Genomic DNA, 230686 nt, shown 5'->3' with positions numbered 1-230686 from the left:
GCTTGTTCAGCGTCGGCCGGAACAGGTCGACCGTCAACCGGGCGGGCGTGAATTCGGCCGAACAATGCTGAAGTTCCAGCGCCCTCGCCAGGAGGCCACATATCGCAGGCCCATTGATCATCGTCGACGACCACGCGCTGACAGCGAACGGCAGGGGCTCGAAGCCGTGTCCGGTCGCGGCGAAAAATGCATAGGGCGTTGCCAATTCGATCTCCTGTCTACCGCTCGCGACTGCTGAAACGGCAAAGGCCGCCGCATGTCGCGGCAGCCCTCGCCGGTAGCGCCTCGCCCCTATTTCTTACTTGCTGCTCGCCTCGAGGTGATCATCGGCCGCGCGCACCTCGGTCTGCTCCTTGGCCCAGCGGTAATCCGGCTTGCCTGCGGGCGAGCGCTTGATCTCGTCGACGAACCACAGGCTGCGCGGCTGCTTGTAGGGCGCGATCTCATTGGTCAGCATGGGGCGCAGCTCTTCCAGTGACGGGCGGTTGTCGCCGCGGCACTGCACAACAGCGACGACCCGCTGACCCCAGCGCTCGTCTTCGACGCCGACCACCAGCGCGTCGAAGATCTCCGGGTGCGACTTGAGCGCACCTTCGACCTCTTCCGGGTAGATCTTCTCGCCGCCGCTGTTGATGCTCACCGAACCGCGACCGAGCATCGTCACGGTGCCGTCCTCCTCGACCCGTGCGTAGTCGCCCGGGATCGAGTAGCGAACGCCGTTGATCTCCTTGAAGGTTGCCGCCGTCTTCGCCTCGTCCTTGTAGTAGCCGAGGGGAATGTGGCCGCTGCGGGCGAGAATGCCGACCACACCCGAACCGGGCTCCACCGGGTTGCCGTCCTCGCCGAGCACCACGGTGGACGCATCGATCTTCACGCGGGGCCCACCGGTGTGCGTCGCACCCTTGGTGACGATGGACAGTCCACCGAAACCGGTCTCCGAAGAGCCGATGGAGTCCGAGAGCATCCGGTTCGGTAGCAGCTCGAGGAACTGGTCCTTGAGTGCCGGGGAGAACAGCGCCGCACTGCTCGCCATCACATAGAGCGTCGAAAGGTCATAGGGCTTACCGGTTTCCGGGTTGCCCTCGATCAACGCATCCAGCATCGGCCGTGCCATCGCGTCACCGGTGATGAAGATGAGATTGATGCCATGGCGGTCGATGTGCTGCCACACGCCGTGCCCGCTGAACTCGGGGATCATCACGGCCTTGCCGCCGCCGAACAGGCTGTGGAAGGTGGCCCATTGCGAGCCGCCGTGGATCATCGGCGGAATCGGGAAGCGCACCATCTGCGGGTTGGCCGCGCCGACCTTGGCCAATTCCCATTCGTCGTCGACGTATTCACCGGTGACGAAGTTGATGCCCGCACCGAGCACCCGCCAGACGTCCTCCTGCCGCCACATCACGCCCTTGGGCAGGCCGGTGGTGCCGCCGGTGTAGAGCATGTAGAGGTCGTCCGGGGAGCGATCACCGAAATTGCGCTCTCCGGAGGACCGCTCGAGCACCGTCTCGTATTCCACCGAATCCGCTGCGGTGGGGATTGTGCCGGTCGTATCGTCGTCGACGACGATGACCGTCTTCAGCAGCGGAGTGTTCGGACGGACACCGGCCACTCTGTCGGTGAAGCGGCGCTCGTGGATCAGCGCGACCATGTCCGAGTTGTCGAAGATGTGCTGTAACTCGTTCTCGACGTATCGGTAGTTCACGTTGATCATCACGGCGCGAGCCTTGAAGATCGCGACCATGGCCTCGACGGCCTCGATCGTGTTGCGCGAGTAGATGCCCACCTTGTCACCCGGTTGGACACCCTGCTCCAGCAGGTAGTTGCCCAGTTTATTGGCCCGCTCCTCCAGCTGCGCGTAAGTCACCTCACGGCCGTCGTCGGCCAGCGCTACGCGGTCGGGCATGAGATCGATGGCGTGTTCGACCAGGTCGGCTATGTTGTAGCTCACAAACCTAAAAATAGAACGTGTTACTGTTTCTGACAAGGCTTGAAAGTCAGGAGAATCACCAATGCCAGATTGCCTCGTCGAGAAGCGCGATCACGTCCTCATCGTCACCATGAATCGTCCCGAGGCCCGCAACGCGCTGTCGGGCGAGATGATGGCGATCATGCGCGACGCCTGGGATCAGGTGGACAACGATCCCGACATCCGGGTCGCGATCCTGACCGGCGCGGGCGGCGCGTTCTGCGCGGGCGCGGATCTGAAGGCGATGACGACCCAGCACCCGGGCGACTCCTTCAAGGGCGGCGGCTGGGATCTGTCGAAGATCGAGGCGCTGCTCAAGGGCCGGCGGCTCACCAAGCCGCTGATCGCGGCGGTCGAGGGTCCCGCCATCGCCGGTGGCACCGAGATCCTGCAGGGCACCGATATCCGGGTTGCCGGCGAGAGCGCGAAATTCGGTGTGTCCGAGGCACGTTGGGGCCTGTTCCCGTTGGGCGGCTCGGCGGTCCGGCTGGTGCGCCAGATTCCCTACACCGTGGCCGCGGACATCCTGCTCACCGGTCGGCACGTCACCGCGGCCGAGGCCAAGGAAATCGGCTTGATCGGGCACGTGGTGCCGGACGGCACTGCGCTGGACAAGGCGCTCGAACTGGCCGCGCAGATCGCGGCCAACGGCCCGCTCGCGGTCCAGGCCATCCTGCGCACCATCCGCGACACCGAGGGCATGCACGAGGAAGAGGCCTTCAAGATCGACGCCGAGCTGGGCACGGCGGTCTTCAAGTCGGCCGACGCCAAGGAAGGCCCGAAGGCCTTCGCAGAAAAGCGCAAGCCCACATTCACCGGCAGCTGAACAACGAAAGCAAGCGACCCCCTGCGCATTCCGCGCTGGGGGTCGTTTGCACTATGGCTCAGTTGCTGCCTGGGTAGTCCATCCAGAACGGCTCCCACTGGTGGCCGTCGGGGTCGATGAACGTGCGGCCGTGCATGCCGACCTGTGCCTCCTGCGCGCGCTTGTCCTCGTTGACCTCCTCGGTGGCCCCGGCGCCCAGTGCCGCGGCGGTGAGCGTGTCGACCTCTTCGGCACTGGGCAGAGCGATCGCGTACGCGGCGCCGATGGTCGAGACGGTGTCCGACAGCGGGCGGCTGCTGAAGGTCGGGAAGAACTCCTTGGTCAGCAGCATCAGGCAGATGTTGTCGTCGACGACGATGCAGGCGGCGTTCTCATCGGTGAAGTCCTGGTTCACCTTCCAGCCGAGAGCCTCGTAGAAGTTCTTCGACCGGCCCAGATCGGTGACAGGTAGGTTGATGAAGATCATCTTGCTGCTCATGTTCGGCGTCCTTTTCCTCGGTCCATGCGTGGTTCGTTTTTCGGTTCACCAGTAGAGACGGGCCGTCGGCCGAGAACTCATCGCCGCCCCGAGTGGTGATACCCGACATAGCCGTCCAGGTGGCTCCACAACGGTGATGATGATCTTGATTCGGCAGGTAGGCGGCTTTTCTGTCTGTGATGTGTCGGTGGGCTGTGGCAGGGTGACTTTCATGACCGACTCGTCCGGCAATACCACCGGCCTCACCCCCGATGTGCTCTCCTCTTTCGAGGGACACCGGCGCGAGCTGTGCGCATACGCCTACCGAATGCTCGGCTCGTCCTTCGAGGCAGAAGACGCGGTGCAGGAGACCTTCACCCGCGCATGGAAGTCCTACGACTCGTTCGAAGGCCGTGCCAGCCTACGGTCCTGGCTGTACCGGATCGCCACCAATGTCTGCCTGGACATGATCGACGGTCCGCAGCGCCGTGCCCGGCCGATGGATCTTTCCGGGCCGTCGCGGCCGGACACCCCCTTGCCCATGGCGCAGCCCGACTACGTCTGGATCGAACCGATCCCCAATGCCCTCGCCTTCGGGTCGGACCCGGCCGAGCACGCGAGCGCGAAGGACACACTGCGGCTGGCATTCGTCGCCGCCTGTCAGCATCTGCCGGCCACCCAGCGCGCCATCCTGATCATGCGCGAGGTGCTGCGCTTCTCGGCCAGCGAGACCGCCGAGGCCCTCACCATGTCGCCCGCGTCGGTCAACAGCGCGCTGCAGCGCGCACGGGCGACCATGTCCAAGGTGCAGCCAACAACCACCGACACCTACGACGAGACCGATGAGGACCAGCGCAAACTGGTCGACGACTTCGTCAAGGCGTTCGAGGCCTACGACATGGACACGCTGACCACCCTGCTGAAAGCGGATGTCGCACTGTCCATGCCCCCGATCGAGCTGTGGATCTCCGGCCCGGAGAACGTGGCCGCGTTCATGCTCGGCACCGGCCAAACCTGCCGCAATGCCAGGATGGTTCGACTCGAGGGCGCGAACGGCCTCCCCGCCTTCGGCCACTACAAGCCGAGCGAGGTGCCCGGCGTCTGGTTGCCGTGGTCGATCACCGTCCTGGAACTCGACGGCGCCGCCATCGCCGGCCTCAACTTCTTCCTCGACACCGAAAAGCTGTTCCCCCTCTTCGGCCTGCCTCCCGAACTACGCGAAGAAATCTGACGAACGTAGTCGAATGGCGGTTGCGGACTTCCTCCGCAGCCACCATTCGACTACCGTCGATGCCGAAACTGGCTGGAACGCAACCACAGCCGGTCCTGACACTGGAAGCAGTACGCCTGTCTACCCGGGCTGCCGGACAGAGCCGCGCTGATGCCGGTCGGTCAGTGCCCGCCTCGATGGCAACTGCACCCCCGTCGATCCTCACCCTTGTCGATCCGAACACCCATGTTGCAACCGAACACCCGGTGTACCAGGTATCTGGTTGCAACACAGGGTGTTCGGTGCGAAGCAGTGGCTAGGACGCGGCCAGGTAGCTTTCCTTGAGCTTGCGCTTGTAGAGCTTGCCGTTGGGGTCGCGGGGGAGTTCGGGGAGGTAGTCGATCGAGCGTGGCATCTTGTACTTTGCCAATTGTGTTGCGGCGAAGGCGAGTAGCTCGGCGGTGAGGTTGTCGTCGCCCTCGAACCCGTTGGCGGGCTGGACTACGGCTTTCACTTCCTGGCCCCAATCAGCATGTGGCAGACCGAAAACCGCCACATCGGCGACCTTCGGGTGGGTGACCAGCACGCTTTCGATTTCGGCGGGATAGATGTTCACGCCGCCGGAGAGAATCAGATCGGATCGGCGATCGTGCAGGTAGAGATAGCCGTCCTCATCGAGATGGCCGATGTCGCCGACGGTGAAGAGGTCACCGACCCTCGACTCCTCGGTCTTCTCCTTGGCATGGTGGTACTCGAAGCTCGATGCACCCATCTTCATGTAGACCAGCCCGGTCTCGCCGGCGGGCACTTCGGAGCCGTCTTCCTCGCTGAGCACCTTGATCACCGACCATGGCCAGGCCTTGCCGACCGAGCCGGGCTTGAGCAGCCACTCGGTGCCATTGATCACCGTGCCGCCGCCCTCGGTGGCCGCGTAGTACTCGGTGACCGTCGGGCCCCACCACGCCAGCATCTGCCGCTTGGTCTCCTGCGGACACGGCGCCGCACCGTGCACCATGCTGCGCAGCGAAGACACGTCGTATTTGGCGCGCACCTCCTCCGGCAGTGCGAGCAGCCGGTGGAACTGGGTCGGCACCATGTGGCTGTGGGTCACCCGATGCTTCTCGATGAGCCGCAACATCTCCTCGGCGTCCCAACGATCCATCAGAACAACCTTGTGTCCCAGCTGAATCGAGATGGTCGCCCAGTTCAGCACCGCGGTGTGATAGAGCGGCGAGCCGCAGATGTGCACGTGGTTGTCGTAGGGCGCGAGTTCGAACAGCCCGAAGAACGCATTCGTATGCGGTGGAACGACATCCGGATCGGCGCCGGTCAAAGGGCGGCGAACGCCCTTGGGACGTCCCGTTGTTCCCGAGGTGTAGAGCATCGGCGCGCCGGTGGTCCGGTTGTCGGGCCTGCCGGTGTCGGCCGCGCCGAGCCAGGCCACCGACTTGAAGCCCTCGATCTCGCCCACCGCGAAGCGTGCCGACGCCGGCAGTCCGGCCTCGTCGGCGGCGGCGATCGCGGCCGCGGCGAACCGGTCGCTGGCGATGAACGCCTTCGCCTCGCTGTCGGAGAGGATGTAGGCGACCTCGGGTCCGGTCAGGTGCCAGTTCACCGCCACGATGTACAGCCCGGCCTGGTACGCCGCGAAGTAGGCGGCGACCGCCTCGACACAGTTGTGCACCATGCTGACGAGCACGTCGCCGGGCTGTAGGCCCAGCGCCCGCAGGCCGGTGCCGTATCGATTGGCCAGCGTGGCCAATTCGCGATACGTCACCTCGCGGCCGACCGGGTCGACCAAGGCGATCCGATCGGGTTCCGCGTTCGCGATATTCCAGAGACCGAGAATTTCTACTGACTCCTGCGTCGTCACCCCTACGAATCTAGAACGTGTTCTACATCTGTACAAGGGGTGCGAGCCGATGCAATTGCTCGATATCTGGAACAGACACCAGCATCTCGGTGACACCGGCCGCTTCCCACACCCCGAGTTGCTTACGAACATGCTCCTCGTCGCCGATGATCGCGGTGTCCAGAATCAGCTCGTCCGGGACCAACGCCGCCGCCTCCGCCTTCTTGCCCGCCTGGAAGAGCCTGCCGATCTCGTCGACCTCGCGCTCGTACCCCATCCGCCGGTACACCTGCGCGTGAAAGTTCATCTCCGGCGCGCCCATTCCGCCGATGTAGAGCGCCATGATCCAGCGCATCCGCTCGATCTCGCTCTTGGCATCGTCGGTCAGCACCACCTGGCAGCTCGCGGCGATCTCGAAGTCCGCCCGCGAACGCCGCGCGCCCGCCCTGGCGAAACCCTCGTCGAGCCAGTCGTTGTACATCCCGGCCAGCCGCGGCGCGTAGTAGATCGCCAGCCAGCCGTCGGCGATCTCGGCCGTCAGCGCCACATTCTTCGGGCCTTCCGCGCCGAGCCAGATCGGCAAATCCGCTCGTAGCGGGTGCACGATCGGCTTGAGCGGCTTGCCGAACCCGGTGGAACCCGGGCCCGTGTACGGCAGCGGGTACTGCGGTCCGGCATTGGTGACCGGGGCCTGCCGCGCCAGCACCTGACGAACGATCCCGACGTATTCCCTGGTGCGCTGCAACGGCTTGGCGAACGGCTGGCCGTACCAACCCTCCACCACCTGCGGACCGGAGACGCCGAGGCCGAGGATCGCCCTGCCGCCGCTGAGATGGTCCAGTGTCAGCGCATGCATGGCGGTCGCGGCGGGCGTGCGCGCCGACATCTGCACCACCGAGGTGCCCAAGCGCACCCGTCGCGTCGAGGATCCCCACCACATCAGCGGGCCGAAGGCGTCCGACCCCCAGGATTCGGCGGCGAATACGGCGTCGAACCCGGCCGCCTCGGCGGCCACCACCAACTCACCGGCATTCTGCGGTGGTTGTGCCATCCAGTACCCGAGTTGCAATCCGAACTTCACCATCGACCTCTTTCCAGCCAACTTCTTGCCAGCAGAATAAGAACCTGTTCTACTCGACATTGTGACTCAGGGGAATACTGCATCCGGCACAATCACGAATGAGAGAGGGTCGGAATTGAACACTGCGTCGCGCAGCGACTCCATCGAGGGTAGCGGTGGGCACACCGTGCCCGACGTACTCAGCGCGCCCCTTCGGGTGCGATTCGACTACACCCGATCGGTCGGACCGACGATCGGCAACTTCCTGACCAAGCTGCGCGGCCGCAAGATCGTCGGCGTACGCGGTTCGGACGGGCGGGTGCTCGTGCCGCCACCGGAATACGACCCGATCACCTCCGCGCCCCTCACCGAATTCGTCGATGTGGCCGACACCGGCGCTGTCGAATCGTGGACCTGGGTGCACGATCCACTGCCCGGGCAACCCTTCGATCGCCCCTTCGCCTGGGCACTGATCAAACTCGACGGCGCGGACACCACCCTGCTGCACGCCGTCGACGTGGCCGAGCCCGGTGCCATCCACACCGGCCAGCGCGTCGTCGCCAGGTGGGCGACCGAGACCGCGGGCAGCATCAAGGACATCGCTTGCTTCGAGCCGGGCGAAACATCGCACGCGCCGGCGGAAGCCGTCGACGATGGCGAGCCGATCACGATGATCACCACTCCGGTCGACCTGGACTACAAACACACCGCCTCGCCGCAGGAGACCATCTACCTGCGCGGGCTGGCCGAAGGCAAGCTGCTCGGCGGGCGGACCGACGCCGCGGGCAAGGTGTACTTCCCGCCGCGCGGCGCCAACCCGACCGACGGCAGGCCGACCGACGACATCGTCGAGCTGCCCGACCGTGGCACCGTCACCACCTTCTGCATCGTGAACGTGCCGTTCCTCGGTCAGCGGATCAAGCCGCCGTACGTGGCGGCCTATGTGCTGCTCGACGGCGCCGACATCCCGGTCCTGCACCTCGTCCTCGGTTGCGAGGCGAGCGAAGTGCGGATGGGCATGCGGGTGGAGGCCGTGTGGAAGCCGCGCGAGGAATGGGGCTACGGGCTGGAGAACGTGGACCACTTCCGTCCCACCGGCGAGCCGGACGCCGAATACGACACCTACTCCCATCACCTCTAGAGAGGCCCACGTGACCGACAACGCCACCGACATCGCGGTCGTGGGATTCGCCCACGCACCGCACGTGCCGGAAACCTTCGGCACCACCAACGGTGTCGAGATGCTGGTGCCCATTTTCCAGCAGCTCTACTCCGACCTCGGCATCACCAAGTCCGATATCGACTTCTGGTGCTCCGGCTCCTCCGATTATCTGGCCGGACGGGCCTTCTCGTTCATTTCGGCGATCGACGCCATCGGCGCGGTGCCGCCGATCAACGAATCCCATGTCGAGATGGACGCCGCATGGGCGCTCTACGAGGCGTTCGTGAAACTACGCTCGGGGCAGGCGAAGACCGCACTGGTGTACGGCTTCGGCAAGTCCTCGGCGGGCACGCTGCGGCAGATCCTCACCATGCAGCTGGATCCCTATCTGGTCGCCCCGCTGTGGCCGGACTCGCTGTCCATCGCGGGCCTGCAAGCGCGCGCCGGACTCGATGCCGGTCGCTGGACCGAACGCGATATGGCCGCCGTGGCGGCGGGCGCTGCCGGCGACATCGAAAGTCTGCTCGACACACCGTATGTCGCAGACCCGCTGCGCGCACATGACGTCGCGCCCATCACCGACGGTGCGGCGGCGATCGTGCTCGCCGTCGGCGACCGGGCCCGCGAGCTCTGCGCGCGTCCGGCCTGGATCTCCGGGATGGCGCACCGCGTCGACACGCCTCAGCTCGGCGCCCGCGATCTGACCGTCTCCCCCTCGACTTCGGCTGCCGCCCATGCGGTTACCGGCGGTGACACCAGCGGCTTCGATATTGCCGAGCTGCATGCGCCGTTCAGTCACCAGCAGCTGATCCTCGCCGAGGCGATCGGCCTGAAGCCCGAGACCACGGTGAACCCCTCGGGTGGCGCATTGGCAGCCAACCCGATGTTCGCCGCAGGCCTGGAGCGGATCGGCTTCGCGGCCGAGGCCATCATGGCGGGCACCGCGAATCGCGCACTCGCCCACGCCACCAGCGGCCCCGTGCTGCAGCAGAATCTTGTGACCGTTTTGGAGACTCGATGACACTCCCCGCTGCGGTGCTCGGCACCGGACAAACCCATCACGTGACGAAACGGACCGACGTGTCCATGGCGGGCATGTGTCGCGAGGCAATCGATCGCGCGCTCGAGGATTCGGGCCTCACCATCGCCGATATCGATGCGGTCGTGGTCGGCAAGGCACCCGATCTGTTCGAGGGCGTCATGATGCCCGAGCTGTATCTCGCGGATGCGTTGGGCGCCACCGGAAAACCACTGCTGCGCGTGCACACCGCAGGCTCGGTCGGCGGCTCGACCGGCGTGGTCGCCGCGAACCTCGTGCAGGCCGGCGTGCACAAGCGCGTGCTCGCGATCGCCTGGGAGAAACAGTCGGAATCGAATGCCATGTGGGCGTTGTCGATTCCGGTCCCGTTCACCATGCCGGTCGGCGCGGGTGCGGGCGGGTATTTCGCCCCGCACGTCCGTTCCTACATTCGCCGTTCGAACGCGCCCGGACACATCGGCGCGATGGTCGCGGTGAAGGATCGCCGCAACGGCGCGAAGAATCCGCTCGCGCACCTGCATCAGCCGGATATCACGCTGGAGAAGGTGCTCGCATCGCAAATGCTGTGGGACCCCATCCGCTTCGACGAAACCTGCCCGTCGTCGGATGGCGCCTGCGCGGTGGTGATCGGCGACGAGGAAGCAGCGACCGCCGTCGAAGCCACGGGCAAGAAGGTGGCATGGGTGCACGGCACCGCGATGCGCACCGAACCGACCACCTTCGCCGGGCGCGATCAGGTGAACCCGCAGGCAGGCCAGGACGCGGCCGCCGCGCTGTGGAAGGCGGCAGGCATCACCGACCCGCTCGCCGAAATCGATGTCGCCGAAATCTATGTGCCCTTCTCGTGGTTCGAGCCGATGTGGTTGGAGAACCTCGGCTTCGTGCCGCCGGGCGACGGCTGGAAGCTCACCGACAAGGGTGAGACCGAAATCGGCGGCACACTGCCGGTCAACCCCTCCGGTGGGGTGCTCTCCTCGAATCCGATCGGCGCGTCCGGGCTCATCCGCTTCGCCGAGGCCGCCAAGCAGGTGATGGGCCGGGCCGGGGCCTATCAGGTGGACAATGCCAAGAAGGCGCTCGGCCACGCGTACGGCGGTGGCTCGCAGTACTTCTCGATGTGGGTGGTCGGGTCGGAGCGCCGATGAGCACCGCACCGATGAAATTCACCCTCGGCATCGCACTGAGTCCGCTGGAGCAGCTGCCCGAACTGGCGAAGACGGCGGAAGAATGCGGCTTCGCCTCGATCGCCCTGCCCGACTCGCTGTTCTACATGAAGTCCGCGTCGGCGAAGTACCCCTACACCGCCGACGGCAGTCGCTTCTGGGGACCGGAGACGCCCTGGGTCGACCCGCTCATCGGTGCGACCGCGATGGCGGCGGTGACCAGCCGGATCCGCTTCTATACCAACGTGCTCAAGTTGGGTTCTCGCAACCCGCTGCTGCTGGCCAGGCAGGTCGGCTCGGTGGCCAACCTGTCGGGCAATCGGTTCGGTTTCGGCGTCGGGATCGGCTGGGCGCCAGAGGAATTCGAGTGGTGCGGGGTTCCTTACGCCCGGCGCGGCGCGCGGGTGGACGAGATGATCGAGGTCATCAAGCTGGTCCTCGGCGGGGGCATGGTCGAATTCCACGGCGAGTTCTTCGACTTCGATCCACTACAGATCAGCCCGGCGCCGACCGAGCCGGTGCCGTTCTACATCGGTGGACACACCGAACCCGCGCTGCGGCGGGCCGCCCGGGTCGGCGACGGCTGGACCTCGGCCATGATGACCTACGACGAGCTGTGCCTGACCATCGGCAAGCTCGAAGCGCTGCGTGCCGAATTCGGCCGTGCGGCAGATCCGTTCGAGATCCAAGCGGTATGCATCGATCGATACGGGCGTACTGGGTACCAGGATCTGGCCGATGCCGGGGTCACCGACGCGATCGTCGTTCCGTGGCTGGCCGACGGCATCGGCTTCGACGGCGAGCTCGCGGCCAAGCAGGACTCGCTGCGCCGCTTCGCCGCGAAGAATATCGAGGAACCCATCGTCGCAAAGGCAGGCGTATGACCACTACCGAACATCCAGCACGGGCCGCCGGACTCGCCTCGCAAGCCGCGGTGCGAGCCAGGGACAAGCAGGCGTGGGTCGCGCTCTTCGCCGAGGACGGCATCGTCGAAGATCCGGTCGGCCCTTCGGGTTTCGATCCCGAGGGCAAAGGTCACCGAGGTAAGGAAGCCATCGCGGCGTTCTGGGACATGGCGATCGCGAAGACCGATTCCATCGAGTTCCTGTTCGGCGATTCTTTCGCCTGCGGCAACGAGATCGCCTTCACCGGCACCATTCGCTCCACGCTCGGTGGTCATCACATCGATGCCGAAGGCGTGTTCACCTACAAGGTGGACGGAACGGGCAAAATCGCTGCGCTGCGGGCCTTCTGGGAGGTCGACCGCGCTATGGCGACCGCAAAGCCCGTCGGCTGAGTGTGCTGCCCCCTCGGGGCAGCACGACAAAGGGCCCTCGCACCGGCACGGGAACTGCCGGTTGCGAGGGCCCTTTGTCGTCGTCAGTGCGCGACCGGGCAGCCGCCCGAGGTCTTGTAGTCGACCGTGAACTCCTTGACACCGTTGAGCCAGCCCGAACGCAGGCGCTTCGGGTCACCCAGCCTGGTGATGTCGGGCATGTAGTCGGCAATAGCGTTGAAGATCAGATCGACCTCCATCCGCGCGAGGTTCGCGCCGACGCAGAAGTGCGCGCCGGTGCCCCCGAAAGACAAGTGCTGGTTGTTCTTTCGGGTGATGTCGAACTTCTCCGGGTGCTCGAACACATCCTCGTCGAAGTTGGCCGAGCGGTAGAGCATGACCACCCGCTGGCCCTTCTTGATCTCCACTCCCCCGAGTTCGGTGTCTTCGAGCGCGGTCCGCTGGAACGAGGTGACCGGTGTCGCCCACCGGATGATCTCGTCGGCGGCGGTGGCCGGGCGCTCCTTCTTGAACAGCTCCCACTGGTCCGGGTTCTCCAGGAAGGCCGCCATGCCGTGGGTGATCGCGTTACGGGTCGTCTCATTGCCCGCTACGGCCAGCATGATCACGAAGAAGCCGAACTCCTCCGGCGTCAGCTCGTCGCCGTCGACATCCGCCTCGATCAATTTGGTGACGATGTCGTCGGCCGGACATTCTTTGCGAGCCGCGGCCATTTGGTAGGCGTAGCCGAGCACCTCGGTGGACGCCGCGACCGGGTCCGCCTCGTTCTCCGGATCGTCGTACCCGGTCATATCGTTCGACCAGGTGAACACCTTCATGCGGTCTTCCTGCGGGATGCCGATGAGCTCGGCAATGGCCTGCAGCGGCAGTTCGGAGGCGACCTGAGTGACGAAGTCGCCGGATCCGGACGCCACCGCCGCCTGCACGATCGACTCGGCCCTGGTCTTGAGTTCCGCGCGCAGCCCGTTGATCACGCGCGGGGTGAAGCCACGCGAGATGATCTTGCGGAGTTTGGTGTGCTGCGGCGCGTCCATATTGAGCATGACGAACCGCTGCAGTTCGATCGCCTCGCGGGTGATCTCGTCATTGAACCGCGGGATCGCGGTGTTCTCGAACGAGGAGAACACATCACTGCGCCGCGAGACTTCCTTGACTTCGGCGTGCTTGCTGACGACCCAGAAGCCGTCGTCATGGAACCCACCCTTCTCGGGTGATTTCGGATTCCACCAGACCGGGGCGGTCCGGCGCAGTTCCGCGTACTCCTCGACCGGAACACGCTCGGCGTAAATGTCGGGGTCCGTGACGTCGAACCCGTCCGGCAGATTGGGCCGGGGATTCCGAGGGGCAACCACCAGATGTCTCCTTCGACAAACTGAAACACGTTCTACAATCATTGAAGCATAGGCTGGATAGCGAGGGAAGAACTGGAGAGATCCGCCTATCGCTAACGTGGACACACGTTTCAGTTTTCTGTCCCAAAGGAAAGGTTGGTCATGGGCACACCAGTAATCGTCGAGGCCGCTCGCACCCCGATCGGCAAGCGCGGCGGCTGGCTCGCGGGCCTGCACGCCGCCGAACTGCTCGGCCTCGCACAGCGCGGGTTGCTCGAGAAGGCGCACCTGGACCCCGCCCTTGTCGAGCAGGTCATCGGCGGCTGCGTCACCCAGGCGGGCGAGCAGTCCAACAACATCACCCGGGTCGCCTGGCTGCACGCCGGCCTGCCGTGGCAGGTCGGGGCCACCACCATCGATACGCAGTGCGGTTCGGCCCAGCAGGCCAATCATCTGATCGCCGGGCTCATCGCGACCGATGCCATCGACATCGGCATGGCCTGCGGCGTGGAAGCCATGAGCCGAGTCCCCTTGGGCGCCAACGTCGGCACGAACGCGGGCCCACGCAGGCCCGCGGCATGGAGCATCGATCTGCCCAACCAGTTCGAGGCGGCCGAGCGTATTGCCAAGCGGCGCGGCATCACTCGCGACGATGTCGACGCGCTCGGCGTCCGCTCGCAGCAGCGCGCCGCACAGGCCTGGGCCGAGGGCCGCTTCGACCGCGAGGTGCTTTCGGTGGCCGCACCCGCAGTCGACAAGGAAGGCAACCTCACCGGCGAGAAGCTCGAGGTGACCAAGGACCAGGGCCTGCGCGACACCAACCTGGAAAGCCTCGCCAAGCTGAAGCCGGTGCTCGAAGGCGGCATCCACACTGCGGGTACGTCGTCACAGATCTCCGACGGCGCGGCCGCGGTGCTGCTGATGGACGAAAGGGCTGCGCAGCGAGCGGGATTGCGGCCGCGCGCCCGGATTGTCACGCAAGTCGTGGTCGGCGCCGAGCCCGAGTTCCATCTCGACGGCCCCGTTCAGGCCTGCACCCGGCTGCTCGAGCGGTCGGGCATGAATATCGGTGACATCGATCTATTCGAGATCAATGAAGCATTCGCGTCGGTCGCACTTTCGTGGGCATCTGTACACAATCCGGACATGGACCGGGTTAATGTCAACGGCGGCGCGATCGCGCTGGGGCACCCGGTCGGCTCCACCGGATCTCGGCTCATCACAACGGCTTTGCATGAACTGGAGCGCACCGGGGGCAGTACGGCCATGGTGCTCATGTGCGCGGGTGGCGCACTGGCGACAGGCACGATCATCGAGCGGTTGTAGGAGTCGTCAACCAATTCCCCACGATTGGTTGAACGTTCATCCCAGAGCCGCCAAAACGTGTCGTACGCCACACAAAGATCACTGCGGTCAAGTAGATGAGACGTCAGCTATCTTTAGGCTATCATCGATCTGCGGGGCGAGACCCCTGCGACGGGCCAGAACCGGAGAACACCACCCCTTCGCAAGAGCCGTTGGGGCGACCCGCAAACGCAACGGTCGCAGTCACTTCGCCGCAGCTGGACCTAGAAGCTTCAAGGAAATCCTGAATCAGGCGTAGGTTTTCAGTTACTGAGCCGCTAATATCAATGATACGTATCCGAGATAACGACTGTTAGTACAGCGAAGGGAATTGGGCGGCTCACAATGGCTGATTTCGCGGCGCGGCTGAACAAGCTGTTCGAAACCGTGCATCCCCCGGGGCGCAAGCCGCACACCAACGCGGAGGTTGCGGCTGCGCTGACGGCCTCCGGGCATCCGATCTCGAAACCGTACCTCTCGCAGTTGCGGTCGGGTCAGCGGACGAACCCGTCGGACGAAACGGTGGCTGCACTGGCCAAGTTCTTCAAGGTCAAGCCGGACTACTTCTTCAACGACATCTATGCCGCCAAGATCGATCACGATCTGGAGTTGTTGTCCCAGCTGCAGGGCTATGGACTGCGGCGGTTGTCGAGTAGGGCGTTCGACCTGTCCGAAGAATCACAGAACCTCCTCACCTCCATGGCGGAGAAGTTGCGAGCAAGCGAAGGCTTGCCCGAAATTCCTCCGGACGGTACCGAATAGGTTCTCCTAGAGTGCAGTACGGTGCGGCCTTCGGGTCGCACCGTACTGCGTCATGGGTCGCGTGCCCCAAAAGTTATGGGCTGGCGGAGAGCGCGGGGGTGAGTTATAGGCGTCCCCGCGACTTACCCATGCGTGTACGAAAACAGTTGATCGGATACCGGGTAGACATACACGAATCCGGCTCGGCGATCGCCGAGCCGGATTCGTTGTTGTGTCAGGAGATTCAATACGGGGGGGGTTCGCGAAGAATGCCTCGAGATGATCAGTATTGCGGCGAGTCGATCAATTCCGGACGTGGACGGGAGTTGACGCCTCATAGGCGCGAGCGATGGTCCGGACCCAACCGCGCAGACTGATTCCCTCGGGCGGAGCAATCGACCGCGCGTCTACTACTACCTCGCCCAATGGATTACGTGCCCATTCCGCGACGCGGTCCGCGCGCTCGGCCGGTGATGACGGCGGTGGGCCCGCGGCGATCAGCTCGAGACCGCCACCCGACTGCAGATACAGCGCGTCCATGATCTGCGCCACCTGATCGGACGCCTTCAGCTGCGTGGAAGAACTCGTCTGCTCGTGCGCGATCACCTCGGGGAACTGGTCGATCATGGTGCGGTGCAGCGGCTGAATCCGGCGCAGCAGCACGCGCGCTCGCACCCACAGCTCCACCACGATCCACACCGCACCGAACGCGACGAGCAGACTGGCGATCTCCCACGCCGGCCAGGCCCACGTCGCATGGCCGGGAGCGGTTCGCGGCGCATCGATCAAGGCCTGCCGAATCTGCAGCAGCGCAAGCACTGCCACGAATGCCGTGCCGGTGGTGTAGATCGCAATGCCGCGACCGAGCGCCGTCCAGTCGAGGTTGCGCAGTCCGGTGACGACGGTCGGCGGAGCCGGTCCCGACAACAGCGGAACCGGTGGCGAGGGCCGCAGCACCGAGAGCGGCCGAACCGGTGCCGAGCGCGAGGCCGAGTCCTGCCGAACCCGAACCGAGCAGCGCACCGAGAATGACCGAAGTCGCCGTCGCCGACCCGGCTGCGGCCGAACCAACGGCAGCGGAACCACCGGCAGCGGCGGAGCCCGCCGCCGCCGACCCTGGCACCAATGCCACGTTCGACGCGGCATCGGTCGGCTCTACCGGGAGGCCGACGCGCGACTGCCTGCCCGGGACGGAAAGCGGCTGCCAGACATCACCGTTGTCATGACCGGTCGGATCTGATGAGCCGGACGAATCGGGCTGAGCCTGAGCCGCAACACCCTCGAGTAGCGCAATGCCGGCAACTGCCGCAGCTACTGCAACTACGTGCGACGTGCGACCAATGGCCATGCGCCAGCCTTCCCCTCATTCGATGTAGCGCAGATCTTCAACCCGGTCGCAACGCACAGGTCCGGGACTTTTTACGGACGGGAGCCCATAGTAAACCCCCGCCCAGATCGGCGCAGGGGTCGGCTCGGGCAGCCCATACGACACGCCCAACACGCGGAGACGGCAGGCACCCAGCGATCACCTGGTAATCCCGCACATCATTGCCCACACCCCGCACCCATCCACCGACGAGGCGGTGACAATCCACACAGCCCACCTCTGTCACCGGAATCCCGCACCAACACCTCCCCTATGCCGGATACAGCAGCCCGGCCACGCACCCCAGTGTCGTAACTACACACCCCGCGCAGAGGGTGTCTAGATTCAACACGGGGTGCGGCGCACTGTAAGGGCCTGTTTCGAAAGGCGCTTCGCAACAACAGTCTGCTGATCCCGAAATCCCTACGACGTCAACACATCAGTCCCGACGCCGGACGCGAACACCCCCGAAAGGTGGATCTCTACGACGCCACCACAGTCAGTCCGCACGCTGGAAGCCGTGTGCCTGCCTACCCCGAGTTGCGGGCGTAGGAACCACCATTTCACTGCGCTCGGCGTTGGTTGGGGTGGGTGGGTGGGTGGGTGGGTGTCACTGTGACGCCACATGCGGCGGCTGAGCCACACGGCCGGCTGGGCGTGCGCCTCAGGTGCGCCGTGCGTCTCGGCTCGGTTGGCGCACTGTTCAAAGTCGGTTCGCGCGCACGCATTCGGGGGCAGGCAATGCTCAGGCGCCGTATACGGGCTCCGCCGGAATTGCCTTTGCGATCAGGTCGGCGACTACGGGGCCTAGTTCCGCGGGGGTCCAGCGGGCGCCGCGGTCAACGGCGACGCCGTGGCGCCAGCCGTCGGCTAGGGCCACTTTGCCGCCTTCGACCTCGAACATGCGGCCGGTGACGCCTGCGGACTGCGGGCTGCCGAGCCAAACGACCAAGGGGGAGATGTTCTCGGGGGCCATTGCGTCGAAGCCGTCTTCGGGGGCCGCCATGGTTTCGGCGAAAACGGTTTCGGTCATTCGGGTGCGGGCGGCCGGCGCGATGGCGTTCACGGTGACGCCGTAGCGGGCGAATTCGGCGGACGCGGTCAGGGTGAGGCCCGCGATGCCTGCCTTGGCCGCACCGTAGTTGCCCTGGCCGACGCTGCCCTGGAGGCCGGCGCCCGAACTGGTGTTGATGATGCGGGCGTCGACGGGGCGACCTGCCTTGGATTCGCCGCGCCAGTATTCGATCGCGTGCCGCATGGTCGCAAAGTGGCCCTTGAGGTGGACCCGGATGACCGCGTCCCATTCGTCCTCGCCGAGGTTGACCAGCATGCGGTCGCGCACGAAGCCCGCGTTGTTGACGAGTACGTCGAGACCGCCGAACGTGTCGACGGCCTGCCGGATGAGATTGCGGGCGCCGTCCCAGTCCGCGATGTCGTCGCCGTTGGCGACGGCCTCGCCGCCGAGCGCTTTGATCTCCGCGACCACCTGTTCGGCGGGCGTCTCCGTGGTTTCCGCACCGTCGAGCGCCGAGCCGAGGTCGTTGACCACCACCCGGGCTCCCGCGGCGGCGAAGGCGAGAGCGTGCGCCCTGCCGATGCCACGGCCCGCGCCGGTGACGATGACGGTGCGCCCGGCGCAGATCTGCTCGGTGTCCATACCTGTTGTCCCTCTGTCGTATTTGTCTTGTTAGATCAGGTCTGCCGGGTCAGGCGTCGGCCCGCTGGCCGCCGACCACCGCATTGGACGCCGCAAGGAAAGCGGGCCGCTCCCCGCCACCGTGCACGAGCAACGTCGCGCCGCTGACGTAGGAAGCCAGCGGGGAGGCAAGGAAGGCCGCGCAACGGCCGATGTCGTCGGGCGCGGCCATCCGCCCGAGCGGGATTGTCGCGCCCACCGCGTCGATGCCGTCCTGATCGCCGTAGTGCAACTGGCTCTGTTCGGTCTCGACCGGGCCGACGACCAGCGAATTCACCCGAACCTTCGGCGCCCACTCGACCGCGAGTGAGGCGGTGAGGCTGTCCATGCCCGCTTTCGCGGCCCCGTAGGCGGCAGTGCCGGGCGAGGGCCGGTGCCCGCTCACGCTCGACACCATCACGATCGATCCGCCGCCGGACTGCTGCTGCATCACCGCATTCGCTGCCTGCGAAACAAGCAGCGGCGCAAGCAGATTCAACTCGACAATCTTGGCGTGGAAATTCTTGCTCGCCTCGGCGGCGAGGGCGAACGGTGCGCCGCCGGCATTGTTGATCAGGTGGTCGAGACGACCGTGCCGCTCGACGATCGTGTCGATCAGCGCCTGCACCGAGCTGGCGTCGCGCACATCGCACGGCAGATATTCGATCTCGCGCCCATCGCTGCGCACCGGGCTGTCGGCCGGCCGCCGCGCGCACGCCACCACGGTCGCGCCCGCGGCGAGAAAAGCCTTGCTCACCCCGGCGCCCACCCCGCGCACACCTCCGGTGACCAGAACGACGCTGCCGGCGAGATCGATTTCGAGTGCCACCGTGCTAACCTACCAAGCAACTGCTTGCTTTGCCAATGCGCCGACCTAATCCGGCACGCACGATGGGATATGCGATGGGGATCAACCGTCACTCCGAATCAACCGGCATCACCGTGGTCACGGTCGACTACCCGCCGGTCAACGCCATACCGTCCGACGGCTGGTTCGCCATTGCCGACGAGATCCGCGCGGCAGGGCGCGACCAGGAGACCAAGGTTGTCGTGCTGCGCGCGGAGAACCGCGGGTTCAACGCTGGTGTCGACATCAAGGAAATGCAGCGCACACCCGGCCATCAGGCACTGATCGACGCCAATCACGGCTGCTACGAGGCGTTCGCGGCGGTCTACGACTGCCCCGTTCCGGTGATCGCGGCGGTACAGGGCTTCTGCCTCGGCGGCGGGATCGGTCTGGTCGGCAATGCCGACGTCGTCATCGCGTCCGACGATGCCACCTTCGGCCTGCCCGAAGTCGACCGCGGCGCGCTCGGCGCGGCCACCCACCTGTCGCGACTGGTGCCGCAGCACCTGATGCGGGCGCTGTTCTACACCGCGAGCACCATCACCGCACAACAGTTGCAGCACTTCGGCTCGGTGTACCAGGTGGTGCCGCGCGCTGAACTCGACGCCGCCGCAATGGAATTCGCAAAGAACATCGCGGCGAAAGACGGCCGGGTGATTCGTGCAGCAAAGCGCGCACTCAACGGCATCGACGTGCAGGACGTGCACCGCAGCTACCGCTTCGAGCAGGGCTTCACCTTCGAGCTGAACCTCGCAGGCGTCGCGGACGAGATCCGCGCCCGCTTCGACGACGATCTGGCGGCGCGCAAGGCAGCAGAGAGCAAGGGGAACTAAGACCATGCGGGACAAGCGAATGTCGCTCGACGAGGTCGTCGGCGAACTGCGCAGCGGAATGACCATCGGCATCGGCGGCTGGGGTTCCCGGCGCAAGCCGATGGCCCTGGTGCGGGCCATCCTGCGCTCGGACATCACCGACCTGACCGTGGTCAGCTACGGCGGACCCGACCTCGGGCTGTTGTGCTCGGCAGGCAAGGTCCGCAAGGCCTACTACGGCTTCGTGTCGCTGGATTCGCCGCCGTTCTACGATCCGTGGTTCTCCAAAGCACGCACATCCGGTGCACTGGTGGCGCGGGAAATGGACGAGGGCATGCTCAAGTGCGGGCTGGAAGCGGCCGCCGCGCGACTGCCGTTCCTGCCGATCCGTGCCGGACTCGGGTCCGATGTCCTCAACTTCTGGGACGGCGAACTGCGGACCGTCACCTCCCCGTACGCCGACGCGGACGGCAAGGCCGAGACGCTCGTCGCGATGCCTGCACTGAAACTCGATGCGGCGCTGGTCCATCTGAACATCGGCGACCGGCACGGCAACGCCGGCTACACCGGTGTCGATCCGTACTTCGACGACCTGTACTGCCTGGCCGCCGACCGCCGCTACGTCTCGGTGGAACGCGTGGTCGAAACCGAAGAACTCGTGAAAACCGTTCCGCTGCAATCACTGCTGCTCAACCGGATGATGGTCGACGGCGTCATCGAGGCGCCCGATGGCGCGCATTTCACCTTGGCGGGCGACAGCTACGGCCGTGATGAGAAGTTCCAGCGCCACTACGTGGAAGCGGCCAAGACGCCCGAAACCTGGCAGCAGTTCGTCGACAAGTATCTGGCCGTCTCCGAAGCGGAGTACCAGGCCGCCGTTCGTGAGTTTGGACAGGAGGCATCGAAGTGACGAGCACCGAGACCAGCACCAGGGCCGAGATCTGCGCGGTCGCGTGCGCCGAGATATTCAGCGGTGCAGGGGAAATCATGGCGAGCCCGATGTCGCCGATGTCGATCATCGGGGCGCGCCTGGCCAAGCTCACCACCGAGCCGGACCTGCTGCTCTCCGACGGCGAGGCGCTGCTGTTCGCCGACACTCCCCCGATCGGCGGCAAGTCGCCGATCGAGGGCTGGATTCCGTTCCGCAGGGTGTTCGACGTGGTGGCCTCCGGCCGCCGCCATGTGGTGATGGGCGCCAACCAGATCGATCGGTTCGGCAACCAGAACCTGTCGGCCTTCGGCCCGTTGCAACAGCCGAGCAGGCAGATGTTCGGGGTGCGCGGCGCGCCGGGCAACACCATCAACCATGCGACGAGCTACTGGGTGTCGCGGCACACGAAGCGGGTCTTCGTCGACACGGTCGACATCGTGTCCGGCGTCGGCTACGACAAGATCGATCCGGCCAATCCGGCGTTCCGGTTCCACCACCTGCACCGGGTGGTCACCAATCTCGGCGTTTTCGATTTCGAAGGCCCCGATCACACCATGCGGGCCCGCAGCCTGCACCCGGGCGTCACCGCTGCCGAGGTCGCCGAGAACACCTCCTTCGAGATCGCGGGACTTGCCGACGCGGGCGAGACCCCGCTGCCCACCGCCGAGCAGCTGCGGTTGATCCGAGATGTGCTCGACCCCAAGAAGGTTCGCGAATCGGAGGTACCGGCATGAGTGAGCCGATCGTGACACAGCGTGCTGCGCGTAGGGCACAGCCCCGCGTCGAGGAGGTGGAGTCATGAGTGGACCATTGCGAACCCCGCTGACCGAACTGGTCGGCATCGAGCACCCGATCGTGCAGACCGGCATGGGCTGGGTGGCGGGCCCGAGCCTGGTGTCGGCCACCGCCAACGCCGGTGGTCTCGGCATTCTCGCCTCGGCGACCATGACCTTCGCGGAGTTGGAAGCGGCGATTGCGAAAACCAAGGCGCAGACCGCTAAACCGTTCGGCGTGAACATCCGCGCCGACGCGACCGACGCCGGCGAGCGCATCGACCTGCTGATCCGCGAGAAGGTGGCGGTCGCATCGTTCGCACTCGCGCCGAAACAGGACCTCATCGCCAAGCTGAAAGATGCCGGGGTCGTGGTGATTCCGTCGATCGGCGCAGCGAAGCATGCCGTGAAGGTCGCCTCGTGGGGCGCGGACGCGGTGATCGTGCAGGGCGGCGAGGGCGGCGGGCACACCGGCCCGGTGGCCACCACCCTGCTGCTGCCTTCGGTGCTCGACGCCGTGGACATTCCCGTTGTCGCGGCGGGCGGGTTCTTCGATGGGCGCGGCCTGGCCGCCGCCTTGGCCTACGGCGCGGCAGGTGTCGCGATGGGCACCCGTTTCCTGCTCACGCAGGAGAGCACCGTGCCCGATGCGGTCAAGCAGGAGTACCTGGCGAGGCAGCTTCAGGACACTGTGGTCTCCCTCAAGGTCGACGGCATGCCGCACCGGGTGCTGAATACGGAATTGGTGCAGCGCCTGGAACATTCGGGCCGCTGGCGCGGCCTGGCCGCCGCGGTCTCCAATGCGGCAAAGTTCAAGGGTATGACCGGTATGAAGTGGTCGACCCTGGTCCGTGACGGCCTCGCCATGCGAAAGGCCAAGGACCTCACCTGGTCCCAGGTCGTCATGGCCGCCAACACTCCGATGCTGCTGCGCGCGGGCCTCGTCGAGGGCAACACCCACGCGGGAGTCCTGGCCGCAGGCCAGGTCACCGGCATCATCGACGACCTGCCCACCTGCCAGGAACTCATCGACCGCATCATCGTCGACGCCGTGGCACGAATCGACGCCATCACCGCACTCACCGAGCACCACAAAGTCACTCCGAGCGCGCCCTGACCGAAGCACCCCTTCGATTTACGAGGGCCGCCCCCGATCCTGACGATCGGGGGCGGGCCTTTCGTATGTCACGAGTGGCACACCGCTGCGGCAACAGCCGGGAATACCTCTGCACCATGCGCACTCGTCGTGCTCGGGGCGCTGGGCGACCTCGCCCCACCCTGGGTGCTTCAGGCGGCCGATGCCCCCATCACGGTCAACGGCGCATGGTGGTACAGCCACTTGTGTGAGGTCGCAGCGAGTCCTGTTGAACTCGATGGGGTGGAGGTGCGCGCAAAGATCGAGGCCGCCCCTTGGAATCGGTTCCAAGGGGCGGCCTGTGGTTGCTCAGTAGGCCAGCGGGCTCAGCCCAAGCGTTCGATGATGGTGGCGTTTGCGGTGCCGCCGCCTTCACAGATGGTGAGCAGGCCGTAGCGGCCGTTGACGCGTTCCAACTCGTTGAGGAGCGTGGCGAAAAGCTTTGCGCCAGTAGCGCCGAGCGGGTGGCCGAGGGCGATTGCGCCGCCGTTGACATTGACCCGCTCCGGGTCCGCGCCGATCTCCTTCAGCCACGCGAGGACGACCGGCGCGAATGCCTCGTTGATCTCGACCACATCGATGTCCTCGATGGTCAGGCCGGACTTCTCCAGTGCCCACTTGGTCGCCGGGATGGGGCCGGTGAGCATCATGATCGGATCGGCGCCGCGGGCGCTGACGTGGTGGATGCGGGCGCGCGGCTTCAAACCGTATGCCTCGACGGCCCATTCGGAGGCCAGCAGCGTCGCGCTCGCGCCGTCGGAGATCTGGCTGGCGACCGCGGCGGTCAGCGTGCCGCCCTCGGCGAGCACGGGCAGTGACGCCATCTTCTCGAGCGTGGTTTCGCGCGGGCACTGGTCGATCCAGAAGTCACCGACGGGCACGATCTCGTTGTCGAAGCGACCGTTCTTGATGGCATCGCGCGCCCGTTCGTGGCTGCGAAGAGCCCAGCGCTCCATGTCTTCCCGGCTGATGTCCCACTTGTCGGCGATCAGCTGCGCGCCGTTGAACTGCGACACTTCGCCGGTGCCGTAGCGATGATCCCAGCCGGTGGCCCCGACGAAGGGGGAATCGAACCCGTACTCCTTGCCCGCGAGCATCGCCGCCGAGATCGGGATGGCGCTCATGTTCTGCACGCCGCCCGCGACGATCACCTCGGCGGTGCCGCTCATGATGGCCTGGGCGCCGAAATTAATGGCCTGCTGGGAAGATCCGCATTGCCGGTCGACGGTGACGCCGGGGACTTCCTCCGGGTATCCGGCAGTCAGCCACGCCGTACGGCCGATATTGCCCGCCTGCGGGCCGATGTTGTCGACGCAGCCGACGATCACATCGTCTACGACCGCCGGGTCGATCGGGGTGCGGTCCAGCAGTCCGCGCAATGCGGCCGCGCCGAGGTCGGCGGGATGCACGGCGGCCAGTGCGCCGTTGCGCTTGCCGACCGGTGTGCGCACCGCGTCGATCACGTAGGCATCGCGCAGCGGGGCGTAGGGACGGCGGGCAGGTGCAGACATGGAATCTCCTACTTGGTGGACTCGGGCACAGTGAGCCCGTCGAGCACGATGGTGAGGTATTGCTTGGCAAGGTTTTGGACGGTGATCGCGCCGCCCGGCTCGTACCACCGCACCGCGACCCACACGGTGTCGCGTAGGAAGCGGTAGGCCAGCTCGACGTCGAGTTCGGGCCGGAAGCTGCCGTCCTGCACACCGTTGGTCAGTACTCGGTGCCAGAGCTCGCGGAATTCGCGGTTGTAGTCGGCGATATAGGTGAACCGCTCCGAGCCGCGCAGGCGCTTGGCCTCGGCCTGGTAGATCGCGACGGCCGCGTGCGAGCGGTCGAAGGACTCGTAGGAGGCAAGTACCAAGGCTTCCAAGGTGTCTCGCGAGCTGAGCCCGGAACCGACGATCTCCCGGTAGCGCCCGAACAGGTCGTCGAGGAAGCCGCGCAGGATCTCGTCGACCATCGACTCCTTGGAATCGAAATGGTGGTAGAGGCTCCCCGATAAGATTCCGGCCGCATCGGCGATATCGCGCACGGTGGTCGCGCGCAGCCCCCGCTCGGCGAACAGCTGGGCTGCCAGTGCGAGCAGTTCATTGCGCCGTGCTGATTTCGAGGCGTCTGGTGCGGTCACGTCGCCATAATACAACCAAGCATTTGCTTGGTCGAGACGACACGCCTTCCGGTTACTCCGACAGCTGGTGGCAGGCCGTGCAGACCGCGCCGCACCTGCTCATCAGCGCTCCGAATACCGCAGCGGCGACGAGACCGACAGGTCCGCAAGCAACCTGTCGCAGATCACCACCGGCGAGATCCCCGCGCGTGCCATCCGCGCGACCAGGGCAAGACGGCGCTCACAGCTGTCCCACTCGACGATGAGCTGACCGCGCCCTGGCCCGGCATCCACGGTCGCCATCACCCGTGGCGGCCCGAACGGCACCGCCACCTCGTTCAGCTTCAGTACCATGCCCCGCTGCCAGGCTTGATAGGTGTCCATATCCGCACCGACCACCAGCTTGTCGGTCGCGGCGCACAGCCCCTGTGCGATCTCGTCCGCGAACGTCACGCGATCGAATCGGAACTTCCTGCACTTGCTGACCACCTCCAGCAGATCGGCACGCACCTCGCACAGCAGCGCTTTCTGCCGCTGTCTGCGCCGATCGCGTTCGGAGACGGGGTTGGTCGGCTCGACGCTGAGCCCGATCCGGCAGGCCCGTGCGTTATCGCGGGCTACATCCGAGCGCAACGCGCCGCGCGGATCGCGCGCGACTTCGCTCTCGTCGACGGCATACCGTTCCAGGATCTGCCCGGCCCGTGTCGCAGTCACCCGCTCGGACAGGTGGTCCATGAGTTCGGCGCCGAGCGTCAACGCGGCAAGCACCAGGCTGTCCAGGCGACGCCTGGCCAGTACCACTTCGCGCACCAATTCGAGTTCCAATTGCTCGCGGGCAAGTGGGCGATCCAAGCCCATAGCCATCGCCCCTTTAGGGAGTGCGGGATCCGACCACCCTCAGCATGGCACACCCCGAGACGCAACGCGCCATCCTTTTTTAGCTGATCAGACGCCCACTAGCAGCAAAGCCCAGAGGTCGGAATGCGATCGCATTCAAGCGCTGACAGCCACCAAAAGGCGTGTATTACGCATGCCCTTCACAGCCGCCTGGCACAGACACAAACGCATCCAGCAAGGTCGCAAACATCAACCCGACGCACCCACTCGGCACAATGACGCCTTTCGAGCGCAGCAAGACCTGGCACCAGAGTCCGCAGCCCCGTCCACCTCCACAGCAGCCCGAGACCATCCACCAGGTCGCGACAATCCCTGCTGACGCCCCCACTGGGCACGATGATGTCTTCCGAGCGCAGCGAGACCGAGCACTAGAGTTCGCGGCCCGTCTCGCTTCCGAGCCGTCGAAGCGCATGCGCCGAAGGCGCGAGTCTCGACGGCTCGGAAGCGAGACCAAGGGGGCCGCGAACACGCAGCGCCGCAGGCGCTGCCAAAAAAACACAGCTCAAGCGCGCTGACTGCTGACCGAGACGACTTCACCGGTCAGGTAGGAGGTGTAGTCGCTTGCCAGCATCGCGATGGTCGCAGCGACTTCCCACGGCTCGGCGGCTCGGCCGAATGCTTCGCCTTCGGAGAGGCGGTCGAGTAATTCGGTCGAGCTGACCTTGTCCAGGAAAGCGTGCCTCGCGATGCTCGGGGCCACCGCGTTGATCCGGACACCGAGTTCGGCAGCCTCGATCGCGCTGCATCGGGTCAGCGCCATCACGCCCGCCTTGGCGGCGGCGTAGTGGGCCTGGCCGTATTGGGCACGCCAGCCGAGGACGCTTGCGTTGTTCACGATCACGCCACCGTGGCCCGCATCGCGGAAGTAGCCGAGCGCCGCGCGGGTGCAGCGGAAGGTGCCGTTGAGGGTGATGTCGAGGACGCGGTCCCACTGTTCGTCGGTCATATCGACCACCGGGGTCTCGCCGCCGAGGCCCGCGTTGTTGACCATGATGTCGATGCGGCCGAATGCGGTTGCCGCGCCGCGCACCAACTCGTTGACCTGCTCGGTGCTCTGCACGTCGCAGGCGATCGACGCCACCCGGCGATCCGGGAACTCGGCCTTCAGCTCGACCTCGGTCTCGGCAAGACGCCGCTCGTGCCAATCGGACACGACGACATCGGCACCCTCCGAGAGCAGCCTGCGTGCCGTCGCCGAACCGATTCCGGTGCCTGCTGCGGCGGTGACGATGGCGGTTCGGCCGGTCAACAGACCGTGGCCGGGGATGGGCTCGGGTGCAACAGACAGCGGCCGTGCGGTGTTGTCGCTCATGGACGCGCCTCTCGTGGCAGACCGAGCACGCGCTCGGAGATGATGTTGCGCTGCACTTCGTTCGAACCTCCGTAGATGGTGTCGGCGCGGGTGAACAGATACAGCCGCTGCCATTCGTTCAGATCGTTCTCGTCGGCGACCAGGCCGGCGGGACCGAGCACCGCCATGGCGAGTTCGCCGAGGCCGCGATGCCAGTTGGCCCACAACAGCTTCGAGACCGACGCCTGTCCCCCGTCGTCGGCGCCGGTGCCCTCCATCGTGCGCAGTGCGTGTGCGCGCAGCACACGCAGTCCGACCCAAGCTTTGTCGATTCGGTCCGCGATCAGTGGATCGTCGGCCGCGCCGGTGCGTCGGGCGAGCGCCTCGACATCGGCGAGTTCGCGGGCGAACCTGATCTGCTGACCGAGCGTGGAGATGCCGCGTTCGAAGGTCAGCGTGCCCATCGCGATGCGCCAGCCGTCGCCGGGCGCGCCGACCACCAGGTCCGCGGCGGTGCGCGCGTTGTCGAAGAAGACCTCGTTGAATTCCGAGGTTCCGGTCAGCTGGATGATCGGGCGCACCTCGATACCCGGCTGTTTCATGGGAACCAGCAGGTAGGAAAGGCCCTTGTGGCGGGTGGAGCCGCGTTCGGTGCGGGCGATGACGAAGCACCAGTCGGCGACGTGGGCCAGCGAGGTCCAGATCTTCTGGCCGTTGATCGACCATTCGTCGCCGTCCAACTGGGCGGTGGTGGTGATGGCCGCCAGGTCCGAGCCCGCGCCCGGTTCCGAATAGCCCTGGCACCACAGTTCGGTGACATTGCGAACACCTGGCAGGAACCGAGCCTTCTGCGCGTCGGTGCCGAAGGCGATGACCGTCGGCCCGAGCAGTTCCTCGCCGACGTGCGAGACCCTGGCGGGCGCATTGGCCTTGGCGTACTCCTCGTGGAAGATCACCTGCTGCCGCACGGACGCCTCGCGGCCGCCGTATTCCTTGGGCCAGCCGAGGCAGGTCCAGCCGGACGCGGCCAGGTGCCGGTCCCAGGCGAGGCGTTCGTCGAACGCCTCGTGTTCCCGGCCCGGCCCGCCTAGTCCGCGCAGCTCGCGGAATTCTCCGTTGAGGTTTTCGTCCAACCACTGGCGCACTTCTGCGGAAAACCGCGCGTCCTGTGCGGCAGTGTCGGAATCTGAGGTCTGGATCGCAACCACGCCGGTAGGATAACCTACCAAGCACTTGCTTTGTTAGAGCCTGATGACTTTGACTGAGTATCGGCATCAAATGACCGCACCGACGGTGAGGACAACCGTGACAACCCCTGCTCAAACGACACCGCTGGCACTGCACCACGCCGCACGCACGTTCGGTGCCGCACCCGCCGTCGGCGACGGCGACGTCCGGCTCGACTGGACGCAGTTGCTGACGTCGGTCCAGGAGGTGGCGCGAGCATTGATCGCGCGCGGGGTGCAAGCAGGCGACCGGGTCGCCATGTGGGCACCCAATACCCATCACTGGGTGATCGCGGCGCTGGCCGCCCACTATGCGGGCGCGGCCCTCGTGCCGCTCAACACCCGCTACGTCGCCGACGAGGCCGCCGATGTGCTCGCCAGGGTCGACGCGAAGGCGCTGTTCATCGCGGGCACCTTCCTCGGGCGCGATCGACTCGCCGAACTGCGTGCGGCGGCACCGGAATTGGCTATCGACACCGTGGTCGTCATCCCGGTGGAACCGGGTACAACGGCCGCCGGCGACACCGTGCTGAACTGGTCGGAGCTGCCCGCCGCCGCGGAACCCGTCACCGTCGCCGAGGCGGAAAAGCGCGCGCTCGCCGTCGCCCCCGACGACATCTCCGACATCCTGTTCACCTCCGGAACCACCGGACGCAGCAAGGGCACCCTGGTCGCGCATCGGCAAGCGCTGTCGGTGGTGCGAGCCTGGGCCGAGTGCACCACCCTCGCGGGCACCGACCGCTATCTCGTCGTCAGCCCGTTCTTCCACAACTTCGGCTACAAGGCGGGCATCCTGGCCTGCCTGGTCACCGGCGCGGCGATCATCCCGCAGCCGGTGTTCGATGTGCCTGCCACCATGCGGCTGGTCAGCGACGAGCAGATCACGGTGCTGCCGGGCCCGCCGACGATCTATCAGACGATTCTCGACTTCCCCGATCGCGACAAGTTCGACCTGAGCACGCTGCGGGTCGCGGTCACCGGCGCGGCGACCGTGCCGGTGGTGCTGGTCGAACGGATGCGTTCGGAGCTCGATTTCGATGTCGTCATCACCGGCTACGGCCTTTCCGAGGCCGCGGGGTTCGGCACCATGTGCCGTGCGGACGACGACGCGGAGACCATCGCCGGCACCTGCGGACGGCCGATCGCCGACTTCGAGCTGCGCCTGAGCCCCGACGGTGAAGTACTGCTGCGCGGCCCGAACGTGATGCTCGGCTACCTGGACGATCCGGAAAGCACCGCCGAGACCATCGATGCCGACGGCTGGCTGCACACCGGCGACATCGGCACGCTCGACGAGCGCGGCTATCTGAAGATCACCGACCGGCTCAAGGACATGTACATCTCGGGCGGTTTCAACGTGTACCCGGCGGAAGTGGAACAGGCACTCGCCCGGCTGGACGGCATCGCCGAATCCGCGGTCATCGGCGTGCCGGACACCAGGATGGGCGAGGTCGGCAAGGCCTACGTGGTCCGCAAGCCGGGCTCCGCCCTGACCGAAGACCAGGTGCTCGCGCACGCAACCACCGTGCTGGCCAACTTCAAGGTGCCGCGACTCATCGAATTCCGCGATCAGCTGCCCTACAGCGCCGCCGGGAAAGTGCTCAAGCGTCAACTACGTGAGGAGAAGTCGTAATGTCGGACGAAGCCGGTGTTCCCGACGAGGGAGACGTCGTCACCTATGAACGGCGCGGCCGGGTCGCGATCATCACCTTGAATCGACCGGATTACCGCAACGCGCAGAACTCGGTGATGACCTACGCCCTCGACGCCGCCTTCGAACGCGCCGTCGAGGACGACGAGGTCGGTGTGATCGTGCTGGCGGGCAACGGGAAACACTTCAGCGCCGGACACGATATCGGCACACCGGGGCGCGATCACCACGTGCGCTACCCGAACAAGGCCGCGCTGTGGTGGGACCACGTCGACAAGGTGGGCGGCGATCAGCGCTTCGCGCGTGAGCTCGAGGTCTATCTCGGCATGTGCCGCCGCTGGCGCGAGATTCCGAAGCCGACCATCGCGATGGTGCAGGGCGCCTGCATCGCGGGCGGGCTGATGCTGGCCTGGGTGTGCGATCTGATCATCGCCTCCGACGATGCCTTCTTTTCCGATCCCGTTGTCCGCATGGGCATCCCGGGCGTCGAATACTTCGCGCATCCGTGGGTGATGGGACCGCGCGCGGCCAAGGAGTTCCTGTTCACCGGTGACCGGTTCGGCGCAGCCCAAGCCAAGGAGTGGGGCATGGTCAACCGGGTCGTGCCGCGTGCCGAACTCGAGGCCGAGACCTTGGCGCTCGCCGAAAAGATCGCGACCATGCCGCGATTCGGGCTCGCACTGACCAAGAAGGCGGTGAATCAGGCCGAGGACCTCATGGGCATGCGAGCGGGCATGGACTCGGTATTCGGCCTGCACCACTTCGCCCACGCCCACAACGCCGAGGTCGGCGCGGACTCGTTGGGCGGTATGAACGCAAAATCCATGAAGGCGACGGCGAGCACCGCCGAGCAGAACGGAACGACGTAGTGGATCTGGATCTGGATACGGCGACCCAGGAATTCCAGCGGGAAGTCCGCGAATTCCTCGCCGCCAACAAACCCGAGCAGCCGCTGCCCTCGATGGATACGAAGGCCGGCTTCGAGGCGCACCGCGCATGGGAACACACCCTCGCCGATGCGCGCCTTTCGGTCGTTTCCTGGCAACCGGAGTACGGCGGCCGCGACGCCTCATTGCTGCAGTGGGTCCTGTTCGAGCAGGAGTACTACGCCGCGGGCGCGCCGGGACGCGTCAGCCAGAACGGCATCTTCTTGCTCGCGCCGACACTTTTCGAGCACGGCACCCCCGAGCAGCTCGACCGCATCATGCCGCGGATGGCGCGCGGCGACGACATCTGGGCGCAGGCCTGGTCCGAGCCCGAGGCGGGCAGCGACCTGGCGGGCATCCGCTCCACCGCGCGCCGCACCACGGGCGGCTGGCTGCTGAGCGGGCAGAAGACCTGGAGTTCGCGAGCATCGTTCGCAGACTGGGCATTCGGGTTGTTCCGCAGCGATCCCGAGGCCGAGCGGCACCGCGGGCTCACCTACATGATGTTCCCGCTGACGGCCGACGGTGTCTCGGTGCGCCCGATCCCCCAGTTGGACGGCGAGCCCGGCTTCGCCGAGATCTTCCTCGACGATGTCTTCGTTCCCGATCGCGACGTCATCGGGGAACCGAACGACGGCTGGCGGGTGGCCATGAGCACCTCCAGCAACGAGCGGGGCCTTTCGCTGCGCAGCCCGGGCCGGTTCAGCGCGACCGCACAGCGGCTGATCGATCTGTGGCTCGACGAAGGCGACCGCACCAACACCACGCAGCGGGATGCGGTGGTGGACGGTTGGATCGGCAGCGAGGCCTACCGGCTGCACACCTTCGGGACGGTCACCCGACTGAACGAGGGTGGCAAGCTCGGCGCGGAATCCTCGATCACCAAGGTGTTCTGGTCCGAACTCGATATCGCCATGCACGAAACCGCGCTGGAGGTACTCGGCGCCGCCGCCGAGCGGTCCAGCCGGTGGACCGACGGCTATTTGTTCTCGCTGTCGGGCCCGATCTACGCAGGCACCAACGAGATTCAGCGCAATATCATCGCCGAGCGGCTGCTCGGACTACCGAGAGGGAGCAGCCGATGAGTGTGCATCGGTCTGCTTCGACGACGCGGCAATCGCGTACGGAAAGGAGGGCTCGATGAGATTCGCGCTCAGCCCGGAACAACTCGACTTCGGCACGAGCGTGCGCAAGCTGCTCGATGCCGGACGCACCCCCGCGGCGGTTCGTGCCTGGGCGGCCGGTGATCCCCGGCCCGGCCGGTCGCTGATCCGCCAGCTGGCCGGCGCGGGCGTGCTCGGCTTGGCGGTCGAGGAAAGCAACGGCGGAATCGGCGCCGACCCGATCGACCTCGTCGTCGCCTTCCTGGAAATCGGCAGGGCCGCGGCGCCAGGGCCCCTGGTCGAGACCGCGGCCGCGATTCCTGCGCTGCTGCAAGCTCTTCCGAATGCCGCACTCGCCACACGGTGGCTGCCCGGCTTCGCGGACGGTGCGGCGCTCGGAACCGTGGCTTTCGCCTCGCCCGACCAGGACGCAGTCGCGCTCGATGCGGACACCGCGGAAGTGGTGCTGATCGCCGACGGTGACCAGCTGTCCACCGCGCATCGGACCGGTCTGGTGCGGTCGGTCGATCCGGCCAGGCGGCTGTTCGCTGTCGCATCCGACGACGTGGTCGCCACCGGCGAGCAAGTGTCCGAAGCCATCGCGGTCGCGTTCGACACCGGCGCACTTGCCGCCGCCGCTCAGCTCCTCGGTGCCGGGCGGGCGCTGCTCGACGCCGCCACCGGATACGCCAAGCAGCGCAAGCAGTTCGGCAAGCCGATCGGCGAATTCCAGGCCGTCAAACAGAAGCTCGCCGATGTGCTGATCGGCCTCGACCTCGCCGAACCGCTGCTCTTCCGCGCCGCGCTGACCATGGCCGAGCCCACCCGCAGCCGCGATGTGTCGGCAGCCGTTGTCGCCTGCGGCGATGCCGCCTACCAGGCGGCAAGGGCTGCCCTGCAGGTGCACGGCGCCATCGGCTACACCGCCGAGTACGACCTGTCGCTGTGGTTGACCAAGGTCACCGCGCTCCGGTCTGCCTGGGGCTCACCGGATTTGCATCGCTCACGAATCGCCCGCGCACTGCGCGACGAGACCGTGCGCGACCGCGGCCTGCGGGGTGCGGTATGACAAGCACCGAGCATCTCGAATTCGTCAGCTCCGTCCGTGCGCTGCTCGCCAAGCATGCAGGCCGTGACGCGGTGCGCGCGGGCATGGACACCGAACTCGGCTACGACGAGGCGCTGTGGCGACTGCTGTGCGAGCAGATCGGCGTTGCGGCGCTCGCGATTCCGGAGGAATACGGCGGCTTCGGCGCAAGCCTTGTCGAATCCCTGCTGGTGGTCAGCGAATTGGGGCGCACGCTGGCCGCGGTCCCGATGATCGGCTCGGCCGTGCTCGGCGCGCAGGCCGTGCTGCTGTCCGGCGATGTCGACGCATGCAACAGACTGTTGCCCGAGGTGGCCGAGGGCACCCGCACGATCGCGGTGTGCTGGGCGGGCCGGCGCGGCTGGGATGAGCCCGGCGTGCATGCCGACAACGGAACACTCACCGGCACAGCCAGTTACGTGCTCGACGGCACCCACGCCGACACCTTCATCGTGGTGACGCCCACCGGCCTGTTCGAGGTCGAGGCCGCGACCGCGGGCATTACCCGACGCGCCCTCCCGACCATGGACCCGACCCGTAAGCTCGCCGAGGTCACCTTCACTGCGGTCGCCGCCCGCAGGCTCGGCGCCGGCGATCCGGCGGCGGTCACGGCACGCTTGCACGAAATCGCCTGGGCGGCAGTGGCCGCAGAGCAGGTCGGGGCCGCCGAGCAGTGCCTGGACATGACGGTCGAATACACCAAGTCCCGGGTGCAGTTCGGCCGCGCGATCGGCAGCTTCCAAGCACTCAAGCACCGCATGGCCGACATGTATGTGCTGCTGGAATCCGCCAAGTCCGCTTCCTACGCGGCGACCGCCGCCGTCGCTGCGAATAGTCCGTCGGCCGCAGAGGACGTCTGGGCCGCGCGCGTGCACTGCTCCGAGGCGCTGAGCACCATCGTGGCCGAAACAGTCCAACTGCACGGCGGCATCGCGATCACCTGGGAGCACGACGCGCACCTGTTCTTCAAGCGCGCCCACGGCGACGCCCAACTGTTCGGCACGCCTCACCGGCCCCTACCCCAACCGGTGTAGCTATCTCGTCCGCGTCATCATCGACCGAGCGCCTCGGCGGAGTCAGTGCACTCCCTGAGGCGCTTTCGGCTCCGAACGGCGACGTATCCGCAGGTAATAGCCTGCGTCACGCAGTTCCTCGGTTTGCATAGTTAGCTTATGAAATAATATTCGGGTGCAGCAGTCTCAGGTGACATCAGCAGAAGACAGCGTGGTCAATCTACTCGTCACCGCCGGTCGGCTGACCCGGCTGGCCGGGGTGATCAGCGGCGACGATCTGCCGCGGGCCGTGCTGCGAGCGCTGGCGGTGCTCGACGAGCACGGTGCTATGCGGGTCAGCGAGTTCGCCCGCATCGATAGATGTTCACAGCCGGCGGCAACGGCGCTGATCGGCCGGCTCGTCGCGGACGGCTACGCCTCCCGGCGCAAGGACCCGGAGGATTTCCGGGCCGTCGTCGTCGAACTCACCCCGGCCGGTCGTGACCGGCTGCACCACGCGCGCCGCGCTTTCGGCACCGCACTCGCGACCCGACTGTCCGAGTTCGACACCGACCGACTCGCCCGAATGGAAACAGATCTGAACGAACTGCTGGACGCCCTGAAAAAGGCGGCGCCGCGGCACTGATCGACATCGAGGTGACACTCGCGCACAACCGCCTCGGCCGCCCATAGCTTCGTCCGCTTCGAGGGAGACGCGGCCGGCCCCAACCTCGCGGGCAAGTACGGCGAACACAGCAGCGCGTGGCGCATGGCTGCGGCATCACGGGAGTGGAGCTCTCGCGGGATGCCACTCACCGACTACGCCCTCGGATTCGGGAGTTGGGCTTACGTCGCGTCGGGGCCGAATGTCCGGGTGGCGTCGACGGGGCGGCCGCCGCGGCGGATGGGGGGGCCGAGTAGGGCGGTGAGCTCCTCCTCGACCTCGGACAGCAGCTGATCACCGAAGACGCACACCGTGGATTCCCAAGGGTGACCGAAAGTTCCGAGCCGGAAGTCGGGCGTCACGTAGATGTAATAGTCGCCGTCGGGGTATGCGGAACCCGGCCAGTTCGGTTGGCCCGCGTCACCCACGCGGCCCGGGTCGAAGCGATATCCGGCGTGCTGCCAGTCGAGCCAATAGAGCACCTGGCCGGGCTTGTTGCACGCGAGCAGGCCCGCGCTGATGATGCGCTGAAGTTGTTCGACGCCATCGTGTTCGGCGTCTGTCGCGTCGAGTGATCGCACCTGCCAGGTCACCGATGCGGCCGGTTCGGTAATGCCCGGCGAGGTCGCGGTACTCGGGCGGAACTCGAACTCGGTATAGAAGCGGGCCCATAGCGCGTCGTGTTCGGGGTCGTCGAATAGTCGCCGAATCGGGCGCGTCCTTACCGGTGGTTCCTCCGGAAGCCAGTGATAGGCAGTGACAGTCGTGATGACGCGCATGCCTGCTGCTTCCAGCAGGGATTGCAGCTCGCCGCCGGCCTCGGCAACCAGGTAACCCGCATCGGGTTTGCCGAACCCGCCGATCGAGTTCGAACCTCGCCAATCCCATGCGCACAGGTGATCGGCGAACCTGCCCTCCGGATCCACGATCCCGCCGATCGCCACGAAATTCGTGTGCGCGAGGTGAGCGGCCCATGCGGCGGCCCGTATCCGTCCGTCCTGCGTGGCGACCAGCACATGATCCTCCCACCGCAGCGACCGCCCGTCGGCAAGGAACTCGGTGAAAGCGATCGGCTGCGGTCCAGCTGCGGCAACGAATTTGGCAACGTCCTGGAGGTGTCGGTGGTCGGACACCTCTGCCACGACCGCCCCCTCCGGCAGCGGCTCGGCAGCGATGACTTGCTGAACCGGCGCGACCAGGACCGCACGTTCCCGGCCCGTGATGAAACCCGCCGCCCGCAGCCGCTGTGGTAGGTCGACAGGGCTGTCGTGCGTGTAGATCTTCCATTCCGCGGGCTCACCGCGCGCATCGCAGGCATCGCGCTGGCGGGCGATCAGCGCGTCGAGGCCCGCCACCGGCAAGGCTCGATGCTCGATACTCGCGTGGGTGCCGTAGTGGATCCGCACAACCGGCCCGTCTTCTTCGACCACGCTGCCGACCGGCCGCAGCACCGGTTGCCGACCCCGCAGTTGGGCGTCGTGCAGCGCCAACAGATCTTCGATGCTCTCCGTCCTCGAGCCCATTCTGCCTATCATCCCATCGCTCCGGGCCCTGCCCTCACCACGACGCCGCCAGCAGCGGCTTCGAGACGTGGGATGTGCGTGCCGGCGATCGGCGATGGTTCGGCGCGCCTGCTCGGAGTCGTCCCAGCAGGCCAGGTAGCGTCCGCCGAGTTGGAACCTTGCGTGCGGAGATCCCTTCGGTCGAACGGAGCAGCATGTTGGAGACAGCACAGACGCTGGTGCTCGGCGGGACCGGCAAGAGTGGTCGACGCCTGGTGCAGCGACTTCGTGCCGTAAACCGGCCGGTGCGTGTGGGTTCCACGACGGGGACGGCCCGGTTCGACTGGACCGATCCGGCGACCTGGGCCGCCGCGCTGGATGGGATCAGCGCCGTTTTCGTCGTGTACTCCCCCGATGTGGCGATGCCGGAGGCGCCGGAGGTGATCGGCGCCTTCGCCGAGCAGGCGGTTGCCGCGGGCGCCCGGCGATTGGTCATGTTGTCCGGACAGCGGGCCGAGGTCGGGATGGACAGCGAGCGCCGACTACAGGACTCGGGTGCGGAGTGGACGATCCTGCGGGTGGCCTGGTTCGACCAGAACTTCGATGAAGGGTTTCTCCGCGATGACGTGCGGGCCGGGCGGGTGGCGCTGCCGGTCGGCGCGGTGGGCGAAGCATTCATCGATGCCGACGACATCGCGGACGTCGCGGCGACCGTCCTCACCGAGCCGCGGCATTCGGGTGCGATCTATGAACTCACCGGCCCCCGCCTGCTGACCTTCGCCGACGCGGTCGCCGAGATCGGCGCAGCCAGCGGGCGCGACATCCGGTTCGTCGAGGTGCCGCCCGATGCCTACGCCGCGACGCTGACCGCGCAAGGCAGGTCGGCGGCCGAGATCGAACAGTCGATCTACCTGTTCACCAAGCTCATGGACGGCCGCAATGCCCGAGTGGAGCACGGCGTCCGGAAGATTCTCGGCCGCGAACCGCGCGACTTTCGCGACTATGCCGGTGCGGCCGCCGCAACGGGAGTCTGGTCGGCGAACTGACTTCGGATTTTCGTCGCTTTTCCGGAGTACGGTCGGGAACTATGACCGAAGTGCAGCGGGGCCGCGTCAAGATCGAGACGAGCCAGAAGCGGGTGCGGGTCTATCTCGGCGGACAACTGGTCGCCGATACGGCGCGGCCGGTCCTGGTGTGGGAGAGCCCGCACTACCCGACCTACTATGTGCCGCTCGCCGACCTGCACGCGAAGCTCGAACCGAACGGCATCACGAAACACTCCCCCAGCCGGGGCGACGCAACGGGGTACGACGTGGTGGTCGACGGCGCAGGTGCGCCCGGCGGCGCGTTGCGCTACCACAATTCGCCATTCTCCGAACTCGATGATCTGGTCCGGCTGGACTGGAACTCGATGGACGAATGGTTCGAGGAGGACGAGCCGGTCTACGTCCATCCGCGCGATCCGTACTCCCGGATCGACATCCTGGCCAGCTCGCGGCACGTGCGCGTCGAGATCGATGGCGTCACCGTCGCGGACTCCCATTCGCCGCGCATCCTCTTCGAAACCGGGCTTCCCCCACGGTATTACCTGCCGCTGACCGATGTGCGCATGGACTTGCTGCGCCCCTCGCAGACGCATTCGAGCTGTCCGTACAAAGGCACCGCCGACTACTGGAACATCCGCGTCGGCGACAAGGAATACACCGACCTCGTGTGGGGCTATCGCACGCCACTGCCGGAAAGCCAGAAGATCGCGGGCCTCGCCTGCTTCTACAACGAGAAGGTCGACATCTATCTCGACGACGAACTCCAGGACCGCCCGAATACGCCATTCAGCTGACCGACGACAGGTGTCGGCGCAGCGCACCGGAGTAGATGTCGGACCTCACTCGACCCGGCGCCCCCGACGCACGGCAGACCGTGAGTGTTTCAGACATCATCACGAGCAATCAGGCCATTCATTTACTCATCGACGCGCCATATTGTTCGAGTCATGACCAACGCGAATGCCACTGAGTCCACCAAGACAATCGCCGTCTACGGCGCCACCGGAGTCACCGGCGGCCATCTTCTGGCCGAATTGAACCGTCGCGGCATCAGCCCGATCCTGGTGGGCCGCAATGCCGGTCGCATGCACGCCGCCGCGACCGCCGCCGGGCTCCCTCATGCAGAGGTTCGGGTCGCGGAGGTCTCCGACCAGGCCGCTCTCGTTGCGGCATTCACCGGTGCCGATGTGGTGATAAGCAGCCTGCCCTCCTATGTCGACCACGGCGCGGCGGTTCTTACGGCAGCGATCGACGCGCGCGCGCACTACACGGACCTGTCCGGAGAGCAGCTGTTCCTCGAGCGAGTGTTCGACGACTACTCGGCGCGCGCCGAGGCGGCGGGCGTGACGGTGGTCCCCGGCATCACCAACAGCAATCTCCCCGGCGACCTGCTCGGCTACCTGACCTCCCGACGCCTGACCGGTCCGGTGGAGATCTCCATGAGCCTGCACGGTACGAGCGAAGGCAACGGCTCCAAGGGCAGCGCGAAAACCGTACTGGCGAGCCTGGATTGGTTCCGCAGTGGCGGCTGGCACTTCCAGGACGGCGGATTCCACACCGGCGCGGCCGCCAGGCACGCCGAGATGACCTTCCCCGGCGCCACCGAACCCACCACCGTCTCGAAGTTCCCGCAGCCCCCGGTGCTCACCATTCCCCGCCACTCGAAGGTCTCCTATGTCGAGGGCGTGCTCGACACCGCATTCCACAGTCAGCTCGGCGGCCTCACTGCCGAAATCGTCGAATCACTTCCGAACGAACCGACTTCGGGGCTGAGCTATGACTTCGTCGTCGACGCATTCGACGGGGACGGCCGTAGGGTGCGCGGCGTTGTGAGCGGCACGGACGCCTATCGCGACTCGGCGCTGATGGCGGTGGAGGCCGCGGTCCGGCTCGCCGATGGCACCATCGAGCCAGGAGCGCTTGCGGCTGCCGAAGCATTCGACCCCGCGCACTTCCTCGACGCCCTCGCCCGGTTCGGTATCACCTGGCGCATCGAACCGTAAGAGGTGGAACACGGCGATCCGGCCGCGAAATGCACTGTCCTGCACAGGGGGCGCCGGTTCAGACTGCGATGAGCGGTGGCTTGCCCTCGGCGCGGCGGTAGTGGCCGGGGGCTTGACCGTATTCGCGCTTGAACGCTTTGGCGAAGGCGAATTCCGAGGTGTAGCCGACCTTTCGGGCGATGGTGCTCAGCGAGCTGTCGGTATCGCGCAGGAGACGAGCCGCGGTCAGCATGCGCCAGCGGGTGACGTAGGCCAATGGCGGCTCACCGACGGTAGCGGTGAAACGGCGGGCCAAGGTGGCGCGGGAGACGCCTGCGATACCACTGAGGTCGGGGACGGTCCAGGCGCGGGCGGGTTCCTCGTGCACAGCACGCAGGGCGGCCGCGACCGCGGGGTCGGCGAAGGCGCCCGCCCAGCCCGAGGCAGACTCGTCGGCCGCGGCCTGTTCGTCGAACCAGGCCCGCAGGATGAACAGCAGCAGGGTCTCCAGGATCGTGGGCACCGCGGCGTCACTGCCCTGCCGCGGCTCCGCGATCTCGGCGGCGAGCAGGTCGACGGTCGCGCGCAGCGAGGGGTGGCGACCCGGGCGCGCGGGGAGGTGGATGAATTCGGGTAGCTCGTCGAGTAGTGGGTGACTGCGTTGTCTGCCGAGTTCGTATGCCCCGCACAGCAATGCGGTGCGCGCACCGGCCCCGGGGATGTCGCGCGGCTCGCCGGGCCGCGCCGTCTCGGTGACCGGGCTGTCCAGGCGATCCACCAGATCATGGGCGGCGCCCCTCGGCATGAACAGGACGTCACCGGCGCCGAGTGCGACCGGCTCGCCCTGCGGCGGCACCAGCCAGCAGGAACCCTGCAACACCACATGAAAGCCCGCACCGGGAACCACCGGGTAGCTGCGTCCCCAGGGGGCATGCCGGACGAACATGCCGGAGGCCGGGTTGCCCGTGCGGATGGCCGCGATGGTCTCGCTGAGAATGTCCACCCATGCACCATAGCGCTTAATGACTGAGCGCTCAGGACATGCGCATAAGCAGAATAGCCATGGATTCACTCAGATGACAGCAATGCCGTTGGATTCATGACAAACACGAACGCCACCGGAACCACCAAGACGATCGCCGTCTACGGCGCCGCCGGCGGCCGACCTCGTCGTCGACGCCTACGGCACCGACGGCGGTCGAGTCCGCGGCATCGTCAGCGGCGGCCATACCTACCGCGATTCGGCGCCGATGGCCGTGGAGGCCGCAATCCGGCTCACCGAAGGCACCAGCAAGCCGGGCGCACTCGCCGCTGCCGAGGCCTTCGACGCCACCGACTTCCTCGACGCGCTCACGCCCTTCGGCATCACCTGGCGCATCGAAGAGCTGTGAGTCGGGCATAGTCGGTCCATGACCGACACTCGACCGCCGCTCGCCGTCGCACTCGATCTGAAACCGCACCCGGAGGGCGGCTGGTATCGGGAAACATGGCGCAGCGCTGTGGAATTCACACCGGAGGGATACGAAGGTGCGCGCGCGAGCGCGACCGGGATCTATTTCTTGCTGCTGCCCGGCGAGAGGTCCGCACCGCACACGGTGCAATCGGACGAGGTGTGGCTGTGGCACCGCGGCGGACCATTGGTGCTCGACATCGGTGGCGAGGAGATCATCCTCGGTCCCGATGTCGAGCACGGTCAGGTATTGCAGGCAGTGGTGCCCGGCGGTGTCAGCCAGGCCGCGCGACCAGCAGGCACGGACTATGCACTGGTGAGCTGCATCGTCTCGCCCGGCTTCGATTTCGCCGACTTCCGTTTGGACTGAGCAGCGGGTTCGAGCCCTGCCAGTGCTGGTATGCGCGCAGGTTCCATCCCGGAAACGTGCAGGATTGCGCACTTCCGCCGAATAATGGCCGCTCAGGCCGGATCCGGCATCACGGAACTTCGAGGACGCCTTCGTCTACCGCCCACTTGATGGTCCTCTCCAAGTTCGGGCAGGAGTCGGGGCGGCCGGGTGCGTTTCCCTTGGCCGCGAGTTGGGCGAAGACCGGACAGTGGGTGGCCGGATTGTCCTTCCACTGCACGGAGGTCTGGTGCGAACTGCTCTTTCGCACCAGGACCTCGCTGTCGCACGCCTGACACCGCAGGGAAGTCAGGCCGTCCTCGAGGTAGCGCTGTTTGTCGACCACGGTCTGGGCCTGCACCGCGGCCCGCCGAGCCGGCTGGTCGGCGAAGTCGGGTGCTTTGGCCCAGGTCGCGGCCATCAGACACCCGCCTCCGCTTGATTCGCCTCGGCCGCGTCGGCCTCCGCCTTGCGCCGCAGATTCTCCGCGACCTCGGCCTCCCATGCCTCGTTGGCCTTGGTGGTGTCCACCTCGAACTCGAAGCGCTGCGTCATCTTCTCCGTCACGTCGGCCAGGTCGACGTAGAACTGGTCATACCAGCGACGCAGCTGGTAGACGGGGCCATCTTCCTCGCACAGCAGCGGGTTTTCGACCTTGGACTTGTGCTTCCAGATCTCGACGTCCTGCAGGAAGCCGACACTGATGCCCTCGGTCATCTTCGCCGCCAGCTTGTCGGCCATCTCACCGTCGACGCCCTGCGGCTTCTCCAGCGTGATGCCCCACTGCAGCATGAAAGAGTCCTGCGACACCGGGTAGTGGCAATTGATCAGGACGCTCTTGACCTCGTACCCGCTGTAGATATTGATCAGCGGATTGATCATGTACGACGGCCCGAAGTACGACGCTTCCGACTTCAGCAGGGTGTCGCCGCCGTACTTGGAGGCCATGCCGATGTCGGGACGGCCCTTGGTCTCCAGGAACTGGGTGGCGATGTGCCCCTCGAAAACGTTCTTGAAGTACGTCGGGAAGGCGAAGTGGATGTAGAAGAAGTGGGCCATGTCGACCACGTTGTCGATGATCTCGCGGCAGTTCGCGCCCTCGATCAACAGGGAGTTCCAGGTCCAGTCGGTCCATCCGCTGTCGAGCTGCTCGGTCGGATTGCCGTCGGAGTCCGTGTACGGACCCTCGATGTGCGGAATGGTGATTTCCGGCGGCGGCTGGCTGCCCTCGTAGTCGTGCCAGACGAACAGCTGACCATTGCGCTCCAGCGTTGTCCACTTCCTGGTGCGCGCCAGCGGCGGCACCCGCCGCGCATAGGGAATCGCCGTGCACTTGCCACTCGCGCCCCAGCGCCAGTCGTGGAACGGACAGGCGATGTCGTCGCCCTTGACCTCGCCCATGCTCAGGTCGCCACCCATATGCCTGCAGTAGGCATCGAGCACCCGCAGTTCGTCATTGGTATCGGCCCAGATCACGAGTTTGGTGCCGAACACCTCGACGGCGTGCGGCTTGCCGTCGCGGAACGACTTCGCCAGACCGAGGCAATGCCATCCCCGTGCATATCGGGTGGGTGCGGAGCCCACATCGAGCTCTCGAACCTTCGCACCGCTCCCCTGTGGGGTAACTGCCATCGCGATTCCTCCTCCTTCTGTACTAGAACACGTTACAAAAATGTCGCGTTCCACGCCAGCGATTCGGCCTACTTCCAGCACATGTCCATACTTTGTTCGAGATGAACGGCGGTTCTCGACATAAATAAGAACCTGTTCTAGTCTCAGAGGCAAATGAGTACCGGTTATCAATCCGACCAGGCAGGAGCAGGTCCCGAGATGACGCAAGAAGTGACCGAACGGGTCGAAGCGCTATTGCCGACGCTGCGCGAGCGCGCGCAGGAGGCCGAGGACCTGCGGCGCATCCCCGACGAATCAATGAAGGCGCTACAGGAGACCGGGTTCTTCCGCCTGCTCCAGCCCAAGCAGTGGGGCGGCTACGCGGCCGACCCGGTGACCTTCTACGACACGGTCCGCAAGATCGCGAGCGCATGTGGGTCCACCGGCTGGGTGGCAGGCATTGTCGGCGTTCACAATTGGCACCTCGCGCTGTATTCGCAGCAAGCCCAGGAAGACGTGTGGGGTGAGGACACCGAGGTCCGCATCTCCTCGTCCTACGCTCCGATGGGCGCGGGCACTGTCGTCGACGGCGGCTACATCGTCAAGGGCGCGTGGGCTTGGTCCTCGGGCTCCGACCACGCCACCTGGGCGGTGCTCGGCGGCCCGGTGATCAAGGACGGCAAGCCGGTCGACTTCGGCAGCTTCCTGATCCCGCGCACCGACTACCGCATCGATGACGTGTGGAATGTGGTCGGCCTGCGCGGCACCGGATCCAATACCGTTGTGGTGGACGAGGTTTTCGTGCCGTCGCACCGGTTCCTCAGCTTCCGCAAGATGAGCGAGCTCGCCTCCCCCGGCCTGGAGCAGAACACCGACCCGGTGTACAAGATGCCGTGGGGCACCATCCATCCCACGACCATCGCGACACCGATCGTCGGCATGGCCTACGGCGCCTACGAGGCGCACGTCGAACATCAGGGCAAGCGCATCCGCGCCGCCTACGCCGGCGAGAAGGCCAAGGACGACCCGTTCGCCAAGGTCCGGATCGCCGAGGCATCCAGCGATATCGATGCCGCGTGGCGGCAGCTGTCGGGCAATGTCGCCGATGAGTACGCACTGTTGGTGGCGGGCAAGGAGATTCCGTTCGACCTGCGGGTGCGGGCGCGCCGCGATCAGGTCCGTGCCACCGGAAGGGCAATCGCCTCCATCGACAAGCTCTTCGAGAGCTCGGGCGCCACCGCACTCGCGAATGGCACTCCGCTGCAGCGTTTCTGGCGGGACGCGCACGCGGGCCGGGTGCACGCGGCCAACGATCCCGAGCGTGCCTATCTCATGTACGGCACCCACGAGTTCGGGCTGCCCGTCACCGACGGCATGGTGTAATGACCACGACGACATCGGAGGCGTGATGACCTCGACCGTAGAACTCACCTTCGAATCCACCTCGCGCTATGCGCAGGTGCGCCCTGATCTTCGGCTGCACTACCACGAGGCCGGTGTCGGCAACGGCCCGACGATCGTGCTGCTGCACGGCGGCGGGCCCGGCGCCTCCTCCTGGTCGAACTTCGCACGCAACATCCCGGTGCTGGCGCAGAACTTTCACGTGCTTGCGGTGGATCAGCCGGGGTTCGGGCAGTCGGACAAGCCGGTCGACCATCCGCAGTACTTCGTGCACAGTTCGTCGGCACTGAAGGACCTGCTGGATCACCTGGAGATCAGCGGCCGGGTCCATCTGCTCGGCAATTCGCTGGGCGGCGGTGCCGCGGTGCGGTTCGCGCTGGACTACCCGGAGCGCGCGGGGAAGCTGGTGTTGATGGGCCCCGGCGGGTTGAGCGTCAACCTGTTCGCGCCGGACCCGACCGAGGGCGTGAAGAACCTCGGGAAGTTCAACTACGCGCCGACCAGGGAGAACATCGAAGCCTTCCTGCGGATCATGGTCTTCGACCAGTCGCTGATCACCGAAGAACTGATCGACGAGCGTTTCGCCTCAGCAAGCACGCCGGAGTCGCTGGCGGCGACCAGGGCGATGGGAAAGTCGTTCTCCGGACCCGACTTCGAGCAGGGCATGATCTGGCGCGACGCCTACAAGCTGCGCCAACCAGTGCTGCTCATCTGGGGTCGAGAAGATCGAGTGAATCCGCTCGACGGCGCGCTGGTGGCGACGAAACTGATTCCACGAGTTCAGCTGCACGTGTTCGGTGGTTGCGGGCACTGGGCGCAGCTGGAGAAGTTCGACGAATTCAACCGGCTGGCAAGCGACTTCCTTGCCGGCGTCAAGGAGAAGTGATGGGCATTCGATCACTGGCGTACTTACGCATCGAGGCGACCGACATGGCGGCCTGGCGCGAATACGGCCTCAAGGTACTCGGCATGGTCGAGGGCAAGGGCAGCGATCCGAACGCGCTGTACCTGCGGATGGACGATTTCCCGGCTCGGCTCGTCATCGTGCCCGGTGAGCGGGACCAGCTGCAGGTCTCCGGCTGGGAGACTGCCAATGCCGGTGAGCTGCAGGATATTCGGGATCGGCTGGACGCGGCCGGGGTGCCCTTCAAGGAGGGCACTGCGGCTGAACGCGCCGACCGCAGGGTCGACGAGCTGATCCGTTTCGAGGATCCCTCCGGCAATGCGCTGGAGGCTTTCCACGGTGCGGCGCTGGAACATCGGCGTGTGGTCAGCCCCTACGGGCACACGTTCGTCACCGGCGAACAAGGACTCGGCCATGTGGTGCTGAGCACCAAGGACGACCAGGCCTCGCTGACGTTCTACCGGGATGTCCTCGGCTATCGGCTGCGCGACTCGATGCGGCTGCCACCGCAAATGGTCGGGCGGCCCGCCGACGGCGAACCGGCTTGGCTGCGCTTCTTCGGCTGCAACCCGCGCCACCACTCACTCGCCTTCCTGCCGATGCCGACACCGAGCGGCATCGTGCATCTGATGCTCGAGGTGGAGGGCTCCGACAGCGTCGGGCTGTGCCTCGATCGGGCGCTGCGCAAGAAGGTGAAGATGTCCGCGACGCTCGGCAGGCACGTCAACGACAAGATGCTGTCCTTCTACATGAAGACCCCTGGCGGATTCGATGTCGAATTCGGTTGCGAAGGGCTCGAAGTCGACGATCATTCATGGATCGCCCGGGAATCCACCGCGGTGAGCCTGTGGGGTCACGACTTCACGGTCGGACAGCGACAGCAATAATGAACGGGGCGAGCGACACGATGACAACTGAAGATTATCCCGCCATCGATGGACGGCAGTTCCGCAACGTACTCGGCCAGTTCGCCACCGGCATCACGGTGATCACCACCTTCGATGGTGACAGCGCCCCGATGGGATTCGCCTGCCAGTCGTTCGCCGCCCTCTCCCTCGAACCGCCGCTGGTGCTGTTCTGCCCCACCAAGACCTCCCGGTCCTGGGCGGCGATCGAACAGGCCGGGCGCTTCTGCGTGAATGTCCTCGCCGAACAACAGCAGCAGCTGTGTGCCCGCTTCGGTTCCCGCGAACTCGACAAGTTCGCCGAAACCCGCTGGCACACCTCAGAACTGGAGCTTCCGCTCCTGGACGATGCCTTGGCCACCATCCAGTGCACGGTGGACAGCGTCGTCGACGGCGGCGATCACTACATCGTGATCGGCCGAGTGCTGGCCCTGTCGGAGTCGACCACCTCCGGCAGGCCGCTGTTGTTCTACCGAGGCCAGTACAGCGCCATCGAACCGGACAAGACCGTCCCGGCCCCCTGGCGCCACGACCTCGAGCACTTCCTCACCACGACGACGTTGGACACCTGGCTGTAGCCCCATGTAGTGATTGGGTGCTACGCGTGGCGACAATGGGGCGATGAGGACGATCAGCCACCGTGAGTTCCGCAATAACTCTGCGGCGGTGATGGACGCGGTCGAGGCCGGCGAGATATTCCGGGTCACCCGCAATGGCATCGAGGTGGCCGAACTGCGACCAGTCGGTCGCAGTCGCCGCCGGACCGCGGTGGAACTAGTGGAACGACATCGCAGACTGCCGCGTGTGGACTATGCCCGGATGCGGGAGGAAGCCGATGAGTTCTTCGGAACTGAAGACCGCATCGGCGACGACGATGCGTGGGGAGCACGTCCGTGACACATCGAGATGGCCGGGTGCGCTCCCGGTTCGGAGGTCACGCGGAGGCGGCGCGGAGGGCGAACCAGCCGTTCGTGGGATCGGCGTAGCCGTGGTAGAGGAGGGGAATGCGCTGGTCTATTTCGAAATGACGGTAGATGGCCAGCATGGCTATGCGGACGGCGTAGTCCTGGAAGTCGTCGACGCGCCGGGGGCCGATCGGGAGTTCCGGGAGTGATGCCAGGCGCGTCATGTCGGCGGTGTCGGCGGTGTCCAGGCCGATCGGGGCGGGGTCGGTGATCAAGTGGTCGTGCAGGATGGCGCGGGTGCGCGCGTAGTCGGGTAGTCGCGCGGGGAAATCCCGGAACTCCGCACGCACGGAGCTGTACGGCTCGACCTGGGTTTGGACCAGCTCCATCAAACCGGCATCGAGATGCGGGGCCGCGGAAGTGAGCGGCGTCTGCTCCAACAGATGCAGAATGCATCCGCCACGGACCAGCGGCTCCGGAACGAGGAATACCGCCAATGCGGGATCCGCGTACTCCCGGCAGGTCAAACAGACCTTCGTGTGAATCGGATCAGTCATGCAGCCCTCCTCGCGAGAGGCTTCGGCCGCTACACCGACCCGCAAAGCGACCTCGATTGGGTAACCATCGAACGCCGACCACCGAAGACCACTGCGATCGCCGACACCCGACCAGGCTTGCTCTCGCCAGTATAGGAGCCGGGTACCTGCGAGGAAATGCCGCGCGAAGTGGGATCTTCGGATTGTGGATATTCCGCCAAACCTTGCAACACACTCGATACCGTGGGCCTATGCCGAGTGCTGATCGCATCACCACGGATCCAGGCATCTGCCACGGGAAGCCAGTGGTACGCGGGCTGCGATATCCCGTAGCTATGTTGCTCGAATTGCTTGATGCGGAGATGAGCGTCGACGACATCCTGGCTGACTACCCGGATCTCGAACGCGACGACATCCTCGCCGCGCTCGAGGTGACCGGTAGTCGGGACGCGGACCGTGATGTGCACCGATCGCGGCCCAACTGCGGGGACATCGGTTAGGCCGAGACAACCGCCTGTTCGCGCTGGAGTTCGAGGGCGATGTCGATGAGCTGGTCTTCCTGGCCGCCGACCAGTTTGCGTTTGCCTGCGCGGACCAGCATTTCGGCGGCCGAGACGCCGTAACGTTCGGCTTGGCGTTCGGCGTGCTTGAGGAAGCTGGAGTAGACGCCCGCGTAGCCCATCATGAGGGCCTGGCGGTCCAGTAGGCATTCCTGGGGCATGACGGGGCGGACGACGTCTTCGGCGGCGTCGGCGATGGCGAAGAAGTCGATGCCGGTCTCGAGGCCGAGCTTGTCGCAGACGCCGACGAAGGCTTCGACGGGGGTGTTGCCCGCGCCCGCGCCGAAACGGCGGGCGCTGCCGTCGATCTGCTTGGCACCCGCACGGACCGCGTAGACCGAGTTGGCCACCGCGAGGTCCAGGTTCTCGTGGCCGTGGAAACCCACCTGGGCGTCATCGCCCAGTTCCGCGACGAGAGCCGCCACGCGATCGGAAACCTGTTCCAGGACAAGGGCTCCTGCCGAATCCACCACGTACACGCACTGGCAGCCCGCGTCGGCCATGATGCGGGCCTGCTTGGCGAGCGCCTCCGGCGGCTGAGTGTGCGACATCATCAGGAAGCCGACGGTTTCCAGGCCGAGTTCGCGCGCGAGGCCGAAGTGCTGGATCGAGACGTCGGCCTCGGTGCAGTGGGTCGCGATGCGGCAGATCGAGGCGCCGTTGTCCTGGGAGACCTTGATGTCTTCCTTGACGCCGACACCGGGCAGCATGAGCACGGCGATCTTGGCCTGCTTGGCCGTCTCGGCGGCGATCTTGACCAGTTCCTGCTCAGGGGTTTTCGAGAAGCCGTAGTTGAACGAGGAGCCACCGAGGCCGTCGCCGTGGGTCACCTCGATGACCGGAACGCCGGCACCGTCGAGGGCCGCGACAATATTGCGGACATCCTCGCCGGTGAACTGATGGCGCTTGTGATGCGAGCCGTCGCGCAGCGAGGTGTCGGTGACGCGAATGTCGAGGTCTGCGGAATATGTCATGGTTGGAGCTCCTTACACCCGGGCCGAGAGGATCTGCTTGGCCATGACCTCGCCGACCTGCGTGGCCGCGGCGGTCATGATGTCGAGATTGCCCGCGTACGGCGGCAGGAAGTCGCCCGCGCCCTCGACCTCGACGAACACCGAAACCTTCGCCATACCACCGGAAATCACCGACGGCGGATCGAACTGCGGCTCGTTGAGCAGCCGGTAGCCCGGCACATACTGCTGGATATCGGCGACCATCCGGTGGATGGATTCGGCGATGGCTTCGGTATCGGCGTCTTCCGGGATCGCGCAGAAAATGGTGTCGCGCATAATCATCGGCGGCTCGGCCGGGTTCAGGATGATGATCGCCTTGCCGCGCTCGGCGCCACCGATGGTCTCCACGCCACGCGAGGTGGTCTTGGTGAATTCGTCGATATTGGCGCGCGTGCCCGGTCCGGCGGAGACCGACGACACCGAGGCGACGATCTCGGCGTAGACGACCGGCACCACGCGCGACACGGCCGCGACGATCGGGATGGTGGCCTGGCCACCGCAGGTGATCATATTGACGTTCGGCGCGTCGATATTCGCGCCGAGGTTCACCGGCGGCACCACGGCGGGTCCGACGGCGGCGGGCGTGAGATCGACCGCGCGGATGCCGGCTTCGGCATACCGCGGCGCGGCGGCACGGTGCACGTACGCCGAGGTCGCCTCGAAGACGAGGTCCGGCAGCTCGGACTGGCCGAGCAGCCAGTCGACGCCCTCGTGCGAGGTTTCCAGCCCCAGCCCGCGAGCCCGCTTCAGACCCTCGCTCTCCGGGTCGATGCCGATCATCCAGCGCGGTTCCACCGTGGTGGAGCGCAGCAGTTTGTACAGCAGATCGGTGCTGATATTGCCGGATCCGACGATCGCGGCGGTGACGGTCCCCGTTTCGGACACGGCAGGCCTCCTACTTGAATTGCAAACGAACAGAACCGAGTCCGGCGAACTCGGCGTGGAACGCATCGCCAGGGCGGGCGTCGATGGCACGGGTGCAGGAACCGGGCAGCACGATGTCGCCCGCCTTCAAACGCACGCCGAAACCGGCGACCTTGCGGGCCAGCCACGCCACCGCGATGACCGGATCACCGAGCACCGCATCGCTGCGGCCCTCCGCGACCACCTCACCGTTGCGGGTGAGCACGGCGTCGATGGCCTTGATATCCAGCTCTTTCGGCGCGACCCGTGCCGCGCCGAGCACGAAGCCCGCGGAGGACGCATTGTCGGAGATGGTGTCGGCGAGCCCGATCTTCCAGTCCTTGATCCTGGAATCGATCAGTTCGATGGACGGCGCGTAGGCGACCGTCGCGGCGAGCACATCGGCCTCGGTGCAGTCTTCGCCGGGCAGGTCGGCGCCGAGCACGAAGCCGACCTCGACCTCCACTCGCGGGAACAGGTAGCGCGACGCTTCGACCGGAACGTCCTCGAAGACCTCCATGTCCGCGAGGAGATGACCGTAGTCGGGTTCGTCGACGCCCATCATCTGCTGCATCGCGAGCGACGAGAGCCCGACCTTGTGGCCGACCACCGTGGCCCCGTTGTCGAGCTTGCGCCGAATATTGATCAGCTGGATCTCATAGGCGTCGACGACATCGATATCGGGATGCCTGGCGACGAGGGGGTCGATGGCCACCCGGTCGCGCTCGGCGACCTCGAGTTCATCGGCCAATTCGGTTCGTACCGAGTCGGACAGCACGCTAATTTCCTTCCACTGTTGTCGGCTCGGGCATCGCGGCCCGTGCAAGGACCCCTCCGGACGCTGCCGCCCGCGAGCTGGTTTCGCTGCCTGCCGCGAACTTTCCCGCGCGACGGCCGGAGTAGATGCAGTCGGCAAGGGACAATCCGCTGACATAGGAGTCCGAGCAGATCCCGACCGCTGTCCGGCCCGCCGCGTACAGGCCGGGAATATCGTTTCCGGCAGTCGATTTCACCGCTCCGGTGCCCTCGTCGACGACAACGCCGCCGAGGGTGAGCATCGGGCACGGGTTGACGACACTCGGCTTGATACCCACATCCAACAACCAGAACGGCCCTGCCCCTACCGTTTTGGTGAATTCGGCGGGCTTGCCGACCGGATCGGGGGCGCCGTTCTCGATGGCGGCATTGTGGGCGGCCACGGTGGCACGCAAGCCGTCCGCGTCGATACCGGCCTTCGCCGCCACCGCGTCCAGGGTCGCGCCGCGCACCGCGGTCCGCCGCATCGCCTCGAACTGTCCGCGCTGGAACCAGGCGGATTGGCCGCCGATCTGCGAGATGGCGGTGCGCATGAGGTCGTCATCAGCGAGCAGCCAGCCTTTGCCGTCGTGCTCGGTGATCAGCGCGTGCCCGACTGCCGCGCCGTACCTGGTCTCGTCGATCACCCGCTTGCCGTCCGCATCGACCAGCACTGCACCGGTAAAAGCACTGGGCGGCAAGATGAATCGCCAGGCCGAGATATTGCCCATCCGATCGGTCGCCGCGCCGACCTGCTGCGCCATCAGGATTCCGCTGCCGTCGTCGCCGGTGGTGCCGAGGGCGAGGCCGCCGCGGTACCGCGGCCCGTACTCCTGCAGCATCGCGCGATTGGCGATGAACCCGCCCGCGCTGAGTACCACGCCGCGCCTGGCCTGGATCCGAATAGTGGTGCGGTAGCGGCGATCCATCTTCGCCAGCTGTCGTTCCATGGCTTTGCGCAGCGGTGGATAGTAAATGCCCGGCTTGGCGGCGATTTTCGCCATCCGGGTGTAGCGATCCCTGATCCGGCCGGGAGCGTCGCGCAGCGTCCGGCATTCCACGCCGATCACGGTGCCGTTGTCATCGACGATCAAACGGGTTGCCTGCGTGAGGGTTTCCACCCGCACGCCACGCCGGGAGGCCGATGCGGCCAGCGGGCCGGTCAGCTTCTTGCCGGACGTGCCCCTGCCCTTGACCCGATGCCCGCGCTGCGCGGGCGCCGCGACCTCGCGACCGTAGCCGGAAACCTCACTGCCCGAGTAGTAGAGGTAGTAGCTGTCGTTCGGATACGAGGTCTTGTACGGACACAGCGACGCCTCGAACGGCACGCCGTGGCCCTGCAGCCACTCGATCATCGCGGGGCTCTCGGCCACGAAGCGACGCAGCGTCTCGGGTGTGACAGCGGTGCCGACTTCACGCTCGAGATAGGCGAGCATCTGCTCCGGCGTATCGCGCACACCCGCTTCTTGCTGCACCGATGTGCCGCCGCCGGCGTAGATGATGCCGCCGGACAACGCCGATGCACCGCCACCGGCGAACCGCTCCAGCACCAGTACCTGCGCACCCGCATCCGTCGCTTCCAGCGCGGCCGCCGCACCCGCGGCGCCGTATCCGACCACGACTACGTCGGCGGCCAGGTCCCATTCGAGGCCCATGTACTCCACTCCGGTCCGAAACTGAAACAAGTTTTCCCGACTAATGGAACGCCGAGCAAGTCTTCTGCCACACAACATAGACCAACGGCCGCCCCATTCTATAACGTGTTCTACATGACAGATCGGGAATACGACGTGGTGGTGGTCGGGAGCGGCGCTGCCGGCATGACCGCCGCCCTCGCCGCGGCACACCATGGGCTCAGCGCGGTGATCATCGAGAAGGCCGCGCACTACGGCGGATCGACCGCCCGCTCCGGTGGTGGCGTGTGGATCCCCGGCAACAAGGCGCTGCTGGCGTCCGGGCGGCCCGACGACCGCGAGGTCGCGCGCACCTACCTGCACAGCATCATCGGCGAGGTGGTACCGAAGGAAAGGATCGATACCTACATCGACCGCGGCGCGGAAGCGTTCGACTTCGTGCTCGATCACACCCCGCTGCAGATGAAGTGGGTGCCCGGCTACTCCGACTACTACCCGGAGGCCCCCGGCGGCAAGGGCGAGGGGCGCTCGTGCGAGCCGAAGCCGTTCAACGCCATGATCCTCGGCGAGGAGCGGTTCAAGCTGGAGCCGCCGTACGCCAAGGCGCCGCTGAACGTGGCGGTCACGCAGGCCGATTTCGTGCGCCTGAACCTGATCCGTCGCCATCCGAAGGGCATTCTGCGGGCCCTGCGGGTCGGCGCGCGCACCTACTGGGCCAAGTTCACCCGCAAGCACTTGATGGTGATGGGTCAGGCCATCATCGCGGCCATGCGCAAGGGCGTTGTGGACGCGAATGTGCCGCTGCTGCTGAACACTCCACTGACCAAGCTCATCGTGGACAACGGGGTGGTCACCGGCGTCGAGGCGCTGCAGGACGGCGAACCCGTCACTTTCACCGCGCGCTACGGCGTCGTGCTCGGCAGCGGCGGCTTCGAGCACAACGCCGAGATGCGGACGAAATACCAGCGTCAGCCGATCACCACCGAGTGGACCACCGGTGCGGCCGCCAACACCGGCGACGGCATCATCGCGGGCATGGAGGCAGGCGGCGCCGTCGGCTTCATGGAGGACGCCTGGTGGGGGCCGACCGTGTTCAAGGGCGGCAGGCCGTGGTTCGCATTGGCCGAGCGCAATCTGCCCGGCACCATCATGGTCAACGCCGACGGCAAGCGATTCGGTAATGAGTCCGCTCCTTACGTCGAGGCTGTGCACACCATGTACGGCGGCGAATACGGGCAGGGTGAAGGTCCCGGCGAGAACATCCCCTCGTGGCTGGTGTTCGACCAGCGCTACCGGAACCGCTACATCTTCGCCGGATTGCAGCCTGGTCTGCGGTTTCCGTCCCGCTGGATGGAAAACGACAACATCGTCAAGGCGGACACGCTCGAGGAGCTGGCGGCGAAAATCGGCGTGCCCGCCGACACCCTCGCCGCGACCGTCGCTCGGTTCAACACCTTCGCCGAGCTCGGCAAGGACGAGGACTTCGGCCGCGGCGACAGCCACTACGACCGGTACTACGGCGATCCGACCGTCAAGCCGAACCCGTGCCTGGCCGGGCTGGTGCAGGGCCCCTACTACGCGGCCAAAATCGTGCCCGGCGACCTCGGCACCAAGGGCGGGCTGGTCACCGATACCGCGGGCCGCGTGCTGCGCGAGGACCAGACCGTGATCGAGGGCCTCTACGCCTCCGGCAACTCCAGCGCTCCGGTGATGGGCCACACCTACGCGGGCCCCGGCGCCACCATCGGACCCGCCATCACCTTCGGATACCTAGCGGTGCTGGATATCGCCGAGCGGAAGAAGCAGCTGTCGAACAAGGCCGCCGCCGAGGCGTAACCGATCGACGCGGCGTCCGTCTCACCGACCGGACACCCCCTTGCCCGGTCCGATACGGACGCCGCAGGATCGATCCGAGGCCACCGTCACCGCGAGGGACGGACCGGAGGTCGCCTCGGATCGACCCGGCAAGGACGCGTCCGACCGATGGCCGCCTGCACCGGACCGCGGAAGCTGTCCACAAGCACTCACAAGGAGAACTCGATGCCCATCGACCCGCAAATCGCGCTCGGCGCGCAGCTCCCGAGCCGGGAGTTCGCGTGGACGCCGTCCGACGTGCAGCTCTATCAGCTCGGGCTGGGTGCGGGCACCCGCTGGACCGACCGCGCCGAGCTACGTTATCTCGATGACCACGGCCCGCAGGTGCTGCCGACCTTCGCGACCGTCGCCGCGACGCTGCACGACACCGAGCCGCCCACGGTGCGGTTCCCCGGCATCGATATCGATCTGGCCAAGGTGGTGCACGGGCATCAGGAGGTCGAGGTGCACCGCCCGATCCCGGCCGCGGGCAAGGCGACCAGCACCGGTCGGATCACCGAACTGTGGGACAAGGGTTCCGCCGCCGTCGTCGTGCAGGAGCAGACGGTCACCGGTTCCGACGGCGAGCCGCTGTGGACCGCGCGCTCGTCCATCTTCGCCAAGGGCGAGGGTGGTTTCGGCGGCGAACGCGGCCCGAGCACCAAGTCGGTGCTGCCCGATCGCACACCGGATTTCGATGTCATCACACCGACGCTGCCGCAGCAGGCGCTGCTGTACCGGATGTGCGGCGACCGCAACCCGCTGCATTCGGACCCCGCATTCGCCCGCGCCGCAGGCTTCCCCAACCCGATCCTGCACGGACTGTGCACCTACGGAATTGTCTGCAAGACCGCCACAGACACCGTGCTCGACTCGGATGCGAGCCGGGTCACCGGATTCCGTGCGCGCTTCGCCGGGGTGCTCTACCCCGGTGAAACCCTGCGCACCCGGATCTGGCGCGAAGGCAACGAGCTGACCATCGCGGCCACCGTGGTCGAACGCGCCGACGCCCCCGTGCTCGGCGACGTCACGCTGCGTTTCCTGCCCGCCTGATCAGCCCGCGGCCGTGGCGGATTCGTCTCCGGTGCGGCCGCGACGAGCGGCGAGACCCTGGACTATCAAGGCGTACAACACGATCACCGCGATCGGTGCCGCTATCGGAGCCCAGGCCAGGCGCAGCGGCAGCAGCGCAGCACCGACGGCCGCGGCGGTGAATCCGACGGCGCCGACCACCGAGGGAACCGTCGTCGGGACCACACCGATCGGCGCCGACACCGTCGCGGTGTTCAGCAGGTAGGTGGTGGCGACCAATCCCGTCGCCGCGGCGGCGAGCACGCCGGTGTCGGCGGCGGCGAGCACGCCGATCGCCAGCAACACCGCTGCGACGGCCGCGAGCCGGAACCACCAGCCCGCCGCGACCAGTATCAACGCGGGGATGCCTGCCCATGGCGTCATGAGGGTCACCGATGTCACCAGCAGCGCACCGGACAGGACGGCGAGGAAACGGATCATCGGCGCACCCGAACCGTGCGTCGGTGATCCGGGATCAGCCGCATGACCTCATCGAGGCGCGCACCATCCGGCCACGCCACGATGTCGACGCCGACGGTGCCCATGTCCCGGTACATCGACGTGCGCTCCAGCTGCCACATTCTGGCCAGCGTCGGATCGAGATGATCATGGAAGGGCGTGCCGCGCAGGACATCCACGACGACCACGACGTGCCCGCGCTTGCGCAGATCGATCAGTGCCAGCGCGAACTGGGTGTCGAGCAGGGTGGAGAAGGCGACGACGATCGCGCCGATCGGCACTGCCCCGTGCGGAGCGAGCGTGCCGGTCGTCTGGATGTGCTCGTCGCCGACATCGAGCACAGTGTCGACGATCCGATAGAACTGGCGACGGCCGATATCGGGCCGCAGCCAGCGCGGTGACTGGCCGAGGCAGACGACCGCCGTGCGGTCACCGGCCTGCAATGTCGACTGCACCACTTGCGCCGCGCCGCGCACCGACAGCTCCAAGGACTCGGTGGCAGGCCCCGGCGCCTGCTGCGAAGTATCCACGAGGACAACCACATCCGCGGAACGGTTGGTCAGCCGCTCGGTGACGTAGAGCCTGCCGCGGCGCGCACTCACCGGCCAGTTCACGATGCGCAGTTGGTCGCCGGGGGCGTAGGCGCGGATATCGGCGTACTCGACGCCGGGACCGTATTTGCGAGTCAGGTGGGTGCCGAGCCGTTCGGGCAGCTCGGTGCGCGGCAGCCGCATGCGCTGCGGATCGGTGATCGGATAGACGAACAGCTGACCGGCGGGCACCACCGCGGAGGCCACCGACAGTCCCGCCGGGCTGAGCGCGGAAATCCGTACCGACAGCGGATACCGACCCCAACGGTCGGCCGTCAGCGCCATCCGCAGCCCAGCGGGAGCCGTCCCGGAATCATTCGCCTCCTCGACCTCGATCCCGAGCCTTTCCACCGGTTCGGGCTTGCAGCGCAGCAATGCGTGTCCGGTCTCGACGAAGGCCGCGACCGTCAGCACGACCTCCTCCGTCTCGAAACACCGCAGCGTCCCACCGCCGTCGACCTGAATCCTGGTCGGCGACTGCTGCCACGACGCGGTGGCGAGCACACCGAGCAGTGGCGCGGCGAACACCACGAGCTGCCAGCGGCCCAATACCACCGCGAGCAGCAGTGCCGAGGCCGCGCACACCGCGAGCATGAACACCAATGGCGCAGGCCGCCACTGTAATTCGACCTCGACGGTCGTGCTCGCGTCGCGATGTCTCATGTCACCGAAGCGCGCGGAACCGGAAGGCGGCGCAACAGCTCGCCGATGACGTCCTCGCCGCGGATCCGGCGCACCCACATCTCCGGGCGCAGCGTGATCCGGTGCGCCATCGCGGGAATCGCCAGCGCTTTCACATCCTCCGGAATCACGTAGTCCCGGCCGAGCAGCAAGGCTCGTGCCCGCGACATCTGCACCAGGTCGAGTTCGGCGCGCGGGCTTGCACCCACCTCCACCTGCGGATGCCCGCGGGTGGCGGTCGCGAGCGCGACGACGTAGCCGACCACGTCGGGGTGCACGGTGACGAACTCCACCGACTGCCGCATTTCCAGCAGCCCGTTCGCGTCCACCACCTGCCCCACCGTCGGCGGTGTCGAGCCACGCTCCAGTCGGCGGCGGATCATCTGCGTCTCGTCGTGCTCGGAGAGATAACCGAGCCGCAGCTGGATCGCGAACCGGTCCAGCTGCGCTTCCGGCAGCGGATAGGTGCCCTCGTACTCGATCGGATTGTCGGTCGCGAGCACAACGAAAGGCTGTGGCAGCAAATAGGTTTCGCCATCCATGCTGACCTGGCCCTCGGCCATCGCCTCCAGCAGCGCAGCCTGCGTCTTCGGCGGTGTCCGGTTGATCTCGTCGGCGAGCAGCAGATTGGTGAACACCGGCCCACGCCGGAACGTGAACCGGCCCGAGGACATGTCGTAGATGGTCGACCCGAGCAGATCCGCGGGCAACAGATCCGGCGTGAACTGCACGCGGGTGAATTCCAGCCCGAACGCGGCGGCGAAAGATCTGGCGATGAGCGTTTTGCCGAGACCTGGTAGGTCCTCGATCAGGACATGACCACCGGACAAGACAGCGATCATGATCAGCTGCAACTCGTCCCGCTTGCCGACGATGACCCGGGACAACTCCCGAAGCACCGCCTCGCTGCGCTGGACTGTCGCGTCCATCGGCATCGTCATTTGACTTCCCGCACTTGCCTCAACCCATTCATTCTCTGTAGACGGCAATCAATTGGGCATGATCGGGGCCCTACGCGGTTACACACGCTGCCTCCTCCGGTCCTGATCCCTCATGCCACGCATTACATCCCCTGTAGCCGACGCAGGATCTCATCCAGCGCCGCCCGCCCAGGTGCGCGAGTCGTCTGATCGCGCAAGGCCGAGTTGGCCGGATCCACCCAGCGCCACAGTTCCGGGCCGAACTGCAGTATTCCGGCGGCCTCGGTCGCCCTGCGGTTCTTCGCGACCCGCAGACCAGTGGACAACTCGAACTCCTTGGCCAGCAGCGGCCGCAAGTGCCGATCCCATTCGGCGCGGGTCCCGTCGGCCCGGTCGGCAAGCATCTCCGCCCTGGCGTGCCAGTGGTACAGCATCTCCGCAGGGCCGTTCTCGATGTTGTCGGTGTCGATGTGGTCGATGTGGTCGCTGTGTGCAGGTTTGGCGCGCAGCGACCAGATCAGCTGAAAAAGCGCGACCGCGACCGGGACTCCGGCCAGCATCAGCATCGCTTCGCGCGCCTTGCCGAAGGTGACGAGCTCGATCAGCACGACGACCGCGGCCGCGCCGAGCACGATTCCCATACGATTCATGCCCGCACCTCACCTTGCAGATCGGCGAGCACAATGCGCAGCAGCTGTTCGGCTCGCATCCGCTGCCATTCGAGCATCGAGTGCGGGCTGAATCTGGCCTCCTCGAACAGTGCGACCAGTTCCCGTGCGGATGCGTCGTGCAGCGCACCGCGTTCGAAAGCGCGCGCCAGCACCTCCATCGGGGTGTCCGAGGCCAGCGGCGCGGCAGCGCGATCGAAGGACAGGCCGTGCTCCATCGCGACGTAGCAGGCGATGATCGCGGTACGTGGGTCCTGGCCCGGCGCATTCATCGCGGCAAGGCCCATCTCGGCGGCCCTCGCCAGTGAACCGGCCTCGGTCGGCGCGGCCGGGGCAGGTGGCGGTGCCACCGGAACGGGTCGGCGCCGGACCGCCACCGCGACCACCACCAGGCCGATGATGGCGACGGCGACCAGCACGATAGCCGCGACCGTGGCCAACAGCAGCGTGGTGCCGGTCAGTTGGGAGGCCGGCCCCGACGGGTCGGCGGGTGTGGTGACAACTTGTTCGGTCGGTTCGGCGGAGCCGGTGGGAGGCGGCGGCCGCTCGGCGCCACCTTCACGGCCGACACCGACGAAGAAGACCGCGGACGCCGCCGCGACCACCAGTGCAAGACCTGCCAGCACGGCAAGCACCAGCAAGCCGAACCTGCCGAGCCGTCCCGGCCTGCGGTCGACGACGCGATCCGACACCGGCATGGCCAGCGGAAGCCGATGCTGACTTGCGATTACTCCGGCGATCAGAATGACGATCGAGACGGTGAGCAGCACCGGCATCAACGCCACCGCGAGCGCCGACGGAATCGATCGGGGCTGCGCGGGCCCCGCCGCGCCCGGGATGTGTCCACGTAATGCGATCGCGGCAAACGCAACCAGCGTGATCAGCACGATCACGCGCAATATCGGCGCTCGCGCCCCGGCCACTTCGTTACCGCCACCTCTGAGTACTGCACAAAACAGCCACATAGTTACATGCCGAGCAGTCCGCTCGAGCGCGAATCGAATACTTAGGACTCCCGCCTCTTAAACTGCACCACCACAGCTCCAGCCCGATCAGCTTGCGCTATCGGCCCTGTTCGGACCCCGTCACAAATGCCGTGGCTCAATCTTGTGGCCTCGGCAAAACCATCGAAAGGAGAGAAACCGCCGAGCGTAGTGAAATGGTTGCTCTGCCAGTGGTCACCAACCACCATTCGACTAGCGTCGATGACCACCTCAGCGCAGGACAACGCAACTGCTCGGTAGCGAACCGCTCCGCACATTCCGCGCCCACCCGAAGGGGGCGCAGGTGTCGATGAAGTACGTCGGGTTACGCCACCGCTGTTGCCAGGTTGGGTGGCGATGGGATCGTGGGCAGGTCGGGTTGGGTGAGCTCGCTCAACCGGCTGGCGGTGCGCGAGATATCGGGGAGCGGAACGTCGGCGACCAGATCCGTCAGTGGCACTCGAGCCGACACGGTGAGCTGGAGGTCTGCGTCGTAGAGCACGTCGACCAGGTTCACCAGGCGCATCGCCCAGTCGGGTGGCACATCGCGCAGGCGGGGCACATCGCAGAGGGTCCAGTTCGAAAAGCGTTGGGCCAGTTGGACATAGTCCGCCGACGAGGTCGGCGTGCCGCATAAGGCACCGAAGTCGATGACGATCGATGCACCGTCGACAGCTCGAGCGTGGACGTGCCGAACGCCGATGGCTACCTCGACACCACCCGCCCCGCAGGAGGTGACCCCCGGATGGGACAGGCCTGCTTCGACCTCGCCCGCCGCCGGGCGGACCACGTATAGGCCCGCGACGAATCCGGTTGGTGCGCCCTCGTGCGAGGCGCGGGTGCGGTAGTCGAGCGGGCCGTCGACCGAGACGACATCCAGGTGGGCGACGATGCGGTCGATGGTCGGCACGAAGCGGTCGTGGAACAGCGGGTTGGGCAGCAGCTCCTGCGGCGGGTAGTTCGACGTCACCACCAGCACGATGTGCCGGGCGAACAGCGCGTCGAGGGTTCGGGCTATCAACATCGCATCTCCGATGTCGTGCACATGGAATTCGTCGAAGCAGACCAGGTCGGCGTCACCGAGCAAGGTGTCGATGGCGCGATCGATGGCCCCGGATGCGGTAAGGGTCGTGTGCAACTGGGCGAAGAAAGTGTGGAAATGGAAGCGGCGCTTGCGATTCGATGTGACACTCGCGAAGAACCGATCCATCAGCATTGTCTTCCCGCGACCGGGCCTGCCGTGCAGGTAGATCCCCCGGTGACGCTTGACCGGGCGACCGCGCCGATCGACGAGTTCACCGAGTCGAGCGGCAACCCGCAGCTGGTCGGTATTCAATTCGATCGCACTGATATCCACGACATCCTCCTGATCCTCTACAGTTGTAGAGGATCAGGATTTGTCTCCGCCAGAGAAGGTGACGATGTCCACAACCGACCGACGCGCGCTCATAGTCGACGCCGCCATCGATGTGATTGCCACCCGAGGCATCCGAGCCCTTACCCACCGGGCCATCGACACCGCGCTCGACCTGCCCGACGGATCCGCTTCATACTACTTCCGCACCAAACGCGCACTCATCGAAGCGATCACCGACCGCATCACCAGCCGCTCCCGCACAGACTTCCTCGCCGCCCGGATCGCCGACATCCGTTTCATAGCCCCGCAATCCGCCGCTGCTCCAGCGCAGCACCTCGATGAACAACCCGAGGAGAGTTTCGCGGCGGGAGCCGACCACGCGGGCAGTGCGGAACAGACACGGCTACGCCAGGCAGATGGCGTACAGCCGGACGATCCAACTCCCACCGCGCCGGGCACACTGCCAATCGACACCGGCGACATCGCCCGCGCTATCGCGACATGGCTCGACCAGCTACTCGCCGACCGCCGCAATCACCTGATCGTCCGGCATGCGCTGCTCATCGATCTGCTGGCCGATCCCGACCTGCATCCCCGGCTGGTGCACAGCCTGTTCTCCGTCGAACGCGCACGAGACCTCTTCCACGCCTTGGGTTTCGCGGACCCCGCGGCGGCCGCATCCGATTTCGTCGCCGTCATCGAGGGGGCGGTGTTCGATCGCTTCGCAGGAGCCCGCAGTCACCTACCAGCGCGAACACCGGAGAGCGTCGACCAACTCACCGCACTGCTGTCGCGCTACCTCAGCAGTCGACAAGATTCGACATAGCGTCCTCCTGCTAGTTGCGGCAGTCTGCGAGCATTCGTGTGCGCGAGAGCTCCGCGGGGACTGCTCCGAATCACAGGAGTCCGAGTGCGGCACCGAGGAACTAGTGATTCCAACCGCGTTCGCTGTAGGTGCTTCCAGAGAAATAGGCGCGGATTCCGGCCAGTGGGTAACGGATAAGTGTGTCCTCGGGCAGTGCGTCGAGTGGGAACCAGCGCAGTTCGTAGGACTTGTCCGGTTCGCGATTGACCGGGTCGCCGGTCCAGTGCAGCACCTCGAAAAACAGGCCGAGGCGGGCTTCGCGACCGGAGCCGATCACATGGGCGACGTGAAAGAGACGAAGGTCCGCAGGGTCTATGACGATGCCGACCTCCTCGTGCGCCTCACGCGCCGCCGCGACGGCCACGGACTCACCCGCTTCGAGCTTGCCGGCGGGCAGATGCCACAGGCCGTCGAACTCGTCGTCGCTACGTCGCCTGCTGAGCAACAGCTCACCGTCACGGATGACCAGAATATGAGCGTCGACAAGGTGCCGGTCGGTCATCGAACTCCTCCCAGGGCAGATCGGTCTACCCTGCGGCATGACCGCTACAACCATCAAGGTACCGAAGGCAACCCACGACAGGCTGCATCGGCTAGCGGCAGCCCACGGGTTGACGCTGGCACGGCAGATCGACAGCCTGATCGACGAAACTGCGGCGAGACCACGCCCGACAACCGGCGGGTACCGCAGCAACGGACCACTCACCGTCGAGGAATTCGACACAGAGCTCGCCCGAGGTTTCGGCGAGTGACGGTGCTCATCGTCGAAGCCGACTACATGCTGTCGTCCCGACTCGGAGCAGACGCGGCGAAAGCCTTCGGCCAGGATTCCGTCGCGATATCGATCGGCGACATCGCCGCGGGTGGCGATATCCACTGCGCCACCCACAACCAGCCCGGCCGCATGATCGCAGGCCCGGCCGGTCGCCGGGATAGCGGCAGACACCATCCCGCATCCCGGCGACGGCCATACGATCCCGGCCAACGCCGAGATCAGATCAGTTCGCGCTGAGCACCAGACCCGAGGTTGGTACCCCGGTGCCCGCGGTGACCAGGATGTTCTCCAGATCCTGGACCGGGTTGACGGAGGTGCCACGGATTTGGCGGACGGCCTCGGCGATGCCGTTCATGCCGTGGATATAGGCCTCGCCGAGTTGGCCGCCGTGCGTGTTCAGTGGAAGGCGGCCGCCCACTTCGATGGCTCCGTCGGCGATGAAGTCCCTGGCCTCGCCGCGACCACAGAAGCCGAGTTCCTCCAGTTGCATGAGAACGAACGGGGTGAAGTGGTCGTAGAGGATGGCGGCTTGCATATCGTCGGGGCGTAGCCCGCTCTGCGCCCAGAGCTGCGCACCGACAAGGCCCATCTCCGGTAGACCCGTCATGGCGTCGCGGTAGTAGCTGGTCATTACGTACTGGTCGGCACCGGAACCCTGTGCGGCGGCGGCGATTACGGCCGGACGCTGCGGAAGATCGCGGGCGCGTTCGGCACTGGTGACAACGATCGCCACCCCACCGTCGGACTCCTGACAGCAGTCGAGCAGATGCAGTGGTTCGGCGATCCAACGCGAATTCTGGTGCTCTTCCAGCGTGATCGGTTTGCCGTAGAAGAAAGCGTTCGGGTTCACCGCGGCATGCTTGCGGTCGGCGACGGCCACCCGGCCGAAGTCCTCGCTCGTCGCGCCGTACACATGCATGTAGCGGCGGGCGACCATGGCCACCTGCGCGGCCGGTGTGCCGAGCCCCTGCGGATAGGACCAGCCCGCGTCGATGCCCGACGAGGTCGGTGCGGTGGCCAGCGCCGTGGAGAACTGGCCGAAGCGCGAGACCGAGCGCTCGTTGAACGCCCGATAGGCGACGACCACGTCGGCGACACCGGTGGCCACCGCCATCGCCGCCTGCTGGATGGTGGCGCACGCCGCGCCACCGCCGTAACCGATGTGGCTGAAGAACTTCAGCTGTGGAATCCCGACGGCACGCGCGACCGCGGCCTGGGTGTTGGTGTCCATGGTGAAGGTCGTCAGGCCGTCGACATCGGCGGGTGTGAGGCCCGCATCGGCGAGCGCCGCGGTCACCGCCTCGGCGGCCAGCCGCAGTTCGCTGCGCCCGGAGTCCTTGGAGAAGTCGGTGGCGCCGATCCCGACGATGGCCGCGCGGCCCGAGATACCTTGCTCAGTCATTCGAACCCCGATAGGAGATAACGGCTTTCGCCGTAATGTGGTCGCCGAGGCTGTCCTTGCCGACGATGTCGATGTGGACCTCGTCGCCTGCCACCTCGGTCACCGTGCCGGAAAGGGTCAGGGTGTCACCGGAATACAGCGGAACACCCAGCCGCAGCGCGATCGACTTCACTATGGCGCGCGGACCGGCCCAATCGGTGACGAAGCGCTGCACCAGCCCGGTGTCGGTGAGGATATTGACGAAGATGTCCTTGGAACCGCGGGCGATCGCCTTGTCCCTGTCGTGGTGGACGTCCTGAAAATCCCTGGTGGCCAGGGCCGTGCTGACCACAAAGGTCGGGTCGGCCTCGATGACCAGCTCCGGCAGCACGGTGCCTACCTGCACGGCGGTCATGCGCACACCCGCCAGACCGGCAGCACGGCCTCGTCGTCGAGCTTGTCGAACTCGACCTCGACCGGCATCCCGATCTTCACTTCGGCCGGGTCGATGCCGCGCAGTTCACCGAGCATGCGCACGCCTTCCTCCAATTCGACGAGCGCCACAACGAACGGCAGCTGCCGACCGGGCACTTTCGGAGCGTGATGCACGACGTAGCTGAATACCTCGCCGCGTCCCGAGGCCACCACATAGTCGGTCTGCTCGGACTTGTCTTTCCAGATCGCCGGGATCGGCGGGTGCCGCAGCGTGCCGTCGGGCAGCTGCTGGATGCGCAGCTCGCCTGCTTGGGTGCCTTCCCAGAAGAACTCGGTGTCCCAGGAGACCAGCGGCTTGACGCGGGCCCCCTCGGGCTCTTTCGGTGCGGCGCCGGTGCCGGGCGCGAACTTCAACAGCCGGAAGAGCATCTCGGCGACGACCTCGTCGCCGACCTGCCAGCTGGTCTGGAAGGTGACGAACCAGCCCTCCCCCAGCGCGGTCCGCTTGGGGCCACGGATCTCGGCCAGCCTGCTCGTCACCGAAACCTGCTCACCGACGGTGAGATACCGGTGGTAGGTCTGCTGGCAGTCGGTGGCAACCACCGAGGTGTAGCCCGCGCCGTCGAGCAGCTCGGTGACCTTGGCCATCGGATCGTCGTCCGGGCGCGAACCGTTGAGCCCGAACATCGTCCACACCTGGGCCATGGCCGGCGGTGCGACAGCGCCGGGGAAACCTGCGGCCCGTGCGGCTTCCTCGTCGACGTAGATCGGATTGGCATCCCCGAGCGCCTCGACCCAGTTGTTGATCATCGGCTGGTTCACCGGGTCGCGCCCGGGACGTGGCGCGCAGTCCCCGGCCGCGATGATGCGCTCGGCGGCGGCGGCAATCGCTTCCGGAGTCATGGTTTCCGGCACGCGCGGCTCCTTTGGTTGTTCACTATCGCGGTACTCGCGGCAACTGCAGCCCGGATGACGCGACCAGTTCGCGCATCACCTCGTTGACGCCGCCGCCGAAGGTCACCACCAGGTTCTGTTTGGTTCTGCGGTCCAGCCAGGTCAGCAATTCGGCGGTGGCCGGATCGGCGGGATCGCCGTAGCGGCCGATGATTTCCTCGGCGAGCCGGCCCGCCTCTTGCAGCGATTCGGTGGAGAACACCTTGGTCGCCGACGCATCGGCGATCACAGTGGCCTGGTCACCGTCGACGGTGGCTGCCACCTGCCAGTTCAGCAGCTCGTTCAGCCGGACCATGGCGTGGATACGGCCGAGGGAACGGCGCACGTCGGCCTCGGCGAGCACACCGCGCGGCTGTGCCCAGTCGCGCACCTTGTCGTAGAGCTGCTCGATCTTGCCCGACGGACCGAGGCTTACCCGCTCGTGGTTGAGCTGGGTGGTGATCAGCTTCCACCCTCGGTTCTCCGCGCCGACCAGCATGTTCGCCGGGACGTGGACATTGTCGAAGTAGGTGGCGTTGGTGTGGTGGGCGCCGTCGCAGGTGATGATCGGGGTCCAGGAATAACCGGGGTCGGTGGTGTCGACGATCAGGATCGTGATGCCGCGGTGCCGCGACTCGACCGATCCGGTCCGACACGCCAGCCAGACGAAGTCGGCCTCGTGCGCACCGGTGGTGAAGATCTTCTGCCCGTTGACGATCCAGTCGCCGGACTCGTCGCGCACGGCACTGGTCCGCAGCGAGGCCAGGTCGGTGCCCGCTTCGGGTTCGGAGTAACCGATCGCGAAATGGATATCACCGGAGAGGATTCCGGGCAGGAACTTCGCCTTCTGCTCGTCGGTGCCGAACTGTTGCAGCGTCGGCCCGACGGTCAACAGTGTCACCAGCGGCAGCGGCACATCGGCGCGGACCGCTTCATTGAAGAAGATCTGCTGCTCCATCGGACCGAAGCCCTGGCCACCGTATTCCTTGGGCCAGCCGACACCGAGCCAGCCGTCGGCACCCATCCGGCGCACCACCGCGCGGTAGGCGTCGCCGTGCCGGTTGACCGCCATCTCGGCTTCCTCTTCGGGAGTCACGAGATCGGCGAAATACGAACGCAATTCATCGCGCAGCTTGCGCTGCTCCGCGGTCAGGTCGATGAACATCTGGCCCCCAATCGATCGAGTCGGAACGATTCGCCGCCGAGCCAGCGCGCGATGTCTTTGGCCTGCGAGTAGTAGCGGTGCATCGGGTGGGTGATGTCGACGCCGAGGCCACCGTGTAGGTGATGACACTTCTGCATGGCCGCGGGCAATTCCGACGCCACGGTGTAGGCCAGGACATCGAGATCGTCGTCGATCCGCTCCTGGTGTGCCTGGCCGGGATCGTCGTGCGCCAGCGCCCAGTTCGCCGATACTGCTGCGGCGTGCAGGGTGCGCGAGACGACATACAGATCGGCGATCTGCTGCGCCACCGCCTGGAATTCGGCAAGCGGTCTGTTGAACTGTCTGCGCGTGCGCACATGTTCGGCGGTCAAGACGAGCGCGCCCTTCAGCAGCCCGTCCGCGACGGAGCCGATCGACGCGACCGCGAGCCGGTGCAGCGCCGCGATGCCGCCGGGCAGCAGCCGCTCGGCCGGAATCTCGACATTGTCCAGGCGCACACTGCACTCGGGAATGCCGCCGGACACCGGTGACGGTGTCAGCGTGATGCCCTCGGCATCCGATTCGACAAGCGCGATACCGGAATTGGTGGGAATCAGCAGCCAGCGCGCAAGGTCCGCGTAGGGCACCGCCACCTTGTGGCCGGTGATGCGCACCGAATCGCCCTCGGCGACCGCCGTGGTTTCCGGCTTGACCACAAACGGGTTGGCCGGCTCGCTCAACGCCGCGGTGAGCACGGCGCCCTTGGCCACCTTGGGGAACACCTGCTCGGCAACGCTCTCGGGCAACGCGTCCAGCAGCGCAAGCAGCCCGAAACCGAGCGTCGAGACGGCGGGCACCGCCACCGCGTCGGTGGCCAGCTCGGTCAGCAGCACCGCTACTTCCGGCAGGCCCATGCCATCACCGCCGAAGCGCTCCGGCAAGGCGACCGACAGCAATCCGCTGTCGACGAGCTTCGGCCACAGCTCGATATCGCGTGCCGGTTCATGCTCCAGCAAACTCACGACGACCTCGGCCACGGCGTCCTGGCCCTCGTCCCTGGTGAAGTCCACGCTTTTCTCCCAGTTGACTTGTCGACTAGCTGTCCGTGTCGCGGGGTAGTCCGAGGATCCGCTCACCAGCCACGGTCAGCAGAATCTGCTCGGTTCCCCCAGCGATCGACAAACAGCGTGTGAGCAGGAACTCTTTTGCCACTTCCGAGTCCTGCGCACCGATAGCACCTGCCGTCTCCACGGCGAATTCGGCGACCGCCTGGCGATGGCGGACACCGACGAGTTTGCGCACGCTGCTCTGTGCACCGGGATCGCCACCCGCCAGCATCCGCACTGCGGCGCGCTGCTCTAGCAATAATCCAGCGATCGCGTCGGCGACGAAGCCGCCGAGCCGGTCGTTCAGCAGCTCTGCCCCGGGTCCGGTCGCGGGCAGCTTGGCGATGAGCTCCTCGAGCACCGGCCCGATTCCGTTGCCGCCCATGGCGACCCGCTCGGTCGACAGGGTGGAGCGGGCGATCTTCCAGCCGTTGTTCAGCGCGCCGACCAGACCGTCGTCGGGAACGAAGACATCATCGAGGAATACCTCGCTGAAGCGTGCCTCACCGGTGATCTGCACGAGCGGGCGCACCTCGAGCCCCGCGCTGTGCATATCGACGACGAAGTAGCTGATGCCGCGATGCTTGGGCAGTTCGGCGTCGGTGCGGGCCAGGCAGATCGCCCAGTTCGCCTTGTCGCCCAACGATGTCCACACCTTCTGGCCGCGCAGCACCCAGCCGCCGTCGACCTTCTTGGCGGTGGTGCGCAGGGCGGCCAGATCCGAACCGGCTCCCGGTTCGCTGAAGAGCTGACACCAGACGACCTCGCCGCGCAGCGTCGGCCACGCGAATCGTTCGATCTGCTCCGGTGTGCCGTACTGCAGCAGGGTGGGCACCGCCCAGCCGCCGATCGCGAGGTCCGGCGATTCCAGCCCGGCGCGGCGCAGTTCCTCCGAAATCACCAGCCCCGTCATCGGATCCGCACCACGGCCATAGGGCGCGGGCCAGTGTGGCATGACGAGCCCGGCCTCGACCATGGCATCGCGTCGCTGCTCCGCGGGCAGCGCGGCGATACGGGCCACCTCGGCGGCCAGTTCGTTTGTGCTTGCGTCGTCGACGGCGACACCATCGGCTGTGTTCAATTGGCGGCCCTCGCGGGACCCTTCGTGGTCACGCTCCGCTACCACCTCGGGGTCCGTCGCTCGCGCGGCGGCGAAAACCCGGTCCGCTCCGGTGGTGCGGCGGCGGCCCGCGCGGGTCAGCTCGGTCACTCGGGCCCGCCAGCGGGCCGAACCACCGAGCAGTTGCCGCAGGGCGATCGCACGGCGCAGATAGAAGTGCGCGTCGTGCTCCCAGGTGAATCCGATGCCACCGAGCACCTGGATGCAGTCCTTCGCGGTCTCGACCGCGGCATCGAGGGAAATGGTCGCGGCGATCGCGGCCGCGATCGGCAGCTCGGCCCCGCCTTCGTCCACCGCGGCAGCGGCGTCGGCCGCGACGGCACGGATCAACTCGGCCCGGCACAGCATCCAAGCGCAAATATGTTTGACCGCTTGGAAAGATCCGATCCGACGGCCGAATTGCTCACGCACCTTGGCGTATTCGACCGCGGTCTCCAGACACCAGCCGGCCAGGCCGGCAAGCTCGGCAGCAACCAGCACCACCACGAGATCCTCGACCGGGTGGGGCGAGGCGAACACGCACTCGGCGGGCACCCGCACCTCGGCGCAGTGCACCTCGGCCAGTGGGGTGCTGGGGTCCAATGGCGGCAGCGCTTCGACCCGCAGACCGTCGGCATCCGCCGGAATCAGGCACCAGCGCTGCCCATTCGGGGTTTGCACCGGCAGCAGCACCGCGGTTTCGGGCGCCGCGCCGAGCACCGAATCCCAGACACCGGTGAGCAGTAGCTCATCGGATACAGCCGGTACGCTCACTGCGGATTCGACAATGAAGTCGAGCGCGACACCGCAGGGCAGGTCCTCATCGATGGCGCCCCCGGTAACCAGATTCGCCAATGCCGTTGCCAGCACCGGTCCACCCACCAGATCATGCGCTGCTTGTTCGATAAGAACGGCGAGGTCGGCGACCGAGCCGCCCGCGCCGCCCGCATCCTCGGCGACCGCGACCCGGAAGATCCCGAGGTCCGCGAGCGCGGGCCAGTACGCGCGCCAGAAGTTCGTGGCATCGTCGCGCATTGTTGCAATTGGATGCACCGATCCGGCCCATCCACGCATCGACTCCTGAACGGCTTTATGCTCGTCAGTGGTGGCGATGGTCACACTCCGTACCGCCTCTCCGGCGTGACTCCCACACCTAGAACATGTTCTAATATCCTAGCTGGGCGGAAGTCAAGAGACGACCTCGCCTTGTGGGTCGAAAGCGCACGCCACCGACCCAAAAACAAGCCGATGGAACGACGTTTCCGGAAAGGACTCTCATCAATGGCCAGTCCCTCCCGATCCCAGCCTGCCGACTCGAGCCCGGCGGCGCGAGCGACGGCCACGGAGGCGGTAGCGGAGCGTGACCACGCAGGGGCCCGCGAACGCCGCCAGTCGAATGCAGCACCGCCTACCGCGACGGTCACCACGCTCAGTGAGGACGAGCTGAGTTCGGCCGCACAGCGGGAACGCCGGAAGCGAATTCTGGACGCGACCCTGGCGCTGGCTTCCAAGGGCGGATACGACGCGGTGCAGATGCGCGCGGTGGCCGAACGTGCCGATGTCGCAGTCGGGACGCTGTATCGCTATTTCCCCTCCAAGGTGCATCTGCTCGTCTCCGCGCTGTCGCGGGAATTCGAGCAGATCGAGGGCAAACGAAAGCCGCTGGCCGGACAGTCGCCGCGCGAACGCATGCATCTGCTGCTCACCCAGATCACCAGGATGATGCAGCGCGACCCGCTGCTCACCGAGGCCATGACCAGAGCCTTCATGTTCGCCGACGCGTCGGCGGCCGCCGAGGTCGACCGGGTCGGCAAGGTGATGGATCGGGTGTTCGCACGCGCCATGAACGACGGCGAGCCCACCGAACACCAGCTGGCGATTGCGCGGGTCATCAGCGACGTGTGGCTTTCCAACCTGGTGGCCTGGCTGACCAGGCGCGCCTCGGCGACCGATGTCACCGAGCGCCTGGAATTGACGGTCGATCTTCTGTTGGGCGAGAACCGCAAGTAAAGGCGGGGCCCGCACCCGGACGAGCGCGGATCCAGTTGATTCCAGGCAACTCCGTCGGGCGGGCTCACCACTACCGGGAGCACCTGCGCGCGAGTCGGCCGAAGTGAGCCAGCCCACGCTGGAAGTTGCGTAAAAGCACGCCAGCTGGGCAAATCCACTAGATGGTCGACGAGCCAGGACGCAATCGTGCGCACGCACACCGGCGCGCGTATGTGCGGCAAATTAAACACAGTATTGTTCACCGCGCCCCTGAAAAAACTCCTCCGATCACTAGGTTGGATGCGTGAGCGCACAGGATCTGCCACTTGAACTTCGCCGTGCATTGTCGACGGTTGCGCGCGTGCCACGGCTGTTGGTCGCATCGGACTACGACGGGACGATCGCGCCCATCGTGTCCGACCCGACGAAGGCTTTTCCCCAACGGGAATCAGTGAGCGCGCTGCGCGCGCTCGCCGGCCTTACGGGAACGACCGCAGCCGTTATTTCCGGCCGCGCGCTGCGAGATCTCGCGGCACTGTCCAGACTCCCGGTCGAGGTGCAACTCATCGGTAGCCACGGCTCGGAATTCGATGTCGGCTTCGTGCATGCCATCGACAACGACGCTAAACAGCTGCTGCAAGAAGTGCAGACCTCTCTTTCCCAGATCGCCGCGGACAACCCCGGCGCCTCGGTGGAGATCAAACCTGCCAGCGTCGCGTTGCACGTGCGCAATGCCAGCCCGGAAATCGGCCTCCGCGCCCTCAAACAGGTCAGGCAAGGGCCGGCCTGTTGGGTCGGTGTGCAGGTGACCGAGGGCAAGGAAGTCATCGAGCTCGCGGTAATCCAGACGGACAAGGGCGTCGCGCTCGATACCGTCCGGCACCAGGAGGGCGCGTCCGCCGCGGTGTTCTTCGGTGACGACGTCACCGACGAGAAGGCCTTCCGCATGCTCTCGGGTCCCGATGTCGGCATCAAGGTCGGCAAGGGCGAGAGTCTGGCCAAGTTCCGGGTCGACAACACCGAGTGCGTGTCGTGGGCGCTGGCCTTCCTGCTCGAAGAGCGGCGCACCTGGTTGGCGGGCGCGAGCGCCCCGCGCATCGAGCGTCTGACCATGCTGTCGAGTCCGCGCTCGGTCGCGCTGCTGACGCCGGACGCGACGGTCACCTGGTTCTGCCATCCGGAACCGGATTCGGCGGCGGTGTTCGCACACCTGCTCGGCGGACCCGACGCCGGCCACTTCACCATCGCTCCGGAACGGCCGGGGCTGCCGCTCTCGCAGCGCTACATCGACGGCACCATGACCGTCGAAACCCGTTGGGCCAGCCTGCAAGTGGTCGACTACCTGCCGCACGACGTCGCGCCGACCAGGACCGACCTGACCAGGGTGATCACCGGTGACGCGAAAGCGGTCGTCACCTTCGCACCGCGACCGGAATTCGGCCAGGTGCCGGTGACCATCGAATGCGAACCGACCGGGCTGCGCGTGCTCGGCACCAACGACCCGATGGTGCTGCGCTCCCCCGGCGTGGAATGGGAGATCCAGACCGACGGCATGCACAGCTCGGCGCGCGCCGTCGTCGATCCGTCGGACGGTCCGATCGTGCTGGAAATGCGCTGTGGCACGCAGGATCTCGCGCCCGCCATGACCAGCGAGCCGGAACGGCGAAGGGACGCAGAGGATTACTGGGCCCAGTGGGCGGCCAAGCTCGAATTGCCGCCGCTGAAGCCGGATCTGATGAAGCGCTCCGCGCTCACCCTGCGCGGGCTCGTGCACGCCCCGTCGGGTTCGATCCTGGCCGCCGCGACCACCTCGTTGCCGGAAGACATCGGCGGCGTGCGCAACTGGGACTACCGCTACTGCTGGCTGCGCGATGCCTCACTGACCGCGCAGGCATTGGTTTCACTCGGCTCACTCACCGAGGCGGAGGAATTCCTCGGCTGGGTGCACCGGGTGCTCGAGACCTTGCCCGGCCCGGAGCGCCTGCACCCGCTGTACACGTTGTACGGCGAGACCCTGCCGCCCGAGGCGTCGATCGATCAGCTTCCGGGTTATGCGGGATCGCGGCCGGTGCGCGTCGGCAACGCCGCGAATATGCAGGTGCAGCTGGACGTTTTCGGTCCGATCGTCGACCTCATCGCGTCGCTGGCCCATGGCCGCGAGCACAAGGGGATCACCGATCCGGCGCACGCGCTGCCGGATGCCGACTGGGAGCTGGTGCACGCCATGGTTTCCGCGGTGCAGCGGCGCTGGCAGGAACCCGACCACGGCATCTGGGAGATCCGCGGCAACCCGCGCCACCACGTGTATTCCAAGGTGATGGGCTGGTTGACCATCGACAGGGCGATCACGTTGGCGCAGAAGTTCGATCGCCAGATCGATCCGGTCTGGGTTACGTTGCGCGACATCATCGCCGACGAGGTCAAGACCAAGGGCTGGAACGAAGAGGTCCAGTCCTACACCGCGGCCTACGACGGCACCGACCTGGACGCGGCCACACTGCACATCGGTCTCAGCGGGCTCATCGATCCTTCCGATCCCCGGTTCGCGGCGACGGTCGTTGCCACCGAGGCCGAGCTGCGCAGCGGCTCGACCGTGTACCGGTACCACCACGACGACGGCCTGCCCGGCGGCGAGGGTGGCTTCCATCTGTGCGCGGCCTGGCTGGTCGAGGCGTATCTGCTGATCGGCAAGCGCTCGGACGCCGAGGCGCTGTTCGCCCAACTGGTCGACGTCGCGGGCCCGACCGGCCTGCTCAGCGAGGAGTACGACCCGGTGGCCGAACGCTCGCTCGGCAACCACCCGCAGGCCTACAGCCATCTCGGCCTGCTGCGTTGCGCCCAGCTGCTCGGCAAGCCGGTGGAGGCGCTCGTCTAGCCGCTTCGACAACCACATAACCCGGGCCCGCGAACGATTCCCTGTTCGCGGGCCCGGCTCGTATTCGAGTGATGCAGGAAACACCGACTCGTGCTCAGCGGGGACTCTTGCTAAAGTAAAACGGTAACGATTTCCATTATGATCTAGAGCACTGCCGCCAGCGACTACTTGCGGGTCGGTCGGAACACAGCGCTGCGAGATCAAGAGCGCCACCAGGAGTACCCCCACGTGAGATCCCGAATTGCCATGAAATTCGCCGGCATCAGCGTGGGAGTGGCCACCGCACTCGTCCTCACCGCGTGCGGCGCCTCGAAAGACTCCGACAAACCGAACGTCGTCGCATCGACGAATGTGTGGGGCGGCATCGCTGCGACCATCGCAGGGCCGGACGCCACCGTGACAGCCATCGTCAGCGATCCGTCGGCCGATCCGCACTCCCACGAGACCTCCGCGGTGGAGTCGGCAAAAATCAGTGATGCCGACCTGGTCGTCTACAACGGCGGCGGCTACGACGAGTTCATCGAGAAAGCCGTATCCGGCAAGGGCAAGCGCACCGTCGACGCCTTCGAATCCCGCACCGACAAGAGCGACGAGAACGAGCACGTCTTCTACGACCTGAGCACCGTCGGCACGGTCGCCGACCGAATCGCCGCAGCACTCGGCGAGATCGACGCGGCGCACGCCGCCTCCTACACCGACCGCGCCGCGGTGTTCAAGAGCCGGCTGGGTGCGATCACGGCCATCGCCACCAAGATCGCCGCCGAGCACCCGAAAACGCCGGTACTGCAGTCCGAACCCCTCGCGCATTACCTGCTCGTCGCCGCGGGCGCCGCGGATCTGACCCCGCACGAGTTCCAGGAAGCGATCGAGCAGGAAACCGATCCGGCCCCCGCCGCCGTCGCCGCGACCCAGGATCTGCTGACCGGCAAGAAGGTCCGCGCCCTGGTCTACAACGTGCAGACCCAGGACAAGATCACCAAGAATCTGCGCTCGTTGGCGCAGTCTGCGAGCCTCCCCGTCGTCGAGGTGACCGAAACGCTGCCCGCGGGTGTGGATTACATTCAGTGGCAGACCGATAACGCCCAGGCTCTCGCCGCGGCGCTGAAATGATGTCGCGGGGGGCTGAGCCGATGCGGCCATGGACCATACCGATGTCGCCGTGCACCGCGCTGATGCGGCCGGTGGCCGAGCCTGCGCCACCGGGGGCGAGCCCGATGCGGGCGGAGATGTGCCGAGATGAGTGAGGGAACCGCGCTGACCGAACTTGCCGAACCGGTCGAACGGCGGCTGCCGTCGCGGATGAACAACGATGAGGCCGCCGTCCATCTCGACACCGCGCGGATGTCGTTCGGCGACCGCACGCTCTGGCAGGGACTGGATCTCGACATTCGGCAAGGCGAATTCGTCGCGGTGCTGGGGCCGAACGGATCCGGCAAGACCTCGCTGCTGAAGGTGCTGCTCGGACAGCTCGCCCTCAGCTCGGGAACCGCCGAAATCGCAGGCGCGCCCGCCCGCGCGGGCAATCCCGACATCGGCTATGTGCCACAACAGAAGACCATCGACGCAGGCGTGCAGTTGCGTGGCGTCGATCTGGTCGGACTTGGCGTCGACGGCCACCGCTGGGGGTTGGGGCTGCGCGGGCGCGCGGCACGCAAGCGCAAGGTCGCGGCCGCCATCGCCGACGTCGGCGCGGAGAAATTCGCCTACGCGCCACTGGAATCCATATCCGGCGGCGAACAGCAGCGGCTGCGGGTCGCGCAGGCACTGGTCGGCGATCCCAAGGTGCTGCTCTGTGACGAGCCGTTGCTCAGCCTGGACCTGGCCAATCAGCGGCTGGTGTCCGAGCTGATCGATCGGCGCAGACGCACCCACGACACCGCGGTGCTATTCGTGACGCACGAGATCAATCCGATTCTGCCGCTGGTGGATCGGGTGCTGTACCTGGTGGACGGGAAATTCCGGATCGGAACGCCGGACGAGGTGATGACTTCGGCGGTGCTGTCGGAGCTGTATCAGACCGAGGTCGACGTGCTGCGGGTACGCGGCAGGCTGGTCGTGGTCGGCACCGGAGACACCATGGACGCGCTCGGCGCGGCCGGCGCCCAGCATTGCCACGGCGCCGTGCCTTCCGAGCCCGAGTCTCGGCTTTCCGCAACCGAGACCGAGCCGAGCGGGGTTCGTGCGTGATCGACAAACTCTCGGGTGTGGTGTCGAAGATGTTCGACTTCTCCACCACCGTCAACCTGCTGTCCTACTCCTTCGTCCAGCAGGCGGTGCTGGCCGCGGCCCTGCTCGGGCTGCTCGCGGGCGCCATCGGCCCGCTGATCATCAGCAGGCAGATGTCCTTCGCGGTGCACGGCACCAGCGAGCTGTCGCTGACCGGTGCGGCCGCCGCCTTGCTTGCCGGGATCGGGGTCGGCCTCGGCGCGATCGTCGGCTCCGTGGTGGCCGCGGTGCTGTTCGGCGTGCTCGGAACCAAAGCACGGGAACGCGATTCGGTGATCGCGGTGGTGCTGTCGTTCGGGCTCGGGCTCTCGGTGCTGTTCCTCTGGCTCGGTCCCGAACGCGCCGGATCGAAGTTCTCGCTGCTGACCGGTCAGGTGGTCAGCGTCGGCTACAGCGGCCTCGCACTGCTGGCGACCTGCACGGTGCTGGTGCTCGCCGTGCTCGCCATGGTCTATCGGCCACTGCTGTTCGCCAGCTCCGATCCGGAGGTGGCGCTGGCCCGCGGCGTACCGGTGCGGACGCTGTCGGTGGTGTTCGCCGTCATGCTCGGCATCACGGCCGCGTTCGGCGTGCAGATCGTCGGGGCCCTGCTGGTGCTCGCGCTGCTGATCACCCCGGCAGCAGCGGCGGCGCAGCTGACCGCGAATCCGGTGCGCGCCACCGTGCTTGCCGTGGTGTTCGCCGAGATCGCCGCCGTCGGCGGCATTCTGTTGTCGCTCGCGCCCGGCGTTCCGGTGTCGACGTTCGTCACGACGATCTCATTCCTGATCTACCTGCTCTGCCGCGTGGTCGGGCCGCGGCGCGGCCGGGTTGCCCGGACCGCCTGAGCCGACCGAGCGCCGGACACGCGACCGCACACCGATCACCTCGGACCGCTCGACCCGGTAGCGGTGCGGCACGTTGTCGGAACCGTCGCGTACACCGACCGGTCGAAACACCTGCCGGATTCTCGACATCTGGCGAACTCCGATTCGCACGAGTCTGCGCGACCGATATCTCCGACGGCTGAGGGCGGGTGCCTTCAGTAGGGCTGCGGAGGTTTCGTATGCTCGACGGACGCGCCCCCGAACGAATGGTGACCAACGATGATCGACTTCACGATTCCCGCCGAACTCGCCGCCGAACGCGACCGGGTACGCCAGTTCGTCATCGACAAGATCGTCCCCTTCGAGCGCGACCCGCGGCTGACCTCGCACGGCCCGACCGATGAGCTCAGGCAGGAACTCGTCGAACTGGCCCGCGCCGAGAAGCTGCTGACCGTCCAGGCCCCGGAGTCCCTCGGCGGGCGCGGGCTCACGCACATCGAGCAGGCCGTGATCTACGAGGCGGCGGGCTGGTCCACCCTCGGCCCGGTCGCCATGAACTGTGCTGCGCCCGACGAGGGCAATATGTTCCTGCTTTCCAAGATCGCCAACCCCGAGCAGGTCGAACGCCACCTCGCCCCCGCGGTTGCCGGCCACCAGCGCACCGTCTTCGCGATGACCGAGCCGGACGGCGCGGGCTCGGACCCGGGCCAGCTGGCCACCACCGCGACCTTCGACGGCGAGAACTTCACCATCAACGGCCGCAAGTGGCTGATCACCGGCGCCGACGGCGCGAAGACCTGGATCATCATGGCCAAGGTTCTGCCGAACCCGCACGTGCCGGAAGGCCCGACGCTGTTCCTGACCGACGGCGACCAGCCCGGCATTGTCATCGAACGCACCATGAACACGATGGACCGCAACTACGTCGGCGGCCACGGCGTCGTCCGCTTCGACAACCTCACCCTGCCCGAGTCGGCACTGCTCGGCGAGACCGGCCAGGCGCTGCGCTACGCGCAGCTGCGGCTGGCCCCCGCCCGGCTCACCCACTGCATGCGCTGGCTCGGCGCGGCCGAGCGGGCACAGAGCATCGCGGTCGACTACGCCAAGACCCGCACCGCATTCGGCAAGCCGATCGGCGACCACGAAGGCGTGTCGTTCATGTTGGCGGACAACGAGATCGCACTGCACCAGTGCCGCCTGACCATCTGGCACGCCTGCTGGCTGATGGACCAGGGCGAGAAGGCGCGGCACGAAAGCTCCATCGCCAAAGCCTTCGTCTCCGAAGAACTGTTCAAGGTCGCCGATCGCTGCGTGCAGGTGCTCGGCGGCATCGGCATCAGCGACGAAACCGTAGTCGAAATGATCTTCCGCGACATGCGCGCCTTCCGCCTCTACGACGGCCCGACCGAGGTCCACAAGTACGCCATCGGCCGCAAGGTATTGCGCAGCAACTGAGTGCCCTCACTAGGCACGATGACACCTTCCGAGCGCAGCGAGATCCAGCAAAAGAGTTCGCCCCGTCTCACTTCCGAGCCGTCGAAGCGCGTACAACAGTTCGCAAGATCCCCACAGACGCGCCCACTCGGCACGATGATGTCTTCCGAGCACAGCAGCATCCAGCACCAAAGTTCGCAACCCCATCTCGCATCCGAACACCCGAAGCGCAGACAACAAAGTCGCAAGACCCCCACAGACGCAACCCTCGGCACGATGACACCTTCAGGGCACAGCAAGACCCAGCACTAGAGTCCACGACCCGTCTCGCCCCCGACAGCCGAACCGCCGACAACAAGGTCGCAAGACCCCCACAGACACGCCCACTCGGCACGACGATGTCTTCCGAACACAGCAACATCCAGCACCAAAGTTCGCAACCCCATCTCGCATCCGAACACCCGAAGCGCCGACAACAAAGTCGCAAGACCCACACACACGCGCCCACTCGGCACGATGACACCTTCCGAGCGAAGCGAGACCGAGCACTAAAGTTCGCGGCCCGTCTCGCTTCCGAGCCGTCGAAGCGCACGCGCCGCAGGCGCAAGTCTCGACGGCTCGGAAGCGAGACCAAGGGGGCCGCGAACACGCAGCGCCGCAGGCGCTGCCAAAAAGACACAGCCCGCTGCAAATCAAACTCCATTAACATCCAGTGGCATGAGTCCGGAATTGCTCGTCGATGTCTCTGCGGGCATCGCCGTGCTCACGCTCAATCGTCCCGCTCAGCAGAACGCCGTCACCCCGGCGATGGCTGCCGAACTCAGTGCCGCGCTGGCACGCTGCGACGCCGAGGATGCGATTCGCGCGGTCGTGCTGACCGGCACGCCGCCCGCGTTCTGCGCGGGCGCTGACCTTTCCAATCGGGTGGGTGATGTCAGTGCCACCATCGAGCCGCCGCCGTGGCGGGTACGTAAACCGGTGATCGCGGCGGTGAACGGCCACGCGGTCGGTATCGGGCTCGCGCTGGCTCTCCAGTGCGATCTGCGGTACATGGCGCGGGACGCGGTGTACGGGCTCAACCAGGTCCGCCGCGGCGTGCTCGCCGACGGCTACGCGCACTGGACGCTGCCGCGGCTGGTCGGCATGGCCAATGCCGCGGACATCATGCTGACCGGCCGGACCTTCGACGGCGACGAGGCCAAGGCGATGGGCCTCGCCAACGGCTGCCTGCCCGCAGGCGAAGTGGTGCCGACCGCGCTCGCGATCGCGCACGACATCGCGAACGGGTCGGCGCCGCTGCCGGTCGCGTTGTCGAAGCGACTGCTGTGGGAGGGGCTCGGCATGAGCCCGACCGTGGTCGGCCAACTCGAGGGCGACCTGAACGAGCACGTCGCCAAGAGCATCGATGGCGGCGAGGCGATGGCAGCCTTCCGCGATCGCAGACAGCCCAACTGGACCGGCAGCATCAGCGAGGAATGGCCCGCGTGGGACAGCCAAGGCAAATCCGAGCGCCCGAGTCTCGATTGACGCCTACGCGTTGCCGTTGATCATGATCATCAGGACGAGCACGGCCCAACAGACCATCAGGATCGTGCCGACGATGCCGAGGACGTACCCGACCATCACCTGAACACGGCCACCGTAGGCGCCGCCGGATTCCTCGATCTGGTCGAGGGCGCGCTTGCCGAGAGCCCAGGCCACCGGCCCGAGCAGGCCACAGCAGATCAGACTGGCCGCGCCCAGGAACAACACAGCCGTCGCATTCGGATGTTCGACCGGCTGGCCGATGGGCTGGTTGGGTATCACCACCGCCCGAATTCTACGGGGCGAGAGCCACTTTGCCGCTCAATGGCGTGCCCGAGTTTGTCGGACTGTGTCGATTCGTCGCTCAGGCGCGGCGCTGGCGGGCGATCTCGGAGAGCACCACACCCGCCGCGACCGAGGCGTTCAGCGATTCCACCGGGCCCGCCATCGGGATGCCGAGGATCGAGTCGCAGGTCTCACGGACCAGCCGCGACAGGCCCTTGCCTTCCGAACCGACCACGATGACGGTCGGCTCGCGGCCGTCGAAGTCGTCGAGGGTGGTGTCGCCGCCCGCGTCGAGGCCGACGATCTGGCAGCCTTGGGCGGCCCAATCCTTCAGTGTGCGAGTCAGGTTCGTGGCCCGGGCGACCGGGAGCCTGGCCGCGGCGCCCGCACTGGTGCGCCAGGCCACCGCCGAGACACTCGCACTGCGACGCTGCGGGATCAGCACACCCTGCCCGCCGAACGCCGCCACCGAGCGGATCACAGCGCCCAGGTTGCGCGGATCGGAGATATTGTCCAGCGCCACCAGTAGGGCGGGCTCCGCCGATTCCCGCACCTTGGCGATCAGATCGTCCGGATGCGAATACCGGTACGGCGGCACCTGCAACCCGACGCCCTGATGCAAACCGTTGGCGCTCAGCCGATCCAGATCGGTGCGCGGCACCTCGAGGATGGAGATGCCCGCGTCGGCGGCGATCTTCACGCTCTCGGTCAGTCGCTCGTCGTTCTCGGTGCCGACCGCGACGTACAGCGCCGTCGCGGGAACACCGGCACGCAGGCATTCGACGACCGGATTGCGGCCGAGCACCATCTCCGGCGCGTCGTCGTTCTTGCGTCCTGCTGCGCGTCCTGCCGCACCGCGAGGACCCGGACGCCCCTTTGCCTCGGCCTTCGCCTTGGCGGCGGCCCGCTTGGCCGCGGGATGCTTGGTGCGCTCGACGGCGGGCGGCGTCGCGCCGCGCCCCTCGAGGCCGCGACGGCGTTGCCCACCGGAGCCGACGACCGCGCCCTTCTTGGTGCCGCCCTTACGAATTGCGCCTCGACGCTGTGAGTTGCCTGCCATCAGTTCGCCTTTCCACTCTGCACCGCGCCAGGCGATGATGTTGTAGCGGCCAGCGACCATTCCGGACCGTCAGGGGTGTCTGTCACTTCGATGCCTGCGGCATGCAGCCGGTCCCGCGCGGCATCGGCACTCGCCCAATCCTTGTCGGCGCGCGCCTGCTGGCGGCGCCCGAGCTCCGCGCGCACCAGCACGTCGAGCGCATCGAGTGCGACCGAGTTGTCCTCGGGGGTGTACCAATGCGGATCGAGCGGATCGACGCCGAGAATGCCGAGCATGGCGCGTAGTTGTCCGGCCAGATCCCGGGCGGTGTCGATCGAGCCCGCCTCCAGCGCCTTGTTGCCCTCGTGGACCACGGAGTGGATCTCGGCCAGCGCCTTCGGCACGGCGAGGTCGTCATCGATGGCGGCGGCGAACGCGTCGGTCCACTTCCCGACCGGGATGTCACCCACCCGCTCCACGACCCGATGAATGAAGGCCTCGATGCGCTGATAGGACTGCGCGGCGTCGTGCAGCGCCTTGTCCGAGTACTCCAGCATCGAACGGTAGTGCGCACTGCCGAGGTAGAACCGAAGTTCCACGGCCCGAACCTGTTTGAGCACATTCGGCACGGAAAGCACATTGCCGAGCGACTTGGACATCTTCTCGCCGCCCATGGTCACCCAGCCGTTGTGCAGCCAGTAGCGCGCGAAGCCGTCACCGGCAGCCTTGGACTGGGCGATCTCGTTCTCGTGGTGCGGGAACACCAGATCCATACCGCCGCAATGGATATCGAATTCGGGGCCGAGATAGAACTCGGCCATCGCGGAGCATTCCAGATGCCAGCCGGGGCGGCCGGGACCCCACGGCGACGGCCAGGACGGCTCGCCGGGCTTTGCCGCCTTCCACAACGTGAAGTCGCGGGGGTCTCGCTTGCCGTGGCCGAGGCTCTCACCCTGGTGCACATCGCCGATCCGGTGACCCGAAAGCTTGCCGTAGTCCGGATAGCTGAGCACGTCGAAGTAGACGTTGCCCTCCGAGGCGTAGGCGTGCCCGCGCTCGATCAGCCGCTGCATCAGATCGGCCATCTGCGTGATGTGACCGGTGGCCCGCGGTTCCGCCGACGGCGGCAGCACACCGAGCAGGCAGTAGGCGCGATCGAAGGCCCGCTCATAGGTCGAGGCCCATTCCCACCACGGCCGGTCGGCCTCGGCGGCTTTGGTCAGGATCTTGTCCTCGATGTCGGTGACATTCCGGATGAACCAGACGTCGTAATCGTGTGCAAGCAGCCAGCGCCGCAGCACATCGAACGCGACTCCGCTGCGCACATGACCGATGTGCGGCTCACCTTGAACGGTGGCGCCACAGAGATACACCGAAGCACGGCCGGGGACCAAGGGCGCGAAATCGCGCACGGTCCGCGTGTCGGTGTCAAAGAGGCGCAGCGTCACGACCGTCGATACTAGCTGGTGTACCTGCGGGTTCACGGCCCGGCTCGGGGTGTGACCGGCCGGATGCTATACCCGCGCCTCCAGCAACGCGGTAGCCACTGCCGCGACACCCTCGCCGCGACCCGTGAGACCCAGTCCGTCCGTGGTTGTTCCGGAGACCGAGACCGGTGCATCGAGGAGTTTGCCGAGCACCTGTTGCGCCTCCGCGCGGCGCGGTCCGATCTTGGGTCGATTGCCGATGACCTGCACCGCCGCATTGACGATGCCGAAGCCGGCTTCGTCCAGCAACCTACGCACTTCCGCGAGCATCGCCGCGCCGGAAACGCCTTCCCACTCGGGCCTTCCGGTACCGAACACCGCTCCCACATCGCCGAGTCCGGCCGCCGAGAGCAGCGCGTCGCACAGTGCGTGCGCCGCGACATCGCCGTCGGAGTGCCCCGCGCAGCCGTCGTCGCCGTCGAAGAGCAATCCGGCCATCCAGCAGGGCCGGCCCGGCTCGACAGGGTGCACATCGCTACCGATGCCGACCCGCATGCTCACGATGTCCTCGCGTCCATGCGGTCGAGCACCGCCTGCGCGAGCAGGAGATCGAGCGGAGTGGTGATCTTGAAAGCCAATGGGTCTCCGGGAATCGTGCGCACCTGGGTGCCGAGTAGCTCGACGAGCCCGGCGTCGTCGGTGGCCTGGACATCGGTCGCATAGGCAGCGCGCAACAGATCGGCAGCGAAGCCCTGCGGGGTCTGGATGGCGCGTAGGCCCGCGCGGTCGGGGGTGCCCGTCACTCCGCCGCGCGAATCGACGGACTTGATGGTGTCGACGACGGGCAGCGCGGGGACCACCGCGCGGTGGCCCGCGCGCAACTCGGCGGCGACTCGCGCGATCAGCTCGGGCGGCGTCAGGGCTCGGGCGGCGTCGTGCACGAGGAAGTAGGAGGCGTCCGGCGCTGCGCCGATGCCGGCGCGCACCGAATCGGTGCGCTCGGCGCCGCCGACGACCACCTGCACCGAGTCCGTGGCAGGCAGTAGGGCGACGGCGCTCTCCACGAATTCGGCGGGGACCATGACCACGACTCGGTCGACCGCCCCGGAGGCGATCAGGCCGTCTACAGCCAGTCGGACCATAGGTGTGCCGCCGACTGCGACGAACGCTTTGGGCGTGTTTTCACCCAAACGAACGCCACGGCCGGCGGCAGGTACCAACGCAACGACGCAACCGCCGTTGTGTACAACATTCACGGTCAGGAAGCCGCTGCGAGAACCTCATCGAGCAGCGTCTCGGCCTTGCCGTCATCGGTGCCCTCGGCAAGCGCGAGTTCACCGACAAGGATCTGACGGGCCTTGGCGAGCATGCGCTTCTCACCCGCGGACAGACCGCGGTCCTGCTCACGACGCCACAGGTCGCGGACGACCTCGGCAACCTTGTTCACATCGCCGGAGGCGAGCTTCTCCAGGTTGGCCTTGTAGCGACGAGACCAGTTAGTCGGTTCTTCGGTGTGCGGCGCCCGCAGCACCTGGAAGACTCGATCGAGACCCTCCTGGCCAACTACGTCACGCACGCCGACATACTCGGCGTTCTCTGCGGGAACGCGCACAGTCAGGTCACCTTGGGCGACCTTCAGGACCAGATACTCTTTTTGCTCACCCTTGATGGTGCGAGTCTCGATTGCTTCGATCAGCGCCGCTCCGTGGTGGGGGTAAACGACGGTGTCTCCGACCTTAAAAATCATGTGTCCCGTGCCCCTTTCGATGTTCACAGTTTAACATGCGACTCGGTAACGGCGCGATCAACTGTGCAGGTCAGGGCCACAACGAGCACATCGCGGGGGTTGACATAACCCACCTGGTGTGCATTACGTTGTGCCAGAACGAGTTAACGACCGGCGTGATTACCACATCGGCCGATGAGTGCGGCCAGCAGTACCCGGGCAACCCGGCGACATTCGACCGAACTGTTATCAACCACCCGCGAGTCGCGAGCCCCCGCGCCCGCTCGGTTGAGCCAACTACTACGCTCCCTAGTTACTACTCTCCCTAGCGGAGTGTGCCCGGTCGACATGGAGGGACAACCCGTGACTGCCCTGAAAGCTGTGACTGCCTCGAAGGGGGCGCGACGTCGCATGGTGACGGTTGCCGCACTCGCCGCCGGAGCGGCGCTCGGACTGTCCGGCTGCGGTGCAGGCCAGATCTCACAGACCGCGACGCAGGTCGCCGCCGTGAACGGCAACCATGCCGACATCAACAAGATCTCGCTGCGCAACGTGCACATCGTCTACCCCGGTGAGGGCTACAACAATGTGCAGGGCGGCAAGGCGCTCATCGCGCTGTCGGTCATCAACAACAGCGAGTCGGTTCCGGACGAGCTCACCAGCATCACCACCGACCTCGGCCCCGTGAAGATCACCGGGCCCGCGGGTGATGCGAAGTTCGAGATCGCGCCGCAGCAGACCGTTGTCGCGGGAGCGTCCGCCGAGCACGGCGCGGCCAAGCCCGATGCCCATGACGCGGCGCCGACGACCGGGCACGGTGCGCCCGCCACCGGCGACAAGCCGTCCCAGGATCCGGCCGCCAAGCCTGCGACCATCGAGATCAGTGGCCTGACCAGGGACATCACCCCCGGCCTCACCTACGCCGTCAAGTTCAATTTCAAGCAGGGCGGCACCATTCAGGTCCAGGTGCCCGTCGATGCCGGCACCGGAACCGAGCGGCACGAGTCCGACAAGTCCGGCGCGGCCGAGCCCGCCAAGGGCGGCCACTGAGCTGGTTGTGACCCGCCGTCGCGCGGGGTGAACACGGCTGTCGCGCGGGGCGCGGCAGCCGTTTTCTTTTCTGTCCAGCCCAGTTGTCGGACATGGTACGTAAGGTGCGCCTGTGGCAAAGACCAAGTCGATCTTCCAGTGCTCGGCCTGCAGGCACGAGGTCGCCAAGTGGGTGGGCAAGTGCCCGGAGTGCGGCGCGTGGGGCACGGTGAACGAGGTAGCCGGGTCGGCGGGCGGTGCGGGCGCACCCGCGGGGCGACGGGCGATGCTGCCCAGCACCGCGGCGGCGCCGATCTCGCAGATCGATTCGAAGGTGACACAGGCCAGGCCGACCGGCGTCTCGGAGCTCGATCGGGTGCTCGGTGGCGGCATCGTCCCGGGATCGGTCGTACTGCTGTCCGGCGAGCCGGGAGTCGGCAAGTCCACGCTGCTGCTCGAGGTCGCCCATCGGTGGGCGAATCAGCGCGACGAGAAGTCGTTGTATGTCACCGCGGAGGAGTCGGCCGGTCAGGTCCGTCTCCGCGCCGACCGCACCGGCGCGGTGCACGAGCGGGTGTACCTCGCGGCGGAGTCGGATCTTTCGGTGGTGCTCGGGCATGTCGAGCAGGTGCGTCCTTCGCTGCTCGTCGTCGACTCGGTGCAGACCATGCTCGCGCCCGATGTGGACGGAACCATCGGCGGCGTCACCCAGGTGCGCGCGGTGGCCGCGGCGCTGACCTCGCTCGCCAAGGCGAGCGGGATCGCGGTGCTGCTGGTCGGGCACGTCACCAAGGACGGCAACATCGCGGGCCCGCGCACCCTGGAGCACCTGGTGGATGTCGTACTGCAGTTCGAGGGCGACAAGAACTCCACGCTGCGCATGGTGCGCGGCATCAAGAACCGCTTCGGCGGCGCCGACGAGGTCGGCTGCTTCGAACTGCACGACGACGGCATCGCCTGCGTCACCGACCCGTCCGGGCTGTTTCTGCACCACCGCACCGATTCGGTGCCCGGCACCGCGGTCACCGTGGCCATGGACGGCAAACGACCGCTGGTCGCCGAGGTCCAGGGGCTCACGGTGAACACCGAGATTCCGCAGCCCCGCCGAGCCGTCAGCGGCCTCGACTACAACCGGGTGGCGATGGTCCTTGCTGTACTGCAGAGCCGCGGCCGAGTCTTCCTCGGTAAACACGACGTCTACGCCGCAACGGTCGGCGGCATGCGACTGCTGGAGCCCGCCGCCGACCTGGCCATCGCGCTGGCCATCGCCAGCGCCGAATCCGACATCGCACTGCCACCCGGCTGGGTGATTCTCGGCGAGGTCGGCCTGGCAGGCGAGGTGCGCAAGGTGACCGGAATCGCGCGCAGACTGGCCGAAGCCGAACGACTCGGCTTCACCACAGCTCTGGTGCCACCCGGATTGGAGCGGTCCAAGAGCGGCATGAAAGTCCACGAAGTCACCGACCTGAAATCGGCCATCCGCCTCGCAAGCCTCCGCAAACCCCGCAAGGCCCCCGCCGAGAAGGCGGCTGACTTCTAACAAGCACATCCACCACACTCGCGACGTCGCCACCGCGCCCGCACTCGCTACAACACAGACTCCGAGCGGAACTCGAGCCCAGAATGAGCGGCTCGGCCCATGCCACATGCGCCCGAGGCGCATCAACCAAAGTCGCAACCATCACCACAGACGCACCTCCTCGGATGACACCTTCCGAGCGCAGCAAGACCCAGCACCAGAGTCCACGACCTGTCTCACGTTCGAGCCCCCGAAGCGCAGACAACAAGTCGCAAGATCCGCACAGACGCAACCCCTCGGCACGATGACACCTTCCGAGCGAGACCCAGCACCAGCGTCCGCGGCCGTCCCACCTTTCACAACAGCCGAAGACCATCCACCGAAGTCGCAAGCTCAGTCCCCGACGCCCCCACTCGGCACGATGACACCTTCCGAGCGCAGCAACACCGAACATCAGAGTTCGGGGCGCATCCCACCTCTACAGCCGCCTAAGCGCCCAAATCAAAGTCGCAAGCTCAACTACCAACGCACCCACTCGGCACGATGACACCTTCCGAGCGAAGCGAGACCGAGCACTAGAGTTCGCGGCCCGTCTCGCTTCCGAGCCGTCGAAGCGCATGCGCCGCAGGCGCGAGTCTCGACGGCTCGGAAGCGAGACCAAGGGGGCCGCGAACACGCAGCGCCGAAGGCGCTGCAAAAAAGACACAGCGCCGCAGGCGCTGCCAAAAACTCAAGCGATGTTGAAAGGCTCTACCGAGCTACGTACCGAACCGAGTTGCGCGACAACGGCATACGCGCCCGCAGGCACCGGCACGCGGTCGCCTGCACAGTTGGGCTGTGACGTCGATCCGGACCAGGTGACAGTGAAGGCCGCCTGTTCGCCGCGGTTCAACGTCCGCACATCGGGTTGGCCATCCGGGTAGCAGTCGGTGCTCGACCACAGCCTGCGCTGGCCGTCGAGGGTGAGCACGGAAACCTGCTGCAGACCCGAGCCGACATCACGCGAGCACGGCGACGTCGAGATATTGGTGATCACGATGCCGAACACCGGCGTCTCACCGATTTTGTAGGTGGGCTGCTCCACCGTCACCCGCACGGCTAGCGACTGATCCGGGCACTGGCCCTGTGCCACCGGGCTGCCGCTCGGCGTCGCGGACGCACTGCCGGAGGCCTTCGGTGCACTCGATTCCGCGCTGGTCGAGGGCTTGACCGACGAGCCTTCGGCAGCCTTGGTCACCGACGACGAGCTCGCCGCCGCCTTGGCGCTGACGGGGGAATCACCGCCACGCGCGAACATCACCACCAGCCAGATCACCAGCGCGAGCGCCACGACCAGGACTCCGATGGCGAGAACGCGGCGACGCCAATAGATCTCCGGAGGCAGCGGTCCATTCGGTTCCAGCACGCCTCAACGGTAAGGGCACGATCGGGCGCAGCGACTCAGGGCTCCGGCGTGTCGGGGCGGAAAAGGCGAACGTGGCGACCGAATTCGGCCCCGCACGCTGGGGAAACGCTCCGGTGATCGATTCAGGCGAGCTCGCCGATGTTGCCGACGACACGCTGCAGCTCCACCCGACCGTCGGCCAGCTTGTAGGTCACACAGGCGATCGCGCACTCGCCGGTGGCCACCCGCTGCGAAATGATCATCGAGCGCTGCATGAGCAGCCTGCTGGTTTCCACCACGTGCCTGGCCTCCATCTCGTCGACGGTGGACAGACCCTCCCTGCGACCGATCAGAATCGACGGCGTGACCCGCTCGACCACACTGCGAATGAACCCGCCCGGCACCTCGCCGCCGTCCAGCGCGTCGATGGTGGCTTTCACTGCGCCGCAGCTGTCGTGTCCGAGCACCACGATGAGCGGCACGTTCAGCACCTGCACGCCGTACTCGATCGACCCCAGCACCGAACTGTCGACCACATGGCCCGCGGTGCGCACCACGAACATGTCGCCGAGGCCCTGGTCGAAGATGAGCTCGGCCGCGACGCGGGAGTCCCCGCAACCGAACAGGATTGCGGACGGGTGCTGGCCACTAACGAGCTTGGCCCGGTCCACGGCACCCTGGCTAGGATGCAGCAGACTGCCGTTGACAAAGCGCTCGTTGCCCTCGCGGAGGGATTTCCAGGCACTGATCGGGTTGGAATCAGGCATACCGACCATTGTGCACATCAGATTGGTTACCAGCGAGTTCGTTTCGTTACGGGTTGGCAAATATCGACTGGCCGAAACACACGAGGAACGGTGAGGGCGGTGCCGAAGAGCGGCGCAGCGCACAAGGGCGCGGGTGCACCGAGCAAGAGCAACTCGGCGCACAAGAGCATCGACGCTGAGGTGTTGCTGGACTGGTATGAGCGCACCGCGCGGGATCTGCCGTGGCGGCGGGCCCAGGTGACGGCGTGGCAGATTCTGATGAGTGAGATCATGCTGCAGCAGACGCCGGTGGTGCGAGTCGAGCCGATCTGGCGCGAGTGGGTGGCCCGCTGGCCGGTGCCCTCGGCGATGGCGGCCTCGTCGCAGGCCGAGGTGCTGCGCGCGTGGGGCAAGCTCGGATATCCGCGCCGCGCGCTGCGGCTGCACGAATGCGCGCGGGTGCTTGCCGAGCAGTACGGCGACGAGGTGCCCACCGACGTCGACCTACTCCTCGGGCTGCCCGGGATCGGTGCGTACACCGCGCGCGCGGTGGCCTGTTTCGCCTACGGTCAGCGAGTTCCGGTGGTGGACACCAATGTTCGCCGGGTCGTGGCTCGTGCGGTGCACGGCCGCGCGGAGGCGGGCAACCCGTCCTCGCGCGATCTGCCCGAGACCGAGGCGCTGCTGCCGCAGCAGATCGATCGGGCCGCGGTATTTTCCGCGGCGCTGATGGAACTCGGTGCGACGGTGTGCACCGCGCGAACCCCCGACTGCCATCGCTGCCCGTTGCCGCAGTGCGCGTGGGTGGCCTCGGGCCGGCCGGTGTCGGAGGTGGTTCGGCGCACCCAGAAGTACGAGGGCACCGACCGGCAGGCTCGGGGCAGGCTGCTCGATGTACTGCGCGATGCCACCGGACCGGTGGAACGGGTGCGCCTCGACCTGGCTTGGACTCGTGACCCGGGCCAACGCGACCGCGCCTTGGATTCGCTGCTCATCGACGGACTGATCGAGCAGACCGCCGAGGGCCTGTTCGCGCTCGCGGGCGAGGGCGGGCAACCGGTCGGTTGACAGCTACTCGCCGAGGACCCGGCGCAGGAACACCTCGACCTCGGCGCGGTACCGCTCGGGCTGGTCGTCGTGCACGAGATGGCCGGAGTTCGGGATCTTCACATACACGGCGTCCGGGTGGACGACGGCCATCTGCCGCATCTGCCCCGCCGGCGTAATGGTGAATTCGCCTTCGATCAGCAGCGCGGGCACCGTGATCGCCTTCCACTGCGCCCAGAAATCGCGGGTCCCCCACTCCTCGGAAATATCACGGAAGGTCGCGACCGAACCGTGCAGCCGATAGCCGTCCGCCCCGCGCTCGAACGAATTCAGGAAATACCGCCCAGCGACCGGACCGAAAAAGTCCAGCACCGCATCCTCGTCCGGAAACGGCGGCCACGCCTCGATCATCGCCGCCCAATCCTGAGCCGTCCGTCCGGTGAAATCCGGTGCGATGTCCTCGACAACCAGCGCACGCACCCGATCGGGATAGGACGCAGCAAAGACCCACCCGTGCAACCCGCCCATCGAATGCCCGATCACAACCATGGGCTCGGAGATCGGCGCGGTCGCCGCCGCCAAGTCTTCGATAAACGCCTCGGTAGTGAGTTCAGCGGGCGCTGGTCGACCGTGCCCGGCAGCATCGAACGTATAGACATGCCCGAACCCCCGCAGCCACTCCAGCTGACCACCCCAGGTACGAGCACTGCCCATCAACCCGTGCAACAGCAGGATCGGAACCCCTGCCCCACCTTCGTCATACAACATTGAAAGCGACAATACGTTCGCCGATCACGCGACCACGACCCACCCTACGAGCACCATTTGCGACCACTAGCGCGCCGCAGGCGCATGGAACAAGTCGCGACCTCCCATCAACCGCACTCCGTCGACACGATGACACCGTCCGAAGGCAGCAAGACCCAGCACCGGCGTTCACGGCCTGTCCACCCCACGCCAGCCGAAGCGCATCTACCAAAGTCGCAAGATAGCCACCACCGCATCCCCCCAACACGATGCACCTTTCGAGCGAAGCGAGACCGAGCACTAGCGTTCGCGGCCTGTCGACCCCACACCAGCCGAAGCGCGTCCACCAAAGTCGCAAGATAGCCACCGACACGCCCACTCGGCACGATGACACCTTCCGAGCGCAGCGAGACCGAGCACTAGAGTTCGCGGCCCGTCTCGCTTCCGAGCCGTCGAAGCGCATGCGCCGCAGGCGCGAGTCTCGACGGCTCGGAAGCGAGACCAAGGGGGCCGCGAACACGCCGCGGCGCAGCCGCGGCCAAAAACACAGCCCCACGAACACGCAGCGCCGCAGGCGCTGCAAAATCAACGAATGCCAGTTGTGAAGATCAATGCAATCGAGGTTCCTGAGGGCGCGGGCCCCGAGTTGGAAAAGCGGTTCGCTCACCGCGCGCATGCGGTCGAGGGCTCGCCGGGATTCCTCGGCTTCCAATTGTTGCGCCCCGTCGCCGGCGAGAACCGGTACTTCGTTGTCACCCAATGGGATTCGGAGGAATCCTTCGCGGCGTGGCGGGACGGGCCTGCGCGTGAGGCGCACGCGGGCGAGCGGCAGAAGCCGGTTTCCACGGGTGCGTCGCTGCTGGAATTCGAGGTCGTGCTCGACGTCGCTGCGAAACCCGCTTCCTGAGGCGAGACCGGCGCACCCGGCCGGTCGACTCGCCCACCGTTGCGTCGGTAACCCGGCGGCCGTATTGACGTCGGGCACTCGCAGGTGTCACAGTTCGAGGAGATAAACGCGATGGTGACGCGGTAATTCCGGTGCAAATCCGGAGCGGTCGCGCCACTGTGTTCCATGCATCGAGGGGTCGTTTTCGAGTCCTGGTGCCGGAAAGCCAGACGCCGGCACCATCGCACCGACCACTCGACGGGACGCGCATCCCTAGGAGGATTCGAATGGCCATCGCGCATTCACCGAGCCGGGCAACCGATTCACTCGCCACACTGCTCATCGCAGTAGGCGTCGTTCTTCTCGCACTCCTCACGCTGTACCTGGTCGGTTTCGATCAGGGGGCCATCTCGCGTAGCGGGATGTTCATGCACGAGCTGATGCACGATGGACGTCACCTGCTCGGTGTTCCATGCCACTGAATTCACCTACTTCGCCGACTCTGTCGGCTGCCGTCCCACTGCTCGGTTCGCTCAAAACCCTGCTGTTACGTGGCCTGCTGGCCGGCCTCATCGCCGGCCTGCTGGCCGGTACGGTGGGCTACTTCGTCGGCGAGCCCAAGGTGGACGCTGCCATTGCCATCGAAGAGGCCAATTCCGCTGCGGAAGCGGCGCATGCCGAGTCGACCGCAGGGCATTCGCACGGCGACGAGGAAGAACCGCTGGTCAGCCGGAGCGGACAGAAGGCGGGTCAATTCCTCGCGCTCGGCCTCGCTGGAATGGCGTTCGGCGCCATCTTCGCCGCGGCGGCGCATTTCGCGCGTCGGTACACCACACTGTCGGGCCCCAAGCTCGCGATCGGCCTGGCTGTCGGCGGCTGGGCGGCGATCGTGGCCGTGCCGTTCTTCAAGTACCCCGCGAACCCGCCCGCGGTGGGTGATCCGGAAACGATCAACGACCGCACCTGGCTGTGGGTGGCGGCGGTGCTGCTCGGCCTGGCGGCCGTCGGCATCGGCGTGTTCGTCTACAAAGCCCTTGCGACACAGCTCGAGACGTTCCGGCTGATCGCCGGTGTCGGGGCCTTCGTGCTGATCGCGACGGTCGGCTACATCCTGCTGCCCGGCGTGAACGAGGTGAAGGCCGACTTCCCCGCGACCCTGCTGTGGCAGTTCCGGGCGGCCTCGCTGGCCGAATCGGCCACGTTGTGGGCGTGCCTCGGCTTGGGCTTCGCGGCACTCACCGAATTCGCCACGCGCCCTAGTACTCCGGTACGAGAGCAGGTCGCTACCGCGGGCTGATCCGCGCTTCGGAAGGTCGAAGGCAGTGTTGGTCCCATGACCGGCACTGCCTTTTCCGTTTGGCCAGCACCTTTGCGCGCCGAGCATCCTGTGCGCCCACCGCGCGCTGTTTCGGTGGCGTTCACCGGCCTCGTCGCCGCACTGCTCTGCGGCGTCGGCGAGGCCCTGACCTATGTCGCGGTGCAGCTCGACAGCCCGAACGCCGATGTGGGTTCTCTCACCACCGGCCTAGCGGTGCGGGGCGTCATCTACCTGGTGGTTCTCGGCGTCGCCATCCGGATGACGCACGGCGCCCGTTGGGCCCGCACCGTCCTGACCATCGGCATCGGGATAGTCGGACTCGCCTCGCTGATCATCGAGCCGGCGGCCGCCACGTTGTCCGCCCAAGAAATCGGCGATCTCTTCGACAATCTCAGTCCGTCGGCGGTGATCACCGGGATCTTCCGGACCGGACACATTCTCGCCGTCCTGATCGCGATCCCCGCGATGTACCACCCCACGGCCCGCCGCTACTTTCGCACGGCCCGGTCGTCCTGATAAACCACTCGGTTCCTCGCACCTCGGACCGCTGTCGGAGCAGGTGCGAGGAACCGGGAAATCACCCTGCTTACGCGAGCGCGGCGTCCAGCGTGATGTTGTCGACGCCTGCCAGCGCCTTGCTGACCGGGCAGCCCGCCTTTGCGGCGGCAGCCGCAGCGGCGAAACCGTCGGCATCGAGGCCGGCGACCCTGCCGCGGACGGTCAACTTGATGCCGCTGATCCGGAATCCGCCGTCCGGGTCAGGGCCGAGGGTGACGTCGGCGGTGACATCCAGGCTCTCCGGGGTGCCGCCCGCATTGGCGATCTGCGCCGAGAGGGCCATCGCGAAGCATGAAGAGTGTGCCGCCGCGATCAGTTCCTCCGGGCTGGTGGTGCCGTCGGCATCGTCGGCGGCACGCTTGGGAAACGACACGTCGTACTTGCCAACGCCGGAGCTGGCCAGCTCGACCTGTCCCGAACCCTCCTGCAGAGAGCCGGTCCAAGCAGTGCGCGCGGTACGTGTGGGCATCACGGTCCTTTCGATGTTGTTACGTGAAACACACCGAACTTACCGGTCCCGCCTCTCCGCGTCTTCAGGCCAGGCTCAGGTGCTGCGAGGATGGCGTTGGCGGCCGGCGGTAAGGCGAGTTGCTGAGTTGGCCCGTGCCCGGTGAGTTACCCATGTACTCACGAAATCAGTTGTCACGTTGCGCGAAGAATATGAGCCGGGCCCTTCAGCTTGTTAGTCCGGGTTGGTGACGCGGGCGAGGACGATGCCGCCGAGGATCAGGGATAGGGAGAGGAGTCTGCCTGCGCTGAGCGGGTCCTTGTTGACGACGATGCCGAGGCCGATCGCGCCGACGGCGCCGATGCCGGTGAAGATCGCGTAGGCGGTGCCGACGGGGAGGGTCTGCATGGCTCGGGACAGCAGGTAGACCGCTACGGCTCCCAGGATGAAGCAGATGACGGTGGGGACGAGGCGGGTGAAGTTCTCGGTGGGTTTGATGCTCTGCGACCAGATGATCTCCACGACGCCGGCCACGCCGAGGACGATCCAGTTCATCAGTACTCCTTCGCGAGGTTGCGGGCGGTGTCGATGGCGGCGGCGTAGGACGCGTCGTGCTCGCCGCGCTTTGTCGCCAGATGCGGGTCCTGACGGGAGTTGGCCAGTTCGGCGTTGACGAAGACAGTGTCGTGCACCGCAAAGTGGCCTGCGAAGAAGTCGCGCAGATAGCGCTCCTGGTAGTCGAACGCGGCCTTGGGAGCGCCCGGCGAGTAGGCGCCGCCGCGGGCGGTGGCTACGACGAAACGCCTGTGTCCCAATGACATTCGCGGAAAGGTCACCTGATCGAGCCACGCCTTGAGCGAGGCGGGGATCGAGTAGTTGTACATCGGGGTGCCGATCAGGATCACATCGGCGGCCAGTAGCTCTGCCAGCAGCGGAGCCACGATCGCCCAGGCTTCGGCCCGGGCCGGGGTGCGGACCAGTTCTGGGAGCCGATCCAGGTCGGTGCTGCCGAGGGCGAGCACCGCATCGCACAACTCGGTCCATGCTTCGCCGATGAACGGCACCGGATCCGCCGCCAGATCCCGGTACCGATAACCACCTTCGGGGTTCTCTGCGCGCCAGGCATCGGCGAAGGCGGCGCTCACCTCGCGGCTGATCGAGTGACGGCGGGCGCTCGCGTCGAGGTGCAGCAGTGTGCTCATTGTCAGGCCTCCAACTAACTGGACATCATGTCCGCTTCGTGTCGAGAATGAGGTTAGCGCTAAGTGGACATCTTGTCCACTTATCTTCGAGTCGACTACAGTCGGAGACATGGACCCCCGATCCGACCTGCTCACCGGCGTTTCGTCGAGTGCGACACCGCCGGAAGCGATCGCGCCTCCGCCCACCGAGCGCACCGATGCGGCACGCAATCGCGCCAAGGTCCTCGCCGCCGCCGCCGAACTGTTCACCACCCGCGATCCGCGCACCGTGACGATGGATGACATCGCCAAGGCGGCAGGCGTCGGACGCGGCACGCTCTATCGCCGGTATCCGGACAAGAATTCGATCGCCGTCGCGCTATTGGACGAGCACGAGCGCGCACTGCAGGAGAAGTTGCTGCGCGGCGCTGCGCCGCTCGGGCCGGGCGCACCGCCGGACGAGCGGCTCGCGGCCTTCTACACGGCCATGGTCGAATTGCTCGAAGCACATGCGCATTTGGTGCTCGGTGCCGAGAGTGGTGGGGCGCGGTTCCGCACCGGTGCATACGGGTTCTGGTATCTGCATGTGCGGTCGCTGCTTGTCGCCGGGGGCGTCGCAGATCCCGACGCACTGGTTGATCCGCTGCTCGCGCCATTGGCCGCCGAGGTTTTTCAGCATCAACGTGAACGCGGCTCGAGCGCAGCACACATTGCCGAGGCGCTGAGCAGGCTGGCTCATTTCGTCATCGGCTCGGCAACGAGTTGATCGGAATTCCGCACCACTCGGCCCGGCAAGCGGGAACATGCCGAAACCGCCGACGAACTGTTGTCCGCCAACGGTTTCGAGGTATTCCGAATTCCGCCGACAATCAGACCATGTCTCGCCGGTGCACCAACAACAATGTGCCCGCAACAAACACGACCATATAGCCGGCGAGCGCGATCAACGACTCGGTTCGCGACAGAATATCGAGCACACCCGGCGTCGCCGGGCCCTGCACCGTGCGCATCGCACCGGCCATCGATCCTGCCGCCGTGCCGGGCAGATGATCGGTGATCACCTTGATCGGCTCGAATATTCCGGCGACACCGCGCAGCAGATTCTCTACAACCAGCACCCACACCAGACCCAGACCTACCGCAAGCGCAGGACCACGGGCGATTGCGCCGATCAGCGCACCTGCCAGCGTCCACATTCCGAGAATCGCTGTCCCGGTGATGATTCCGTTCACGGCCTGACCGAAACCGGGCAGCGCGAGCGACTGTGACTGCGAGAGCGCGATAATCGACGCGACACCGATATCCGCCGCGAAAGCGACGCAGACCAGCGCCACAACCACGAATGCCAGACTCACCACCGCACCGCCGAGCGAGGTGATTCGCGACGGCCCCTGGGTGAACGCTGTCTTCCAGGTGCCCCAGCCATATCCGCTGCCGATGCTCAGGGCACCGAGGATGAGCATCAACGCGCCGCCGAACATGGCCATGCCCTGCGTGAAGATTTCCGGGACGGCCGCGGGCAACATCTGCTGCAGCAGTAGCTCTTTGGGCTGCCCGTTCGACATACGCGACGATTCACCCGAGCTGTAGGCGAGGTAGTTGAACAGGTACGAGAACGTGAGATTCAAGAGAATCCAGGTGCCGAGAATGATCCAGAATGCAGGCCACTTCCGCAGCCGGAGCAGCTCAGCGCTGGTGCTCGCCAGCAGATCTTTCCTTGCCTGCCCATTCATTTCGCCGCCTCCAGCTGGGTCATTTCGAAGAACACTTCTTCGAGGGACTTTTCATCGATTCGAAGTTCCAGCAGATCCGCGCCTGCCTCGATCACCGCGCGGGCGACGGCGGGAGCAGTCTCGGCACCGGATTCGATCCGAATGCCGCCCGCCGTCAACAGCGCTGAACGATCACCGACCACCTGTCGCACCGCGGGGAAGGCCAATTCGAGCGGCTCGGCGCGCAGCAAGAGTGAAGAGGCGCCACGCAATTCGGCCACAGTGGATTCCACGAGCAGGTTGCCGCCGGAGATGACGCCGACGCGGTCGCAGATCTCCTGCACCTCGCTGAGCATGTGACTCGACAACAGCACCGTATGCCCGTCACCGGCGAGAGTGGTGATCAGCTCCCGCATTTCGGCCATGCCCTGCGGGTCGAGGCCGTTCGTCGGCTCGTCGAGGATCAGCAGATCGGGACGGCCGAGCAGGGCCGCGCCGACGCCGAGGCGCTGCTTCATACCGAGGGAATAGGTGCGGAACTTGTCGTCGGCGCGGGCCGCGAGGCCGACCCGGTCGAGCGCCTCCTCGACAGCGGCACGGTCCAGGCCCCGGTATTTCGCGAGCACCCGCAGGTTGTCGCGGCCGGACAGGTAGGGATAGAAGCCGGGGCCCTCGATCAGGACACCGATGCGGCGGACCACCGCCGGGTCACCCGGCGTATGGCCGAGCACGGTCGCGGTGCCGCTGCTCGGACGGATCAGGCCGACCAGCATGCGCAACGTGGTCGTCTTGCCTGCACCGTTCGGGCCGAGGAATCCGTAGATCTCACCGGCCCCGACACTCATGCTCACGCGGTCGACGGCGGTGTGGGCGCCGTAGCGTTTGGTCAGCCCTGCGGTGACCACGACGGAATCTGTCATGCCCCGAGAATCCGCCCCCGACCAGGTCCGCCACATCCGCCGTGCGGCGCAGGCCGACGTACGTATCCAGGCCTACGTCCGCGACGTACCCGGCAAATACGCAGCGCGGCGGACGCTGAGCGCGCAGCGGCCTAATAGGCTGCAGGGGTGACAGCGCCAGGGGAATCGAAACGTGGCCCGGTCGTTCGGGACTGGGGCCTCGCGTTCGTCGTCGGGGTGATCCAGCTTGCCGGTGGGCGCAACGCGAACATGCGCCAAACCGGCGTGCACTCGCTGGACGTGCTCGGCTACGCGCTGTTGCTCGTCGGACCCATCGCCCTGTTCCTGCGCCGATCACAGCCGCTGCCCGTGCTACTGGTGACGATCGCGTCCTGTGCGGTGTATCTGCTGCGCGGCTACGGCTACGGCCCGATCTTCATTTCGCTGGTGATCGCCTTTATTTCCGCGGCCGTCATCGGGTCGCGGTGGTGGACTTATCCGCTCGTGCCGATCGGCTATCTCGCACTGGTCTGGCCACTGCCCGCGCTGATCGGGCACCCCGCCGACCCGTGGCTGGCTTTCGGGATGATCGCCTGGCTCGGCGTGCTGATTTCGATCGCCGAGGGCATCAGGCAACGACAGGCGGTGCTGGTGGCGCGCAGGCAGCGGGCCGAAGCCGCCCGCCGCGACGAGGAGGCGCAGCGGCAGCGGCGGGCCAGCGAGGAGCGCCTGGCTATCGCACGCGAGCTGCACGATGTGCTGGCCCACAGCCTTTCGCTGATCAATGTGCAGTCATCGGTGGCGCTGGAACTGTTCGACAAGAAACCGCAGCAGGCGGAGTCGGCTCTGGCCGCGATCAAGACCGCGAGCAAGGACGCACTGGCCGAGGTGCACACGTTGTTGCACGCGATTCGCACCGGTGCGACGGCCGCCGAGGCACAGGCCGAGCCCCCGCTCGAGCGGACCAACGGCACCACACGCGGCTCCACCGCAGGCCGCGATTCGAAACGCGCGCAACGTTATTCGACCGACCCGGACAGCAGGCAGTCCGAATCACAACCGCCGCCACTTCGCCCCGCTCCAGCACCACGGGCGCCCGCGCCGAGCATCGAGGATCTGGACACCCTCCTGCAGCGGGCCCGCACCGCCGGACTGATCGTCGACACCCGGATCATCGGCACCGCGCACCGGCTGCCGAGCGTCATCGACGTGGCAGCGGCCAGGATCATCCAGGAATCGCTCACCAACGTGGCACGGCACGCGCCAGGCGCTGCGGCGACGGTGACCGTGCGCTACACCGCGGACTCGGTCGACATCACCGTCGACAACACCCGCCCCACCGGCACCCCATCGAGGTCCGGATCCAGCGGGGGCAACGGCGTCATCGGCATGCGGGAGCGGGCGCACGCGCTCGGCGGCGCACTCACCGCAGGCCCACGGCCGAGCGGCGGATTCCGGGTCGCGGCCCGGCTACCCGCCAGCGTGCAGACCAAGGACGCGGACAACCCCAGGGGCTCCACCGCTCAGGAGGTGTGATGACAGACCATCGCGCAACCGAGGCGCCGATCCGTGTGTTGGTCGTCGACGATCAGGCGCTGGTGCGCGGCGGTTTCGTCGCACTGCTCGATGCCCAGGACGGCATCGAGGTGATCGGTGAGGCCGACAACGGTGAACAGGCCGTGCGGATGACCCGCGGGCTCGCCCCCGATGTGGTGCTGATGGACATCAGGATGCCGATCCTCGACGGACTGGCCGCCACCAGAATGATCGCTGAGGACCCGAAGCTCGCCGAGGTGAAGGTGGTCGTGCTGACCACCTTCGAGCTCGACGAGTACGTCTTCGAGGCAATGCGCGCGGGTGCGACGGGTTTCCTGGTCAAACACACCGAACCGGCCGACCTCGTGCGCGCCATCCGGGTGGTCGCCGCGGGTGACGCACTGTTGTCCCCCGGTGTCACCCGCCGCCTGATCGCCGAATTCTCCGCACACGCAAAACAACCGCCGCCCGCGGCCTTCACCGAACTCACCGACCGCGAGCGCGAGGTGATGACCCTGGTTGCCGAGGGTCTCACCAACGCCGAGATCGGCGAGCGCCTCTTCATGAGCCCGGCCACGGCCCGCACGCACGTGAGCCGAATCCTGATGAAGCTCGCCGCCCGCGACCGCACCCAGCTCGTCGTCATGGCCTACGAATCCGGTTTGGTCCGCCCCGGCTGGCAATAGCGAGCAACACCGCGGTCGCATTCCGTCGCGGCAAACATCGGGTATTGCGCCACCGATGCGCTGTCGGACGGGCATTTTCGTACGCGTCCAGACGTAGGGCAGGTAGCGCCGCGCGGCCGATGCCCAGGTGGGGGTGTGCGGCGCAGGCTTTTCGGTATGAACATTTTCACCCGACCCGAAACCCTGACCTTCCTGGCCGATCACTACGACAACGGCTGGCATCCATGGCCGTTTTTCTGGATCTTCCCGCTGCTGTTCTGGGTCACCTTCCTTGTCGTCTTTTTCGTCGTCCGCCGTCGATTCATCGGACATCAGAGCGGGATCGGCGCATTGCGCACCGCGTTCGCGCGCGGCGAGATCACCGAGGATCAGTACCGCAGCAGGCTGGCCGTGCTGCGTGAGCCGAAGCGCCCCGCCAAGAGCTGATCCTGCACCGAATCACGGGAGACCCCACCATGAGCATGAATTTCGGCATTGTCCTCAGCCCGCGCTCGGGAACTGACTGGGTGCGCGCCGTCCAGGGCGCTGAGCAACAGGGCTATCGGACGATCCTGATGCCGGACACCCTCAACACCCCGTCGCCCTTCCCGGCGCTCGCGGCCGCGGCCGCGGTGACCACCACGGTGCGGCTGCGCCCCAATGTGATTGCCGCACCCCTGCGAACCATTGCCACCACGGTGCGGGAAACCGCAGCGCTGCAACTACTTTCCGACGGGCGGTTCGAGCTCGGCATCGGGTCGGGGCGTCCGGAGGCCCGCTCGGAGGCCGACCGGCTCGGCATGTCGTGGGGCTCGGCAAGCGAGCGTCGCGGCATCCTCGCCGCAGCGGTCGCCGCGGTGCGCGCACAGGTAGACCCAACCCCGCCGATTGTCGTCGCGGCCAACAGCCCGCGAATGCTCGCCGCCGCAGCCGAATTCGCCGACCGCATCCTGCTGGCAGCGAGCCCGCAGGCCACCGAGGAACAGCTGGCCGAGATGGTGCGCGTGGTGCGCGACAACACCGATCGCGACATTCGCTTCACCCACCAGTTGGTCGGCATCGGCGACCGGCTCCCGTATTGGCTCGGCACACACCTCGGCCTCACCGCCGACCAACTGCGGGCAGACGGGGCAGCGGGGGTGCTGGATTCCGATCCGGCCGCGATCGTCGATGTGCTCGAATCCCGAAGGGAGAAATACGGAATCGACGAACTGGTCGTCCCCGGCGACCTTGCCCGCGACTTCGCACCGATGCTGACCCACACCCGGTAGCACGAAAAAGGCCTTCCCCCACTGGAAACCAGTGGGGGAAGGCCTTTTCGATGCGACTGGAGCTTATTCGCCCGCAGCAGCTGCCTCGGTGGTGCCTTCGCCTGCGGCGGTCAGCACGACTTCCGGCTTCTCTTCGGTCGCGGGCTCCTTGGTCAGCGTCGCCTTGCCGGTGAAGGTGAACTTGGCGTTCTCGCCCGAGCCTTCGCCGTCCCAGCCCTCGACGTCGACCACAATGGTCTGTCCTGGGCCGATCTCGCCGAAGAGGATCTTCTCCGAGAGCTGATCCTCGATCTCGCGCTGGATGGTCCTGCGCAGCGGGCGGGCGCCGAGCACGGGATCGAAGCCACGCTTGGCCAGCAGCGCCTTGCCCTGCGGAGCCAGCTCGATCGCCATGTCCTTGTTCTTCAGCTGCACGGCGACACGGCCGATCATCAGGTCCACCATCTGCACGATCTGTTCGGTCGTGAGCTGGTGGAAGACGATGACGTCGTCGATGCGGTTGAGGAACTCGGGGCGGAAGTGCTTCTTCAGCTCGTCGTTGACCTTGAGCTTCATCCGCTCGTAGTTCGATCCCTCGGCGTTGCTCTGGGTGAAGCCCAGACCGACGGCCTTGGAGATATCCGAGGTACCCAGGTTCGAGGTGAAGATCAGCACGGTGTTCTTGAAGTCGACCGTGCGACCCTGGCCGTCGGTGAGACGACCGTCCTCGAGGACCTGCAACAGGGTGTTGTAGATCTCCTGGTGTGCCTTTTCGATCTCGTCGAACAGCACCACGGAGAACGGCTTGCGGCGCACCTTCTCGGTGAGCTGGCCACCCTCTTCGTAGCCGACGTACCCGGGAGGGGCACCGAAGAGCCGCGATGCGGTGAAGCGGTCGTGGAACTCGCCCATGTCGATCTGGATGAGTGCGTCATCGTCGCCGAACAGGAAGTTCGCCAGCGACTTGGCCAATTCGGTCTTACCGACACCGGACGGACCGGCGAAGATGAACGAACCGGACGGACGCTTCGGGTCCTTCAGGCCGGCGCGCGTGCGGCGGATCGCCTTGGAGACGGCCTTGACGGCATCTTCCTGGCCGATGATCCGCTTGTGCAGCTCGTCCTCCATGCGGAGCAGACGGGTGGTCTCCTCCTCGGTGAGCTTGAAGACGGGGATGCCGGTCCAGTTGGCGAGCACCTCCGCGATCTGCTCGTCATCGACCTCGGCAACCACGTCGAGATCACCGGAGCGCCACTGCTTTTCGCGCTCGGCACGCTTGGCGACCAGCTGCTTTTCCTTGTCGCGCAGGCGCGCCGCCTTCTCGAAGTCCTGCGCGTCGATGGCGCTTTCCTTCTCCCGGCGCGCATCGGCGATCTTGTCGTCGAATTCACGCAGGTCCGGCGGAGCGGTCATACGACGAATGCGCATGCGCGCACCGGCCTCGTCGATCAGGTCGATCGCCTTGTCCGGCAGGAACCGGTCGTTGATGTAGCGGTCGGCCAGCGTTGCGGCGGCGACGAGCGCACCGTCGGTGATGGACACCCGGTGATGCGCCTCGTAGCGGTCACGCAGACCCTTGAGGATGTTGATGGTGTGCTCGACCGTCGGTTCGCCGACCTGCACCGGCTGGAACCGGCGCTCGAGTGCGGCGTCCTTCTCGATGTACTTGCGGTACTCGTCGAGGGTGGTCGCACCGATGGTCTGCAGCTCGCCACGGGCCAGCTTCGGCTTCAGGATCGAGGCCGCGTCGATCGCGCCCTCGGCGGCGCCCGCACCGACGAGCGTGTGCAGCTCGTCGATGAACAGGATGATGTCGCCGCGGGTGTTGATCTCCTTGAGCACCTTCTTCAGGCGCTCTTCGAAATCACCGCGGTAGCGGCTGCCCGCGACCAGGGAACCCAGGTCGAGGGTGTAGAGCTGCTTGTCCTTGAGGGTCTCGGGGACCTCGCCGTTGACGATGGCCTGCGCCAGGCCCTCGACGACAGCCGTCTTACCGACACCGGGCTCGCCGATCAGCACGGGGTTGTTCTTGGTGCGGCGGCTCAGCACCTGCATCACGCGCTCGATTTCCTTCGAGCGGCCGATGACCGGGTCGAGCTTGCCTTCGAGCGCGGCCTGGGTCAGGTTGCGACCGAACTGGTCGAGCACCAGCGAAGTGGACGGAGTGCCCGCCTCGCCGCGGGAACCGGATTCGACCGGCTCCTTGCCCTGGTAGCCGGACAGCAGCTGGATGACCTGCTGGCGCACGCGGTTGAGATCCGCACCCAGCTTGACCAGCACCTGCGCCGCGACGCCCTCACCCTCACGGATCAGGCCGAGCAGAATGTGCTCGGTGCCGATGTAGTTGTGGCCGAGCTGCAGCGCCTCGCGCAGACTCAGCTCCAGCACCTTCTTGGCACGCGGGGTGAACGGGATGTGACCGGACGGAGCCTGCTGGCCCTGACCGATGATCTCCTCCACCTGGCTGCGCACACCCTCCAGCGAAATACCGAGGGACTCCAGCGACTTCGCTGCGACACCCTCGCCCTCGTGGATCAACCCAAGCAGGATGTGCTCGGTGCCGATGTAGTTGTGGTTGAGCATCCGGGCCTCTTCTTGGGCCAGGACAACGACACGCCTCGCGCGGTCGGTGAACCTCTCGAACATCGCTCCCTCACTCTCCTGCTTCGACGTCTATGGCGTCCGACGCTTCAGTGTTCGACTGTGGCGCCAGCCTGCCATGAAGCCCGGGGGTTGCGGCCCCCGCCTCTACTCTAGTTGGCAGGGGTTCCCGCCGCCTCCAGTCCACCCTATTGCGGACCAGCGGCGGCACCGTCATTCACTCATAACGTGAACGTTGCGGGATTCGTTTCCACCGAGGTTTTGCCCTCAGCGAACATGGACCCGACCCGGCCCCGGCTCGCCGCGTGCGCGCTACCCCGTGAACGGGGGAACAAACTCGCACCCGACGTCCCGCGAGTGGGAAGGGTCGAGTGCGTTGAGCACGTAACGTGCCGCACGTGGGCTGCCTGCGATCGCCAGATGGTCGGAGTAGTCCAGCGCGCACCCGTCCTGAACAACAATGTTAGTTGCGTTCGGCCCCGGGACGAACCCCGAGGTGTACGGGACGACGATTTCGTCGTATGCGGTGACGATATTGGTGTAGGTGATGGTGGGCGCGTAGACGCCATCGCTGTTGAGCTGGGTCAGGAAGGGCGAACCCTGGAGAAGTTGCACACAGGCCCGACACAGCGAACCCACCGTCGCCTCGAATGCGGGGCCGAGCCCGAGCCGGTCGGCGTACGCGGCGATCTCGCCGGCGCCGCCCGCATTGGTACCGCGCCATGCCGGTGCGATCGAGACGTACTTGTCGATCTTGTCGGCGCCACCCAATCGCTTCGCGTAGTAGTTCGGCACCACCGTGCCCTGGGAATGCCCGACCACATCGACTCGGCTCGCACCGGTGGCCGCGAGGACGCGATCGACGAACGCCCCGAACTGCGCCGCACCCTGCTCCATCGGAAGCATCCCGCCGACGGCTGAGAGGGGCCAGGGCAGCCCGTAAGCGCCGTAGGTCAACGAGTAGACGCAGTAGCCCTCATCGGCCAGCAGCGGCACATACACGCCCCAATTCGTCTGGGCGCCACCGCCGGTGCCGTGGGCGAGTACGACCGGGTTCGGATGCTCGGCGCTCGGGCGGCACGACCAGTCGTTGGAGCCCGGCAGCGAGCCACCGTGGTCGATCAGTTCGGCGGGGATGCCGGAGAAGAAGTTGTAGTCGACCGCATAACGCTCCGCATGCGCGGAACTCGCCGCGCTGATCCACAGCGCGGCGAGCACGATTGCGATGAATGCGGCGCCTGGAGCCCGTCGCATGAAGCCTCCCAGATTGGAACGTGTTCCAGGAAGCTACCGTGCACTCGGCCCCGGCAGGGGCGAAACCGCGGACTATCAGACCTGGCGGTAAGCCGGTGCGCCGAATTGTGCGGAGTACTGGTTGTGCGCCTGCGGCGCGGAGAACTGCCCGGGCACCTGCGGCCGAGTTCCCTGCTGCGGCGCCTGCTGGGCGACGAATCGGCCCGGCGCCGAATCCACCGACGCACCGGCCACGGCGGCGGTGCTGCGAGCGTGCTGCATACCCGCGACGAACAGCGCGCCGATCAGCGCGAGGAAGGCCAGGGTGTGGAACACGGCGCGCACGATATTCCAACGGACCCATGCGGATTCGAAGTCGGCGCGAACCTGGGCCAGATCGACGATCGATGCGGGGTCACCCGCGGCGGCGAGCTGATCGTTCAGTGGGACGTTCGATCCGGAGGTCACCGCGAAGGCGATGATGTTGAGCACCAAGGCCACTGCGATCCAGATCAGCGTGGTGCGATGCTCCTTGCCCAAGTGCAGTGCTGCCGCGAGGACAGAGAAGGCGACGGTGCCCATGAACCCGATCATGAACACCGGGTTGATGATCACCACATTGATCTTCTGCATCACGTCGATCATCGCGCGGTCGTCGGTGCGATTCAGGGCGGGCATCACCGAGTTCGCGTAGGCGTAGAACAGCCCGGCGATCAGGCCGGTGGTGAGCGTGGCCGCCACTAGTGCTGCGATCCGAAAGGCGGTCATGGTTTCTCCTACCGTGGAACTGTCGGAGCCCTTGTCGCTCCGTGTCATGACTCTTAGTCAACAGCCTCCGAGCACGACCCTCCATGGCTGAGACGCTCGGCCGACTACGCGATCGTCTACGCCCGTCGCAGCCCGCGACATGGGATGGAAGGACGGCTCACAGATCCCGGTCGGAAATGAGACCGCTCTGCATGGCGAGGCCCGCGAGGCGAACTCTTTTAAGGTTCTGCGGGAGACTTTCCACGCCGAACTTGGCGAACAGCGCACGCAAATGTGTCTTGATCGCATCGACGCTGAGGAACAGTTCGTCGGCGATCTGCTGATTGGAGGCGGGGGTGGCGAAGCCCGCCCCGTTCTTGTACGGACGGCACAGTGCGATCAGCACCGCGCGCTGCGTCTCGGTGAGTGAGCGCAATGTCGGTATCGAGCCGGTCGAGGTCCTGGTGGCCTCATCGGCCACGGCACCGAAATCATGGAATGACACCAGCGAGGTGCCGACCCGAATTCGATCGCCCGCCATCAGCCGGCGCCTGCCGACCAACCGCTCGCCGTTGATGAAGGTGCCGTTGCGGGACAGGCCGTCGTCGACGATGGTCCAATGCGCACCGAAATACTCGACGGCTGCGTGCACCCGGGAGACCTCGGCGTCCCACGGCAACGCCAAATCGGCCTGCGGGGAACGGCCGATGGTGATGCGCTGCTGGTCCGCGGTGAGCATCAGCTCCTGCTGACGTCCCTCGTCATCAGTGAACCGCAACAATGATCCGACGAATGCAGTCACCGCCCCGATACCCCATCTCTCCATACCGTCAGTGACATCGTCTGCACAGTTTCCATGGTGCCGTGTCCCGGTTCGGCGAGCAAGATCGCGTCCGCCCGGCGCGGCAGCGTCACCGCGTGGGGCCTTCTTGCCATATCGAAGACCTATCAAAAAAAGAAGCTGCCGCCCGGGCGTCGCACGATTTGCCCGGGCGGCAGCCCGAAAATAGGGAAACTCAGGCCTTCGCAGCCTTGTTGTACGCATCGGTGATGTCGGCGGAGATTCGACCCCGCGCGGACACCTTGTGGCCATTACGGCGCGCCCACTCGCGAATTGCAGCACTTTGTTCACGATCGATCGAGACCCGGCTCTTCGGGCTTCCAGCCGCCGCGACCGCAGCCTTGACGCGACGCCGGCCGCTCACGCGCCGAGCACTCGAAACCCACTCTTCCAGCCCGTCGCGCAGCTTCGACGCATTTGCCGACGACAGGTCGATCTCGTACGAAACACCGTCGATCGCAAACTCGATGGTCTCGTCCGCGATGGACTCACCGTCGACATCGTCGATCAGGCTAACGGTGACCTTCTTTGCCATGAGATGAACGTCCTCTCGAAATCGTGCGACCCGCATACTAGGCCGATTACCCGAGGCAAGAATACCCCGAATTCCGAAAATTCCAAGACGGGGAGCTGCGGTATGGAATCTGATGGTCAGCGAGTGACTGGACGCACAATTGGGAACAGTATCGTTTCGCGGATTCCCAATCCCGTGAGTGCCATCAACAACCGATCGATTCCCATACCTGTACCCGTTGTCGGAGGCATGCCGTGCTCCATCGCGGCAAGGAAGTCCTCGTCGAGGAGCATGGCCTCGTCGTCACCCTGCGCGGCCAACCGCGCTTGGTCGACGAACCGCTCGCGCTGGATCACCGGATCGACCAACTCCGAATAGCCCGTTGCCAACTCGAAGCCGCGCACATAGAGGTCCCACTTCTCGGTAACTCCAGGATTGCTCCGATGCTGTCTGGTGAGCGGCGAGGTCTCCACCGGGAAGTCGCGCACGAATGTGGGGGCGTACAACTTGTCGCCGTACTGGTGTTCCCACAGTTCTTCTACAAGTTTGCCGTGGCCATAGCCCTTGTCTTCCGGAATTTCCAGACCGACCCGATCGGCAAGTGCGCGCAATTCCGAAACCGACGTTTCCGGAGTGACCGAGACACCCAGTGCATCAGACAGCGAGGGGTACATCTCGACTGTTGTCCACTCGCCGCGCAGATCATATTCGGTACCGTCCGCGAGAGTCACCACCTGCGTGCCGAACACCTCCTGCGCAACTTCCTGCACCAATTCTCGGGTCATGCGCTGTGCATCGTCGTAGGTGCCGTATGCCTGGTATGTTTCCAGCATCGCGAACTCCGGCGAATGCGTAGAGTCCGAACCCTCGTTGCGGAAGTTTCTGTTGATCTCGAAGACGTGCTCCAGGCCGCCGACCACACACCTCTTGAGGAACAGTTCCGGCGCAATTCGCAGGTAGAGGTCCATATCGAGGGCATTCGAACGAGTGATGAACGGCCTGGCCGCCGCACCGCCGTGCAGTGTCTGCAGCATCGGGGTCTCGACCTCGAGGAATCCGCGACGCTCCAAGGCATTGCGCATCGCACGCACGACCGCGACCCTGGTCCTGGCCATTTCCCTGGCCTCGGGGCGCACGATCAGATCGACATAACGCTGCCGAACCCGGGACTCCTCGTTCATCTCCTTGTGCGCGACCGGCAGCGGCCGCAGCGACTTGGCAGCCATGGACCAGGAATCGGCCATAACGCTCAATTCGCCGGTCCGCGACGAGATGACCTCACCGTGTACGAAAACGAAGTCACCGAGGTCCACATCGGACTTCCACGCCGCGAGCGCATCGGCACCGACACCGTTCAGGCTGATCATCGCCTGCAGCTTGGTGCCGTCCCCCTCCTGCAGTGTCGCGAAACATAGCTTGCCGGTATTACGCATGAATATGACGCGGCCCGCGACACCGGCCTGCAGGCCGGTCTGCGTGTCCGCCTCCAGATCCGGATAGGCCGACCGAATTTCGGCGAGGGTATGCGTACGGGGCACGACGACCGGATATGCCTCACCACCGTCGGCGAGCAGGCGCTCGCGCTTCTCCCTGCGAATCCGTATCTGCTCCGGCGCGTCGTCTACTTCGGGCGCGGTTGGCCTTGATTGCTCCGCAGGAACCGAACCCGCAGAGCGACCGGACGAGGGCGTGTTCGGGGTGCTCACATCCAACAACACTAGCGGGCACCGGAAATCGTTTTGCGAGCCGCCCGTGCACTACTGCAGAGTAACGAGTCGGCAGCGGTTCCCGCGCGCGACCGTGACCGGTTTTTCGCCGGCCGAGATCACCCGCGAGACCAGGTCGTACACGAAACCCACTGTGCCACGGACTATTTCAAGATAGAACTAAATCGTCGGCAATTACAGCGAGGCGAGCGCATCCACCGCACGCGCGAAGTGCGGCGCCTGGATTCCGATGGTGAGCAGGCTCGCCGCCTTCATCGCCTGGTAGCCGCCGATCACATCGGTCGCCCGATGCAGTCCGAGTTGCTGCAACGCGGCGGCGGCGAGACTGGAGGTATAGCCCTCCGAGCAGACGATGATCCATTCCACATCGTGATCGGCGGCCAGTGCCAAACGCGCGGAACTGGTGGGGTCCAATCGCCATTCCAGGACATTGCGCTCGATCACAAGGGCGCCGGGCAGCGAGCCTTCACGGCCGCGCTGGGCCTGGGGACGGATGTCCACCAGAATCGCGCCCCGGGCGAGCGCCTCCGGCAATTCGAACGCATAGATCCGGTTCAGCTGGGCCCGCGCGTTGTCGAGCATCTGATCGATGGTCAAACGGGTCATTACATATCGCCTTCGGGCTGGTCGGTGAGGACGGTTCGGGTGCGCCGCAGGGTGCCGTGGCCGGTGACCTCGTAATAGGACATGGCGGTGAGCGGCGGCGAATAGGCATGCACGCTGAGCGTCGGATCGAGTGGGCCGACGGACTCGGCGGTGTTGTCGGTAACCGGACGTGGGCCGGCAGGCGCACGCATGACGTCGTGCACCCAGCCGATCGGGAACGAGGCCTGATCACCCGCGGTGAGCGTGCGGCGCCGCAATTCCTTTCCGTTCCAACGGTATTCGGAGAGAGCGCCACTCAGTACGGTCAAGGCGCCGAGCGATCCGGCGTGATCGTGCAATTCGGTGGATTTGCCGGGGGTCCAGCTGATCAGCCAGACATCGACCTCGTCGTCGGCGAGCAGCCTGGTCGCCCAGCGTTCGTCGGCAGGCCACACCCCCTCGGCCGGGAGCAGATGGTCGTAGCGGCCGCTGAGCACGTCCTCGGCGCCCTCGTCGGTCAGCCGGAGCAGATCGGCGGGACGCAGGCGGGTCGGCAGTGCGGGTGCGACAGCACGATCCAGCGGCGGGGTAGCCGAAAGGGCGTCCCGTGCGGAAGAAAGGGAAAGAACAGAAGAACGCATGAGCGAATCTCCAGGAAGTGTGTCGACGGTCGAGGGACTTGGTCAGCCTCGAACGGTCGAGGCTGGATCAGCCTCGACAACACTCCTGGGTGCGCACACGGAAATACACGGTTGCGAGTGTAGCAGAGCGTGAACCGCCCACTCGATTTCCTTTCGCCTTCCCAATAGCGGAAAGCGGGGACATCAAGCAGTTCCCTTCCTGCGCTGGTTACGTTCGTAGACCAGACGCAGGCCGGTCAGGGTCAGATGCGGCTGGTGGTGGTCGATTGTTTCGGACTCGGGGACGATCAGCGGCGCGCTCGCACCGGTTGCGACGATGGTCACATCATCACCGGCAAAGGCGTCGAATTCGTCGCGTATCCGATCGATCAGGCCGTCGACCAAGCCCGCGAAACCGAAAATCGCGCCGGCCTGAATAGCCTCCACGGTGTTCTTGCCGACCACCGAGCGCGGGCGCGCCAACTCCACCCGGCGCAGCGCGGCGCGCTCGATCAGCGCCTCGCTGGAAATCTCCACACCGGGCGCAAGCACCCCGCCGAGAAATTCGCCCTTCGCCGAAACCAGATCGACGGTGGTCGCCGTGCCGAAATCGACGACGATCGCGGCGGTGCCGTAAAGATGGTGTGCGGCAAGGGTGTTCACGATACGGTCGGCGCCGATTTCCTTGGGGTTGTCGACGAGCAGCGGAATTCCGGTGCGCACACCGGGTTCCACCACCACGTGCGGCAGATTCTCCCAATAGCGATGCAGCATCGTCCGGATCTCGCGCAGCACCGGCGGAACCGTCGACAGTGCCGAGACCCCGACGATTTCCTCCACCTGGGCGCCGACGAGGCCGCGCACCTGCATGGCGAACTCGTCCGCGGTCAGCAGTGGATTGGTGTGCATCCGCCAGTGCCTGGCGAGCTTCGCGTGGGTGCCGCTGCCGGAGAAAAGGCCCAGCTCGATGCTGGTGTTGCGGACATCGATGGCCAGCAGCATGGCCGTCAGACGTGCGCGACGGGCACGGAGGCGGCCGCCTGCGAAACCACGGCGGGCCCCGCGAATGGCGCCTCGGACACTGCCGCGGTCAATGTGCGGGGGGTGACCAAGCCGGAGCCCTCCGGTGCATGCGCCGGATCCGAGCCGAGGTCGGTCGGACGGTTGGCATCGTCGACGAATACGACCTTCGGGGCGTACTCGCGGATCTCGGCCTCGTCCATCATCCCGTAGGCGATCACAATGACCAGGTCACCGGGGTGGACGAGATGGGCTGCGGCGCCATTGATTCCGATCACGCCGGAACCACGCTCGCCCGCGATCACATAGGTCTCCAGGCGGGCGCCGTTGTCGATATCGACGATGCAGACCTGCTCGCCCTCGAGCAGATCGGCGGCGTCGAGCAGATCCTGGTCGACGGTCACCGAGCCGACGTAGTGCAGGTCGGCATGGGTCACCGTGGCACGGTGGATCTTCGACTTCATCATGGTGCGCAACATCGTCGTCGCCCTTTCCTAAATGTTGGCCTGGGCAGGCTGGGAGTCGTCCGCGGCTGCGCGCGAATCGGGAAGTGTGGGATGGCCGCCGTCGACCGGCGCACCGAGCGCCACGGCCGTGTTGTCGATCAGCCGGGTGGCGCCGACCTTGGCCGCGACGAGCAGCCGGGCATTTCCGTTGGCGGGCGCGGGACCGAGAGTCGATGACCGCAATTCGAGATAGTCGAGCTCGACGCCTGCCGCGGCATCGAGGACACCACGCGCCGCGGCGAGCACGGCGTCCGCGCCGAGGCCGCCCGCGTGCTTGCCCGCGGCCAGCGCAGCCGACAGGGCGAGCGCCGATTCCCGGTGCGCCGCATCGAGGTACCGATTGCGAGATGACAGCGCGAGACCATCGGGCTCGCGGACGGTCGGCAGCGCAACGATCTTCACGTCGAAGTTCAGGTCGCGAACCAGCTGCCGGATCAGCGTGAGTTGCTGGTAGTCCTTCTCACCGAAGAATGCCTCGGTCGGCTTCGCGATCTGCAACAGCTTGGCGACCACGGTCAGCACACCCGCGAAATGCGTCGGGCGGCTCGCGCCCTCCAGCTCCGCGCCGACCGGGCCGGGGTGCACCGTGGTCCGCATGCCGTCCGGGTACATATCGGCCGCGCTGGGTGCGAACACCAATTCCACGCCCTCCTTGCGGAGCAGCTCCACATCGGCGTCCAGGGTGCGCGGGTATTTGTCCAGATCCTCGCCCGCACCGAATTGCAGGGGATTCACGAAGATCGAGACGATCACGACCTGGTTGGTCCGCTTGGCGCGGCGCACGATCTCCAGGTGCCCCTCGTGCAGTGCACCCATCGTCGGCACCAGGCCCACAGTGCGGCCGACGCCGCGCAGCGCCTTCGAGACCGCCTGGATCACCGCGGGATCGTGGTGCACGGTCAGCTCGCCCGGCCGGAAGGTACCGCGCAATTTCGGATCCATTATCGGCGTCCTTCCAGCAGTTCGATCAAGGCGGGATTGGTCTTGGCGCGCTCGGCCGTGCGCAGCGACAGCGCGCGATACCCCGCGGCCAGCCTGGTATCGACGGCCTCCAGCGCGGCCAGATGCGCCACAACGGCGTCCGTGTCACCACGCGCCACCGGGCCGGTGAGCGCGGATTGGCCTCGGCGCAACGCATTGTCGAGCGCGGCAGAGGCCAGCGGGGCAAGCAGCCGCTCCGCCAAACCGTTCGGCTGATCGTCGACGACCTGCTGGCCGAGCAGGCCCGGACCGGACAGCGCGGTGCGCAGCGCGGCGACTGCGTCGACGATCACCGTCACAAGATGATTGCTTCCATGGGCCAGAGCCGCGTGATAGAGCTGACGGTTCTCCTCCTGGACGCGGACCGGTTCACCGCCCATTTCGATCACCAGGGCCTGCGCGATGGCGAAGCCGACCTCGTCGGCCGCGGTGACCCCGAAGCAGGCGTTGCCGAGCCGGGCCAGGTCCTCGTCGTGGCCGGTGAAGGTCATCGCAGGATGGATGGCCAGCGGCAACGCGCCCAACGCGGCGAGCGGAGCGAGCACGGCCACACCATTGGCGCCCGAGGTGTGCGCCACGATCGTGCCCGGCCGCACCACGCCCGCAGCGGCGAGACCACGAACCAGCCCGGCCAATTCGGCGTCGGGCACCGCGAGCAGCAGCAACTCACTGCGGGCTGCCACCTGTTCGACGGGCAGGATCTCGGAATCGGGCAGCCTGGTACGCGCCCGCTGCACGGAAGCATCGGAAATCGCGGCGACGCCGAACACCACGTGCCCGACGCGCTCGAGTGCCGCACCGAGTGCCGAGCCGACGCGTCCCGCCGAGACGATTCCCACCGTCAGTCGTGCGGGCGCGGGGTCGAAGCCCGCAGGCTCGGTGCCGGCACGCACCGGCTCGTTGCCAGAACTCGAGGTCAACGTTGTCCTCTCGAAGTGCGATGGCCGGACACTCGTCCGCCCCAGCGCTTGATCCGTTCCAGTCCCGCCATGCGGGTACCGGACGTTACGTCACGAGGATATCGGCCTCGGGTTTGCCGATGCCATGCGGCACCGGCGTGATTTACACCGCAGTGCTGCTATCTGCGGCCGTTTTCCTCCGACTGCAGGTTCGCCATGATCTCGGCCACCGAGAGACGCCGCGAGGAATTGCCGGAGTCCGCGTCGGGGTCGACGCGGCGGCGGCGGGAGGTCGGGGTGCCGACCGGTGGCGCGGAGGTGGTGGGGCGGGCCGCCTGCGGCTGTGGCGCCGGCTGCGGCTGTGGCGCCGGCTGCGGCTGGATCGGGGTCGGCGGCTCTTCGGTGAAGGCATCGGCCCAGCCACGCGTCGGCTCGAGCGGCTCGGAGTGCCGATCGATGTCGACGTCGGTGATCTCGGCGGCGCTCAGCTCGTCGTCGGACTCGAGCGGGACCACGGCGGTCTCGGCGGTGACCGGTTCGTCGAAGGGGCTTGCGAACATCGGCGGCTCGGGATGATCCGCGACGAAGACCGGAGTGACACTGCTGCGTGGTTGCTGAGGGCCCATGTACCCGCGACCGTCGGCATTCCCGGAGCTATCGTTCGCCGGATCAGCGAGCGCGCTGGGGAGCTCGTGAATCCGGGTCGCGTCCGCGCGCAGCGCCGGCCGGTCCATCGGCAGATCGCCGTCGAAGAGGCGCTGCAGACTCTGCCTGAGCACGGTGAGTTCCGCTCGGAGCGCGGCGATCTCAGTGGCGTCCGCCCCCACCTCCGCGCGCACGCGCGACTCGATGCCGAGCTCGTATTCGCGGCGGGCGGTGATCTCGCGCTCCAACTGGAGCTCGTACACCGTCTGCAGGTCGCGAACCTTCGCCTTGTCGATCGTGGCCTCTTTGCGGTACCGCGTGGCAGCCAAGGCGCCGACCACGGCCGCCCACAAGGCCGCAACTAGGCCGATTCGGACAAATTGCAGACTGTCGCTGAAAACGAGGAAAACGCTGGCAACCAGACCGAGCAGAATCAAGACACCAATGAACAATTTTCCCGCATCGTCCCGCCGCCGACGGGAACTGCTGCTACGGGAGGGTGAAACCATGGACGCCAGGGTAGCGTGGATGGCGAGTCGCACTACTAATCAGCCGTGGCTATTCCGCAAAGAATACTTGCTATGTAGTTGCTGGATCGTCCGAAGGATCATCCGGCGCACGACAGCAATACTCGAGCCACAGTGCCGCAGCAACCAGTGTCACCCCCGCGAGCATGCCGACGACCGCACTCGGACTGTCCGCCGCGGCCGCACGCAACGTGCCACGCTGCGGCAGCACCCAGCACAGGAAACCCAGCCAGACTCCGGCCGCGAGCGACCCTACCTGGGCGGACGCCTTCGCCAGCGCGACCGCGCGGGCCGCGGTGATCGGATGCAGCTGGTGGGTGCCGTTACCGATCTCGTGGTCGTTGACCCGGCTGCGGATCACGAAGGCGAGGGCCACCTCGATCGCGGCCACCGGGTATAGCGACGCGCCCGCAAAGATCGAGATCGGCGGGAAATTGCTGTAGGCCAGCCGGGTGGCGACCCACGCGATGACGGCCGCGATGACGACATTCGCCAGCAGATCCCAGATTCGGGTCGGTTTGAGCTTCACGACAACGACCCCTCCGCAGGCTTGGCCGATGCCAACGAAAACTCGGTCGCTCGCACGCCGGCGCGTTCGGCGGCGTCGAGTCCATCGAGCAGATCGTGCACCGGCAAGGTGATGCCGTCGACCTCGAGCACCGCGTCCGGTTCGACGTCCAGCCACGGGATGAGGACGAAGGCCCGATTGTGCGCCTGCGGATGCGGCAGTGTCAGTTCCGGATCTGCGCTGCGGCAGGCGGTACCGTCGGCTCCGGCACACCAGATCACATCGACGTCGAGAGTCCTTGCGCCCCAGCGCACCTCGCGAACCCGCTCGGCAGCCTGCTCCAGCCGCCTGCCACCGAGCAGCCAGTCTCGGCAGTCGAATTCCGGATCATCCACCAGCACAACGGCATTCAGATAGTCTTCCTGTTCGACCCCGCCCCACGGCGCGGTCGAATACACCGGCGACACCGCGACCACCCGAGGTCCGAAACCGTCGATCACACTGCGCAGATGGGCGAGCCGGTCCCCCAGGTTCGACCCGATCGAGAGCACGGCCCTACTCACGACGCCGCCTCGCTGAGGCTCGGCTCCATCGAGCGCACCGCGCGCTGTGACATGGTTCGCTCGCTCACGAACACACCTCGCCGGTCGTGGGCGCATCATCGTGGAATCTCACGCCGCGCGCTCCCGGTGCCGCGCGGTGACAACCCGCACATCCGCGAAGGTATGCGGAATCGGCGCGGACGGTTTGTGCACCACCACCTCGACCGACTGGATGCGCGGATCGGTCATTACGTCGTCGGCGATCTCGGAGACCACCGTCTCGATGAGATTGCGCGGCGGGCCCTGGATGATGCGCACGGCCCGTTCGGCCAGTCTGCCGTAATCGACGGTGGCCGCGAGATCGTCGGACGCAGCGGCGGCGGCGAAATCGACCGACACCGTGAGGTCGACGATGAACTCCTGCCCGTCCCGGCGTTCGTGCTCGAATACTCCGTGATGGCCGAAGGCACGCAGGCCGCGTAGCTCGATTCGGTCGCTCATCGGTCGGCTCCTCGCGAATTCTGCCCGGCGGCGCGCTGCCAGGCGTCGGTGACGGCAATGGCATCCAGGGAGGCGCGGACATCGTGCACGCGCACGCCCCAGGCGCCGTGCTGGGCGGCCAGCGCCGAAATGGTCGCGGTGGCGGTCTCGCGACCGTCCGGTGGGCGGGGGCCCGCGGCATCGGCGAGTAGCGCGCCGAGGAAACGTTTGCGCGACGCTCCGATGAGAATCGGCAATCCGTTGCCGACCAATTCGGGGAGCGCACCGAGCAGTGCCCAATTGTGTTCGGCGTTCTTGGCGAAACCTAGGCCGGGATCCAGGATCAGCCTGCCCGAATCGACACCGGCCGCAACGGCCAACTCCACCTGCGCGGACAGCTCGGCGAGCACCTCGGCGACGACATCGTCGTACTCGTCGGCGGGTCCGGTGTGCCGATAGTCGGCGCCCGCTCGCCAATGCATGAGAATCCACGGTGTATCGGCCGCGGCGACGACTTTCACCATGTCCGGGTCGGAGCGACCACCCGAGACATCGTTCACCACGCTGACTCCGGCCGCGAGCGCCGCATCGGCCACACTGGCGCGCATGGTGTCAACGCTGGTCGGCACGCCCGCGGCAACCAGGCCGCGAATAACGGGAACCACCCGAGCCGCCTCGGTCTCCGGATCGATCCGGATGGCGCCGGGGCGAGTCGATTCACCCCCCACATCGACGATGTCCGCGCCGGCCTCGAACAACTCGATGCCGTGTGCGATCGCCAGACCGGGGTCGAGGTACTTGCCGCCGTCGGAGAAGGAGTCACTGGTGACATTGACGACACCCATCACCACGCAGGAGCGTCCCCCGCGTGGAGTGACATTCCCCGGACCGGACACCGCGAACTCACTCACTTCCGCAGAATGAGATCGAGGGCCTCCGCCCGCGAGGCGGCACTGGATTGCAGCAGGCCGCGCACCGCTGAGGTGGTGGTGCTTGCGCCCGGCTTGCGGATGCCGCGCATCGCCATGCACAGATGCTCGGCCTCCACCACCACGATCGCGCCGCGCGGGTCCAGCTTGCGCATGACGGCATCGGCGATCTGGCTGGTCAGGCGTTCCTGCACCTGGGGGCGCTTGGCGTAGAGATCGACCAGCCGCGCCAGCTTCGATAATCCGGTCACCCGGCCGTGCGGGCCGGGGATGTACCCGACGTGCGCGACACCGTGAAAGGAGACCAGGTGGTGCTCACAGGTCGAGTACATCGGGATGTCGCGCACCAGCACGAGCTCCTGATGGCCCTCGTCGAAGGTGGTGTTCAGCACCGAATCCGGCTCGATGTAGAGGCCGGCGAACATCTCTCGGTAGGCGCGGGCAACGCGGGAGGGGGTGTCGAGCAGGCCGGGACGGTCCGGGTTCTCCCCAACCGCGAGCAGCAACTCTCGGATTGCGGCTTCGGCGCGGTCCTGGTCGAACGGCTTACCGGTCTCCAGGGCGATGAGTTCCGGCTTGGCAACAGCCGAGCCTGCACTGTTGTGCTCGCGGTTGTCCGACTGGCCGTTCTCCGACTGGCCACCGCCCGACTCCGCTAGCGCGTGGCCGCCGACATGATTCTTGGCCGACAATCGAGGACACCTCCAAAATCTCGGGTGCCGGCAATTACTCGGCACCCCGATGGTCGAGCCTAATCGTCGCTGGCCGTGGCACGAACGACGGGCCCGAAGGCGGCAGCTCGGGTGACCACTCGGGTCCCGAGACTGCCGCCACCGTTTCAGTGCCGACCGTTCGGTCCATCCCAATCGCGATTGTCGCCCTCGTCGGCCGGGTTGGCCCGTCCCTGCTCGTCGTAGCCGCCCTGGTCGCCGCGACCGGGACCCGGCTGGCCGCCCGGTGGCTGATGCCACGGCTGCTGATAGCCGTGCCGCGCCTGCGGGTCGCCCTGACCCGGCCGACCGCCGCCGTAGCCCGGTTGCCCGGGCTGCTGCTGCGGCTCGTCCCGAGGCGGCCAGCCCGGCGCCGACCAACCGGCCGGAGCGCCGTAGTCCGGCCGCGAGCCCTGCGTCGCGCCACCCTGGCGCGGGTAGCCGGCCGTCGGGGCCTGCGGCAGCGGATAGCCGGTCGCGGGCGGTGTGGGGTAGCCGTACTGCGGCGGGTTCTGGTAGCCCGACTCGAGGTAGCCGTTGGCAGCGGTGCCCGCGGGCACCGGCGGCACCGGCGACTCCGGTGGCGGCCACGGCTCGCCGCGCTCGGCAGCCAGCTCGCCCGGCGTCTTCACCGGCGGCTTGTCCGAGGGCAGCCGATCACCGAAGTCGTTGAACGCGGTGATCCGCGGCCGCTTCTCCACCGTCGCGAGCAGCTCCTCGAGATCCTTGCGGTGCAACGTCTCTCGCTCCAGCAGCGCGGTCGCGAGAACATCGAGCACGTCGCGGTACTCGTTGAGAATCGCCCACGCCTCGGTGTGCGCGGCCTCGATCAGATTGCGCACCTCCTCGTCGATGGCGCCCGCGACCTCGTGCGAGTAGTCCGAACCCATGCCCATCGAGCGACCGAGGAACGGGTCACCCTGTTCCTGGCCGTAGCGCACCGCGCCGAGGCGAGCGCTCATGCCGTATTCGGTGACCATCGCGCGCGCGATCTTGGTCGCCTGGTCGATATCCGAGGACGCACCAGTGGTCGGCTCGTGGAACACCAGTTCCTCGGCCGCGCGGCCGCCCATCGCCATCACCAGGCGGGCGATCATCTCCGAGCGGGTCATCAGGCCCTTGTCGTCCTCGGGCACCGTCATGGCGTGACCGCCGGTGCGACCGCGGGCCAGGATGGTGACCTTGTAGACCGGCTCGATATCCGGCATCGCCCACGCAGCCAGGGTGTGGCCACCCTCGTGGTAGGCGGTGATCTTCTTCTCGTGCTCGCTGATGATCCGGCTCTTGCGGCGCGGACCGCCGACAACGCGGTCCACCGATTCCTCGAGCTGTTCGCCGCTGATCACCGCGCCGTTCTCACGCGCGGTGAGCAGGGCGGCCTCATTGATCACGTTCGCGAGGTCTGCGCCGGACATGCCGACGGTGCGCTTGGCCAGACCGTCGAGATCGGCCTCGGGCGCGATCGGCTTGCCCTGCGAGTGCACCCGCAGGATGGCGCGACGCCCGGCGAGGTCGGGATTGCTGACCGGGATCTGCCGGTCGAACCGGCCGGGACGCAGCAGCGCCGGGTCGAGGATGTCGGGGCGGTTGGTGGCCGCGATCAGGATCACACCGGTGCGGTCGCCGAAGCCGTCCATCTCGACGAGCAACTGGTTGAGGGTCTGCTCGCGCTCGTCGTGACCGCCGCCGAGGCCGGCGCCGCGCTGGCGGCCGACCGCGTCGATCTCGTCGACGAAAATGATGCACGGGCTGTTCTGCTTGGCCTGCTCGAACAGGTCGCGCACCCGGGAGGCGCCGACACCGACGAACATCTCGACGAAGTCCGAACCGGAGATGGTGAAGAACGGCACGCCCGCCTCACCTGCGACGGCGCGGGCCAGCAGCGTCTTACCGGTTCCCGGCGGACCGTAGAGCAGCACGCCCTTCGGAATTTTCGCGCCGAGCGCCTGGTAGCGCACCGGGTTCTGCAGGAAGTCCTTGATTTCGTACAGCTCTTCGACAGCCTCGTCGGCGCCTGCCACATCCGCGAATGTGGTCTTGGGCATGTCCTTGGACAGCTGTTTGGCCTTCGATTTACCGAAGCCCATCATGCCGCCGCGACCACCGCCCTGCATTCGGGACATCACGAAAATGAAGAGGCCGAGCAGAATCACCATCGGCAGCACGAACAGCAGGATCTGGGTGAACCAGCTCTCCTGTTTGACCACGGTGTTGAACGGCGCGCCGGATTTCTGCAGAGCTTCGAATATCTGCGCGGACGCCTCGCCACCGCCCGGATACTTGGCGATGATCTTGTTGGAGCCACTGGTTGCGTCGTTGCCATTGTTCAGCTCGATACGCAGCTGCTGCTCGCGGTCGTCGATCTGGACGTTCTTGACGTTGCTCTTGTCGTTCAGCTGAGTCAACGCCACCGAGGTGTCGACGCTCTTCCAGCCGCGCGTGTCATTGCCGAAATAGCTGAACGCATAGATCACGAGCAAGATGCCCGAGACTATGGCCAGGGTGCGAAACACAGTCTTGCGGTTCATAGAGCGTAGGCCGGGCGGCCAGTCCTTTCCGGTTCTCCGGTGCATGCCTGCGAAGCGTCGGGGTCGGCGGTGCCAGTTCTCACCCTGCTCCCAGCCGGATTCCGGGTGGGTTCGGATGCGGACATGCCACGTTACCGCGTACGGTCTACTCGATACATCGCGCAGTTCGGCAGTTGGTGCAGTTCGACAGGTAAACGGCCGGGGAACGACGGTGGTTCCCGAGGTCTCCGGTCGGGTTACTCCAAGTGGTCACAATCATGGCATGTTCGGCCTATCGTGAGCGACGACACAACACTGCGGCGTGAGCGACGGGCCCGAAGGCGGTAGCGCAGCGTAACCACGCAGGGCACCGCGAGCGCCGCAAATCAGACAAGAGCGCAGGGGGTATGGACATAGTCGAGCTACGGACACCCACAGCGATAGTGCGGCACGGGCGCGGGCGACTGATCGTCCTGCGACCGGGCACCGATGGCGAGCGCGTACTGGATGTGCCGGTCACGGACCTGCTGAAGGTCCGACTGAACCGGCGCGCCGATGACGCCGTCGTAATCGAGATCTACCTTCGTTACCCCACTCCGGTACTCACGGGCGTGCCGGCGGACCGCACCCCTCTACCGGTATTGATAGCAGAACATGATGTCCCCGCAGCGACCGAGATCGTCGATCGGATCAACGATCAGATCTTGAGCTCGCAGCGCATCGACGTGGCCGCCCCCGATCTGAACCCGCCCGCCCCTGCGTGGGGCAAGGCCGGACCGACACGCGCGGACGTGGATCGGGCCGTGCGCAGGATGGCACCCAAGCGCGAAGCGAAGTCGGCGATAGCCGCACTGCATCGCTATGTCACAGTGGACGAATACGTGTTGGAGACCGCGATCGCGGTGGCGCACCCGCCCGCAGGCAGCGGACCGGGACTGCTTGCGGCGACCACCGGGCGGCTGCTGTTCGTCTCCGTCGGCACCGGTCCGCGCTACGCATACGAGCTACCCATCCCCGCCGTGCTGTGGGCCCGCACCACCGAGGGCTCAGCACCGGCGCCGGGTGAGATCGGCTCGATCCGCGGCGAGTCGGGCATCGACGTGCACGACGGCAATATGACGCTGCATTTCACCGGCGCCGACCGGGCCGACACCGAGCGGGTCACCTGCGCGGTGAACTTCGCCGTCCGGCGTGACTCCGCGGACGGCGCGGCAGGCCCGGCCGATCCCGGTGTCTCGCAGCTGTATTCCGAGTGGGAGCTACTGGTCGAGCGACATTCGCTCGGCATGGTCGACGACACACAGTTCCAGCGCTACGGGCGCGGGATCTTGCGGTCACTCCCCGACGGGAACTGACTGCAAACCGATCCGCCGCCACGGGCTGGTCGGGCGGGTCCACAGACGCAGTAGTTCCATGCGCCGGTCGACGCCGCCGTTCTTGAGCTCGGCCAGGTCCTCGCAGGCCTGCCAGTAGGTCCAGCCGGTGAGGTAGGCGTCGCCGAACTGGCGCCAGTTCTTATATTTGCGCTGTGCCAGCGGCAAGGCGCGCGCCAGGTAGCCCCATGCGACGTCGGAGTCGAGATAGCCTGCGGTGAAAGCCATTCGAGCCACCGCAACAACCCGGGCCAGGTCCCAGGCGTGGATATCACTCGGCAGCGGCCTGGCAAGGTGATCGGTGAAACCGATCTTGATCGCCTGCGACCAGATGTCGTAATCGCGCACGAGCGCCTCGGGATTGTCCATGCCACGGAACGAGCCGACCTGACGCAGAAAGGCGCGGTGCCGATCGGCCCGCTCGCCGAACCGATCCCGCTCGCTCGCGTTGATCGAGGCCATCACCAGCGGATGCACCATGGCGTACAGCGGCGCGTGCATGCCGTCGAGCAGCTGTTCCATCGAGGCCTGCGCCTCGGTGCCGTCGGTGATGCCCCAGGCACCGGTCAACGTGTCGATGGCGAGTTCGCGGCGGTCACCGAGCGGATGTTCGCGTTCGGGGCCGAGCAGCAGCGCGTCGTGGAAGGCGTCCCATCGGGCCGAATAGAAGGCGCCGAGCGCCAACGATCGCAGTTCGTTCTCGGAGACCGCGGCGCCGGACCAATGGTCTTCCTCCCGCTTGTCCAGCTCTTCGTAGGGGAAAGTGGTCAGAGTGGGCACACCGCGGGCAGGCATGCCCCCGATTGTTCCCCATCGATCTTGAAACAACCTGAGTAATCGCCAAGGGAATCCACGGGTGTCGGGCAGGCGGGATTCGACTCGCCGGTCGCGGCCCGAGCAATCATCGCAGTGCGCGTCTGACGAGCGCCGTTCGCTGTCGCCGCAAACTAAACCCGAAATTTTCCTGTCCGGGGATTCTTGCCCGACGCATCCAGTTACAGAGGGCTAATGTGCATCCATGAGTGGAAACATCACCCTCCTGCGTGGCCTGGAACCTGCCCCTACCGAGCAGGAAATCTATGCTGCCGCACTGCAGTACGTGCGCACGGTCGGTGGCGTTTCCGGCCTGAGCACCACCACCAAGGCCGCCGTCGACAAGGCCGTCGCGGCCATTGCCGCAGCAACGACCCAGCTGCTTGCCGATCTACCCGACGGCAGAGTCGAGCCACCCCGCGAAGAGTAGCGGCCACAGCGTCGACCACCCGATCACGGCAGCGTGTCGACACCATAGGTAGCGACGCAGGTCAGCGCGAGTTCCAACGGCAGACTGCGCGCTTCGATCGGATGACCGAGCAATTCCTCGATTCGCTGGATCCGGTAGCGAATCGTGTTCTTGTGCACCCCAAGCAGTTTCGCCGCGGCCTCCGGGCTGCGATGGCTCTTCAGGTAAGCGTGCAGCGTCTCGCGCAGCCGTGCGGTATTGGCGTCACGACCGCCAAGTACGCGTAACTCCCTGCCGATGAGCGCGCGCATGGCCGCGTCGTCGCCGCCTACGAGGTGGGCGATCTCCACCTCGCGATAGCTCGTGACCCGATCGGCATCCACCGGCCCGCGCTCGGCGACCTGTCTGGCCGCGACGGCTTCACGATGACTCTGGCGAAAACCCGCGACCTGCGCGGCGGGCACCCCGAAGGCGACCCGCACCGGCGGCTCCACCAGTCCCGCGGTCATGCGCGCCAACCGACCCGGCGCGGCCAGTTCCGCGGCGTGCTGCTCATCGTCGAGGCCGACCCACGCCCACATCCCGCTGGCACCCGACGGCATGCTGAGCACTCGGCCGCTGCCGAGGGCCACCGCGAGCCGCGCGGCGACCCGGTCCAGCAGACCACTCATCTCACCGTCACCGCCCGCGGGCTCGTCGGTCCACAGCACGAAGGCAAGGTGCTGCTGGGCGAGCCGGTAGCCCAGGCGCAGCGAGGCCTGCTCGACATCCGGTTCGTCACCGGCCAACAGGGCGTGCACGGTTTCGGTGCGCCGATTGAGGGCGGCGCGCAGCACCCGCTCCCGCTCCTCCATGTAGGTGTCGGTGAGCATCTCCACCGAAGTGCTCACCCATCTGGTCGACCGCTCGAACAGGCGCAGCAGTACCGCGCGCTCGATCTCTGGTGGCGGTGTCCGGTTGTCGATGGCCTCGGTCATGTACTCGAGCACCGCCTCCTGCCCCACGTGATAGGTCCGCAGCAGCAGCCGCAGGTCATAGCCCCGCCGGGCCAGCGTGCGCGCGAATGCGTGCGCCTCCTCGGGCAAGGTGAATTCGAAAGTGTCGCTGGCGAGTCCGCTCAGCATCACCCTGGCGTGTGCGCGGGTGCTCGCCGCGAGGTCGCGGCGGATATCGCGATCGGATAGCTCCGGGATGCGCGCGAGGATCGCGCCGTCGAGTCGGTCGACGACCTGTTCGAGCGCCTCGCTGCGCATCGTTTCGTATACGTATTCGACGAGCCAGTCGCGTACTACTTCGCTGCTGGGCCCGACCGCGTCGGCCCTGGCTCGCGCGCTGTGCGTCATGATTCCTCCGATTTGTGCCTCGAGAACAAATTCGGCCGCGTTCGTTGACAAATCGGTCCAAGAAAGTCCCGCACACTTGTGCCACGATCATAGGTCAGTGAACTGATTCACAGTATTCGTTCGCCAGCGGTGCACAGCACAACGTCAGTGGGAGAACAGCAGTGACCAACACCGAATCCGCGACCGGCGCGGCCAAGAAGTCCCCGGCACGCAAGACGCCCGCGAAGAAGGTCGAGCCGGCCGTCATCGAGGTGCGCAATCCCGGTACCGGCGAGGTCGTCGGCACCGTACCCGACCAGAACAAGGACGCGGTCGCGGCCAAGGTGCGCGAGCTTCGGCTCTACCAGCCGGAGTGGGAGGCCATCGGCCCCGACGGCCGCAAACAATGGCTGCTGAAGCTGCAGGACTGGCTGCTCGACAACACCGAACACCTCGCCGATGTGTTGCAGTCGGAGACGAGCAAGCCGCGCGTGGACGCCCTCATCGATCCTGCGTTCTCGGTAGATCTGACCGGCTATTACGCGCGCCGCGCCGCGAAGTTCCTCGCCGACGAGCACCCCTCGCCGCACAGCCCGCTGGGCCGGGTCAAGAAGCTCACCACGGTGTACAAGCCCTACCCGGTCGTCGGCGTCATAACGCCGTGGAACTTCCCGCTGGCCATGCCGGTGATCGACGTGATTCCGGCGCTGGCAGCCGGTGCCGCCGTGCTCCTCAAGCCGTCCGAGGTGACCCCGCTTTCCGCACTCGAACTCGCCCGTGGCTGGGCCGAGATCGGTGCGCCGCCGGTGTTCGCCGTGGTCACCGGGGCCGGTGCGACCGGCGCCGCGGTGGTCGATAACGCCGACTACATCCAGTTCACCGGCTCGACCGCCACCGGCCGCAAGATCGCCGCGGCCTGCGTCGAGCGGCTGATCCCCTACAGCCTGGAACTGGGCGGCAAGGATCCGGCCATCGTGCTTGCCGACGCCGACCTGGATCGGGCTGCGCACGGCATCGCCTTCGGCGGCATGTTCAATGCCGGCCAGGTGTGCATCTCGGTCGAGCGGGTGTATGTGGAAGCGCCGGTCTACGACACCTTCGTCGCCAAGCTGACCGCCGCGGTGCAGGGCCTGCGCCAGGGCCTCGACGGCCGCGAGTCCCAGCATGATGTCGGCGCGCTCGCCAACGAGAACCAGGTGCGGATCGTGCAACGCCATGTCGACGAGGCCGTCGCAGCCGGCGCCAAGGTGCTGACCGGCGGCAAGCGCACCGGCGTCGGAACCTTCTTCGAGCCGACCGTTCTCGTCGATGTCGACCACACCATGTCGTGCATCAACGAGGAGACCTTCGGTCCGACGCTGCCGGTGGTGAAGGTCGCCGACGAGGCCGAGGCGGTTCGGCTCGCCAACGACTCGGTCTACGGCTTGTCCGCCTCGGTGTGGACCGGCGACAAGGATCGCGGCGAACGCGTTGCACGCCAACTGAATGCGGGTGCGGTCAATATCAACGATGTCTTCTCCAACCTGTTCAACTTCGCCCTGCCGATGGGCGGCTGGGGGCAGTCCGGTGTCGGGGCACGCTGGGGCGGCGCGAACGGCGTCCGCAAGTACTGCCGCCAGCAGGCGATCACCAAGCCGATCCTGCCGACCCCGCAGAAGGAGCTGCTCTGGTTCCCGTACCAGATGCCCAAGCTGCTGTTCGCGCTCGGCGCGATGCGCGCCGCGGGCGCCCGCGGCCTGCGCCGCATCGACATTCCGGCCCTGCTGAAGCTCAAGGGAGACACCAAGTGACCGCGGCGCGAGCGACGGGTCCGGAGGCGGCAGCGCAGCGTAACCACGGCCGCCGATCCAACACAGACGCGGCAAAGATCCGGGGGAAGGTCGTCGTCATCACCGGTGGTGCGCGGGGCATCGGGCTGGCCACCGCGACCGCGCTGCAGACATTCGGCGCGAAGATCGCGATCGGCGATATCGACGAGACCACCGTCAAGGAGTCCGGGGCCGCACGCGACTTCGAGTTCTACGGCAAGCTCGACGTCACCGACTCCACCTCGTTCGAGAGCTTCCTCGATGAGGTGGAACGCACTGTCGGCCCCATCGACGTGCTGATCAACAATGCGGGCATCATGCCCACCGGCAAGTTGGTCGACGAGCCGGATCAGATCACCCGGCGCATCCTTGACATCAATGTCTACGGCGTCATTCTCGGCTCCAAGCTCGGCCTTGCGCGGATGCTGCCGCGCAAGCGCGGGCACGTCATCAATATCGCGTCGCTGGCGGGCGAGACCCACATCCCGGGTCTGGCCACCTACAACGCGAGCAAGCACGCCGTGCTGGGGTTCACCGACACACTGCGCGAGGAGTATCGGGGGTCGGGCGTCGAGTTCTCCTCGGTGTTGCCGACGCTGACCAATACCGAACTCGGTTCCGGGGTGAGCGGCCCGAAGTTGCTGCGTTCGGCGGAGCCCGAGGAGATCGCCGATGCCATCGTCGGGTTGATCGCCGCACCGAAGTCGAAGGTCAGGGTGACGGCGATGGCCGGGTTCATCTCGCAGTTGGTGAACCTGCTTCCGGAATCCGTTGCCGATGGCCTGGCACGGGCGCTCGGTTCCGGCGATGCCTTCCTCGGCGCCGTGGATGCCGACAAGCGCAAGGCTTACGAGGACCGGGCGCGCAGCGCCTGACCCGGGCACACATCGAGGCGCTGCGGTCGTGGATGCACGGCCGCAGCGCCTTTCGACTGTCCGGGGCGGCGCCATGCCACGGCCGGACGTGGGCAGTCCGATCCACACGGCAAACTCATTTGTGACGAATATCACATACAAATCACAGAGCAGCCCTTACGGGCCTCGACGTCGATTCCCCGGCGTTGGCGGGGCAATCTCCCAGCGGTCCCGCTCGAGCCGCGCGGAGACACTTCGAATCCCATAGCCGCTGGTCAACCGTCCATGACCATCGGCAGCAGCTGTACCCACGGCGGATGCGAGAAGTTCGCGGGCTCGATGGTGCAAATGACCACGACAGGCAATATGCTGTGTTTAACAAACCCGTCGACTGTTTCTGCACCACTATCCGAACTTTCCGGCCTAATTAGGCTGGAAATTCAGGACCGATTCTGATAGCAAGGGGCTATGGACCCGCATTTGCGCGACCTGCGGTATTTCGTCGCTGTCGCTGAGGAACTGCATTTCACCAACGCCGCACAGCGGCTGCACATCGCTCAACCCACCCTGTCGCGTCAGATTCGTCAGCTGGAACGCCAGCTCGACGTGGTCCTGTTCGACCGCAACCAGCGCAGTGTCGCGCTGACCGTCGCGGGCAAGGAACTGCTCGAAGGTGCCCGCAAGATCCTGGAGCTCTGGGAGGTCACCAACGTCTCGCTCCAGGAAGCGGGCGAGGTGCTGCGCGTCGGCATCCAATCCGCGCTCGGCCGCGGTCTGATCAACGATCTGGAAAGCGCGAGCGGTCATCGACTCGCCCTGCACGCGGCGTCCTGGACCGACCCGTCCAGCGGCCTCGCCGGACGGCAGGCCGACCTTTCGCTGGTCTGGCTGCCCCTGCCCGACCCGAACCGCTACCGCTGGCAGGTGCTGCGCACCGAGCCGCGCTGGGTACTACTGCCGGAGAACCATCCGCTCGCCGATCAGGAGAGCATCGAGTTCGCCGATCTGCTCGACGAGCCGTTCATTGCATTGCCCACGGAGGCCGGTGCGGTGCGCGACTTCTGGCTCGGCAACGACGCCCGCAATGGACGTCAGCCGAAGATCGGCGCGGAAGCCGCGACCGCCGAGGACAAGCTGGAGGCCGTGAGTCTCGGCCTCGGCGTCTGCCTGCTCGCCGAGAACAATGTCCCGATGTACCGGTGGCCCGGTCTGACCGCGCGCCCGGTGACCGGGCTGGCGCCATGCGAACTGGCCGTGGCGTGGCGGGCCGACGACAATCGCCCCACCATCCTCGAGTTCGCAGGCCGCGCCGCCGACGGCGGCTTCTCCGCGCAGGCACCACAGGCGTCGGTCGCCTGACAGATCACGGGGCGCGCCGCGGTCACGACCGTCCGGCGCGCCACCGTCTCGACATGGGGCGCGCCAGTGTCACGGCGCGGTGCGCTCCCAGGGGTGCAGCGCTTCCAGTTGTGCGGACAACCGCAGCAGGGTCGATTCACTGCCGGGCGGTCCCGCAAGCTGCGCGGCCACCGGCGTGCCCGAGCGGGGATGCATCCCCATCGGCACCGACGCGGCAGGCCAGCCGACCATGTTCCACAGTGGGGTGAATGGTGAGAATCGGGAGCTGGCGACAACATTGGCCAGCCAGCCCCTGGTGTGCCAGGCTCGGGCTTTCGGTGGCGCCGCGGCCAGCGCCGGCGTGATCACGACGTCGTAGCGCTCGAAGAATTCCAGCAGTCGCGCCTCTACCCGGTCGACCTGACCGGGGCGGACCAAACCAAGTCGCTGCACCTGCCTGCCGAGCGCGAGGTGGCGGCGGGTGCGCGGTTGCAGCCGGTCCGGATGGGCCAGCGTCGCGGCGTCCCGCGTGCCGACGGCGAGCCAGCGCAGCAAGACCGAACTGATCGTTTCGCCATAGGGCAGCGTCGCCGGTTCCACTTGGTGTCCCGCCGCGGCGGCGGCCGATCCTGCGGCGCGGGCTGCCGCGGTCCAGTGCCGATCGACCCGGAAGAAGCGGGACGGTGGCGCGACGGCTAGCCCGATGCGTAGTCGGCCGGGTGGCTCGACCTCGGCTAGGTCCGGCCTGGCCGCCAGCACCGATAGCGCGAGCGCCGCATCTCCGACGGTTGTTGCGAGCACACCGTTTTCGACCATGCCCGCCCACGAGTCGACGCCGACCTCCGCGGGCACGGTGTGACGGCCCGGTTTGATCCCGAACACCCCGCAGCACGCCGCGGGGATACGCAGCGAACCGAGTCCGTCGTTGCCGTGCGCCACCGGAACCAGCCCGGCCGCGACCGCCGCCGCCGATCCGCCGGACGAGCCGCCGGCGCTGCGTGCGGTGTTCCACGGGTTGCGGGTGGTGCGGCCCTCGCCGTCGGTCATCGCCCACAGACCCAGCTCGGGAACCGCGGTTAATCCGACGATCACCGCACCCGCGGCGCGCAGCCTGCGCACCACGGGATGGTCGGCGGCCGCCGGATGCGTATCGGTGGCGGCCGAACCGCACAGGTTCGTCTCGCCCTCGACCTCGAGGTTGTGTTTGATCGCGATCGGCACACCGGCAAGTGGGAGCACATCCAGATCGGAGCGCTGTTCCAGCGCGAGCGCCTCGGCCTTCGCTTTGGCCGAGCGAACGACGGTGAACGCGTTCAGCTTCCGGGTGTCGGCAGCGATGCGCTCCAGCACCGCATCGAGCACCTCGGTCGGGCTGGTCGAACCGTCCCGCACGCCGGCGGCGATCGCCACGGCGGGTCCGCGCGGCGCGCCGGGATCAATCGGAGAATTCGGACCTGCTGCCTGGTTCACGCCCGCGGGGATCCGCTGGGCGGCTACTGTCTGCGGAGCTGCTTGCGCTACGGCCGTACCGTCCGCCACCGCTGTGGCCTCATTGTGCATGTGCTGGTTCTCCCCCGTCGCATCGTTGTCGAAATCGGGTGATCCGCTGTTGAGGCGCAAGTTATCATTTCGGATACTGCTCGGGGGACGATGTCGTCGGGTGTGGCGGAATTTATCCGCCACACGTACAGACCGACCAGTGCGGATTCTTCGGTATCCGCGGAACCAGTAGGTCCGAGAATGAGTACGAATTCCGAGAGAAGTTCCGAATCCACTTCGGGTTCCACGACCGGAGTGAGTCACAGTAGTGCCGTGGAAGCCTTCGCCACAGCGTGGAAATCGGCTGCCACGCAATCGCCACAGCGACCGCCGGAGATCGCCGATTACCTACCCGATGCGCACACACTGCGGCAGGAGGCGCTGATCGAATTGATCCGCGTCGACCTGCGTCACCGGTGGGTGCGGCGGGCCGAGTCCGCCGCGCCGCGCAAACGCTTGGCCGATTACTGTGCGGAATTTCCCGAACTCGAAGCCGACGACATCCCGGCCGGCTTGGTGTACGAGGAGTTCGTCATCCGCAGGCACACCGGCGAGCGCGTGGATCCGCGGGAATGCCTGCGTGAATTCCCGGCGCAGGCGGCCGAGCTGCGGGCATTGCTCAATGCCGACGAGATAGATCAGAGCACGCGGCGGGCGGTGGTGGGAGACCCGACCGTGACCGCGCTTGCCCAGACCAAAACCGCGCAGGCAGCGGATCTGAACCAAACCCCCCAGTCTCCTCGTAATACGGAGGTGACCCGCGCAACTTCCGACCTGACCGGGACGGCGGCCGCAACCCCGACCACGGTCGGGACCGGCCCCGGGCACTACGACGCGCTCGACCGGATCGAAGTCGGTCAGCGAATCGATGATTTCGATCTGCTGACCGGTCTGGGCACCGGTGCGTTCGCACGGGTCTTCCTGGCCCGGCAGCGCTCATTGCAGCGGCTGGTCGCGGTGAAGATCTCCGCCGACCACGGCACCGAGCCGCAGACGCTTGCCCAGCTCGACCACGACTACATCGTGCGCGTCTTCGATCAGCGCCTGCTCGGCTCCGAGGATATGCGCGACGCCGGCGGACGGTTGCTCCGTTTGCTCTACATGCAGTTCCTGCCCGGCGGCACGCTGCTCAGCGTGCTGCGCTGGACCCGCGCCACACCGCCCGCCGAACGCACTGGACAGCTGCTGCTCGACGCGGTAGACGCGGCCATGGAGGAGAAGGGCGAGATCCGCCCGACCGATTCCAGTGTGCGCGCGGAAATCGCCGCGCTCAGTTGGCCGGAGACCGTGGCGTGGCTGGGACGCAGACTGGCGGATGCACTCGAATACGCCTCCTCGCACGGCGTCCTGCACCGCGATGTGAAGCCTGCCAATGTGCTGCTCACCGCGGAGGCGGTACCGAAGCTGGCCGACTTCAACATCAGCTTCAGCCGCAACGTGGCCGACACCAGCCCGGTCGCCTACTTCGGTGGATCGCTGGCCTACATGTCACCCGAACAGCTGGAAGCGTGCCACCCCGGCCGCGAACGCACGGCAGCCGATCTGGACACCCGCTCCGATATCTATTCGCTGGGCGTGGTGCTGTGGGAATTGCTGACCGGCGCAAAACCGTTCGATGACACCACCGCAGGCGCGAATGACTACGGCGACGACACCACACTCGAGGCGATGCTGGAGCGGCGCACTTCGGGTGTGAATGCGGCCGCACTGGATCGGCTGCCCGCCAACTGTCCAGCAGCACTGCGCCGGGTGCTGCTGACCTGTCTGGAACCCGACCGCTCCCGGCGCTGGTCGGGTGGCGCGGTGCTGGCCAAGCAGCTGGACCTGTGCATGGACGCACGCGCGCGGGACCTGGTCGACCCACCGAGCGGCAGCTGGCGGCTGAAGCTGCGCTCGTGGCGATTGCTGATCGTCGCGCTGGCCATCGGGATACCGAATGTGCTCGCCTCGATCTACAACATCCTGCACAACCAACACTTGATCGTCAGCAGAATGAGTGCGGACGCCCAGGAAACCTTCCTGGTCATCACCGGTGTGGTGAATGGGGTGCTGTTCCCACTCGGCGCGACGTTGATACTTTATCTGTCACGCCTGGTGCTGACGGTTCCATACGGGCTGCGCAGAGGCAGGCGATACGACGCGGACACACTTCGACGAGCTAGAGCCGACTCACTGCTGTTCGCCGATCGAGCTGTGGTCATCGTGTTCTCGCTGTGGGTGTTCGCGGGCATCACCTTCCCGATCGCATTGAAATTGTCCACCGGCACGATCGCGATGAGCGCGGTCGTCCATTTCCTCACCTCGATCGTGGTGTGCGGTGCGATCGCCGTGGCCTATCCGTTCTTCCTGGTGGCCTTCTACATGGTCCGCTGCATATATCCGGTGTTCCTGCGGCACGGCGAAATCAGCACCGACGACGCAGTGTGGCTGCGCGGCCTCGACCGCCGCGCCAATGGCTATCTCGCGGTCGCCGCGTCGGTGCCGCTGCTCGCGGTGGCGGGCGTGACGTTCCTGCCGCCAGCCGATATTCCGGCGGTGATCCTCGCGGTCCGCGTGCTGTGTGCGGGCGGCATTGTCGCGTTCATCGGCTCCTACCTGCTTTTCCGCGCCTTGGAGGACGACTTGCGCGCGCTGGAGCGTGTGGTCGCGCCGAGTGATGCGATCGGACGGGAGCCCGCCGCTCCCGTCGGGGCGGAGACCAAGGCGTGATCGAACCCGGCCTCGATCACGTCGCCAGGTTCGACGCCGATTGGCAAAGCTGCCTGCGCGATGGCAGGCCCGACCCACCGTTGCTCCCGGATTATGTGCCCGATGGCGCACAGGTGCGGCTGGCCGTGCTCACCGACCTGGTGCGCATCGATCTACGACAGCGTTGGATCCGGCCCGGCCGCGGCAAGCGAATCAAGGAGTACTGCAAGGAATTTCCCGAGATCGAGCACAGTCCGATATTGGCCGATCTGGTTTACGAGGAGTTCCTGATTCGGCGCAGGCACGCCCCCGTCGAGGCGGCGGATTTCCTCGCCGAATATCCGGATCTGGCCACCGAGGTGCGCGAGCGTCTCGCCGCGGTCGGCGCCGACGGTGACGACGCCGAAAACCACAGTGCGCCTGCCGAACTCGACAGCGCACAGGCCGCCGCGCTCGTCGCCGATCTGGCGCCGGGACAGCGCGTGGACGACTTCGATCTGCGCACCGATCTCGGGACAGGCGCACTCGGCCGCGTCTTCCTCGCCACGCAGCGTTCCATGCAGCGCCTGGTCGCCGTGCGTTTTTCCGCGGGTGCGAGCGCCGCGCCGCGCACCATGGCGCAGCTGGACCATCCGCACATCGTCCGGGTCTTCGATCAGCGCATGCCCGTCGACTCGGCGGCACTGCGACTGGTGTACATGCAGTATCTGCCCGGCGGCACCGCGTTCGACCTGCTCGCCGAGCGGCGGCGCGGCCCGGAATCGGCGGGCGGTGCGCTGCTGTTGCGGGCGGTGGACGCGGCCATGGAGGCGAAAGGCGAGATCCGGCAGACGGATTCGAGTGTGCGCGCCGAGATCGCCGAGCTCAGTTGGCCGGAGACGGTCGCATGGATCGGTCGGCGACTGGCGGACGCGCTCGACTACGCCGACCGCAACGGGGTGGCACACCGCGCGATCAAACCGTCGAATGTGCTGTTCACGGCCGAGGGCATCCCGAAGCTGGCCGATTTCGCATTACCCGACGCGACCAGGCCCATCGCGCAGGACGATTCGCCTGCCTACCGCTCGCCCGAGGAGCTGGCAGCGGCCCTCGATCCTGCCGCGCCCGAACCGGATACGCGCAGCGACATCTTTTCCCTCGGGGCGCTGCTGTGGGAAATGCTCACCGGCAGTCTCCCGTTCGACGGCGACACCGCGGTAACCCAGCCGCACGACGCGCTCGACCACCGCAGACGCGGCGTGCGAAGCGCTGCGCTGGAGCGTATTCCGGCGGACTGCCCGGCCGCACTGCGCCGGGTTTTGCTTACCTGCCTGGAGCCGGAACCTGAGCAACGCTGGCCGAACGGCGCGACGCTGGCGCAGCAGCTGGATCTGTGCCTGGACGCACGCGCGCGCGACCTCGTCGACCCGCCCGAACGCAGCTGGCGACGGCGCCTGCGGCCGTGGCGGATCCCGCTGGTTTCGCTCGCGATCGCGGTACCGAATGCCCTCGCCTCGGTGTACAACGTCGAGCACAACGCCAAGACGATGCACTATCGCCAAACCGAGGTGGCCCAGCACCAGTTCGAGATCTTCACCGCTGTGGTGAATGTGGTGTCCTTCTCCGTCGGCACCGCAGTGCTCGTTTACCTGTGCAGATACCTGATTTCGGTGCCGCACGGACTGCGCACCGGGGTCCGCTACCGCCCGGAGGTGCTGCACCGTACCCGCACGGATGCGGTGCTGCTCGGCGACCGCGCGGTCCTGGTCATCATCTCGATGTGGCTGCTGTCGGGGATCTCGTTCCCGGCCGCCCTGCACCAGACCGCCGATGGCGTCGCAGCGGCCGACTACGCCCATTTCGTGGCTTTACATGTGGTGAGCGGCGCCATCGCACTGACCTATCCGTTCTTTCTGGTGAACTTCTACGTGATCCGGTGCATTTACCCGATGTTCCTGAGCCACGGCGAGATCCATGAGCGGGACGCGGCGCGGTTGCACGGGCTGCGACGCCGAGCCGGGTTCTATTTGAGCCTCGCGGCGTCGATTCCACTGCTCGCCGTCGCGGGCGCGACACTGCTCGCACCGGCGGATCTCGACAAGATCATCGTCAATGTGCGGGTGCTGTGCATCGGCAGCATCATCGCCTTTATCGCGGTGTATATCCTGTTCCGAGCACTGGAGAACGATCTGCGCGCGCTGGAACGAGTGACCGCGCCACATCTGCACAAGAACGCGGACGCCGCATCCGCGCCGTAAGCGATGGAGAGTCAGCAGTGATGAATGCTCCGTTCGGACGTCTGGTCAGTCTGTCGCATGTGCACGATCCGGCGACGACACCGCTGTTTCCCGGCGACCCGGAATTTCGCACGGACATCGCGGCGACAGTGGCGAACGACGGCTACTACCTGCGCTACATCCAGCAGGGCGAGCACACCGGAACCCATTGGGGCGCACCGATTCATTTCCACGCCGACGGCCTGGCCGCCGACGAGCTCGACCTCGAAGACCTGCTGCTGCCTGCGGTGAAGATCGATGTGCGGGATCAGTGCGAACGTGACCGCGGCTACGCAATCACCGTTGCCGACATCAAGGAATGGGAAAGCAGGCACGGTCGCATCGCCGACGGGTCCGCGGTGATCGCCTGGACCGGCTGGGATGCGAAATGGGGCACTCCGGAGTTCCTCGGCACCGCCGAAACCGGGGACCAGCAGCCGGGTTTCGCGGTCGAGACCATGGAATGGCTGCTGCGCACCGGGCGTCTCGGCCACCGCGGCGCGCTCGGTATCGACACCTTCGGACCGGATCTCGGCAGCGATGACACCTATGCGGTGTCGAAATTGCTGTATCGGGAGCACCGAATCAGCTTGGAATGCCTCGCCAATCTCGCCGCGCTGCCCGTCACCGGCGCCTGGGTGCTCGTCGGCGGTGCGCTGTATCGAGGCGGGTCGGGTTCGCCTGCAACGATATTCGCGCTCATCACCGATAGATCGGCGGAAACGTCGATACCGGGCGCATTCCGGCGGGCGCCGGAATAAGCAGCGGTGTTCTTACGCGCCCCCGTAGACCTTCGGGTCGAGGGTGCCGATGTAGGGCAAGTCGCGGTAGCGCTCGGCGTAGTCGAGACCGTAACCGACGACGAATTCGTTCGGGATGTCGAACCCGACGTGTGCGACGTCCACGTGGGTGCGCAGCGCATCGGGCTTACGCAGCAGGGTGACAACCTCGAGCGAGGCCGGGTTGCGGGTGGACAGATTGCGCTTGAGCCAGGACAGCGTGAGACCGGAGTCGATGATGTCCTCGACGATCAGCACATTGCGGCCCGCGATGTCTTTGTCCAGATCCTTCATGATGCGCACCACGCCGGATGACGAGGTGGACGACCCGTAGGAGGACACCGCCATGAATTCCATCTGGGTCGGAATCGACAGCGCCTTGGCCAGGTCGGTCATGAAGAAGATCGCGCCCTTGAGCACGCCGACCAGCAGCAGATCGCCTTCGGGGGCATCGGCGGGATAGCGCTTGGCGATCAGCTCGGCCAGTTCCTGCGTCTTGGCGGCGATCTGTTCCTCGGTGATCAGCACCGACGCGATGTCATCCCCGTACACGTCAGTTGTGTCCTTCCGTGGTGTTGATCCCGAGCGACCGATCCATTATGGGTCATCGGCCTGTGCTTTATGTGCCATCAGCGCAGACGCATAGTCAGCCTGCCATGTTCGCGCGCCGCGACCAACCTGCTGCCCGGCCCGCCGCCGCCGACAGCGACGCCGCCCTGACCGCGCCAAGCGGTGATCAATTCGTCGACGGCGTGTAAATGCTTGCCGGTCAGGGCTTTCGCACCGCCCGCGAGCAGCCAGGCCCGGACCGCCCGGCGGCGCAGCGCGGCAGGGGCAGTGGCGAGGGTCTCGATCGACAGGCTCACCCCATTACTGTCGGAGCCCTCAGAGTGCTCGCTGTTCGAGTCGACGCTCGCGGCCCGCAGCAGTTCGCCCGCCAGCGCATCCAGTACCGCACCGTCGGCACGCAACTGTTCGGCGGTGCGTGCGAGCGCGGCCGCCACCCCGCCGCCGAGTACATCCTCCAGCAGCGGCAACACCTCGGTACGCAGCCGCACCCTGGTGAACTCCGGCGCCGAGTTGTGTGGATCCTCGTGGGGCGTCAACCCGAGATCCGCGCACAGCTGCCTGGTGGCCGCCCGTCGAACTCCGAGCAGCGGCCTGCCCCATGGATCGGCGAAAGCCGCCATCCCCTGGATCGAACGTCCGCCCGACCCGCGCGCCAGGCCGAGCAAGACCGTCTCGGCCTGGTCATCGAGGGTGTGTCCGAGCAAGACCGGCAACCCGGCCCGAGCCGCGTCCAGTGCTGCGTAGCGAGCCTGCCGCGCCGCCGCCTCCAGCCCACCCGCGCTGCCGACCTGCACCGCGAGCACTCGAGCCGACCGGCAACCGAGTTTCAGCGCTGCCGCCGCGGCGGCGGCCGCGACCTCCCCCGAGCCCGGCTGCAACCGATGGTCGACAACCAGTGCGTCGACGTGCCCCGCCTCCACCACCGCTGCCGCAGCGAGCGCGAGCGAGTCGGCCCCGCCCGACAATGCGACCGCAACTCCCGACGAAACCTCCGGCGCGTACTCCGCCAGCCAGCCACGCACTGCCCTGCGTACTTCGAGCACCGCCTCGGTCTCGGGGAGACGAGGCACCGTTTTCCCGGCCCCCACCTGCGGGTTCCGTGACGTTGTTCGTCCCGCACCGCTCATATCAGGAGCCTACCGAGGGTAGTGAAATGGCCTAACCCAGTACCCGGGTGATCCACCGCTGCGGGTCGTCGATTTCGTCCAGCCGCGGCAGGGTGTCCGCATCCGTCCACACCGTGTTGAACTCCGCCATGCCGACCCGGTCGACGACATGGTCGACGAAGGCCTTGCCGCGCACGTACTGGGCCACCTTCGCATCGACGCCGAGCAGGGCTCGCAGCAGGCGCTGCAGCGGATTGGTCGGACGCTTGCGGCGCTTGTCGAAAGCGGCGCGGATGTGTTCGACCGACGGGACGACGGCCGGTCCGACCGCGTCCATCACATGGTCGGCGTGGCCCTCGAGCAGGGTGCCCAGCATCAGCAGCCGATCCAGCGCCGCGCGCTGCGGCGGCGCCTGGGTGGCGCGCAGCAGGCCGACGACGCCACGCGCGCTCGGATCGTCGGTGGTCGCCCCACTGCGGCGGTCCCGCACCTCGGCGAGCAGCCGGGACAGCATCTCCGCCAGCGGCTCGTCGCCGACCGCGCCGAGGGTGTCGACATTGGCACGCATGTATTCCGCGAGCCACGGCGCGGAGGAGAACTGCACCCGATGGGTCACCTCGTGCAGGCAGACCCAGAAGCGGAAGTCGGACGGCGAAACACCGAGTGCGCGTTCCACCGCCATGATGTTGGGAGCGACGAGCAGCAGCGTGCCGTCGGGACCGGTGAACGGGTCGTACTGGCCGAGGATCGCGGTGGACAGGAAGGCCAGCATTGCCCCGGCCTGCACACCCGCGGGCTTGCCCACGAGCAGACCACGCTGGGTGTTGGAATCGAGTCCGGTGCCGGTGAGCTGGCCCATGGAATCGGCGGCTGCCGCGATCCAGCCGGGCCGGTCGACGATCCTCGCCGCGGGGACCGGCTGGTCGTCGAGCAAGCCGCTCACCTCGCGGACCGGCCCTTCGGCCCGTATCGACGCGTCGGCCAGTTCGGCGACGACCCGTTCGGCGGAATAGCGCGAAGTCCGCGGCCCAGCGGGGACAAGAGCCGCACCGGTGCGCGCGGCCAGTTGCCAGTCGACAGCGCCGGACAATCCGGAACGACGCCGCTCGGAGGCGCCGCTATCTGGCCCTGAGCGCGCATCGGCTGTTTTGTCAGCGCCTTCGAACATCGTCATCCACCCGTCATGAGCATCCACAATTGCGCAGCGTGCCTGCTATCGCGTCCAACGCGGGCCTGCTGGCCTCCGGCGGCCGATCGTTGGACATCAACGCGAACGTCAGCACCCGTCCATCGTGGTCGAGTACATAACCCACCAACGTGCTGGCCACCGACAGAGTTCCGGTCTTGGCGCGTACCCAACCCGCGCCCGCCCGGTCCCGACTGACGTAGCGGCCTGCCAACGAGCCGGTCGCACCTGCCACCGGCAGGTCATCCAGTAGCGGTGCCAAAGTGACCGCGAGCCGATCGGTTTCGGGCCTGGCCATGGTGTTGCTCGGCCGCACGGCGCTGGATCCGCTCGGCTTGGCCGCGGTCGCCAGGATCTTGTCGAGCAGCCGCGGTGGTACCCGATCCTCCGTCGAGAGTCCACTGTTGTCCTGCATGGACATTCCGGTGAGATCGAATCCGGCCCGGCTCAGCGCGTCGGTCACCGCGGCGACCGCCCCGGTGAACGACGGCTCGGCTCCGGTCGCGGCCGCGATCTCGCGGCCGATCGCCTCGGCGAGCACGTTGTCGGAGTGGACCATCATGTCGCGCAGGCGGTCCCGCAGCGGTGCGGACTGCACACTCGCGATCTGCTGCGCACCGGGCCCTGCCGTGCCGATACGGACCCGGCCCGGGTCGAGGCCGAGTTCGGTGGCGAGTCGCCGTCCGGCGTCCAGCGCCGGGGTCGCGGTGCGCGGGGAGTACTCGACGAGGGGATCGAGCCTGCCGCCGTCGATCATCACCGGTTCGATCGGTGCGATCGACCCCTCGGGAATATCGACCGGTTCCCAGCCCGGCGCCATGGTCGGCCCGGCGAACGCGGAGATGTCCACCACGATGGTGTCCACCGCGCGGCCCGCCGCGTGGATCTGGGCCACCAGGTCCGAAAGGCGCGGCCCGTTCGGGTAGTAACCATTGCCGTCGGGCTGCGCGGTCAGCGTCGGATCACCGCCACCGACCAGCACCAGCTCGTTCGGCGTCGAGCCCGCCACCACGCGAGTGGTCACCCGATGGTCCTGCGGCAGCGTGAGCAGCGCGGTGGCCGTGGTCAGGATCTTCGCGGTGGAGGACGGGATCATCGGCTTGTTCGCGTCACCGCTCCACAGCACGGTCGCACTGTTGGCGTCGCTGACCGATCCGGCGAACGCGCCGAGATCCGGATTACCGACGACGGCGGCGAGCGCGGCGGCGATGCCGGCGGGGGTCGGCGCGGGCGCATTCGACGGCGCGGGCGCAACCTGCGGGAATGGCCGGACCGGTGCGGGCGGGGCCGTGATCGTCAGCCCGCCGTGCCGGAATTCATCCGTCCACGGCTTCAGAGCAAGCAGCACTGCTCCGCTCGCCACCAGCAGCACGACCAGGGTCATCGAGAATCCGACCCACATGTTGCGGCGCCGCCGGGCGGCCAGACCACCGATGTTTTTGCTGCTCCGACCAACCACGTCCCGCCGTCTCTCCTCAACGCGGCCGCCTGCCGCACCCATGTGCTCGCCGACCACACTATCCTCGTTGCGCAACCGTTCCCCCGAACAACCTGACAAGTCGGCAGTTCGTGCCTGCTCGGCTCATACATGCATCGAAAGAAGGAGATGGCGTGGAGTTCGACGTCACCATCGAGATCCCCAAGGGTTCCCGTAACAAGTACGAGGTCGATCACGAGACCGGCCGGGTCCGGCTCGACCGGTTCCTCTACACATCCATGGTTTACCCGGCCGACTACGGCTACATCGAGAACACTCTCGGTGAGGACGGTGACCCGCTGGACGCGCTGGTCCTGCTCCCCGATTCGGTGTTTCCCGGCGTGCTGATCGAGGTGCGCCCGGTCGCGATGTACAAGATGACCGACGAAGCGGGCGGCGACGACAAGGTGCTCTGCGTTCCCGCCGGTGACCCGCGCTGGGACCACATCCAGGATCTCGCCGATGTGCCGGAGTTCGAGCTGGCGGCGATCAAGCACTTCTTCGAGCGCTACAAGGATCTCGAGCCGGGCAAGTTCGTCAAGGGCTCGGAGTGGGTCGGCCGCGCCGAGGCCGAGGCCGAGGTGGAGGCCTCCTTCAAGCGGCTGCAGGACAACGGCGGCCACTGATTCCCCGGCGTACAAGAGCGGGAAGTCCAACGCGAGCGGACTTCCCGCTCTTGTCGTTTCGATGCTTCCAACCCTCCGTGCACCAGGTCAGCGGCTCTCGATGACGCGCAAGTGACGGGATCGCCGACGCTCGGCGATGACCTGATCCACATGTTCGCGCAGCAGCAGCACGATCGGCGCTTCCAACTCGTGGTCGAGCCGCTCGTGGGTGAGATGCGCATCCTCCATCGGTGCGAAGATCTCGGCGGCCGCCCGGAACACTCGAGCGGAGTCCGCCGCCCGTCCGAGCCCTTGCAGGATCACACCGTGCAGCACCAGCACTCGTGCGCGGTGCAGCGGACCGGTCGCCCGCGTCAACACCTGCACCGCGCCTTCGACGACCGGCTCGGCCTCGGTCAACCTCCCGGCCATCAGGTACACGTGGGCAAGACGGGCCAACGCCCAACCCTCCCGCAGCAGCACGCCACTGACCCTGGCCAGCCGAACCGCATCACCGCACAGCGCCACTGCGCCGCGATGATCGCCCTGATAGCTGCGGCTCACCCCCAGCTCATGCGTGGCAAGCGCCTCCAGTGCCGTATTGCCTATCGCGGCGGCCAGCGCCATGGCGCTGCGGGCATGCTCCTCGGCCTCGGCGAATCGACCGGCATCGGACAATGTCTTGCCCGCGTGCACCAGGCAGGTGCATTCGATCGCCGGATCGCCGACGCGACGCGCCAATCGGATCGCGCGGTCGACATGCGCGAGCGACGCGGCGTCCTCGACGCCCATTCGAGTGGACGAGGCGAGCAGTTGCGCCGCGAAGGCCGTCAGTCTGGCATCGGTGCCCGAGTCACCGCCCAGGGACAGCGCGATCCGCTGATGATCGCGACCCGCGCGTATCGCACCGAGCGCGTAGGTGAAGATCGCGCCGAGCGCGACTCTGACCCGGCATTCGACCGCGCGGTCACCCTCGAGCAGCGCCGCGTCGAGCAGCAGTTCCAGGGCCCGCGCCAACTCCTGGCAGTTGGGCCCGCCATCGATCAATTCCGCAGTGGCCCATGCGATGTCGGCAGCCACCGGCAGCCCGGCCCCGCCCACCTGCGCGGCCTGTTCATACAGCGAGACCAGATTCGGGCGTTCCGCGCTCAGCCACGCCTGCGCGGCCGTGCTGTCGGCGAAGGACATCCCCTTCGAGCCGGTGCTGCGCAGATGCTCCGGCAGTCGGGTGCCCGGATTGCACACCGCCACCACGTTTTTCACGGTGGCGAGATAGTGATCCAGCAGCCGGGACAGCGGTCCGGACGCGGGATCGGCGGCGGGGCAGGGCGGTAGGTCACGCGCGAACAACCGCGACAGATCGTGATAGCTGTACCGGCCGGGTGCGGTGGACTCCATCAGGTTGAGATCGACAAGGGATTCACACACCTGCTCGATCAGCACTCGGTCTGCACCCAGGATCGCGGCCGCACCGTCGAGCGAAATCTCGGCGACGCCGGGCACGGCCAGGATCCGAAATGCTGTGGCCTGTTCGGCATGCAGCTGGTCGTAGCTCAATTGGAACGCCGCTTCCACGGCCAGATCGCCGGTGCGCAACAGCCCGAGACGCTGCTGCTCGTCGATGAGCCGTTCGGCCAGGCAGCCGACGGTCCAGCTCGGCCGTGCGGCCAGCCGCGCCCCGATGATCCGCACCGCGAGTGGCAGCCCGCCGCACGCGGTGATCACATCGTCGACCGCGGCGGGCTCGGCGGCGACCCGATCGACGCCGACGAGGGTGACCAGCAGGTCGCGCGCTTCGTCCCGATCGAGCAGACCGAGGCGGACGTCGAGTGCACCGGGTAGCTCGGCCATCGCCGATCGGCTGGTGATCAGCACCGCCGAACCGGGCGTGCCGGGAATCAGCGGGGCGACCTGCTCGGCGTCGCGCGCGTTGTCCAGCACGACGAGCACGCGCCTGCCGTCCAGACAGCTGCGGTATTGGGCCGAGCGCTCCGCAAGGGTGGGGGCGATCTCGCCCTCGGGTACTCCAAGGGCGCGCAGGAAATCACCGAGGGTGTCGATGGCAGGCGTCCCGGAACGCTCGGTCCCGTGCTGCCCCGGCGGGTGCGCGAAGCCGTGCAGATCCACATGTAATTGCCCGTCCGGGAACCGGTCCCGAATGCTGTGGGCGATGTGCACAGCGAGCGCGCTCTTGCCGATCCCGCCCATGCCGCCGATCGCGCAGACGGGGACGGCACTGCGGTCGGTGCGGGTGAGCCGGTCGGTGATACGCCGGATCGTGTCGGACCGGCCGGTGAAATCGGCGATGTCGGCGGGCAGCTGGGCGACCCGCAGCAGTGCGCGACGGGCACCCGGCAGTGACGCCGGCGCCTCCTCGACAAGTCCCGGTGCAGACAGCTCGGCGCACAGCATGCGCTGGTGCAGATCGGCGAGCCGTTTGCCCGGTTCGATGCCGAGCCGCTCGATGAGCATGCGCCGAGTGTCGGCGTACACGGCGAGCGCTTCCGCTCGGCGGCCCGCGTGATACAGCGCGGTCATCAGCAGTGCGCGGGTCTGTTCGCGCATTGGATGTTCGACGCTGAGCGGCGCCAGTTCGGCGATGGCTTCGGTGTAGCGGCCGAGCCGCAGGTCGAGTTCGATGCGTTGTTCGAGCAGGGCGGCGCGGCGTTCGATCAGGTGGGTGCGCTGCCGATCGGCGTAGGGACCGGGCAGGCCGGCCAGCGGCGTGCCCGACCACAAGCGCAGCCCGGAATCCAGTCGCTGCCTTGCCGATTCCACTCTGTCGAGAGTGTCGGCCCCGCTGAGCTGCACGAGGTAGTCCTCGACGAGCTCGACATCGACCGCGCCCGGCTCGAGCCGCAGCAGGTATCCGCCGCCGACACCGACGAGCACGGTGGGTGGCGCGCCGGCCCGGCGATCGGGTTCCAGGACCCGGCGCAGGTGCAGGATGTGGTTGCGCACCGCACCGACCGCGCTCGGTGTCGGATGCTCGCCCCACACGCCCGCCACCAGCTCGTGGACGGTCGCCGCGCGCCCGTGGCGCAGCAACAGCGCGACCAGCAGCGCCCGACGCTGCTTGGATCCGAGGTTGATTTCCGTCTCGCCGCGCCAAGCACGAACCTCACCGAGCACAGCGAACCTCAACATATTCCCCATCTCCGACCACTCCGCGACACCGATGAGCATCGATGACCCTGCACCATCGAAATGACACTCAATCAGAGCATTGATGAGATTTTCATGACGGCGAAAGGGACACCCGGCATGGCCGAATGTCCCTCTCTGGTCCGCGGATTCGATCAGTAATAGATGTACAGATCCCAGCCGCTCCAGGTTTCCACGCATTCCCAGTACCAGCCGCCGGTAACGGGGATTCACCGTCGGCACGGCAGCCGCCGTAGGCCGCGTAAGTGCCGTAGTAGTAACCGGTCGCGGTCGCGCGGTACTCCGGTGCGGCCGAGGCACTCGCTGCAGTCGACACCCCGGCGAAAGCCGAAACCGTCGGTGGTAGTGCTGGCACTACCGCGCCACCCCCGCAGCCGGTACCCCGAATTCGGGTACGCGTGGCATGGGCGGTGGACGCCGGAATTCCTAGGCTCGAATCCGAAAGGGAGCACTGACGACTCCCGGGCTCGAGCTGGAGGAAATCACTGCTCATGAACATCATTCGGCGAAATTCCACCAGGGTCGCGCTGTCCGGAATCGCAGTCGGGGCGATCTTCGCCGCGACCGCATGCAGTGCTGATACCTCGACGCCCGCTACCACGACGGCGGCGCCGTCTCCGGCGCTCGTCCGGGCATTGGACCAGGTCGTCGCGAGCGGCTACCCCGGCATTCAGGCGGTCATCGACGGCCCCGGCGGGCATCGAGTCCTGACCGCCGGGGTCGGCGATCTGCAGACCGGCACTCCATTCGCCGCGGACGCACAGGTCCGGATCGGCAGCAATACCAAGACCTTCGTGACAACGGTGCTCCTGCAGTTGGTGGCCGAAGACAAGGTGCAGCTCGACGCCCCTATCGAGCAGTACCTGCCCGGCGTGGTCCAGGGCAATGGGAACGACGGCCACCGAATCACGGTGCGGCAGTTGATGCAGCACACCAGCGGCATCCCGGACTACCTCGGTCACGGCACGGTCGACGGCGGCATGGCGAGCGAGGGCACCCAGCTCGACCCCACCTCCGAAGCCATCCGATGGCAGCGCTTCGAGCCCGCGGAGCTGGTCCGCAGGGCGATGGCCATGCCGCCGAATTACGAACCCGGCGCGCGCGCCGAGTACACCAACACCAACTACATCGTCCTCGGCATGCTGATCGAGAAGGTGACAGGTCGATCGCCCGCCGCCGAGATCACCCGCCGGATCATCGAACCGCTCGGCCTGCGGGCGACCTACTTTCCGGCGCCCGGCGACACCGGAATCCGCGATCCGCATCCGGCCGGCTACCACTCGATCGAGGGGAAGCGCGTCGATTTCACGAACACCGAAACCTCCTGGGCCGGCGCAGCGGGTGCGATGATCTCGACCGGCGCGGAGGTGAATCGGTTCTTCAGCGCGCTACTCGGCGGAAAGCTTTTGCCCGCGGCGCAATTGGCCGAAATGCAGCGGACCGTGCCGTTCGATCGCGAGCCGGGAGCCGGCTATGGACTCGGACTGATCCATCGCCCTGTGCCCTGCGGCAAAGAGGTCTGGGGACACGGCGGCAGCATCCCCGGCTTCGAGGTCCGCACCGGCGTCGCCGCCGACGGCACCGCGGTCGTGGTGTCCACGAATCAACTGCCGACCAACCAAGCGGAGTTCGACGCGGTCGAGAACGTCTTCAAGGTCGCCATCTGCGGCGGCTGACCCCACGAAACCCACTTCCCCACCTTCGTATTCGATCGAGCATCGGAGAATCGACAGTGAAACGCCATAAGGCGACGATGGCCGTCCGGACCACCTTCGCCGCCCTCCTCGCGGGCACCGGTCTCGCCTGCGCCGCCCCCGCCGATGCCCACGGTCCGACCCTGGATCGCTTCTACAGCCAACAGCTGCAATGGAAATCGTGCGACGACCCACGCCTCGACCCGGCGGGCGCGCAATGCGCCGATATCTCGGTGCCGCTGAATTACTCCGAACCACAGGGCGAAACGATCACGGTGGCGATTTCGCGGATAGCCGCTACCGATCCGGCGCAGCGGCATGGAGTAATGCTGTCCAATTCCGGCGGCCCCGGTGGCCCCGGACTCGATTTCATGGTCGAGGTCAGTGCGAGCATGACCCCCGACGTGCGGGCCCGCTACGACCTGATCGGCATGGATCCGCGCGGTGTCGGGCGCTCGTCGCCGCTCGACTGCCATTGGCCGCGCGGCTTCGGCTTGCAGTCCGCCGGGATCGATGCGGTCGGCTTCGCGGAATCTGTTGCCACGCAAGGCGATCTGGCCGCCCGCTGTGCCGCCACCGAAGGCGAGCGCCTGCGATACTTCACCACCCGCAACACCGCGCGGGACATGGATGTGATCCGCGGCGCGCTCGGCGCCGAGAAAGCCAGCTACTTCGGCACCTCCTACGGCACCTACCTCGGCGCGGTTTTCACCCAGATGTTTCCGGAGCGCAGCGACCGGATCGTGTTGGACAGCAGCGTGGATCCGGACCGGTACGGCGCGGTCGGCATGATGCAGGACATGGGCCCCACCAACGAGGCCGCGCTGGACCTGTGGGCGGATTTCATGGCGGCCGACGACGGCAAGTACCACTTCGGCGACACCCGCGAACAGGTCCGCGGCAAGATCCTCGACCTGATCCGGCGCGCGGCCGCGGACCCGATCCGGCTGGGCAAGTTCGCCATCGACGACCACACACTGCCGATGATGCTGTTCATCGGACTGGACGACCCGCGCAACTATGAGAAGCTGGCCGGGCAAATCCGTCAGGTCGCCGACGCTGCCGAAGACAAACCGGTCGAGATCGCACCAGAACTCGACGCCATGTTCTCGTTCATGCTCGACGCGAAGCCGCGCGACAGTTCGGCCCAGATGGCCATCATGTGCGGTGACGTCACAACGCCTCGTGACCCAACCCTGTACTGGCGCAATATCGAAGCCGCCCGCGCGACCCAACCGGTCTTCGGCGCGTTCGCCAACAACATCACCCCGTGCGCCTTCTGGGCACCGCCCGCCGAACCACCGACCCGGGTGCGCAATGCGGTCCCCGCCCTGATCGTCCAGTCCACCGGCGACACCCGCACCTCCCACCAGGGGGCGGTCGCCATGCGCGGCGACCTGTCGGCGTCCCGCATGGTCACGTTGCAGGACGTCCCGATCCACTGGATCTTCGGGAACTACCCGAACACCTGCACCTACGACGTGGTGAACACCTACCTCCGCGACGGCAGCCTGCCCGCCGCCGACGTCACCTGTCGAGCCGACTGACACCGCCGCACCATCGTCCCGGCAAATCTCGGGACCCGGGTGCGCCATGACTGCGCCGTTTGCCGGAACGGCGGAGGAGAGAATCGCCTGAGCCGCACCGAGGTTCAGGCGATTCGGCGCGCCGGCCTGTCACAATCACGCGTTCAGATACGCGAGCACGGCGAGCACCCGCCGGTGGCCCACCTCATCGGCCGACAGCCCGAGCTTCGCGAAAATACTGCGAATGTGCTTGTGCACAGCGCCTTCGCTGACCACCAGCCGCTCGGCGATCGTCGTGTTGTTGTGCCCCTCCGCCATCAGCGCGAGCACCTCCCGCTCCCGGGCGGTGAGCGCGCCGAGCGGGTCATCGGCTGTGCGGCGCACCAGTAGTTGCGAAATCACCTCGGGGTCCATCGCGGTGCCACCGTCGGCGACCCGGCGCAGCGAATCCAGGAAGCGGTCGACCTTGCCGACTCGCTCCTTGAGCAGGTAGCCGACGCCGCCCGCACCGTCGCCGAGCAGTTCCGCGGCGTAGCTGTCCTCCACATACGACGACAGCACGAGCACCGGAAGGCCCGGGTGCATAGTGCGGGCACGCACCGCCGCACGCAGCCCGTCGTCAGTGAAGGTCGGGGGCAGCCGGACATCGACGACGACGGCGTCCGGTCGATCGGCGGCAACCGCGGCAAGGAAGTCGTCGGCATTGTCGACCGCCGCGACCACCTCGATGCCCGCGGTGCTCAGCAGGAGCACGAGACCCTCGCGCAGCAGGGCATCGTCCTCGGCAATCATGACCCGCACGGCAGCTCCACCCGCAACACAGTAGGGCCACCGTCCGGACTGGTCAGCTCCATCCGGCCGTCGAGCGCTTCGGCCCGCCGCCGGATGCCTGCGAGCCCGCCGCCGTAGGCCTCCCCGGCGCCGCCGACGCCGTCATCGGAGACCTCGATCGCCAGCACCTCCGGCGCACCACCGAGCACGATCGAAATAGATCCGGCGCCAGAGTGTTTGGTGGCGTTGGTGAGCGCCTCGGCAATGACGAAATAGGCGGCTGCCTCGACAGCGGCGGGCCGCCTGCCCACATGGCTCAGGTCGAGCACGACCGGGATGGGGCTGCGGGCGGCGAGCGCCGAGATCGCACTCGCCAGACCGCGGTCCGAGAGCACCGGCGGGTACACGCTGCGCACCACATCGCGCAGCTCTGCCAACGCCGCCGTCGCGGTGTCCTGCGCTTTGCGCACCAATCCCTGTGCCGCCGCCGGATCCTGTTCGCGCAGTTGGTCGGCCAGGCCGAGCTGCATGATCACTGCAGCGATCCTGGCCTGCGCACCGTCGTGCAGATCGCGTTCGATCCGACGCAACTCCGCGCCGTGCGCATCCAGCGCGGCCGCCCGGGTCGCGGTCAGCGCCGCCACCCGGTCGGCCAGCAGAGCATCCTCCGGTGGGGAGAGCAGTATCTTGGCCGCCGTGGCCTGCCATCCCGCGATCACGGGCAGTTGTAAGGCCACAGCTCCGACCGGCACCGCGATCAGCATGCTCAGCAATGCCGTCGGCCACGAGTCGACCGCCATACCGAAGTTGGCGATCGAGCCGGCGGGAACCAACCGCCAATACGCCGGAATTACCAGCTGATTGAGCGCGCTCAGCGGCAGCGCGACGGCCAGCACCCCGACATAGATTCCGGTCACCGCGTGCAGCAGCAGCCAGCCGATATCGCGGCGATTGGCCGGATCGGTGAATGCGGTGGCAAGCTGCCTGCGCAGGTCGCCTTCCATCGGCCGATAAACCGCTTCGATGGGCTCGCCGAGCCGCCGAGCCGCCCTGCGGCGTTCAACTCCGATCAGGGGTCGCAGCACCCGCAGCGCCTCGGGTATCGCCGGAATCCCGACACCGACCAGGCTCAGCGCGACCACCAGCAACAGTCCGATCACGGCAAAGAGGGACAGGACCGAGGTGACGCCACCGATGACCAGGTAACCGATCGCCGACGGCAGCCGCCGCAACCGGTCCCGGAGGTAGTGCATGGTCAGCGCACCCACGACATCGTCACGACGCGACCGTAGCCCACGCTGCTCGCGCCGATGCCCGCACGGTCGTACCGCCCCACCGGAAACTGCCGCCGCCCGGCACCGCCGAGACTGGCGGAACCGGGCGGCGACAAGGTGGGTTGTTCACGCCGAATCGGCGCTACCTACCGATTTCGTTCCGACACCGTTCGAACTGGCGGCACCGTTGGTCGACGTCGCCATTGCCTCCACGGCCTCGACGGCATCTTCCGACGGATTCAACACCTCGCCACCCGCGAGTGGCAGTCCCGTGCGTTCCACGGCATCCGGTCCCGCACCGTTCGCCGATTCCGCTGCGTCGCCCTTGGCCGCCTGGATTCCGCTCATCATCCGCAGCGGCACCTCCTTCCAGAACAGCACCAGGATCAGCGCGAGCAGCGCGACCGCGGTCGCCGTCAGGAACACCGTCGACATCGATTCGGCGAACCCGACCTTGAACGGCCGCGCCAGATCGGGGTTCAGCTGCTGGATGATCGAACTGTCCTTCAGCACATCACTCGCCGCCGACGTGTCCTGTGCGAGCAGGCCCTTCGCGAGGGCGGCATCGGCGGGGTTGCTGCTCTGCGCGCCCTGGACGACCGCGTGCTGGAAGGTCGGATCGGTTGCCGCGGACTCCATCTCGGTGGAGATGTTCGGGGTCAACTGCGCGAACAGAATCGAGAGGAACACCGCGACACCCAGCGTGCCGCCGATCTGCCGGAAGAAGGTGGCGGCAGCGGTGGACACGCCCATGTCCTTGGGCGGCAACGCATTCTGCACCGCCAGGGTCAGCGGCTGCATCAGGTTGCCGAGGCCGAAACCGGTGCAGGCCATGAAGATCATGACCAGCCACAGCGGGCTGTCGGCGTCGAGGAAGTGCAGCAGGAACAGACCGAGCGTCAGCATCGAGGCACCGATCAGCGGGAAGGCCCGGTAGCGGCCGGTACGCGAAATCAGCTGTCCGGACACGACCGAACCCGTCATCAGCCCGAGCACCATCGGCAACATCTGCAGACCCGCCAGCGTCGGGCTCGCACCACGCACCACCTGCAGGTACTGCGGCAGCAGCGAAATACCGCCGAACATCGCGGCGCCGACAACGAAGGAAATGACAACGCCCAGCGCGAAGGTGCGGTTGGAGAACATCCGCAGCGGGATCAGCGCCTTGTCCTTCAACACCTTCTCGACCAGCACGAATCCGATGATGCCGAGCCCGCCGATCACGTAGCAGAGCACCGAACGCCCACTGCCCCAACCCCATTCGCGGCCCTGTTCGGCGACGATGAGCAGCGGCACCAACCCGACGGCGAGCACGAACGCGCCCCACCAGTCGACCCGGTCTGTGGAGTTCGGGCGCTTGGGCAGCTTGAGCACCTTGGATACGACGCCGAGCGCGATCAGCCCGACCGGCACGTTGACGAGGAAGACCCAGCGCCAGCCGCTGACCCCGAGAATGGTGTCCTGACCTGCGAGCACCCCACCGAGCACCGGGCCGACCACGCTGGAGGTGCCGAACACCGCGAGGAAATACCCCTGGTATTTGGCGCGTTCACGCGGACCGACGATGTCACCGAGGATGGTCAGCGCCAGCGACATCAAGCCACCCGCGCCGAGTCCCTGGAAGGCGCGGAACGCCGCGAGCTGGTACATCGACTGCGCCATTGTGCACAGCAGCGAACCGACCACGAAGATGGTGATCGCGGCCATGAAGAACGGCTTGCGGCCGAACATGTCGGACAGCTTGCCGTACAGCGGCGTCGCCAGCGTCGCGGTGATCAGGTAGGCCGTGGTCGCCCAGGCCTGCATCGAGTAGCCGTTGAGATCATCGGCGATGGTGCGGATCGCGGTGGACACAATGGTCTGGTCCAGCGCCGCGAGCAGCATGCCGAGCATCAGGCCGCTGAGGATGGTCAATATCTGCCGGTGGGTGAAACCGGTGGACTCCTCCACGGTTGCCGGTGCGGTCACGAATCGTTCTCCGTCTCACTGTTGTACAAGTCCTGGTTGCTGCGGATGGCCGCGAGCATGGCGGGTTTGGCCTGCTCGAAATCGTCGACGAACTGCCGGAGCAGCCCGGCGAAGAGGGCCCGGTCCTGCGGCGTCCAAGCCGCCATCACCCTGGTCAGGTTTTCGTGCCTGCGCCTGCGAATCTGCTCCGCGACGGCGCGGCCGTGCTCGGTGACGACCAGCACGGTGGCACGGCCGTCGGATCGATCGGCCTGCCGCTCGACCAGCTGCCGCTCCACCAGCTGCGCGACCTGTCGACTGACCGTCGAGGCGTCCGAATGCACCGCCTCGGCGAGTGCGCCCGAGCGCATCGGTCCGTCGCAGAGCAGCCGGAACAGGATCGCGAATGCCGCGGGGTCCACGCCGTCCCTGGTGCGCAACTGCGCCGCGACCCGGTCGCGTTGCCGCTGTAGCCGCGTGAGCTGGATCGCGATCGTCTCGACCGACTCATCTTCAGCGTCCACTCGGCCTACCTTTACTTGCGTGAATCAATTAGTTGTGTGATGCAAGTATGCAGACGAGCCTGCGGCCAGGGCAAGCGTTTTACCGGCCTTTACCGGCCCTTGAACTCCGGTGCCCGCTTCTCGAACACGGCCTGAACGGCCTCGGTGAGGTCCTCCGAGGGCAGGAATGCGGAATTCCACGCGGACACATAGCGCAACCCAGCGGCCACCTGATCCTTGGTCCGCTGCTCGAGCACATCCTTCGCGCCCTGCACCACCAGCGGCGGGTTCGCCGCAATCTCGCGTGCCGTGGCGTGTGCCGCGTCGAGCACCGCGTCCTGATCGGCGAACACGTCGTTGACGAGGCCGATCTTCTCGGCACGCGCCGCGTCGATGTCCTTGCCGGTGAAGGCGAGCTCGCGCAGCTGCCCCTCACCGATAATGCCGGGCAGCCGGTGCAACGACCCGATATCGGCGACGATCGCCACCTTCGCCTCACGCAGGCTGAACTTCGCCTCCGCGCTCGCGTAGCGGATATCGACCGCAGCGATCAGGTCGAGCCCGCCGCCGATGCACCAACCCGACACTGCGGCGATGACCGGCTTGCGGCAGTCCGCCACCGCGGTCACCGCGGCTTGCATCCGGCGCACCTCGTACAGGAAATCGGTGCGCGGCGCGGCGAACGCCTTATCGGCCAACAGCGAACCGAACGTGCCCGCCATCGCGCCCAGGTCGAGACCGTAGGAGAAGTGCTTACCGGAACCGGTGAGCACGATCGCGCGCACCTCGGGGTCAGCGTCCAGGCCATGGAAGATCTCCGGCAGCTCACGCCAGAAATCCGGGCCCATCGCATTGCCCTTGCCCGGACCGGTCAGCGTCACCTGGGCGACGTGGTCCTTGGTTTCGACGGTGAAAGCCTGCCAATCAGTCATTTGTACAGCGTATCGAGCCGAACGCAGACCAAGACTCGGGATCCCGGAAATGCCGGCACCAGCCGACACCGCACAGGGAACGCCGCATGTAAATGCTGTGCAAAGAACGGTGCGGCGCGCTGGTCCTCGCCCGATGCCGGCTCCATGATGGAACGAATCAGCAAACTTGCTCACCGGGCTCGGAGGTCATCGTGCTGATGCATCAAGGAATCGGTCTCGACCGCTTCAATACGATCAGTCGCGGCCGCGCCGTTCATGCCCTGTTCGAATGCTGCTGCAATGTCACCTGGGCCGCCATGATCGCCGACGCTCGTCCGTTCCCGGACCGGGATGCGCTGCTGGCCAAGGTGGATGTCGAACTACTCGCGCTCTCCCAGCCCGATCTGGATCGCGCCTTCGATGCGGTTGTGCACGAACAGTTCTCGCAGCGCGTCGTCACCGAGCTCGCACGTATCACCCGGGCGCACATCGACACCATGCTCGGGCCCTCCGACGGCTACCCGGATTACTGACCGATTCACTCACCCGGCGTACCGCCCGCAATCGCTCTACCCTTGTTTCATGCGCAGGTCCCTACCACCGGTCGCATGTCGGGTCGCGGACACGTTGATCGCGCGCGGCCATCACGGTGTCATCGTCACGCAGCCCGCACCGACACCCACCGCCGCCGATGCCGCGCGGGCACTCGGCGTCGATGTGGGGGCAATCACGAAATCACTCGTGTTCCTGCTCGACGAAGACCCGGTGCTACTGCTGGTTTCCGGCGCGCATCAGGTCGATCTGCGCAACACCGGTGAGCGGCTCGAGGGAACCCTGACCCACGCCTCCGCCGCGATGGTGCAGGAGGTCACCGGCCAGCCGATCGGCGGCGTCGCTCCGGTCGGCCACCCCACCAACCTGCCGACCTGGGTCGATACCGCACTCTCCGAGCATCGCGAGCTGTGGGCCGCGGGCGGTCATCCGGACACCATATTCCGCACGTCTTTTCGCGAACTGGTGCGCATCACCGCCGGACTTCCGATCGACGTGGATTGAATCTCGACCGGTTGCGATTACTCCATGCGAGCAGCGCAGCAGCCGGTGCGAACATCAATCGAGCAACGACGTCGGCTCCCATCACCCTCGAACCGGGCGTAGCTTCGTCCTGTGACCGAAGCACAACGGCCCGCCTCGAATCTCCGGATTCCCGACGATCTGAGCGGTATCACCGCAGAGCAATACCGCGCCTCCATGCGCCATTATCCCGCGGGCGTGACGGTCGTCACACTCTGCTCCGAGAACGGCCCGGTCGGCTTCACCGCGACATCCTTCGCGTCACTGTCGCTGCAACCCCCGCTGGTCTCCTTCAACATCGCACACACCTCCTCGAGCATCGCTGCCCTGTTGAAAGCCGACTCGGTGGTCATCCACTTCCTCGGTGAACACCAGCACCACCTGGCCCAGCGCTTCGCGCGCGCCGCGGAGGAACGTTTCACCGACCGCTCACTGTGGACCACCCTCGACACCGGTGAGCCGGTCCTGCACGGCACCCCCATCTGGGTCCGCGCCATCATCCAACAGCTCATCCCCATCGGTGACCACACCCTCGCCGTCGGCCTGGTCACCCGCGTCCACGACAACACCGATGAAAAACCCGCCGCCGCGCCGCTGCTCTATTACAACGGCCGCTACCACCGCCCGAGCGCCCTCGGCGAATGAGCCCGATTACCCGACGTCCAGCGCACTGAAGAAGATCTCAATGGAGAAGGGCTCGCTCAGCCGCAGCACGTCCTGGTGTGTCTCCGCGAGCCGATAGCTCTGGCTGGCCCAGTCGAGGCGATACTCCTGGATGATCTTGACCCGCCGTTCGGCGTCCAAGTGCACGACCAGATAGATCGGTATCCCCTCGTGCGCATACTCGGCGCGCTTATCGACGGTGTCGGTGTATTCAGAGCCCGGCGACACAACCTCGGCCACCAACAGCACGTCCGCAGTTGTCAGCTTCCGGTCCTCATCGATGCACCGATGCAACGCTACGTCGGGACGACGGAACGAAAACCCCGGGCTCCCCGGACGGCTTCGGACATAGTGCATTTCGAAGTCGGTCACCACGCCGGTGCAGGGTTCGGCAGGCCTCGCTTGCTCCACACTGTTCGCCAACCGTCTGGCAACGTTGTTGTGCTGGAAGCTGCCACTGCGGCAAAAGATCACGTGACCGTCGACGACCTCGATCTGCCGCTGCACATCTTCCGGCAATACGTCGTAGCCCTCTTCAGTGATGAGCAGAGCGCCCGGATCGCTGGCCCATGCGGGCAAGGTAGTCATAGACGCTGCTCATCGATGCGCTCGGCCATGGTGTCGATGTTATAGAGCGAAGTGCCGCTGTGAGCATCTTCGATGCCGAGGGCGGTCGCGGACAACCACCCGAAGACCGGTCAGCCGATGCGGCAGGGTGCGGCGCCGTCGGTGGTGTCGGGGCTGGTGAAGGGGCGGGTTTCGGGGGTGGGGTTCCAGAGACCGTCGGTGGCGGCGTAGTTCCAGCTGGCGCCGGATTCGACGAGGGTGGCGATGGCGTCTACGAGGCGGTCGACGTCGGTGGAGCTGGTGCCGAGGCCGATGCTGGCGCGCAGTGCGCCGTCGAGACCGAGGCGGGCCAGCAGCGGGTGGGCGCAGAAACGGCCGTCGCGGATGCCGATGCCGTGTTCGGCGGAGAGATAGGCGGCGACGTGGCCGGGGACGAAGCCGTCCAGGGTGAAGGCGACGATGCCGACGGTGTCGGGGCTGTCGTCCCAGATACGCAGCAGGTTGACGCCGGGGATGGCGGAAAGGCCCGCGCGGAGTCGGTCGGCGAGCAGGCGTTCGTGGGTGGCGAGGGTTTCGGGATCGATCGCACAGAGCGCGTCGCAGGCGGCGGCGAGCGCGGCCGCGCCGAGGACGTTCGGGGAGCCTGCTTCGTGGCGCTGCGGCGCGGGTGCCCAGTCGGCGCCGGTGGTGGTGACCTCGCGAACCGCGCCACCGCCCGCCAGATACGGATCGGCGGCATCCAGCCAATCGCGGCGCCCGACGAGCACACCCGCGCCGTACGGCGCGTACAGCTTGTGCCCGGAGCAGGCGAGGTAGTCGATGCCGCTGTCGCGCAGGCTGATTCGGCGATGCGGAGCCAGCTGCGCGGCATCGACCAGAATGCGCGCGCCGCATTGGTGAGCGATGGCGGCCAGCCGCTCCAACGGCAGCACCTCGCCGGTGACGTTGGAGGCACCGGTGACCGCGAGCAGCGCGGCGGGCTTGCTGCACAGTTCGGCGACCAGCAGCCGGATGGTCTCGGCCACGGTGTCGGCGGCCCGGACTACGCGGCGACCCTTGCGCGTCCACGCCAGGAAGTTGGCGTGGTGCTCGATATCCAGCACCACGGTGTCGCCGGGTACACACGCGGCGAGCAGGTTCAGCGAGTCGGTGGTGTTGCGGGTGAACACCACCACCTGGTCGTCGTCGGCATCGAGGAACCTGGCCACCGAACCACGAGCCGCCTCGTAGCACTCGGTGGAGATCCGCGAGGCGTAGCCCGCACCGCGGTGCACGCTCGCGTAGAACGGCAACAGCTGCTGCACCCGGTCGGTGACCTGCGCCAATGCCGGTGCGCTCGCGGCGTAGTCGAAGTTCGCGTACGTGGTCGTTCCGCCCTGGACGAGCGGCACCTGGAGGTCGTCGCCGGAGACCCGGGCGAGGGCGGCACAGGTCTGGTCCACAACAACAGTCATCACGAAATCCCGTCGGCTATGGGACCCGGAACCAAGGGGGTTTACGAGTCCGCGCTTGCCGCGCCCGGCTGGGCGGCGGCCAGGTCGTCACCTGGAGCACCCCACCGCGGAGGAGGGTTGCCGACCAGCTAGCCAGGGCTTGATGCTGGTACTCATGACCTGCACCGAGACTGGCAGACCGCACCGGTGGCTGTCAACCGGAATCGGAAAAACGGCGCCCGCGGCCAGGGCCCGGCGAGCATGGTTTCGGCACGTCGAAACCGGTTGCGCAATGTCGTGATGTGCGGTCCCATCGGTGGGTGACGCTTTCCCTGCTGCTCAGTTTCGTCGGCCTGTGCGTACTGCTGTCGATCACGCCAGGCCCCGATTCGTTCCTGGTGCTGCGCTTCTCGATCGTGGACGCGCGACCCGGAATCGCGGCGGCAATCGGATCGGCGCTCGGCGGCATCGTGTGGGCCGTTGTGGTCGCGGCGGGCGTCGCCGCGGTGCTGGAGCAGTCGGCGACGGCCTATCGCGCGCTCAAGATCGTCGGCGGAATCTACTTGGTGTACTTGGGAGTTCGGGCGCTGATCGATCACCGGCGACAGCGGCGCGGTGCCCTCGACCCGGCCGAAGTAGTTACCGCGCAGGCGAGTTCCGGTACCCCCGCTTCGATTCGCTCGGCATTCGCCGCCGGGCTGGTGTCGTGCATGTTCAACCCGAAGGTCGGCCTGTTCTACCTGGCGGTGCTACCCCAGTTCCTCACCGACGTCACCTTCGCCAACACCCTCGCCCTCGGCGCGGTCGAATCGAGCATCGCCGCGGTGGAGATGGTGCTGCTCGCGATCGCCGCCTCGCGCGCCGTGGCGATGCTGCGCAAGCCGAAGGTCCGCGCTCGCCTGGAGCAGGCGAGCGCGGCCGTCCTCGCGACCCTCGGCATCGGCACCGCAGCCTCCGCCGCCTAGGTCGCGGGGTTCGCACGCGCGATCCGGGCGATCGCCGCAAATACCGCCTATCCATCACCCAAGCCGGAAAAGCCGAGCGGCGCCGCACCGACGAGCTGATCGAACAGGCCACCGCCGAGGTGCTGCGCCGCCTCGACGACGAGGAACGCAAGACCCTGCATCACCTAGCACTGAAAGCCCTCGGATACGACGACTGAGTAGACCGACCACCCGGTTCGTTGAACGACGAAAGCCCGGTACCGCAGGTACCGTGGTCTGTTGGTCACCATGGCGTTTGCCGATTGGTAACCCTCTTGTGAAACAACACTCGTGAAGCGCTAGGCAGGTCGATGAGAGGTGGGCAGGACGTGATGCTGCAGTCGCAGGTCGACGCCGTTGCGGACGAGGACCCGATCGCATCGGATCCGCTGCAGCCCGCCGGGCTCGCTCCGCAGGTCAGGACCCTTGTCGACATCCTGACCAGCACCACCGCCGCCTACCCCAACGCCGCCGCCATCGACGACGGCACCGTGGTGCTCAGCTACACCGAGTTGCGCGCCGAGGTCGAGACCAGAGTCGCCCGCCTGATCGCGGCGGGCGTGCGGCCGGGCGACCGAGTCGGCGTGCGGATGCCGTCCGGCACACATGAGCTTTACGTCACTATCCTGGCCATCCTGCATGCGGGCGCCGCCTACGTGCCGGTCGATGCCGACGACCCCGACGAACGTGCCAGGCTGGTCTTCGGCGAGGCGAAGGTCACCGCGATCGTGACCGGCGCGGGCATCAAGACGACCACGGAAGGCGCCGAACGGATCGCGGCGGGAGCCGACTCGACCGTCGCCGACACCACCGATGACTCACCCCTGCGCCCCACCCCCGGTGACGACGCCTGGATCATCTTCACCTCCGGTTCCACCGGCACCCCGAAAGGTGTCGCGGTAACCCACCGCAACGCCGCCGCGTTCGTCGACGCCGAGGCGCGACTGTTCCTACAGGACGCCCCGATCGGACCGGGTGACCGGGTGCTCGCCGGGCTCTCGGTCGCGTTCGATGCCTCCTGCGAGGAAATGTGGCTGGCCTGGCGCAACGGCGCCTGCCTCGTGCCTGCGCCCCGCGCCCTGGTTCGCACCGGAGCCGACCTCGGCCCCTGGCTGGTGCGCCGGGAGATCAGCATCGTCTCCACGGTTCCCACCCTGGCCGCGACCTGGCCCGCCGAGGCACTCGACCCCGTCCGGCTGCTGATCTTCGGCGGCGAAGCGGTGCCACCCGAACTCGCCGAACGCCTTGCCGGAAACGAAGATTCCGACCGTGAGGTGTGGAATACCTACGGCCCCACCGAAGCAACGGTCGTCGCCTGCGCGGCGTTGCTGGACGGAAGCTTCCCCGTTCGGATCGGGCTCCCGCTGGACGGCTGGGATCTCACCGTCGTCGACGGAGAGGGAAATCCGGTGGGCGAGGGCGAATCCGGCGAACTGGTGATCGGCGGAGTCGGTTTGGCCCGCTACCTCGATCCGGTGAAGGACGCCGAGAAATACGCCCCGCTTCCGTCGGTCGGCTGGGACCGCGCCTACCGCAGCGGTGACCTGGTCCGCAACGACCGCGCCGGCTTGGTCTTCCTCGGCCGCGCCGACGACCAGATCAAACTGGGCGGCCGGCGCATCGAGCTCGGTGAGATCGACAACGCGCTGCAGCACCTGCCCGGCGTGACCGGCGCCGCCGCAGCGATCCGAACCACCAAGGCGGGCAACAAGATCCTGGTCGGCTACCTGACCGGTACCGCAGCCGACTTCGACCTCTCCGCTGCCAGAGCTGTACTCGCAGAACAACTCCCGGCACCACTGGTGCCACGCCTGGCCGTGGTCCCCGAACTGCCCACCCGCACTTCGGGCAAGGTCGACCGCGACGCGCTGCCCTGGCCGCTGCCGAACGACACCGACACCCCGAGCCACGATCTCACCGCCACCGAGCAATGGGTTGCCGGCCTGTGGGATGCGATCCTCGGCGCCGAAGTCACCAGCCCCGATACCGATTTCTTCGACGTCGGCGGCGGCTCACTCGCGGCCGCACAGCTGGTCACCGCGCTGCGCGAACGCTATCCGCGCATCGCGGTCGCCGATCTCTACGACCATCCCCGCCTCGGCGCGCTCGCCGAATTGCTGGACGAGACCGCACCGACGGCCGCCACCGAAACGCGTGTCGTGCGTCCGACTCCGCTGCGCGCCCAATGGATCCAGGTGCTCGCGACCGTTCCGCTCTCGACCCTGACGGGCATGCAGTGGCTCACCTGGCTGGCGATCGTCGGGAATATCGCGGGCTGGTCCGGCTCGCTGCCGTGGTTGCCGCACCTGTCCTGGTGGTGGACCCTTGCCGCATTCCTGCTCTTCATCTCCCCGCCCGGCCGCATGGTCATTTGCGCGACCGGGGCTCGCGTGCTGCTGCGCGGAGTATCGCCCGGCAACTACCCGCGCGGCGGATCGGTGCACCTGCGCGTGTGGGCCGCGGTCCGGTTGTCGGAGGCCAGTGGGGCCGAAAGCCTCTCCGGCGCACCATGGATGGTGCCCTTCGCACGCGCACTCGGCGCGAAGATCGGCAAAGGCGTCGACCTGCACACCCTGCCCCCGGTGACCGGAATGCTCGCACTCGGCGACGGCTGCAGCGTCGAACCCGAGGTCGACCTGTCCGGATACTGGATCGACGGTGATGTGGTGCGCATCGGACCGATCGTCATCGGTCCGGGCGCGGTGATCGGTGCGCGGTCGATCCTGCTGCCCGGCAGCAAGATCGGCAAGAATGCCGAGATCGCACCGGGCTCCGCGGTATCGGGCAAGGTCAAGGCAGAACAGGAGTGGGCGGGCTCGCCCGCGACGAAGGTCGGCAAGGCCCAGCACCGCTGGCCCGACTACACCCCCGCACGGGCCGCGCACTGGATCGCGATCTTCGGCGTGACCTCGATGGCGCTGGCCGCCATGCCGATTCTCGGGCTCGGCGGCGGCGGCGCGTTCATCGCCTGGTTCATCCGCGACGCCCGCACCCTGGCAGGCGCGCTCGGCCGCGGCTTCGCGATCCTGCCCGTCGCCACGCTACTGAGCCTCATCGTGTACGCGGTGACAACGCTGGTCGCGGTGCGGCTGCTCAGCATCGGGCTCGTCGAAGGCCATCACCCCGTGCGCAGCCGCGTCGGCTGGCAGGCCTGGGCCACCGAGCGACTGCTGGATTCGGCGCGCAACTTCCTGTTCCCGCTGTATGCCAGCCTGCTCACCCCGGTGTGGCTGCGCCTGCTCGGCGCGAAGGTCGGCAAGAGCGTCGAGGCGTCGACGGTGCTGCTGCTGCCGAAATTCACCACCGTCGCCGACGGCGCTTTCCTCGCCGACGACACCATGATCGCCAGCTACGAACTCGGCGGCGGCTGGCTGCGCATCGGCGACGCGAAGATCGGCAAACGTGCGTTCCTCGGCAACTCCGGGATGACGGCGCCCGGACGGCGGGTGCCGAAAAACGGTCTTGTCGCGGTGCTTTCCGCCGCACCGTCCAAGTCCAAGGCAGGCTCCTCCTGGCTCGGCAGCCCACCCGTCCGCCTGCGCCGCGCCTCCGAGACCGGCGATGCCGAGCGCACCTTCCATCCGCCGCTGCGCCTCAAACTGGCCCGCGCCGTCGTCGAAACATGCAGGCTATTCCCGGTGCTGGTGACCTTCGCCATCGGACTCGGCGTGCTGTTCACCCTGGCATGGACGGCCCAATCGATCGGTTATCTGGCCGCCGCATTGCTCAGCGGCCTGGTGCTGATGGCCGCGGGCGCGGTGGCCTGCGCGAGCGCGATCACCGCAAAGTGGTTGCTGGTCGGCCGCATTCGGGCCGAGGAACATCCGCTGTGGAGTTCGTTCGTGTGGCGCAACGAGGTGGCCGACACCTTCGTCGAAACCGTGGCCGCACCCTGGTTCGCGCGCGCCGCAACCGGCACGCCGGTGCTCAATCTCTGGCTGCGAGGACTCGGCGCGCGCATCGGCCGCGGGGTATGGTGCGAGTCCTACTGGCTACCGGAGGCGGACCTGGTGACTCTCGGCGATGGCGCAACCGTGGAGCGCGGCTGCGTGGTGCAGACCCACCTCTTCCACGATCGAATCATGGCCATGGACACCGTCACCCTCGGCGCGGGCGCCACCCTCGGCCCGCATTGCGTCGCATTGCCCGCCGCGACCATCGGCGACGGCGCGACGATCGGCCCTGCCTCGCTGGTCATGCGCGGTGACACGGTGCCGCCGTCCACCCGTTGGTGGGGCAATCCGATCGCACCGTGGTCGAGTCCGGCGCCGAGGCCGAGCGAGGCCGGGACAGCACGCTGATGCCGGGCAAGTTCTACGAAGAGCCCATCGACGAGTACCTGCCGCAGAACGGAAATCGCGGCTATCGGGTATCACGGTACGAGCTCGACCTCGCCTACAAGGTAGCCAGCAACCGGCTGGCAGGACGCGCCGAGATCACCGCGGTGACCACCGCCGTCCGGCCCCGGTTCGCGCTGGATCTTTCCCAATCACTCACCGTCTCCAAGGTGTTCGTGAACGGTGCCAAGCCCGCGAAATATGTGCACCAGCACGGCAAGCTGGTCGTCACGCCGCAGCATGGCATCCCGGCGGGTGGGGTGCTGTCGCTGGTCGTCCAGTACGGCGGGATTCCGAGACCGGTGCGCGGCCCGTGGGGCGAGGTGGGCTGGGAAGAACTGACCGAGGGTGCGCTGGTGGCCAGCCAGCCCAATGGCGCCGCGTCCTGGTTCCCCTGCGACGACCACCCGAGTTCCAAAGCCAGCTACCGGATTTCGATCACCACCGACACCCCCTACTACGCGCTGGCCAACGGCACCCTGATGCGCAAACAGACCAAGGCGAGTCAGACCACCTGGGTGTACGAACAGCCGGAGCCGATGTCGAGCTACCTGGCCACCATCCAGATCGGCCCGTACCAGAAACATCGGATCGGTTCCGCGCACAGCTCGGTGCCGATGCAGGCCATCGTGCCCGCCCGGCTGCGCGCCGCCTTCGACCACGATTTCGGCCGCCAGCCGGAGATGATGGACCTGTTCACCGAGCGTTTCGGCCCGTACCCCTTCGAGGGATACACGGTGGTCGTCACCGACGACGAGCTGGAAATCCCCATCGAGGCCCAGGGCATTTCGATCTTCGGCGCCAACCACTGCGACGGCCGGCGCGGCGCCGAACGGCTCGTCGCACACGAACTGGCGCACCAGTGGTTCGGCAACAGCCTCACCATCCGGCAGTGGCGCGACATTTGGCTGCACGAGGGCTTTGCCTGTTATGCCGAATGGATCTGGTCCGAGGCCGCAGGCGGGCCCACCGCCGACCAGCTGGCCCGGGCCGCCAGGCACAACCTGGCGCGGCTGCCGCAGGACATCACCGTCGGCGACCCCAGCCCGCAGCGCATGTTCGACGATCGGGTCTACAAGCGAGGTGCGCTCGCCCTGCACGCATTGCGGCTGGAACTCGGCGACCAGTCGTTCTTCGATCTGCTCCGGGAATGGACCGTCCGCTACCGGCACGCCTCGGTCACCACCGAGGAATTCACCGACCTGGCAGGCCATTACAGCCTCGTCCCACTGCGCCCACTCTGGGATGCCTGGCTGCTCAGCGAGCCGCTGCCACAACTGCCGCCCTACAACGGTGTATCGACCGGAGCCTGACTCCGGCTCGGCGGCGGTCTCAGAAGACGAGATAGCGGGTGGCCAGCTCTTCGATCAACGGATCGTCTTCGGCGACGCCGTTCAACGCATCGAGATCCGCCCCCACCGCGATCTGCCGTGGATCGTCCTGCTCCGCGTCCGGAGTGCCGTCTTCGGCCAGCTGGCGCAGCAGCTTCGCGCGGATGCGGTCCTTCAAAGAGTCACGCATGATCGAAGCCTGCCCGATTCGCGCAGAAAGACTCGCGGGTGCCACGTCGCGCGCCGCTCATACCGGCGTCAGCCAACTTCCCCATGGAGTGTTGCGCAGTACCGAGTACACCGCGAACAGACCGAATATCACCCACATCGTGCTGCGACTGATCCGCGGCAAGCGCATGCGCTGACCACGCCAGGCGCGCACCGCCCAATCACCCACCAGCAGGACGAAAGCGAGGACCAACGGCACGGTGAGCACATTGCTGTGCAGCGAATCGATGAGGTGTCCGTCGGTGAGGTTGTGCATGGCACGCAGCCCGCCGCAGCCTGGGCAGTAGTACCCCGTCAGCCCGTAGACGGGGCAGATCCCGTAGGAGCCCTCGCTGTGCGGATCCCGGAAGTGCAGGAGCACCGCGGCTCCGATACCAACGCCCGCGACCAGCAGCGGCACCCCGAGGGCGCGCCACCCAGAGCGATTCGCACCCTCCGGGTCCGGGTGCGCCGCCGGGCCGGATGCTACGTGCGTGGTCTCCACAAGCACCAACGGTAACCGTGCCGGACCCGCCGCCGCCACCCGCTGAAATCCCGCTCGGCAAGGCGCTAGTGGGGTTGGGCGAAGCGCAAGGTGTTGCCCGACGGGTCGACCAGTTCGAATCCCGGCCCGCCGGGTCCGTCCTCCGGGCAGCCCGGCCTGGCATAGCGGTAGCTCTTCGCGGCCAACTCCGTGTGCAGCGTGTTGATGTCGTCCACCGCTATCCACACGACCGATCCCGGGGTGCCGTCGCCGTGATGCTCGCTGAGGTGGATCGTGGCCGTGGACCGCGAGAATTGCGCATAGAGCGGGAAGTCAGCGCCGAACCGATGTTCCCAGTCGACCGCGAATCCCAGGTAGTCGCAATAGAACTCGTACGCCTTGGCGGTATCGAACATGCGCAGTACCGGAATCGGTGCCGCGAGGCCGATCGCATCGGAAGCCATGCCCGCGATCATGGCACCGCGATCCGACATGATCGAAGAACTTGTCCGCTCATGATCAAAGAACTCCGGCATTTCCGCAGCTAGAGTACAATTTCTCGACGTGGATGCCGCTGGTGTTACCCGGCTCGACGGATTCGGGGTCAGTGCGGCTCGCAAGCTCGAATTCGGGCATGTGGGTCACTGGCAGGTACCTCCGGACAGTGATTACCCAGGCTCGGTCGCGGTGGAAATAGATCCCGGCGACGGTTCCTCCGTGGTGGTTTTCGTTCGGGCGCCCAATCGGCGCGACATCCCCGGCGATTTCCATCCCGACGACCAGGTCTGCCTGGTCATGCCGGAGGCCATCGCCGCCTTCTACTCCATCAGCTGACCGGCCACCGCCGCCGGATAACAGCGCTCCCCCTAGGTCTCGATAACCCCTACGGGTGACGATTCGGCGTCGTTCGGGATATCGGGAAGAGCTCAGTCGTGCCCGATGTTTCTTCCGGAAGAGGCCTTCGCCCGTCCGATTGTCGGGTATCCAGGTGAATGGGCCAGGTTTGCCGGAAGCGAGCGCTTGCACTAGCAAGCACCTTGCTTGCACGGTACTGTGTCGGCAGACACAAAGGAGTGCTCTAATGCTGGTGAAGTCGATGAGGACGCTGGCGGAGGCGCGAAATGGCGCCCTGACCGCCGCCTACCGTGCCGGACTGCGATCGCGTACCTACCGGACCGCATCGTTGAACGCGCCCACCGTTCCACCCGAGGTCATCCCCGTCACCACCGTGGACGGCGCCTGCCTTCGGGTGCATGCCTACGGCCCCGCCGACGGCGAGGTGATCGTGCTGATCCACGGCTGGAGCTGCAGCATCGAGTACTGGAATCCGCAGATCAATGCCTTCGCCGACCGGTACCGCGTGGTCTGCTACGACCAGCGCGGCCACGGCGAGAGCCAACTCGGCACCGTCGACATCGGCGCGGAATCGCTGGCCGACGACCTGTCCACCGTCCTCGACGCCACCCTGCGCCGCGGTCAGCGCGCCGTGCTCGTCGGGCACAGCATGGGCGGAATGACGTTGCAGGCGTGGGCAGCTCGCTACCCCGAACAGGTGCAGCGCCGCGCGTCGACCGTCGTACTGCTGAATACCACCTCGGGCAATGTCCGGGCCGACAGCCAGGTGCTTCCGCTACTCAACAGGCCGCTGACGATCGCGAACAAGCCCGTCACACTCTTCGGCTCCACCGTGCGTCTGCCCGACTTCGTTGCCGAAACAGTGCTGACCACACCGGTTCCGCTGCCCGGCGGCTGGCCGGCGAGCGCGATCTTCAAGGCGCGCGTGATGACCGAGGACGCCACCGACGACCAGGTGGACTTCGCCTTCGGCGTCGTCCGCTCCTGCCGCCCACTGACCCGCGGCCGCCACGCCGCGGCACTGGTCGATGTCCAACTCGGTGACGCCGCACAGCATCTGACCGTCCCGACCACCATCATCGCGGGCAGCAACGACCATCTGCTCCCCGAGAGCATGTCCCGTCCGATCGTCGAAACACTCTCCCGCACCGGCTATCTCGCCGACTACCAGATCTGGCCGACCGGCCACCTCGGGAACATCGAAGCCACCGATCGCTTCAACACCGAACTCGAACACGTCATCCAGCGCGCGAACCCTACCGCTGTCGCAGGCTGACCCCAACTGTTCTCCTGGGCCGGCCAACGTCGCCCGGCCCAGGAGCAACACCCGCGTTCCCGCATATCAGTACTCGCTCGAGCGGGCGAGGCGATCTCATCTCATCTCGCTTCACGCCCAAAGAAGTAACCAACGACAATTCCGGCCAGTCCCGACACCGGCGCAAGGTATTGCGTCAACTCCGGTGCCGGGAGACCTTTGAAAATGCCGAAAATAACCCCGGCGACCGTACCGGCCACGAGCGTTGCGGCGAGTCCTGCACGGAAGCGAGCCTCCAGGATCTTGTTCCTTGCTTCTGCCTCTTCCTTCACGAGTTCGGTGCGCCTCGACTCCGCCTGCAGCTCATGGTCGCGCCGAGCCCGGTCGACAGCCTCCGTATCGGAGTATGCCGATGCCTGGTACTCGCGCTTCGCCGTGATGTAGGTCATCAACTGATCGAACGACATGGATTCGAGGCCCATTAGTCGTGAAGCACTGATGATGTCTTGGATCTCGACATGAGTGTCGAGCATCTCGTCATAGATCATCGAGGCTGAATCACCTTGCACAGGAACAGCCGAAGGGTCCTCGGCCATCTCACGTTCGGCGGTCATGGATCGAGTATCGCCCGCTACTCGGTCGCATGGTGGCCAGTCAGAAGTTCTGAAATCGCGGGCTCGGCGCGGCTGTCGGCGGCACGCCGTCCGGCGTTGTCGCGGGTGACCAGTCCCGCATCGGTCAACGTGCGCAACCGGTCGGCCAGGACGTTTGGGGGAGTTTGCTCCGCCTGTGACTGAAGCCGACGGAAATGGCGGTGGTCGCCGAACATCACGTCCGCGGCGCGAGCAGCGTCCGGCGGTCCCCGATCACCTCGATCGCGCCGTTGACGGGGCAGCCGAGCGCGGCACGTCGGACAGGAAACCTCCCGCATCGACCGCTTGCGCTTTACAAGCACTCCGGGCAAACTGATTGCATATTGCAATCAGAAAGGGTGTATTGATGACACAGCTCGTGCGCGTCCATAACTTCAACGTCTCCAGCGACGGGTACGGCGCGGGGACCGGGCAAAGCCTCGACCGTCCTTTCGGGCACGCCGACCCCGAGGCGATGTTCTCGTGGGCCGGGGCGACCGCGAGTTGGGTCAACCGCACCGAGCCCGGCGGGACACGCGGCCTCGACGACTACTGCACGCGCGAGTTCGCACGCAACATCGGGGCCGAGATCATGGGGCGCAACAAGTTCGGACCGCAGCGCGGCCCGTGGGAGAATTACGAATGGCAGGGCTGGTGGGGCGAGGAACCGCCGTTCCGCACACCAGTATTCGTTCTCACTCATCATGAACGACCCTCGTTCACCTTGGGAGAAACAACGTTTCATTTCCTGAACGCATCGCCGCGGGACACCTTGAAGCAGGCGAAGGCGGCCGCCGACGGGAAGGACGTGCGGATCGGCGGCGGGGTCGCTACGGTGCGTGCATTCCTGGACGCCGACCTCATCGACACCATGCACTTCGCTGTCGCACCCGTCGAACTCGCCCACGGCGAACGACTCTGGGACAGTCCCGATCACCTGCAGGACCGCTTCCACCTGGAGAAGATCCCGAGCCCGAGCGGCGTTGTCCACCACTTCTTCTGGCGCCGCTGAACCGGCTGACCACCTGGACCGGGGCTCGGCCGAGCCCCGGTCCAGCCGCCAGTCTTAAGTCTCAAGTAGCCGTATACCGCGCCGGCCCAACTGGCCACGGCGCGGTGGTCGACCGGCTAGATCACGAGGCAAGAACTTCCCGCGTTGATCCCGGTACCGACCGTAAGGACGACAGTTTTGGCATCCCCGTTCTGATTGACCAGGATGGTGTGCGTCCCAGCCGTCGCCGGAGCCCATCTGGCCACGTGCGTCTTCGGGGTCGGACTCCCCTCCGTCGCGGCGAACAAGACACCGTTGTCATAAAACTCCATGCCCACACCCGTGGCGCCGTTCGCGACAACCTCGTAGCTACACCCCGTCCCGAACCCATTGCTGAGCCCACCCCCAGCGATCATGACTTGAACCCCGATCTCGGCCGACGCCTGCGGCGCATTCAAGGCCAAACCAGCCGCCGCCAACACGATCGCGACCGAAACAGAGTTCCGAAGACTTCTCATCGAGTATTGACTCCTCAGGTTGCACCGGATGAATTCCAAACCATACTGTCAGACAACAACTTCCGGCTCGCTGGCCGATGCCCCTACTACTCGACACCACGCCCTGCGGCCGAACATCCTGTTCGGAATGGAGCGGAGGCAAGTGTTTCTCGTGAACCGCAGCGCGGCTATCGGCGCGTCAGGCGTGCCTCACAACATGTAGTCGCGCCAAAACGGCACGGTCACCCGAGACGTCCATTGCCCGCTGTGCCAGTCGTCGTCATCGACATCGGCGAACTCCAGACAGACCGAGGTATTCAGGTCACCGCCATAACAAATGACGTCCCCCAGCTGCCACACCGCCAGGACGGGGTATCCAGAGCTTCCGCGTCCGGCCGGCAGAAACCGGTGTACATACACGGAACCAGCGACGGCCGCCGTGCAGCCACTGCCGCACTCGAGTCACTGAATCGGCGGGGCCGGCGCCTACGCAGGTCCTCGACGAAGCCCGACTGTCGTCAAAGGGTTCGTGGATGAAGAAAAAGCTGGAGCCGCCTGCGAGAATCGAACTCGCGACCTTTTCATTACGAGTGAAGCGCTCTACCGACTGAGCTAAGGCGGCGTGCCTTTCGGCGTCGCGAGTCTATCGCCTCGGTGGCCGGATCGCGAAAACGGGTGGTCATCGTCGTTACGACGGCGGGACCAAGTGGCCGGATATCGTCATGCGGATTGGGCGGACATGAGGGTGGCGACCATGGCGGCCAGGGCGAAGCGGGGCTTGACGTTGAGGTCGAGGGCCTCGCGGCAGGCGAGGACGGCCTCGATCGAGCGGAGCAGGCCCTCGGGGCGGACGCGGTCGGCGAGATCGTGGATCTGGTCGGAGATGTCCGGGTGGGTGAGTGCGACACCGGAACCGTTGCGCGCGGCGCCGAAGCGGACCGCGAGCGCGTCGCGGTATACGCCGGCGACGTCGATCAGGGCGCGGTCGAGTGCGTCGCGGCCGGTTCGGGTGGCGCGGGATTTCTGCCTGCGCTCCAGATCCTTCAACACTCCGGCCGAGCCGCGGGTCGCTCCTGCCGCGCCCTTGCCGGTGCCACCCGCACCGAGCGCGGTCGCGAGTTCCTCCCGTTCGCGTTCGTCGCGGGCCGCGCTCATCTGCTTGGCCTCGTCGTCGGCGGACTTCACCAACTCGTCGGCCGCCGTGTACGCCGCGCCCGGCCGCGCCACCGCGGACACCAAGGCCAACGCGCGCTGACGACGCCCGCGCGCCTGCTCGTCGGTGGCAAGACGCCGCGCCCGACCGACGTGCCCGCCGCTGATCGAGGCCGCCCAGGTGGCCGTCTTCGCGTCGAGCTTGTCGCGGTCCTGCAGGACCTGCGCGATGGCGGGCACCGACGGGGTCACCAGATGTACATGCCTGCACCTGGAGCGCAGCGTCACCGAGATGTCCTCGGGGTCCACCGATGGCGCGCAGAGCAGGAAGACCGTGCGGTCCGGCGGCTCTTCGACAACCTTCAGCAGCACATTGCCCGCCGCCTCGGTCAGCCGGTCTGCATCTTCGATGAGCACCACCTGCCAGCGGCCGGTACTCGGCCGCCGCGACGCGATCTGCACGATCTCGCGCATTTCCTTGGTGCTGATACTCAGTCCTTCGGGGATCACCCGACGCACATCACCGTGGGTCCCCGCCATCGTCGTCGTGCAGGCGTGGCAGCGCCCACACCCTGGCGTGCCCTCGTCGGTGCACTGCAGTGCGGCCGCAAAGCACAGCGCCGCAACGGATCTGCCCGATCCTGGCGGCCCGGTGAACAGCCAGGAGTGCGTCATCGCGCCGGAAATACTGCCCCCGCGGGCATCGATAGCGGCAGCAGTCAGTTCGGACTCGACCACATCCTGGCCGACCAGCCGATCGAAGACACCCGCCACGCGGTACACCCTAGCCGTCCCCACCGACACCGTTATCCGCGCCGCCCACCGCGGCCTACCACCGCCCAGCGTTGCGATCCGCTACGGCATGCCACCAGGGTGGGCGCGGTCCGGTCGCCTGCGCCGTCGGCTGGTCGGGATGTAGTCCGAGCCGCCACAGCGCCTCCCCGGAGACGTAGATCATGACCGAACCACGCCAACGGCCGTCCCGGCCCTTTCCACAGGCCAGATCGAAGCGAATTTCGTTGTCCAAGAAGGGCATCCAGTCGATGCCTCGCGCACGCAGTCAAGCGCGGATGGCCGACCTCGGATGCGGGCGGCCAGGAAGATTCTCGTAGCCCTCGATGACGATCCATTCAAGGATTTCGGTGCTCATGACATCCGTGATGCCCCGCCCGTGCGGAATCAGACCCGTTGATACGTGGTGTTCGCACCGTCGAGCGCCTCGCGGAGGATGTCGGCATGCCCGCTGTGGTGGGTGATCTCGCGCAGGACGTGCAGCACCGTGAAACGCACCGTCCACCACACCCGGTCGGGTGTCCACGGGGTGGTCGGGGTGGGGATGGAGGTGTCCAGGCTCGCTTCGGCGCGGATCAGGTTCGCGGTTCCCGCTGCCACCGCTTCCCATTCGGCGAGCAAACCCGCCACCGTTTCCTCGGGGCCCATCGCATATTCGCCGTCGAACTTCGAGACGTCGAGTTCGGCGGTCTCGTCGCGTTCCTCGATGACCGTCGCCCAGTGCCGCTCGCAGCTGACCAGATGGTGCAGCAACCCACCGAGGGTCAACTCGCTGGCCGTAGTGCGCTGCCTGGCCTGGTCCTCGTCGATGCCCCGCAGCGTGATCCGGAACAGCTCGCGCTGAGCGGCCAGTGCGGCGATGAGATCCTCACGTTCCTGTTCGGCTGCCATCGGGTCCTTTCGCATCAACGATTCGCACACTACGACACCACATCCGAGCCGTCGGCGCCCGAATGATCGGGCGCCGAGGTCTGCTCAGGACTTCTTGGCGGTGGTCTTCGCAGCGGCCTTCTTCGCAACGGTCTTCGTGGCGGTGACCTTCTTGGCCGCGGTGGCCTTCTTCGCCGCGGTGGTCTTCTTGGCCGCGGTCTTCTTGGCAGGCGCCTTCTTGGCCGCGGCCTTCTTCTTCACCGGCCCGCGGGCCCGCCGATCCGCAAGCAGTTCCGAGGCCCGCTCGTCGGTGATCGACTCGACCTCGTCGCCCTTGCGCAGGCTGGCGTTGGTCTCGCCGTCGGTGACATACGGGCCGAACCGGCCGTCCTTGATCACCATCGGCTTACCGGTGGCCGCGTCATTGCCGAGCTCGCGCAGCGACGCCGCGCTTGCGGCCTGCCTGCCACGTCGCTTGGGCTCGGCGTAGATCCGCAACGCCTCGTCGAGCGACACCGTGAACAGCTGATCCTCATTCTCGAGCGAACGAGAATCAGTGCCCTTCTTCAGATATGGGCCATAGCGCCCGTTCTGCGCGGTGATTTCCTCGTTGTTGGCGGGGTCGACACCGACAACGCGCGGCAGCGACAACAGTTTCAGCGCGTCGTCGAGGGTGATCGTGGCCAGATCCATTGTCTTGAACAATGATCCGGTTCGAGGCTTCGGCGCCGCCGCCTTCTTCGCGGTCTTCTTCGCGGGCGTCTCCTCGGCGGGCGGCTCCGGCAACACCTCCGTGACGTACGGACCGAAACGGCCTTCCTTGGCGACGATTTCGTGTCCGGTCACCGGATCGGTGCCGAGCGAACGCCCCTCCTGCGGGGTGGAGAAGAGCTTCTCGGCAACCTCGGGAGTCAGCTCGTCCGGCGGCAGATCATCGGGCAGGTTGGCCCGCTGCGAAATCGAATCACCCTCGGGGTCATCGGGATTGGTGACCATCCGCTCCAGGTACGGCCCGAACCGGCCGACCCGGACGACGACATCGCGACCGTCCTCGTCGACGAAGAGCTTGATCGAGTTGACCTCGCGGGCGTCGATCTCGTCGAGCCGCTCTCCGACCATCTTCTTCAGTCCGCCGGAACGCGCGACCGAACCCTCGACACCGTGATCTCCGCCGAAATAGAAGCCGGACAACCAGTTTCCGCGCTGCTCGCGCCCACCGGCGATGGCATCGAGGTCGTCTTCCATGCCTGCGGTGAAGTCGAAGTCGACCAGTCTGCCGAAATACGACTCCAGCAGGCCGATCACCGCGAACGCCACCCATGACGGCACCAGCGCGCTACCGCGCTTGTAGACATAGCCGCGGTCCAGAATCGTCTTGATGATCGACGAATAGGTCGACGGACGTCCGATGCCGAGCTCTTCGAGCGTCTTGATCAGCGATGCTTCGGTGTATCTCGCGGGCGGATTGGTGCTGTGCCCATCGGGATTCAGCTCCACCGCGGTGACGCTCTGGCCCTCGTCGAGGGCAGGCAGCCTGGACTCGGCGTCGTCGGACTGACCGCCCGCCTCTTCGTCCACGCTCTCGACGTAGGCCTTCAGGAAGCCGGGGAAGGTGATGGTGCGACCCGAGGCCGAGAACACGCATTCCTCGCCGCTGCTCGCGACGCCGGTGATCCGCAGCGTGAGCGTGGTGCCCCTGGCGTCGGCCATCTGCGAGGCGACGGTGCGCTGCCAGATCAGCTCGTAGAGCCGGAACTCGTCGTTGTCCAGTCGGGCGTGCAGCTGGCCGGGGGTGGCGAAGGTGTCGCCGGAGGGGCGGATCGCCTCGTGCGCTTCCTGCGCGTTCTTCACCTTGCGGGTGTACTGACGCGGTGTCGGGTGCACGTACTCCGCGCCGTAGAGCTGGGTCGCCTGCGACCTGGCCGCAGCGATCGCCGACTCCGACAGGGTGGTCGAGTCGGTACGCATGTAGGTGATATAGCCGTTTTCGTACAACCGCTGCGCGACCCGCATGGTCCGATCGGAGGTGAACCGCAGCTTGCGGCCCGCCTCCTGCTGCAGCGTCGAGGTCATGAACGGCGGATACGGCTTACGGGTGTAGGGCTTGGCCTCCGCGGAAGACACCACCATGTCGGCGCCGTCGAGGGCCGCGGCGAGCCGCCGCGCGTGCGCCTCGTCCAGAACGACGACGCCGTTGCCCTTGAGCTGCCCGTCCGGACCGAAATCCCGGCCGCTGGCTACTCGGGCTCCCGCGACGTTGACCAGCCGCGCCCCGAAAGTCCGCGGGTTGGTGGCATCGCCGTTTTCCCCGCCTGCATCGAGCTTCGCCGCGATGTCCCAGTACTCGGCGGAGCGGAATGCCATCCGCTCACGTTCGCGCTGCACGATCACCCTGGTGGCGACCGACTGCACCCGGCCTGCCGACAACCGCGGCATGACCTTCTTCCACAGCACCGGGCTGACCTCGTAGCCGTACAAACGGTCGAGGATGCGGCGGGTCTCCTGCGCGTCGACGAGGTCGTTGTCGAGGTCTCTGGTGTCGGCTGCGGCGGCGAGAATGGCGGGCTCGGTGATCTCATGGAACACCATGCGCCGAACCGGGACCTTCGGCTTGAGGGTCTCCAGCAGATGCCAGGCGATGGCCTCGCCCTCGCGGTCGGGGTCGGTGGCCAGATAGAGCTCGTCGGCATCCTGCAGCAGGCTCTTGAGCTCGGATACCTTGGCCTTCTTATCCGGGCTCACCACATAGATCGGCTCGAAGTCGTTGTCGACATCGACGCCGAGACGGGCCCAGGACTGTCCCTTGTACTTGGCAGGGACGTCTGCCGCACCGCGTGGGAGGTCTCGGATATGACCGACCGAGGCTTCGACCGTGTAATTGCGGCCCAGATAGGGCGCAATTTTGCGGGCCTTGGTCGGGGACTCGACGATCACGAGACGACGCAGGGGACGGCCCTGGTCGGCTGCACCGCGGTCTCGTGTTGCCACCGGCGAATACACCTTTCCTGTCGACCCGCGCGACGCTGTTCATGCACTGCGCGGCTGGGGCAAGCGGCGGCGACAGCCTTCTAGCGCCACCAGACACGTTTATACCTTGACGCTGTGTGTGGTCGGGTGCTTGCGACCCGAACCACAGAGCGTACGCGCGTCATTGCCGACCAGTATGCCCTGTTTTTTAGCGGCACCTACCGCGCGGCGTGTTCGCGGCCTGGCGTTTCGACTGTCGCCACCAGGGCTCCGACGTGCGTCGATCGGGTCGGCAGGCCGAATGACATTGGCGCGCTTGGGTTGTGCGCGTGTCCGTTGTATCTGCCCCAGATATAGCTCGTCCCCCACCTCCGTTGCCGGTGGTGAGGGACGCGCTGTGGATCGTTGCGTGCTCAGCTGAGCGCGCGAACTCCGGTGGCCTGCGGGCCCTTGGTGCCCTGGCCAACCTCGAACTCGACCTTCTGGTTTTCCTCGAGGGTGCGGAAGCCGGACCCCTGGATCTCCGAGTAGTGGACGAAGACGTCAGCGGAGCCGTCCTCGGGCGCGATGAAGCCGAACCCCTTCTCCGCGTTGAACCACTTCACAGTTCCCTGTGCCATTCTGTTCCTTCTCTTTTCTTACCGGAACGGTGGACAAGTAGGTTCGCCCACCGGGTCCGTTCCGATCGTTGTACTGTTGGTTCCCCCTGCAGGAAAGCACCAAGCACACCGTTCGCAACATCGATCCTGCTGACGGTTTGGACTTTGGATCCGTCCCTCGAACACAGAAGCTTGCGACCAGGAACCAGTGAACCATGTCTCCGAGCAATTCAACAGTCGAGTTACCGACAATTTGCAAAAAAGTTGATCTTGCGAATGCGCAGGTGAGGGACACAATGCTGGAACCCAGACTTGAGGTTCGTTTGCTTCCCGATAACCGAGTGAGCGTCTGGCAATCCGGCTGTGACCCAGGTCGCTATTGGGTATCGAAATGGCAGGTGAAGCTTCCAAAGCGCACACGTTTCACACTTTCTGTGCGTGTCGCGATGCCCGAGTCATGAATCCGACCGAACCGACAACCCGGTTGCGTGCCAGCAACCATCTCGGCTACGGGCGATCGTTGCTGAATCGTGTCCTGAGTGAAGTCCCCGGCGGCGACCCTCGGCTGACGCACGTCGTCGAGCTGCCCGCCCGGGCGGCGGCCACCACCAACTGGCCCGATTGGGCGGCGCCCGAGGTGGTCGAGGCGTTCCGCGCCACCGGCATCACGGCGCCGTGGACGCACCAGACCAGGACCGCCGACCTGGCGGCGGGCGGCACGCACGTCGTGGTCAGCACCGGTACAGCATCCGGTAAATCGCTGGGATACCAGCTGCCCGTCCTGACGGCGCTGGGCGAGGACCCACGGGCCACCGCCCTTTATCTCGCTCCGACCAAGGCACTGGGCGCCGATCAACTGCGCGCGGTGAACGATCTGACGCACCAAGGCGCGCTCCGGGATATTCATCCAGCCGGCTACGACGGCGATACCCCGGCCGAGATCCGGCAGTGGGTGCGGGCGAACGGCCGCTGGATTTTCACCAATCCCGACATGCTGCACATCGGCATCCTGCGCTCGCACCAGCGCTGGGCCAGGGTGCTGCGCAGGCTGCGCTATGTGGTGGTCGACGAATGCCACGCCTATCGAGGCGTCTTCGGCTCGCACGTCGCGCTGGTGCTGCGCAGGTTGCAGCGAATCGCCGCACACTACGGCGCGGACCCGATATTCGTGCTGTGCTCGGCCACGACGGCAGAACCCGCGGCCGCCGCATCCCGGCTGATCGGCGCGCCTTGCGTCGCGGTGACCGAGGACGGCTCGCCGCAGGGACCGCGCACTGTCGCACTGTGGGAGCCACCCCTGCTCACCGCGGTGACCGGTGAAAATGGCGCTCCCGTTCGCCGTTCGGCCACCTCGGAGGCGGCCAGGATCATGGCAGATCTGGTGGTCGAAGGCGCTCGAACCTTGACCTTCGTCCGGTCCCGCCGGGCGGCCGAACTGACCGCCATGGAGACACGCAGGCTGCTGGCCGAGATCGATCCGAGTCTCGCCGAGCGGGTGGCCGCCTATCGCGGGGGCTATTTGGCGGAGGACCGGCGGGACCTGGAGACCGCACTGTCCACCGGGGCATTACTCGGCGCGGCCACCACGAATGCGCTCGAGCTCGGCGTCGACATCGCAGGGCTCGATGCCGTGGTGATCTCCGGGTTCCCCGGCACCGTCGCCTCGTTCTGGCAGCAGGCCGGCCGCGCGGGACGCCGCACCCAAGGCTCCCTGGTCCTGCTCGTGGCCAGAGACGATCCACTCGATACCTTCCTCGTGCACCACCCGGAGGCCCTGCTGGACAAGCCGGTCGAGGCCACCATCACCGACCCGCACAACCCCTACGTGCTCGGCCCGCAACTGCTGTGCGCGGCATTGGAACTTCCGCTCACCGATGCCGAAGTCGATGCACTCGACGCCCGCGAATTGCTTACCGACCTCGCAGGTCAGGGGCTGATTCGGCGCCGGGTTATCGCCGGGGCGAAGGGGGGCGCACGCTGGTATGTCACCGCGGAAACCCAGCCGCACGACGCCGTCGACGTGCGCGGTGGCATCGGCACGCCGGTCGCCATCGTCGACGGCGAGACCGGCAGACTGCTCGGCACGGCCGACGCCGGACGCGCCACTGCCACGCTGCACGAAGGCGCGGTTCACCTGCATCAGGGCGAGACCTACCTCGTCGACGAGCTGGACTTGGACGAGGGTGTCGCCTTCGTGCGCGCCGCCGATCCCGGCTGGACCACCAGCGCCAGGTCGGTTACCTCCATCGTGGTCGACGCGACGACGGCACAGCATCGCCACGGCCGGGTGAGCACCGCATTGACGCAGGTGCGGGTGACCAGCCAGGTCATCGGCTATCTACGCACGCTGCTCAACGGTGAAGTACTCGACCTGGTCGAGCTGGATCTGCCCGCCCAGACCCTGTCCACCCGTGCGGTGCTCTACACCGTGACGCCCGAGCTGCTTGCCCTTGCCGGCATCGATCCACAGCAGGTCCCAGGCGCGCTGCATGCCGCCGAGCACGCGGCAATCGGCCTATTACCGCTGGTAGCGACCTGTGACCGCTGGGATATCGGCGGCGTGTCCACCGCCGAACACCCGGATACAGGTCTGCCGACCGTGTTCGTCTACGACGGACAGCCCGGTGGCGCAGGCTTCGCCGAGCGCGGTTTCGCGCAGCTGCGGCGCTGGTTGTCGGCAACTCTCGCAGTGATCGAATCCTGTGCATGCGCGGCGGGCTGCCCGTCCTGCGTGCAGTCGCCCAAGTGCGGCAACGGCAACCACCCGCTGGACAAGGCGGGCGCAGGGCGTCTGCTCGCAGCCGTCATTACCGAATTGAACGCTGCCCCCTGAGCGTCCCGCCCCAGGTCGAGCCACCGAGCTCGATCCGTGACCACGCCGACCCCGCTGCGTGACCCGACGTCCAATTGGCCGGAGGATCACCAGCACGAACCGGCGGGCGGGCCCGGTCGCGCCGGGCCCGGCACGCGGTCGAATAAAAAGGAATAGATTCATGTTAACTGGGGTATTGCCACAGACTTTCCGTCTCGACATGCGCATTTATTCATTGCTTTTGTCCGGCTACTCGGGGGAATTGATGTGAGACCGCAATTATTCGATCATTCCAATTACCGAATTGCACGGCCTCGTGCCCAGCACTGACGAGTGTGGGTACGCACGGGTCACACTCCATCTTCGACAGGACCCGCACGAGCGACTGCTCGAACAGTGCAGTTTCCATACAGACCTATTGGTACATTCCGCACGACAGTGACGGTCACATCCCACTGCGTGACTTCACACTCGTGAATCCGCACTCGCATGCGCCGCGCGATCTCCAATGCCTGCGCACATCCCGCCTCCGCCCCTTGCTCCAACGCACCGGCCGCAGCCAATGCCGCGAGATCCGCGGCGGCCTGCGCGCGATGCCGACTCACCACCACGACACCGACCTGACCGACCAGCAGCGTCGCCCCGATCAGCCCCACCAGCGCCAGGCAGGCCAACACCGTCGCGCCGCCTTGCTCCGCCCGCCGCCTGTTCAGCACCTGACCATCCGAGAGCACGCCGTTCGCCGTCCCGTACCGCGCTGCACGCAGCCACTGTGCGTCCGAACACACTGTGCCCCTGGCCGGCTGTTCGATCACCGCACGACTCCCGGCTCACGTACCGCGACGGCGTCCGCACGCAGCACCAACAGCGGCAACAGCGGAGAACGGGCGGAAACGACCGCGATGACGCGGTCACCCTCGCTGCGCACCGTGATATCGGCGGTAGGCGGAGCAACCCGCGCGGCCGCCGACACCGCGTTCGACTGGTCACCCCTGGCCGCCAACCGCGCCGCCTCGCGAGCGGCATCGACACAGCGCACCTGTGCCGATGCCGCGAGAATCGCACCGAGACACAGCACCACCGCAACGACGACCGCGGCCAACGCGATGGCGGCCTCGACCGTCACCGAACCCTGCTCGTCACCGAGAACCGTTGCACCGCAGTCTGTTACCGGCCTCGCTACACCGCGGTGTTGAGCGCCCGATCGATGATCTTCGTCAAGGCATTCACGATGCTGTCGCCGGTCACCACCCCATACAGGACGGCGCCGAAGGCGGCTGCCGCAATCGTCCCGATCGCATACTCCGCGGTACTCATGCCCTCGTCCGCGACGACCGCGTGCACCAGTCGCGATCTCAGCTCCATATATACGACGCCCAGTCGATGCAGCGCCCGGTCCGTCATCCGCTCGATTCGCACCGTCTTCCCCTTTCCCTCCGGCCCGCGCGGCCGATCCGCGCGGGCAAGCCCTCCCCGGCGTGGCAGCATGCTCGGCCACGATCGCGCGTCGCCGACCTGCCGCAACATCGGTCCGGTGTCCTGGTTTCGTGATTCGCGCGCTCACAGCAGCCCGCCCTCGAGGACTCGGCCCGCGAGACCGATCACCACCGGCACGATGCCCAGGCAGATGAACGCGGGCAGAAAACACAGTCCGAGTGGGCCACTGATCATCACTCCGGCCCGCTCGGCGCGTGCCGCCGCCATGTCCTCGACCGCGCCACGGTGCTGTTCGGCCAGCTCACCGATGGCCACCGCCAGCGACGCTCCCGACCGCGCCGAGCGCCGCGCCATCCGTGCGAGCGACTCCACCTCGGCCGCTCCCGGCCTGCCCACAGCGTCTACGGCCGCTCGCTCCCATGCTGTCGCCGCGTCCGCCCCCAGCGCCAGCAGATCGGCGGCTCGGACCAGCGCAGCACCGAGCACCGCCGGCGCGCCCGGCGCCACCACCCGCGCCGCACCCGCCATCGGCAGCCCCGCCCGCAGGCATGCGGCGAGCAGATCGAACACCGAAGCGACCGCAAGCGGATCATCGCTACCCCTACGCCCCGGCACCCTGACCAGTGGCTCCGAACCACCGCCGCGCAGCGACCGTAGTCGCCGGGTCACCGCCACCCGCCCAGGCAACACCACGAGCGTTAGCGCCAGCAGCAACACCACCCCACCGGAAATTCCCATCACTCCGCCTCCCTTCAATCGACTGCCGCCGCGCCCGGCAATCGAGCTGTACCGCGCCTGTCGAGCCGATCCTTCGCACGATCACCGACCCTGGCGAGAGGCCATTCCGGCGGCCGCCCGCGCAGCGGTGACTCGGCTGACCTGCCACCGCAAGCTCGACCACAAGCCGTTTCATGCCAGCACCTTTCGAGTGATCGCATCCGTCCACAGCAGGCCCGCGCACGCGAGGCCGGTGCCGAGCGGAAGCAGGACGGCGCCTGCGGCGGAGGCGAACAGGATGTTCAGCGGTGCGGCGCCCATCAGTTGGCCGAGGGCGAGGCCGAGCAAAGGGAGGCAGGCCAGGACAGCGGCGGTGGCGCGGGCACCTGCCAGTGCGGCCGCGGTTCGGCCACGAAAACGGATGCGCCCCTGGAGATCTGCACGGGCCGCGGACAGTAGTTCGGCGAGGGCGAGGCCGTGGTGTTCGGCGACCCGCCAAGCGTCGGCTATCCCGGCCAGCTCGGGGGCCACCACGGAGTCCGGGTGGCGCAGACCGTCAGCGCCCGAACCGCCCAGTCGGCTGCGGGCCGCGCTGACGGCGAATGCGCGCGCCGCCGCGCCGCCGGATTCGTGTGCCGCGACCGCGGCGGCCGCGCTCGGGTGCGCACCTACCCGCAGCTCCCCGATGACGGCTTCGACCGCGTCGAGCAGGTACGCGCATTCGACATTGTGTAAGCGGTCGTGCCGAGCACGACGAAACCGGATACCAACTGTGCCCGTCACCAGCGCCGCAGCGATCAGCGGGCCGAATCCGGCGACCGCTGTCGCGGCGAGGCCGATCCCGATGCCCACGCTGAACAGGCTGCTGCGCTGTGGTTTCCGCGTGACGCCGGAGGGAACGAACAGGTCGATGAAGCGGCGACGCGCTCTCGGCGACGGAGCGCTCAACAGCGCGAGTACCAGACACGTCAGTGCCACGATCATCGGTCGAGCCGTTCGTCGAGGAGCTCTGCCAGTTCGGTAGCAGCCGCAGCCGGGCCGTGGTCGGCTCGCCAGGCCGCCGCGATGCGGACATGTCCGGAGTCATCGCGCCGGACGACGCCGATTTCGCGCAGTCCGCGAGAACCATCCGCCCTTCGATGCACGTGCATCACCACCTGCACCGCGGCGGCGAGCTGACTATGCAGTGCAGCCCGGTCCATACCTCCCAGTGCCGCAAGGGCTTCCAGGCGCGCGGGAACTTCCTGGGGCGAGTTCGCATGCACGGTCCCCGCTCCCCCGTCATGTCCCGTGTTGAGCGCAGTGAGCAGGTCGACCACCTCCGCGCCGCGCACCTCACCGACCACGATCCGGTCCGGTCGCATCCGCAGTGCCTGGCGTACCAGGTCGCGCATCGTCACCTCGCCGACGCCTTCGACATTCGCGGTGCGCGCGACCAGCCGTACGACATGGGGATGCGGGGGCGCGAGCTCCGCCGCGTCCTCCACACAGATGATTCGTTCCTCGGGCCCTACCTCGGCCAGCAGGCTGGACAACAAGGTGGTCTTCCCCGCACCGGTGCCGCCGACGACCAGGAAGGCAAGCCGAGCTCGAATGATCCGCTCCAACAGCAGTTTCGCCTCCGGCGCCACCGCGCCGGAGGCCGCGAGCGCATCCAGCCCCTGCGTGGCGGGACGCAGCACGCGCAGTGAAACACAGGTACCGCCGTGCGCCACCGGCGCCAAGACCGCATGAAGCCGGACACCGAAGGAATCCCCCAGCGCTCCTTCCCTTCCCGAGAGTCTGCCGTCGACCCACGGCTGCGCATCGTCGAGCCGCCGCCCTGCCGAAAGGGCAAGCCGCTGCGCCAGTCTGCGCACGGCGGCCTCATCCGGAAACGTGACCGACGTCTTTCGCAACCCGTGACCCCGGTCGATCCAGACGGCATCCGGCGCGGTGACCAGAACGTCAGCAACCTGCGGATCTTGCAGCAGCGGCTCCAATACCCCGGCACCGGTCATCTCCGTCTGCAACAACCGGAGTGCACGCAGCAGATCCGTGTCACCGAGGACCCCGCCTGCCTCGGCCCGAATAGCGGCTGCCACCTGCGCCGGATCCGGATCCCCCGCCCCGCCCGCAAGACGTTCCCGCACCCGATCCAGCAGCTCGGACGTCACCAAGGCGCTCATCGCAGGCCCCGCCCTGCGGGGGCGCTCAGCACCGCCAGCACCGCGTCTGCCGCGTCGCGGAGTGGGCCGCGGCGACGGACGGTCAGGCCGCCGCGTTCGAGGCGGGCGGCGAGGCCCGCTTGGGCTCGGACAGCGGCGAGCAGCGGCAGGTCGAGCACCTCGGCAACCTCGTTTCCGCGTAGCCCGCCGGGTGCTGGGCCGCGTACTACCAAGCCCTGGTTGGGGTTTCGTCTGCCGATGTAGGCGGCGACGGATTCTGCCGCGGCCATCGCGCGCAGCCTGGCCGGAACAACCAGCACCACGAGGTCCGCCGAGTCGAGCATTTGGTCGGCGTGCGGGCCGCGCTCGCCGGATATGTCGCAAACCACCAAATCGCCTGCGGCACGGCCTGCTTCGACGACAGCGTGCACCGCGGTGGGGCCGATCTCGCTCGGCAAGCGTCCGGCACCACCGCGTCCACAGGACAGCACGGCGAGCCCGGGGGCCGCCGCGGGCAGTGCACTGTGCAGTGCCGACGCGGACACCCGGCCATCCTCGATCACCAGATCGGGCCAGCGCAGCCCTGCGGCCATCTCGATGCCGAGCAGCAGGTCGAGGCCGCCGCCGAGCGGTGCGCCATCGACGAGCACGGTGTCTCGCCGGAACCGTTCGGCAGCGGCGCGCAGAGCGGTGGCCGCGGCGAGAACGGATGCGCCCGCACCGCCGCCGGCCCCGGCAATCGCGACGACCACACCGTCCCCCATCCGGTTTTCACCGTACTCAGCAAACTTCTCGATAAGCCCGACCGCGGCGCCGGGGAGCGCGATCACCCGCTCGGCTCCGACCGCTGCGGCGGCCTGCCAATCGCACATATCCGGCTCGCGGTCGGTCACCAGAACGACCCCGACACGCCGCAGATATCCGACCGTCGCACACTGCCCCGCCATGGCTGTGTCGAGGATCACCAGCGGGGCACCGGTCCACGCGTGCCTGCCCATCGGCAGCTCGCGTTCGTCGAGCCCGCGTTCCGCAGCGGCCGCGACACGCCGCACTTCGTCCCGAAGGCGGGTATCGCTGATGAGCACGAGTGCCGGCGGCGTCGTGACCGGCGGCGCAGCTTCGAAATCCATGCAGGTCAGCGTGGTCGAAGGCGAAGCAGTGCAATAGAGGCAATATGCCGAATGTGGATAACTCCGGGGATGTGGATAGATCCGGAGTGAGAGAGAAGTCGAACCGTCCCCTGAATAGAGGACGGCCCCAGCCGGGGGGGGAGGAGGCTGGGGCCGTCGGGTTCAGCCCCGGGGGGTCGGGCTGAACGCGCCTGGACCATGTCCAGGTGCCAGCAATACTACACCCAAGCCCCGGCCACAACGCAAGTCTGTCGTCGGACAACTTTATGGCTGTCACCGGCCCGGCGTCTCCAGGGCAAACCCACCGAGAGGCCCCGGAACACGACCCGCTACCCGCCCGAATTCGTCTCCAAAACGCGCTCGACAGACCCGGTGTGCGGTCCGCAGTCACCGCCCGAAGTGGCACTGCCGGATGCAGTCCGTCTGTCGCCTGCGCTCGACGGAGCGGATGCGCAGTCACCGCCCGAAGTAACGCTGCCGGACGCAGTCCGTCTGTCGCCTGCGCTCGACGGAGCGGATGCGCAGTCACCGCCCGAAGTAACGCTGCCGGACGCAGTCCGTCTGTCGCCTGCGCTCGACGGAGCGGATGCGCAGTCACCGCCTATTCTGAACGAGTGACTGCCGAGGGTGACCGAACCGGGCTTCCGGACCAACAAACCACCGGCGGCGGACGTGTCGCTGCCTTCTTCGATCTCGACAAGACAGTGATCGCGAAATCGAGCACCTTCGTGTTCAGCAAGCCGTTCTATGCACAGGGTCTGTTGAACCGCCGCGCGGTGCTCGAGAGCAGCTACGCACACTTTCTGTTCATGCTGTCGGGCGCGGACCACGATCAGATGGAGCGGATGCGCGCCCACCTGACGAACATGTGTGCGGGCTGGGACGTCGAACAAGTGAAATCCATTGTGGCCGAGACGCTGCACGAGCTGGTCGACCCGCTGATCTATGCCGAAGCGGCCGATCTCATCGCCGATCACAAGATCCGCGGTCACGACGTGGTGATCGTGTCCGCTTCCGGCGAGGAGATCGTCGGCCCGATCGCCGAGGCGCTCGGCGCCTCGCACACCGCCGCAACGCGAATGGTCGTCGCGGACGGTCGATACACCGGCGAGGTCGAGTTCTACTGCTACGGCGAAGGCAAGGTCGCCGCGATCGAAAAGCTCGCCGCCAGTGAGGGTTACGACCTTTCGCGGTGCTATGCCTACTCCGATTCGGTGACCGATCTGCCGATGCTCGGCGCGGTCGGCCATCCGACGGCGGTGAACCCCGATCGCAACCTGCGGCGCGAGGCGCTGGCCAAGGGCTGGCCGACCCTGACGTTCTCGAACCCGGTTTCGCTGTGGTCTCGCTTCCAGACCCCGTCGTCTACCACCCTTGCCGCGACCGCGGTGGTCGGATTGAGCGCGGTGGTGGCGGGCGCACTCAGCTACCGATTACTGCGCCGCCGCCGCTGAGGCTTAACTGATACAAGCCTGCCTGCCACACTGGCTGCTAGAGAGCCAGCGGGGTACTTGCCGAAGCGTTTGCTGACACGGCGTTCGCAACGTCGCGACCAGGGATTTAACCACGAAACGCCGATGAACACGCCGATTATTGAATGTTTTCCGAAGCCTTGATGTGAGGGCTGTCACAGTGTAAAAAGGTAACTACGGAAGGTCGGAAGGCCAAGGCAGAGCCGGAAGAGAAGGTTCAGTCTCCCGTCCACCCTTCCCAGCACGGATGCCAGGTACCCACGCGGAGCGCGCCGCGACAAGGGCAGAAGCGTTGTGGGCCTGCGAGATTCGAATTGTCGACGGCGAGGGCCTCGCACAGGTTGCGGGGATGAACCGGCGGAGTTCGAATTGTCGCCGAGGCCGAAAGACCACAACCCACCTAGCACGCTTGGTAACCGGGTTTCCGTGCTAGCGGGCGGTGAGGTCGTTCAACGACAACGCCGCCCGCTTTGACGTGCAGGGGCCACTGGGCCCGAGCAGGCAAGGCCACTGCGCACTGGGCCCGAGCGCAGGCGAGGCAACCGCGCGCTGGGCCGAGCGCAGGCGAGGCAACCGCCTATCCCGACGCCGAATCGGCGATCGACCTCGCCTCACGAGCGCCGTCCTCGAGGGCGCCACAGCACAGGATCACCCAGCTACCGACGGCATTCGCCTCTCCCGTGCCGAACCCGGCCGCGGCATCCAGATACGCCTGCCGCCGACGCAGCCAGAACACCTCGGGCACGCCGAGGCTGTGCGGGTCGAGCCCACTGGACACCGCGACAAGTCGGGACGCCCCCCGCGCGACGATGCCGTCGGCCGTACCGAACGGCCGCAACGCCAACAGCTCGCCATGCACCACCGCGGCGACAACCGGCGCAGGCGCGGTGGACCCGAGCACCGTCTGCACCAGCAGGTCGAGCCGTTCGGCAACGCCTGCGTCGGTACGGGGCCTACCGAGCAGCGCCTCGTCGGTCACCAGATCGGCGGCGGCCAGCAGATGCAGCCGAGCCAGCGCCTGCAAGGGGGCACGCCGCCAGGTGCCGGCGAGATTGCGCAGGGCATCGCCGTCCAGCGCCTGCCCCACCCGCAGCGACCCGGCCAGGATCGGATCGCCGACCCGGCCGTCGGCGGGCAGTTCGATCGAACCGCCGTCGATCGCGGCGGACGACCGGGCCGCACGCACCGCGGCCTCGGCGGCCGTGGTCGGCCAGCCGCGCCGGTTCGCCTTGTGCCGATGCACGTCGGCGAGCGCGTCGCGGGCCCGATCGGCGCTGTCGCGCACACCGGGCAGATCGACGAGAGGCTGTAGCGGATCGGTCACGGGATACGAGGCTAGTTCAGCCGCTCAGCGCCACTCGGTGCCGGGCGATGGTCTCCTCGATCCCGGTCAGCGCCGCGAGCTGCTCGGGAGTCAGCAGGTCGAGGAAGTGCCGATGCACCGACGCGAGGTGGACAGGCCCCGCCGCTGCCAGCGCCCGCCGCCCGGGCTCGGCGAGCACGACGTCGTCACCGCGCCCATCACGTTCACACGGCTCGCGCGCGATCAGGCCGCGCCGCTGCATCCGCCCGAGCTGGCGGGACAGGCGGCTGTGCGGCCAGTGCATCCGCGCCGCAAGGCCGCTCACCCGCACGCATTCCCGCTCGGCCGCCATCTCCGCCACGGCGGTGAGCACGTCATGGTCCGGCATCGACAGCCCGGTGCCGGACTCCAAATCGCGGGCGATCTCGGTGTCCACGAGCAGCGGCAGCCGCCGGTAGGCCGCCCAGGCGGTCTGCGCATCACCGGCCGCGCGACGGTTCGATGTCTTGGGCATGTAACCAGCCTACCGGTTCTTGTTTACATGTAACGAAGTTGCCGATACGGTATCCGTTACATGTAACGGAATTGAAGGGCGGTGCACGTGACCGGCTACCAGAACACCCGCGATGTCAACGAAACCCAGTTGTGCACAGAGACTTTCGGTGCCCCGGACCACCAACCCGCAATCCTGCTCATCCACGGCGCAGGCGAATCACTCCTGGCATGGGAGGAAGAATTCATCGAGCGCCTGGTGGCAGGCGGCCGCAGCGTCATCCGCTACGACAGCAGGGACGCGGGCCGGTCCGCCACGTATCCGGTGGGTGCGCCGCCATATGTGCTGCGAGATCTGGTCGCCGACGCCGTCGGCCTGCTCAACGTCCTCGGCCTGCGGCAGGCGCACCTGATCGGCATGTCGCAGGGTGCGGCGGTCGCGCAACTCGTCGCACTCGATCACCCCGATCGGGTCGCCACCCTGACCCTCGCCTCCTCGACACCCGGCGGTCCCGGCCACCAATACCCCGACCTCCCGGAGATGACCCCTGAACTCCGAGCCTTCTTCGCGGGCGAGGGCGCCGAACCGGACTGGTCGGACCGGGCCGCCGTTGTCGAGTACCTCGTCGAGGCCGATCGCCCTTTCACCGCGGCAAGTCTGCCGTTCGACACCGCGACCCGGCGGGCCAAGGCCGCGCGAATCATCGACCGCGCGAACGACATTGCGGCCCAACTGACCAATCCGTTCATGATCGATCCCGGTGCGCCGTGGCGGGATCGGCTCGGAAAGATCGTCGCGCCGACCCTGGTGCTACACGGCACCGAGGATCCGCTCTTCCCGATCGGGCACGGTCGAGCCCTCGCCGCGGAGATTCCCGGCGCCCGTTTACTCGCGATGGAGCACACCGGGCACGAGATCGCACCACGGGCACAATGGGATTCGGTTGTGGCCGCCATCCTCGCGCACACGGCCTGATCCGTCGGCGAGCCCCAGTGGCCGCCACCGCGCTGATCGGCGCGCCGGCCAGCTCAGCGGGGTGACGGCAACGCTTACCCCGCCAACAGGTCGCGGCCCGGAATCGCGTCCAGCAGCCGCCGGGTGTACTCCTCTCGTGGATTGTCGAAGACCTCGTTGGTGGTGGCGGCCTCGACGACTTTGCCGTTCTGCATCACGAGCACATCGTCGGCGATTTGCCGGACCACGGCCAGGTCGTGGGTGATGAACAGGTAGGACAGCCCGAGCTCCGCTTGTAAATCGTTGAGCAGCTTCAGAATCTGGGCCTGCACCAGCACATCCAGCGCGGAGACCGCTTCATCGCAGACCACCACCTCCGGAGAAAGTGCCAGCGCACGGGCCACGGCCACGCGCTGACGCTGACCACCGGACAGCTCATTCGGATAGCGGCGCATCACCGTCGAGGGCAGCGAAACCTTGTCCAGCAGTTCCCGCACCGTCGCTTCGCGTTCCTTGGACGTGCCGATCCGGTGCGTGCGCAACGGTTCCTCGATGGTGCGGTAGATCGAGTACATCGGGTCCAGTGAGCCGTAAGGATCCTGGAAGATCGGCTGCACCCGGCGGCGGAACGCAAAGGCGCCCTTGCGGTCCAGCTTCGCGACCTCCTTGCCGTCGAAGGTCACCTTCCCGGCCGTCGGCTCCAGCAAGCCGAGAACCATCTGCGCGACAGTGGATTTGCCGGATCCGGACTCACCGACAATGGCCGTGGTGGTGCCGCGCGCGAGCCGGAACGACACCTCGTCGACCGCAATGAAGTCCGACGACTTCCACGGTGCGTTGCCACGCATCTTGAACGCCTTGGTCAAATTCTCCGCGACCACCACGCCATCGGAGACCGCTGCCGACTCCGTGTCGGCCGCGGCCGCCTCCTCCGCGACCTGAACGGCCTGTTTGCGTATCTCGACGCGCTCACGGACCGAGGACAGCCGCTGCGAGGCCAGCGAGGGCGCCGAGTTCACCAGCCGCTTGGTGTACAAATGCTGTGGCTCACGCAGAATCTGGAGTGCGGGACCGGATTCCACCACCCGACCGCGATACATCACCACCAGGTGCTCGGCGCGCTCGGCGGCGAGACCGAGATCGTGGGTGATCAGCAGGACCGCCGTGCCGAGTTCGCTGGTGAGACCGTCGAGATGGTCGAGGATCTGCCGCTGCACGGTGACGTCGAGCGCCGACGTCGGCTCGTCGGCGATCAGCAGTTTGGGCCGGCACGCCAGTCCGATCGCGATGAGCGCACGCTGGCGCATGCCGCCGGAGAATTCGTGCGGATACTGGTTGACCCGGCGTTGCGCGTCCGACATCCCCGCTTCCTCCAGCAATTCGATCGCCCGCTTCGCGGCGGCCTTGCCCTTGGCTATTCCGTTGGCCGCCAACGTTTCCCTGATCTGGAACCCGACCTTCCACACCGGGTTGAGGTTCGACATCGGGTCCTGCGGGACCAGACCGATACCGCTGCCGCGCACGGCGACGACATCCTTCTTCGACGCCTTCGCGAGATCTTTTCCGTCGAACAGGATCGAGCCGGAGGTGATCTGTCCGGTGCCGGGCAGCAGATCGATGATGCTGTGCGCTGTGGTGGTTTTCCCGGAGCCGGATTCACCGACGATCGCCACCGTCTGACCTGGATAGACCGACAGACTGACGTCGCGGACCGCCGGAATCTGCTTGCCCTCGGAACTGAAGCAGACGTTGAGATCTTCGATCTCGAGCAGTGGTTTATCGGACATCGCCGCGGTCACCTCTTCCTGGCCTTCGGATCGAGCGCGTCCCGCACCGCGTCGCCGAGCAGGATGAAGCTCAGCACGGTGAGCGCCAATGCTGTTGCGGGATAGAACAGGATCGGCGAACCGCCGCGCAGCTCGTGCTGATTGGTGTTGATATCGGAACCCCAGGACACGATCGTGCGTGGCAGCCCGACCCCGAGGTAGGACAGGGTTGCCTCGGTGACGATGAACGCGCCGAGCCAGATCGTGGTGACCACGATCAGCGGTCCCGCCGCATTCGGCAGCACATGGCGCAGCAGGGTCCGTATTCGGGAGACGCCCAATGCTTTTGCCGCCGTGACGTACTCGCTGTTCTTGGCCTCGATCACCGCACTGCGCGCGATGCGCGCCGCCTGCGGCCAGGTGAACGCGGACAGAATCAGGATGACCGTCCAGATGGTCCGTGAATCCAGCAGCTGCATGATGACGATCGCGGCGAGCATCAGCGGAATCGCATAGAAGATCTCCGCGATCCGCGACACCACCGAATCCAGCAGCCCGCCGTAGAAGCCGGAGAGCGCCCCGAGCGTGCCACCGATGAACAGGAACAGCGTTGTCGCGCCGAGACCGGCCATCACCGAAGCCCGTGCGCCGTAGACGGTTCGGGTGTAGACGTCACAACCCTGTTTGTCGAAGCCGAACGGATGGCCCGGCCCACGCGGATCCATACTGAAATCGCCGTTGCAATAGCGCGGGTCCTGATCGCTGAACAGTCCCGGCCAGAGCACGACAACCGCGATGAAGACGATCAGCAGCGCGGCGACGATGAAGATCGGATTTCGGCGCAGCTGCCGCCATGCGTCTTGCCAGATGCTGGTCGGCGAACCGGATTCGTCGACCTGGTCGGTGGCGAGAACCTGCACCTCGTCGGGCGGTGCGACGAAGTGCTGCTGCCTGTCCGGGACGTGTTTATCGAGGTCAGGCATATCGAATCCTCGGGTCGAGCATGGCGTAGAGCAGGTCGATGAGCAGATTCGAGATCAGGAAGATCACGATGAGGACCGTCACGAAGGACACCACCGTCGGTGGCTCACCGCGCGTAATCGCTTGGTAGAGCGTGCCTCCCACGCCCGGGATGTTGAAGATGCCCTCGGTGACGACGGCACCGCCGATCAGGGCGCCGAGGTCGGCGCCGAGGAAGGTGATGACCGGGATCATCGAGTTGCGCAGAATATGCACGGTGACGACACGAGGTCTACTCAGCCCCTTGGCGGTCGCGGTCCGTACGTAGTCGGCGGACATGTTCTCCGCCACCGAGTTTCGGGTGAGCCGGAGCACATAGGCGAACGACAGCGAGCCGAGCACGATCGCCGGGACGAGCAGTTCGCCGATACTCGCCTTGCCGGTGACGGTCACCGGCGCGATGCCCCATTTCACGCCGAGCAGGAACTGGGCGAGAAAGCCGATCACGAAGATCGGCACCGCGATGATGACCAGACTGACCACCAGCAGGGTCGAGTCGAAGAGCCTGCCTTTGCGCAGACCCGCGATCAGTCCGAAGATGACGCCGAAGATGCCCTCGATGAGGACCGCCATGAGCGACAGCTTGATCGTGATCGGGAAGGCTCGCGCGAGCTCGTCGCGTACCGGCCTGCCGGAGAAGGCCGTGCCGAAATCGAGCGTGAAGATGCCCTTGAGGTACAGCAGGTACTGCACGAAGAACGGGCGGTCGAGGTGATAGCGGGCGCGAAGTTGGGCTTCCACCGCAGGCGTCATCGGCTTATCGCCGGCCAGCGCGTGGATCGGATCGCCCGGAACTAGGAAGACCAGTGCGTAGATGAGCAGCGTCGCCCCGAGGAACACGGGGATCATCTGAAGTAGACGCCGCACGACATACCAGGCCATTTCGTCTCCTGGGTGAGCGGCTCGGTCGTGCCGCCTGGTTGGCGGCACGACCGAGCCGAGCGGCTACTTCTCGATGTTCTCGAAGTCGAACAGACCGTTCCACGCGAGTTCGGCCTTCTTCACCTTGTCCGACCGTCCCGCCGCGGCGAGGTAGTCGAGCACCGGGATATCGGCCATGTCCTTGATCAGCAGCGCCTGGGCCTTCGCCACGATCTTGTAGGACTCCTCGAGCGTCGGCGCCGCGAGCGCGGCGTCGAGCAGACCGTCGAATTCGGCGCTCTTGTAGTCGACGTTGTTGGTATCGGAGTAGCTGTAGTACTGCGAGGTCAGGAACTGCAGCATGGTCGGGTAGTCGCCCTGCCAGCCGTAGCGGAACGCCTTATCGATGGTCTTGGCGTTCACCAGATCCCGAATGTTCTTGAAGGTCGGGAACGGCGTGCCGACCGCATCGATACCGAGGGTGTTCTTCACACTGTTGGCAACGGCTTCGATCCAGGCCTGGTGGCCGCCATCGGAGTTGTAGGCGATCTCGTAACGACCCGACCACGGTGACATGGCATCGGCCTGCGCCCACAGCTTCTTGGCCTCCTCCGGGTTGTACTTCAGCACCTCGGAGCCGGGCAGGTTCCCATCGAACCCGGGCAGGGTGCTTGCGGTGAAGTCACGCGCCGGAGTCTTGGTGCCGTTGAAGATGGTGTCGCAGATCTGCTGGCGGTTGATCGCCATCGAGATCGCCCGGCGCCGCAGCAGCCCTTCCTCGCCGCCGAAGTGCGCGACATTGGCCTGGACACCGATATGTTGGTTCTGCGCGGTCGGCGCGAGGATCGCGCGATCACCGAGATCCTTCTTGTAGGAGGTCAGCGCGCTGTCCGGGATGGTGTCGAGAGAATCGAGATTGCCCGCCTGCAGATCCGAATAGGCCGTGTCGAACGACTGGTACATGACGAACCGCAGGCCCTTGTTCTTGGCCGGGCGGCCGCCCTGGTAGTCCGGGTTGGGTACCAAGTCGATCTTGACGTTGTGCTCCCACGCGCCCGTGCGGGCGAACTTGTACGGGCCGTTGCCGATCGGGTTCTCGCCGAAGGCCTTCATGTCCTTGAACGCCGCCTCGGGCAGCGGATAGAACGGCGCATAGCCGAGTTCGGTCTCGAAGTCGATGGACGGCTGCTTCAACTCGACGGTGAATGTGCGATCGTCGACCACCTTCAGGCCCGACATCGTCTGTGCCGTCGGCTTTTCCGCCGATACCTCGTCGAATCCGAGGATCGGGGTGAACACGTAGCTCTGCAGCTGCGCGTTAGTGCCGAGCGCACCATAATTCCAGGCATCGACGAACGACTTGGCCGTCACCGTGCTGCCGTCGGTGAACTTCCAATTCGGCTTGATGGTGATCGTGTAATTCTTCCGATCGGTGGTCTTGATCGACTCCGCCAGCTCGTCGTGGGCCACGCCCTTGCCGTCGTAATATTTCAGCCCGGCGAACAGCCGGTCGACTACGCGGCCACCCATATTCTCGTTGGTATTGGTGGGCACCAACGGATTCTGTGGTTCACCACCGTTCGTCGTGACAATGTCGGCGTCGGCACTATCGCTCGACGAACATGCGGACAGCCCGAGGCTTGTGGCCAGCAGTACTGCCGCGATCAACGCTGTAGCTCTGTTGAATCTCAACGCGTTCTCCCGATTTCGAGACAGGCGAAGGGGATCCGCGACGCACGCGTGAGTCCTTCCCAGCGCGCCTCGACTCGATCGCCTTGGAATGCCTGGGACAGTAGCTATTCGGACGACCGTTGTCATCGGATTGACCAAGGTTCGTTCCACTTGTTACCAATCCGGCAACATGGCCGAAACACACAAAACTTGGTGATGAAAACACTGATCTACCGGAACTATGCCGACGCTGGGGCCATCCGGTGTTCTAAGAGGTTGAAGAAGACGATAACTAGCGCGGGGTCGGTTTGTCAGGCGATCGGGCCGGATACGCGCCGCGGTGACGGGATCGAAACCCGGTGGGCACACCGGACGCGGCCTGGGTCACAGTTGATTACTGTCGAACTGGCCCACACCGGGCGCGTCGAATCGAGCGCTGCGGATTTCGTGAAGGAAGAGACGAGATGACCGATACCACCGCCGACCACACGGACTCGTACCCGCCGACCCCGGAATTCGCCACGGCGGCAAACGCGGATGCCTCGTTGTATCAGCGTGCCGCGGCGGATCGCGACGCGTTCTGGGCCGAACAGGCCGGACGGCTGCATTGGGATCAACCCTGGACACAGGTCCTCGATTGGCGCGACGCGCCCGTTGCGAAGTGGTTCGTCGACGGCAAGCTCAATGTCGCCTACAACTGCGTCGACCGGCACGTACTGGACGGCCACGGCGATCAGGTCGCCATCCATTGGGAAGGCGAGCCGGGCGACTCCAAGGACATCACCTACAGTGACCTGCTCGCCGAGGTCAGCAGGGCGGCCAACTATCTCACCGAACTCGGCCTGGAGGCAGGCGATCGAGTCGCCATCTATATGCCGATGGTCCCTGAGGCCATCGTCTCGATGCTGGCCTGCGCCCGCCTCGGCCTCACTCACTCGGTCGTCTTCGCAGGCTTCTCCCCCACCGCGCTGCGCCAACGCGTCGACGACGCCAGCGCACGCCTGATCATCACCACCGACGGGCAGTGGCGGCGCGGCAAGTCCGCCCCGCTCAAAGAGGCCGTCGACGAAGCGCTCTACGCCAACGGCGACGTGCCGCACAGCGTCGAGCACGTACTCGTGGTGCGCCGCACCAGCATCGAGGTGCCGTGGACCGAGGGCCGTGACCTGTGGTGGCACGAGACGGTCGCGCAGGCCTCGCCCGAACACCGGGCGCAGGCATTCGACGCCGAGCATCCGCTGTTCATCCTCTACACCTCCGGCACCACCGGAAAACCCAAAGGCATCCTGCACACCTCCGGCGGCTACCTGACCCAAGCGGCCTACACCCACCACAACGTCTTCGACCACAAGGCCGGACACGACGTCTACTGGTGCACCGCCGACATCGGCTGGGTCACCGGACACAGCTACATCGTCTACGGCCCGCTCGCCAACCGGACCACCCAGGTCGTCTACGAGGGCACGCCGAACTTCCCGGACGAGCACCGGCACTGGCAGATCGTCGAAAAGTACGGTGTCACCATCTATTACACGGCCCCGACACTGGTCCGGACCTTCATGAAGTGGGGTAAGGAGATTCCGGCCGCGCACGATCTGTCGAGCATCCGGCTGCTCGGTTCGGTGGGTGAGCCGATCAACCCGGAGGCATGGCGCTGGTACCGCGAGGTGATCGGCGCGGGCTCGGCCCCGATCGTGGACACCTGGTGGCAGACCGAGACCGGCGCCATCATGATCTCTCCGCTGCCCGGCGTCACCGCCGCCAAACCGGGCGCAGCCATGACACCGCTACCCGGTATTTCGGCGACCGTCGTCGACGAAGAAGGTAAGCCGGTACAACTCGGGGAGACCGAAGCCAACGGCTACCTGGTCCTCGACCAGCCGTGGCCGTCGATGCTGCGCGGCATCTGGGGCGACATGGAGCGGTACCGGGCCACCTACTGGGAGCGCTACGCCGAGCAGGGCTGGTACTTCGCCGGTGACGGCGCCAAGCTCGACGCCGACGGCGACCTGTGGGTGCTCGGCCGGGTCGACGACGTGATGAACGTGTCCGGCCACCGCATCTCCACCGCCGAGGTGGAGTCGGCATTGGTCGGGCACTCGGGTGTTGCCGAGGCCGCTGTCGTCGGCGCCAGCGACGACACCACCGGTCAGGGCATCGTCGCGTTCGTCATCCTGACCGCCGAGGCCGAGGACACCGGAGCCGCGCTGGTCGACGAGCTCAAGGCGGAGGTGTCGCGCGAGATCAGCCCGATCGCGCGGCCGCGAGAGATCCACGTCGTGCCCGAGTTGCCCAAGACGCGCAGTGGCAAGATCATGCGCCGACTGCTGCGCGACGTCGCGGAGGGCCGCGAACTCGGCGACACCTCGACTCTGGTCGATCCGAATGTTTTCGAGGCGATCCGGTCCAGTCGCGCCTGATCCGTTGCGGACAAACGGCACACGATAGGGCCGGTGACGATATTCGTCACCGGCCCTATCCGTTAGGATTGCGTAAGGTGTGCCGGGAAGTCTGGTCGGCATGCGGTCGCGTACCTGAAAGCCGATTCGGTGGGATTGTGCGTCCGCAGCCTTGACCACCTGGCCGGAAGGTTTCCCGTGATCACCCAAGTGCGCTCGGAATTGACGCGGTATCTGCGCACCGAGACCGTCGGCGGCGCAATACTCCTGATCGCGGCCGCAACGGCATTGCTGTGGGTGAACTCGCCGTGGGGCGAGGGCTACGTGACGATGACCGAGACGGTGCTGCCCATCCCTCCGCTGCACGTGGATCTGACCCTGGCCGACTGGACCAAAGACGGTCTGCTCACCGTGTTCTTCTTCGTCGCGGGACTGGAGCTCAAACGCGAGCTCGTCGTCGGTGAGCTCGCCGATCCCAAACGGGCCGCGCTGCCGATCGTCGCGGCGGTCGGCGGCGTTGTCACCCCCGCGCTGATCGCGTTCCTGGTCGGCTTCGGCGCGGAGGGGATGGATCGTGGCTGGGCCATTCCGGTGGCCACCGATATCGCCTTCGCGCTGGCCGTGCTCGCCATGACCGGTTCCCGTATTCCGGCCAGCGCCCGGGTGTTCCTGCTCAGCCTCGCGGTGGTCGACGATCTGCTCGCGATCCTGTTGATCGCGGTGCTGTTCACGAGCTCGGTCGCGATGCTGTGGCTACTGGCGGCCGCGGCCTGTTTCGGCGGCTGGGCGCTGGCCCAGCACCGGCGGATCAGTTCGCCGCTGGTCTATCTGCCGCTGGCACTGATCGCCTGGTATGCCCTGCACGAGGCGGGCATCCATCCGACCCTGGCCGGCGTCGGGCTCGGCCTGCTGACCCGCGTCCGGCTCGACGACGGCGAGCAAGAAGCGCCTGCCACCCGGCTAGAGCACCTGATCCAGCCGATCTCGGCCGGCCTGTGCGTGCCGCTGTTCGCGCTGTTCGCCGCCGGAGTTCCGTTGGACGGGAAGGTCTTCGGGCAGTTGTTCACCGACAGGCTGTCTCTTGCCATCATTCTCGGGCTACTGCTCGGCAAGACCATCGGCATCTTCGGGATCAGCTGCCTGGCAATCCGGTTCGGCATCGCCAAACGCCCGGCCGATCTCGGCTACCGCGACATGTTCGCACTGTCGGTGCTCGGCGCGATCGGCTTCACGGTTAGCCTTCTTGTGGCAGAACTCGCGCTGGCCGACGTCGGAGACGGCTCCGCCGTCGAATTGGCGAAGGCAGCGGTGTTGGTGACATCAATGGCGGCGTCGCTCGCCGGTTCGGCGCTACTGTTGCGGCGTGGGCGTGTCCACCAAGCGCGTCGTGACGCGCGTGCGCTACAACCAGAAGAGTGAGGCCGAAGCAGTGTCGGGACAGGGAGAAGGGTCGACCAAGTGAGTTTCACAGACGGCGGTAACGGAACCGGCGCAAGGCGTGACCACACGGTCACATCGATTCCGCTCACCGACGCCAACCCCAACGGGTCGGCCACCTTCGGCAGCCTGGTCCGCGACGCGACCGAACAGATGTCGAAACTGGTGCGCGCCGAGGTAGAGCTGGCCAAGGCCGAGGTCACCGGCGAGATCAAGAAGGGGCTGCAGGGCAGCGTCTACTTCATCCTCGCGCTCACCGTGCTGCTGTTCAGCACGTTCTTCTTTTTCTTCTTCCTCGGCGAGCTGCTCGATGTCTGGCTGGCACGGTGGGCGGCATTCCTGATCGTGTTCCTGCTGATGGTCGCCGCGACTGTGGCGCTGGCCGGACTCGGCTATCTGCGAGTGAAGAAGCTGCGCGCACCGGAAAAGACGATCGATTCACTGAAACAAGCCCGCACGGTGTTGCCGAGCGGCTTCGGCTCCAGCGCGCACGAGGAACAGCTCTCCCTCGACGAGCCTCGCGGCTGAGGCGACCACCGCGGACTCCGTCCGGCCGCGCCGACTAGGCGGTACCGCACGCCGACCGCTAGGCTCGATCGGCGTGTCGTCGAACTCATTTCCGGATCCGTCCAGCGTCCGTTTCGACGGACCATGGACGCATCGGGACGTTCATGCCAACGGCATTCGATTCCATGTCGTGGAGGCCACTCCCGACCGTGCTGATGCGCCGTTGGTCGTGCTGCTGCACGGCTTCGCGGACTTCTGGTGGTCCTGGCGGCACCAGCTGACCGGACTCACCGAACTCGGCTATCGGGCGGTGGCGGTGGACCTGCGCGGCTACGGCGACAGCGATAAACCACCGCGCGGCTATGACGGCTGGACGCTCGCGGGTGATGTCGCCGGGCTCATCCGGGCACTCGGCTACACCGAGGCCACCCTCGTCGGCCATGCCGAGGGCGGGCTGGTGTGCTGGACGACCGCGGTGCTGCACCCGCGGCTGGTGCGTTCGATCGCACTGGTGAGCTCGCCGCATCCGGCGGCGCTCAAGAGCGCGGTGCTGCGGGACGGCCGCCAGCGCAGGGCCTGGCTGCCGAACTTCCTGCGCTATCAGCTGCCCAGGTACCCCGAGGGCCTATTGACCGCTCGAGACGGCTTCGAAGTCGAGCGGCTGCTGCGCCAGCGCGTCAGCGGATCATGGTCGAGCACCGCCGAATTCGTCGACACCGCACGGCGGATGCGCTCGGCCATCCAGATTCCCGGTGCGGCGCACTGTGCGCTGGAATACCAGCGCTGGGCCTTCCGTAGCCAGTGGCGTCCCGACGGCAGGCGCTTCATGGCAACCATGCGCGAACCCATCGACATCCCGGTGCTCGCCCTGCATGGCGAACTGGACAATTACCTGCTGCACGGCACCGTCCAGCGCGGTCTGCGGTGGTCACCGCAGCGACGCTCGGTGACGATCCCGGCCGCCGGACACTTCGCCCATCAGGAAAGCCCGGAAGCCGTCACCGTGGAACTGGCCAAGCTGCTCGCCTGACCGGCTGTCGGGCGCGAACGCGCCCGCGCAGCCGGATCAACTCAGCACACACGCCCCGGTGCCGACCGCCGTGTTCTCGGCCGGTGCGACGTCCAATTGGGCACGGACCTCGGCCAGGGTCAGGACATAGCCGGTGTCGTCGTCGGTGACCGCGGCGCCGAACACGACACCGAGCACCTGACCGTCGGCATCTACCAGCGGACCGCCGGAATTGCCTGCCCGGACCTGGCCGCGGACGGTGTAGACCTCGCGTTCCACGGTGCCGTTGCGGTAGATCGTCGGCCCGGTCAGATCCAAGGTCTCGCGGACCCTGGCCGCGCTGGCCGTGTACGGACCGCCACCCGGGTAACCGAGCACGATGGCGCTGTCGCCGGAGCGCGCGGGCGCCGGAGCCTGCTGCACTACCGGTGCGGTGAGGTTGGGCACCGCGAGCACCGCGACGTCCTTGGACGGGTCGAACAGCACAACGGTCGCGTCGAGCGGGCCACGTGCAGTGTCCACTTGAACACTGGTGGTGCCCGCGACCACGTGCGCGTTGGTCATGACCCGCTCCGGCGCGATGACGAAGCCGGAACCCTCGAGCGCCCGTTGGCAGCTCGGCGCGACACCGCGGATGCGCAGCACGCTCTGCTGCAACGAGGCCGCGACCGGGCTGGTGAGCACACTCGGGTCGGGCGGTTCGACCGCCGCGATCGGCGCGCGCCCGAACGGACCGATGACGTCCGGCAGCCCGGAGGTATTGAGCAGCCTGGAGAATTCGTTCGGCAGCCTGCGCAGCCAGTTGGGGGCGACCTCGTTGACATCGGCGAGCACCCGGGACCCATTGATCGCGGTGGCGATGGCCGGTTGCGAGGAGGAGGCCAGCGGCAGCGCGAGCAGCCATGCGGTGACGAGCACGGCCACCGCCTGCAACACCGCGCCCACCGCACTGTCCACGCTGCGGGTCAGCGAATGTCGCATGCCGCCGCGCGCGGCCCGGCCGAGCACCATGCCCGCAACCTCGCCGACGATCACCAGCACCACGATCAACAGCACGCCGGTGAGCACTCTGGTGCGGCCCTCGTCGACGTGGATCAGGATGTGCGGCGCGATCAGAATGCCCGCAACCGCGCCGAGCACGACGCCGAGGAAGGCGAGCGCAGACGCGACCGCGCCCGATCGCCAGCCCGACGATGCGCACAACAGTGCGAGCAGCACGACGGCGATGTCGAGCCAGGCCGATGAACTCATAAGGTCATCCCCACTGCAGCCAGCGAAGTTTCGAGGTCACGTACATCGTTTCGATCCCAATCCCGTTCCCAGCCTGCGGCTTTGAACAGGCCGGCCAGAATACCGCCGGTCAGCCCCCACACCAGCATCCCGTCCACCTGAAACGCGGGACTCTGATAGCCGAGACTGCCGCGCACCAGAAAGCGGTTCGCCGGATCGAGCAGCTCGGCGAGCGGCACCCGAACCACCCGTTCGGTCTCGGTCTCGTTCACCACACCGACCGCACGCGGCGTGCGCCAGTAGGCGACAACCGGGGTCACATCGAATCGGGACGGCGGCACGAACAACTTCGGTAGCACCGCAAGGGGTTCCACACCTTCGCGCTCCAGCCCGGTCTCTTCACACGCCTCGCGCAGGGCGGTGTCGATCGGTCCGGCGTCACCTGCCTCGACCTCGCCGCCGGGAAAGGCGACCTGGCCGCGATGCTGGCGCATGGTGGACGCGCGCTGGGTGAGCAGCACGTCCGCATCGGCGGGCAACCCGCCCGGTGCAGTGGGATCCGGTTCCGGTGAGCCGCTGAACAACACGAGCACCGCCGCCTGACGCGGCGCGCTGGTAATGGTCATGGCCCGGCGCATCGCACGCGCCAACGACAGCGTGTCGGTGGCATCGGTGGTCGGCTCGGTCGCCTTGCGCAGCCAGGTCGGAATGTTTTCCGGTGTGGGAGTTGTCATGCCGCGACTCCCAGTTCGTTCGCGACGGTGTCGGCGATGTCCTCGACACCATCGAACGGGCGCACGATCGCCTTCGCGACCGACCCGTCGGCGCGTAGCAGCACCGACACCGGTAACACCGCGGGCACTCCGACGGCGTTACGCACCCTGGTGCTCGCGTCGAGCACTCCCGGCAGTGTCACCTTCAGGTCGGCCAACAGTGCAAGCCCCCTTGCCTCATCCGGATCGCTGTGCACGGTCAGCACGGTAATCGCGTTCCCCGCTCGTTGGGCGTACTCCTGCAGATACGGCAACTCCTCAGCGCACGGCCCACACCAATACGCCCACAGATTCAACAGTGCGGGCTTGCCGGCCAGCGCGGCGGCCACGTCGACGGGTTTGCCGTCGGCAAGGCAGCTCAGCGTAATTCCGGCGAGCGGACCGTGCCCAACCGCGTCCGCCGCGGGCCGTGGGCACGGTGCCAGTCCGGCGGCGGCCCGCAACTGCTCGGGCACCGGTGCGCTCGGATGGATCTGCGCGCCGTCGACCGAAGTGTCGTCGCCGCCGCGCGGCCACAGCGCGACAGCGAGTGCCACCGCGGTGATCAATCCAGCCAATGCCAAGCGTGCCGCGACAGGAACCTGCCTCACCGGCCCACCAGCTCGAGCAAGTGCTCCGCCTCCGGACCTTTCACGAGCTTCGCCGCGGTCTCCGGGTCGGTCGGCCCGGCCCCGAACGCGGGGCAATCCTTCGCGAGCACGCATACCCCGCAGGCCGGCTTGCGGGCATGGCACACCCGGCGTCCATGGAAGATCACCCGGTGCGACAGCATCGTCCAATCCTTGCGCTCGATGAGCGCACCGACGATGTGCTCGACCTTCACCGGATCTTCCTCGGCGGTCCATCCCCAGCGCCGCACCAAACGGCCGAAATGGGTGTCGACCGTGATCCCCGGCACGTCGAAAGCATTGCCGAGAATGACGTTCGCAGTCTTACGGCCGATGCCGGGCAACTTCACCAGTTCGTCGAGAGTGTGAGGTAATTCACCGTCGTACCGTTCGACGAGCGCCTGCCCGAGGCCGATCAGCGAGCTCGTCTTGTTACGGAAGAACCCGGTCGGGCGGATGTATTCCTCCAGCTCGGCGCGGTTTGCCTCGGCATAAGCGCGCGCGTCCCGGTACTTCGCGAACAGTGCGGGTGTGGTCAGGTTCACGCGCTCATCGGTGCACTGCGCGGAAAGTATTGTGGCGACGGCCAATTCGAGCGGGTTTGTGAAGTCCAGCTCACAATGCGCATCAGGAAATGCGACCGTGAGAGTGCGGTACATCCGGCGGGCCCTTCGAACCAGGCCGAGCTGAGTTTCCGCTTGTCGAGCCCGGTTTTTCCGTTTCGGAACCGCGACCGTCACCGGCTGCGTATCGGTTGCCGCGGCAGCAGGCGAAGGCCCGCTCATGGCAGCGGTGGAGGGGGAGACACGCACCCGTCCACCATACGGAACCACCCCACAACGGTGCCCGTTCAGATCAACTGCCGTGTTCCATCTGAGACCTGAGCCGTGTTTACTGCTCGATATGCAAGGACTCGCTGTGGTGCTCTTCCCAGTGCTGTTGATGCTGTTCGCACTGGGCATGGAGCGGGTCGAGAATCGGCTCCGAAAACTTCTCGAACCCGACGAAGAGGTTCAGCAGTACCTGGATAACGCCAGCAACCCCGAAGTGAAGGAGCTGACGAAGCTCGGACTGCCGACTGCGGTGGCACGGATGCGCAAGCGCCGGTCCCGTGGAGAAGAACTGGACATCGCTCGCGCTAGCTGAACAAGGGACCGAACCCCGCATCGGCGCGCTGCGCAATCCACTCGTTACGTGGTGTCTGTCACTGCGCTGCCCCAATGCCGCGTAGACTGCGCTGTTGGCCGAATCGCTTCGGTCCAGGACAGAGCCATTTCCCATAAGGAGCACATTCGTGGACGAGGCCCTCGCCAGAGCAGGCATCTTCCAAGGCGTAGAGCCCACCGCGGTAGCGGCTCTCGCCAAACAACTGCAGCCCGTGGATTTTCCGCGCGGCCACGTAATTTTCAACGAGGGCGAACCCGGCGACCGGTTGTACATCATCACGTCCGGCAAGGTGAAGATCGGACGACGTTCCCCGGACGGCAGGGAAAACCTGCTGACCATCATGGGTCCGTCCGACATGTTCGGTGAGCTGTCGATCTTCGACCCCGGCCCGCGCACCTCGACCGCAACCACCGTGACCGAGGTCCGCGCGGTCACCATGGACCGTGACGCACTCAAGTCTTGGATCGACCAGCGGCCGGAGATCGCCGAGCAGCTGCTTCGGGTTCTCGCTCGGCGTCTGCGTCGTACCAACAACAACCTCGCCGACCTCATCTTCACCGATGTTCCCGGCCGGGTTGCCAAGGCGCTGCTGCAGCTGGCTCAGCGCTTCGGCACCCAGGAGGCGGGCGCGCTGCGGGTCACCCATGACCTCACCCAGGAGGAGATCGCCCAGCTGGTCGGCGCTTCCCGCGAAACCGTGAACAAGGCGCTCGCCGACTTCGCGCACCGTGGTTGGCTGCGGCTGGAGGGCAAGAGCGTGCTCATCTCCGACTCCGAGCGACTGGCCCGGCGCGCGCGCTGAGCCGCCCCTCGGGCAGCTCCATACGTCACCCGGGCGAACGCCGGGATCGATTCGCAACACATACTCTGCTGTTGCGACTGGATCCTGACGTTCGCCCGGGTGACGTTCCGCCCTCAGGCGTGCTGGCTGCGCAAATACTCCAGCTGCGCCTGCACCGAGCTGCGGGCGGCCAGCCACAGTCGCTTGTCGACGTCGGCGTACACCTTCCGCACCACCGCCATCGCACCCGCGTCCGGTCCGAGCACGCGCAGCGCTTCGCGCACCTGCTCGAGGCGTTCGTGCCGATGCGCGATGTAGTACCTGGCAACCGGCTCCAGATCCGGATGATCCGGTCCGTGCGCGGGCAGCAATGCGCGCCCCGCGCCCACCTCTACCAGCCGATCCAGCGAGTTCAGATAGTCGGCCAGGGTGCCGTCGCTGGAATCGAGCACCGTGGTGCCGCTACCGAGAATGGTGTCACCCGTCAGCACCGCATCGTCGAGCACGAAACTCACCGAATCGAGGGTGTGTCCCGGAGTGCCGAGGACGGTGATGCGCAGTCCGGCCGCCTCGATCACCTCGCCGTCGACCAGTGTTGCCTCGGAGTCGTGCAGGAACTCGGCCGTCGCGGCCCGCACCGGAGTACCGGTGAGCTCGACGAGACGGTCGATGCCACCGGTGTGATCGTGATGGCGGTGGGTGATCAGCGTGAGGACGATATTGCCCTCGGTGACCCGGGCGATGGCCTCGCTGTGCGCTTTGTCCTTCGGCCCCGGGTCGACCACCACATAGCCCGACTCACCCGGTGCGCGCAGAATCCAGGTGTTGGTGCCCTCCAGGGTCATCTGCCCAGGATTGTCCGCGAGCAGGACCGCTGCGCTCGGCGTGACCTGCCGCAGCTGCCCGTATGCAGGATGAGTCAGCGTCGTCATCGGATTACCCCAGTCGATCGAAATTGGTGTTCCGAGAACCTGTTTAACGCACCTCGACGATTATCTCGACCTCGACCGGGGTGTCCATGGGCAGATCGGATACGCCCACGGCAGAACGTGCGTGCACGCCCGCGTCACCGAACACCTCGCCGAAAAGCTCCGAGGCGCCGTTGATCACCGCAGGCTGGCCCCCGAATCCGGGCGCGGAGGCCACGAATCCGACTACCTTGACCACCCGCACTACCGCGTCCAAACCGACCAGGTCGTGCACCGCCGCGAGTGCGTTCAGCGCACACTGCTGCGCAGCAGCCTTGGCATCCTCGACCGAAACCTCAGCGCCGACCTTGCCGGTTATCGACAGTTTCCCGTCGACGAACGGCAGCTGACCGGAGGTGTAGACGAGCGAACCGGTGCGGATCGCCGGGATATAGGCCGCCACCGGCGCCGCCACCGGGGGCAGCGTCAGTCCGAGTCGGACGAGGTTCTTCTCCCACTGGGTCACTGGTCTCGTCCCTTCTCTACTTCGGGCGCTTGAGGTAGGCGACGTGCTGCTCGCCGGTCGGGCCGGGCAGCACGGTGACAAGCTCCCAGCCCGTTTCACCCCACTGGTCGAGGATCTGCTTGGTCGCGTGCGTCAAAAGCGGAACGGTTGCGTACTCCCACACGGTCACATCACTCACATCACTCATAGCGGTGAGCGTATAGATGCGCGGGATTCGCCGCGCCCGCGGCACGGTGTCTGCACCAGCCTCGCAGACCGTGCCGTCCCACTGTCTGGTACAGAACGGGCGTCAAACCGACCAGTAACCCTATCCCTCGGGCGCGATCTCAGGACGGGTTATAGGCTCGCGATCGTGGGAGTACCAACAGCAGTGCCTATTTCGGCGGAGTCGGGGCTAGAAACGGGTTGGCCGGCGCGCGCGGAAAAAGCCCGCTTGCACTACGTGTCGGGAAAAGGGGGAACCGGGAAGTCCACGGTCGCCGCGGCACTCGCGCTGGCCCTCGCCGCGGGTGGGCGGCGGGTACTGCTTGTCGAGGTGGAGAGCAGGCAGTCCATTGCCCAGCTGTTCGATCTGCCCCCGCTGCCGCCGACCGAAACCAGGATTGCCACCGCCGACGGCGGCGGCGAGGTGGTCGCGCTCGCACTCGATATCGAGCATGCCTTCCTCGAATACCTGGATATGTTCTACAACCTCGGCTTCGCCGGACGGGCGATGCGCCGCATGGGCGCCATCGAGTTCGTCACCACGATCGCACCCGGCCTGCGTGACGTCATCCTCACCGGCAAGATCAAGGAGTGCGTGGTCCGCACGGACAAGGCGGGCCGGCTCGCCTACGACGAAATCGTGGTGGACGCACCGCCGACCGGCCGGATCGCCAGCTTCCTCGATGTCACCCAGGCCATGGCCGAGGTGGCCAAGGGCGGGCCGATCGCCTCGCAATCCGAGGGTGTTTCGAAGCTGCTGCACTCCGATCAGACGATGATTCATCTGGTCACCCTGCTCGAAGCACTGCCGGTGCAGGAGACCGCCGACGCGATCGCCGAGCTCACCGCCGCCGATCTGCGGATCGGCGCGGTGATCGTAAACCGGGCGAGCAAAGGTCTACTGCCCGCCGAGGTGCGCGGCAAAGTCGCGCAGGGTGATATCGACGGCGACGCCATCGGGGCCGCACTCGCCAAGGCCGGTATCTCATTGTCCGACCAGGACTTCCAGGGTCTGATCACCGAAACCGTCGAGCATTCGGCCACTCTGCAGGCCCAGGACGACAGCGCTGCCGAACTCGCCAAGGTCGACGTGTCGCGCCTGTATCTGCCGGCCCTCGCGGACGGTATCGATCTCGGCGGCCTGTACGAATTGGCCGAACATCTGAGCGCGCAGGGAGTCCGATGAGCACGCCGAGCTCGAATGTGGCTGTGCCACTGGATATTTCGAAGATAATTGCAGACCGGACCGCTCGGGTCGTCGTCTGCTGCGGTTCCGGAGGCGTCGGCAAGACCACCACCGCGGCGGCGATCGCGCTGCGCGCGGCCGAGCTGGGCCGCAAGGTTGTGGTGTTGACCATCGACCCGGCCCGCCGACTGGCCCAGTCACTCGGCGTCGCCGATCTGGACAACGCCCCGCAGCGGGTGCCGCTCGGCCCCGATGCCAAGGGCGAACTGCACGCAATGATGCTCAATATGCGCCGCACCTTCGACGACATGGTGCTCGAGCACACCAGCCCGGACAAGGCCGAGCAGATCTTCGCCAATCCCTTCTACCAAACGGTCGCCTCCTCCTTCGGCGGCACGCAGGAATACATGGCGATGGAGAAGCTCGGGCAGTTGGCGGGGCGCAAGGAGTGGGACCTGATCGTGGTCGACACGCCACCGTCGCGCAACGCCCTCGACTTCCTCGACGCGCCCAAGCGGCTCGGAAACTTCCTCAACGGCAGGATGATCCGGGTCATCATGGCCCCTGGCCGCGGCGTCACCCGACTGGTGACCGGCGCGATGAGCCTGGCGGTGCGCGGTGTGTCCACCATCGTCGGCGGCCAGATGCTCAAGGACGCGTCGAATTTCCTGCAGTCATTGGAATCGCTGTTCGGCGGATTCCAGGATCGCGCCGACCGGACCTACGCAATGTTGTCCAAGCCGGGCACGCACTTCCTGGTGGTCGCGGCCGCGGAGCCCGATGCGCTGCGCGAGGCTTCGTTCTTCGTCGACCGGCTCTCGACCGAACGCATGCCGTTGGCCGGTCTGGTGCTGAACCGGACGCATCCGGTGCTGAGCACGCTGTCGGCCGATCATGCGCTGACCGCCGCCGACCAATTGGCCGAGACCGACCCGATCACCTCGTCGGTGCTGCGCATCCATGCTCAGCGGGTTGCCACCGCGAAGCGCGAACTGCATCTGCTGCACCGTTTCACGGGCGCGCATCCGCGGGTTCCGATCGTCTCGGTGACCGCGCTGCCGTTCGAAGTTTCCGATCTGGAAGCGCTGCAAGCGGTCGGAGATCAGCTCACCAGGGCCCCCGCTCCCGAGCCGGTCGTGATATCTGATTGATATAGGCCGCTCAACGCCGACCGAGCCCGCTTTCACGGGCTCGGTGGTGTTTCGGCTAGGGACTAGATCGCGACCTGATGCTGACGCTGCGCCTGGAAGAAGTCCGACCAGGAAGTCACCTCAGGGTGTTGCTTGAGCAGCGCACGCCGCTGCCGCTCGGTCATTCCTCCCCACACACCGAACTCGACTCGATTGTCGAGTGCGTCGGCCCCACACTGCATCAGCACCGGGCAGTGCCTGCAGATAGTCGCAGCTTTGCGCTGGGCAGCGCCACGGACGAACAGTTGATCGGGATCTACTTCCTTGCATCGCGCCTGGGCCACCCAGGCGATCCTTGCTTCGGCCTGCTCTACGTCCAATCGAGCGATGGGGGTTGTCATGTGCATTTGGTGTGCCCCTTTGCAGTCCGAACACCGGTTGAACGGCGCTCCAGAATCGCGTGTCAGCCTCGCAGCAACCCAATCCCCGCTGCGAACTGCACCACATTCCACATTTGAGTGTTAGCTCTATCACACTGGGTTCTCAATCTAGGTAAAGGTATGCCCCGAGCGCAAGACCGTTCTGAGACTTTTTGGTACGTCCGTCCCTCCAAACGTGATAGAGAACCGGGCGGTCGACTCGACACGCAGTTGGCCCTCTTGCGACACGCCGAAACCCTCCTGACGACACGCCCGTACGGCCTCGCGAACCGCAAGATCCGGTCAGAACACCACCCCGTAGGCTGGGGATCGTGCCGATCACACAAACGCTCGCGAGGCTGGCCGGCAGCTGCGCGCTGGCCGCGGTGCTCATCGCAGGGATGCTGTTCCCCCTCGCAGGCGGCTTCGGGTTCGTGTCCAACCGTGCCGCCGACGCAGTCGACAACGTGTCAGCGGAGTTGGTCGAGGGCACCGCCCCCGCCGTCTCCACCATGGTCGACGCGAACGGAACACCGATCGCCTGGCTCTACGAGCAGCGCCGCTTCGAGGTTCCCAGCGACAAGATCTCCAACAACATGAAGTTGGCGATCGTCTCCATCGAGGACCGGCGCTTCGCCGAGCATGCGGGGGTGGACTGGCAGGGCACGATGCGCGCCTTCCTCACCAATACGACCAGCGGCGAGGTCCAGCAGGGCGCATCGACGCTCGACCAGCAGTACGTGAAGAACTTCCAGCTGCTCGTCGTCGCCAAGACCGACGCCGAGCGCCGCGCCGCCATCGAGACCTCTCCCGCGCGCAAGATTCGCGAGATCCGGATGGCGCTCACTCTCGACTCGGAGCTGACCAAGGACGAGATCCTCACCAGGTATCTGAACCTGGTCCCGTTCGGTAACGCCTCCTACGGCATCCAGGACGCGGCGCACACCTATTTCGGCATCGACGCCGCCGACCTGAACGTGCCGCAGTCGGCGATGCTTGCAGGCATGGTGCAGAGCAGCTCGAAGCTGAACCCCTACACCAATCCCGACGGCGTGACCGCTCGGCGCAACACCGTGCTGGACACGATGATCCAGAACATCCCCAGTCGCGCCGACGAATTCCGCAAGGCCAAAGAAGAACCTCTCGGTGTGCAGCCGGAGCCCATGGGCCTGCCGCGCGGCTGCATCGCGGCCAACGATCGCGGCTTCTTCTGCGACTATGCGCTGCAATACCTGGCCAACGCGGGCATCAGCCGCGAGCAGATCGACAAGGGCGGTTACCTGATCAAAACCACCCTCGATCCCGCATTGCAGGACTCGGTGAAGCGGTCGGTGTCCGAGGCCGCCAACCCGAACCTCGACGACATCGCCCAGGTCATGTCGGTGGTCGGGCCCGGCCAGGATTCGCATCCGCTGCTGGCGATGGCGAGCAGTCGCACCTACGGCCTGAACCGGGACGCCAACGAAACCGTGCAGCCGCAGCCGTATTCGATGGTCGGTGACGGCGCGGGCTCGATTTTCAAGCTCTTCACCACCGCCGCGGCCATGGAGAAGGGCCTCGGCATCGACGCCCAGCTCGACGTGCCGGGCCGGTTCGAGGCACGAGGCATGGGTAACGGTGGCGCGCGCGGCTGCCCGGCCGCCACCTACTGCGTCGAGAACGCGGGCCGGTACAAGTCGCCGATGTCGGTGACCGAGGCGCTGGCCACCTCGCCGAACACCGCGTTCGTCAAGCTGATCCAGGCCGTCGGCGTCACCCCGACCGTCGATATGGCGGTGCGGCTCGGCATGCGCTCCTACACCGAACCGGGCAGCTCCGGGCACGGCAACCAGAGCCTCGCGGACATGATCAAGGACCAGAACCTCGGCTCGTTCACCCTCGGCCCGGTCGCGATCAACCCGCTGGAGTTGTCGAATGTCGCCGCGACGCTCGGCTCCGGCGGCCGGTGGTGCCCCGCCTCGCCGATCAAGGAAGTGATCGACCGCTCCGGCAAGGTGGTGCCGCTGACCCAGCAGGCCTGCGAGCAGGTCGTCGAGCCCGGCCTGGCCAACACCCTCGCCAACGCCATGAGCAAGGACGACACCAGCGGCACCGCAGCGGGCGCGGCCCAGTCGACCGGCTGGAAGCTCCCGCTGTCCGCCAAGACGGGAACCACCGAAAGCCACCGGTCCTCGGCCTTCGTCGGCTTCACCAACTCCCTCGCCGCGGCGGCCTACGTCTACGGCGACAGCCCGACACCCGGCGAGATCTGCTCGTTCCCGCTGCGCGGCTGCGGCGACGGCAACCTGTTCGGTGGTAACGAACCGGCGCGCACCTGGTTCAACGCGATCAGGCCGGTAGTGCAGAACTTCCCGCCGCCGGCGCTGCCGCCCCTGGACGACAAGTACGTCCGCGGGTCGAACGGCGCGCAGGTCCCCGATGTTGCAAACATGTCGCAGGGCGAGGCGACCGCAGCACTGAGGGCGGCGGGCTTCCAGGTGTCGCCGGTGAACGGCGTCGGATCGCAGCCCAAGGGCACCGTGATGGGGAGCGCACCGAACGGTTCGGCGATTCCCGGCTCGGTGATCACCATCTACATCAGTGACGGCACCGAGCGGGCCGCACCACCACCGGGGCCGCCGCCGGGCGTCCCCGGGCTGCCGCCGCCACCGCGGTTGCCACCCATCCCGATTCCGATCCCGATCCCCGGCTTCCCGAGATAGCAGAACACCGCCGACCCGGACGCAATGCGCCGGGTCGGCGGTGTTTTCGGAAGGATATGGCTACAGGCGTGCTTTGACCGCGGCGGAGAGACGCGAACCGTCGGCCTTGCCCTTGGCGATCGCGGTCGCCGCCTTCATCACCTGGCCCATCTGACGCATGCCGGGCCGCTCCCCCAGCTGCTCGGCAACCTGCGCGATCGCGGTGTCGGCGACATCCGCGACCTCCGCGTCGGACAGTTGGGTCGGCAGGTACTCGTCGATGATCCGCGCCTCGGCGTGTTCGTTGGCGGCCAGCTCGCCGCGACCCGCCTGGGTGTAGACCTCGGCCGACTCGCTGCGCTTCTTCGCCTCTTTCTGCAGCACGGCAATGACCTCGGCATCGGACAGCTCGCGCGCCTCCGAGCCCGCGACCTCGGCGTTCTGGACGGCGGCCAGCAGCATCCGCAAGGTGGCGAGGCGCAGCTTGTCCTTTGCTTTCATCGCGGCGGTCATGTCCGCACGCAGCTGCGATTTGAGTTCCGACATGTGCCACACGGTAGCCGCTCGCTCGGGTCCGGCCCACTACATTTGCCGTGCGGTCCGGTTTCGGGCCCCGCATCCGGACGCTTGTGCGTAAACACACTCAGCGATCCTCAGCGGGGTCACCTATGCTGGGCAAATGCCCGTAATCTCGACCTCCGCCATCCGACGAACCGCGTTGGGAGCCGCCGGGGCCGCGGTGGCCGGTGTCGGCTACGCCTCGTTGATCGAACGAAACGCCTTCGTGCTGCGCGAGGCGACCATGCCGGTGCTGCAGCCGGGTTCGGCATCCCTACGGGTGCTGCACATCAGCGATCTGCACATGATGCCCGGTCAGAAGCTCAAGCAGCAGTGGCTGCGTGAGCTCGATCGGCTGGAGCCGGACCTGGTCGTCAATACCGGCGACAACCTCTCGCACCAGAAGTCGGTGCCCGCGGTGGTCCAGGCTCTCGGCGGATTGCTTTCCCGCCCAGGTCTTTTCGTTTTCGGCAGCAATGACTACTTCGCGCCGGTACCCAAGAACCCGATGAAGTACTTCAAGAAGGACCACCGCCGCGTATACGGCGCGCCGCTGCCGTGGAAAGACCTGCGCGCGGCGTTCACCGAACGTGGCTGGCTGGATCTGACCCATGTGCGCCGCGATGTCGAGGTGGCGGGCATCCGAATCGCCACCGCGGGTGTCGACGATCCGCATCTGCAGCGCGACCGCTACAACACCGTCGCAGGCGCCCCGAATCCCCTGGCCCAGCTGAGCATCGGTCTGACCCACTCGCCGGAGCCGCGGGTGCTGGATCGTTTCGCCGAGGATGGCTACGACCTGGTGATGGCCGGGCACACGCACGGTGGTCAGCTATGCCTGCCCGGATACGGTGCGCTGGTGACCAATTGCGGCATCGATCGCTCCCGGGTGAAGGGCGCGTCGAAGTGGGGCGACCACACCCAGCTGTACGTCTCCGCCGGGCTCGGCACCTCACCGTGGGCGCCGTACCGCTTCTGCTGCCGACCGGAGGCGACACTGGTGACACTGGTCGCCGCACCACCGAGGCGGCCGCTTACCGATAGCGGGCAGGGCGTTTCGGCCTCGGAGGCCATCGCCCGCTAGGGTCGCTTGCCGAGACTTGGATGTCAGGCAGGGGACAGCGGTGAATGGATTCGACGACCGGCGCAATGACCCGACGGTTCTGGGACAGCCCGGTGCGGCGCATCAGCAACAGCCGTATGGGCCAGGGCAATTCGGCCCCGAAGGGGACGACGGTGGGCAGACACCACCGAACCAGCAGTGGGCTCCCCCGCCCAGCGCGGCGCACCCCGAGCCGACAGTCCACTGGCAGCCCGCAGCGCCGCCGCAACCCGACCCCACGCTGCAGTGGCGGCCCGGCGGGCAGCCGCCGCTGAATCAGCAGTGGGGGTCCGGCAGCGACCAACAGCCGCCGCCGGACCGGCAATGGCAACCCGCCCCGGATGGGCCGACGCCACCGACCCACTGGGCTCCCGGCGGATCGGCGCACTTCGAACCCACCCTCCTACGACAGCCCGCGCCCGGTGCACAAACACCACAGAATCAGCAATTCGGTCCCGGCGCGGGCGAACAGACACCACAGAACCAGCAATGGACTCCCACTCCGAGCGGGTCGGCCCAACCCGAGCCGACCTATCAGTGGCAGCCCGCGCCCGGCGCGCAGAACCAGCAGTGGGGATCCAGCGCGGGCCAGCAGACGCCGCAGAGCCCGCAATGGGCCCCGAGCTCGACCGGATCGGCCCAACCCGAACCCACCCTTCAATGGCAGCCCGCAGCGCCGCCGCAACCGGAACCAACGCTGCAGTGGCAACCGAGCTCCGGAGCGCAAGCGCAGCCGGAACCCACTCTTCAATGGCAGCCCGCCGCACCGGCACAACCCGCCCAGTACGGCGAGGTTCCCCTGATCGAGCAGTTCCCCGCGAACCAGTACGGCGCTGCGCCGCAGGCCTACGGCGCGCCGGTCCAGCACTTTCCGCCCGGCTACGGTCCGCACGGCCGGCCGAGCGGCGGTCACGGCAAGGCGTGGCTCGCTGCCGCAGCGGCGGCGATCGTGGTCGCCGGTGGTGCGATCGCCGCGGTGGTCGTCGCCGATCGCGGGTCGGACGACACTCGCGCGCAGGACACGTCACCGTCGATGGTGAGTGCGCTGACGCCCACGGCGGGCGCGCAGCCGTCGGCGACGAAGCCGACCGGCGCCAAGCCGGCCCCGACCGGGACCGGCACCCGCAACGAACCACCGGTCGTGCCCGGCTACCAGGTGGTCGTCTCGCCGGACCGCGGCGCGGCCTATGACGTGCCCGCCGACTGGACCGTCGCCTCCGAGGGCACCATCGGCGGGTTCGGCGAACCGCCGAATGCCGTCGTCGGCAAGGGGTACGCCAGCGAAGGCAAGAGCTACTGCCCAGGGTCCACCCGCACCGTCTCGTTCCTGACCGGCTCCAAGGATTCCGATTCGGCAAGTGCCGCAACGGAAGTCGGCACCAAGACCGCGAAGCTGGCCTACCACGACGCGCCGGCGACGCCCAGCGGCGGCCAACCGCTCAGCTCGTTCGACGGCAGCCAGCACGGCATGTTCGTCGAGACAAAGGGCACCATTCCCCAGGCCAAACCGGGCTGCGCCACCGAATACTCGGTCTACACCTTCGCAGCACCGACCGAGAACGGCAGCTTCGTCATGGTGATCGCCGCCGACACCGGGGTGCCCAAGGCTGTCGACGTCGCGACCGCTATGCAGATCTTCTCCAGCGTCCGCGCGCACGAAGGCTGATTGACCTGCCGGTTTAACGTCTAGACCCTCGCTGTTGTAAGCTACCTCAGGTTCAACAACGGGGTGTGGCGCAGCTTGGTAGCGCGCTTCGTTCGGGACGAAGAGGTCGCAGGTTCAAATCCTGTCACCCCGACTCGTTGGTTGAGACGACAGTCAGGCCCCTGACCGCTTCGGCGGTCGGGGGCCTTACTCGTGTGTGGGTGCCCTGCTGCTGTGGTGCAATGCCGACGGCGGAAAATCGTAAACAATCCGTAAACCGGTTCGTCCAAGCTGAAGGCACAGAACACAGCGGGCCGGACGGACCCGCTCAACCGAAGGAAAGCACCCATGCGCAAGCTGAAGCTCCAGGTCCAGATGACCGTCGACGGCTACATGTCCGGCCCGAACGGCGAGATGGACTGGATGACGTTCCCGTGGACCGACGACCTCGGCGCCTACATCGGTGCGCTCACCGCCCAGGTCGACACCATCGTGCTCGGCCGCAAGCTCGCCGAAGGGTTCATCCCGCACTGGGCTTCCAACCCCGAGAGCGAGCCGCAGGTGGCTATCGACCAGATGAACAACACGCCCAAGGTCGTGATCTCCAACAGCCTCGCCGAGTCACCGTGGGACAACACCGTCGTCGCGGGCGGTGACCTCGCCGAGATCATCAACAAGCTGAAGTCACAGCCGGGTGGCGACATCATCGTCTACGGCGGCGGCACCCTCGTCTCGAACCTGATTGCTGCGAGCCTGATCGACGAGCTGCACCTGTTCGTCAACCCGACCGCGATCGGCGCGGGCTTGCCCGTTTTCGGCAACCCGGGCGCCAACAAGCAGTTCAGCATGGTCGCCGCCACGCCCTTCGAGTGCGGGATCACCGCATTGCACCTGGAGCCGAAGCGCGCCTGACCGGCGCAAGAGGTGTTGCGTCGAGCCGTACGAGGCACACTCAAAGCCTGCGGAACGCATCGGCCTCGAGCAGTCCGGCGGCAAGCAGAATCCGGAACGCCGCGGACTTTCTGGCGCACCGGTCGATATGGCATTGGCGATGGCGCTGGAGTACCCGGCCGGCTTCGATGACGGTGAACGGTACGTCCGGCGCTTCGTGCAGCCAACCGGCAGACCAGCCCTCCCCGATCAGCCGCTCGTGTTCGACCCTCCGGTGTCCACCGCGGACACCGAGGCGGTCTCGGGAGGGGGCAGGCCACCACACCGCCGCGGCGATGACCGCCAACAGCCCGGACACCAGAGAACCTCCACGAGGCTTCTCTTTCGTGGCGCCCGGCGCCGGGGGCTGTTGCCACCGGCCGGCGACTGGAGTCGGTCGGTGTGCCGCCGGGGCGGCGTCGACCCGGCGCCGGGGCTATCCAATAGCCTTGCGCGGCAATGTGTCCTGCGATAGCGCAATGGTGTTGCCAGGTGTTGCCTTGTCCTCCCGGTTACCCGGTCGACGCTGTGAACATTTGTCCACCCGGCGTTCGCTCGAAAATCCCACGGCGGTGAGGAGACGCTTACCCCTTGCTAACTTGCGGACATCTCGGCGAAACGCGAGGTCCATAGCGTATACATGCATGTCGACAAGGGTGGCCACACTGGCCGATGCGGCCGGGCGGCCATTGCGGGACGTGGTTTATACGGCGCTGCGCGGCGAGTTGATGAACGGTGACATCAGGTTCGGCGAGCGGCTGACCGAACCCAAGCTCGCGGCGCGGTTCGGTATTTCGCGGACGCCGATCCGCGAGGCGCTGACGGTGCTGTGCTCGGATGGGTTGCTACAGCGGGAAGAGTACGGTTTCACACCGGTCCGGCCGAGCATTCCGCTGATTCGTGACCTGTACGAGTTGCGACTCACGTTGGAGCTGGGCGGAATTCAGCGAGCGATCGACAATCCCGCGGTCCGCCATGACCACGCGTTACTGGAGGCCGAGCGTGCCGGCTGGCTGGAGTTGCGCGCCGACCCGCCGGAGCAGGAGCCGGGTTTCGTGGTCCGTGACGAGGAATTCCATGTCACCTTGCTGACCGCGGCGGGCAACGCCGAACTGGTCCGGTCGTTGAAGTCGGTGAACTCACGAATCCGGCATGTGCGGATGTACGACTTCATGGTCAACAACCGGATCGAGACCACCATATCCGAGCACCTCGGCATCTTGGATGCGGTTCTGGCAGAAGATCTTTCGCTGGCATATCGCCTGCTGCACACCCACATCGGCGGCTCCCTTGATGTGGTGCTCGATCGGGTGACACGGGCCATCGCGGCGATGTCCCTCGCAACTGAATAAGGAGTAACGGTGACACTGGATTTCGATACAGTGCTCGTCGCCAATCGCGGCGAGATCGCGTGCCGGGTGATGCGGACGGCACGCGCGCTCGGGCTGAAGACGGTCGCGGTCTACTCGGATGCCGACGTGGGCGCGGCCCACGTCGAAATCGCCGACGTAGCAATACATCTGGGGCCGAGCGCCGCCGCCGAGTCCTATCTGCGCGCCGATCGGGTGATCGAGGCCGCCCTGTCGGCAGGCGCAGGTGCGGTGCACCCGGGCTACGGATTCCTTTCGGAGAATGCTGATTTCGCCGCTGACGTAGCGGCCGCGGGCATTGCCTTCGTCGGTCCGACACCCGAGCAACTGCGCATCTTCGGCGACAAGCACACCGCACGGGAGGCCGCCCGGTCGGTGGGAGTGCCGCTCATCCCGGGCAGCGGCCTGCTCGATTCGGCCGATCACGCCGTTGCCGAGGCCGAGCGGATCGGCTACCCGGTCATGCTCAAAGCGGTCGGTGGTGGCGGCGGCATCGGCATGCAGGCCTGCAGCACCGCCGACGAGGTGCGCGCGGCGTTTCAGCGGGTGCAGCGACTTGCCGCGACGAACTTCTCCTCGACCGGCGTGTTCCTCGAACGCTTCGTCGCGCGGGCCAGGCATGTCGAGGTGCAGTTGTTCGGCGATGGCTACGGCCGGGTCGTCAGCCTCGGCACCCGCGACTGCTCGCTGCAGCGGCGCAATCAGAAGGTGATCGAGGAAGCTCCCGCTCCCGGTCTCGGTGTGGAACTGTCGGAGCAATTGCTTGCGGCCTCGCGTGAGCTGGCGCGGTCGGTGGGGTATCGCTCGGCGGGCACCGTCGAGTTCGTCTACGACACCGACCGTGGCGCGGCGTCGTTCTTGGAGATGAATACTCGTCTGCAGGTGGAGCATCCGGTCACCGAGGCGGTCACCGGCATCGACCTGGTGGAATGGATGCTGCGCTTGGCCGGTGGTGACACCTCGATGGTGGACGAGCTGCCCGAGAGCGGTCCCGTCATCGAGGGTTGGGCCGTGGAAGCACGGGTCTACGCCGAGGACCCCCGACACGATTACCGGCCGAGCGCCGGGCTGATCACCGCCGCCACGTTCCCGGCGCAGACCTGGGTGGGCGGCACGGACAATGATCCGATGTCGAAAACCCTCGACGAAGCCACCCGATCGAGACGCAAACCAAGCACCAGCACCCGGATCGACACGTGGATCGACACCGGTACCGAGGTCAGCCCTTATTACGACCCGCTGCTGGCGAAGGTGATCGCGGCCGGGCCCACCCGTGCGGCGGCCTTCGCGGAATTGGTCGACGCGCTGGCCGCAACCCGCGTCTACGGGGTGCAGACCAATCTCCCGCAGCTGCGCGCGGCCGGCGCCGATGCCGGAGTGCTGAGCGCGCAGCACGTCACGACGACGCTGGCCGACATCCGCCCGCATGGCCGTCGCATCGATGTCCTGCGCGCCGGGACCATGACGACCATCCAGGACTACCCGGGCCGAATCGGCCTGTGGCAGGTGGGAATTCCACCCTCCGGCCCGATGGACGACCTGTCGTTCACCCAGGCCAACGCCGCCGTCGGGAACCCGGTGGGCGCGCCCGCGTTGGAATGCACCCTGCAGGGACCACAACTGCGCTTCTGCGAACCCAGCGTCGTGTGTGTCACCGGCGCCCAGGTCGAGATCACCGTCGACGGACGGCCTGCGGACATGTGGCGGCCGATCTCCGTTGCGGCGGGCTCGATTCTGGATGTCGGCGCACCGACCGAGACCGGACTGCGCACCTACCTCGCGGTGCGCGGCGGCATCGATGCGCCGCTCTATCACGGCAGTGCGGCCACCTTCACCCTCGGCGGTTTCGGCGGCGTCACCGGGAAAGCCGTTGTCGCAGGCGATGTTCTCGGTGTGCTGCCGCCGCGGCCCGACCTCGCCGAACCGCGCGAGGTCCCGATCGAGGAACGACCGGAGTTCACGCACGTCTGGCACCTGGCCGTCGGCGAGGGCCCACAGACCTCCCCCGCCTATTTCACCGACACGGACATGGCCCAGTTCTACGCGCATCCGTGGAAGGTCGGCAGCCACGCGAATCGCACGGGCATCCGGCTCGAAGGACCCAAGCCGACCTGGTCACGCACCGATGGCGGCGACGCCGGGCTGCATCCGTCCAATCTGCACGACAACCCGTACAGCGTCGGCACACTGAATGTCTCGGGCGACACTCCGATCCTGCTCGGCCCGGACGGCCCGAGCCTCGGTGGATTCGCCTGCCCCCTGACGGTGATCTCTGCGCATCGCTGGAAGCTGGGCCAGTTGCGCCCGGGCGACACCATCCGATTCGTGCCCGTCGGCGACGCGGCGGCCGCCGCGCTTCGGCCGTCGGAATCCGGCTCGAACATCGCACGCGCGCGCGACACCATCGCGAATCCTCTTGCCGGACTGCATGATCGCGGGATACTCGGTGCGCTCGACGCGGACGCCGATCGACCGCGAGTTGCCTATCTGCGCGGCGGCGATGACAACATCCTGGTCGAATACGGCGACATGGTCCTCGATCTCGGTCTGCGCATGCGGGTGCACGCCCTCGCCGAGGCGCTGGCGGGCTCCGGACTACCCGGCATCATCGATGTCACGCCGGGCGTCCGTTCGCTGCACATCCACTTCGATCCCGATGTGCTGCCGCAGCATCGGCTGCTCGGCACGCTGATCGACCTCGAGCGTGAACTGCCCGCCACCCACGAACTCGTCGTGCCGAGCCGCACGATCCGGCTCCCGCTGTCGTTCGACGACCCGTCCATCGCCGCGGCGATCGACCGCTACCGCAGCGGTGTTCGCGACACCGCGCCCTGGCTGCCCTCGAATACCGAATTCATTCGCCGCATCAACGGACTCGACAGTGTCGAGGACGTCCGCTCGGCGGTCTTCGACGCGGAATATCTCGTGCTCGGCCTCGGTGATGTGTATCTCGGTGCGCCGCTTGCCGTTCCGCTCGACCCGCGGCACCGCCTCGTCACCACCAAATACAATCCGGCGCGCACCTGGACCCCCTCGGATGCGGTCGGCATCGGCGGCAAGTACCTGTGCGTGTACGGCATGGCCTCCCCCGGTGGCTACCAGTTGATCGGCCGGACCGTGCCGATCTGGTCGAGCTACCGGCAGTCCGCGCCGTTCGAGGCGGGCACGCCCTGGTTGTTCCGGTTCTTCGACCGCATCGTGTGGGAGGAGGTGAGCGCGGAGCAGCTGCTCGACTATCGCGCCGCCGCGCAGGCGGGCCGATTCGACGCCGAGGTGAGCGAGGGCACCTTCGCCCTCACCGATCATCTGCGCATGCTCGCCGACAATGCCGACTCCATCGCCGAGTTCGAGACCAGGCAGGCCGTCGCCTTCGCAGCGGAGAAGAATGCCTGGCGGGCTGCCGGCGAGTTCGAACGCGGCTCGACGGTCGAAACCCCGATCGAACCCGCCGTCGACCCGCTGGCCGGGCTGCCGCCGAACGCGACGGTGGTGACCGCACCGATGATCGGCAATGTCTGGCGGGTCGAGATCGAGGTCGGTCAGTGGCTGGCCGCGGGCGCGCCGGTCGCGATCCTCGAAGCCATGAAACTGGAACTACCGGTGCACAGCCCGGGCCCGGGCACGGTGCTGAAGGTACTGGCGACCCCCGGCGCCAAAGTGGAACCGGGCACCCCTCTAGCCGTGATCGGAGTCGACTGAATGACCGCAGGCGTCCTAGGCAACATCGCAGCGCAGCCGCAGCGTTCGCCCACCGAACGAGTCGCCGCCGCCTATCGGCGCATCGCCGAGGTGGATCGACAAGAGGTATGGATCACGCTGCGCGAGGAAGGCGACGTCGCTGCCGACGCGGCCGCCGTCGAACAGCGGCTCGCCGAGGGTGCGGCGCTGCCGCTGGCCGGGATCTTGGTGGCGGTCAAGGACAACATCGATGTGGCCGGGCTGCCGACCACCGCGGCCTGCCCCGAATTCGCCTACCCCGCGACGGTCACCGCGGCGGCCGTGCAGCGGTTGGTCGCGGCGGGCGCGATCGTGCTCGGCAAGACCAACCTGGACCAGTTCGCCACCGGCCTCGTCGGCACCCGCAGCCCGTACGGCGCGGTACGCAATGCGCACCATCCGGAGCTGATCTCCGGCGGTTCGAGTTCGGGGTCGGCGGTCGCGGTCGCGCTGGGAATCGCGGATATCGGCATCGGCACCGACACCGCGGGGTCGGGCCGGGTGCCCGCGGCACTGCACGGCATCGTCGGCATCAAGGCGACGCTCGGCGTCATCCCGACCCACGGCGTCATTCCGGCGTGCGCCGACTACGACGCCGTCACGGTCTTCGCCACCGACCTCGATCGGGCCGTCGTCGCCGCGGCCGTGATGGCCGGGCCGGAGATCCGTGATCCACGCAGCCGGAGCTGGCCCGCGGACGTCCATCTCGCCGCGCCGGAGCAACTGCGCCTTGCCGTTCCACGCGCCGAGGATCTGGCGACCCTGAGCGAGCCCTACCGCGAGGCCTTCGTCCGAACCGTCGTCGCTGTCACCGATTCCGGAATCGCCACGCAAGAAGTCGATATCTCGGCGCTGCTCGACGCGGCCCGGCTGCTCTACGACGGCGCGATCGTCGCCGAACGCTATGCGGCGGTCGGCGAGTTCCTCGACACCGCACCTGCGGGCGCGGATCCGACGGTGACGGCCATCATCGATGCCGCACGCGCGACGACCGGTCCCGGATTCGCGGACGATCTCGACACCCTCGCCCGGGTGCGAGCCACGGCCACCGCACTGCTCGCCGACTTCCACGGACTGCTGTTGCCGACGACCACCGAGCACCCGAGTATCGCCGCGGTACAGGCGGACCCGTTGGGCATCAATCGGCGGATGGGCACCTACACCAACTTCTGCAACCTGCTGGACATGGCGGCGGTGGCCGTCCCCGGGCTGCCCACCGCGGCGGGCTTGCCATTCGGGGTGATGGTCGTCGTCCCCGCCTTCGCCGACCAGGTCGCGGTCGATATCGCCGCCCGCATCGTCGGCGCCGACCCGCCCCCCGCGCTGGTCGATCGCGGTACCGAACTCGCGGTGTTCGGTGCGCACCTGCGTGGCCAGCCGCTGCACTGGCAGTTGGAGGAGATCGGGGCCAGATTCGCAGGCGAGATCACGACGACCGCCGCCTACCGGCTTACTGCGCTGGACACCACGCCGCCCAAGCCCGGACTTGTCCGGCACGGCGACGGTCTCGGTGCGCCGATCCTGGGCGAGCTGTTCCGGGTCTCGGAGGCCGGCCTCGGCCGCTTCCTTGCCGCGTTGCCCGCGCCGATGGCGCTGACCAGCATCGAATTGTCCGATGGGCGTTCGGTTATCGGTTTCGCCTGCACGTATGACGCCGCCGAGGCGGCGACGGATATCACCTCGTTCGGCGGCTGGAAGGCTTATCTCCAGCGCCAGAACTAGGCCGGCTCCGCACCGGCAGCGCCCGGGACACCCGCGGGCGCTGCTGGTTGCGGGACCAGTGCGGCAAGGGCAATAGCGAAGTCGTCACCGGTCGGCAGCGCACCATCCGGATTGCTCAGCCACTGGATCGAAAGACCGTTCAGCAGCGTGTAATACAACCGGCCGACCGCATCGGCCTGTATCTGTGACAGCTCCGGGTACACCTTGCCGAGGATTGCCGCGATTTCACTGACGGCTTGCGCACCGGCCTTTTCCATGTAGCGTTTCCCATCCGACGATCGATGGACCCGGATGATGTTCTCTGCAGACGCGACAATGCCTTCCCTGTTGCGAAGGAAGATCGCGCCGATGCCTGCCCAGGTCGCGGCAAACGACTCGGCGAGCGAACGTCCCGCGCCCACTGTCCGGATCAGGTTTTCCAGTTCATCGTCGATGCCGTCGCCGATCGCCTCGGTGATCGCCTCGCTGATCAATTGGTCCTTCGATCCGAAGTGGTACCCGATCGCCGCCAGGCTCACCCCGGCGGAATCCGCGATGTCGCGAGCCGTGGTCGCCGCGAATCCGCGCTGGTAGAGGCAGGTGCGCGCCGCCGTGAGCAGCTCTTCTCTGTTTCCCATGCCTTCACTGTACGTTCGTCTTGCACATTTGTACTAGACAAATGTGCAAGACTCTGTTAAACATATGTCTAAGACATTCGAGTCAAAGCAAGGGATCAGAACATGAATGCCAACTCCGCCACCCCCACCGACCAGCCTCGTGTCCTCGTTTCCGGCGGCGGTATCGGCGGCAATGCCGTTGCCCTGCAGCTGCTCCGGGCCGGCATCCGGGCCACCGTGGTCGAGCGCGCCGACGCGCCCCGCCCCGGCGGTCAGGCCGTCGACCTGCGCGGGCCGAGCAGCGAGGTCGCGGAGCGGATGGGCCTGATGCCCGGCATCCGGAAGGTCCAGCTCGACGAGCGCGGCATCGTCATGGTGGACAGCGAAGGCAAGGAGCTGCTGCGTATGCCCGCCGAGATGTTCGACGGCAAGGGCGCCGTGGCCGAAATCGAGCTCACCCGCGGTGACCTCAATCAGGTACTGCTCGACGCGCTCGCCGAAGCGGGCGGCGTCGACTACCGCTACGGCACATGGATCACCGACATCAGCCAGGACGACACCGGCGTCGATGTCACTTTCGCCTCCGGCAGCACCGAACGCTTCGACATCGTGATCGGCGCGGACGGACTGCACTCCACCACCCGGCGGCTGGTGTTCGGCATGGAAGAGGAGTTCTCGACCTATCTCGGTGGGTACATGTCCTTCTTCACGCTGCCGACCCCCGCAGGCACCGAAGACAATTGGTTCACGATGAACTCGCTGGTCGGCGCGACCAACGTCGGTCTCCGTCCCGATTACGACCCGACCACCTGCAAGGCGATCATCACGATGCGCACCGACGCCGATCCGGCACTGCGCCGCGATATCCCGGCACAGCAGCAGCTGATCCGCGAGCGGCTGGCAGGCGGCGGCACCATTGCGAACACGGTGAGCGATGCCATGGCCGAGGCGGGCGACTTCTACTTCGACGAGCTGGCGCGCATCGACATGCCGACCTACTCGAAGGGCCGCGTCGTGCTGCTCGGCGACGCGGGCTACTGTGGCTCGCCGCTCACCGGTCAGGGCACCGCGATGGCCCTGGTCGGCGCGTACGTGCTGGCCGGCGAAATCGTCGCACACGCCGGTGATCCGCAGCAGGCGCTCGCCCGCTACGAAGAGGTGCTGCGGCCGTTCGTCGCCAAGGCGCAGGAGCTGCCGCCGGGCGGTCTGAAGGCGATGACCCCGAAGACCCGCTTCGGGATTCGCGCGGGCCATATGGTCAGCAAGCTGATGACCGCCAAGATCATGAAACCGCTGATGATGAAGATGCTCAGCGGGACCGACGCCTACGACCTGCCCGACTACTCGGCACAGACCGTCGGGTAATCGCCCGCCGTAGGAACCAACCATGACCGGCACCGTCCACCACGGCGCCGGTCATGGTCATTCGATGACGGTCCGCTCGTCGAGCAGGAAGGGCAGCAGGAAGTTTCGCAGCATCGCCTGCTCCTCGTCCGCCCCCGCGCCCGGCAGCGTCAGCAAAGAAACGACCACCCGCACCACCCACTGCCCGAGCATCCGCGCCGCGGCCGCGGCCAATCGTGGACGATAGCCCGCGACGAAACCGGTGCCGATCGCATCGATCACGTGCGACGAATTCGACAGCTGGGCAACGATTCCGGAGTTGGCAGGCTCGAACCACACCGCGAGGTGCGGCGTCTTGCGCACCTCGGCGAGCACCGCGGCAACGCCGTCGAGCAGCTGCTCGGCACGGTCGGCGCTCGCATCGTCGGGCCGATCGCGCCACACCCGCTCGACCAATTGCCGCGCCTCGCGACCCGCGAAGGCCACATACAACGCCTGGCGATTGTCGAAGTAGCGGTAGAGCGTCGCCCTGGAACACCCTGCAGCATCGGCGACTTCGGCCATACCGACCCCGCTGACACCCTTCTCCAAGAACAGCGTGCGCACCGCGTCGAGGATGCGTTCGGACGCCAGTTCGGCCCGGCCGTCGGCCAACCAGTCACCGTTCATGCCGTGCACCGGAACGGGATCGTGGTCGGTCTGCGCACGTACGGGCCCGATGCATACTGGACCGCATCGATGTCGACGACGTAGTCGGGAAAGCGATCCAGCAACTCCGCCAAGGCAACTCGGGCCTGCATCCGCGCTGCCGCCGCACCGAGACAGTGATGGGGGCCGTGGCCGAAGGTCAGGATCCGCTGGGGATTCCGGTCGATGTCCAGTTCCTCGGCGTCGGTACCGTAGGCCCGGTCGTCACGGTTGGCCGCGCCGTAGACCAGCAACACCTTGCGTCCCGCGGGCACCGTCGTGCCGTGCAATTCCACCTCTCGGGTCGTTGTCCGGGCCAGTCCCTGCACAGGCGAGGTCAGCCGGGCGAGTTCCTCGATCGCGATCTCGATGCGGTCCTTGTCGGCCACGAGCGCCGCACGCTGCTCCGGGTGCTGCTGCAGCAATTGCACTGCGCCACCGAGTAATCCGGTTGTCGTGTCATTGCCGCCCGCGACCATCGTCCAGGTGTAGGCAAGGATCTGGACGAGGCCGCGCACATCGTCGTCGTCCGCGGCCAGGCCCGCCTGCACCAAGAGCGACACGGTGTCGTCGCCCGGGTCGGTGCGACGCCGTTTGATCAGCTCGGCGAAGTAGCCGAGCATCTCCATCGAAGCCTGCTGCGCATGGGTGTTACGCGCGTCGATACTCCCCGCAACCACCGCATCGGTCCACCCGTCGAAGCGCCCGCGATCCTCCGGCGGCACCCCGAGATAGTGCGCGACAACCATGCTCGGCAGCGGCTTGAACAGTTGCTCGACGATGTCGCCCCCACCCTGCTCGGCCAGCTGATCCAGGCGTTGCCTGACGAAGCCACGCACCACCGGCTCGACGTCGACGACCTGCCGCGGCGTAAACCCGCGCGCAACCAGTCGCCGAAATTCGGTGTGCACCGGCGGATCCTGCATCACCAGCGGCGGATTGTCGGTCAGCCCGATCTGCTCGAGCTCCCCGTACTCCACTGTCAGCCCTTCGCTGGAGGAGAACGTCTCCGTATCCCGCACTGCCGCATACACATCCGCGTGCCGCGTGAGCACCCAGTAGTTCTGCTCGGGCCGCCCCTCCGGCACCACATGATGCACCGGATCCTGCTCACGCAGCGCGGCATACATCCCCCACGGCGACTTCCACGTCGTACCCGACCGCAGTTCGAACCTCGGAGCATCACGATACTCTTGGAGCAACATGTACTGACGGTAAGACAGATTCAACATTTTGTCTACCGCGTCCCGGAGGTCCTGAATCTGGTGTTCCGCATCAGAACGATTCCCATGTCCCATCGTCGAGGAGCCGATGCGCCAGCTCGACGAACGCGTCGGCTGTCGCCGGGTTGGCAATGTGCGCGTCGACATCCACATCGAGAATGACCTGTTCACGCCATTGCAGCACGGGCTCCACCGGTGTTGTGCCCAGCAGTGCGCTCGCGCCCAGCCGATTGCTCGAGGCGAGCCGTTTGAGCACTTCGTCTTGCTCGGCCAACCATGCCGCCTGAGCAGGGTGGCTCATCATGCTCAGCGCGGCGACCGATGGGACTGCTGTTCGGACATACCGAACCGATTCGAGCAGACACACCGCATCGTGCCCCCACTCCCGACCGACCCGCAGCAACCCGTTCGGGCCGTGCACCAGCCCGGCCGCCGCCAAAATGTGCTGCCTGCTCCAACGATGGAACACCAGCCAGCGCACGGTATGCGCTCGAAGTTGCGGCAGCGCAGTGGCTCTCAGCGCCAACTCCAATGCGGCCGAACGCCCTGCGCTGAGGTCGACAACGACCACCTCGAATGTGCGCTCCAATTGCGACAGCAGATCCGCGCACCGATGCACCATGCCGTCGTTTACGGTCAGGAATTCGGCACCGCCCTTGTCGCCGGGAAACAACACCAGCTTGGCCGCGCGAGAAGCCGAACTGCGCAAGGCAGCCCGGTCGGTCATCGCATGGACATCGACTCCGGCAGGAAATCCGACACTGCCGAGCAGATACGAGTGCAGTCCGCCGGAAGTCGCGCCACGTGCGACATCGTCGATCTCGAACAATGCCCCGGCCGTCGGCGAGCCGAACGTGAAGTCGAGATATGCCACGTCCTTGCCGCTCAGGCAGAGTCGGTAGGCGAGGTTGCAGCTGGTCACCGATCGACCGGCGCCGCCCTTGTCGGAGGTCGAGAAGACGAGCATGCGCACTAGCCTCTTTCCGCGTCCCGGCGGGCATACGCCAGCTCATCGAGCCCGATCAGGGCAGCGCTGGCCAGACTGAACGCGGTGGCGGGACGGGTGTCGAGCAGTTGCCGCGCCCGATCCAGCTGCCCGAGCTGAGCGTCGATGAGAGCGCGGTCGTCGGCGGAACGCAGGTGGCCGCCGGCGGCAAAGACCGGTTCTCCCTCGGGGCCGGTGTAGCGGGTGAGGTAATCCTCGAGCACGCCGACGGTGACCGCCCCGATCTGCAGGGGCGGGCCGAGCGACTCCAGCGCGGAGCTGACGTCGGCGGCCATATCGTCCGGACTGTCGAGCGCGAACGCTCCGATCTCGGTGGCCGGATACAGCAGACAGAGCAGTTGTTGCGCATCGCTGATCGAGTTGGCGCCATCACACCCACCCCACTCCCACGTTCCCTCGTGATAGCAGGCGGCCAGCATCGACCGCCAGAGGTCCAAGAGCTGTTGCCGTGGCCGAATACGCATCAGCCCCCCGTTCTCCATGCCGCGAACACCGACGTCTCCGAGTGTGCGCCAACCCCGGTGAGCAGAGCAGCTGATCGGCGCACAATGTTCGGCGATCAGATTCTGAAACGGACACCGGGGCAGGTAATTCCGTGACCGCCTGGCCGATCGGCGGCGACCAGGGCCGCAACGTCACAACTACACACCGAGTTCGGTGAGCAACTTCTCGATGCGAGAGCCGATGTCGTCGCGGATAGGGCGGACCTGCTCGATGTCGAGTCCGGCCGGGTCTTCGATGATCCATTCCTCGTAGCGGGGACCGGGCACGAGCGGGCAGGTGTCGCCGCAGCCCATGGTGACGATGACATCGGCGGCGCGAATGATTTCGTCGGTCCACGGCTTGGGGTATTCGTCAGCGATGTCGATGCCGATCTCGGCCATGGACTCGATCGCGGCCGGGTTGAGGGCGCCACTCGGGTCCGAGCCGCCGGACCAAGCGACGGCGCGCCCCTTCGCGAGGTGGGTGAAATAGCCGAGGGCGATCTGGGAGCGGCCCGCGTTGTGCGTGCACATGAACAGCACGGTCGGACGAGGTTGCGGGACTTTACCTTCCACCTTGGCCAGGGCCTGCAGACGCTGCCTGCCGAATCTTTCGGCGAGCAGTGGCAGGTAGATCGTCACCGTGGCGCGGGCGGCGAAACCCTCGTATGAGCGGTACAGGAAGCGGTGGATCGTTTCCTGATCGAACATGGTCGCGAACTCTTCGCGCAGCCGGAACTCGGCGTTGTCCAGGGCGGTCTGATGATCGAGGGACAGCAGGCGGTACGGGGTCGGAGTGGCTGAGCTTTCGGTCGGGTCGGACGCTTCGGGCTGAGACACCTTTCCAGACTGTCAGCCCCTGATCAGGTCCGGCAAACGAACAGCCGGTGACACCGACCACGTTCGGTGGAAAAGCGGCCGGGCCGGTCACCCCTCGTGAACCGGCCCGACCCATACCTGGGTGGGATCGTCGGCGTGCACCGAATGGTTACCTTCGGCAGTGGCGGTTGCCGGTCAGCTCCTGGAAGAGCCATCCGAAAGTGTCTGCGCTCTAACGAAAGCCGGCCGGACCGGTCACCCCTCGTGGACCGGTCCGGCTGGCCTTTTCCCTGGGCGTGACCTGTCAACCCCTCGAAGACAGGTCGTGCCCGGTTCCCACCCCCCGGTGGTGGCTTATTTCCCCCTGGCGCTGCCTACTGGCAGTACTCGAAGGTGCCGAGGACGGTGCGGCCGTCCTTGATCTGGTAGCCGGTGGCGTAGAGATCTGTGCTGGCGACGGGGTTCTCCCCGTCCGGCGCCAGCCACTCGACCTGCTGGATGACCTTGTAGGCGTTCGGGTCGTTGCGCAGCACCCTCAGCTCCGCGCCGTCCATGTCGGCAGCCTTGGTGTCGGTGGCTTTGCCCTTCTCCCACTCGCTCGCGACGGCCAGGGTGCCCTTGGCCGCGTCGTAGACGACGGTGCGGTACCGGATCAACTGGTGTTCGCCGGGCCGATAGCCTGCCTGCGCGTAAACGATGGGGGCGGCGATCTCGATCTCGATGCGATCGCTCCGGTGGGTGCAGGTGGCCTGACCGGTGAGCGCGGCGCCGGGGTGGCCGGTGGTGTCCGCGATCGCGGTGCCCGCGCCGAACACCAGGGCGCCTGCGGTGGTCGTGAGGGCGAGGGCGGTGGTCAGCTTGCCGATCATCGTCTGTCCTTGTCGGGTCCGGGTGATTGTTTTCCGGTGTGTTCCGGTGTTGACACAAACAATGCAGCCCGGGGCTTGGCACGCCCTTAAGAAGATCTTGTAGGCACAAGATCGCAGGTAGAGCCGTCGATATCAGCGGGAACCGGTCGAGTTACCACCATGTGAGCCCGAATCGGCGGATGATGGAGATGAGGGCGCCAAGGAGATTGGAGCGGCGATGGAAACCGTGGTCGTGTGGATACTGGCTACCCTGCTGTATTGGTGGGGCCTGCTGTAGTGCGGTGTAGCCGCAGCCTGTGACGAACAAGCTCCGCCCCTGGCTGGAACAGCCAGGGGCGGAGCGGTTTACAGCGCGACTGCCAGTCGATGGATTCGGCGGCTCCGCCTCGGCCCCGTCCGGGCCGACCGCATCGGACTTGCTTTCACGCATCAGCATCAGCGCCAGCGCGGCCGGCCACGCGGACCGCACAGGCTGCGGCGACGGATGCGAGTTCAACCGACCCTGGCCCGACACCGCACCGATCAGCCCGAATGTCGGCGACCGGTTTCGCCGATGGGGATCATCCGGAGCCCAGGTCTTCGCGGGCGCGCTCGGCGATCTCATCCACGGCGGTGTCCGTCGAGAATCTCTCGATCGCCGATATTCCCACGGTCGAGATTCGACGCCATTGGTCGTCGTCGGTAAACCGACCCCGGTATTGATCGAGATGGTCCCGGACGACCTCCAAGGACTCGGGGCCCACGGTGAGCGCCCGCAGCGTCCTATCCCAGCGGGCGAGGGCTGGGCCCATCTCGCTGCCCACGATACGGACCGCGGTTTCGGCACGTAGCAGGATTTGCATCGGTTCGAAGAGCTTGTCGAATTCCGATGACAGGTACACGAAATCCGGTGGATGGAGCTGCAAGGCGGCGCGCAGACGACCCAGCTGCCCTACGAGGCCACTGTAAGCAACAACGAAATCCACGTAGACGGATTCGCGATTCGACCGGACGGCCTGCGCTGCCGCGAATCGCTGCTGCCGGTCCATTCCCGTGCTGCTCACGTGGATAGATGACCACGCCGACGCGCTGGCCGAGATCACAGCCGAGACAATCGCGGTGATCAGCGCGTACCGCCCGCTGCGCTTCGCGAGTTCCAGTTGGCGCTGGAGGGCTGCCAGGTCCGACGACGACACCTCCGGAGCCGGCGGTTCGGGCGGACCGACAGGCTCCTGGCTAGGGTTCGGCGATGCGGTGTCGTCGTCGGCAGCCACTGGGTCAAGCTACGTCGCACGGGTTGCTCGGGGAACCGGACTCGCTCGAAATCGACCGTTCCGATTTCGAACAGCAACCTTGGTTCCGGGGGGGCGAGGACGAGGGTGAGCTGTCGAGGATCAGCGCAGGGATTCGGTGGCGAGCTTGGTGGCGTCGGCGATGACCGCGTCGTCTCCCGTGGCGTCCGCGGTGCCTTTGCGGGTCAGCACCGCGATGACGATCGGGGCTCGGCCGCCGTCGGGCCAGGTGATCGCCACGTCGTTCAGGCAGCCGTAGGCTCCGGTGCCGGTCTTGTCGCCGGTTGTCCAGTTGACGGGGACACCGGCGCGAATTCGCTTGTTGCCGGTGGTATTCGCCTTCAACCAGGAAATCAATCGGTCACGCTCCGAGGTTCCGAGTGCATCGCCGAGGACCAAGGCGCGATAGTCGGCGGCGAGCGCGGCTGGGGTGGTGGTGTCCTGTGGATCGCCGGGGACGGCGGAGTTGAGTTCGGGTTCCCACCGATCCAGCCTGCTCACCTGGTCGCCGAGTGTGCGCAGGAACGCCGTCACCTCCGCGGGGCCGCCGAGTTCGCGCAGCAGCAGGTTGGCGGCGGTGTTGTCGCTGCGGGTGATCGCCGCTTCGGAGAGCTCGGCGACCGACATTCCGGTGGCGACTTTCGTGCTGGTGACGGGCGAGTTCGCGACGAGGTCGGCCTCGGTGAACTGGATGACGCGGTCGAAATATCCGGTGTCGAGCGGATGCGCCTTCAGCAAGGCCGCCACGGCAAGGGTCTTGAACGTGGACAACAACGGGAAACGCTGGTTGGCGCTGTTCGACACGGTTTTGTCGGTGGCGGTGTCCACGGCGAACAAACCGATTTGGGATTCGTAGCGCATCTCCAGGTCCGCGATCCGCGCGGCGGCCTGCACCGGCGCGGCCGTGCTCGGAAGCTCTTGCGCCGCTTGCGAATCGGTGCCGCAGGCGGCGAGTAGTGGAAGCGCGAGCGCGGCGGCGATGACTACCCGATAGTTACGTGTCAGCCGAAACATGCCCTCACTGTGTCAGGCGGTCGGGTAGCCGAACAAACGGGCCTATGCCCAGATGGCCCGTGAGACACCACGTAGCACGCAGCACCACTTCCCGACGGGGTCTCCTCTGCCCGGATCACGACCATATTGTGAAAAGGCGCAGATCAGATGGCATTTTCTAGTGCAAAAGCCGGTCCTGCTCGATATTATTAGAACATGAGTTCGAACGGTGAAGTAGCCGAGCAACGGGTCGCCGACCCGTTGCTCAGCGCCGTCACCGACCTGCTCGAACAACCTCTCACCGGTCTATCCGACGACAAAGTCACCCAACTGCTGCGCGATGTCGAACGCAGCGGCCGAATGCTGGCCGCCCTCGCCAATCGGTTGACCGTCGAGGTAGTCGAACGCCACATTCCCGCCCGAGCAGGCGCACACGGACCGAGGGGATTCCTGATGGAAACCCTGCGCCTGTCCAGTCAGGAAGCGGGCCGCCGTATCGCCGCAGCGCACTGCCTCGGCACCTGGCGCGACATGTCGGGGGAAACGCATGAGCCACGACACCCTCGGACCGCTGCCGCCCTGGCGGATGGCGACATCTCCGCCGACCATGCCAACCGGATCGCTGCGATATTGAAGCGAGTCCCCGGTTCGACCGCGGACCCGGAATTCGAAGCGGCCGAAGAGGTTCTGGCCGAGCACGCCCGCACCGGTTCACCCGACGATATCGCCAAGGTCGGCGATGCGATCCTCGCCTACCTGGACCCGGACGGAAAGCTCACCGACGACCAGGATCGCAAGCGGATGCGCGGGATCATGATCGGACGCCAGCGCGCCGATGGCATGTCCTCCCTCCGCGGCGAGCTCACCCCCACTCTGCGCGCCTTGCTGGATCCCGTGGTCGCCAAGTTGGCCCGGCCCGGCATGAACAACCCCGACGATCCGGAAAGCCCTTCCGGCGATTGCGAATACGTGGACCGCGAAGCGATGGTTGCCGCGGCCGCACGCGATACCCGCACCGCCGCGCAGCGCAATCACGATGCCCTGGTAGCGCTGCTGCAACCCGGGATGTCGGCCGACAAGCTCGGCGCACATCGCGGGCTCCCGGTCTCCACCATCCTGACGATGAGCATCGCCGACGTCGAACGCGCGGCCGGAGTCGCGACCACCGCGACCGGCGGCACCGTCCCCGTCGCTGAAGCGTTGCAGCTCGCCGAACGGTCACAGCCTTTCCTTGCGGTGTTCGATCACCAAGGAATGCCACTACATTTCGGGCGCGCCAAACGACTCGCCACCGCGGCACAGCGGATGGCATTGATCGCATCCGTACGCGGCTGCACCCGCCCCGGCTGCGATGCCCCCGCCAGCCTGTGCGCCACCCACCACGTGACCGACTGGATCAAGGGCGGCCCGACCGATATCGGCAACGAAACCCTGGCCTGCGATCACTGCCACGCCCTCGTCCACGATGGGCCGGGCGGCTGGAAAACTATTGTGCTGGGACCGGATTCGCAGCACCCGGGCCGCATCGCATGGATCGCCCCGCCACACATCGACCCCACCCGAACACCACAGATCAACCATCGCCACCACCCCGGCGAACTCCTCGCCGAAGCGATGGCCCGCATCCATCATCGCGACGAACAACAGCGACAACAACACCGCCACCGGCTGAAGCAACTCCAGCGGCAAGGCAGTCATGCGGCATAAACACCAGTCCGAGGGACCCGCGCACGCACCCACCACAGACCAGCTGCCGCGCGCATTGAACTGGCCGCCCACGCTCGCCCAGAGCAACAATGCCTGTGCGTCGTCACTCCAAAATGCCCGAAACGCAACC

221 protein-coding genes, 2 tRNA genes and 2 riboswitches (1 of these 225 running past the window's edge) are annotated in these 230686 nt (G+C 66.6%); of the genes, 96 read left to right on the top strand and 127 right to left on the bottom strand.

Annotation, left to right across the window (positions count from 1 at the left end):
* Together OHA42_RS08055 and OHA42_RS08050 are read right to left on the bottom strand one after the other, a co-directional pair.
* Positions 1–205: the 5' end (the start) of a thioesterase family protein gene (locus tag OHA42_RS08055; RefSeq protein ID WP_406235826.1), read on the bottom strand. It extends 626 nt beyond the left edge of the window; 205 of the gene's 831 nt are visible here — the first part of the coding sequence; its start codon is at positions 203–205; the stop codon falls past the left edge of the window.
* Positions 206–298: 93 nt separating this feature from the next.
* Complete coding sequence (locus OHA42_RS08050) at positions 299–1948, bottom strand: acyl-CoA synthetase (protein ID WP_406235824.1); 1650 nt, start codon at positions 1946–1948, stop codon at positions 299–301.
* Between the two features lie 61 nt (positions 1949–2009).
* Here OHA42_RS08050 and OHA42_RS08045 point away from each other — a divergent pair, with 61 nt between their 5' ends.
* Entirely contained in the window at positions 2010–2792 is a 783-nt protein-coding gene (locus OHA42_RS08045) for a crotonase/enoyl-CoA hydratase family protein (RefSeq protein WP_328408695.1), read from the top strand.
* Positions 2793–2850: 58 nt separating this feature from the next.
* Here the strand turns inward: OHA42_RS08045 and OHA42_RS08040 are convergent, their stop codons facing one another.
* A complete protein-coding gene (locus tag OHA42_RS08040; protein WP_406235822.1) occupies positions 2851–3270 on the bottom strand; it encodes a VOC family protein in 420 nt (139 codons plus the stop codon).
* 211 nt (positions 3271–3481) lie between these two features.
* Between OHA42_RS08040 and OHA42_RS08035 the strand changes: the two genes are divergently transcribed.
* Entirely contained in the window at positions 3482–4480 is a 999-nt protein-coding gene (locus OHA42_RS08035; protein WP_406235820.1) for a sigma-70 family RNA polymerase sigma factor, read from the top strand.
* A gap of 295 nt (positions 4481–4775) precedes the next feature.
* Here OHA42_RS08035 and OHA42_RS08030 read toward each other — a convergent pair whose 3' ends face one another.
* Both OHA42_RS08030 and OHA42_RS08025 read right to left on the bottom strand, forming a co-directional pair.
* Positions 4776–6332: an acyl-CoA synthetase gene (locus OHA42_RS08030; protein WP_406235818.1), complete on the bottom strand. Its 1557-nt coding sequence runs from the start codon at positions 6330–6332 to the stop codon at positions 4776–4778.
* Positions 6333–6354: 22 nt separating this feature from the next.
* The gene (locus tag OHA42_RS08025; protein WP_406239203.1) at positions 6355–7392 is read right to left on the bottom strand and encodes an LLM class F420-dependent oxidoreductase; all 1038 of its coding nucleotides are present in this window, start codon (positions 7390–7392) and stop codon (positions 6355–6357) included.
* Between the two features lie 142 nt (positions 7393–7534).
* On the opposite strand from OHA42_RS08025, the gene OHA42_RS08020 reads away from it, so the two are divergent.
* The 5 genes from OHA42_RS08020 to OHA42_RS08000 are packed head-to-tail and all read left to right on the top strand — an operon-like array spanning position 7535 to position 12032.
* Positions 7535–8512 (top strand): Zn-ribbon domain-containing OB-fold protein, encoded by a 978-nt coding sequence (locus OHA42_RS08020; protein ID WP_406239201.1) that lies wholly within the window; start codon positions 7535–7537, stop codon positions 8510–8512.
* 10 nt (positions 8513–8522) lie between these two features.
* Positions 8523–9554, top strand: a complete 1032-nt coding sequence (locus OHA42_RS08015) for a thiolase domain-containing protein (protein WP_328408687.1) — start codon at positions 8523–8525, stop codon at positions 9552–9554.
* Entirely contained in the window at positions 9551–10717 is a 1167-nt protein-coding gene (locus tag OHA42_RS08010; RefSeq protein WP_328408685.1) for a thiolase domain-containing protein, read from the top strand. The genes OHA42_RS08015 and OHA42_RS08010 overlap by 4 nt, the downstream gene beginning before the upstream one ends.
* Before the next feature lie 11 nt (positions 10718–10728).
* Positions 10729–11619: a TIGR03619 family F420-dependent LLM class oxidoreductase gene (locus tag OHA42_RS08005; protein WP_406239199.1), complete on the top strand. Its 891-nt coding sequence runs from the start codon at positions 10729–10731 to the stop codon at positions 11617–11619.
* A complete protein-coding gene (locus OHA42_RS08000) occupies positions 11616–12032 on the top strand; it encodes a nuclear transport factor 2 family protein (RefSeq protein ID WP_406235816.1) in 417 nt (138 codons plus the stop codon). The genes OHA42_RS08005 and OHA42_RS08000 overlap by 4 nt, the downstream gene beginning before the upstream one ends.
* Positions 12033–12115: 83 nt before the next feature.
* On the opposite strand, the gene OHA42_RS07995 is transcribed toward OHA42_RS08000, so the two are convergent.
* Positions 12116–13426 (bottom strand): cytochrome P450, encoded by a 1311-nt coding sequence (locus OHA42_RS07995; protein WP_406235814.1) that lies wholly within the window; start codon positions 13424–13426, stop codon positions 12116–12118.
* A 99-nt stretch (positions 13427–13525) separates the two neighbouring features.
* Between OHA42_RS07995 and OHA42_RS07990 the strand changes: the two genes are divergently transcribed.
* Both OHA42_RS07990 and OHA42_RS07985 read left to right on the top strand, forming a co-directional pair.
* On the top strand, positions 13526–14689 hold the full coding sequence (locus OHA42_RS07990; protein WP_406235812.1) for a steroid 3-ketoacyl-CoA thiolase: 1164 nt from the start codon (positions 13526–13528) through the stop codon (positions 14687–14689).
* A gap of 363 nt (positions 14690–15052) precedes the next feature.
* Entirely contained in the window at positions 15053–15469 is a 417-nt protein-coding gene (locus tag OHA42_RS07985; protein ID WP_011207048.1) for a helix-turn-helix domain-containing protein, read from the top strand.
* Positions 15470–15751: 282 nt separating this feature from the next.
* On the opposite strand, the gene OHA42_RS07980 is transcribed toward OHA42_RS07985, so the two are convergent.
* The 3 genes from OHA42_RS07980 to OHA42_RS07970 form a co-directional block, all read right to left on the bottom strand.
* Positions 15752–16375 (bottom strand): hypothetical protein, encoded by a 624-nt coding sequence (locus tag OHA42_RS07980; protein WP_406235810.1) that lies wholly within the window; start codon positions 16373–16375, stop codon positions 15752–15754.
* A 1184-nt stretch (positions 16376–17559) separates the two neighbouring features.
* Positions 17560–18471: an SDR family oxidoreductase gene (locus tag OHA42_RS07975; RefSeq protein ID WP_406235808.1), complete on the bottom strand. Its 912-nt coding sequence runs from the start codon at positions 18469–18471 to the stop codon at positions 17560–17562.
* 49 nt (positions 18472–18520) lie between these two features.
* Positions 18521–19318, bottom strand: a complete 798-nt coding sequence (locus tag OHA42_RS07970; protein ID WP_406235806.1) for an SDR family oxidoreductase — start codon at positions 19316–19318, stop codon at positions 18521–18523.
* A gap of 74 nt (positions 19319–19392) precedes the next feature.
* Between OHA42_RS07970 and OHA42_RS07965 the strand changes: the two genes are divergently transcribed.
* The 4 genes from OHA42_RS07965 (at position 19393) to OHA42_RS07950 (ending at position 22969) form a co-directional block, all read left to right on the top strand.
* Entirely contained in the window at positions 19393–20169 is a 777-nt protein-coding gene (locus OHA42_RS07965; RefSeq protein WP_406235804.1) for an enoyl-CoA hydratase family protein, read from the top strand.
* Between the two features lie 4 nt (positions 20170–20173).
* Complete coding sequence (locus OHA42_RS07960) at positions 20174–21058, top strand: CoA transferase subunit A (RefSeq protein ID WP_406235802.1); 885 nt, start codon at positions 20174–20176, stop codon at positions 21056–21058.
* Entirely contained in the window at positions 21049–21813 is a 765-nt protein-coding gene (locus OHA42_RS07955; RefSeq protein WP_406239197.1) for a CoA-transferase subunit beta, read from the top strand. Before OHA42_RS07960 ends, OHA42_RS07955 begins: the two co-directional genes overlap by 10 nt.
* 64 nt (positions 21814–21877) lie before the next feature.
* Entirely contained in the window at positions 21878–22969 is a 1092-nt protein-coding gene (locus tag OHA42_RS07950) for a nitronate monooxygenase (RefSeq protein WP_328408666.1), read from the top strand.
* Between the two features lie 344 nt (positions 22970–23313).
* Here the strand turns inward: OHA42_RS07950 and OHA42_RS07945 are convergent, their stop codons facing one another.
* From OHA42_RS07945 to OHA42_RS07925, 5 genes are all read right to left on the bottom strand, one after another.
* The gene (locus OHA42_RS07945) at positions 23314–24498 is read right to left on the bottom strand and encodes an acetyl-CoA C-acetyltransferase (RefSeq protein ID WP_406235800.1); all 1185 of its coding nucleotides are present in this window, start codon (positions 24496–24498) and stop codon (positions 23314–23316) included.
* An 8-nt stretch (positions 24499–24506) separates the two neighbouring features.
* Entirely contained in the window at positions 24507–25115 is a 609-nt protein-coding gene (locus tag OHA42_RS07940) for a TetR/AcrR family transcriptional regulator (RefSeq protein ID WP_406235798.1), read from the bottom strand.
* 102 nt (positions 25116–25217) lie between these two features.
* Positions 25218–25952 carry a hypothetical protein gene (locus tag OHA42_RS07935; RefSeq protein ID WP_406235796.1) on the bottom strand — a complete coding sequence of 245 codons (735 nt, stop codon included), beginning with the start codon at positions 25950–25952 and terminating at the stop codon, positions 25218–25220.
* 541 nt (positions 25953–26493) lie between these two features.
* The gene (locus OHA42_RS07930; protein ID WP_406235794.1) at positions 26494–27303 is read right to left on the bottom strand and encodes an SDR family oxidoreductase; all 810 of its coding nucleotides are present in this window, start codon (positions 27301–27303) and stop codon (positions 26494–26496) included.
* The gene (locus tag OHA42_RS07925; protein WP_406235792.1) at positions 27300–28490 is read right to left on the bottom strand and encodes an acyl-CoA dehydrogenase family protein; all 1191 of its coding nucleotides are present in this window, start codon (positions 28488–28490) and stop codon (positions 27300–27302) included. The genes OHA42_RS07930 and OHA42_RS07925 overlap by 4 nt, the downstream gene beginning before the upstream one ends.
* A 97-nt stretch (positions 28491–28587) precedes the next feature.
* On the opposite strand from OHA42_RS07925, the gene OHA42_RS07920 reads away from it, so the two are divergent.
* The 6 genes from OHA42_RS07920 (at position 28588) to OHA42_RS07895 (ending at position 34913) form a co-directional block, all read left to right on the top strand.
* Complete coding sequence (locus tag OHA42_RS07920; RefSeq protein ID WP_406235790.1) at positions 28588–30141, top strand: FadD3 family acyl-CoA ligase; 1554 nt, start codon at positions 28588–28590, stop codon at positions 30139–30141.
* Positions 30141–31028 carry an enoyl-CoA hydratase gene (locus OHA42_RS07915; RefSeq protein WP_406235788.1) on the top strand — a complete coding sequence of 296 codons (888 nt, stop codon included), beginning with the start codon at positions 30141–30143 and terminating at the stop codon, positions 31026–31028. The genes OHA42_RS07920 and OHA42_RS07915 overlap by 1 nt, the downstream gene beginning before the upstream one ends.
* The gene (locus OHA42_RS07910) at positions 31028–32170 is read left to right on the top strand and encodes an acyl-CoA dehydrogenase family protein (RefSeq protein ID WP_406235786.1); all 1143 of its coding nucleotides are present in this window, start codon (positions 31028–31030) and stop codon (positions 32168–32170) included. Before OHA42_RS07915 ends, OHA42_RS07910 begins: the two co-directional genes overlap by 1 nt.
* A 55-nt stretch (positions 32171–32225) precedes the next feature.
* On the top strand, positions 32226–33257 hold the full coding sequence (locus tag OHA42_RS07905) for an acyl-CoA dehydrogenase family protein (protein ID WP_406235784.1): 1032 nt from the start codon (positions 32226–32228) through the stop codon (positions 33255–33257).
* Positions 33254–34309, top strand: a complete 1056-nt coding sequence (locus tag OHA42_RS07900) for an acyl-CoA dehydrogenase family protein (RefSeq protein WP_406235782.1) — start codon at positions 33254–33256, stop codon at positions 34307–34309. Before OHA42_RS07905 ends, OHA42_RS07900 begins: the two co-directional genes overlap by 4 nt.
* A 169-nt stretch (positions 34310–34478) precedes the next feature.
* Positions 34479–34913: a MarR family winged helix-turn-helix transcriptional regulator gene (locus OHA42_RS07895; protein ID WP_406235780.1), complete on the top strand. Its 435-nt coding sequence runs from the start codon at positions 34479–34481 to the stop codon at positions 34911–34913.
* A 200-nt stretch (positions 34914–35113) separates the two neighbouring features.
* Here the strand turns inward: OHA42_RS07895 and OHA42_RS07890 are convergent, their stop codons facing one another.
* A complete protein-coding gene (locus tag OHA42_RS07890; RefSeq protein ID WP_406235778.1) occupies positions 35114–36454 on the bottom strand; it encodes a DUF2716 domain-containing protein in 1341 nt (446 codons plus the stop codon).
* A 194-nt stretch (positions 36455–36648) separates the two neighbouring features.
* Here OHA42_RS07890 and OHA42_RS07885 point away from each other — a divergent pair, with 194 nt between their 5' ends.
* The 3 genes from OHA42_RS07885 (at position 36649) to OHA42_RS07875 (ending at position 39482) form a co-directional block, all read left to right on the top strand.
* Positions 36649–37479, top strand: a complete 831-nt coding sequence (locus OHA42_RS07885) for an NAD(P)H-binding protein (protein WP_406235776.1) — start codon at positions 36649–36651, stop codon at positions 37477–37479.
* A gap of 41 nt (positions 37480–37520) precedes the next feature.
* The gene (locus tag OHA42_RS07880) at positions 37521–38273 is read left to right on the top strand and encodes a DUF427 domain-containing protein (RefSeq protein ID WP_406235774.1); all 753 of its coding nucleotides are present in this window, start codon (positions 37521–37523) and stop codon (positions 38271–38273) included.
* Positions 38274–38426: 153 nt separating this feature from the next.
* Positions 38427–39482 (top strand): saccharopine dehydrogenase NADP-binding domain-containing protein, encoded by a 1056-nt coding sequence (locus OHA42_RS07875; RefSeq protein ID WP_406235772.1) that lies wholly within the window; start codon positions 38427–38429, stop codon positions 39480–39482.
* A 58-nt stretch (positions 39483–39540) separates the two neighbouring features.
* Here the strand turns inward: OHA42_RS07875 and OHA42_RS07870 are convergent, their stop codons facing one another.
* The gene (locus OHA42_RS07870; protein WP_406235770.1) at positions 39541–40464 is read right to left on the bottom strand and encodes an AraC family transcriptional regulator; all 924 of its coding nucleotides are present in this window, start codon (positions 40462–40464) and stop codon (positions 39541–39543) included.
* A 247-nt stretch (positions 40465–40711) separates the two neighbouring features.
* On the opposite strand from OHA42_RS07870, the gene OHA42_RS07865 reads away from it, so the two are divergent.
* Entirely contained in the window at positions 40712–40852 is a 141-nt protein-coding gene (locus OHA42_RS07865; protein ID WP_406235768.1) for a hypothetical protein, read from the top strand.
* An 18-nt stretch (positions 40853–40870) separates the two neighbouring features.
* Positions 40871–41281: a cupin domain-containing protein gene (locus tag OHA42_RS07860; protein ID WP_406235766.1), complete on the top strand. Its 411-nt coding sequence runs from the start codon at positions 40871–40873 to the stop codon at positions 41279–41281.
* Positions 41282–41390: 109 nt separating this feature from the next.
* Here the strand turns inward: OHA42_RS07860 and OHA42_RS07855 are convergent, their stop codons facing one another.
* Together OHA42_RS07855 and OHA42_RS07850 are read right to left on the bottom strand one after the other, a co-directional pair.
* Positions 41391–41720: a hypothetical protein gene (locus OHA42_RS07855; RefSeq protein WP_406235764.1), complete on the bottom strand. Its 330-nt coding sequence runs from the start codon at positions 41718–41720 to the stop codon at positions 41391–41393.
* Entirely contained in the window at positions 41720–42931 is a 1212-nt protein-coding gene (locus tag OHA42_RS07850) for a Rieske 2Fe-2S domain-containing protein (protein WP_406235762.1), read from the bottom strand. The genes OHA42_RS07855 and OHA42_RS07850 overlap by 1 nt, the downstream gene beginning before the upstream one ends.
* Positions 42932–43129: 198 nt before the next feature.
* On the opposite strand from OHA42_RS07850, the gene hsaA reads away from it, so the two are divergent.
* The 5 genes from hsaA to OHA42_RS07825 are packed head-to-tail and all read left to right on the top strand — an operon-like array spanning position 43130 to position 47017.
* Positions 43130–44293 carry a 3-hydroxy-9,10-secoandrosta-1,3,5(10)-triene-9,17-dione monooxygenase oxygenase subunit gene (gene hsaA, locus OHA42_RS07845; protein WP_328408621.1) on the top strand — a complete coding sequence of 388 codons (1164 nt, stop codon included), beginning with the start codon at positions 43130–43132 and terminating at the stop codon, positions 44291–44293.
* A 25-nt stretch (positions 44294–44318) separates the two neighbouring features.
* Positions 44319–45197 (top strand): 4,5:9,10-diseco-3-hydroxy-5,9,17-trioxoandrosta-1(10),2-diene-4-oate hydrolase, encoded by an 879-nt coding sequence (gene hsaD, locus OHA42_RS07840; protein WP_406235760.1) that lies wholly within the window; start codon positions 44319–44321, stop codon positions 45195–45197.
* Complete coding sequence (gene hsaC / locus OHA42_RS07835; RefSeq protein ID WP_406235758.1) at positions 45197–46102, top strand: iron-dependent extradiol dioxygenase HsaC; 906 nt, start codon at positions 45197–45199, stop codon at positions 46100–46102. The genes hsaD and hsaC overlap by 1 nt, the downstream gene beginning before the upstream one ends.
* Before the next feature lie 20 nt (positions 46103–46122).
* Complete coding sequence (gene hsaB / locus OHA42_RS07830) at positions 46123–46698, top strand: 3-hydroxy-9,10-secoandrosta-1,3,5(10)-triene-9,17-dione monooxygenase reductase subunit (RefSeq protein ID WP_406235756.1); 576 nt, start codon at positions 46123–46125, stop codon at positions 46696–46698.
* 43 nt (positions 46699–46741) lie between these two features.
* A complete protein-coding gene (locus OHA42_RS07825; RefSeq protein ID WP_406235755.1) occupies positions 46742–47017 on the top strand; it encodes a type II toxin-antitoxin system Phd/YefM family antitoxin in 276 nt (91 codons plus the stop codon).
* 37 nt (positions 47018–47054) lie between these two features.
* Here OHA42_RS07825 and OHA42_RS07820 read toward each other — a convergent pair whose 3' ends face one another.
* A complete protein-coding gene (locus tag OHA42_RS07820; RefSeq protein ID WP_406235753.1) occupies positions 47055–47582 on the bottom strand; it encodes a hypothetical protein in 528 nt (175 codons plus the stop codon).
* Here OHA42_RS07820 and OHA42_RS07815 point away from each other — a divergent pair.
* Positions 47522–48061, top strand: coding sequence for a DUF433 domain-containing protein (locus OHA42_RS07815; RefSeq protein ID WP_406235751.1), 540 nt, complete (start codon positions 47522–47524; stop codon positions 48059–48061). The genes OHA42_RS07820 and OHA42_RS07815 overlap by 61 nt on opposite strands.
* Here OHA42_RS07815 and dmpG read toward each other — a convergent pair.
* Genes dmpG through OHA42_RS07795 form a run of 4 tightly spaced genes read right to left on the bottom strand, consistent with a single transcriptional unit; the run spans position 48058 to position 52487 of the window.
* The gene (dmpG, locus tag OHA42_RS07810; protein WP_406235749.1) at positions 48058–49095 is read right to left on the bottom strand and encodes a 4-hydroxy-2-oxovalerate aldolase; all 1038 of its coding nucleotides are present in this window, start codon (positions 49093–49095) and stop codon (positions 48058–48060) included. The genes OHA42_RS07815 and dmpG overlap by 4 nt on opposite strands.
* Before the next feature lie 12 nt (positions 49096–49107).
* Positions 49108–50019: an acetaldehyde dehydrogenase (acetylating) gene (locus OHA42_RS07805; protein WP_406235747.1), complete on the bottom strand. Its 912-nt coding sequence runs from the start codon at positions 50017–50019 to the stop codon at positions 49108–49110.
* Positions 50020–50029: 10 nt separating this feature from the next.
* Entirely contained in the window at positions 50030–50815 is a 786-nt protein-coding gene (locus OHA42_RS07800; protein WP_328408609.1) for a 2-keto-4-pentenoate hydratase, read from the bottom strand.
* Between the two features lies 1 nt (position 50816).
* A complete protein-coding gene (locus OHA42_RS07795; RefSeq protein ID WP_406235745.1) occupies positions 50817–52487 on the bottom strand; it encodes an FAD-binding protein in 1671 nt (556 codons plus the stop codon).
* A gap of 105 nt (positions 52488–52592) precedes the next feature.
* On the opposite strand from OHA42_RS07795, the gene kstD reads away from it, so the two are divergent.
* Positions 52593–54302: a 3-oxosteroid 1-dehydrogenase gene (gene kstD / locus OHA42_RS07790; protein WP_406235743.1), complete on the top strand. Its 1710-nt coding sequence runs from the start codon at positions 52593–52595 to the stop codon at positions 54300–54302.
* Between the two features lie 204 nt (positions 54303–54506).
* Positions 54507–55373, top strand: coding sequence for a MaoC/PaaZ C-terminal domain-containing protein (locus tag OHA42_RS07785; protein ID WP_406235741.1), 867 nt, complete (start codon positions 54507–54509; stop codon positions 55371–55373).
* On the opposite strand, the gene OHA42_RS07780 is transcribed toward OHA42_RS07785, so the two are convergent.
* From OHA42_RS07780 to zapE, 6 genes are all read right to left on the bottom strand, one after another.
* Positions 55374–55832 (bottom strand): hypothetical protein, encoded by a 459-nt coding sequence (locus tag OHA42_RS07780; RefSeq protein WP_406235739.1) that lies wholly within the window; start codon positions 55830–55832, stop codon positions 55374–55376.
* Entirely contained in the window at positions 55829–57103 is a 1275-nt protein-coding gene (locus OHA42_RS07775) for a DUF58 domain-containing protein (RefSeq protein ID WP_406235737.1), read from the bottom strand. Before OHA42_RS07775 ends, OHA42_RS07780 begins: the two co-directional genes overlap by 4 nt.
* A complete protein-coding gene (locus OHA42_RS07770; protein WP_406235735.1) occupies positions 57100–58062 on the bottom strand; it encodes an AAA family ATPase in 963 nt (320 codons plus the stop codon). Before OHA42_RS07770 ends, OHA42_RS07775 begins: the two co-directional genes overlap by 4 nt.
* Before the next feature lie 122 nt (positions 58063–58184).
* Positions 58185–58691, bottom strand: coding sequence for a hypothetical protein (locus tag OHA42_RS07765; RefSeq protein ID WP_406235733.1), 507 nt, complete (start codon positions 58689–58691; stop codon positions 58185–58187).
* Positions 58688–59632: a DUF4129 domain-containing protein gene (locus OHA42_RS07760; protein WP_406235732.1), complete on the bottom strand. Its 945-nt coding sequence runs from the start codon at positions 59630–59632 to the stop codon at positions 58688–58690. The genes OHA42_RS07765 and OHA42_RS07760 overlap by 4 nt, the downstream gene beginning before the upstream one ends.
* Positions 59633–60017: 385 nt before the next feature.
* Positions 60018–61049, bottom strand: a complete 1032-nt coding sequence (gene zapE / locus OHA42_RS07755) for a cell division protein ZapE (protein ID WP_406235730.1) — start codon at positions 61047–61049, stop codon at positions 60018–60020.
* Between the two features lie 64 nt (positions 61050–61113).
* Here zapE and OHA42_RS07750 point away from each other — a divergent pair, with 64 nt between their 5' ends.
* Positions 61114–61875, top strand: a complete 762-nt coding sequence (locus tag OHA42_RS07750) for a TetR/AcrR family transcriptional regulator (protein ID WP_406235728.1) — start codon at positions 61114–61116, stop codon at positions 61873–61875.
* 100 nt (positions 61876–61975) lie between these two features.
* Here OHA42_RS07750 and OHA42_RS07745 read toward each other — a convergent pair whose 3' ends face one another.
* The gene (locus OHA42_RS07745) at positions 61976–62416 is read right to left on the bottom strand and encodes an NUDIX domain-containing protein (RefSeq protein WP_406235726.1); all 441 of its coding nucleotides are present in this window, start codon (positions 62414–62416) and stop codon (positions 61976–61978) included.
* Between the two features lie 37 nt (positions 62417–62453).
* Between OHA42_RS07745 and OHA42_RS07740 the strand changes: the two genes are divergently transcribed.
* Positions 62454–62666 (top strand): hypothetical protein, encoded by a 213-nt coding sequence (locus OHA42_RS07740; protein WP_406235724.1) that lies wholly within the window; start codon positions 62454–62456, stop codon positions 62664–62666.
* Positions 62663–62926 (top strand): hypothetical protein, encoded by a 264-nt coding sequence (locus OHA42_RS07735; protein WP_406235722.1) that lies wholly within the window; start codon positions 62663–62665, stop codon positions 62924–62926. The genes OHA42_RS07740 and OHA42_RS07735 overlap by 4 nt, the downstream gene beginning before the upstream one ends.
* Here the strand turns inward: OHA42_RS07735 and OHA42_RS07730 are convergent.
* From OHA42_RS07730 to OHA42_RS07705, 6 genes are read right to left on the bottom strand one after another with little or no spacing between them, the layout of a single operon-like run.
* The gene (locus OHA42_RS07730) at positions 62913–64091 is read right to left on the bottom strand and encodes a lipid-transfer protein (protein WP_406235720.1); all 1179 of its coding nucleotides are present in this window, start codon (positions 64089–64091) and stop codon (positions 62913–62915) included. The genes OHA42_RS07735 and OHA42_RS07730 overlap by 14 nt on opposite strands.
* Positions 64084–64485: a MaoC family dehydratase gene (locus OHA42_RS07725; protein WP_328408578.1), complete on the bottom strand. Its 402-nt coding sequence runs from the start codon at positions 64483–64485 to the stop codon at positions 64084–64086. The genes OHA42_RS07730 and OHA42_RS07725 overlap by 8 nt, the downstream gene beginning before the upstream one ends.
* Positions 64482–65408, bottom strand: a complete 927-nt coding sequence (locus OHA42_RS07720; RefSeq protein ID WP_406239195.1) for a bifunctional MaoC family dehydratase N-terminal/OB-fold nucleic acid binding domain-containing protein — start codon at positions 65406–65408, stop codon at positions 64482–64484. The genes OHA42_RS07725 and OHA42_RS07720 overlap by 4 nt, the downstream gene beginning before the upstream one ends.
* Positions 65409–65442: 34 nt before the next feature.
* Entirely contained in the window at positions 65443–66603 is a 1161-nt protein-coding gene (locus OHA42_RS07715; protein ID WP_406235718.1) for an acyl-CoA dehydrogenase family protein, read from the bottom strand.
* Positions 66588–67652: an acyl-CoA dehydrogenase family protein gene (locus OHA42_RS07710; protein WP_406235716.1), complete on the bottom strand. Its 1065-nt coding sequence runs from the start codon at positions 67650–67652 to the stop codon at positions 66588–66590. Before OHA42_RS07710 ends, OHA42_RS07715 begins: the two co-directional genes overlap by 16 nt.
* 25 nt (positions 67653–67677) lie before the next feature.
* Positions 67678–69906 carry an acyl-CoA dehydrogenase gene (locus OHA42_RS07705; protein ID WP_406235715.1) on the bottom strand — a complete coding sequence of 743 codons (2229 nt, stop codon included), beginning with the start codon at positions 69904–69906 and terminating at the stop codon, positions 67678–67680.
* A 162-nt stretch (positions 69907–70068) separates the two neighbouring features.
* On the opposite strand from OHA42_RS07705, the gene kstR reads away from it, so the two are divergent.
* From kstR to OHA42_RS07670, 7 genes are all read left to right on the top strand, one after another.
* Positions 70069–70797, top strand: a complete 729-nt coding sequence (gene kstR / locus OHA42_RS07700) for a cholesterol catabolism transcriptional regulator KstR (protein ID WP_406235713.1) — start codon at positions 70069–70071, stop codon at positions 70795–70797.
* Between the two features lie 283 nt (positions 70798–71080).
* Positions 71081–73651 carry a trehalose-phosphatase gene (otsB, locus tag OHA42_RS07695; RefSeq protein WP_406235711.1) on the top strand — a complete coding sequence of 857 codons (2571 nt, stop codon included), beginning with the start codon at positions 71081–71083 and terminating at the stop codon, positions 73649–73651.
* Positions 73652–73897: 246 nt separating this feature from the next.
* On the top strand, positions 73898–74761 hold the full coding sequence (locus tag OHA42_RS07690; RefSeq protein WP_406239193.1) for a metal ABC transporter solute-binding protein, Zn/Mn family: 864 nt from the start codon (positions 73898–73900) through the stop codon (positions 74759–74761).
* 189 nt (positions 74762–74950) lie between these two features.
* The gene (locus tag OHA42_RS07685) at positions 74951–75838 is read left to right on the top strand and encodes a metal ABC transporter ATP-binding protein (RefSeq protein WP_406239191.1); all 888 of its coding nucleotides are present in this window, start codon (positions 74951–74953) and stop codon (positions 75836–75838) included.
* A 29-nt stretch (positions 75839–75867) separates the two neighbouring features.
* Positions 75868–76704, top strand: coding sequence for a metal ABC transporter permease (locus tag OHA42_RS07680; protein ID WP_406239189.1), 837 nt, complete (start codon positions 75868–75870; stop codon positions 76702–76704).
* A 258-nt stretch (positions 76705–76962) separates the two neighbouring features.
* The gene (locus OHA42_RS07675; protein ID WP_406235709.1) at positions 76963–78138 is read left to right on the top strand and encodes an acyl-CoA dehydrogenase family protein; all 1176 of its coding nucleotides are present in this window, start codon (positions 76963–76965) and stop codon (positions 78136–78138) included.
* A 696-nt stretch (positions 78139–78834) separates the two neighbouring features.
* A complete protein-coding gene (locus tag OHA42_RS07670; protein WP_406235707.1) occupies positions 78835–79644 on the top strand; it encodes an enoyl-CoA hydratase/isomerase family protein in 810 nt (269 codons plus the stop codon).
* A gap of 3 nt (positions 79645–79647) precedes the next feature.
* Here the strand turns inward: OHA42_RS07670 and OHA42_RS07665 are convergent, their stop codons facing one another.
* From OHA42_RS07665 to carD, 6 genes are all read right to left on the bottom strand, one after another.
* Positions 79648–79926, bottom strand: a complete 279-nt coding sequence (locus OHA42_RS07665; protein WP_406235705.1) for a DUF4190 domain-containing protein — start codon at positions 79924–79926, stop codon at positions 79648–79650.
* Positions 79927–80005: 79 nt separating this feature from the next.
* Complete coding sequence (gene rlmB / locus OHA42_RS07660) at positions 80006–80986, bottom strand: 23S rRNA (guanosine(2251)-2'-O)-methyltransferase RlmB (RefSeq protein ID WP_406235703.1); 981 nt, start codon at positions 80984–80986, stop codon at positions 80006–80008.
* Positions 80986–82413 (bottom strand): cysteine--tRNA ligase, encoded by a 1428-nt coding sequence (gene cysS, locus OHA42_RS07655; protein ID WP_406239187.1) that lies wholly within the window; start codon positions 82411–82413, stop codon positions 80986–80988. The genes rlmB and cysS overlap by 1 nt, the downstream gene beginning before the upstream one ends.
* A 66-nt stretch (positions 82414–82479) precedes the next feature.
* Positions 82480–82947 carry a 2-C-methyl-D-erythritol 2,4-cyclodiphosphate synthase gene (gene ispF, locus OHA42_RS07650; protein WP_406239185.1) on the bottom strand — a complete coding sequence of 156 codons (468 nt, stop codon included), beginning with the start codon at positions 82945–82947 and terminating at the stop codon, positions 82480–82482.
* Between the two features lie 2 nt (positions 82948–82949).
* On the bottom strand, positions 82950–83648 hold the full coding sequence (gene ispD / locus OHA42_RS07645; protein WP_406235701.1) for a 2-C-methyl-D-erythritol 4-phosphate cytidylyltransferase: 699 nt from the start codon (positions 83646–83648) through the stop codon (positions 82950–82952).
* 2 nt (positions 83649–83650) lie between these two features.
* On the bottom strand, positions 83651–84139 hold the full coding sequence (gene carD / locus OHA42_RS07640) for an RNA polymerase-binding transcription factor CarD (protein WP_011206964.1): 489 nt from the start codon (positions 84137–84139) through the stop codon (positions 83651–83653).
* Positions 84140–84499: 360 nt separating this feature from the next.
* On the opposite strand from carD, the gene OHA42_RS07635 reads away from it, so the two are divergent.
* Together OHA42_RS07635 and radA are read left to right on the top strand one after the other, a co-directional pair.
* Positions 84500–85168: a hypothetical protein gene (locus OHA42_RS07635; protein ID WP_406235698.1), complete on the top strand. Its 669-nt coding sequence runs from the start codon at positions 84500–84502 to the stop codon at positions 85166–85168.
* A 112-nt stretch (positions 85169–85280) separates the two neighbouring features.
* A complete protein-coding gene (radA, locus tag OHA42_RS07630; protein ID WP_328408554.1) occupies positions 85281–86687 on the top strand; it encodes a DNA repair protein RadA in 1407 nt (468 codons plus the stop codon).
* A gap of 709 nt (positions 86688–87396) precedes the next feature.
* On the opposite strand, the gene OHA42_RS07625 is transcribed toward radA, so the two are convergent.
* Entirely contained in the window at positions 87397–88071 is a 675-nt protein-coding gene (locus OHA42_RS07625; RefSeq protein WP_328408552.1) for a hypothetical protein, read from the bottom strand.
* 122 nt (positions 88072–88193) lie between these two features.
* Positions 88194–88817 carry a carbonic anhydrase gene (locus OHA42_RS07620; RefSeq protein WP_328408551.1) on the bottom strand — a complete coding sequence of 208 codons (624 nt, stop codon included), beginning with the start codon at positions 88815–88817 and terminating at the stop codon, positions 88194–88196.
* A 168-nt stretch (positions 88818–88985) separates the two neighbouring features.
* Between OHA42_RS07620 and OHA42_RS07615 the strand changes: the two genes are divergently transcribed.
* Positions 88986–89864, top strand: a complete 879-nt coding sequence (locus OHA42_RS07615; RefSeq protein WP_406239183.1) for an A/G-specific adenine glycosylase — start codon at positions 88986–88988, stop codon at positions 89862–89864.
* A 3-nt stretch (positions 89865–89867) separates the two neighbouring features.
* On the opposite strand, the gene OHA42_RS07610 is transcribed toward OHA42_RS07615, so the two are convergent.
* Positions 89868–90611: an alpha/beta fold hydrolase gene (locus OHA42_RS07610; protein ID WP_406235695.1), complete on the bottom strand. Its 744-nt coding sequence runs from the start codon at positions 90609–90611 to the stop codon at positions 89868–89870.
* A gap of 571 nt (positions 90612–91182) precedes the next feature.
* Here OHA42_RS07610 and mhuD point away from each other — a divergent pair.
* The 4 genes from mhuD (at position 91183) to OHA42_RS07590 (ending at position 93310) form a co-directional block, all read left to right on the top strand.
* Positions 91183–91497: a mycobilin-forming heme oxygenase MhuD gene (mhuD, locus tag OHA42_RS07605; protein WP_328408547.1), complete on the top strand. Its 315-nt coding sequence runs from the start codon at positions 91183–91185 to the stop codon at positions 91495–91497.
* 67 nt (positions 91498–91564) lie between these two features.
* Positions 91565–91733: riboswitch (cobalamin riboswitch) on the top strand.
* Between the two features lie 30 nt (positions 91734–91763).
* A complete protein-coding gene (locus OHA42_RS07600; RefSeq protein WP_328408545.1) occupies positions 91764–91958 on the top strand; it encodes a CbtB-domain containing protein in 195 nt (64 codons plus the stop codon).
* The gene (locus OHA42_RS07595; protein WP_406235692.1) at positions 91949–92773 is read left to right on the top strand and encodes a CbtA family protein; all 825 of its coding nucleotides are present in this window, start codon (positions 91949–91951) and stop codon (positions 92771–92773) included. The genes OHA42_RS07600 and OHA42_RS07595 overlap by 10 nt, the downstream gene beginning before the upstream one ends.
* A gap of 36 nt (positions 92774–92809) precedes the next feature.
* On the top strand, positions 92810–93310 hold the full coding sequence (locus tag OHA42_RS07590) for a hypothetical protein (protein WP_406235690.1): 501 nt from the start codon (positions 92810–92812) through the stop codon (positions 93308–93310).
* Between the two features lie 70 nt (positions 93311–93380).
* Here the strand turns inward: OHA42_RS07590 and OHA42_RS07585 are convergent, their stop codons facing one another.
* From OHA42_RS07585 to OHA42_RS07575, 3 genes are all read right to left on the bottom strand, one after another.
* On the bottom strand, positions 93381–93821 hold the full coding sequence (locus OHA42_RS07585) for an OsmC family peroxiredoxin (RefSeq protein ID WP_379069053.1): 441 nt from the start codon (positions 93819–93821) through the stop codon (positions 93381–93383).
* 213 nt (positions 93822–94034) lie between these two features.
* Positions 94035–94355: a DMT family transporter gene (locus OHA42_RS07580; protein ID WP_406235688.1), complete on the bottom strand. Its 321-nt coding sequence runs from the start codon at positions 94353–94355 to the stop codon at positions 94035–94037.
* Positions 94355–95002, bottom strand: a complete 648-nt coding sequence (locus tag OHA42_RS07575; RefSeq protein WP_406235686.1) for an FMN-dependent NADH-azoreductase — start codon at positions 95000–95002, stop codon at positions 94355–94357. Before OHA42_RS07575 ends, OHA42_RS07580 begins: the two co-directional genes overlap by 1 nt.
* A gap of 109 nt (positions 95003–95111) precedes the next feature.
* Here OHA42_RS07575 and OHA42_RS07570 point away from each other — a divergent pair, with 109 nt between their 5' ends.
* Positions 95112–95747: a TetR/AcrR family transcriptional regulator gene (locus OHA42_RS07570; protein WP_406235684.1), complete on the top strand. Its 636-nt coding sequence runs from the start codon at positions 95112–95114 to the stop codon at positions 95745–95747.
* Between the two features lie 103 nt (positions 95748–95850).
* On the opposite strand, the gene OHA42_RS07565 is transcribed toward OHA42_RS07570, so the two are convergent.
* Positions 95851–96714: an ABC transporter permease gene (locus tag OHA42_RS07565; protein WP_406235682.1), complete on the bottom strand. Its 864-nt coding sequence runs from the start codon at positions 96712–96714 to the stop codon at positions 95851–95853.
* Positions 96711–97613: an ABC transporter ATP-binding protein gene (locus OHA42_RS07560; protein WP_406235680.1), complete on the bottom strand. Its 903-nt coding sequence runs from the start codon at positions 97611–97613 to the stop codon at positions 96711–96713. The genes OHA42_RS07565 and OHA42_RS07560 overlap by 4 nt, the downstream gene beginning before the upstream one ends.
* Here OHA42_RS07560 and OHA42_RS07555 point away from each other — a divergent pair.
* The 5 genes from OHA42_RS07555 to OHA42_RS07535 all read left to right on the top strand — a co-directional run bounded on the left by OHA42_RS07555 (position 97612) and on the right by OHA42_RS07535 (position 101064).
* Complete coding sequence (locus OHA42_RS07555) at positions 97612–97764, top strand: hypothetical protein (protein WP_328408524.1); 153 nt, start codon at positions 97612–97614, stop codon at positions 97762–97764. The genes OHA42_RS07560 and OHA42_RS07555 overlap by 2 nt on opposite strands.
* On the top strand, positions 97761–99128 hold the full coding sequence (locus OHA42_RS07550) for a sensor histidine kinase (protein ID WP_406235677.1): 1368 nt from the start codon (positions 97761–97763) through the stop codon (positions 99126–99128). Before OHA42_RS07555 ends, OHA42_RS07550 begins: the two co-directional genes overlap by 4 nt.
* Positions 99128–99814: a response regulator transcription factor gene (locus OHA42_RS07545; protein WP_406235675.1), complete on the top strand. Its 687-nt coding sequence runs from the start codon at positions 99128–99130 to the stop codon at positions 99812–99814. The genes OHA42_RS07550 and OHA42_RS07545 overlap by 1 nt, the downstream gene beginning before the upstream one ends.
* Positions 99815–99970: 156 nt before the next feature.
* Complete coding sequence (locus OHA42_RS07540) at positions 99971–100240, top strand: hypothetical protein (protein ID WP_406235673.1); 270 nt, start codon at positions 99971–99973, stop codon at positions 100238–100240.
* A 29-nt stretch (positions 100241–100269) separates the two neighbouring features.
* On the top strand, positions 100270–101064 hold the full coding sequence (locus tag OHA42_RS07535; RefSeq protein ID WP_406235671.1) for an LLM class flavin-dependent oxidoreductase: 795 nt from the start codon (positions 100270–100272) through the stop codon (positions 101062–101064).
* A 63-nt stretch (positions 101065–101127) separates the two neighbouring features.
* Here OHA42_RS07535 and OHA42_RS07530 read toward each other — a convergent pair whose 3' ends face one another.
* The 19 genes from OHA42_RS07530 to ftsH all read right to left on the bottom strand — a co-directional run bounded on the left by OHA42_RS07530 (position 101128) and on the right by ftsH (position 120186).
* Complete coding sequence (locus OHA42_RS07530; RefSeq protein WP_406235669.1) at positions 101128–103689, bottom strand: ATP-dependent Clp protease ATP-binding subunit; 2562 nt, start codon at positions 103687–103689, stop codon at positions 101128–101130.
* A gap of 267 nt (positions 103690–103956) precedes the next feature.
* Positions 103957–104898: an esterase/lipase family protein gene (locus tag OHA42_RS07525; RefSeq protein WP_406235667.1), complete on the bottom strand. Its 942-nt coding sequence runs from the start codon at positions 104896–104898 to the stop codon at positions 103957–103959.
* Positions 104899–104973: 75 nt separating this feature from the next.
* Positions 104974–105645 (bottom strand): DUF1772 domain-containing protein, encoded by a 672-nt coding sequence (locus tag OHA42_RS07520; RefSeq protein WP_406235665.1) that lies wholly within the window; start codon positions 105643–105645, stop codon positions 104974–104976.
* Positions 105646–105802: 157 nt separating this feature from the next.
* On the bottom strand, positions 105803–106426 hold the full coding sequence (locus OHA42_RS07515; RefSeq protein WP_406235663.1) for an FHA domain-containing protein: 624 nt from the start codon (positions 106424–106426) through the stop codon (positions 105803–105805).
* Positions 106427–106640: 214 nt separating this feature from the next.
* Entirely contained in the window at positions 106641–107000 is a 360-nt protein-coding gene (locus OHA42_RS07510; protein WP_328408507.1) for an Lsr2 family protein, read from the bottom strand.
* A gap of 116 nt (positions 107001–107116) precedes the next feature.
* Positions 107117–108583, bottom strand: coding sequence for a lysine--tRNA ligase (lysS, locus tag OHA42_RS07505; protein WP_406239181.1), 1467 nt, complete (start codon positions 108581–108583; stop codon positions 107117–107119).
* Between the two features lie 297 nt (positions 108584–108880).
* Positions 108881–109303 (bottom strand): rhodanese-like domain-containing protein, encoded by a 423-nt coding sequence (locus OHA42_RS07500; protein WP_328412663.1) that lies wholly within the window; start codon positions 109301–109303, stop codon positions 108881–108883.
* 8 nt (positions 109304–109311) lie between these two features.
* Positions 109312–109932, bottom strand: coding sequence for a cysteine dioxygenase (locus OHA42_RS07495; protein WP_406235661.1), 621 nt, complete (start codon positions 109930–109932; stop codon positions 109312–109314).
* Positions 109933–110115: 183 nt separating this feature from the next.
* Positions 110116–110913 (bottom strand): type III pantothenate kinase, encoded by a 798-nt coding sequence (locus tag OHA42_RS07490; RefSeq protein WP_406235659.1) that lies wholly within the window; start codon positions 110911–110913, stop codon positions 110116–110118.
* Between the two features lie 5 nt (positions 110914–110918).
* On the bottom strand, positions 110919–111410 hold the full coding sequence (gene panD, locus OHA42_RS07485; protein ID WP_406235657.1) for an aspartate 1-decarboxylase: 492 nt from the start codon (positions 111408–111410) through the stop codon (positions 110919–110921).
* A gap of 15 nt (positions 111411–111425) precedes the next feature.
* Positions 111426–112379: a pantoate--beta-alanine ligase gene (gene panC / locus OHA42_RS07480; protein WP_406235655.1), complete on the bottom strand. Its 954-nt coding sequence runs from the start codon at positions 112377–112379 to the stop codon at positions 111426–111428.
* On the bottom strand, positions 112379–113311 hold the full coding sequence (locus OHA42_RS07475) for a Rossmann-like and DUF2520 domain-containing protein (RefSeq protein WP_406239179.1): 933 nt from the start codon (positions 113309–113311) through the stop codon (positions 112379–112381). Before OHA42_RS07475 ends, panC begins: the two co-directional genes overlap by 1 nt.
* A 185-nt stretch (positions 113312–113496) precedes the next feature.
* Entirely contained in the window at positions 113497–114471 is a 975-nt protein-coding gene (locus tag OHA42_RS07470) for a DUF6779 domain-containing protein (RefSeq protein WP_406235654.1), read from the bottom strand.
* A 70-nt stretch (positions 114472–114541) separates the two neighbouring features.
* Entirely contained in the window at positions 114542–115018 is a 477-nt protein-coding gene (locus OHA42_RS07465) for a DUF3180 domain-containing protein (RefSeq protein ID WP_406235653.1), read from the bottom strand.
* Positions 115015–115560, bottom strand: coding sequence for a 2-amino-4-hydroxy-6-hydroxymethyldihydropteridine diphosphokinase (folK, locus tag OHA42_RS07460; RefSeq protein WP_406235652.1), 546 nt, complete (start codon positions 115558–115560; stop codon positions 115015–115017). Before folK ends, OHA42_RS07465 begins: the two co-directional genes overlap by 4 nt.
* A gap of 108 nt (positions 115561–115668) precedes the next feature.
* A complete protein-coding gene (folB, locus tag OHA42_RS07455) occupies positions 115669–116040 on the bottom strand; it encodes a dihydroneopterin aldolase (protein ID WP_406235651.1) in 372 nt (123 codons plus the stop codon).
* Positions 116037–116864, bottom strand: coding sequence for a dihydropteroate synthase (folP, locus tag OHA42_RS07450; RefSeq protein WP_406239177.1), 828 nt, complete (start codon positions 116862–116864; stop codon positions 116037–116039). Before folP ends, folB begins: the two co-directional genes overlap by 4 nt.
* 62 nt (positions 116865–116926) lie before the next feature.
* Positions 116927–117514 (bottom strand): GTP cyclohydrolase I FolE, encoded by a 588-nt coding sequence (folE, locus tag OHA42_RS07445; RefSeq protein WP_406239175.1) that lies wholly within the window; start codon positions 117512–117514, stop codon positions 116927–116929.
* A gap of 272 nt (positions 117515–117786) precedes the next feature.
* On the bottom strand, positions 117787–120186 hold the full coding sequence (gene ftsH, locus OHA42_RS07440) for an ATP-dependent zinc metalloprotease FtsH (RefSeq protein ID WP_406235650.1): 2400 nt from the start codon (positions 120184–120186) through the stop codon (positions 117787–117789).
* Positions 120187–120572: 386 nt separating this feature from the next.
* Here ftsH and OHA42_RS07435 point away from each other — a divergent pair, with 386 nt between their 5' ends.
* Positions 120573–121520, top strand: coding sequence for a hypothetical protein (locus OHA42_RS07435; RefSeq protein WP_406235649.1), 948 nt, complete (start codon positions 120573–120575; stop codon positions 121518–121520).
* Here the strand turns inward: OHA42_RS07435 and OHA42_RS07430 are convergent.
* Positions 121500–122333, bottom strand: coding sequence for a DUF1266 domain-containing protein (locus tag OHA42_RS07430; RefSeq protein ID WP_328408487.1), 834 nt, complete (start codon positions 122331–122333; stop codon positions 121500–121502). The genes OHA42_RS07435 and OHA42_RS07430 overlap by 21 nt on opposite strands.
* A gap of 223 nt (positions 122334–122556) precedes the next feature.
* On the opposite strand from OHA42_RS07430, the gene OHA42_RS07425 reads away from it, so the two are divergent.
* The gene (locus OHA42_RS07425; protein WP_406235648.1) at positions 122557–122781 is read left to right on the top strand and encodes a DUF2277 family protein; all 225 of its coding nucleotides are present in this window, start codon (positions 122557–122559) and stop codon (positions 122779–122781) included.
* Between the two features lie 23 nt (positions 122782–122804).
* Here the strand turns inward: OHA42_RS07425 and OHA42_RS07420 are convergent, their stop codons facing one another.
* Positions 122805–124103 carry a PucR family transcriptional regulator gene (locus tag OHA42_RS07420; RefSeq protein ID WP_406235646.1) on the bottom strand — a complete coding sequence of 433 codons (1299 nt, stop codon included), beginning with the start codon at positions 124101–124103 and terminating at the stop codon, positions 122805–122807.
* A 161-nt stretch (positions 124104–124264) separates the two neighbouring features.
* On the opposite strand from OHA42_RS07420, the gene OHA42_RS07415 reads away from it, so the two are divergent.
* The 3 genes from OHA42_RS07415 to OHA42_RS07405 all read left to right on the top strand — a co-directional run bounded on the left by OHA42_RS07415 (position 124265) and on the right by OHA42_RS07405 (position 128103).
* Complete coding sequence (locus OHA42_RS07415; RefSeq protein ID WP_406235644.1) at positions 124265–125872, top strand: aldehyde dehydrogenase family protein; 1608 nt, start codon at positions 124265–124267, stop codon at positions 125870–125872.
* 77 nt (positions 125873–125949) lie between these two features.
* The gene (locus tag OHA42_RS07410) at positions 125950–126765 is read left to right on the top strand and encodes an SDR family oxidoreductase (protein WP_406239173.1); all 816 of its coding nucleotides are present in this window, start codon (positions 125950–125952) and stop codon (positions 126763–126765) included.
* Positions 126766–127212: 447 nt separating this feature from the next.
* Positions 127213–128103, top strand: a complete 891-nt coding sequence (locus tag OHA42_RS07405) for a LysR family transcriptional regulator (RefSeq protein ID WP_406235642.1) — start codon at positions 127213–127215, stop codon at positions 128101–128103.
* A 69-nt stretch (positions 128104–128172) separates the two neighbouring features.
* Here OHA42_RS07405 and OHA42_RS07400 read toward each other — a convergent pair whose 3' ends face one another.
* Positions 128173–129642: an amidase family protein gene (locus OHA42_RS07400; RefSeq protein WP_406239171.1), complete on the bottom strand. Its 1470-nt coding sequence runs from the start codon at positions 129640–129642 to the stop codon at positions 128173–128175.
* Positions 129643–129894: 252 nt separating this feature from the next.
* On the opposite strand from OHA42_RS07400, the gene OHA42_RS07395 reads away from it, so the two are divergent.
* The 3 genes from OHA42_RS07395 to OHA42_RS07385 are packed head-to-tail and all read left to right on the top strand — an operon-like array spanning position 129895 to position 135325.
* The gene (locus tag OHA42_RS07395) at positions 129895–132330 is read left to right on the top strand and encodes a protein kinase domain-containing protein (RefSeq protein ID WP_406235640.1); all 2436 of its coding nucleotides are present in this window, start codon (positions 129895–129897) and stop codon (positions 132328–132330) included.
* Positions 132327–134546, top strand: coding sequence for a serine/threonine-protein kinase (locus tag OHA42_RS07390; protein WP_406235638.1), 2220 nt, complete (start codon positions 132327–132329; stop codon positions 134544–134546). The genes OHA42_RS07395 and OHA42_RS07390 overlap by 4 nt, the downstream gene beginning before the upstream one ends.
* A 20-nt stretch (positions 134547–134566) precedes the next feature.
* Positions 134567–135325, top strand: a complete 759-nt coding sequence (locus OHA42_RS07385; protein ID WP_406235637.1) for a cyclase family protein — start codon at positions 134567–134569, stop codon at positions 135323–135325.
* Between the two features lie 12 nt (positions 135326–135337).
* Here the strand turns inward: OHA42_RS07385 and hpt are convergent, their stop codons facing one another.
* The 4 genes from hpt to dacB form a co-directional block, all read right to left on the bottom strand.
* Complete coding sequence (gene hpt, locus OHA42_RS07380; RefSeq protein ID WP_406235635.1) at positions 135338–135895, bottom strand: hypoxanthine phosphoribosyltransferase; 558 nt, start codon at positions 135893–135895, stop codon at positions 135338–135340.
* Positions 135896–135972: 77 nt separating this feature from the next.
* Positions 135973–137040, bottom strand: coding sequence for a tRNA lysidine(34) synthetase TilS (tilS, locus tag OHA42_RS07375; protein ID WP_406235633.1), 1068 nt, complete (start codon positions 137038–137040; stop codon positions 135973–135975).
* A gap of 31 nt (positions 137041–137071) precedes the next feature.
* A complete protein-coding gene (locus tag OHA42_RS07370; RefSeq protein ID WP_406239170.1) occupies positions 137072–138187 on the bottom strand; it encodes a zinc-dependent metalloprotease in 1116 nt (371 codons plus the stop codon).
* A gap of 13 nt (positions 138188–138200) precedes the next feature.
* Positions 138201–139607, bottom strand: a complete 1407-nt coding sequence (dacB, locus tag OHA42_RS07365; RefSeq protein ID WP_406239168.1) for a D-alanyl-D-alanine carboxypeptidase/D-alanyl-D-alanine-endopeptidase — start codon at positions 139605–139607, stop codon at positions 138201–138203.
* Between the two features lie 209 nt (positions 139608–139816).
* Between dacB and OHA42_RS07360 the strand changes: the two genes are divergently transcribed.
* Positions 139817–140308 carry an inorganic diphosphatase gene (locus tag OHA42_RS07360; RefSeq protein ID WP_328408466.1) on the top strand — a complete coding sequence of 164 codons (492 nt, stop codon included), beginning with the start codon at positions 139817–139819 and terminating at the stop codon, positions 140306–140308.
* Between the two features lie 87 nt (positions 140309–140395).
* Here the strand turns inward: OHA42_RS07360 and OHA42_RS07355 are convergent, their stop codons facing one another.
* On the bottom strand, positions 140396–143434 hold the full coding sequence (locus OHA42_RS07355) for an AfsR/SARP family transcriptional regulator (protein WP_406235631.1): 3039 nt from the start codon (positions 143432–143434) through the stop codon (positions 140396–140398).
* A 509-nt stretch (positions 143435–143943) separates the two neighbouring features.
* Between OHA42_RS07355 and OHA42_RS07350 the strand changes: the two genes are divergently transcribed.
* On the top strand, positions 143944–145128 hold the full coding sequence (locus OHA42_RS07350; protein ID WP_406235629.1) for a serine hydrolase domain-containing protein: 1185 nt from the start codon (positions 143944–143946) through the stop codon (positions 145126–145128).
* 56 nt (positions 145129–145184) lie between these two features.
* Positions 145185–146693, top strand: coding sequence for an alpha/beta fold hydrolase (locus OHA42_RS07345; RefSeq protein ID WP_406235627.1), 1509 nt, complete (start codon positions 145185–145187; stop codon positions 146691–146693).
* 135 nt (positions 146694–146828) lie between these two features.
* On the opposite strand, the gene OHA42_RS07340 is transcribed toward OHA42_RS07345, so the two are convergent.
* From OHA42_RS07340 to OHA42_RS07320, 5 genes are all read right to left on the bottom strand, one after another.
* Positions 146829–147473: a response regulator transcription factor gene (locus tag OHA42_RS07340; protein ID WP_328408456.1), complete on the bottom strand. Its 645-nt coding sequence runs from the start codon at positions 147471–147473 to the stop codon at positions 146829–146831.
* On the bottom strand, positions 147461–148696 hold the full coding sequence (locus OHA42_RS07335; protein WP_406235626.1) for a sensor histidine kinase: 1236 nt from the start codon (positions 148694–148696) through the stop codon (positions 147461–147463). The genes OHA42_RS07340 and OHA42_RS07335 overlap by 13 nt, the downstream gene beginning before the upstream one ends.
* A gap of 147 nt (positions 148697–148843) precedes the next feature.
* A complete protein-coding gene (locus OHA42_RS07330) occupies positions 148844–150685 on the bottom strand; it encodes an MDR family MFS transporter (protein ID WP_406235624.1) in 1842 nt (613 codons plus the stop codon).
* Positions 150682–151188, bottom strand: coding sequence for a MarR family winged helix-turn-helix transcriptional regulator (locus tag OHA42_RS07325; RefSeq protein ID WP_406235622.1), 507 nt, complete (start codon positions 151186–151188; stop codon positions 150682–150684). The genes OHA42_RS07330 and OHA42_RS07325 overlap by 4 nt, the downstream gene beginning before the upstream one ends.
* Positions 151189–151277: 89 nt before the next feature.
* Positions 151278–152099, bottom strand: coding sequence for a crotonase/enoyl-CoA hydratase family protein (locus OHA42_RS07320; RefSeq protein ID WP_406235620.1), 822 nt, complete (start codon positions 152097–152099; stop codon positions 151278–151280).
* Positions 152100–152296: 197 nt separating this feature from the next.
* Between OHA42_RS07320 and OHA42_RS07315 the strand changes: the two genes are divergently transcribed.
* The 3 genes from OHA42_RS07315 (at position 152297) to OHA42_RS07305 (ending at position 153797) form a co-directional block, all read left to right on the top strand.
* Positions 152297–152611 (top strand): 2-oxo-4-hydroxy-4-carboxy-5-ureidoimidazoline decarboxylase, encoded by a 315-nt coding sequence (locus OHA42_RS07315; protein ID WP_406239166.1) that lies wholly within the window; start codon positions 152297–152299, stop codon positions 152609–152611.
* Between the two features lie 49 nt (positions 152612–152660).
* Positions 152661–153134: a YbaK/EbsC family protein gene (locus tag OHA42_RS07310; protein ID WP_406235618.1), complete on the top strand. Its 474-nt coding sequence runs from the start codon at positions 152661–152663 to the stop codon at positions 153132–153134.
* 111 nt (positions 153135–153245) lie between these two features.
* Positions 153246–153797 carry a flavin reductase family protein gene (locus OHA42_RS07305; RefSeq protein ID WP_406235617.1) on the top strand — a complete coding sequence of 184 codons (552 nt, stop codon included), beginning with the start codon at positions 153246–153248 and terminating at the stop codon, positions 153795–153797.
* A 6-nt stretch (positions 153798–153803) separates the two neighbouring features.
* Here OHA42_RS07305 and OHA42_RS07300 read toward each other — a convergent pair whose 3' ends face one another.
* Together OHA42_RS07300 and OHA42_RS07295 are read right to left on the bottom strand one after the other, a co-directional pair.
* A complete protein-coding gene (locus OHA42_RS07300) occupies positions 153804–154403 on the bottom strand; it encodes a Uma2 family endonuclease (RefSeq protein WP_406235616.1) in 600 nt (199 codons plus the stop codon).
* 110 nt (positions 154404–154513) lie between these two features.
* Entirely contained in the window at positions 154514–155836 is a 1323-nt protein-coding gene (locus OHA42_RS07295) for an aminotransferase class V-fold PLP-dependent enzyme (protein ID WP_406235614.1), read from the bottom strand.
* A gap of 46 nt (positions 155837–155882) precedes the next feature.
* Positions 155883–155996, bottom strand: a riboswitch (SAM riboswitch).
* A gap of 139 nt (positions 155997–156135) precedes the next feature.
* On the opposite strand from OHA42_RS07295, the gene OHA42_RS07290 reads away from it, so the two are divergent.
* The 3 genes from OHA42_RS07290 (at position 156136) to OHA42_RS07280 (ending at position 162448) form a co-directional block, all read left to right on the top strand.
* Positions 156136–156780: a LysE family translocator gene (locus OHA42_RS07290; protein WP_406235612.1), complete on the top strand. Its 645-nt coding sequence runs from the start codon at positions 156136–156138 to the stop codon at positions 156778–156780.
* Between the two features lie 350 nt (positions 156781–157130).
* Entirely contained in the window at positions 157131–161099 is a 3969-nt protein-coding gene (locus tag OHA42_RS07285) for a Pls/PosA family non-ribosomal peptide synthetase (RefSeq protein ID WP_406239164.1), read from the top strand.
* Entirely contained in the window at positions 161099–162448 is a 1350-nt protein-coding gene (locus tag OHA42_RS07280; protein WP_406239162.1) for a M1 family metallopeptidase, read from the top strand. The genes OHA42_RS07285 and OHA42_RS07280 overlap by 1 nt, the downstream gene beginning before the upstream one ends.
* A 19-nt stretch (positions 162449–162467) precedes the next feature.
* On the opposite strand, the gene OHA42_RS07275 is transcribed toward OHA42_RS07280, so the two are convergent.
* The 3 genes from OHA42_RS07275 to OHA42_RS07265 all read right to left on the bottom strand — a co-directional run bounded on the left by OHA42_RS07275 (position 162468) and on the right by OHA42_RS07265 (position 163621).
* The gene (locus tag OHA42_RS07275; protein ID WP_406235610.1) at positions 162468–162656 is read right to left on the bottom strand and encodes a hypothetical protein; all 189 of its coding nucleotides are present in this window, start codon (positions 162654–162656) and stop codon (positions 162468–162470) included.
* A gap of 57 nt (positions 162657–162713) precedes the next feature.
* Complete coding sequence (locus tag OHA42_RS07270; RefSeq protein ID WP_406235608.1) at positions 162714–163178, bottom strand: DUF2752 domain-containing protein; 465 nt, start codon at positions 163176–163178, stop codon at positions 162714–162716.
* 65 nt (positions 163179–163243) lie between these two features.
* Positions 163244–163621: a glyoxalase superfamily protein gene (locus tag OHA42_RS07265; protein WP_406235606.1), complete on the bottom strand. Its 378-nt coding sequence runs from the start codon at positions 163619–163621 to the stop codon at positions 163244–163246.
* 100 nt (positions 163622–163721) lie between these two features.
* On the opposite strand from OHA42_RS07265, the gene OHA42_RS07260 reads away from it, so the two are divergent.
* A complete protein-coding gene (locus OHA42_RS07260; RefSeq protein WP_406235604.1) occupies positions 163722–163991 on the top strand; it encodes a hypothetical protein in 270 nt (89 codons plus the stop codon).
* 247 nt (positions 163992–164238) lie between these two features.
* Complete coding sequence (locus OHA42_RS07255; protein ID WP_406235603.1) at positions 164239–165288, top strand: alpha/beta fold hydrolase; 1050 nt, start codon at positions 164239–164241, stop codon at positions 165286–165288.
* Between the two features lie 101 nt (positions 165289–165389).
* On the opposite strand, the gene OHA42_RS07250 is transcribed toward OHA42_RS07255, so the two are convergent.
* Complete coding sequence (locus tag OHA42_RS07250) at positions 165390–165881, bottom strand: hypothetical protein (protein WP_406235601.1); 492 nt, start codon at positions 165879–165881, stop codon at positions 165390–165392.
* Positions 165882–166266: 385 nt separating this feature from the next.
* Between OHA42_RS07250 and OHA42_RS07245 the strand changes: the two genes are divergently transcribed.
* Positions 166267–166911, top strand: coding sequence for a dihydrofolate reductase family protein (locus tag OHA42_RS07245; protein ID WP_406235599.1), 645 nt, complete (start codon positions 166267–166269; stop codon positions 166909–166911).
* Between the two features lie 116 nt (positions 166912–167027).
* On the opposite strand, the gene OHA42_RS07240 is transcribed toward OHA42_RS07245, so the two are convergent.
* The 7 genes from OHA42_RS07240 to OHA42_RS07210 all read right to left on the bottom strand — a co-directional run bounded on the left by OHA42_RS07240 (position 167028) and on the right by OHA42_RS07210 (position 173788).
* Entirely contained in the window at positions 167028–167408 is a 381-nt protein-coding gene (locus OHA42_RS07240) for a hypothetical protein (protein ID WP_406235598.1), read from the bottom strand.
* A 525-nt stretch (positions 167409–167933) separates the two neighbouring features.
* Positions 167934–168009 (bottom strand) — tRNA-Thr (locus OHA42_RS07235).
* 98 nt (positions 168010–168107) lie between these two features.
* A complete protein-coding gene (locus OHA42_RS07230) occupies positions 168108–169313 on the bottom strand; it encodes a DNA polymerase III subunit delta' (RefSeq protein ID WP_406235596.1) in 1206 nt (401 codons plus the stop codon).
* 55 nt (positions 169314–169368) lie between these two features.
* Positions 169369–169566, bottom strand: a complete 198-nt coding sequence (locus OHA42_RS07225; RefSeq protein WP_406235594.1) for a hypothetical protein — start codon at positions 169564–169566, stop codon at positions 169369–169371.
* Between the two features lie 152 nt (positions 169567–169718).
* Positions 169719–170222 carry a DinB family protein gene (locus OHA42_RS07220; RefSeq protein WP_406235592.1) on the bottom strand — a complete coding sequence of 168 codons (504 nt, stop codon included), beginning with the start codon at positions 170220–170222 and terminating at the stop codon, positions 169719–169721.
* 84 nt (positions 170223–170306) lie between these two features.
* The gene (gene topA / locus OHA42_RS07215; protein ID WP_406235591.1) at positions 170307–173189 is read right to left on the bottom strand and encodes a type I DNA topoisomerase; all 2883 of its coding nucleotides are present in this window, start codon (positions 173187–173189) and stop codon (positions 170307–170309) included.
* 392 nt (positions 173190–173581) lie between these two features.
* The gene (locus tag OHA42_RS07210) at positions 173582–173788 is read right to left on the bottom strand and encodes a cold-shock protein (RefSeq protein ID WP_011206895.1); all 207 of its coding nucleotides are present in this window, start codon (positions 173786–173788) and stop codon (positions 173582–173584) included.
* A gap of 436 nt (positions 173789–174224) precedes the next feature.
* Between OHA42_RS07210 and OHA42_RS07205 the strand changes: the two genes are divergently transcribed.
* Positions 174225–176600, top strand: a complete 2376-nt coding sequence (locus tag OHA42_RS07205) for a DEAD/DEAH box helicase (protein ID WP_406235588.1) — start codon at positions 174225–174227, stop codon at positions 176598–176600.
* A 329-nt stretch (positions 176601–176929) separates the two neighbouring features.
* On the opposite strand, the gene OHA42_RS07200 is transcribed toward OHA42_RS07205, so the two are convergent.
* The 7 genes from OHA42_RS07200 to ssd all read right to left on the bottom strand — a co-directional run bounded on the left by OHA42_RS07200 (position 176930) and on the right by ssd (position 182010).
* Positions 176930–177394 (bottom strand): Rv3654c family TadE-like protein, encoded by a 465-nt coding sequence (locus tag OHA42_RS07200; RefSeq protein WP_406235586.1) that lies wholly within the window; start codon positions 177392–177394, stop codon positions 176930–176932.
* Entirely contained in the window at positions 177391–177705 is a 315-nt protein-coding gene (locus OHA42_RS07195) for a TadE family type IV pilus minor pilin (protein WP_406235584.1), read from the bottom strand. Before OHA42_RS07195 ends, OHA42_RS07200 begins: the two co-directional genes overlap by 4 nt.
* A gap of 53 nt (positions 177706–177758) precedes the next feature.
* Positions 177759–177944 carry a DUF4244 domain-containing protein gene (locus tag OHA42_RS07190; RefSeq protein ID WP_328412642.1) on the bottom strand — a complete coding sequence of 62 codons (186 nt, stop codon included), beginning with the start codon at positions 177942–177944 and terminating at the stop codon, positions 177759–177761.
* Between the two features lie 195 nt (positions 177945–178139).
* Positions 178140–178754 (bottom strand): type II secretion system F family protein, encoded by a 615-nt coding sequence (locus OHA42_RS07185; protein ID WP_406235582.1) that lies wholly within the window; start codon positions 178752–178754, stop codon positions 178140–178142.
* Between the two features lie 171 nt (positions 178755–178925).
* Complete coding sequence (locus tag OHA42_RS07180; RefSeq protein WP_406235581.1) at positions 178926–179717, bottom strand: type II secretion system F family protein; 792 nt, start codon at positions 179715–179717, stop codon at positions 178926–178928.
* Positions 179714–180901, bottom strand: coding sequence for a TadA family conjugal transfer-associated ATPase (locus OHA42_RS07175; RefSeq protein ID WP_406235579.1), 1188 nt, complete (start codon positions 180899–180901; stop codon positions 179714–179716). The genes OHA42_RS07180 and OHA42_RS07175 overlap by 4 nt, the downstream gene beginning before the upstream one ends.
* Complete coding sequence (gene ssd, locus OHA42_RS07170; protein WP_406235577.1) at positions 180898–182010, bottom strand: septum site-determining protein Ssd; 1113 nt, start codon at positions 182008–182010, stop codon at positions 180898–180900. Before ssd ends, OHA42_RS07175 begins: the two co-directional genes overlap by 4 nt.
* A gap of 614 nt (positions 182011–182624) precedes the next feature.
* On the opposite strand from ssd, the gene OHA42_RS07165 reads away from it, so the two are divergent.
* Positions 182625–183464 carry an HAD-IB family hydrolase gene (locus OHA42_RS07165; RefSeq protein WP_406235575.1) on the top strand — a complete coding sequence of 280 codons (840 nt, stop codon included), beginning with the start codon at positions 182625–182627 and terminating at the stop codon, positions 183462–183464.
* 595 nt (positions 183465–184059) lie between these two features.
* Here OHA42_RS07165 and OHA42_RS07160 read toward each other — a convergent pair.
* Both OHA42_RS07160 and OHA42_RS07155 read right to left on the bottom strand, forming a co-directional pair.
* Entirely contained in the window at positions 184060–184806 is a 747-nt protein-coding gene (locus OHA42_RS07160; protein WP_406235574.1) for an oxidoreductase, read from the bottom strand.
* A gap of 16 nt (positions 184807–184822) precedes the next feature.
* A complete protein-coding gene (locus tag OHA42_RS07155) occupies positions 184823–185299 on the bottom strand; it encodes a MarR family winged helix-turn-helix transcriptional regulator (RefSeq protein WP_406235572.1) in 477 nt (158 codons plus the stop codon).
* An 87-nt stretch (positions 185300–185386) separates the two neighbouring features.
* Between OHA42_RS07155 and OHA42_RS07150 the strand changes: the two genes are divergently transcribed.
* Entirely contained in the window at positions 185387–186253 is an 867-nt protein-coding gene (locus tag OHA42_RS07150; protein WP_406235567.1) for an alpha/beta fold hydrolase, read from the top strand.
* A gap of 74 nt (positions 186254–186327) precedes the next feature.
* Here the strand turns inward: OHA42_RS07150 and OHA42_RS07145 are convergent, their stop codons facing one another.
* From OHA42_RS07145 to OHA42_RS07130, 4 genes are all read right to left on the bottom strand, one after another.
* Positions 186328–188019 (bottom strand): dipeptide ABC transporter ATP-binding protein, encoded by a 1692-nt coding sequence (locus OHA42_RS07145; protein ID WP_406235565.1) that lies wholly within the window; start codon positions 188017–188019, stop codon positions 186328–186330.
* Positions 188020–188027: 8 nt separating this feature from the next.
* Positions 188028–188981, bottom strand: a complete 954-nt coding sequence (locus tag OHA42_RS07140; protein WP_406235563.1) for an ABC transporter permease — start codon at positions 188979–188981, stop codon at positions 188028–188030.
* Positions 188974–189900 (bottom strand): ABC transporter permease, encoded by a 927-nt coding sequence (locus OHA42_RS07135; RefSeq protein ID WP_406235561.1) that lies wholly within the window; start codon positions 189898–189900, stop codon positions 188974–188976. Before OHA42_RS07135 ends, OHA42_RS07140 begins: the two co-directional genes overlap by 8 nt.
* Before the next feature lie 63 nt (positions 189901–189963).
* Entirely contained in the window at positions 189964–191571 is a 1608-nt protein-coding gene (locus OHA42_RS07130; RefSeq protein WP_406235559.1) for an ABC transporter substrate-binding protein, read from the bottom strand.
* A gap of 443 nt (positions 191572–192014) precedes the next feature.
* Here OHA42_RS07130 and acs point away from each other — a divergent pair, with 443 nt between their 5' ends.
* The 4 genes from acs to OHA42_RS07110 all read left to right on the top strand — a co-directional run bounded on the left by acs (position 192015) and on the right by OHA42_RS07110 (position 196923).
* Entirely contained in the window at positions 192015–193970 is a 1956-nt protein-coding gene (acs, locus tag OHA42_RS07125) for an acetate--CoA ligase (RefSeq protein WP_406235557.1), read from the top strand.
* A gap of 180 nt (positions 193971–194150) precedes the next feature.
* The gene (nhaA, locus tag OHA42_RS07120) at positions 194151–195368 is read left to right on the top strand and encodes a Na+/H+ antiporter NhaA (RefSeq protein WP_406239159.1); all 1218 of its coding nucleotides are present in this window, start codon (positions 194151–194153) and stop codon (positions 195366–195368) included.
* Positions 195369–195407: 39 nt separating this feature from the next.
* On the top strand, positions 195408–195914 hold the full coding sequence (locus tag OHA42_RS07115; protein WP_406235555.1) for a phage holin family protein: 507 nt from the start codon (positions 195408–195410) through the stop codon (positions 195912–195914).
* Between the two features lie 73 nt (positions 195915–195987).
* Entirely contained in the window at positions 195988–196923 is a 936-nt protein-coding gene (locus OHA42_RS07110; protein ID WP_406235553.1) for an alpha/beta fold hydrolase, read from the top strand.
* A 36-nt stretch (positions 196924–196959) separates the two neighbouring features.
* On the opposite strand, the gene OHA42_RS07105 is transcribed toward OHA42_RS07110, so the two are convergent.
* Genes OHA42_RS07105 through nth form a run of 4 tightly spaced genes read right to left on the bottom strand, consistent with a single transcriptional unit; the run spans position 196960 to position 200298 of the window.
* On the bottom strand, positions 196960–198153 hold the full coding sequence (locus OHA42_RS07105) for a MarP family serine protease (RefSeq protein WP_406235552.1): 1194 nt from the start codon (positions 198151–198153) through the stop codon (positions 196960–196962).
* Positions 198150–198866: an NUDIX hydrolase gene (locus OHA42_RS07100; protein WP_406235550.1), complete on the bottom strand. Its 717-nt coding sequence runs from the start codon at positions 198864–198866 to the stop codon at positions 198150–198152. Before OHA42_RS07100 ends, OHA42_RS07105 begins: the two co-directional genes overlap by 4 nt.
* Positions 198863–199495, bottom strand: a complete 633-nt coding sequence (locus OHA42_RS07095; protein WP_406235548.1) for a TlpA family protein disulfide reductase — start codon at positions 199493–199495, stop codon at positions 198863–198865. The genes OHA42_RS07100 and OHA42_RS07095 overlap by 4 nt, the downstream gene beginning before the upstream one ends.
* Complete coding sequence (nth, locus tag OHA42_RS07090) at positions 199492–200298, bottom strand: endonuclease III (RefSeq protein ID WP_406239157.1); 807 nt, start codon at positions 200296–200298, stop codon at positions 199492–199494. Before nth ends, OHA42_RS07095 begins: the two co-directional genes overlap by 4 nt.
* A gap of 118 nt (positions 200299–200416) precedes the next feature.
* Between nth and OHA42_RS07085 the strand changes: the two genes are divergently transcribed.
* Both OHA42_RS07085 and OHA42_RS07080 read left to right on the top strand, forming a co-directional pair.
* Positions 200417–200659: a hypothetical protein gene (locus OHA42_RS07085; protein WP_406235547.1), complete on the top strand. Its 243-nt coding sequence runs from the start codon at positions 200417–200419 to the stop codon at positions 200657–200659.
* Between the two features lie 148 nt (positions 200660–200807).
* Entirely contained in the window at positions 200808–201482 is a 675-nt protein-coding gene (locus OHA42_RS07080; protein WP_011206875.1) for a Crp/Fnr family transcriptional regulator, read from the top strand.
* 113 nt (positions 201483–201595) lie between these two features.
* Here OHA42_RS07080 and OHA42_RS07075 read toward each other — a convergent pair whose 3' ends face one another.
* From OHA42_RS07075 to OHA42_RS07065, 3 genes are read right to left on the bottom strand one after another with little or no spacing between them, the layout of a single operon-like run.
* Positions 201596–202393 (bottom strand): MBL fold metallo-hydrolase, encoded by a 798-nt coding sequence (locus tag OHA42_RS07075; protein ID WP_406235544.1) that lies wholly within the window; start codon positions 202391–202393, stop codon positions 201596–201598.
* 43 nt (positions 202394–202436) lie between these two features.
* The gene (locus OHA42_RS07070; RefSeq protein ID WP_406235543.1) at positions 202437–202895 is read right to left on the bottom strand and encodes a RidA family protein; all 459 of its coding nucleotides are present in this window, start codon (positions 202893–202895) and stop codon (positions 202437–202439) included.
* 16 nt (positions 202896–202911) lie between these two features.
* Positions 202912–203082, bottom strand: a complete 171-nt coding sequence (locus OHA42_RS07065) for a hypothetical protein (RefSeq protein ID WP_406239941.1) — start codon at positions 203080–203082, stop codon at positions 202912–202914.
* A 183-nt stretch (positions 203083–203265) separates the two neighbouring features.
* On the opposite strand from OHA42_RS07065, the gene OHA42_RS07060 reads away from it, so the two are divergent.
* Together OHA42_RS07060 and OHA42_RS07055 are read left to right on the top strand one after the other, a co-directional pair.
* Positions 203266–204285: an ArsA-related P-loop ATPase gene (locus OHA42_RS07060; protein ID WP_406239155.1), complete on the top strand. Its 1020-nt coding sequence runs from the start codon at positions 203266–203268 to the stop codon at positions 204283–204285.
* The gene (locus tag OHA42_RS07055; protein WP_406235542.1) at positions 204282–205436 is read left to right on the top strand and encodes an ArsA family ATPase; all 1155 of its coding nucleotides are present in this window, start codon (positions 204282–204284) and stop codon (positions 205434–205436) included. The genes OHA42_RS07060 and OHA42_RS07055 overlap by 4 nt, the downstream gene beginning before the upstream one ends.
* Before the next feature lie 62 nt (positions 205437–205498).
* Here OHA42_RS07055 and OHA42_RS07050 read toward each other — a convergent pair whose 3' ends face one another.
* Positions 205499–205822, bottom strand: coding sequence for a WhiB family transcriptional regulator (locus tag OHA42_RS07050; protein ID WP_305082794.1), 324 nt, complete (start codon positions 205820–205822; stop codon positions 205499–205501).
* A gap of 413 nt (positions 205823–206235) precedes the next feature.
* On the opposite strand from OHA42_RS07050, the gene OHA42_RS07045 reads away from it, so the two are divergent.
* Entirely contained in the window at positions 206236–208536 is a 2301-nt protein-coding gene (locus OHA42_RS07045) for a penicillin-binding protein (RefSeq protein ID WP_406239153.1), read from the top strand.
* Positions 208537–208596: 60 nt separating this feature from the next.
* Here the strand turns inward: OHA42_RS07045 and OHA42_RS07040 are convergent, their stop codons facing one another.
* Positions 208597–209061, bottom strand: a complete 465-nt coding sequence (locus tag OHA42_RS07040; protein WP_328408360.1) for a GatB/YqeY domain-containing protein — start codon at positions 209059–209061, stop codon at positions 208597–208599.
* Between the two features lie 133 nt (positions 209062–209194).
* Here OHA42_RS07040 and OHA42_RS07035 point away from each other — a divergent pair, with 133 nt between their 5' ends.
* The 4 genes from OHA42_RS07035 to OHA42_RS07020 all read left to right on the top strand — a co-directional run bounded on the left by OHA42_RS07035 (position 209195) and on the right by OHA42_RS07020 (position 212732).
* Positions 209195–210157, top strand: a complete 963-nt coding sequence (locus tag OHA42_RS07035; RefSeq protein ID WP_328408358.1) for a metallophosphoesterase — start codon at positions 209195–209197, stop codon at positions 210155–210157.
* Positions 210158–210197: 40 nt separating this feature from the next.
* Positions 210198–211841: a hypothetical protein gene (locus OHA42_RS07030; protein WP_406235538.1), complete on the top strand. Its 1644-nt coding sequence runs from the start codon at positions 210198–210200 to the stop codon at positions 211839–211841.
* A 59-nt stretch (positions 211842–211900) separates the two neighbouring features.
* Positions 211901–211974, top strand: a tRNA-Pro gene (locus tag OHA42_RS07025).
* Between the two features lie 194 nt (positions 211975–212168).
* A complete protein-coding gene (locus OHA42_RS07020) occupies positions 212169–212732 on the top strand; it encodes a dihydrofolate reductase family protein (protein WP_406235537.1) in 564 nt (187 codons plus the stop codon).
* Positions 212733–212772: 40 nt separating this feature from the next.
* On the opposite strand, the gene OHA42_RS07015 is transcribed toward OHA42_RS07020, so the two are convergent.
* A complete protein-coding gene (locus OHA42_RS07015) occupies positions 212773–213069 on the bottom strand; it encodes a hypothetical protein (protein WP_406235535.1) in 297 nt (98 codons plus the stop codon).
* A gap of 325 nt (positions 213070–213394) precedes the next feature.
* Between OHA42_RS07015 and OHA42_RS07010 the strand changes: the two genes are divergently transcribed.
* The 3 genes from OHA42_RS07010 to atzF all read left to right on the top strand — a co-directional run bounded on the left by OHA42_RS07010 (position 213395) and on the right by atzF (position 219559).
* Positions 213395–214102, top strand: coding sequence for a GntR family transcriptional regulator (locus OHA42_RS07010; RefSeq protein ID WP_406235533.1), 708 nt, complete (start codon positions 213395–213397; stop codon positions 214100–214102).
* Between the two features lie 69 nt (positions 214103–214171).
* Positions 214172–217819 (top strand): urea carboxylase, encoded by a 3648-nt coding sequence (uca, locus tag OHA42_RS07005; protein WP_406239151.1) that lies wholly within the window; start codon positions 214172–214174, stop codon positions 217817–217819.
* Positions 217820–219559, top strand: coding sequence for an allophanate hydrolase (gene atzF, locus OHA42_RS07000; protein WP_406235532.1), 1740 nt, complete (start codon positions 217820–217822; stop codon positions 219557–219559). It begins immediately after the preceding gene.
* Here the strand turns inward: atzF and OHA42_RS06995 are convergent.
* Positions 219556–220176: a TetR/AcrR family transcriptional regulator gene (locus OHA42_RS06995; protein ID WP_406235531.1), complete on the bottom strand. Its 621-nt coding sequence runs from the start codon at positions 220174–220176 to the stop codon at positions 219556–219558. The genes atzF and OHA42_RS06995 overlap by 4 nt on opposite strands.
* Before the next feature lie 102 nt (positions 220177–220278).
* Here OHA42_RS06995 and OHA42_RS06990 point away from each other — a divergent pair, with 102 nt between their 5' ends.
* Positions 220279–221520 (top strand): FAD-dependent monooxygenase, encoded by a 1242-nt coding sequence (locus OHA42_RS06990; RefSeq protein ID WP_406235529.1) that lies wholly within the window; start codon positions 220279–220281, stop codon positions 221518–221520.
* Positions 221521–221577: 57 nt separating this feature from the next.
* Here the strand turns inward: OHA42_RS06990 and OHA42_RS06985 are convergent, their stop codons facing one another.
* The 8 genes from OHA42_RS06985 to bla form a co-directional block, all read right to left on the bottom strand.
* A complete protein-coding gene (locus tag OHA42_RS06985; RefSeq protein WP_406235527.1) occupies positions 221578–222168 on the bottom strand; it encodes a TetR/AcrR family transcriptional regulator in 591 nt (196 codons plus the stop codon).
* Positions 222165–223391 (bottom strand): cytochrome P450, encoded by a 1227-nt coding sequence (locus OHA42_RS06980; protein WP_406235525.1) that lies wholly within the window; start codon positions 223389–223391, stop codon positions 222165–222167. Before OHA42_RS06980 ends, OHA42_RS06985 begins: the two co-directional genes overlap by 4 nt.
* Positions 223392–223461: 70 nt before the next feature.
* On the bottom strand, positions 223462–224376 hold the full coding sequence (locus tag OHA42_RS06975) for an SCO2523 family variant P-loop protein (RefSeq protein ID WP_406235524.1): 915 nt from the start codon (positions 224374–224376) through the stop codon (positions 223462–223464).
* 5 nt (positions 224377–224381) lie between these two features.
* A complete protein-coding gene (locus OHA42_RS06970; protein WP_406235522.1) occupies positions 224382–224897 on the bottom strand; it encodes a hypothetical protein in 516 nt (171 codons plus the stop codon).
* Between the two features lie 159 nt (positions 224898–225056).
* Positions 225057–225737 (bottom strand): arsenate reductase ArsC, encoded by a 681-nt coding sequence (locus tag OHA42_RS06965; RefSeq protein ID WP_406235520.1) that lies wholly within the window; start codon positions 225735–225737, stop codon positions 225057–225059.
* Between the two features lie 353 nt (positions 225738–226090).
* Positions 226091–226585 carry a hypothetical protein gene (locus OHA42_RS06960; RefSeq protein WP_406235518.1) on the bottom strand — a complete coding sequence of 165 codons (495 nt, stop codon included), beginning with the start codon at positions 226583–226585 and terminating at the stop codon, positions 226091–226093.
* Between the two features lie 560 nt (positions 226586–227145).
* Positions 227146–227838 carry a hypothetical protein gene (locus OHA42_RS06955; RefSeq protein WP_406235516.1) on the bottom strand — a complete coding sequence of 231 codons (693 nt, stop codon included), beginning with the start codon at positions 227836–227838 and terminating at the stop codon, positions 227146–227148.
* Positions 227839–227958: 120 nt separating this feature from the next.
* Positions 227959–228870 carry a class A beta-lactamase gene (gene bla / locus OHA42_RS06950; RefSeq protein ID WP_406235514.1) on the bottom strand — a complete coding sequence of 304 codons (912 nt, stop codon included), beginning with the start codon at positions 228868–228870 and terminating at the stop codon, positions 227959–227961.
* Positions 228871–229065: 195 nt separating this feature from the next.
* On the opposite strand from bla, the gene OHA42_RS06945 reads away from it, so the two are divergent.
* Entirely contained in the window at positions 229066–230556 is a 1491-nt protein-coding gene (locus OHA42_RS06945; RefSeq protein WP_406235512.1) for a DUF222 domain-containing protein, read from the top strand.
* Positions 230557–230686 lie beyond the last annotated feature (130 nt).

The sequence above is a fragment of the Nocardia sp. NBC_01009 genome (assembly GCF_045208035.1).
Taxonomy (GTDB): Bacteria; Actinomycetota; Actinomycetes; order Mycobacteriales; family Mycobacteriaceae; genus Nocardia.
Note: the sequence above shows the minus strand (reverse complement) of the source record. Positions and strands in the feature narration are given on the sequence as shown.

Coding starts and splice junctions, on each gene's coding strand:
- OHA42_RS07405 (WP_406235642.1), top strand. CDS start 127,213: ATGGACCCGCATTTGCGCGACCTGCGGTATTTCGTCGCTGTCGCTGAG.
- OHA42_RS07930 (WP_406235794.1), bottom strand. CDS start 27,303: ATGAGCGACAACACCGCACGGCCGCTGTCTGTTGCACCCGAGCCCATC.
- OHA42_RS07190 (WP_328412642.1), bottom strand. CDS start 177,944: ATGGAGCTGAGATCGCGACTGGTGCACGCGGTCGTCGCGGACGAGGGC.
- OHA42_RS07730 (WP_406235720.1), bottom strand. CDS start 64,091: ATGACTGAGCAAGGTATCTCGGGCCGCGCGGCCATCGTCGGGATCGGC.
- OHA42_RS08040 (WP_406235822.1), bottom strand. CDS start 3,270: ATGAGCAGCAAGATGATCTTCATCAACCTACCTGTCACCGATCTGGGC.
- OHA42_RS07725 (WP_328408578.1), bottom strand. CDS start 64,485: ATGACCGCCGTGCAGGTAGGCACCGTGCTGCCGGAGCTGGTCATCGAG.
- OHA42_RS07240 (WP_406235598.1), bottom strand. CDS start 167,408: ATGAGAAGTCTTCGGAACTCTGTTTCGGTCGCGATCGTGTTGGCGGCG.
- OHA42_RS07420 (WP_406235646.1), bottom strand. CDS start 124,103: ATGACGCACAGCGCGCGAGCCAGGGCCGACGCGGTCGGGCCCAGCAGC.
- OHA42_RS07300 (WP_406235616.1), bottom strand. CDS start 154,403: ATGACTACCTTGCCCGCATGGGCCAGCGATCCGGGCGCTCTGCTCATC.
- OHA42_RS07265 (WP_406235606.1), bottom strand. CDS start 163,621: ATGGCTTCCGATGCGATCGGCCTCGCGGCACCGATTCCGGTACTGCGC.
- OHA42_RS07275 (WP_406235610.1), bottom strand. CDS start 162,656: ATGCGTGACTCTTTGAAGGACCGCATCCGCGCGAAGCTGCTGCGCCAG.
- OHA42_RS07540 (WP_406235673.1), top strand. CDS start 99,971: ATGAACATTTTCACCCGACCCGAAACCCTGACCTTCCTGGCCGATCAC.
- OHA42_RS07250 (WP_406235601.1), bottom strand. CDS start 165,881: ATGACCGCCGAACGTGAGATGGCCGAGGACCCTTCGGCTGTTCCTGTG.
- OHA42_RS07425 (WP_406235648.1), top strand. CDS start 122,557: ATGAGTGGAAACATCACCCTCCTGCGTGGCCTGGAACCTGCCCCTACC.
- OHA42_RS07040 (WP_328408360.1), bottom strand. CDS start 209,061: ATGTCGGAACTCAAATCGCAGCTGCGTGCGGACATGACCGCCGCGATG.
- OHA42_RS07945 (WP_406235800.1), bottom strand. CDS start 24,498: ATGTCTGCACCTGCCCGCCGTCCCTACGCCCCGCTGCGCGATGCCTAC.
- OHA42_RS07155 (WP_406235572.1), bottom strand. CDS start 185,299: ATGCCCAAGACATCGAACCGTCGCGCGGCCGGTGATGCGCAGACCGCC.
- OHA42_RS07010 (WP_406235533.1), top strand. CDS start 213,395: ATGTCGACAAGGGTGGCCACACTGGCCGATGCGGCCGGGCGGCCATTG.
- OHA42_RS07220 (WP_406235592.1), bottom strand. CDS start 170,222: ATGGCAGCCGAACAGGAACGTGAGGATCTCATCGCCGCACTGGCCGCT.
- OHA42_RS07135 (WP_406235561.1), bottom strand. CDS start 189,900: ATGGCCTGGTATGTCGTGCGGCGTCTACTTCAGATGATCCCCGTGTTC.
- OHA42_RS07565 (WP_406235682.1), bottom strand. CDS start 96,714: ATGAATGGGCAGGCAAGGAAAGATCTGCTGGCGAGCACCAGCGCTGAG.
- OHA42_RS07900 (WP_406235782.1), top strand. CDS start 33,254: ATGACAAGCACCGAGCATCTCGAATTCGTCAGCTCCGTCCGTGCGCTG.
- OHA42_RS07255 (WP_406235603.1), top strand. CDS start 164,239: ATGCTGGTGAAGTCGATGAGGACGCTGGCGGAGGCGCGAAATGGCGCC.
- OHA42_RS07490 (WP_406235659.1), bottom strand. CDS start 110,913: ATGCTGCTGGCCATCGATGTCCGCAACACCAGCATCGAGCTGGGCCTT.
- ssd (WP_406235577.1), bottom strand. CDS start 182,010: ATGGATTTCGAAGCTGCGCCGCCGGTCACGACGCCGCCGGCACTCGTG.
- OHA42_RS07205 (WP_406235588.1), top strand. CDS start 174,225: ATGAATCCGACCGAACCGACAACCCGGTTGCGTGCCAGCAACCATCTC.
- OHA42_RS07530 (WP_406235669.1), bottom strand. CDS start 103,689: ATGTTCGAGAGGTTCACCGACCGCGCGAGGCGTGTCGTTGTCCTGGCC.
- OHA42_RS07825 (WP_406235755.1), top strand. CDS start 46,742: ATGAGGACGATCAGCCACCGTGAGTTCCGCAATAACTCTGCGGCGGTG.
- OHA42_RS07620 (WP_328408551.1), bottom strand. CDS start 88,817: ATGCCTGATTCCAACCCGATCAGTGCCTGGAAATCCCTCCGCGAGGGC.
- OHA42_RS08000 (WP_406235816.1), top strand. CDS start 11,616: ATGACCACTACCGAACATCCAGCACGGGCCGCCGGACTCGCCTCGCAA.
- OHA42_RS07855 (WP_406235764.1), bottom strand. CDS start 41,720: ATGGCCGCGACCTGGGCCAAAGCACCCGACTTCGCCGACCAGCCGGCT.
- ispF (WP_406239185.1), bottom strand. CDS start 82,947: ATGCGGGTCGGCATCGGTAGCGATGTGCACCCTGTCGAGCCGGGCCGG.
- OHA42_RS07045 (WP_406239153.1), top strand. CDS start 206,236: ATGCTGTTCCCCCTCGCAGGCGGCTTCGGGTTCGTGTCCAACCGTGCC.
- OHA42_RS07495 (WP_406235661.1), bottom strand. CDS start 109,932: ATGCGTTCTTCTGTTCTTTCCCTTTCTTCCGCACGGGACGCCCTTTCG.
- OHA42_RS07535 (WP_406235671.1), top strand. CDS start 100,270: ATGAGCATGAATTTCGGCATTGTCCTCAGCCCGCGCTCGGGAACTGAC.
- folB (WP_406235651.1), bottom strand. CDS start 116,040: ATGAGCGACCGAATCGAGCTACGCGGCCTGCGTGCCTTCGGCCATCAC.
- OHA42_RS07355 (WP_406235631.1), bottom strand. CDS start 143,434: ATGTTGAGGTTCGCTGTGCTCGGTGAGGTTCGTGCTTGGCGCGGCGAG.
- OHA42_RS07950 (WP_328408666.1), top strand. CDS start 21,878: ATGAGTGGACCATTGCGAACCCCGCTGACCGAACTGGTCGGCATCGAG.
- OHA42_RS07715 (WP_406235718.1), bottom strand. CDS start 66,603: ATGTTCATCGACCTGACCGCGGAGCAGCGCAAGCTGCGCGATGAATTG.
- OHA42_RS06995 (WP_406235531.1), bottom strand. CDS start 220,176: ATGGGAAACAGAGAAGAGCTGCTCACGGCGGCGCGCACCTGCCTCTAC.
- OHA42_RS08035 (WP_406235820.1), top strand. CDS start 3,482: ATGACCGACTCGTCCGGCAATACCACCGGCCTCACCCCCGATGTGCTC.
- OHA42_RS07285 (WP_406239164.1), top strand. CDS start 157,131: ATGCTGCAGTCGCAGGTCGACGCCGTTGCGGACGAGGACCCGATCGCA.
- OHA42_RS07785 (WP_406235741.1), top strand. CDS start 54,507: ATGCCCATCGACCCGCAAATCGCGCTCGGCGCGCAGCTCCCGAGCCGG.
- mhuD (WP_328408547.1), top strand. CDS start 91,183: ATGCCAGTTGTGAAGATCAATGCAATCGAGGTTCCTGAGGGCGCGGGC.
- OHA42_RS07580 (WP_406235688.1), bottom strand. CDS start 94,355: ATGAACTGGATCGTCCTCGGCGTGGCCGGCGTCGTGGAGATCATCTGG.
- OHA42_RS07570 (WP_406235684.1), top strand. CDS start 95,112: ATGGACCCCCGATCCGACCTGCTCACCGGCGTTTCGTCGAGTGCGACA.
- OHA42_RS07590 (WP_406235690.1), top strand. CDS start 92,810: ATGACCGGCACTGCCTTTTCCGTTTGGCCAGCACCTTTGCGCGCCGAG.
- OHA42_RS07335 (WP_406235626.1), bottom strand. CDS start 148,696: ATGCACTACCTCCGGGACCGGTTGCGGCGGCTGCCGTCGGCGATCGGT.
- OHA42_RS07280 (WP_406239162.1), top strand. CDS start 161,099: ATGCCGGGCAAGTTCTACGAAGAGCCCATCGACGAGTACCTGCCGCAG.
- OHA42_RS07370 (WP_406239170.1), bottom strand. CDS start 138,187: ATGTTCGAAGGCGCTGACAAAACAGCCGATGCGCGCTCAGGGCCAGAT.
- OHA42_RS07400 (WP_406239171.1), bottom strand. CDS start 129,642: ATGCACAATGAGGCCACAGCGGTGGCGGACGGTACGGCCGTAGCGCAA.
- folP (WP_406239177.1), bottom strand. CDS start 116,864: ATGGGTGTCGTCAATGTCACCAGTGACTCCTTCTCCGACGGCGGCAAG.
- ftsH (WP_406235650.1), bottom strand. CDS start 120,186: ATGAACCGCAAGACTGTGTTTCGCACCCTGGCCATAGTCTCGGGCATC.
- OHA42_RS07965 (WP_406235804.1), top strand. CDS start 19,393: ATGGGGATCAACCGTCACTCCGAATCAACCGGCATCACCGTGGTCACG.
- OHA42_RS07600 (WP_328408545.1), top strand. CDS start 91,764: ATGGCCATCGCGCATTCACCGAGCCGGGCAACCGATTCACTCGCCACA.
- OHA42_RS07905 (WP_406235784.1), top strand. CDS start 32,226: ATGAGATTCGCGCTCAGCCCGGAACAACTCGACTTCGGCACGAGCGTG.
- OHA42_RS07435 (WP_406235649.1), top strand. CDS start 120,573: ATGGACATAGTCGAGCTACGGACACCCACAGCGATAGTGCGGCACGGG.
- panD (WP_406235657.1), bottom strand. CDS start 111,410: ATGTTGCGCACCATGATGAAGTCGAAGATCCACCGTGCCACGGTGACC.
- OHA42_RS07885 (WP_406235776.1), top strand. CDS start 36,649: ATGTTGGAGACAGCACAGACGCTGGTGCTCGGCGGGACCGGCAAGAGT.
- dacB (WP_406239168.1), bottom strand. CDS start 139,607: ATGTGGGTCGGATTCTCGATGACCCTGGTCGTGCTGCTGGTGGCGAGC.
- OHA42_RS07680 (WP_406239189.1), top strand. CDS start 75,868: ATGTTCGACTTCTCCACCACCGTCAACCTGCTGTCCTACTCCTTCGTC.
- OHA42_RS08045 (WP_328408695.1), top strand. CDS start 2,010: ATGCCAGATTGCCTCGTCGAGAAGCGCGATCACGTCCTCATCGTCACC.
- OHA42_RS06945 (WP_406235512.1), top strand. CDS start 229,066: ATGAGTTCGAACGGTGAAGTAGCCGAGCAACGGGTCGCCGACCCGTTG.
- OHA42_RS07780 (WP_406235739.1), bottom strand. CDS start 55,832: ATGATCCGTTTCCTCGCCGTCCTGTCCGGTGCGCTGCTGGTGACATCG.
- OHA42_RS07105 (WP_406235552.1), bottom strand. CDS start 198,153: ATGAGTTCATCGGCCTGGCTCGACATCGCCGTCGTGCTGCTCGCACTG.
- OHA42_RS08005 (WP_406239199.1), top strand. CDS start 10,729: ATGAAATTCACCCTCGGCATCGCACTGAGTCCGCTGGAGCAGCTGCCC.
- OHA42_RS07075 (WP_406235544.1), bottom strand. CDS start 202,393: ATGACGACGCTGACTCATCCTGCATACGGGCAGCTGCGGCAGGTCACG.
- hsaB (WP_406235756.1), top strand. CDS start 46,123: ATGACAACTGAAGATTATCCCGCCATCGATGGACGGCAGTTCCGCAAC.
- OHA42_RS07510 (WP_328408507.1), bottom strand. CDS start 107,000: ATGGCAAAGAAGGTCACCGTTAGCCTGATCGACGATGTCGACGGTGAG.
- OHA42_RS06970 (WP_406235522.1), bottom strand. CDS start 224,897: ATGGAGAACGGGGGGCTGATGCGTATTCGGCCACGGCAACAGCTCTTG.
- OHA42_RS07295 (WP_406235614.1), bottom strand. CDS start 155,836: ATGACTGTTGTTGTGGACCAGACCTGTGCCGCCCTCGCCCGGGTCTCC.
- panC (WP_406235655.1), bottom strand. CDS start 112,379: ATGGATCCGAAATTGCGCGGTACCTTCCGGCCGGGCGAGCTGACCGTG.
- kstR (WP_406235713.1), top strand. CDS start 70,069: ATGGCCAGTCCCTCCCGATCCCAGCCTGCCGACTCGAGCCCGGCGGCG.
- OHA42_RS07775 (WP_406235737.1), bottom strand. CDS start 57,103: ATGAGACATCGCGACGCGAGCACGACCGTCGAGGTCGAATTACAGTGG.
- OHA42_RS07320 (WP_406235620.1), bottom strand. CDS start 152,099: ATGACTGATTGGCAGGCTTTCACCGTCGAAACCAAGGACCACGTCGCC.
- OHA42_RS07670 (WP_406235707.1), top strand. CDS start 78,835: ATGAGTCCGGAATTGCTCGTCGATGTCTCTGCGGGCATCGCCGTGCTC.
- OHA42_RS07085 (WP_406235547.1), top strand. CDS start 200,417: ATGCAAGGACTCGCTGTGGTGCTCTTCCCAGTGCTGTTGATGCTGTTC.
- OHA42_RS07890 (WP_406235778.1), bottom strand. CDS start 36,454: ATGGGCTCGAGGACGGAGAGCATCGAAGATCTGTTGGCGCTGCACGAC.
- OHA42_RS07675 (WP_406235709.1), top strand. CDS start 76,963: ATGATCGACTTCACGATTCCCGCCGAACTCGCCGCCGAACGCGACCGG.
- OHA42_RS07065 (WP_406239941.1), bottom strand. CDS start 203,082: ATGAGTGATGTGAGTGATGTGACCGTGTGGGAGTACGCAACCGTTCCG.
- tilS (WP_406235633.1), bottom strand. CDS start 137,040: ATGAGCGGTGCGGGACGAACAACGTCACGGAACCCGCAGGTGGGGGCC.
- rlmB (WP_406235703.1), bottom strand. CDS start 80,986: ATGGCAGGCAACTCACAGCGTCGAGGCGCAATTCGTAAGGGCGGCACC.
- OHA42_RS07310 (WP_406235618.1), top strand. CDS start 152,661: ATGCGCAGGTCCCTACCACCGGTCGCATGTCGGGTCGCGGACACGTTG.
- OHA42_RS07990 (WP_406235812.1), top strand. CDS start 13,526: ATGGGCACACCAGTAATCGTCGAGGCCGCTCGCACCCCGATCGGCAAG.
- OHA42_RS07430 (WP_328408487.1), bottom strand. CDS start 122,333: ATGCCTGCCCGCGGTGTGCCCACTCTGACCACTTTCCCCTACGAAGAG.
- OHA42_RS07935 (WP_406235796.1), bottom strand. CDS start 25,952: ATGGGCTTGGATCGCCCACTTGCCCGCGAGCAATTGGAACTCGAATTG.
- uca (WP_406239151.1), top strand. CDS start 214,172: ATGCGGACGGCACGCGCGCTCGGGCTGAAGACGGTCGCGGTCTACTCG.
- OHA42_RS07995 (WP_406235814.1), bottom strand. CDS start 13,426: ATGATTGTAGAACGTGTTTCAGTTTGTCGAAGGAGACATCTGGTGGTT.
- bla (WP_406235514.1), bottom strand. CDS start 228,870: ATGTTTCGGCTGACACGTAACTATCGGGTAGTCATCGCCGCCGCGCTC.
- OHA42_RS07770 (WP_406235735.1), bottom strand. CDS start 58,062: ATGACGATGCCGATGGACGCGACAGTCCAGCGCAGCGAGGCGGTGCTT.
- OHA42_RS07865 (WP_406235768.1), top strand. CDS start 40,712: ATGGCCGTGGAGGCCGCAATCCGGCTCACCGAAGGCACCAGCAAGCCG.
- hsaC (WP_406235758.1), top strand. CDS start 45,197: ATGGGCATTCGATCACTGGCGTACTTACGCATCGAGGCGACCGACATG.
- OHA42_RS07050 (WP_305082794.1), bottom strand. CDS start 205,822: ATGCACATGACAACCCCCATCGCTCGATTGGACGTAGAGCAGGCCGAA.
- OHA42_RS06980 (WP_406235525.1), bottom strand. CDS start 223,391: ATGTTGCTCCAAGAGTATCGTGATGCTCCGAGGTTCGAACTGCGGTCG.
- OHA42_RS07140 (WP_406235563.1), bottom strand. CDS start 188,981: ATGCCTGACCTCGATAAACACGTCCCGGACAGGCAGCAGCACTTCGTC.
- dmpG (WP_406235749.1), bottom strand. CDS start 49,095: ATGACATATTCCGCAGACCTCGACATTCGCGTCACCGACACCTCGCTG.
- OHA42_RS07915 (WP_406235788.1), top strand. CDS start 30,141: ATGTCGGACGAAGCCGGTGTTCCCGACGAGGGAGACGTCGTCACCTAT.
- hsaD (WP_406235760.1), top strand. CDS start 44,319: ATGACCTCGACCGTAGAACTCACCTTCGAATCCACCTCGCGCTATGCG.
- OHA42_RS07145 (WP_406235565.1), bottom strand. CDS start 188,019: ATGTCCGATAAACCACTGCTCGAGATCGAAGATCTCAACGTCTGCTTC.
- OHA42_RS07960 (WP_406235802.1), top strand. CDS start 20,174: ATGCGGGACAAGCGAATGTCGCTCGACGAGGTCGTCGGCGAACTGCGC.
- OHA42_RS07975 (WP_406235808.1), bottom strand. CDS start 18,471: ATGGACACCGAGCAGATCTGCGCCGGGCGCACCGTCATCGTCACCGGC.
- OHA42_RS07525 (WP_406235667.1), bottom strand. CDS start 104,898: ATGCGACGGGCTCCAGGCGCCGCATTCATCGCAATCGTGCTCGCCGCG.
- OHA42_RS07740 (WP_406235724.1), top strand. CDS start 62,454: ATGACCGCTACAACCATCAAGGTACCGAAGGCAACCCACGACAGGCTG.
- OHA42_RS07210 (WP_011206895.1), bottom strand. CDS start 173,788: ATGGCACAGGGAACTGTGAAGTGGTTCAACGCGGAGAAGGGGTTCGGC.
- OHA42_RS07765 (WP_406235733.1), bottom strand. CDS start 58,691: ATGAATCGTATGGGAATCGTGCTCGGCGCGGCCGCGGTCGTCGTGCTG.
- OHA42_RS08010 (WP_328408685.1), top strand. CDS start 9,551: ATGACACTCCCCGCTGCGGTGCTCGGCACCGGACAAACCCATCACGTG.
- OHA42_RS07175 (WP_406235579.1), bottom strand. CDS start 180,901: ATGAGCGCCTTGGTGACGTCCGAGCTGCTGGATCGGGTGCGGGAACGT.
- OHA42_RS07875 (WP_406235772.1), top strand. CDS start 38,427: ATGACCAACGCGAATGCCACTGAGTCCACCAAGACAATCGCCGTCTAC.
- OHA42_RS07815 (WP_406235751.1), top strand. CDS start 47,522: ATGCGGGATCCGCGTACTCCCGGCAGGTCAAACAGACCTTCGTGTGAA.
- OHA42_RS07315 (WP_406239166.1), top strand. CDS start 152,297: ATGCATCAAGGAATCGGTCTCGACCGCTTCAATACGATCAGTCGCGGC.
- OHA42_RS07880 (WP_406235774.1), top strand. CDS start 37,521: ATGACCGAAGTGCAGCGGGGCCGCGTCAAGATCGAGACGAGCCAGAAG.
- OHA42_RS07795 (WP_406235745.1), bottom strand. CDS start 52,487: ATGGGCCTCGAATGGGACCTGGCCGCCGACGTAGTCGTGGTCGGATAC.
- OHA42_RS07385 (WP_406235637.1), top strand. CDS start 134,567: ATGAATGCTCCGTTCGGACGTCTGGTCAGTCTGTCGCATGTGCACGAT.
- OHA42_RS07055 (WP_406235542.1), top strand. CDS start 204,282: ATGAGCACGCCGAGCTCGAATGTGGCTGTGCCACTGGATATTTCGAAG.
- OHA42_RS07100 (WP_406235550.1), bottom strand. CDS start 198,866: ATGACAACTCCCACACCGGAAAACATTCCGACCTGGCTGCGCAAGGCG.
- OHA42_RS07745 (WP_406235726.1), bottom strand. CDS start 62,416: ATGACCGACCGGCACCTTGTCGACGCTCATATTCTGGTCATCCGTGAC.
- OHA42_RS07860 (WP_406235766.1), top strand. CDS start 40,871: ATGACCGACACTCGACCGCCGCTCGCCGTCGCACTCGATCTGAAACCG.
- OHA42_RS07595 (WP_406235692.1), top strand. CDS start 91,949: ATGCCACTGAATTCACCTACTTCGCCGACTCTGTCGGCTGCCGTCCCA.
- OHA42_RS07180 (WP_406235581.1), bottom strand. CDS start 179,717: ATGATCGTGGCACTGACGTGTCTGGTACTCGCGCTGTTGAGCGCTCCG.
- OHA42_RS07685 (WP_406239191.1), top strand. CDS start 74,951: ATGAACAACGATGAGGCCGCCGTCCATCTCGACACCGCGCGGATGTCG.
- acs (WP_406235557.1), top strand. CDS start 192,015: ATGACCGATACCACCGCCGACCACACGGACTCGTACCCGCCGACCCCG.
- OHA42_RS07610 (WP_406235695.1), bottom strand. CDS start 90,611: ATGTTGTATGACGAAGGTGGGGCAGGGGTTCCGATCCTGCTGTTGCAC.
- OHA42_RS07035 (WP_328408358.1), top strand. CDS start 209,195: ATGCCCGTAATCTCGACCTCCGCCATCCGACGAACCGCGTTGGGAGCC.
- OHA42_RS07985 (WP_011207048.1), top strand. CDS start 15,053: ATGGCTGATTTCGCGGCGCGGCTGAACAAGCTGTTCGAAACCGTGCAT.
- nth (WP_406239157.1), bottom strand. CDS start 200,298: ATGAGCGGGCCTTCGCCTGCTGCCGCGGCAACCGATACGCAGCCGGTG.
- OHA42_RS07690 (WP_406239193.1), top strand. CDS start 73,898: ATGAAATTCGCCGGCATCAGCGTGGGAGTGGCCACCGCACTCGTCCTC.
- OHA42_RS07545 (WP_406235675.1), top strand. CDS start 99,128: ATGACAGACCATCGCGCAACCGAGGCGCCGATCCGTGTGTTGGTCGTC.
- hsaA (WP_328408621.1), top strand. CDS start 43,130: ATGACGCAAGAAGTGACCGAACGGGTCGAAGCGCTATTGCCGACGCTG.
- OHA42_RS07185 (WP_406235582.1), bottom strand. CDS start 178,754: ATGGGAATTTCCGGTGGGGTGGTGTTGCTGCTGGCGCTAACGCTCGTG.
- atzF (WP_406235532.1), top strand. CDS start 217,820: ATGACCGCAGGCGTCCTAGGCAACATCGCAGCGCAGCCGCAGCGTTCG.
- OHA42_RS07585 (WP_379069053.1), bottom strand. CDS start 93,821: ATGCCCACACGTACCGCGCGCACTGCTTGGACCGGCTCTCTGCAGGAG.
- OHA42_RS06975 (WP_406235524.1), bottom strand. CDS start 224,376: ATGCTCGTCTTCTCGACCTCCGACAAGGGCGGCGCCGGTCGATCGGTG.
- OHA42_RS07245 (WP_406235599.1), top strand. CDS start 166,267: ATGACACAGCTCGTGCGCGTCCATAACTTCAACGTCTCCAGCGACGGG.
- carD (WP_011206964.1), bottom strand. CDS start 84,139: ATGATTTTTAAGGTCGGAGACACCGTCGTTTACCCCCACCACGGAGCG.
- OHA42_RS07555 (WP_328408524.1), top strand. CDS start 97,612: ATGCCCCGAGAATCCGCCCCCGACCAGGTCCGCCACATCCGCCGTGCG.
- OHA42_RS06960 (WP_406235518.1), bottom strand. CDS start 226,585: ATGATCGGCAAGCTGACCACCGCCCTCGCCCTCACGACCACCGCAGGC.
- OHA42_RS07820 (WP_406235753.1), bottom strand. CDS start 47,582: ATGACTGATCCGATTCACACGAAGGTCTGTTTGACCTGCCGGGAGTAC.
- OHA42_RS07560 (WP_406235680.1), bottom strand. CDS start 97,613: ATGACAGATTCCGTCGTGGTCACCGCAGGGCTGACCAAACGCTACGGC.
- OHA42_RS07470 (WP_406235654.1), bottom strand. CDS start 114,471: ATGGTTTCACCCTCCCGTAGCAGCAGTTCCCGTCGGCGGCGGGACGAT.
- OHA42_RS07520 (WP_406235665.1), bottom strand. CDS start 105,645: ATGACCGCCTTTCGGATCGCAGCACTAGTGGCGGCCACGCTCACCACC.
- OHA42_RS07750 (WP_406235728.1), top strand. CDS start 61,114: ATGTCCACAACCGACCGACGCGCGCTCATAGTCGACGCCGCCATCGAT.
- OHA42_RS07575 (WP_406235686.1), bottom strand. CDS start 95,002: ATGAGCACACTGCTGCACCTCGACGCGAGCGCCCGCCGTCACTCGATC.
- OHA42_RS06990 (WP_406235529.1), top strand. CDS start 220,279: ATGAATGCCAACTCCGCCACCCCCACCGACCAGCCTCGTGTCCTCGTT.
- OHA42_RS07350 (WP_406235629.1), top strand. CDS start 143,944: ATGAACATCATTCGGCGAAATTCCACCAGGGTCGCGCTGTCCGGAATC.
- OHA42_RS07020 (WP_406235537.1), top strand. CDS start 212,169: ATGCGCAAGCTGAAGCTCCAGGTCCAGATGACCGTCGACGGCTACATG.
- OHA42_RS07720 (WP_406239195.1), bottom strand. CDS start 65,408: ATGACTCCGGAAGCGATTGCCGCCGCCGCCGAGCGCATCATCGCGGCC.
- OHA42_RS06985 (WP_406235527.1), bottom strand. CDS start 222,168: ATGAACGGTGACTGGTTGGCCGACGGCCGGGCCGAACTGGCGTCCGAA.
- OHA42_RS07850 (WP_406235762.1), bottom strand. CDS start 42,931: ATGGCAGTTACCCCACAGGGGAGCGGTGCGAAGGTTCGAGAGCTCGAT.